Raw genomic sequence first — 230,686 nt, 5'->3', positions numbered from 1 at the left:
ACACCGTCCAGCGCCTCGACCAGCTCCCCGGGGTCCAGCGCGCCCTTGCGGGTCTCGACCTCGAATCCCCGGCTGCGCAGGGCGTCGACGGCGTCCGAATGGATGTTCTCGAGCAGTAAGGCCTTCACCCGTCCATCCTAAGGCCAGGGTTCCGGGCCCCCCCCGGCGTGGGTCCTCCTGCGACAGTGCGGGGCCACGAGCATCGGGCGGGGCGCGACGTCCCGCCCGGGTGGGACGGGCTCGATCAGCCGGCCACCCCGAAGGCCTTCAGAAAGTCGAGCACGATGCCGGCGATGGTGCCGAGGTTCTGGATGACGGAGGTGAAGATGTCCATGGTGCGTGTCCTTCTTGTTGGTCGTCCAGTGACAGTCACCGGGTCACCCCGCGAGCGGAGGCCGTGCGGCATCCGTTCCGACCCGGTGGTTACTACGCTACGGAGCCACCGCCGCCCTGCGACACCGCCGAACGGCCAGACCTGCGCTGGACTGTCGACCAGGCCTTTCCTGGCCGATCGCCCAGCCCCCTGTCCCCGCTCGGGGGACGTTTTCCGACCGGTGGGTCGGGAATGGTGCGCTCAGTCGCCGTACGCGGACAGCAGCCGCTCCACCACGGCGCCCATTCCGTACTCGCGCGCAATGGTCTCCCGGGCCGTGCGGCCCGTGCGTCGGCGCAGGTCGGGATCGGAGAGCAGCTCGGACAGGGCGCGCTCGAGGTCCTGCTGCGAGTCGTCCACGATCACCCCGGAGCCCGTGCGGCGCACCGTGTCCGCCAGACCGCACGTGTCCGTGATCACCACGGGCAGCCCCGAGGACATGGCCTCCAGCACGGACATGGGGTACGGCTCGTCCACCGAGGGCAGCACGTAGAGGTCCGAGTCCCGCATCCACCGCGCGGCACCGGCCGAGTCCACCGGCCCGGCCCACGTGAGGCGGTCCCCCAGGGCGGCGTCCTCGATGGCGCGGCGCACCGCGTCCCCCTGGCCCTCGTCCGGGCCCACCAGGGTGAACGTGGTGTGCGGGAAGCGGTCCGCGAGCGCCCGGGCGGCGGCCACGAACGCGAGCGGGCGCTTGCGCTCCTGCAGCCGGGCGAGGAACAGCACCCGGCACGTCTCATCCTCGCGCACCGCGCGGGGCTGGGTGCTCACGGGCATGCCGTTGTGCAGCTCCACGAGGTTCACAGGACCGCCGGCCACCTGCGCCACCTCCTGGCGTTCCCCCGGTGTGAGGTGGAAGATCCGGTGGGCGTCCCGCAGCACGCGGCGGGTCAGCACGGCGTCGAGCGGGCCTGCCAGCGGGTTCTCCGACGGGTCGATCATCCCGTGGGTCTGCAGCACCGTCCGGGTCCCTGCGCGCTGCGCGAGCCGCGCGGAGGGCAGGGTCAGCAGGTCACGGGCCATGTGCACGTGCACCACGTCCGCGCTCGGGGCCACCCGGCGCACCCACGAGAGCATCGCGGGGGACGTCAGCCCCGCGAATCCCGCGCCCGGCAGCACGTAGTGCGGTGGGAACAGCGCCGTGCGCACGCCGTCGCGCTCCGTGGGCAGCGGGGTACCCAGCTCGGAACCGGTGGCGGCGAGCACGACGTCGTGACCGGCGTCGGCCAGCGCGCGGCACTGGTTGAAGGCCACCGTGGTGGGCCCGCCGTACGCGTTGGTGCCCGAGACGAGGGCCACAATCTGCAGGATCCGCATGCCGCTCACGCCCTCGCGGCCACGGGGGCCAGCACGCGCTCGCCGGCCGGGACGTCACGGGTGACCAGGGCGGTGGCACCCACCACGGCGCCCTCGCCCACGGTCACGCCGCGCAGGACCGTGGCGCGCAGGGCGATCCACGCGCCGTCGGCCACGGTGACGGGCGCGTTGTCGAACTCGAACGCGGGGTCGTCCGCGCGGTGGCTGCCAGTGCACAGCATGGCACCCTGCGAGATGCACACGTCCGAGCCGATCGTGACGGGCTCCAGGTTCAGCAGCCAGGCGCCGACGCCGATCCACGAGTTCTCGCCCACGCTCAGTTTCCAGGGCCAGTGGATCCGTACGTCGTGGCGGATCAGGGTACCCTCCCCGATTTGCGCGCCGAACGCGCGCAGGATGCGCGTGCGCACCCGTGGGGGGCACAGCACGGAGCGCTGCAGCGGCTCCGCGACGAGCGCCCACGCCGCGCACTGCAGGGTGCTGCGGCCCTTGTCGTAGCCACGGCCCGTGAAGGTGGCCAGGCGGCGTCGCTGGTGTGTCATGTTCTCTCCCCTGTGTTGATCGGTCGGTCGTGCATGGCGGTTGCCGGGGCGGTCCGGCCAGCCCACCGGTGGCGGGCCCGGGACGGCCTACCCGCCGGAGGCCCCGTGGTGGACGGGTGCCGAGTAGGCGATCCGCCCCTCGTGGGTGACCACCCTGGCGATCGTGAACCCGCCCGGGACGGTGCTCACCTCCTGGCCGCCCACGATGCTCCCGGGCGGGTCCTCGTAGCCCACGCCGGTGGCGTCGAGCGCGAGACCGGCGGGCCAGGTGTTGTGGAGCAGCTCCACGGACCGCACGGCCCGCGTGGTCGTGACGTGCATTCCGGAGGGCCCCGGGCCCTCGCCGCGCTCGAGTCTCGCCACCCCGGAGAAGTCCGTGGTCTCGTGGCTGCCGAGGGAGTAGTAGCGGCGGCGGTCCGGTGACGGCACGGCGGGGTCCGCCTCGTCGTAGACGACCACCGGGGCGCCGCGGACGCCGGCGGTTCTCGCCCCCTTCTCGTCGAGAAGGTCCACCACGGCCACGACGTGCTCACCTCCGCGCAGGTCCAGGGTCCGTTCGACCACGGCGGCCGTGACGCCGCCCGCGGCCACCGGCTCCGAGACGGCCTCGGCGAGGGTCCGGCCGGCGGCGGAGGTGACCCTCGTGCGCACCCTCACGGCCGTGTGGCCGTGGTTGATCACGAGACCCTCCACCAGCAGCTCCCGGCCGGCGAGCAGGTACTGCGGGGAGCTCGCGTACGCGCGGGCCTCGGAGTCCGCCTGGGCCGCGCCCCGGAAGACCGCGGAGTGGTGCGCCAGCAGGTCCGCGCGCGTGCGGCCCCAGTCGGTGGTGGGCTGGACCGACGTGTGCTCCACGGCGTCGTTCCAGGTGACGGCGGTCAGCCACGCGGGGTGGGCTGCCAGCTGGCTCTCCAGGTGGCGGCGCCAGAGCTCGGTGCCCCGCGCGTCCACGTAGCCGCCGTGAGCGGTCTGCCGGTCGTAGCCGGGCAGCGAGCCCCCGGCGAAGGGAAGATCGTGGGCGGCGGCCCAGGAGACGACGTCGTGGAGGACCTCGGTCTCCTTGTCCTCGAACAGCCACAGCGCGTCGAAGGACCCGGCGTACGGGTCCACGAGCGAGGTGTCCAGGGTGTCGCCGTGCTGGCTCGCCTGGGTCTTCAGCTCCGCGACCAGGAACACGTCGGTGCCCCGGTCGTGGAGCGTGCCGCGCAGCGTGTTCCAGTCACCGGGGGAGAGGGACCGGGCGTTGTAGACCCAGACGACCAGGGCGTCCCCCGAACGGGCCGCGGAGGGGTGTTCGGCCGCGGCCGCCGCGTACTGCTCCACCATGGAGGTGGCGCGGCGCAGGGACGAGACCTGCAGGCACGGGGCCACCGAGAAGCCCGCGGACGACGAGTTCCGCCACGACGGATCGGCGGCCGACATCCAGTCCGCCACGAAGTCCGTGCCGGAGTTGACCCCGTCCAGCAGCAGGATCTGCATCCCGGTGAGCCCCGCGGCCCGGGCCTGCGTGAGCTGGTCGGCGACGAGGCGCTCGTACCCCGTGCCCGCCGGGGCGAGGGAGAGCGGCCGCTCGCTGCCGTAGTGGACGTCCGGGTCCGCGGCCAGGGGCAGTCCCTGGGGCACCATGTGCGCCCACACCTGGCGCCGCTCCAGTGCGCTGGGGGCGGGATCCCGCGGCGCCGGAGCCCCGCCCGGTGCGCACGACGCCGTGACCCCCACCGCGGTCACGGCGGCGAGCGCGATGAACCCGCGGCGGGTGGTGCGGGCCGGGGTCACCGGTGTCCCGTCATGCCCGGCCCGCACCGGCGAGGGGTCCTCTCAGAGCGGGGCCGCGCGGCGCCCGGGACCGCAGGGCCCTGCGCCGCAGGAACGCGGCGGTGAGCGGGCGCAGCGCCCGTTCGAGCACCGTGGCCAGGATCATCATGGAGACGATCCGGCTCACCGCCCGGGTGTTGTACTGGGTGATCATGACCACGGTGAGCATGGCCATCCCGAGCAGTGCGGACAGGAACAGCACCATGGTGGGGTGCGGGTTCGTCCCCACGCTGCGCAGGCAGCCGCGCACCACCAGTCCCCACGCGAGCGTGAACAGCATGAGGCTGAATCCGCCGAAGCTCGCCCACTCGCCCAGGGCCGAGTACGGGATGAACTCGTGGACACGCATCGAGAACAGGATGTCGTCCCAGCCCACCAGCCGCCCCGGCCCCGGGTTCAGGGAGATGAGCATGTCCTGCGCCGTGATGCCGTACTCGTGGCTCGTGAACACGAGCAGCGGCACGCTGAAGCCGAAACTGTTGGTGGTCGTAAGCAGGGACTCGCTGAAGAACGAGGGTTCCGGGAGCACCTTGGCCATGGCGTGCGCGTACGGGATCAGGCCGTGCTCCGTGAGGTCGCGGCAGTACAGCGGGATGGGCAGCAGCACCACCGTGATGGCGGCGGTGCCGAGCCACCCGAGCCAGGACACCCTGCCCCCGGCCAGGAACCTGCCCACCACGTAGAGCACCACCACGCCTGCGAAGACACGGGTGGCGCACGCGAAGAGCAGGACGAGCCAGGACACCATGGCGATCCGGCCCAGCAGCGGGTGCCGCACCGAGAGGAAGCCCGCCGCGAGGACGGCCATGGGCTGGGCGACGCTCGAGGCGGACACGATCGCCGGCGGCGCCATGAAGATCAGGTATTGGGGCGCCTCCAGGATGTAGCGGCCTTTGGCGAGCAGCAGCGCGGCCATGGTCCCGAACGTGATCAGGACCCAGAGCCACGTGAGGGGACGCACCTGCCGCCCGATGGTGCTCAGCAGCGTGGGCCAGGACGGGGTGCGCCCCGGGAACGGGAACACGAGCGCGAGCACGAGCCCCAGGACGGCCCAGGAGATCAGGCGCACGGCGTCGGCGTGGTTGTACGCCGCCCACACCGGCGTGAAGGGGCTCGGCACGGTCACCACGGAGTGGTCCAGGAAGTAGACCGTGGAGGCCCAGCTGATCAGCAGGAAGACGATCAGGGTCAGGACCGGGACCCGGTCCATGGAGATGGCATCGCGCCACTTCATGACGAGAACGAGCCGGTCTGACCTGCGGCGCTCTGTGCGTCGTGGTGGCGGGGTGCGGAGCGTCGGCGCGTGAGGGCCTGGGCTCCGGCGATGCCCAGGATGCCGCCCACCGTGCCGCCGATCAGGGCCCACCGGCTGGCGCTGGGCTTGTCGCTCGTGACCGCGGCGGCGCCCTTCTGGACGATCGAGACGTCCACCTGGGGCGTGCCGTCGCTCTGCGGCGAGAACTGGCGGATGGAGTCCCGCAGGCCCGCGGCGAGGTCGTCGGCGACGGCGGCGCTGCGGTCCCGGTCGGTGTCCGAGTACGCCAGCTTCACGAGGCTCGACCCCGTGGGCACCTCCACGGTGAGGTCCTTGGAGATCTCGTCCGTGGACCGGCCGTGGTCCCCCGCAGTCTCCAGGACGCTGGCGGTCATCGCCAGGTTGTTGTAGGTGGGCATGTTGCTCAGGATGTACTGGGACACCGTCTCCGTCTGACCGCTGGGCAGACTCTGCGCCGGTGTGACCATCACGGTGGTCGTGGACGTGAAGCTCTCGGGCCGCAGCACGGCCACCCCTCCTCCGACGGCCGCCCCCAGGACGGCGGCGCCCAGGACGATCCCCAGGAACCTGACGATGACGTTCTTGACACGTGCGCTCACGTGATTCCCCCCAATTCTTTCCGTTCCCGTCAGCCCGACAGGAACTCCCCTCACGAAATGTCATCGCGAAGGGGGACAAATATTTACCCAATTACCCCTAAACGGGGGACAACCTGGAATTCCTGACCACCTCGTGCGGATTCCCCCGGAACGCCGAGATATTCAGCGAACCTGACGGACCCACGGCGGTGCTCCCCTGAATCCACGGGGATTCTGCGCCCGGCAGTACCCCCGCCCTTCTGTCCCGCCTTTCCCATGATAGCCTCATTATCGCGCTGCGTTTCTATGACAACGAATTTGTCCGCAGTAGTTCACCCTGGGGAGCCGGGAACGGTGGGGTGATCCGTGGTTATCAGGGGAGAGTGCCACCATGCCGAGACTGACCGTCATCATGCCCGCCTACCACGCGGGCGCAACCGTGGAGAGCGCCATGCGGTCCACGCTGCGGGCCATGCCCCGGGACGCGGAGCTCGTGGTGTCCGTGGACGGCCCGGACGCCGAGACGGAACGTGCCGCCCGCCGGGTGTCGGACCGCCGCGTCGTCGTCCGGGAGAACCCGGAGAACGTGGGGACCGTGGTCCGCATGCGGGAGGCGCTGGAGACCACGGACAGCGAGCTGGTGGCCCGCACGGACGCGGACGACCTCTCCCTGCCGTGGCGCTTCGCCGTGAGCATGCGGGCGCTGCGGCACGCGGACATCGTGTGCGGCAGCGGGATCCGCTTCGGCCGGGGCATGCTGCCGCGGCCCTCCTACCCCCGCAACCTCACGAGCACCGAGCTTGGGCTGCTGCTGCCGTTCGTGAACCCGTTGTTCCACTCGAGCATGCTCGCCCGGCGGGAGACCCTCGAGGCCGCGGACGCCTACGCCCGGCCCAACACGGCGGAGGACTACGTGCTGTGGTTCGACGCTCTGCGCCAGGGGGCGCGGATCCACAAGCTGGCCGTGCCCGTGGTGGCCTACCGGCTGAGCCCGGGGCAGCTCTCGGGAGCCCCGGACTACCACGAGCGGATCGCCCAGGACCCGGAGGTGCTGCGCGCGTGGAGCGCGTGGGCCCGGTCCGGCAGGATGTCCTGGCTCGTGGACAACGGCGGCGTCCCGGGCCGTCCCGTGGGCACGCCCGAGCAGCTGCGGCGCGTGGTGGCCGGGGTCCGGCCCGGGACCCGCCCCTACGCCCGGCGCAACCTGGCGCAGGTGGCGGACCTCGCGGGGCACCCCGCATGCTGAACCAGGTCAAGTCTCTCATCGAGCGGGCGCTGCCGCGGGTGTCCTCGGCGCTCGTGATCCTCACGCTCGCCGCGTTCACGTCCCCGCACTACGTGGGCATCTACAACCTGGTCACGCTGATCTACACGGCCATCCAGGTGACCATCGACTCCGGCGCGCGCTTCGCGGTGATCCGGGTGCTCACCGAACCGGGTGGCATGCGCATCATGAACCGCTACCGGGCGGTCATGCCCGTGGTGGCGTTCGTGATCCTCGCGGGGTTCATGCTGTTCCTGCTGCACAACGGGACGCTGGAGAACTGGGGCGAGTTCCTCCAGGTGCTGCCCGTGGCGCTCGCCCCCGGATTCGGTGCGCTGGGGCTGCTGTACGTGGGCACCCTGCAGGCCACCAACCAGTGGGGCACGCTGGCTCGGATGCAGCTGCGGGCCTCGCTCGCTGGGCTGCTCGTGGGCGGCACGGTCCTGGTGCTCACCCACTCGCTGCTGGGCCCGTCCCTGCAGCTGGCGGTCACGGAGGGGACGTTCGCGGTGCTGTGCTGGCTGCGCGCCCGCCGCAGCACGGAGCCCCTGCCGCACACTGCCCCCGGTGGGAAGTCGATCGTCTCGGACATGACCACCATGTCCGGCTACGCCCTCCTGTCCTGGTTCCAGGGCCAGGCGGAGCGGCTGTTCATGACCGCGTTCGCCGGCACCGCGGCCCTCGGCACGTACACCGCGGGCAGTGCGGTGGGCCGGGCCCCGGGAGACGCGCTGGCGGCGTCGACCGTCAACGTGGTCCGCGTGGGCATCGCGGACAAGGAGACCCCGGACGAGATCCGGGAGGCGAGCGACCGCCACCTGTACCCGGCGCTGCTGCTGGCCGTGGCGGGCGTGGTGGTGGCGCAGGTCGCCGCGGTCGTGCTCACCCCGATCCTGGGGGAGCAGTGGCGTCCGGCGATGTCCATGGTGCCGTTCATCGCCATGGTCTCTTTCCCGGGAGTGCTCTCCTGGGCCGCCTCGGTGCTGCTCGTGCGCACGGGAGGGGCGTGGAAGACCTTCGTGGGCCCGCTCATCGGCCTGGTGTTCGGTGCCGTGATCGCCTGGGTGGCCTCCTTCGACCTGCACCTCGCGGCCACCGTGCTGGTGCTGCGCGAGTTCACCGTGGTGGTGGTGGCGTACCTGTTCATCGGCAGGGCCGCGCCGTGGCGCTCCTTCTGGCTGTCCGCGGGGCTCTCCGCGGTGGGGCTCGGGACGTGCTGGCTCGTGGTTCTCTGACCGTTCCCCCAACGTTCTCGCCGCCACGGCACGTAGCCTGCCCGCATGACGAGATCCGGGCCCACGGCCTCTACAGCAGCGCCGGCCCCGCACCGGGGGCGCGCAGGGTTCCTGCGGGAACGGCTGAGCGAGCCGCCCCTTGCCGACGCCCGATCCCGCCGCAACCGCGTGGTGATCGCGCTGGTCATGGTCGTTGCGAGCCTCGTGCTGTTCGTCCGCGTGTGGGACTGGTGGACCGAGCGGGAGGACCTCTCCCGCTGGGACGTCCCGGCCCTGACGTGGCTCACGGAGCACCGTGACCCGGTGCTCACGGGTGTCCTGGAGGTCGTCACCACCCTCACCGCGCCCACCGGGATGATCATCATCTGCGCCGTCACGGTGCCCGTGTGGCTGCTGGGCAGCCGGCACTGGTGGCGCCCCGTTCTGCTCGCCGGGGCCATGGCCGTGGCCGTGGCGTGCATCGTGGGCATCAAGTCGGTCGCCGGGCGCGGGCGGCCCCCCGTGGCGGACATGCTCATGGGCGCGGACCTGTCCTACTCGTTCCCCTCCGGCCACACGCTGGCCACCTCCACGTTCGTGCTGGTGCTGCTGTACCTCGTGTACTTCCGTCCGTACGCCGAGCACCTGATGGAGGCCACGGGCGCGGTGACGACGACGCCGCACGGGCCGTCCGCGGCCCGTCCGCCCGCCCGCTGGTGGGTGGTCGCAGCCGGGATCGCGGTCATTGCGGTCGTCGCGTTCAGCCGCCTCTACCTGGGCTACCACTGGCTCACGGACGTCACCGCCTCGCTGCTGCTGGCCGTGGCCGTGCTCGGTCTGGTGGTGGGGGTGGACGCGTGGCGCCCCACGGCCCGGCTCACGCCCGTGGCACCGCACCCCCAGCAGGAGCGGCCCGTCTGAGACCTGCGGTGGTCAACGCGGCACGGCGGGCGGCCCCGTGGGGACCGTCCGCCGTGCCGCGTGCTCGAGGACTGCCGCTAGGCGCCCCGCGCGGAGTCCCGGTGCGCGCGGTACCAGGACACGGCGTCGTCGAGCCCCGTGGGCAGGTCGATGGACGCGTTCCAGCCCAGCGCACGCAGGTGGGAGACGTCCATAAGCTTGCGGGGGGTGCCGTCCGGCTTGGAGGCGTCCCAGTGCGTGGTGCCGTCGAAACCGGTGGCGGCGGCCACGAGCTCCGCGAGCTCGGCGATGGTGACGTCCTCGCCCACGCCCACGTTGACCTGCTGGGGGCCGTCGTAGTGCTCCAGCAGGAACAGGCAGGCCGAGGCGAGGTCGTCCGCGTGGAGGAACTCGCGGCGCGGTGACCCGGAACCCCAGTTGGTGATCTCGGTGTCCCCGTGGCGCACGGCCTCGTCGTAGCGGCGGATCATGGCGGGCAGCACGTGGGAACCGGTCGGGGAGAAGTTGTCCCCGGGGCCGTAGAGGTTGGTGGGCATGGCGGAGATCCACGGCAGCCCGTACTGCCGGCGCACCGACTGGACGTGCAGGATGCCGGCAATCTTCGCGATCGCGTAGGCGTCGTTCGTGGGCTCCAGGTACCCGGTCAGCAGCGCGTCCTCCCGCAGCGGCTGCTCCGCCAGCTTGGGGTAGATGCAGGACGAGCCCAGGAACAGCACCCGTTCCACGTCCACCGCGCGCGCGGCGTCCAGGAGGTTGAGCTGGATCCGCAGGTTGTCGGAGAGGAAGTCCACCGGGCGCGTGTTGTTCGCCCCGATGCCGCCGACCCTGGCCGCGGCGAGCACCATGTACCGCGGCTTCTTCTCGGCCATGAAGGCCTCGACCGCCCCGCGGTCCCTCAGGTCCAGCTCCGCGGAGGTGGCACCCACTAGGTTCTCGAAGCCCTGGGACTCCAGGTGGCGCCACACGGCCGAGCCCACGAGCCCGCGGTGGCCCGCCACGTAGAACGGGGCGGTGCGGTCGAGCGGGCCCGGTGTGAAGCGGACGTCGTCGGTGGTGCGGGCGTCGGCGGGGTCGCTGACGGTGCGGGGCCAGTGGGAACCGTCGGTGGCGTCCACGATCTCCTCCTCGTGCAGGTGCGTGCTCATGCGGCCCGTCCGGGGGCCCAGATGTGCTGGGAGACGGTGTCGATCCAGGGGGTGCCGGCGCACTCCAGGGCTGCACGGTCCGCGTCCACCATGATGCGCGCCAGCTCGGGGGCGTGCACGGTGGCCTTCCAGCCGAGCTTCTCCTCGGCCTTGGAGGGGTCCCCGATCAGGGCGTCCACCTCGGTGGGGCGCAGGTAGCGCTCGTCGAAGCGCACGTGGTCCTCCCAGTTCAGCCCGGCGTGCTCGAACGAGGTCTCCAGGAACTCGCGCACCGTGCTGGGCCGACCCGTGGCCAGCACGAAGTCCTCGGGCTCGTCCACCTGCAGCATGCGCCACATGCCCTCCACGTACTCGGCGGCGTAGCCCCAGTCGCGGATGGCGTCCAGGTTGCCCATGTACAGGTGCTCCTGCTTGCCCGCGGCGATCGCGGCCACGGCCCGGGTGATCTTGCGGGTCACGAAGGTCTCGCCGCGGCGGGGGGACTCGTGGTTGAAGAGGATCCCGTTGACCGCGAACATGTCGTAGGCCTCGCGGTAGTTCTTGGTGATCCAGTACGAGTAGATCTTCGCCGCACCGTACGGCGAGCGCGGGTAGAACGGGGTGTCCTCGTTCTGCGGCGGCGGCGTGGCACCGAACAGCTCCGAGGTGGAGGCCTGGTAGAAGCGGCACTTCACCCCCGCGCGGCGCACCGCCTCGAGCAGCCGGACGGTGCCCAGACCGGTGGTGTCACCGGTGTGCTCGGGCTCGTCGAAGGACACGCGCACGTGGGACTGCGCGGCCAGGTTGTAGACCTCGTCCGGGTCGATCTCGGCCATGAGGGTGACCAGTCGTGCGGCGTCGGAGAGGTCCCCGTAGTGCAGGAACAGCTGCGCGTCGGGGTTGTGCGGATCCTGGTACAGGTGGTCGATGCGCGAGGTGTTGAACGTGGAGGCGCGGCGGATCAGGCCGTGGACCTCGTAGCCCTTGGACAGCAGCAGCTCCGCCAGGTAGGAGCCGTCCTGCCCGGTGATGCCCGTGATGAGCGCTTTCTTGTGACTCATGGTGATCTCTCCCCTTGTGGATCGTGTGCGGCGGGGCGGCGGTGCCCCGGTGTGTCAGGAATGGGCGGTGGCGGGTGTCCGCGGCTGCGCGGGAACGCCCGGGTGCAGCCTGCGCAGCGCGGAGGTGAATGAGCGCACGGCCGCGTCGCGGCTGAGCACGTCCCGGACGTAGCGGCGCCCGCCGCGGTGGGTGGCGCCACCCGTGGAGATCCACTCCTCGTGCAGCGTCATGGCGCCCGCCACGAGTGCCTCGGGGTCTCCCGGGCGCACCCGGATGCCCGCGTCCGCGGCGGCGAGCTCCGCGGCGGAGGGGCCCTCCGCCTCCACCGCGGCGAGCACCGGGCGGTCCGCGGTGAAATAGCTCGTGAGCTTGCTGGGCACGCACATCTCGGTGAGCCCGGGCCGTTCGTTGACCAGCAGGATGTCCGCGGCGCGCAGCAGCCCGGCGTAGGTGTCCTCGTCCACGCTGGGCAGCACCTCGAAGCGCGGGGTGCGCTCGGCGAGCTCCTCGAGCTGGGGGCGCTGGTGCCCGCCGCCCACGAGCACGAAGCGCAGCGGCGCCCCGGTGCGCTGGGCCACCTCCGCGGCGGCGGCCACGTTCGCGAGGTCCTGCTTGGCGCCCATGTTGCCGGTGTGCAGCACCACCACGTCCTCCGGCCGCCAGCCGAAGCGCCGACGCAGGGCGTCGGTGTCCACGCCGGGGGCCTCGGAGATGTGCGTCCAGTTGCGCACCGTGGTCACCCGGTCCGCGGCCACGCCCATGTGCCGGCGCAGGTAGTCCGAGAACCGGTCGTGGATCACGACGACGCCGCTGCAGGAGCGCAGGAACGTCCCCTCCACCGCGCGCATCAGGCGCGTGACCGGCCCGCCGGCCGCGCCCGTCTCCGCGAGCCCGGCCGTGTAGATGTCGTGCACCCATGCGATCACCGGGGTGCGCGTCAGCGCCGCGCGCACCCGCACGATGGCGGAGGCGAACAGGGCGGGGGTGATCAGGACGACGACGTCCGGGTTCCCCCACGGGGCGGTCACGGCGCGCAGCCCGAAGACGATCTCCATGCCCAGCCGCCGCAGCTGGCCGGCGTCGTGCGGGACCGGGTGCGGCACGCGCAGCACCGGGACGCCGTCGACGACCTCGTACCCGTTGCCGTTCTTCGGGTACCCCTCGTGGATGCTCCACTGCGGGTAGTGCGGGAGTCCGGTGATGACGTCGGTGTCCCACCCGGCGTCCCGCAGCGCGCGGGCCATGCCCGCGGTGTAGGGCGCGATGCCCGTGTGCTCCGGTGAATAGTTGAGACCTACGATCAGAATGCGTGGTGCCACGCTTGCTCCTCCCCCTGAAAAGCGGGGCCGAGCCCCTGCTTTCCCCCAGTTGCGGTGGGCCTCCCCAGGCCCACCCGCCGCCTCCCGCGTGGATCGTCGGCAGCGGCGCATCGGTGTCGACGTCTTCTCTCCCTAGCCCATCGACGTTTGCCATCATAATCACGCCGCAAAGCATGCAACTCCGGAATGACCACAAATCTGTGTGGGCTCATATAGGTACAACCGCACAAACGCGCTGGTGGGAGCGGGAAAAACAGTCGTGTCAATGAAAAACCACACATTAGGGGACGCCGCCCCTCGGCCCATCTGTGAACTTCCTGGCTATGCTTTATGAGTGCAAAGCTGCACGACTTCCGCGGGGGAACGCGGGTCCGGGGCAAGAATCCGCCGGTGGCGGTGGGGGATCCGTTCGTGGAGGAGTGACCGTCGTGACGGCGGGGCAGGGGCAACGGTGTACGGCTGAGGTGCATCCGGAGCAGAACTGGGGAGAATTCATGCGTATTGCCGGGCAGGCAAGTTTTTTGACGGGGGACGGGCACACCATTCACGCGTGGGTCCACGGTCCGCAGGACGAGAAAGTGCGTGGCGCGGTGATCGTGGCACCGGCACTGGCGCGGGAGGAGGTAGTGAGCCACCGCAGCATGCGCCTCGTGGCCGCGCGGGCTGCCCAGGCGGGCTGGCTCGTGCTGCGCCTCGCGTGGAGCGGGACCTCCGAGTCGGGGGAGCGCCCCGCGGGCAGCGACCCCGTGGCCGTGTGGCACCGGGATCTCGAGGTGGCCCACCGTGCGTCGCGTGAGCTCGTGGGCCCCGAGCTGCCGGTCCACGGGATCGGGCTGCGGATCGGTGCGGCCGTGCTGGCCACGTCCCCGCTCCCCTTCGAGCGCCGCGTGCTGTGGGAGCCGGTCTCCGGCGCCGTCTACATGCGCCAGTACACGGGACTGAGGCGCGCCAGTGGTCTCGACCTGCCTCCTGTGGTGGAGGACGGCGTGGAGATCGGGGGCGCGCACTTCACGAATGCCGAGGCCGGGGCCATCCGCGCGCTGCCCGACCCCCGCAAACTCTCCACCCCCGGGCTCGTCCCGGTGCGCGAGGAGGACCGCACCGTGGCCAAAAAGCTCTACGGGGTGGCCGCCATCTACGCGAAGGCGTGTCCGCCCGCGATCGCCGCCCTCGTCGAGCGGCTGGAGGACTCCGGGCCCACGCAGCGGCCGCGCGACGAGTGGGCGGACGTCAGCGGGTGGCGGCCGGTGACCTCGGCCCGGTTCCATGTGGCCGAGTTCGGCGTGGACGTGGAGGAGGAGCTGCTGGAGCTGGGCCTGGACGGCATGCCGGCCTCCTACACCCATCCCGTGGGACGCCACGGCACGGGTGCGGGAGCTGCGCTGCTCGCGCCGCCCTCGGCCGATCCGAAGGACGGCCCCACCGGGCTGTGGACCGTGCAGGCTCGCCGTCTCGCGGCCCGGGGCGTGCCCGCGATGCGCATCGAGCGCCACCACTGCGGGGACGGTGCGGGACTGGACGAGGTCAAGGACGTCAACCCCTACACCGGTGAGGGCGTCATGGACCTGGACCTCGGGGCGGCCTGGCTCCGGGACCGCACCGGGGAGGACGTCACGGGAGCCGGACTGTGCGTGGGGGGCTGGCTCGTGGCCATGGCCCCGCCCACGAGTGCGATGACCAGCCGCGTGGTGCTCAACAACGTGGCGTGGCGCGCCGCGGAAACCTACTACGACAAGCTCTACCGCAACTGGGACGTGGACGCGGTGCTCGAGCAGCTGCGCACCATGAGCGACGTGGAGGTCAACGCCGGCTGGCGCACCCGTGCCAAGGACCGGGTGCGCCGCCGCATGCCCTACCTCGCGTGGCTCGTCCTGGGCCGCCGCAGCATTCCCAACGTGCCCGAGGTGGTCATGGAGTACGCCTCCCGCGGTGCGGAGGTCGCCTTCTACTTCGGCCCCGAGGACGGCCTGCTCTTCCAGCAGGAGCGGGGCGAGGAGGGCCTGGCCCGGCTGCGCCGTCAGGGGCGGCGGATCAAGGTGGCCCACGTCCCGGCGCTGGACCACTCGCTGCAGGCGCACGCCTCACGGCTCACCGCGCTGCAGATCATCGACGCCGCCCTGGGCCTGAGCCAGTACCCCGCGGAAGAGGTGGTTCCATGCGCGGCATGAGACGTTCCGGGTCACGGGTCGACGGCTCCCGGGGTTCGGGTCTACGTGTGCTGGCCGGGTGCGCCGTGGTGGCCACCCTTCTCACCGGGTGCGGTCTGGGCAGCCCGGACGGTACCGCGTCGAGTTCGTCGGGCCTGTACGACACCCAGGCCGTGAAGGACGCGGGGTTCGGTGACCCGGAGGCGCTGCGGGCGCAGGACCACGGCATCACCGTCACCGCGGCGCGGCGGCTCTCGCAGCGCGCGGTGGACCTGACGGTCGAGACGGACGCCGTGTCCCCGGACGCGCTGGGGGGCCGGAAGTCCGTGGTGGTGATCGCCCCCGAGAACTACGACCCCTCCACCCGCTACCCCGTGGTGTACATGCTGCCCGGCAGCAGCTCCCCGGACGCCTCCGCCCTGCAGTGGTACGACGAGGGACACGCGGAGCAGCTCACGCAGAACCTCCCGGTGATCACGGTGGTCATGAGCGGAGGGCAGCAGGGCTGGTACACCGACTGGGCCACTCAGGACACGGGTGCCCAGAACTGGGAGACGTTCCATCTCAAGGAACTGGTGCCGTGGGTCGACGCGCACCTGCCCACCGCCGCGGACCGGAAGCACCGGGTCGTCCTGGGCAACTCCATGGGCGGCTACGGCGCGGTGCGCTACGCCGAGGAGCGCCCGGACCTGTTCGGGGAGGCCGTCAGCCTCTCCGGTCTGCTGGACCTGTCCTCGGGCGCCGCCAAGAACAACCTGGTGGAGGCGTCCCGGCAGTCCACGGGTGAGACCGACGCGGTGTTCGGGGACGGCACCACCACCACGGAGGAGCAGTGGCGCGCCCACGACCCGCTCTCGCAGAGCTCCAGGCTCTCGGACGTCCACGTGCAGCTGTTCGCAGGCACGGGCAACGGCCAGGAGGGGGACATCGAACCCGCTCTGCGGGACACCACCGCCACGTTCGCGCGGGAGCTGGAGTCCCAGGGCATCGCTCACCAGTACACGGAGTACGGCCGTGCGGGCGAGTGCGACGGCGGGCACGTCTTCGGGTGCTGGCGGCCCGCCGCGGTCGTGGCACTGGGCCGCTGGGCGGAGCGCACGGGGCTGAGGACCACCGCCCCGCAGCCCTCGGTGGCTCCCCAGTTCACGGATGTGACCTCCGGGGACAAGCCGTGACGGCCGCGCACGACGCCGCCCGCGCACCCCGCGTGGGCTGCGACCTGCAGGCAGTGGCGCCGGTGGCCGAGGCCATCGCGCACCGGGGGGAGCGCTACCTGCGGGCCGTGCTCGCGCCCGAGGAGGTCTCGGCGCTCACCGCCGGGGGAGGCGCGCCGTCCGCGGAGTCCGTGGCCGGGCGGTTCGCCGCGAAGGAGGCCGTGCTCAAGGTGCTGCGGCCCGGCACCCGGGACGCCGTGGCCTGGCCGCAGATCGTGATCCGCTCCGACGCCCACGGCGTGCCCGCCGTGCAGCTGCGCGGGGAGGCCGCGCTGCTCGCCGACCGCGCGGGTCTGCGGCACTGGAGCCTCAGCACGTCCCACGACGGCGGCTTCGCCATGGCCGTGGCGTGCGCCACCGCGCAGTGACGGCCCCGCCGTCCGCCACCCACACACCACCGCAGGAACCGCAGAGAGGGCGGGTCCGCGGAGCAGAAGAATCACCAGATCAACCGAAAGAGGTTCACACCATGGATTCGACCGCCATCGAGACCACCGTCCGCTCCGTCCTGGCCGATCAGGGCAAGCTCTCCGAGGACGCCCAGGCCATTGCCGCGGACGCGGACCTGTACCGCGCGGGGATGACCTCCCACGCCTCCGTGAACGTGATGCTCGGGCTCGAGGACGAGTTCGACATCGAGTTTCCCGAGGAGCGGCTCACCAAGGCCACGTTCACGTCCGTGCGGTCGATCACCGAGGCCGTGGAGGCGATCCAGAATGACTGAGACCACCGTGCTGACCGACTCCTCCCGCATGCCGCGGGAGGAGACCCCGGGCGAGGACCGCGCGCAGCGCAACGCCGCCCGCGCGGAGGCCGTGGCCCGGGTGGCCCGCGAGTTCGCGGCCGCCGTGGACGAGGAGGGTCGTTTCCCCTGGGAGGCGATCGACGAGGCCCGTGCCCAGGGACTGCTGGGCGCGCCCATGTCCGAGGCGGACGGCGGGCTGGGGTGGAGCATCACCGAGCTGTGCCGGATGCTGGAGCGCGTGGGGCGCGAGTGCACCTCCACCGCCATGATCCTGGCCATGCACCACTCGCAGACGCTGTGCCTGACCCGGCACGCGGACACCGGGTACCTGCGCGAGTTCACCCGCCGAGTGGCCTCGGAGGGGTTGCTGCTGGCCTCCGCCACCACCGAGGTGAACATCGGGGGCAACACCCGCTCCTCCACGTGCGCGGTGCGTCCGGCCGGGGAGGGCCGCGTGCACCTGCACAAGACGTGCCCCGTGATCTCCTACGGCGCGTACGCGGACGCCATCCTGGTGACGGCGCGCGCGAGCGAGGAGGCGGCGTCGAGCGACCAGGTGCTGCTCGTGGTCGAGTCCCAGGACCTGCAGCTGGAGCGGCAGCGCGGCTGGGACGCCCTAGGTATGCGGGGCACGTGCTCCGAGTCCTTCGAGCTGGAGGCCACCACCCCGGCGGACGCCGTGTTCACGGTCCCGTTCGAGACCATCTCGGCGCGGACCATGCTGCCGGGTGCCCACTGCCTGTGGGCCTCGGCGTGGCTGGGCATGGCCACCCAGGCGGGTCTCACGGCCCGGTCCGTGGTGCAGAAGGCGGCCCGCAAGACCCCGGGCACCCCTCCACCGTCGGCCCTGCGCCTCGCCGAGCTGGAGGTGCAGCTGCAGTCCATGACGGACGTGGTGCGCGCCTCCGTGGCCCGCTACGAGGCGGCGTACGAGGACCCGGCCGCGTGCGAGTCCATGCCGTTCGCCATCGCCATGAACACCCTCAAGGTCTCCGGCGCGGAAGCGGTGCGCCGGATCGTGGGGGACGCCCTGGTGATCGTGGGCATCACGGCCTTCGCCAACCACTCGCCGGTCAGCCTGGCCCGGCTCTACCGGGACAGCATCGGACCCTCCGTCATGGTCAACAACGACCGCATCCTGCAGCACACCGCCACCTTGCAACTCGTCTCAAGGGGAGAACGATGACCATCACCGACACCCACCAGGACCTCACCCGCCAGCAGGACACGTTCCGCGCCGGGCTGGAGGCCAACGACTGGCTGCTGCCCACGCTGGGCGACGGCGTGACCGGGCTGGGCCCGCAGGCCGAGGACGTGGTGCAGGGCATCGCCGCCGCGGCACGCCGGGTGGCCAGGGAGCTGACGCCGGAGGCCGGTTCGCGCCGGCTGCGCTTCCCCCCGGTCAACGGAACGCGGTTGCTGGAGCGCACCGACTACGTGGCGTCCTTCCCGCAGCTGCTGGGGACCATCTCCGCGTTCGAGGGGGACAACAAGGCCCACCGCAGGCTGCTGGCCATGTACGAGGAGGGCGGTGACTGGCCCGCCGAGCTCTCGCCGGCCGGCCACGCCCTGGTCCCGGCCGTGTGCCACCCGCTCTACGCGTACCTCGAGGGCTCGCAGGTGGACGGCTCCGTGTACGAGCTCATGGGGGAGTGCTACCGCCACGAGCCCAGCCCGGACCCCATGCGCTTCGTGACGTTCCGGATGTTCGAGGCCGTGCGCATCGGCACGCCCCAGGACGCCCAGGAGCACCGTGAGAAGTGGCTCGCCGCGGGCACCGAGCTGCTGCGCGCGCTGGGTCTCACCGTGGAGGCGGACACCGCCAACGACCCGTTCTTCGGCCGCGCGGGCAAGCTGCTCAGCGCGGGTCAGCGCGAGGCGCAGCTGAAGTTCGAGATCCTCACGGAGGTCTACCCGGGCCACCCCACGGCGATCGCCTCGGCGAACCTGCACGAGGACCACTTCGGCGAGGCCTTCCACTTGCACACCGCCGACGGCGCCGTGGCCCACTCCGCGTGCTTCGGCTTCGGCCTGGAGCGCGTGGCGCTGGCGCTGGCCTCCGTCCACGGCTTTGACGTGGCCGCGTGGCCCGCGGGGGTGCGCACGGAGCTGGGTCTGCTATGACCGCCGTGACCGAGTCCCGCGGCGTCGTCGTCCCGGCGGGCGCCGAGCACCCGTTCGGCACCGAGGTGCTCGCGGTGCGGGGGTGCGAGTCGCTGACACCGGCGAACGCGCGCCGCTCCGTGCTGCACGACCCAGCGGAGCCGTGGTCACCCACCAACTGCTACATGGACGTGTGGATCGGGCTCACCGCGGTTCTCGGTCTGGATCCCGTGCCCATGCTGGGGGCCGCGTTCAGCGCGGATTTCCTGGGGGACCAGTGGGAGTTCCTCAAGCCGCGCCAGGAGGACCTCGAGTGCCTCTACGGCCTCACGGTGGGGGAGTACGACACCTGGCGTCCGCTGGGGGAGCACCTGCAGCTGGCCATGTCCCGGGGGGACGCCCTGGTGGTGGAGGTGGACGCGTTCCACCTCCCGGACACCGAGGGCGTCTCCTACGGCCTGGAGCACACCAAGACCTCCATCGTGCCGCTGCGCCTGGACCCGCTCGCGGGGGAGCTCGTGTACCTGCACAACGACGGCGTCCACGTGCTGGGCGGGGAGGACCTGGAGCACACCCTCGGCCCCGCGATGCGTGGCGGGTCGGTGCCGTACCCGTACGTGGAGCTCGTGCGCCTGGACGGGATGCGGCGGCTGTCGGAGCAGGAGCTGTGGTGGCGCGGAGTGGGCCTCGTGCGGGCCCACCTGCGCCGCGCGCCCTCGGACAGCCCGGCCCGGCGGCTCGTGGACTCGATCCGCGCGCAGCTGCCCGTGCTGGCCGAGCGGGGTCTGCCGTACTTCCACGTCTACTCCTTCGCGACCACCCGGCAGGCGGGGCTCACCGCCGGTCTGGCCGCCCACGTGTGCCGGTTCCTGGCGGACGGGGCGCAGGCCTGGCCGAGCGACCTCTGCCCGGAGCGGCTGCGGGAGGCCGCGGAGGCCTTCGACGACGCCGCGGGCGCGGCCAAGACGCTGCAGTTCCAGCTGGCCCGGGCGGCGTCGGGACGCACCCCGCGCGTGGACGCCTCGTCGGCGGCCTTCGTGGCGGGGTACGACGCCGCCACGAAGGCCGTGCGCGACGCCCTGGGCTTCGGGGAGTGACGCGCGTGCCGGGGGCGGACGTCGCGGCCGGTGCCGACGTCCTGGCGGACGCCCGGTGGACGCTGCGCCGCCACGACCCCGACGGGACCGTCGCGGATGCCCCGGACCCGGCGCTCGCCGACCCGGCCGGCGGGGGGATCCCGGCGCGCGTGCCCGGCACCGTGAGCGGCGCGCTGCGCGACGTCCTCGGTGAGGACGCCGTGGATGCGCAGCTGCGCGCTGGCTGCGGGGACACCGCGTGGGAGTACCGCACCCGGGTGGTGACCCCCGGCGGCCCATACCGCTTCCGCTCCGCGGGTGTGGCCACGGTGGCCCGTCTGCTCGTGGCCGGACGCGAGGTGCACGTCTCGGAGACCGCGTTCACTCCGTGGGACGTCGTTGTGCAGCTGCCCGCCGGTGCGTGCGAGGTCGTGCTGCGCATCGAGCCGACCACGAGCGTGGCCGTTCCCCGCCGCCCCCGCGCCCGGTGGCTCTCACCGCTGGTGCCCGAGCGTTCCGTGCGGTGGCGGCGCACCCCGCTCGTGGGCTTCATCGACTGGCCCGGAGCGCGCCCCGTGCTGGGTCCCTGGGGAGGCCTCACCGCACGGGCTGAGCCCTCCACCGCACCCCTCGACCTCTCCTCGTGCACCGTGAGCGCCCGGGTGGCGGAGGACGGTGCGGGCCTCGTGAGCGTGCGCCTGGTGTCCCGCGTCGCCGCTGCCACCGCCCCGGCATCCGCGCCATCCGCAGAGCCCGCTCCGAGCACCGTCCCCTCCGGCACGAGCCCTGCCGCGCCGCCCGGCGACTCTCCGGACCAGACACTTCGCGAGGCCGCCCGACCAGAGCCGGACGCGGAGCCCGCGGGGGCGACCGTGCGCGTCGTCGTGTCCCGCGCGGACGCGGACGACGACACCGTGGTCCGCCTCGAGCACACGGTCACCTCCGGGGACCGCGCCTCGGACGGGACCGTCACCGTGGCCGTCCGGGTGCCGGAGCCGGACCTGTGGTGGCCCCACGGCATGGGCGGGCAGAGCCTGTACCGGGTGCGCGTGGGTGTGGGGGGCGAGCACACCGAGACCACCGTGGGGTTCCGCACCGTGAGCGCCGAGCACCGCGACGCCGAGCACCGCGGCCTGGCGCTGCGGGTCAACGGGGTCCCCGTGTTCGTGCGCGGTGCGGTGTGGACCGGCAGCGACCCCTTCGAGACGGCCGCGGACCCGCGGCGCACCCGCGCGGTGCTGCAGCGGCTGCGGACGGCCGGACTCACGATGCTGCGCTGTCCCGGAACCGGCTGCTACGAGAGCGAGGACTTCCACCGGGCGTGCGACGAGCTGGGCCTCATGGTGTGGCAGGACGTCGCCCTCGGGCCCCTCGACCCGCCCGACGAGCCCCACTGGCGGGAGGGGCTGCGCTCAGAGGTGCGCTCGCTCGCCGCGCGGCTGGGCGCCCACCCGTCCACCGCGGTGGTCTCCGGCGGCACCGAGGTGATCCAGGCCCCCGTGCTCGCGGGCCGGCCCGCCGAGCAGTGGACCCCCGAGGTGCTGCTGCACGACGTCCCCACCGCGGTGGGGGAGGCGCTCGCGGACGCGGTGGTGGTGCCCTCCTCGCCGTGCTCCGACGCCCAGCTCGACGCCGCCGCGGCCGCCTACGAGTCTGCCCGCGACCGGGCGGCGAGTGAGCACGCACCGGCCGGGTGTCGGACCCCGAACGAGACCCTTGCCGAGCACGAGGATGCCCCGCTCACGGGAGACATCCGGGACGCTGCGCTGCTGTCGCCCGAGGGCGCGGGCGCACCGCTGGCCACGCCGGAGCAGGCGGGCGGCGCGGCGTCGTCGTCCGGTGTGCCCGCGGGATCCCCGGTGGACGCCGCGGACGGCGTGTGCCACTACTTCGGGGTGGGTGCGTACGGCCGTCCGCTCGAGGACGCCGTGACGCGCGGGGTGCGTTTCGCCGCCGAGGCGCTCGCCTTCGCCGTGCCCCCGGAGCCCGCCGTGGTGCGGGCGCAGTTCGGCACGGACGGGCCGCTGGACACGCCCGCCGGTGCCGCCGCCTGGCGCCGCGGTCTGGCCCGCGATCCGGGCGCGGCCTGGACCTTCGAGGACACCACCACCACGTACGTCCACCGGCTGTTCCTCGACCGGGACAGCGATCCCGACGCCGCCCTGGCGGCTCCCGCGCGCCCCGCCGAGGCCGGCGCTCTCGGGGGTCACGCGCAGGTGCTCGAGCACGAGCGCGCGGCCCTGGCCCACGTGTTCCAGCGCAGCTTCGCGCAGTGGCGTGCCGCGGACTCGCCGTGCCGGGGAGCCCTCGTGCTCGCGGCGGCGTCCACCGCACCGGGGGCGGGGTGGGGCGTCCTGGACGTCACCGGTCGACCCACCGCGGCGTGGTACGGAATGCGCCGGGCGTGCGCGCCGGTCGCGGTGTGCTTTGTGCCCGCGGGCGGTGACGGGCTGCCCGCCCACGTGTGGAACGACGGCGCCGAGCCCCTGGACGCCACGCTGCAGCTCACCGTGGCCACGGTCCGGGGCGGGAGCCTGCCCCCGATCGACGTGCCGGTCACGGTCCCCGCCCGCGGCGGGATCACGGTCCGAGCGGACCTCGCGGACGGCACGTTCCGGGACCTCGACCACGCCTACGGTTTCGGGGAACGGGAGTTCGACGCCGTCGGCGCCGTGCTGCTCGACGCTTCCGGGAACGCCCTGGCGCGGGACGTGCACCTCAGTGGCGGTCCGCGCCGGAACGACCCCGAGGACCCCGGGCTGCGCGCTCGGTGGCACCGGAACGAGGACGGTTCGTGGGCGGTGGCGGTCAGCGCGGAACGGCTCGCGCGGTTCGTGGCGCTGGACCTTCCCGTGGGTGCTCCCGAGGACGATCCCGAGGGTGCCGCACCGGCCGTGCCCGGTGGCGGGACCGCCGGGAACCGTGCACCGGCCGCCGCGGCTGCCGACGTTGCCCCCGCCGTGGCCGAGGACGGCTACGTGCACCTGCTGCCCGGGGAGACGCTGCACCTGCCCGTCAGCGGTGAGGCCACGGACGCCGTGCGCCGGGGGACCGTGGTGCGCGCGCTGGACGCCGCTCCCGTGACGGTGGCCGGCGAGTGACCGCGGCCTGTCCCGGTGGCTCCCGGCGGCGTCGAACGTGCGGGCCCGGGCGCGTGGGCCGTAGCCGTGGGCTGGGACGCTCAGCCCACGGGCCGTGGTTCACGGCCTGCTGACCCGCGCTCGCGGGGAAGAACCTGCGTCGGGCAGGTGTCCGGACACGCAGCTCCTGACACCCTGCCGCGGGCCCATCGTGGGCCGGCGGAGCCGCAGAGCGAGCTGTCAGTGCTCGGCGGGTGACTGGGGCGCGACCTCGTCCACCACGTACCGGCACAGCGTGTGCCGGGAGGCCGTGGCGAAGACCGAGTGGTCGAGCGGCTCCAGCAGCACCATGGCCGAGCGCCCCTCCCGGGTGGCCTCCCTGACCCCGCAGTGGGCGGCGTCGGCGGGGCCGAACACCGCGTTGACAGTGAGGCCGGGGACGCGGGAGAGCCGACGCAGCGCGGGCTGCGGAACGTCGATGATCCCCGCGGTGGCCGCGAGCGAGTTGAGCCGCGGGGAGGCGTTGTGGGCCCGTGCGCGCGTGCCGCGGACCACCGTGCGGCCCACGCTGCCCGCGCGGGAGAGGAGCACGCGGCTCAGGGGGCGCGGGGCGGCGTCGTCCTGCTGCGGTGCCGTCGGCTGCGCGGACGGCTCGTCGCCGGGCAGCCGCGGTGCCAGCGGTCCGCTGCGCAGCCCCTGACGCCAGTACCGCCACGATTCGCGCTGCCACGCCACGTTGTTGATCACGTGCAGGGTCAGCCGCTCGCTCACCTCGGCAGGAAGCTCCGGTGCGGCGGCCACGAGACCCCAGGCGCCCAGGCAGATCCCGGCCGCGCTCAGGGCACCATCCGTGAGCCGCGCGAGCTGCTCCACGAGCTCCCGGCACTCCACCACGGTGTGGCGGGCGTAGGGGTTGGAGTCGCGGGTGAGGGCGTGGTCCACCAGCTCGCCGGTGTCCGAGCGCTCGGCCAGCAGGCAGACCGCGCCGCGTGCCGAGGCCAGCAGCGCCGTGTGCAGCCACAGTCCGCTCGCGGCCTCCATGACGTCCGAGCCGGGGGAGACGAGCGCCAGCCCGGGGGCCTGCGCGGTGTGCTCCACGGGCTCCGTGCGGATCGCGGGGCGCTCGTCCCGGCCCACCGTGGTGTGGATGAGCCGCACAGGCGTGCCGTGGACGTCCACGGTCAGGCTCCGGGCGGGACGCGGCGCGGGTGCGTCCTCGGGCGCGGCGGTGCCCCGGGCCGGTGCGTGCGGGCCGAGGGCCGTGAGCACCGCGCGGGTCACACCGCCGGGAACCGTGGCCACGCGGGGGTGGACGTCCAGGGGCAGGGGGCCGGTGCTCTCCTCGGGCAGCACGACCAGCCCTCGTGCAGGGTCCTCGACCGGGGTGGGGACGGTCCTGACCGCCGCGGCGCCCTCCGCGCACAGCTGCAGGTCCATGAGCTCGGTGCCCTCGGTGTCCCTGGGCGGCAGGGTCGAACCGGCCATGCGCCGGAGGGCGCTCTGGTGGCGCAGCCACTGCTTGCCGGACACCGGCGCCAGCAGCACGCGCTCGAGCCACGCGGAGTCCTCGTCCGCGGCCATGTAGGCCCCCGCGACGCTGAACGCCACCCCGCGCACGGGCTGGTCCGCCCCGGCCCAGTCCCGCACGACCCGCAGGTCCTGCTCCCAGAGCCGGGCGTCGCAGCAGTCCTCGGTGGCGGGGCTCTGGCCCGTGCCGGACCAGTCGAAGCGCACCACGCGCCAGCCGTCCGCGGCCAGGGCCCGGGCGGTGTGCACGACCGTGCGGTTCATGGTGACCCGCTCCCGGCCCGGCGGCGCGGCGAGGACCACCGCAGCACCCCGGGACGGCTCGGCGGGCTCGTGCACGTGCACGGCCAGCCACCGCTGCCCGGCCGGGATCCAGCCGTGGGTCACTCCGGCGTCGAGGGCCTCGTGCCGGGGCCCTGCCGCGTTCGAGGACGCCGTGAGCAGGGACCGCAGCGGTCGGCCCGGACCTGAAAAGCTGAACAATGAATTCTCCCCCGACAAGACGAGCGTCGCCGTCCGCCCGCGGTGGTCCACCGTCTCTCCCCCAGTCGGTGGCGCGGACTCGGCGCTGATGTACGTACTCAGCCTAACTTCTTCGCGCGGTGCGGCCCTCCGGAGATCTCGCCCCCACTTTGGTGCAGTGGTCCCCCGATGTGGGGGCAGTTCCTGGGTGCCGGGCGGTGCGGCACCGGGCCCTGGCGACCGCGGTCGCCTGGGATCGCACCGGGACGGCGACGGCGCCCGGTGCGGTCCCACGCCCCGGGCGGCCGGTGCCGCAGCCCGAGCCAGGCACGGATCCCGCCACGGGAGCCCCGGGGAAGGGCTTTTCGCATGAAGCACTACGACACGCCGCGCCGGCCCGCCGAGTACCGGCGCCCACCCGAGAAGGTCCAGGGCCGCCGCAGGGGCCTCGGCATGGACGTGGTGGAGAACATCTTCTTCGGCCTCGTGATGGTGCTGATCTTCGTGTTCGCGGTGGTGATCCTGCGCAGCGTGGACAGCGTCTGGACGCTCGTGGGCTACAGCATCGTGTTCTGGGCGCTCATGGCGTACCTGGCCCTGCCCCGGCTCACCGCACGTCGATGCCGAACACGCGCTTGACCGCGGTGACCACGTGACGCCCGTAGCGCTGTGAGGACGGTGTGGAGGAGAACGGCAGGAAACGTCCGGGCACGTCCGGGTGGGTGATCTTGCCGTGCGTGGGCCCCGAGGTGGTCACCTCGAAACCCGCCGCGCGCAGCCGTTCCAGCAGCTCCCGGCGGTTGGTGGGGTAGCGCGTGCCGCTGCCGCCGGGCTTGGCACCCGTGCGCTCCAGGGAGTCGGGGGTGTCCGCCCAGGTCTCGTCCGGCCGGCGGGCCACGGCCCACCCGCTGCGGTAGATCCCCACCACCCGGTGCTGCGCGCGCGTGACCTGCACGCACAGTTGGCCGCGCACGTAGTAGTCGGTGCGGCCCAGGTCCGCGGTCCACGTGTCCTCGGGGTCCGCCACGACGGCCCGCAGGGCGTCCTCGCCCACGTCCCACACTCCGCGCACGTCCACACCGTCCGCGGGGACGTCCAGCTCCCGGGACGGCGCGGGCCCCGAGTCCACGGTGTAGAACGCGTCCCGGGGCGTGGCCGTCACCGGGGTGACCCCGGCCCGCAGCTGCGCAACCATGGCCGCGAGCTGCGGGTCCACGGTCAGCACGCGGGGAGCCTCCCGCACGGCGGCCACGGGGGCCGGGCGCGGACCGGGCCCCGGCTTGGGCGTGCCGCCCGGCGCCACGTGGGCCGCAGCTCCGGGTGTCCCGGGGGACGACGCCGCTCCCGCACCCCGTTCTGCCGCGTTCCCTGCTGCGGTGGTGCCCGTTCCGTCCTCCCCGGCGGTCCCCGAGGTCGCAGGGGACGGGCGCCACGAGGTGTAGTCCACCGGGCGCACGTCTTGTGCGGGATCGGTGCGGCCCCGCATCACGGCGGGGGAGGGGCGCTGGGTGCTCATGGCTGTGGTCCTCCAAATGGGCGGCGGGTGTCCTCACGGTGCCACGATCCTCGGGCGCACGCCACACGCCGGGATCGCGGGGACCGCACGGGGACTGGACGGGGACAGGACGGGGGGCCGCGCGCCCGGTGGGTGCGGCCCGGGGCGAGTGCGTGCCTTCGCCCCGGGCGCGGCCCGCACATTGGGGGCGGCCCTGGCGTTGCCCCGTAGCGGACGGCACGCCACGCGGACGAACGGGGCAGTGCACCGGGTGCCGCCCGCGGGACCCGGCAGTGCGGCGTCGTCGTGCCCGGCAGGCGGGGCCCACCGTACACTCGGGCGGGTGGAATGCGGATACTACGACCGGGGCGAGTGCCGGTCCTGCACGGTGATCGAGGTGCCGTACGCGCGGCAGCTGGCGCGCAAGCAGGAGCTGGTGCGGGAGCTCGTGGACGCCCACGGTGCGCCGCGGTGGCTGGAGCCGGTGGCATCGCCGGAGAAGGGGTTCCGCAACAAGGCCAAGATGGTGGTGGCGGGCCGGGTGGGGGCGCCCGCGCTCGGCATCCTGGACGGCGCCGCGGGCGTGGACCTCCGGGACTGCCCGCTGTACCCCGAACCCGTCACGCGGGCCCTGCACGCGCTCGCGGACTTCATCGGGCGGGTGCGGCTGCTGCCCTACGACGTCGCGAAGCGCCGCGGCGAGATCAAGCACGTGATCGTCACCGGCAGCCCCGAGGGTCGGCTCATGGTGCGCTTCGTGCTGCGCAGCACCCGCCAGCTGCCCAAGATCGCCGAGAACCTGGACCTGCTGCGCGAGCTGGTGCCCGCCGCGGACGTGGTTTCCGTGAACATCCAGCCCGAGCACAAGGCCGTGCTCGAGGGCCCCGAGGAGATCCTGCTGAGCGAGCAGTCAGAGCTGGTGATGCGCCTCAACGGGATCGATCTGCGCGTGCGGCCGCGCTCCTTCTTCCAGACCAACACGGCCGTGACCGAGCAGCTGTACCGGCAGGTCGCGGACTGGGTGGACGCCGTGGGGCCGGCGAGCGTGTGGGACCTGTACTGCGGCGTCGGCGGCTTCGCGCTGCACGTGGCGGGGCCCGGGCGCGAGGTGGTGGGCACCGAGATCTCCGAAGAAGCCGTGGCCTCCGCGCAGGACACGGCTCGGGCCATGGGCTTGCCGCAGGACGGCCCGGGCTCCGTGCGCTTCCTGGCCGACGACGCCGCCGCGACCCCCGCGGACCTGCCCGGCACCCCGGAGCTCGCGGTCGTCAACCCGCCGCGGCGCGGCCTGGACGCCTCCCTGTGTGCGTGGCTCGAGAGTTCGTCCGTGCGCCACGCGGTGTACTCCTCGTGCAACGCGCAGACCCTCGCGCGGGACCTCGCTCGCATGCCGTCCCTGCGCCCGGTGGAGGCACGGCTGCTGGACATGTTCCCCCACACCGGGCACTACGAGGTGGCGGTGCTGCTGCGGCGCGACTGAGCGGTCGCGTGGGCGGTGCGCGCCAGGGAACGACGCCGCCGGGCCCGGGTGACGCCGCCGCGCCCCGGTCGGGCGGCGGCTCGCGCCTCGCCACCGAGCCGGACTGCCCGGCCGGCCCCGCGGCGCTGGTCCGCGGCATCCCGCAGGGAGGGTCCGGCCAGGACGATCCGGCCGGGCCCCTGCGTCCAGGGCAGGGTGCTCAGGCCCGAGTGCTCAGGACTGCGCGGCCACGAGCGCGCGGAGGCGGGTGACGGCGTCGTCCACCATGTCCGCGACGGGCTGGTCGATGTTGAGCACGTACCCGCCCTCCTCCTGGGCGAGCGGCTCCAGCGTCTCGATCTGGGACTCCAGCAGCGCGGCCGGCATGAAGTGCCCGCTGCGCCCCTCGATGCGGCGGGTCAGCACCTCCAAGGTGCCGTCCAGGTGCAGGAACAGTGCGGACGGGGCCTGGGAGCGGATGCGCTCGCGGTAGGCGCGCTTGAGCGCGGAGCAGGCCACCACGAGGCCCTCGCGGCGCTCGCCGTGCTCATGCAGGGTGCGCCCCACGATCTCGAGCCACGGCCAGCGGTCGTCGTCGTCCAGCGGGGTGCCCGCGGCCATCTTCTGGACGTTCTCCAGGGGGTGCAGGCTGTCCCCGTCGATGAACTGGACCCCCAGCTCGTGCGCCACGAGCGTGCCGATGGTGGTCTTGCCGGAACCGGAGACCCCCATGACCACCACGAGCGGCGGCAGCGGCTCGCGCGCCGGGCTCATGCCCCGGCCCCCGTGGTGGGTGCCGGGTGTGCGGCCGGACCCTGTGCGGCAGGGTCCCGGGGCGCGGGGCCGGTGCGGACGTCGTCGTCGTTCACGGTGTTCCTCTCAGACGGTGCGTGACCACGAGGTCACCCGGTAACCCTGCCACGCCGGGGGGCCTCCGTGCGAGACGGGCGTGTCCGAACGGGACGGGGCGACCGCGCCGCCGGGCCGTCCCGTGCACGCCCTCCGCTCCCCGACGGCCCACCGTCCTGGCCGCGCCGCGGGAGGCGCGGTGTCCCGGGCGGGGGCACTCCGGTGCCGGGGCGCGCACCACGAGCGCATACTTGCCCAGTGATCACTCTCGCGATCGTGCTGCTGGCGGTGGGGTTCCTCTACGCCGTGGACCACTCGTGGCCCGGGTTCCGCCGCATCAGCGCGTGGTGGCTGCGCCGGGGGGAGCCCCTCAAGGACAGGGTGCGCCACGCGCCCCTCACGTACCTGTACCTGGTGCTGCTCACGTTCACCACGTGGCTGCTGGCCAACACCTCGGAACCCCTGCGCAAGGCGTTCCTCGCGGAGCAGTCCACCAACCTGCACGAGCTCAGCACCAACCCCGTGACCGTGCTGGTGCGCAGCGCCATGTACGTGTCCCCCGCGGAGCTGCTGATCTGGTGGGTGGGTTTCAGCCTGGTGGTCGCACCCATGGAGCGCCGCTTCGGGTGGCAGCGCGTCCTGGCCGGCTTCGTACTGGGCCACGTCGGTGCCACCGTGGCGGTCGCCTACCTGCAGGTGTGGCTGTTCCGCACCGCGGAGCTGCCCGTGCCGTCCCCCGTGCTGATCGACGTGGGCGCGAGTTACGGGTTCTGCGCGCTCGCCGCGCTGGCCACCTACCGGGGCCCGCTGCGCCGTCGGCTGCTGTGGGCCGGGGGGCTGGTCGGGCTGCTCGCGGCGGGCCTGCTGCTGGACCTCGACTGGTCCTCCATCGGGCACTGCGTGGCCGCCGTGCTCGGTTTCGTCTCCTACCCGCTCGTGCGCCCGGAGGCCGCGGTGCACCACGAGGCGCGGGTCCGCGCCCGGCGGCTCTACCGGATGGAGCACTGAGCCCGGGCAACGCCAGGTTACCGACGAGTTTTGTGACCTACCGCACCCTGACCTAGCATGCACACAGAATGAGCGGGCCCGGGGCTACTGGCCCCGGGTGAACCCGCCGAGGGCGACGACGAGGGAATGACGGCATGAGAACGAAGCCCTGGATGAGGGTCAGCTCCGCGCTGCTGGCGGTGGCGTGGGGAGGCAACGAGTTCACGCCGCTGCTGGTCATGTACCGCACCGTGGAGGGTTACCAGCAGGTGGCCGTGGACATGCTGCTGGCGGCATACGTGCTGGGCATCGTGCCCGCGCTGCTGATCGGCGGGCCACTGTCTGACCGGCACGGGCGCCGCACCCTGATGATCCCCGCCCCGGTGCTGGCCATGGTGGGCAGCATCCTGCTGGCCGTGGGCGCCGAGAGCTTGTTCGTGCTGTTCGTGGGCCGGGTCTTCTCCGGTCTGGCCCTGGGCCTGGGCATGGCGGTGGGGACCTCCTGGATCAAGGAGCTGTCGGAGAAGCCCTACGAGGAGCACCCGGAGCGGGTCTCCGGTGCCCGCCGGGCCTCGCTGTCCCTGACCGCCGGGTTCGCCCTGGGGGCCGCGGCGGCCGCGGCCCTCGCGCAGTTCGCGCCCCTGCAGACCGTTCTGCCGTACATGATCAACCTGCTCATCTGTCTGCCCGCCGTGTTCCTGGTGGCCGGGGCTCCCGAGACCCGCCACGCCACCGCCCCCCACGGCCCGCTGCTGGCGGACCTGAAGATCCCCGCCACGCGGCAGCACCGCTTCTGGTTCGTGGTGGCGCCCTCCGCGCCGTGGGTCTTCGGCTGCGCGGCCTCCGCGTACGCGATCCTGCCCGCACTCATGGCAGACGTGGTGGGCCCCCGGTACGGCATCGCCTTCTCCGGGCTGATGTGCCTGGTGGGGCTGGGTTTCGGGTTCTTCATCCAGCCCCTGGGCAAGCGCCTTGATAGGGACGGCTCCATCCGCTCCCTCGCCGTGGGGATGGGTGCGGTGATCCTGGGAATGCTCGCCGCGGTGCTGGCCTCGGCCACCCTGAACCTGGCCCTCGTGCTGCTGGCCTCCGCGGTGCTGGGCTGCGGCTACGGGCTGGTGCTGGTGTCCGGGCTGCAGGAGGTCCAGCGGATCGCCCGCCCGGACGACCTCGCCGGGCTCACCGCCGTGTTCTACTCCCTGACCTACATCGGCTTCTTCGTGCCCATGGTGCTCGCCCTGGTCTCCGAGTTCACCAGCTACCCGTGGCTGTTCGTCTCGGGCGCGGTGATCGCCGCACTGTGCCTGGGGATCATGGCCTACGGCCGCCGCCACGAGGTGCGCGACCTCGACCTGCTCGAGGCGAACGACGCCGCCCGCCCCTGACCCCGACGCAACGACGCCGCACGCTCCCGGACCCTGCGCGGGTCACGGGGGCGTGCGGCGTCGTCGACCGTGGGGCCTCCGCGCGGGCGTGGCCCGGGACCTGGGTCGGCGGCGTCACCGGGCCCGCCGTGCCGGAGCCGCTCCGGGCGGGCGGCTCAGCCCACGGCGTCGGAGAGCAGCTTCACGAGCAGCACCGTGAGCGGGCCGCCCAGCAGGAAGTTGTTCAGCGCGTGCATGAGCAGCACGGGCCAGATGTTGCGCGTCCACAGGTACACCAGGTTCATCACCAGGCCCGCGCCGGCGTAGGACAGGGTCAGCAGCCAGTGGCCGTCGACGTTGTTCACGTGGATCAGCCCGAAGACCAGGGCGTTGACCAGCACCAGCGCGGCGGCCGGCATGGCCCTGCCCCACACGGGCAGCCGCAGCAGCAGAGCGTGGCGGAACGTGAAGTCCTCGATGAGCGCCGTGACCGTGGGGCCCAGGGACGGTGGAGGACCCCAGGGCGGAGCCCAGCCACCCCGCGGCGAAGATGGCGGGGACGGCCAGCACCGCCACGGTGTCCCGGGCGTGCCAGGAGCACTGCCGTGCGGGGTCCTCGGCACGGACGAGGGCGGTGAACGAGGGTCGTGGGGCGCTCGGTGCTGTCATGTCCTCTGATCCTGGGGTGGCCGGGGTCCCGGACGCGGCGTGCGGAACCGGACCGGGCGGCGTCGTCCGCGGTGCGGTGAGGGATGGTGCGGGGGCGGGGCCGGACGGCGCGACGGGCGTGCGCCGTCCGACCCCGGGCAGGCTCAGGGGCGGGTGTCCTGGGCGTCCGAGCCGCTCAGGGAGCGGTGGTGGGCCATGAGCTGGCGCTCCCGGGGCAGCACGAACAGCAGCAGCACCACCGTGAGGACCACCGAGAGGGTGAGCAGCCCGTAGGTGGCGCCCCACCCGAACTCGTGCACGACCCAGCCCACGCCCGTGGAGGCCAGGGTGGCGCCGAAGACGTAGCCGAACAACCCGGTGAACCCGGCCGCAGTGCCGGCCACGTGACGCGCGGACATGTCCAGGGCCTGCAGGCCGATGAGCATCACGGGGCCGTAGATGAACGCGCCGATGAAGAACAGGAACACCATGAGCAGCCAGTACGGCGTGCCCACCGGGGCCAGCCAGTAGGCCACCAGGAACACGCCCACGCCCACCATGAACGTGATGCCGGTCCAGCTGCGGTTGCCGTGGAACACCTTGTCCGAGACCCAGCCGCACGCGAGGGTGCCGAAGATCCCGGCGAGCTCGAAGAGGGAGAAGCCCGCGATGCCCTGCGCGAGGGACATCCCGTGGTGCTCCGCGAGGTACGTGGGTGCCCAGCTGAGCACGCCGTAGCGCAGGGAGTAGATGAACACGTTGGCCAGGGCCAGGAACACCATGGTGCGGTTGAGCAGCACGTGCTTGACCACGATGCGCCAGTAGGAGCTCTCCTCGAGCTCGCCGAGGTCCGCCTCCACCTTGGCGGGATCGTCCCGGTACTCCTCGATCGGGGGCAGCCCCACCGCCTCGGGACGGTCGCGGACCAGCACGAAGGCCACGGCGGCCACCACCAGGGCGCCGATCGCGGGCACCCAGAACGCGGACTGCCAGGAGTCACCGGTGATCGCCAGGCCCAGGGCGGCCAGTGCGCCCACACCCATGCCGCCCACGTTGTGCGCGGTGTTCCAGATGGCGGTCTTCCAGCCGCGCTCGGTGGTGGAGAACCAGTGCACGAGCACGCGCCCGCACGGCGGCCAGCCCATGCCCTGCACCCAGCCGTTGACGAACATCACGGTGGCGAACAGCGCCACGGACGCGGAGACCGCCGGGACGAACGCGACCACCAGGTTCGCCACCGCGGACAGCGCCAGGCCGATCGGCAGGAAGTACCGGGCGTTGGAGCGGTCCGAGATGGTGGCGGAGAAGAACTTGGAGAAGCCGTAGGCCAGCAGCACGGCGTTGCCGATGATGCCGATCCCCACGGTGCTGATGGTGCCCTGGGCCAGCAGCAGGGGAGCGATCAGCGAGATGTTGTTGCGGATCAGGTAGAACCCGGCGTAGCCGATGAAGATCCCCAGGAACACCTGCAGCCGCAGCCGAGGATAGCGCCGCGCCACCTCTTGCTCGGGCAGCCGCGGGGCCGCCGGGGGAGCGGCCATCCAGCGCAGCGCACGGGGTGTGCCCGCTGCCGGGGCGTCCTCCTCGTGTGGCGGGGCGGACGGGGACGAGGGTGCGGACATGCGCTCCACCTCTCTGGTCGTGGGGAAGGTCCGTCGCGGACTCCGGCGTCCGTGGAGGGCACGGGGAGGGTTTCCCAGCGGCGGCACAGGAGAACGCCATGGTACTCACGGGCCCGCCCGCGTTTCGAGGCGCCCGGGCGTGTCGGCCGGTCGGGGAGCGAGTCGACATATTGCAGAACGCGCATATAAGCGCCGCGGCAGGGCAGGCGCGCGGGCGGCGTCGTCGGCGGAGGTCAGCCGACCAGCAGGGTGAGCGCGCCGCGCGCCAGGACGACGACGCCGCCCACGGTCGCGAGCGCCATCGCCAGCCCCTGCGCGGTGGCCTTGGACATGTGGCGGGAGAGCCACGTGCCCACCGCTATGCCCGCCAGGACGGTGAGGACCAGCGCGGCCAGAGCCACCGGCGCGGGGACCGGCAGGGAGAAGTGCACACCGGCCGCGAATTTCGAGCCCGCGGACAGCGCACCCATGGCCATGAACACGGGCTGCATGGTGGCCGCGAAACGCACCTGGTCCCACCGGGTCACCCGCGAGTAGATGACCATGGCCGGCGCCGCGACCCCGGCCGTGGCGTTGAAGAACCCGCCGATCAGGCCCGCGGGCACCACGGTGGCCCTCCGGGACGCGGACGGCGTGGCGGGGGAGAACCGGGTGATGCCCAGCCCAGCAAGCACCACCGCCCCCACGGCCACCTGCAGCCACGCACTAGGCACGTGGCGCACCACCACCGCACCGGCCACGATCCCCGGCACCGCCGCACCCACCAGCACGGCGGCGTGGCGCCACTCCACGAGCCGGCGCACGGACAGGGTGATGAGCAACCCCGAGCACGTGGTCGCGGCGTTGGTGGCCAGCACCCCGGCGCCCGGGCCCATGAGCAGGGAAAGCACCGGGGCCACCACGAGCCCCACCCCCGTTCCGGAGACGCGCTGCAGCACGGTGCCCACGAGCACCGCCGCGAGGGCGCCCAGCAGAAGGCCCATGGGTGCTCCTTCGGGTGGGGCCCGCACCGGGCCGGTGCGGGTGCGGAGGGGGCCGTGCGAGGCGCACGGCGCTTCCGGTGAACGCGCTCCATCATGCCAGACGGCGCCCGGTGGGCGGGCGGTGCGTCGTCCGGTGGCGGAGCGGCCTACCCTGGCCCCATGGTGGAACTGAGCAAGTGGATGGCCCGGGTGGCGGAGAATCCGGGGCACTCCCGGTGGTACATCGACCGCTTCCGCACCATGGCCCGGCGCGGCGAGGACATCGTGGGGGAGGCCCGGCTGGTCGACGCGATGGTGCCGCGCGGCGCCCGGATCCTGGACGCGGGGTGCGGGGCCGGGCGGCTCGCCGGGTACCTGCACGAGGTGGGCCACCGGGTCACCGCGGTGGACGTGGACCCCGAACTGGTGCGCGCCGCCCGCGAGGACTACCCGGGGCCGGACTACCGGGTGGCGGACCTCGCGGAGCTGGCCTCCCTCGAGCTCGGGGGCGGCTTCGACGCCATCCTGTGCGCGGGCAACGTGATGACGTTCCTCGCGGAGAGCACCCGCCGGGACGTGCTGCGCGGCTTCCGCGCGCACCTGGCGGACGGTGGTCGCGCGGTGATCGGCTTCGGGGCGGGCCGCGGGTACCCGGTGGCGGACTTCCTCGACGACGCCGCGGCGGCAGCTCTCGCCCCGCAGCTCACCCTGGCGGGCTGGGACCTCCGCCCCTGGCGGGAGGACAGCGAGTTCCTGGTGGCGGTGCTGGGGGCGGATTGAGACGCGGGATGCGAAAGGCCGCATCTCAGTGAAGTCGCGTCACCCGTCAGGCGTTCAGCCTCGTCACCGTGGCCCGCAGCTCGTCACTCAAGTCGTAGATCTGTTCCAGCGTGTCCACGGCGTGCCGGGTCTCAACCTTGTTCTCATCGAGCAGGCCGACATACTTCTGGCTCCGGTTGAAGTGCAGGCGCGCAATGGTCTTGCGATTGTTGTTGTCCAGCAGGATTGCGCAGTACGACTTCGCGTCGCGATAGGAAACTCGTGACATGTCGACCTGGTTGCAGACAATGGCGCGCACGATGTTGAAAGCAGTGAGCTCCTCTGCGGTCGTGACAATGTCGTCCTGACTTTCCTGCAGGTCACGCGCGACTTCATCCTGACTCGTAATTTCCTCCGCGACTTCGGCGTCTGCCGGTAGCTGAGGGGGTACGGAGCCGGCGCCGAGAGCGGTAGTGAGCCTGTTGTTCACCTGCTCGTTGAGGAACTGCTGCGACGCCTTGCTCACCAGCGGCGTGAACTGTTCCCGCACCTTTTGGGTGAAAGCACCCTCGTAGACCCTGTTCGTGAAGAAGCGAATCCACTCGTCCGAGGGGTCCTTGAACTCGGCGGCGATCGCGCGTTTGATCTGTCCGACGTATTTCAGCTCTCCCGCAGCGCTGATGATCGAATCGAGGTCGAATTCTGTCTTGCTGAGTTTGAGCAGTTCAGGAAGGAGGGTCGTGTCGATGTCCAGTAGATCGAGCACGAGGAACGGTTTCGCATCCATGCGGTTCGGCGCGTCAAGGTCCGTGTAGAAATGGTATTTTTCACCATTGGTGAGGATTGCAATTCGCGCATTGGTGACCGCAAAATACCTGTAGAGCTGAGATGCGTGCTCCAGCGAGAGTGGCGAGCCGATGTGCTTGCACTCGATGAGCATCTGAATCTGGCCGTCCTGGACGATGGCGTAGTCGATCTTCTCGCCCTTCTTGACGCCAACGTCCGCTGTGAACTCCGGAACCACCTCCGACGGATTGAACACGTCATAGCCCAGAATCGTCGAGATGAAGGGCATGACAAACGCGTTCTTAGTCGCCTCCTCGGTCTCGAGCGCCGATTTCTGGTGCACGACTTTGCTTGCGAGGGCGGCCAGCCGTTCCGCGAACTCCACGGGTACCTCCAGGGGTTGTCATTGCTGTGGGGGCGAACCGGAACCGCGTCAACCGGTTCCGGGACTACTGTGAATTGGGTTACACCCTACTGCCGGAGGGGTTGATCCTCGGTTGACTCGCCGAGTCGCGGCCCAGGTCCCGGCATCTGCCGGGACAACCGGGGTATCAAGGTTCCGCGCAGTGGTAGTGGGTGCAAGCCCCCGTCGGTGGTGCTGAGGAGGAGGTCGGTGACAACCCCGTACGCTTGAGCACACATTCACGCGCTGACTGATCGGAAAGAGGTACCCGCATGTCCGCTGGACTTGCCGCACTGCTGGACGACATCGCCGCGCTCGCCAAGCTCACGGCCGCGAGCGTGGACGACGTCGCCGGGGCCGCCGGACGCGCGAGTGCCAAGGCCGCGGGCGTGGTGGTGGACGACGCCGCCGTCGCCCCCCGCTTCGTGGAAGGGGTCACCCCCAACCGGGAGCTGCCGATCATCAAAAAGATCACGATCGGGTCCCTGATCAACAAGATCGTGATCATCCTGCCGGTGGCCCTGCTGCTCAGCCAGTTCGCCCCCTGGGCGCTGACCCCGCTGCTCATGCTGGGCGGCACCTACCTGTGCTTCGAGGGCGCGGAGAAGATCATCGAGCACTTCTCGCCGGGCCAGCACACGGAGGAGAAGCCCGCACCGGACCGCGGCCCGGGGGCGGAGAAGAAGATCGTGTCCGGGGCCGTGCGCACGGACCTGATCCTGAGTGCGGAGATCATGGTCATCTCCCTCAACGAGGTCTCCCACGAACCGCTGCTGGCCCGCACTGTCATCCTCATCGCGGTCGCCATCCTCATCACCATCGGTGTGTACGGCGTGGTGGGTCTCATCGTCAAGATGGACGACATCGGTGTGGCCATGGCTCGCAAGGACTCCACGGGCGCCCAGAAGTTCGGTCTGGGACTCGTCAAGGCCATGCCCAAGGTGCTCGCCGTGATCTCCGTGGTGGGGGTCATCGCGATGCTCTGGGTGGGCGGGCACATCATCCTCACCGGCATGGCGAACCTCGGCTTCGGCCTGCCCTACGAGTGGGTGCACCACCTCAGCGAGGGCGTCCACCACGTCCCGGCAGTGGGTGCCGTGCTGGCGTGGCTGGTGGAGACGTTCTTCTCGTTCCTGCTGGGCCTCGCGTGGGGCGCGGTGATCGTGGGCATCGTCCACGTGCTGCCCTTCGGGAAGAAGCACGAGGACCAGGCAGTCGAGGGTGAGAGCGGCGTCGAACCCGGGCGCAAGACCGCGCCCTCCGGGGCTGAGAGCACGGTGCCGACGGCAGGCGCGACCCCGACCGCCGGACAGCGTGCAGAAAGCGGCGGATCCACCGCGGCGACGAGCCCGGACGAGCGCTGATCTGCAGGCCGGGCACCGGAGGCCGCAGACGAAGGAGTATGCCGTGAACGACAACCAGCGCGGTGGATCGCGGGGGTGGTTGCTCGCCTCCCGCGCGTCGATCCCGCTGGTCGTGCTGCTGACCCTCGCGCTGCTCGACTGGGACGGCACAGGGACACCGCGGCCGTTCGTGATGTTCTTCCTTCCTGCCCTCGTGGGAGTGCTCGGAGGACTGGCAGGAGCCAAGGCCGGGCGCCCGGCTCTTGCGGTGTGCGTCGGGCTGCTCGGGATCATTGCGGTGCCGGTGGCGCTGCAGGTGGTGCTGCTGGTCGAGGGGCCGTGACGTCGGGGGAGGTGCACACGTTCTCACGTTCCCTTTCAGCAACGTGGAGGTGCTGCTCGGCCACTACCCGGGTACGGTCTTCGACCAGCTTGTGGTGCGCCGCCGCGGCGGCTACTGCTTCGAGCGCGCGCAGCTCTTCGCCGCCGCCCTGGAGACCGCAGGCTTCACGGTGCGTCGCGCCCTGGGCCGCGTGCGGTCCCTGCAGAGCGCACGAACCCACATGACCGTCCTGGTGGACCTCGCGGGCGTGCGGTACCTGTGCGATCCCGGCTCCGGGTTCAGCATCACCGGCCCTGTCCCGTTGCAAGACGGCGCTCGCCACGTGGACACGGGTCAGACCTTCGCCGTGGGCCGGGTCTACGATCTGGGGGGTGTCGCTCTCGGAGAGGGAGGCGGAGCAGCCCACCGCAGTGGTGCAGAGTCTGCGGAACCAGTGAGATGATCGTGGCGAGGCCGGTCCCCTTCCCCCGGGGTGCCCGGCTTTCGCCGTGTCCGGAGCGGAGCTGACCGGACGGGGCACAACTGCATACTCCCCCCACCCCTGAAAGAGCACCCCCATGCCCTTCCCCCGTTCCTTTGCCGCGTCCGCGACCGCCACGAGCACGGCGGTTCTGCTGACCCTCCTGACCGGTTCGCCGGCCGCTGTGGCGGCCCCGGCGCGCACCCCGGTCCCGGCGCCAGCGCAGCCGACGACGTCGCCGGTCCAGCCTCCGGCGCAGGCCCCGGCGACGCCCGCGGTGGGTGCGGCAACCGGGGCGGGTGCCATCGCGCCCACCACCGCGTTCCACCAGACGTTCAGCGCGGCGGGCAAGACCTCCGCGTACCACCTCTACGCGGACGGCATCGACCGCTCGAAGGCGGTGGGGGTGGTGTACTACCTGGGCGGCGACTACATGAAACCCCAGGGCTCCTGGGTGGGCCGCCCCGACGGGCCCGAGCTGCGCGCGATGGCCGCGGAGGCCCGGAAGAAGAACATGGTCCTGGTGGTCCCGCTCTCCCCGGACCACGATGCGCGCGGTGACGGCATCACCTGGTGGGAGGACGCGGACGGCAACGGAGACTGGTTCCGAGCGCTCCAGGCCTCGCTCACGAGCCGGCACGGGCTGGACACCTCCCGCGTGTGGCTCGCCGGCTACTCGGGCGGCGCCGAGTTCATCACGTACGAGCTGCTCGCGGACCGGCAGAGCTGGATCCGGGGCGGAGGTGCCACGATCATCGGCGGGGGCGGCTCGTACGGCATGCAGAGCGCCCCCGGCGCGGCGGTGCGCGGCCTGCCACTCACCTGGCACGTGGGGTCGAAGGACGGCCCCGGCAGCACCAACCCACCCACCTGGTCCGCTCTCAAGGCCGCCCGGGCGGGTCAGAAGCGCTATGCCGTGGACGGCTTCACGCGCACGCGCCTGTCCACCCTGCCGGGGCTGGACCACGAGGACTACGACATCGTGGGCCTGCTGCGCCAGGACCTCGCCTCTCTGCCCGCCGCCCCGACGGCGACGCCGCCCGCGTCCTGGCTGCGCGGCGCCATCCGCACCGACTACCTCGCCACGGGTGGGGCCGCGGTCTATGGCCATCCCACCTCGCCGGAGAGGTCCACGGGCCACCTCGGCGGGGTGCACCAGGGCTTCACCCGCAACTGGACCTTCTACTGGAGCCCGCAGACCGGCGCCCACCCGGTGAAGTGGGACAGTGGCATCGGCGCGGCGTACCGCGCGGCGGGTCTGGAGCGTGCATGGGGCTACCCCGTGATGGCGGAGCGTGCCCTGCCGGGCGGGGCCTACCAGGACTTCCGGAACGGGAGCGCCAGGTTCCGCGCCATGTACTCCCCCCGCACGGGAACGCACGTGGTCAAACTGACCGGGGGGATCGGCTCGGCGTGGCAGAGGGCCGGACACGAGCACGGCTGGGGGCACCCCGTGACGGACGAGTACGCCGTGTCCGGGGGAGCGGCCCAGAAGTTCTCCAACGGGTACGTGGCCACGTGGCAACGCAGCACGGGAAAGATCACGGTCTCGCGGTTCTGACACCGACTCCACACGCGGAAAGAGTCGGGGGACCCGCACCCGGATCGTGTGCTCCGAGCGGGGGTCCCCCGACTGCCCGTCCCGCCTGAGCAGTGGTCAGGCGCGCTCCTCCACTTCGGTCGGGCCCGCGGTCAGCTCACGGGGCGCGGCAGCGTCGGCGTCGTGCGTGCCCCAGGCCCGGCTCCTACTCGTGGACGTCGGCGTGGACCGCCGCCGGCTGGTTGGTGCGGCGGGTCACGAAGATCCCGGTCACGGCGATCAGCGCGGTGGCGGTGATGGTGAGCAGCAGCTGGGTGCGCGTGGCGGGGTCGAACATCGCGACCACCACGATCAGCACCAGCAGCGCCACCGTGAGGTAGGACAGGAACGGGAACAGCGGCATCCGGTAGGTGGTGGAGCGCACGCCCGGGTTCTCGCGCTCGCGGCGGTGGCGCAGCGTGATCTGGGAGGCGGCCACGGAGATCCAGATGATGATGATCGTGGAGCCCACGATGGACAGCAGCGTGTCCAGCACCTTGCCCGGGAAGATCGCCTCCAGGATGCTCGCCACGAAGCCGAACGAGACCGTGAGCAGCACGGCGCGGCGCGGCACGTTGTTGCTCGCCGTGCGCTTGATGGCGGCCGGGGCGTAGTCGCGCTGGGCCAGCGAGTGCATCATGCGCGAAGCGGCATAGATGTTGGCGTTGAGAGCGCTGAGCAGGGCGAACACCGCGATCAGGGCCATGATGCTGCCCGCCGCGGGCAGGCCCGCCACGTTGAGCACGGCCGCGAATGGGCCCTCGGGGGCGTCCGCCTGGGAGGGCTCGAGGATGGCCACGATGATGAACACGGTGCCGATGTAGAACAGCACGATGCGCCAGGCGACCGTGCGGATGGCGGTGGCCACGCTCTTCTGCGGGTCCGCGGTCTCGCCGGCGGCGATCGCCACGATCTCGGTGCCGCCGAACGCGAAGATCACGATCAGCAGACCGGCGCCCACCCCGGCGATGCCCGTGGGGGCGAAGTCCGTGAAGTTGGACAGCCCGCCCTCGTGGCCGGGGACCACCCCCACCAGCATGAGGATGCCCACCACCAGGAACGCAAGGATCACGCCCACCTTGAGGAACGCGAACCAGAACTCGAACTCGCCGTACTTGCTCACCGCGAACATGTTGACGACCGTGAAGACCGCCATGAAGACCACGCTCAGCACCCAGGTGGGCGGCACGGCGATCCCGGCCAGGCTCTCACCCAGAATGCCGGTGAGGATCGTGGCGGCGCCGTTGGCCTCCGCCGCAGTCACCACGGCCAGCTGCACCCAGTACAACCAGCCCACGGTGTAGCCGGCCACGGGGCCGAACGCGTTCTGTGCGTGCGCGGAGAACGCGCCGCTCGTGGGGTTGGCGGCGGAGAGCTCGCCGATCATCCACATCACCAGCACCACGAGGGCGCCGGCCACGATGTAGGAGACGAGGATGGCGGGCCCGGCCACGGCCACGCCCTTGCCGCTGCCCAGGAACAGGCCCGCGCCGATCGCTCCGCCCAGGCCCATCATGGTCAGCTGGCGGGGCTTGAGCCCGCGCACGGTGGTGGTGGACGCGTCCTGGGCGTGCTCGGACGGCCGGGGAGTGGTGGTGCTCATGTGTCGGTCAGCTCCGGTTCCGGGGCGTCGTTGCCCCGTCGAGGTGGGCGCGCACGTCCTGTGCGGCCACGATGAAGGTCTGGTTCGCGGCGGGGGAGCCGATGCTCACCCGGATCCCCTCGTCCGCGAAGGCCCGCACGATCACGCCGTGGCGGGTGAAGATCTCCTCCGCGGCCGTGGTGTGGGGGCCGGTGCGCAGCCACACGAAGTTCGCCTGGGACTCCACGATGTCCCAGCCCTGCTCGGTGAGCTGCCGGTGCACGTGGTCCCGCTGGTCCACGAGGGCGGTGATCCGCTCCTCCACCTCGGACTCCGCGGCCAGGCTGGCGAGCGCGGCCTGCTGGGCCAGGTTGGTCACGCCGAAGGGGATGGCCACGGCGCGCAGCGCGGCGCTGATGTACGCCGGGGCGATCGCGTAGCCGATCCGCAGCCCCGCCAGGCCGTAGGCCTTGGAGAACGTGTGCAGGACCACCACGTTGGGGTACTCGCGGAAGAAGTCGATGCCGCGCGCGGCGGCCGGGTCCACGTTGAAGTGCACGTAGGCCTCGTCCACCACCACGAGCACGTGCTCGGGGACCTGCTTCATGAACGCGTGTAGCTCGTCCGCGGTCACGGAGGTGCCGGTGGGGTTGTTGGGGGTGCACACCAGGACCACCTTGGTGCGCTCGGTGACGGCCGCAGCCATGGCAGGCAGGTCGTGGCGCTCGTCCTCGGTGAGGGGCACCTTGACCGCGGTGGCACCGGCCAGGCCCGCCAGGATGGGGTAGGCCTCGAAGGAGCGCCACGCGAAGACGACCTCGTCCCCCTCGTCGCACACAGCGCGGATGATCTGGGAGGCGACCTCCACGGAACCGCTGCCGAAGCTCACGGAGGAGGGCTCCACGCCCCAGCGCTGCGCGACGGCCTCCGTGACCGCCTGGCAGGTCATGTCCGGGTAGAGGTTCATCTCCGGGGACATCTGGTTCACGGCGTCGAGCACGGACGGCAGCGGCGGGTACGGGTTCTCGTTCGAGGACAGCTTGTACTGGATCACGTCGGACGAGGCCGCGGACTTCCCCGGCTTGTAGGGGGGAAGGGACTGCAGCGCAGCGCGCAGGGACACGGCGGATCGGGCCGCGTCCCCCGAGGAATGAGTGGTCACGTGGGACTCCTTGCAGGATCTGTGGTGGCAGTCACAGTGACACAGCACACGGGGGTGCACAACCGGAACATGGTGTACTGATCATAATGCGCAGTTCTCAGGTGGTGCACCGCTGATCACTGCACAATGTGTCAGGTGGCACGCGTCCCGAAAATGACTCCCGCGTAACCCGCGCGGGGCTTGGGGCGGCTGGGGTCGTCAGCAGAGGAGCGGGGATGAAGATTGACGAGCTCGACGTGCGGATCGTGGAGCTGTTCACGCAGGACTCGCGCATCGGGGTGCTCGCGGCGTCCCGGGCCCTGGGGGTTGCCCGGCCCACGGTGCAGTCCCGCCTGGACAAGTTGCGCCGTGCCGGGGTGATCCAGGACATGGCGCCCACCCTGAACCCTGCGCGGTTCGGCTATCCCGTGATGGCCATCGTCTCCATCGAGATCAGCCAGGGTGTGGGTCACGTGCCCGTGGGTGAGGCCCTGCGGGAGATCCCGGAGGTCATCGAGATGTACACGGTCTCGGGGGACCATGACGTGATGGTGCGCGTGGTGGCCCGCTCCAACGACGACCTGCAGCGGGTCATCGACGCGATCGCCCGCACCGGGGCCGTGAACCGCACGCGCAGCGTGGTGGTGCTGCAGACCCACTTCCAGAACCGTGTGCTGCCGCTGTTCGCGCAGGTGGGTGGTGCCGAGCCGTCGGAGGGTTCCTGACGGGGCGCCACGGGCGCCGGACGGTCGGCGCAGGGCCCGCCGCGTCCGCTCGCGCCCGTGAACCGGGAGTCCCGGGGCGCACCGGCTTGGGAATGGAAAAGTCCCGCCCGACCTCTCGGTCGAACGGGACTTCCTGCGGTGCGCGAGGGGGGAGTTGAACCCCCACGCCCTCTCGGGCACACGGACCTGAACCGTGCGCGTCTGCCTATTCCGCCACTCGCGCTCGTTGTCCCACTCGGCGTACGCCCGTGAGCAACGTCGAAAAGCCTACCCCACCCCGGCCGGGTTGGCGAATCGGGGTCCGAGGGCCCGGAACGCGGCACGGCCGGGGGTGCCGGGGCACCCGGCGCGGGGGTGACGCCGCCCGCGTGCCGGGCAGGGCGGCGTCGTCCCTCACATGCTGACCGTGAGCCCCACCCAGGCGATGCCCGCGCAGGCCAGGCCCGCGAGCGCGTACAGGGTCACGGGCACGAGCAGCAGCACCTCGCGCGCGGATCCGGCGTTGCCCAGCACGGGCAGGCGCACGAAGGACCGGCGCGCGTAGAGGGACGGCGGCAGGGGAAGGGGCACCCGCAGGGGCCAGAGCAGGTGGATGCCCTGGGTGGTCAGCAGGTCACCGAGCATGTGCACGGCGCACCCGAGCCCCACGGCCACCACGAACCAGCGCGGATCGCCCGGGGGGTGGGTGGCCACGAACGCACCCAGCAGGATGCCCACCACCCAGTTGGCGTGGGCGAGGCGGTCCGGGACGAACGCCAGCACCTTGACCGCGCACGCGATCAGCAGCACGGACAGCACCGCGGCCAGGGGCCACACCTGCCCGGGCAACGACGCCGCGGCGTCACCGACCGCGCCCGCGGCCCCGGACCCGACCGCGCCGGGCGCCGCGGACCCGGTGACACGCCACCGCAGGGCGTCCCCCACCGGCACGGAGGCGCGCTGGGAGAGCTCGGCGAGCAGGACCACCACCAGCAGCCCGAGCAGGGAGTGCGTTCCACGGCGGTGCCCGCCGGCGAGCCTGCTCAGCCCCCTGGCGAGCCAGCGGGACACCGGGGGGAGCGAGCGGGCGACGGTCCCACCCGGGTGGTCGAGGTCCGGCAGCAGCGCGGCCCCGGCGCAGATCAGCGCGCCCGTGATCACCCCGGGATCCCCCACGGGCATCAGCCCGAGGCCCACGGGGAAGGAGATGTCCGCGAGGTGCACGGTGTAGGTGCCGGTGAGCGCAACCCACGCGGCGGCACCGCACGCGGCGTGGCTGGGGCCCATCATCGGGGCGTCCTGGGCATGGGGTGGTCCTTTCCAGACCTCGGGGAAGAAGCAAAACCCCAGGCTAGGAACGGGTTCCGACCCGCATAAGCGTCCCCGGGCCCGTCGGTTCGACGCTGTGTCGATGCCGCCCGCGCGCTCGCGCGCGCCACGAGACCGGCGAACGCGGCGGATGCGCCGCGGCCCCCGCGCGTCCCCGGTGGCGGGGCGCCGGCGCGGACCCACGGGATCGGCTCGACGCCGCCCGCACCCTGTCCGGGCTCAGTCCCCGGACTTGGGGTGCCAGGGCAGCTGCTGGTCGCAGCCGGGAGTGAGCCAGGCCTTCACGTACCCGGCGCTCTGGTGCAGGTACTGCACCAGCAGGTTCTTGCCCGAGATGTTGAAGTCCACCGCGGACATCCGCAGCTCCCCGGGGAAGCAGCGCTCGAGGATCAGCCTCGAGCGGGGCACGTGCTGGGTGAACGTCACGGCGGTGACGGTCTTCCAGCCGCGCTGCTCCGCGAGCTCACGCAGCTTCATGGCCTCGCCCTGCGTGGTGGAGGGGTCGGGCTTGAAGCACAGCACCTCCACCCCCTCGTGCGGGGCGCAGAAGGAGCGGGCGGTGTAGTACTGCACCATCTCCGGGGGGTCGAACGGCTGGGCGTCCGGGGTGGAGAAGACCACGGTGTCCGCGATGTGCTGGTTGTACACGAGGTCCTCGGCGAAGGCCACGCGGGTGGGGTCCGGGGGTCCGAGCACCAGCAGCGCGTCCGACCTGCGGGGCGGGTCCACGCGGGGGCTGTCCAGCACGGCGTGGCACACGGCGAGCCACAGGGTGCCCAGCAGCGCGAGCGCGATCAGCACCACGAGGGGCCAGCGCCGTCGCAGCGCAGGGGTGTGCCCGGGGGGCGTGGGGGCCACGTGGTTCCTCTCGGTGGGAGCGCTCGGCGAGAATGCCGCGGATATCATCTCATCCAGCACCGCGGCGCCCGCCGGTTCCGCGGGTGGAACGGAAAACACCCAGCAAGGAGTCAGTGCATGCGATCGAATGAACATGTCGAGCGTGCCGTGATCTGCCCGGTTCCGCTGCGCTGGGGGGACATGGACCCGTACGGCCACGTGAACAACGTGGAGGTGATCCGGGTGCTCGAGGAGGCCCGGATCGCGGCGTTCGGCGTGCCCGTGGGCACGGGGGAGCAGGTGGTGCCCGCGCGCATCCCGCTGTTCTCGGTGCTGCCCGAGGGCACCCAGGCGCTGATCGCGGAGCACCGCGTCAAGTACCTGCGTCCGCTCGAGTACCGCAACGTGCCGGTGGAGGTGCGCGTGTGGGTGGTCTCGGCGAAGGCCGCCACCCTGGTGCTGGGCTTCGAGATCCTGGACGCCCACGACTGCGCCGCGTGCGTGCGCGCCCAGACCCAGCTCGCGTTCTTCATCCCCGAGTCCCGCACGGTCCTGCGGCTCACGCGGGAGCAGCGGGAGCTGCTGGAGCCCCACACCGCGCCCTCGCCCTTCTGAGGCCGGGGCGCCGCCCACCGCGTCCAGCGCCGACGCCCTCGGGAACGGCCACCCCATGGGGAACGGCGCGCGGTGCGCAAGGCCGCCCAGGCGGCCCGTGCGCTGGGCCCGACAGGCGCGCGGACGGGCGCGGCGCGTCAGGCCGCGAGGTCCGGTGCGGTGCTCAGCTGCAGCTCGGCGCGCATGCGCAGGATCGCCCCGCACTCCGGCAGCACGCGCCACGTCCACCACATCAGGGTGTGGGACTCCGGGTCCGGGTGGCACGTGGCCGCGGTGACCGCCGCGGGCTCCTCAGTGTCCTGGACGCACACCGCGAGCGGCGCCTGCTCCAGCGTGGTGCGGATCCGCTCGAGCTCCTTGCGCAGCCCTCGGGGGGAGTGCTCCGTGACGGTGCAGCCCACCTCCACCTGCTCGGCGAAGGGCGAGGGCCGCTCGATGCTGCGCAGCACGGGTAGCCGGGCGGTGTCCTCCTCGAACACCCCCACGGTCTCCACCCAGCGCCGCCCGGCGTGGCTGACCACGAACTGGTGGTGGCCCGGGCCCACCCGCAGCTGCGCCTCGGTGAGCTCGTCCACGGTTATCGCGGCTCCGGCCGGGGCGTCCAGCACCCCGAGGTCCGTGCGGTAGCCGAACTGCTCGGGGCGGCACACGGGGTGCCCCGGCATACGGGTGAGCCAGTCGTGCTCCATGCGCGTCATCTCTCTGATCGGTCTCGCGGCAGCCCGCCGCGCCCTCTTCACACATGAAAATATCCCTGCACCGGGGGACGGACAAGCACCGAATCATCACCGTTCGGTGACGGTGGACGGGCCGCACGCCGCGCGGCTACGGCAGCGGCCGGCCCCTCGCGGCGGTCCACAGGCCGTACCAGTCCTCGTGGGTCATCAGCTGCGCCGCACGCGGTGCCAGGGCGCTCGCCGCGATCCGCCGCGGGTCCATGGTGCCGATCACGGGGCGGATGCCGGACGGGTGGCGCAGCAGCCACCCGAGCACCACGGCCTCGGCGGGCACGTCCATGCGCTCGGCGATCCGTTGCACGAGCGCGCTCGTGCGCTGCTCCGGCGTGGCGCCCTCGTCGGGGCGTTCCGTTGGAGGTGCGGATCCCGGAGGGGACGACGCCGCACCCCGGGGGCCCGCCGCGGGTCGCCAGGGCTCGGTGGCTCCCGAGTAGCGGCCGCCAGCCAGAGCACCCCACGCCTGGACCTCGATGCCCTCCGCGTCGCAGAGCTCGAGCAGGCCCTCGGGGAAGCTCACGTGGGCGCCGTCCGGGTGGTTGGCGAGCACCTGGGACTCCACGAAGTCCCGGTGGGCCAGGCTCAGCTGCAGCTGCACCGCGGTCACGGGTGTCTCCAGGTGGCCGCGCAGCCCGAGCACCTGCTGCGTGGTCACGTTGGAGAGCCCCACCGAGGCGATCAGCCCCTCCCGGTGCAGCTCGTCCAGGGCCCGGGAGGTCTCCCGCCATGGAGTGAGCGGGTCCGGGCGGTGCACGAACAGCCGCTCCACCCGGTCCACGCCGAGCCGGCGCAGTGAGCCCTCGAAGGAGGAGCGGATGGTGTCCCGGTCCAGGCGGTAGTGGGCGGGGGCGTCATCGGGTGCGGTGCTGCCGGGCAGCCGGATGCCGCACTTGGTCTGCACCCGCACGGCCCGGCGCAGCACGGCGTCCTCGGCGATGATGCGCCCGAAGACCGTCTCCGAGTCCCCGCCCACATAGATGTCCGCGTGGTCGAAGAGCGTGATCCCGGCCCGGTGGGCGGCGTACAGGGCGTCACGGGCGGCGTCATACTGGGACGCAGGAACGGTCCGTTGGCCCCAGGAGCCGCCCAGGCCCATGCACCCGAGGACCAGCGGGGAGCTCACCCGCGTCCGCTCTGGCGCTCCGCGGCGCGGCGCAGCCGGGCGGCTTCGGCGAAGGCCGCGGCGGACTCGTCGAGCTGACCGGTGCCCTCGTAGAGCGCGCCCAGTTCCGTGAAGCAGTCCGAGCGGTCCCGGAACGAGTCCGGTTCCTGCTCGTAGAAGTCCACCGCGCGGTTGTAGGCGGTCACCGCCTGCGCGTGGCGGCGGGTCTCGCGGTAGACCCGCGCGAGGTTGATGTAGCAGTCCGCCTGGTCCCGCGGCTCGTGCGGGGCGTCCAGGTACTGCCCGAGGGCGTCGAGCAGCTGGGTCTCCGCGCCGTGCAGGTCCCCGGTCTCCACGAGCAGCGAACCCAGGATGAGGTGGGCCCGGGCCCTGTGCCGGCCGCTGCCCTCGAGGCGCGCGAAGTGCTCGAGCGCCCGCTGGTACTCCGCCACCGCCTTGCTCGTGCGGTCCATCAGCATGTGGATGTGGCCCAGGTTGTAGTGGCACGCCGCGAGTTCGCGGTCCGCGGGGCCGGACTCCTGGAAGAGCTCGATCGCCTGCCGGTACGCTGTCTCCGCCAGGACGTGGTCACCGCGGTCCTCAGCGTCCAGGGCTTGCGTGAAGAAGCCGTTTCCGTCGTCCGAGTAGCTCATCAGCTCGTCCTTCCGTGCCGGGTCGAGGTGCCCTCATGCTACGCCGCACCACTAAACCGGCTGATAATCTCAGATCCACACTCTCCCAGGAGGTCAGGATGGCAGCACAGCACACCGCGCCGGGGCAGGACCCGCGCGATCCTCGCCACGCGGCAGTCCACGACGAGCACGCTTCCGTGGTCCGCCACGAGGAGCGGCTGGTGATCGACCGCGAGCAGCAGGAGACCGGCCGCGCGCGGCTGCGCAAGTACGTGGTCACCGAGCCCGTGCGCCAGGAGGTCACCGTCGCGTCCGAGGAGCCGGACCTGGTGCGCACGCCCATCACGGCCGAGGAGCGCGAGGCGTTCCTGGCCGGGCGGGAGCTGCCGCTCGGCGAGGACGAGGTCATCCTGTACCGCTCCGAGCCCGTGGTGCAGACCGTCCGGGTGCCGTACCAGCGGGTGCGGCTCGTGGCCCAGCGCGTCGAGCACACCGAGGTGGTCGAGGACACCCTGCGCAAGGAGCGCGTGGACATCGAGACCCAGGACGCTCCCCGCTCCTGAGCATGACGACGACGCCGCCCGGCCCGGTTCCGAGGCGCCGTCGCCTTCCGGGGTGCACACAGGGCGATGACATCCCTTTGAGCGCGCCCAGGGCGACGTCGTCTCCCAAGACACGTCCCGGGGGAGGGCGGCCGCCGGGTCGCGTCCGGGGCGGCACCGGGCCCCGGGACGCACCCGACCCATTGCCGGGGTACCTCTGCACCGTGTGGTGCGGCTCTGACGGCGGGTGCCACGGTCGGTGCGAAGCACCACCCGCCCGGGGGTAGGTTGGACGGGTGAGTGATACGACCCTGACCCTGATCCGCCACGGCCAGACAGACTGGAACCTGCAGCGCCGGCTGCAGGGCCGCTCCGACATCCCCCTCAACGACACCGGCCGCGAGCAGGCCCGGGCCGTGGGCCGGGAGCTGGCGGCGTCGGGCGAGCACTGGGACGCCCTGGTCTCCTCCCCGCTGATGCGGGCGAAGGAGACCGCCGAGATCATCGGCGAGCAGATCGGGCTGCCCCTGTCCCGCACCTACGACGAGCTGGTGGAGCGCTCCTTCGGCGACGCCGAGGGCTACGACTGCACCGGCACCACGGACGACGAGCGCCACGCCATCATGGACCGCCACGGCGAGGCCACCGAGGACGTGGTGCAGCGCGGGCTCGCGGTGCTGCGCCGGATCCTGGAGGACCACCCGGGCCAGCACGTGATGGTGGTGGCCCACGGCACCCTGATCCGCCTCACGGTGGACCGCATCCTGGGTACGGAGCTGCCGAGCCTCGAGAACGGCCAGGTGCTCACCGTCACCGCGGGGCAGGTGCTGGCCGCCCGCTGACGGCCCCGACCGTCGGAGGCCCGTTCGTGAGCAGGGCCCTCGCACCGTGGAGTGCGAGGGCCCTGCTCCGTTCTTCCGCGGTCCGCAGCACGCACGGCGGCGTGCTCCTGCCTCAGCGGGAGGTGCCCTCCGGGGGAGCGGTGCCCCGGCCCCTCTCTCAGCGGTGGAGCTAGCTGGCGGAACCGGAACCGGACGCGGGTGCGGCGGGCGCGGCAGCGGCGTCGTGGTCCGGGGCTGCGGAGCGTGCGGGGCGGTGGGCCAGCATCAGGGCCAGGCCCGTGAAGACGAATCCGCCCACGAAGTTGCCCACGAGCACGGGGGCCTGGTTCCACAGCCACCAGTCCCCGAAGGAGACGTCCGCGCCCAGCAGCATGCCCATGGGGATCATGAAGAAGTTGACCACGGCGTGCTCGAAGCCCAGCCCGAAGAACGCCATGATGGGCAGCCAGATGGCGGCGATCTTGCCGATGGTGTCCTTGGAGACCATGCCCATGAACACGCCCAGGCACACGAGCCAGTTGCACAGCACCGCCTTGACGAACACGGTGGCCATGCCCGCCCCGCCCAGGGCGGCGTACGCGGTGGTCTTGGCCTGCGCGGTGTCCACGAACTTCTGGCCGAGCGCGCCGGCGTCGTGGGAGCCGAAACCGGTGAGCACGCCCGCGTAGAGCAGGGCGAACGCCGCGGCACCGATGATGTGGCCCGCGATCACCGTGAGGCTGTACCGGGCCACGGCGGACCACGGCACCAGACCGCGCACGGCGGCCATGGGGGTCAGGGCGAAGCCGCCCGTGACCAGCTCCATGCCCATGAGGATCACGATGGTGATCCCGGCCGGGAACAGCACGGCACCCACCACGGGCGAGCCGGAGCTCACGGTGGCCGACACCGCGAACGAGGTGGTGGCCGCGAGCACGGCGCCGCCCAGCACACCGCGCAGCACGAGGGCGCCGGAGGGGGCCGTGGCCTTGGCCTCCCCGGCGGTGACGGCGTCCGCCACCACGTCCACTGGTTTCACATTAGTCATGGCTGCTCGGCTCTCTGTCGTGGGGGCGGGCCGTGCCTCGGCCGTGGGCCGCGGGTGCCCGCACCGGCGCGGTGGGCGGGGTGCGAAGGCAAAACCGTGACCGCACGAGTGTAGGACCGTGCAACGCTCGTGCGAACACGCGCCGCATCTGGTCCCGGTGCTCGCGGGGTCCTATGGTGGTGGAACATGCGGCAGTGTGGCCGTGGGTTGCGCAGACGTCATGGGTTCCGGGGCGAGCGGTCCGGCAGAGGTCTGTGCGCCGTGCCCCACAGGGCATCACGAGCCACGCCGTGGAGTGACATTCCAACTCAACGACAGCTAAGGCGTGATGCAGCAGTGACCTCTCCTCAAGCCACCACCCAGGCCATCCCCACGGTGTGGCAGCGGCCGCGATGGAGCGCAGAGCAGGCGTGGCTCAACGAGTACTACCGCTCGGTCCCGGACGCGGACATGGCGGGCGCGGACCAGCAGGTGCTCACGGAACGGGCGGAGACCCACCGGGAGATCGGGCGGACCCGGCGCCCGGACGAGCTGTGCATCGAGGTCCGGGAGGACCACGGGGACACCGTGCTGTACATGGTCACCACGGACATGCCGTTCCTGGTGTCCACGCTGACCACGGAGATCGCCGCCAACTGGGGTGGCGCCAAGCTCGTGCTGCACCCCCTGCTGCTCGCCGCGCGTGACTCCGAGGACGTGCTGAGCTCCCTGGGGGAGGTCCCGAACATCTCCGCGGTCTCCTCCGGGGACACCACCTCGATCCCCATCACGGACGAGCTCGTGGGCGGCACCGCCGGCGGGGGTTCCCACACCGCCGTGGAGTCCTGGATCCGCATGGAGCTGCACCGCTCCCTGGACGAGCAGGCCCGCGGTGAGCTCGCACGCCACATCGAGGCCCTCGTGGCGGACGTGCGCCGGATCGCGGAGGACCAGGAGGCCATGCTGGAGCAGACCCAGCGCATCGCCGACTCCCTCGCGCCCCTGAAGGACCTCACCTTCGAGGACGGCTCCCGGCTGCCGGACGTGGGCGCGTGCCAGGAGTTCCTGGAGTGGCTGCGCGACGGCAACTTCGTGTTCATGGGCATCAAGCGCTACGACCTCGAGGCGGACGGCGAGGACGCCGTGCTGCACTCGCGCCCGGACACGGGCCTGGGGCTGCTGCGGGAGCAGGGCACCGAGGGCCACGCCCAGAAGCTCACGGGCCTGGGCAGCGCCCACGCGCGGGACCACCAGGTGGTGTTCGTGACCAAGGCCAACCGGCGCTCCTCGATCCACCGCCGCGAGTACCTGGACTACATCGGCGTGCGCACCTTCGCCGAGAACGGGGACGTGGATGGCGAGTACCTGATCCTCGGGCTGTTCTCCCGCCGCGCCTACTCCGTCCCGGCGCAGCAGACCCCGCTGGTGCGCGAGAAGGTGCAGCGGGTGGTCGAGCGCTTCGGCTTCCTCCCGGACTCCCACTCCGCCCGTGACCTCATGGGCATCATCGAGGACTACCCGCGGGACGAGCTGTTCCACATGTCCGCGGAGAAGCTGCACGAGACCGCGGGCGGAGTGCTCGGGCTCAACGAGCGCCGCCAGACCCGCGTGTTCCTGCGCCAGGACACCTTCGGGCGCTTCATGTCCGCCGTGGTGTTCCTGCCCAGGGACCGCTACAACACCTCGGTGCGCCAGCGCATCGAGACCCAGCTGTTTGAGGTCTTCGACGCCGAGGCCATCGACTTCGAGGTGCGCCTGACCTCCTCCTCGCTGGCCCGCCTGTTCTTCCGCATCCGGCTGCCCTACACGGGCGAGGTGCGGGACTTCGACCACGAGGCCCTCGAGGCCCGCCTGCGCGCCGCGGTGCGCTCCTGGCCCGAGTCCCTGGGCCTGGCGATCGGCCTGGAGTTCGAGGACGAGAAGGCCGACGCGCTGGGCCCCGTGTGGGAGAACGCGTTCCCGGGCTCGTACCGCGAGGACTACGAGATCGAGGAGGCCATCCAGGACCTCAAGCGCTGCGAGGAGCTGTGGGGCCGCGACCCCGACCTGCCCGCCGAGGTACGCGTGGCGCAGACCGCGGACGGCCAGGTCCGGCTGAACATCTACCTCACCCAGGCGCTGTCCCTCACCGAGCTGCTGCCGCTGCTGCACAACATGGGCCTGACCGTGCTGGACCAGCGCCCCTACACGGTCACCCCCGCGGACGGGCGCGAGTTCCAGCTCTACGACTTCGGGGTGGAGCTGCCCGAGGGCGTGGACCCGCAGGGCCCCGAGGACGCCAAGACGGAGGACCTCATCGAGGACACCCTGTGCGCGGTGCTCTCCAACCGCTCGGAGTCCGACAGCCTGGACCGCCTGGTGCTCACCGAGCGCATGGGCTGGCGCACCGTGGCCGTGATGCGCGCCTACGTGCGCTACCTGCTGCAGCTGAACTACCCCAACTCGTTCGAGTTCATCGCGGACACCCTGGTGGACTACCCACGGGCCACCTACGAGCTCGCGGAGCTGTTCTCGGCGAGCTTCGATCCCTCCCGCTTCACGGACGACGACGCCGCCCGCGACGAGGCGCGCAACGGCGCCCTGGAGCGCCTGGCCGGGGTGCTCGACGAGGTCCCCAGCCTGGACGCGGACCGGCTGTTCCGTGCACTCGCGGACGTGGTCACGGCCACGCTGCGCACCAACGTGTTCCAGGGTCGGCCCACCATGGCGTTCAAGCTGGACCCGGCGGCCATCCCCGCGGCACCGCAGCCGCGCCCGGCCTTCGAGATCTGGGTGTGGTCCCCGCGCGTGGAGGGCACGCACCTGCGCTTCGGTCAGGTGGCCCGCGGCGGTCTGCGCTGGTCCGACCGGCGCGAGGACTTCCGCACCGAGGTGCTGGGCCTGGTCAAGGCGCAGATGGTCAAGAACGCGGTGATCGTGCCCACGGGTGCGAAGGGCGGGTTCTTCCCCAAGCAGCTGCCGGACCCTGCGACCGACCGTGAGGGCTGGCTGACCGAGGGGCGGGAGGCCTACAAGCTGTTCATCGCCTCCCTGCTGGACGTCACCGACAACATCGAGCGCGAGACCGAGACGGGCGCCGCGCAGGACGGGACCGGCGGGACCGCGCAGGACACGGCGTCGTCGTCCCGCGGGGACGCCACCCCGGGCTCCGAGGGCGGCGCGAGCGGGCCGGCAGAGACCTCCGGCGAGGCCGGGGACACCGTGGTGCACCCCGAGAACGTGGTGCGCCGCGACGGCGACGACTCCTACCTGGTGGTCGCCGCGGACAAGGGCACCGCGGCGTTCTCCGACACCGCCAACGCGATCTCCCTGGAGCGCGGCTTCTGGCTCGGTGACGCGTTCGCGTCCGGCGGGTCCGTGGGCTACGACCACAAGGCCATGGGCATCACCGCCCGCGGCGCGTGGGAGTCCGTCAAGCGCCACTTCTTCGAGCTCGGCGTGGACACCCAGTCCGAGGCGTTCACCGTGGTGGGCGTGGGGGACATGTCCGGCGACGTGTTCGGCAACGGCATGCTGCTGTCCGAGCACATCCACCTGATCGCCGCGTTCGACCACCGGGACATCTTCCTGGACCCCACCCCGGACGCCGCGGCCTCCTACAAGGAGCGTGAGCGGCTGTTCACCGCCGGGCGCACCTCGTGGCAGGACTTCGACCGCAGCGTGATCTCCGAGGGCGGCGGCGTGTACTCGCGCCGCGACAAGTCCGTGCCCCTCACCCCGCAGGTGCGCGAGGCCCTCGGCATCGAGGACGACGTCGAGTCCATGAGCCCGCAGGAGCTCGTGCGCCGCGTGCTGCTGGCCCCCGCGGACCTGCTCTACAACGGCGGCATCGGCACCTACGTGAAGGCCTCTACCGAGACCAACCAGGAGGTCGGGGACAAGGCCAACGACGCCATCCGCGTCAACGGCGAGGACCTGCGCGTCAAGGTGATCGGCGAGGGCGGCAACCTGGGAGCCACCCAGCTGGGCCGCATCGAGGCCGCGCTGAACGGGATCCTGGTCAACACGGACGCGATCGACAACTCCGGCGGCGTGGAGTCCTCCGACCGCGAGGTCAACATCAAGATCCTCGTGGACGGCATGGTCCAGGCGGGGCTGCTCTCCGCGGACGAGCGTGCGGAGTTCATCGAGTCCATGACGGACGAGGTCGCGGAGCTGGTGCTGCGCACCAACGTGGCCCAGAACGTGCTGCTCACCACCGAGCGCGCCCGCGGGGTCTCCTTCACGGAGATGTTCATCCGGCTCATGCACTGGCTCGAGGACACCGCGGACCTCAACCGGGAGCTGGAGTTCCTGCCCTCCGACTCCGAGCTGCGCGAGCGCGCCGCCCAGGGCCAGCCCTTGACCGGACCGGAGCTCTCCGTGCTCACGGCGTACGCGAAGATCCAGCTCTCCGCGGCACTCGTGGACAGCGACCTCGCGGACGACCCCTGGTTCCACCGCACGCTGTCCCAGTACTTCCCGGCCCAGATCCGGGAGCGCTTCGACGGCGAGCTGGACACCCACCCGCTGCGCAAGGAGATCATCTCCACCGTGGTGGCCAACCAGATCATCAACTACGGCGGGATCGCGTTCGCGTACCGCGTGGTGGACGACTCCGGTTCGGACCTCGCGGACGTGGCCCGCGCGTTCACCGCGGCCATGGAGATCTTCGAGCTCGAGAGCTACGCCTCCCGCCACGCCCAGCTGGACGCGGACGTGCCCCTCGAGCTGTGGAACCGGATGTCGCTGCGGATGCGGCGGCTGTTGGACCGCGTGGTCCGCTGGTTCCTGCACCGCCAGGACACCGACTGCGGGATCCAGGAGCTCGTGGAGATGTACCGGCCCATCGTGGCGCTGCGCTTCGGCTCCCAGCACCTCATGGGCGAGGAGTCCGAGGAGCGCACCCAGGCCGAGGCCGAGCTCGCCGAGCGCCACGGGGTTCCCCGCGACCTCGCCGTGGAGTGGGCCGAGCTGCTCGACGCGTTCGCGCTGCTCGACGTCGCCCGTCTCGCCCAGTCCCAGGGCATCACGGACGTGGCCACGGGCGGTGACGGTGCGGCGTCGTCGTCCCCGGACGAGGCCGTGACCGACGAGAACGGCGTGAGCGTGCTCATGATCGCGCGCGTGTACTTCGCGCTGTTCGACCGCTACGGGCTGGAGAACCTGCTCAACCGCATCAGCGCGCTGCCTCAGAGCACCCGGTGGGAGAACATGGCGCGGATCGCGATGCGCGAGGACCTCTACTCCACCCTCGTGGCGCTCGCCGCCCAGGCCCTCGAGTCCCCGGGGGAGGACGCCCAGCAGAAGGTGCAGGCGTGGGAGCAGGAGAACGCGGACCGGCTCGAGCGGCTGCGCGAGGTCCTGGACGAGATCGAGTCCATGCCCGGTGACGACGCCGGGGGCGAGCTCGCGGCCCTGTCCGTGGCGCTGCGCACCCTGCGCGGAGCGCTCGCGGGCTGATCCCAGGCCGTCGGCCCCGCCCGTCGACGCCGCACCGTGCCCCCGCAGCCTCTTGCACCTCGTGTGCCGGGCGGCGGGGGCACGGTCGTGCGCCCGGCAGGTGCTGGCGACCGACCGGTGCGGACGTCCGGAGCACGGGCGGCCGGGGGAGGTGGCCCGGTGGTCAGGCGAGCGGCGAGGGCCGGACCTCACCGCCCCGGTGGGGGAGCGGCGTCGTGCGCGGGTCCGTCACCGTACGATGGACCGGTGACCGCAGACATCATTGCCACCGTCGTGACCGTGCTCCTGATCGCCGTGGGTTGCGTGGGGATCGTGTTCCCCGTGCTGCCGGGATCCATCGTGGCGCTGATCGGGCTGGTGATCTGGGCGTTCGTGGTGCAGGCACCGGAGGGATGGGTGGTGCTCGCGCTGGGCGGAACACTGCTGATCGCGGGCATGTCCTCGAGCCTGGTGCTCACCGGCAGCAGGCTCAGGCGCCGCGAGATCCCCAACCGCACGCTGCTCTTCGGGGTGGTGGGTGCCGTGGTCGGGATGTTCGTGATCCCGGTGGTGGGCCTGTTCGTGGGGTTCCTGGTGGGGCTGCTGCTCTCCGAGACCGTGCGGAACCGCAACCTCAACACCGCGCTGGCCAGTTCCTGGGCGGCGGCCAAGGCCATGGGAGTGGGAATCCTGCTGGAGCTCACGTGCGCGCTGCTTGCGTCCCTGACGTTCATCGTGGGGGCGATCACGTACTTCCTGACGGCGTGACCGGCGGGACGCCCCGGCGCTCGGCAACGGCGCGGGATCTCGGCGCTCCCTAGTGGAGTAAAAGCATGCTGAGGCCCGTCCTGCTGCATTTACTCCACTTCACAGCACGTGCCACGCACGAGACCGGAGCGCATGTACGATCCGTGCCCGCCCGCGCTCACGCCCGCCAGGGCAGCGGGATGGCCTCCATGTCCTGGCCCGGCTGCATCCCGTCCTCCGGGACCACCAGCAGCACGTCCGCGTGGGCCAGCCCGGAGAGCATGGCCGGGCCCACCGTGGGCTCCGGGATCACGCGGCCGTCCTGGAGGTAGGCGGGAATCACCCGGGTGCGCCCCAGAGGTTCGAGGGCGCGTCCCGCGGTGATCCGGCGCGTGGTGGGCAGCCCTTCACCGGTGGCCCCGGCAATCAGCGCGTGGCCCACGGTGAGCAGCCCGGTCATCGCGCTCAGGGGCGAGCCCGGCAGTGCGAGCACCACGGGGCCGTCCTCCGGGAGCTTCGCCAGGATCACACCGTGAGCGGGTTCCTGGGCCACCCCGTCCAGGATGAGGTGGGCGTCCAGCTCCTCGAGGGCCTGGCGGACGTGGTCGTCCTCGCCGTGGCCCGTGCCACCGGTGGTGACCACCATCTCGGCGCGGGCGTCCAGCAGGGAGCCTGCACCCAGGGGGGACTCGGTGAGTGCGTTGACCATGCCATCGGAGCCGTCCGCCACGCGGCGCACCTGGTCCACGTTCGCGCCCAGTTCCCGCAGCACCGCGGGCAGCTGCAGGCTCAGGGAGTCCCGCACCTCTCCGGGGCCCGGGATGCCGTCCTCCACCACGTTGGCGTATCCGAGCAGCACGGTGACGCGCGGGCGACGTCGTACGGGGAGCATGTCGTGGCCCGCGCTCGCCGCGAGGCCCAGGTGCACCGGGTTGAGCCTTCGGCCCGCGCGCAGCAGCAGGTCCCCCTGCTGGATCTCCTCGCCCACGGCTCGGACGTCCTGGTTCTTCACCAGGGTGGCAGCGGGGGTGGCGTCCTCAAGGGTGTCGCCCTCCACGGCCTTGCGCCCATGCTCGGTGCCCTCGGGGATCTCGGCGGTGGGATCGGCGGGGACCACGTGGCCGCGGTGGGCCTCGAGCACCGCGCGGGTGCCGTAGGGGACGGCGTCGCCGCTGTCCACGTGGGTGGCCTCGCCGGGCGTGAGTTCCACGACGGGCAGCATGCGCTTGTCCGGCGGCAGGGTCAGCAGCAGCCGCTCGTCGGTCTCGGCGGGCTGCGGGGTGCGGATGCGCCACGGACCCTCACCGGCCACGGCCCAGCCGTCGGCCGCGGCGGTGGCGTAGTGCGGCACCGGCATCTCGGCCGTCACGGACTCCGCCAGGGTCTCCTTGAGGCACTGCGCGAGGGGCAGCAGGATGTTGGGCAGCGGCTGGGGGATGCCGTACGCGATCCGGCGGGCCTCATCCCAGGACGCCCAGTGCACGGTGGGTGCGGGGGCCTCGCCGCGGCTCTGCGACTGCTCGTGGTCTTCGCGGGCGGCGGGATCGTGCGGGTGCGGAAGTCCGGGCATCATGTCTCCTCAGCGTGCTGAATCAGTACGAGTCGAGCCTGCGAACATCTTCCCACGTATCCACGTCCGCGGTGCTTCCGGCGGGCACGGTGACCTCCTCCCAGCTCAGGTGGCGCCACACGGAGCGCACGGACGCGTCCGCCGTGGGAACCTGTGAGAGCACTCGTTCCAGTGCCGCGGTGCGCACCACCACGGCCAGGTTCTCGCGCCGGCCGTCCTCCCCCAGGGCCATCACCCCGTCCACGTCCGACGCCGCCCGCCCGGCCGCCGCGCGCAGCTGCGCCAGCGCGCGCTCCACGCCCGGCATGTCGCACGCGAGCACTGCGGTCCAGGATGCACGCCCCGGCAGCTCCCTCAGGACGACGACGCCCGCGGCCATCGCGGCGGCCGGTCCCGAGAACGGGGGGTCCTCCCGAGTGGAGAGCACCTTGGGCGGCAGCGTGGGATCCTCGGGCCCCACGACCACCACGGCACCGAGGGGCAGCGCGGCGGCCACGGTGCGGGAGAGCAGGGTGCCGCCCGCCACGGGCAGCTGCGCCTTGGGGGTTCCCCCGAGGCGGGAGGAGCGGCCACCGGCGACCACCACGGTGTCCACGGGCGGGCCGGCCGTGGGCGCGGAGTGGGCGCAGCGGGAGGTGACCACCGGCTCAGAGAGCGGGAGCGTCGTCGTCGAGCTGCGGGTCCGCGGGACGCTCCTTCTTGGGCAGCCCGGCGATCCGCAGCCCGCACTCCACCACCAGCAGCACGAACGCCAGGTAGTAGATGATCATCGTGGGGTAGAAGTACGGCAGCTGCTGGCTCATGCCCACGAGTGAGAGCACCACCAGCACCACCGCGAGGATCAGCACGAGCATGTGGGCCGTGCCGAAGACCCCGGGACGCCCCTTGCGGGAGAGGTACATGGCCGTGAGCGCGAAGAGGATGGGGAACAGCAGCTGACCGGCCAGCGTGATGCCGTCCTGCACGTAGGGGTAGACCCCCATGGCCTGGAGGACGGCGGTGACCACGAGCAGGGCGGGGGCTGCGAAGGACTTCATGGGGCACCAGTCTAGGCGCGGCCGGACGGGTGCCCGCGGGCGGGGGGCGGCCGCGTGGGGTCAGCGGCACAGTGGAGGCAGCACAGCACCACGGCCGGCCACGCACCGGCGCGGTCGCGCGATCCCCTTCATTCGCGGTGCGACCGGGTGCCCGCTCCGGTCCTCAGCGCGCCGCGCGCCTGTCCAGCGCCCGCTCCACCAGCGCCATGCACTCCTCGGGTGAGTAGTGCAGCTGCCCCGCGACCACGTCCAGGTATGCGGCGGCCGCGCGTGCCGCCGCGCCCTCCCGGTCGTCGCGGCCCTGCGCGATGAACGTGCCCTTCCGGCCGCGCGTCTCGATGATCCCGCGGGTTTCCATCTGCCGGTACGCCTTGGCCACGGTCCCGGCGGAGAGCCCGAGCTCGGAGGCGAGTGTGCGCACCGGCGGGATGCGGTCGCCCACCACGAGCTCGCCGGTGGAGACGTCCCGCAGCACGCACTCCACGAGCTGCGCGTACACCGGGGTGGTGGAGTGGGGGTCGACCGTGAACATGGGTGCGCCTTTCCGTCGTGTGCCCTCATCGTAGGGCTCGTCCCTCCCCCGGCGGGGTGCGGCGGAGGCGCCGGTCACTGCACGTAGGCTGATGGCTGTGTCCGCGCATGCAGAACTCCCACTTCCGCCCGCCGCAGTCCCCGATCCGCAGGCCGTGCGGGACTTCGTGGCCCACGCACTGGACCGGGCCCGCGAGCTCGGGCGTCACCTGCCCGCCCCGGGGGAGGGACGCACGGCCGAGCTGTGGCACTCACTGAGCGGTCTCGGGCGCACCGATCTGGCGTACGCGCGCATCATCGAGCCCCACCTGGACGCCCTCGCGATCCTGCGGCAGGCCGGCCGCGCGGACCTCGCCACCGACCACGACACCTGGGCCGTGTGGGCCGCCGAGGGCCCGGGGGACCCCCTGCTTGCCGCGCCGACGACGACGACGCCCGCTCCGGACCGCGCGCCGGGCCAGGCCGTCCCGACGTCGCCCCGTCCGGGCAGTGCCCCGGGGCAGGCCAGCACGCCGGTCCCGGGGTCCACCGAGAACCGGGGCGGCGCGGCGTCGTCGTCGGAGCCGGACGGGCGCGAGGGAACTGCGCGCACGCCGTCACCCGGCGCGACCGACGAACCGGGCACCACCTGGACCCTCACCGGCACCAAACCGTGGTGCTCGCTCGCGGACTCCGTGACCCGCGCCGTCGTCACGGCGCACGTGACCGACGAGCACGGCGAGCCCACCGGGCACCGCCGCGCGTTCGTGGTCGCCACCGACCACCCCGGGTTCCGACCCGCGCCCGTGGAGCAGTGGGCCTCGCACGGGCTCGCGGAGGTCGTCACCGTGCCCGCGGCCTTCGAGGACGTCCCGGCGGAGCCGCTCGGCGCGGACGAGTGGTACCTCACCCGCCCCGGTTTCGCGTGGGGCGGCATGGGCGTGGCCGCCATCTGGCTGGGCGGCGCGCAGTCGGTCGCGGACCTGATGTGGCGCCAGCTGCGCCACCCCCGCCGCCCCGTGGACGACGCCGCCCTCACCGCCCTCGGGCAGCTGGACCTCACGCTCGGGGCGGCCCGCGCCGTGCTGGAGCAGGCCGCGGCGGCCGTGGACGCGGGCGACGCCGCCGGGGACCGCGGTGCCGCCTGGGCCCTGCGCGTGCGCCGCACCGTGGCCGACGCCGCCGAGACGGTGATCCGCGTGGTCTCCCGCGCCACGGGCCCCGGCCCGCTCACCGGGGACCCCGCGCACATCCGCCGTGTGGAGTCACTGCAGGTCTACATCCGCCAGGACCACGCGGAGCGGGACACAGCCGCCCTCGGACGCGCCCTGCTGGCGCTTGCCGCCGAGGACTCGGCCCGGGTCGATGACGCCGCGCAGCGGGGGCCCGGAGCGGGCGAACCGGTCCTGGACGAACCATCACCAGCCGAGGGCGCTTCCGGGCCCGCCGCGATCTCCGCCGCGCGGGCGGCGCGCTCAGCCGCCGAAAGACGGGCCTCGGGAACGTCCGGGGCCGTTCCCAGTGCCGGAGCCGCTCCCGAGGACACCCCGTGGTGACCTTCGACCACCGGGATCCGGGCACCCCGGAGGAGGACTGGGCCCGCTGCGGCGCCCTGCACCGCGCCCCGGAGCTGGACCTCGCGGGGGTGGACCGCGCCGTCGTGTTCGCCGCGCACCCGGACGACGAGACCCTCGGCGCGGGCGGCACCGTGCACCGGCTCGCGCGGCAGGGTGCGGAGGTGCGCGTGGTCGTGGCGACCCTCGGGGAGAACTCCCATCCGGACTCCACCACGTTCACGCCGGACGAGCTCGCGCGGCTGCGCCACGAGGAGCTGGCCGCCGCGGTGCGGACCCTGACCGGGCAGCACACGCCACCCGTGTACCTGTCCCTGACGGACGGTGGCCTCACCGAGGAGCAGCTGCAGGCCCCCGTCGCCGAGCACCTCGCGTGGGCGGAGCAGGGGGAGAAGCCCCTGGTGGTCTGCACGTGGGAGCGGGACGGGCACACCGACCACGAGGTGCTCGCCCGCACGGTGACCCGCGCCGCCGGTGCGCGGGGTGTGCGCTGCGTGCAGTACCCCGTGTGGTTCTGGCACTGGGGTTCGCCCACCCGCCTGCCGCGCGGTCTGGTGCGGGTGCCGCTGTCGGGGGAGGACCGCGCGGCCAAGCGGGACGCCCTGGCCCACCACGTCACGCAGGTGCACCCGCTCTCGGACCGGCCCGGTGACGAGGTGCTGCTGGGCCCCCACGTGCTCGCGCACTTCGACCGCCCCGCCGAGCTCTTCGTGCTGGCCGCCCCGGACCAGTCTGCAGTGTTCGACCGCGTGCACTCCGACGCTGCGGACCCCTGGGACGTGGATACCTCCTGGTACGAGCGGCGCAAGCGAGAGGTGCTGCTCGCGAGCCTGCCCTGGCAGCACTACGACCGCGTGCTCGACATCGGCTGCTCCACGGGCGCGCTCACGGCGGAGCTCGCCCGGCGGGCGGGTACCGTGACCGCGGTGGACGCGAGCGATGTCGCCCTGCGCGCCGCCCGCGCACGGCTCGCGGAGGAGGACCTCGCGAACGTCGAGCTCGTCCACGCCGTGCTGCCCGCGGACTGGCGTGAGGACTGGACCGGCCGGGATCTGGTGGTCGTGAGCGAGATGGGCTACTTCTGCTCTCCCGCGCAGTGGCACGAGCTGCTCGGGCGTTGCGTGGCCGCTCTGCGACCGGACGGGCACCTGGTGCTGTGCCACTGGCGTCACCCCATCGCGGACTGGCCGCTGGACGGTGCGGACGTGCACCGTGAGGCCCGCCGCCGCCCGGAGCTGCGGCGCGTGGTGAGCCACCGCGAGCGGGACTTCGAACTGGAGATCTTCGGCCTCGTGCCTCGGGACGAGCCGTGATCCACCGGGTGGCCGTGGTCGTCCCGGCCTGCAACGAGGAGCAGCGCGTGGGGCGGTGCATCACGTCGGTGGCGGCGGCCATCGCGTCGGCCTGCGCCGTGACCGGCATGACGGGGACGCCGTCGCGAGCCACACCCCTGCCCAGCTCTGCGATGCCGGAGCCTGCGGGACCGGGCAAAGACGCCGTCGCCCAGCCGTCGCCCCCCGCCGCACCCGTCGTGTCCACGCCGCTCCACGTGACGGTGGTGCTCGCCGCGGACGCGTGCACCGATCGCACGGTGGAACGCGCGAGGACCGCGTGGGCGGCGTCGGGACTGGCTGCAGAGGTAGCGCGGCTGGAGGTGGTGACGGGGACGTGGCGCAGCGCGGGCGGGGCCCGGGCGGCCGCGGCGTCGTGGGCCCTGGCGAACAGTCGGCCGGAGTGGATCGCGTCCACGGACGCGGACACCGCCGTGCCCGCACACTGGCTGACGTACCAGCTGGGGCGCGCGGCGCACGGGGTGGATGCGGTCCTCGGCACCGTGGAACCGGACCCCGCGGAGTGCCCGGTGGCCGTGTACCGCCTGTGGCAGCGGGAGCACACGCTTGCGGAGGGCCACCCGCACATCCATGCCGCCAGCATGGGGGTTCGCGCGGCGTGCTACGAACGCGCCGGGGGCTTTCCGCCACTGGAGTGCAGCGAGGACGAGGCACTCGCGGCCGCGCTGCACCGGACGGGAGCGCGTATCGAGGCCACGGACCGGATCCGGGCGATCACCTCCGCGCGGTTCGAGGGTCGCGCCGAGCTCGGGTTCGCCCACCACCTGCTGGGCCTCGCACAGCTGGCCGGTCAGCCGGAGAAGGCGCCGCGGCCGGGGCCCGCGCAGCCACCGCGGCCCGGGCCAGCAGGCCGCCCGAACGGCGCGAGGTTCTTCGCCCACCGCAAAAACACTTGAACACCCAGCCCCGGTCCTGGCTACTCTGAAACGGAACAGAGACACGTCACCACATAGGAGGTACCTCGTGAGCGAGAAGAGCATTACCGTCAGCCGTGTCATCGACGCCCCGGCGGAGGAGATCTTCGAGGTCTTGACACTGCCCGCCAAGCACCCCGACCTGGACGCCTCCGGGACCGTCGTCTCCGGCACGGACCAGCGCATCCAGAACGTCGGCGACGTCTTCGTGATGAACATGCACGCCGAGATGATGGGCGGGGACTACAAGACGGAGAACCACGTCACCGGTCTTGACCCCAACAAGCTCATCGCGTGGAAGCCCTGCCCCGAGGGCACCACCGTGGAGGACAACGGCTGGGAGTGGATGTACGAGCTGCAGCCCGAGGGCTCGGACTCCACCACCGTGACCCTCACCTACTCGTGGGAGCACGCCAACCCCAAGGTGACGAAGAAGATCAGCTTCCCGCTCTTCGGCGAGAAGGTTCTGGAGGAGTCCCTCGAGCGGCTTGCCTCCACCGTCGCCGGCTCCTGACACTGCGCGGAGCGGCGTGCCCCGCACCAGAATGACCGTTCGCCCGCGTCCTCCCCAGGGAGGACGCGGGCGTCGTCGTGTCCGGGGCGGTACCGCCGCTTCCGCGTGACTCCTGCACGGCGCCGCACGGAAACCTCGCGTGGGAGTGGCCCGGGCCCGGGCGCGCACCGGGCGTACCCTGGCCGAGGTCGTGCACGAATGGTACGGCCGGGCCCGGGAAGACGCAGCTGCCCGGGCAGGACAGTCGCAGCAGGAGGTGCACCCGGGTATGGGATCGTCACGCAGGGTGTGGGAGGGCTACGACAGGGGGAGCTCGGGCTATCGGCGCATCCTTGTGGCGCTGCTGTGCGCGGGCGTGGCCACGTTCGCGCAGCTGTACTCGGTGCAGGGCGTGCTTCCCATCATGGCCGAGGACCTGCACGTGGACGCCGCCCAGTCCGCGCTCGCCGTCTCTGCGGCCACGCTGGGGCTCGCGGTGGGAGTGATCCCGTGGTCGCTCGTCTCGGACCGGTGGGGGCGGCTGCGGGCCATGGTGATCGCCGTCGTGGCGGCCACGTGCCTGGGCGTGCTCATGGGGTTCATGCCCACGTTCGAGGCGTTGGTGGCCCTGCGGTTTGTGGAGGGCATGACCCTGGGCGGCATCCCGGCGGTGGCCATGGCCTATCTCGCGGAGGAGGTCAGCCCCCGCTACGGCGCAGTGGCCGCCGGGACCTACATCTCCGGGACCAGCCTGGGCGGACTGTTCGGGCGGATCGTCGCCGCACCCCTCGCGGACTTCTTCGGTTGGCGGGTGGGCACCTCCGTCGTTGCCCTACTCGCCGCGGCGGCTGCGGTGGTGTTCATCGTGCTCGCGCCACGGCAGCGCGGGTTCACGCCCCAACCGGTGCGGCTCACGGGTGAGCAGGGACTGCCCTCCCACCTGTGGCTCAACCTCCGGGACCGGCGGCTGTTCACGCTCTACCTGCAGGGCTTCCTGCTCATGGGCGGGTTCGTGGCCGTCTACAACTACATCGGCTTCCACCTGGGCGAGGCCCCGTACAGCGTGCCGCAGAGCGTGATCTCGGTGCTGTTCCTGGCGTACCTCTCCGGCACATGGTCCTCTGCACGGGCCGGCGGCCTCGCGGGGCGGTTCGGACGCCGCCCCGTGCTGCTCGGATCCGCCCTGGTGATGCTCGCCGGACTGCTGCTCACCGCCGTGCCGTGGCTGCCCGTGATTGTGGCGGGGCTGCTCGTGTTCACGGCCGGGTTCTTCGCGGCGCACTCCGTGGCCAACGGGTGGGTTCCCGCCCTCGCCACAGAGGGGCGCGCCCAGGCGTCGTCGCTGTACACCCTGCTCTACTACGGGGGATCGTCGGTGCTCGGCTACGCGGTGGGCGTCCCTTTCACCGCCGCGGGGTGGAACGGGGCGGTGCTGTGCATCGCGGGGTTGATCGTGGCGGCCGTGGTGCTCGCGCTGACCTTCCTGCCCAGAGCGGCAGCATCCTGCCGATAGGCCACCTCGGGTGCGTTTGACGACGCCGCGGAGCCCAGAAAGGCAACATCTTGCCGGTTTGCCAGGTTTGGCGGCAGAATGGGGTCCACTGAATCGAAATCGGCAACTATTTGCCGGAGGAGGACTGATGCAGGGGATCATGGAGCCCGGCGGGGCCATCCGGCGAGCACGTCGCGAGGCGGGGCTCACCCAGAAGGACCTCGCGGACCTCTCTGGCGTCTCCGAGAGGACGGTGCGCGCCATCGAGACGGGACGGGGCAACCCCACGGTGGCCGCCCTCGTCGCCACGGCCGGTGTGCTCGGTCTGCGGGTGAGCGTGGCATGACGGCAGACGTGCAGCACCTGCGCTCGGTCCGTGCGGCGGACGTCTACAAGGCTGGGCGGTTGGCGGCCCGACTGGAACGGGGCGACGGCGCGAGCACCGTGTTCACCTACGACGGGAACTACGGGCAGCAGGGCGGCCCACCGGTGGCGACGACGCTTCCCGTCAAGGAGACGCCCGTGACCACGGCCTCGGGCGGGGTCCCCGCGTTCTTCGCGGGACTGTTGCCGGAAGGGCACCGTCTGACCGTCCTGCGGAACGCGATTAAGACGAGTCCCGACGACGAGCTCTCCCTTCTCATGGCCGTGGGGGCCGATGCCCCGGGAGACGTCCAGGTGGTCCCCGCCGGGACCCCTCCGGCCGAGCCCGAGCCGCTGGTCGACACCGCTCACCTGAAAAACGTCGACTTCTCACGGCTCGCCACCGCTCTGGATCTCCACGCCCTGCCGGGTGTCCAGGAGAAGGCCAGCGCGTCGATGCTCACGGCACCCGTGGCGGCAGCGGAGAAGCGATACATCCTCAAGCTCGATCCCCCGGAGCACGTCCACCTCGTGGCCAACGAAGCGCTCCACCTCGCCGCCGCGAGGCAGCTCAGGATCCCGGTGGCCACTGCGCAGACGGTGGTGGACCGCCACGGGGTTCCCGGGTTGCTGGTGGAGCGCTTCGACCGGAGGCAGCTCGGCAGCGGCTGGTCCCGCACGGCGCTGGAGGACGCGTGCCAGGTCATGGGGCTGGCGCCGGCGGCCAAGTACACGTGCACCTCGGAGGAGGTCGTGCGGGCGCTGGCGGAGCAGACAGCCGCGCCCCTGGTGGCCACTAGGAACCTGTACCTCCAGTTCGTGTTCTCGTGGTTGTCCGGCAACGGTGATCTCCACGCCAAGAACGTGTCCGTGCTCGCTGGCGTCGACGGGCGGTTCGAGGTGGCCCCCGTCTACGACGTGCCCTGCACGCTCCTGTACGACGACAGGACCCAGGCGCTGCCGGTGGACGGGCGGACCAAGAACCTCAGGGCGAGCCACTGGGCTGCCTTCGCCCGTGCCATCGGGCTCCCGGAGCGTGCAGCGCACTCAGCGAACGCGCTGGCGCTCAGGGCTGCGTCCGTCGTTGACCTCCATGCGCTGCCGTTCCACGGGTCGCCCCTGCGATTCGCGGAACGCGAGCTGCGTCAGCGGCGCTCCGAGCTCGCGAACTGAGCCCAGCGGCGTCGCCAGGGTGCGGGGCGCGGAGGGGACGACGCCGCGGCCCTGTCGGCACCGGCACGCGCGGGGATCGCGCCGCGTGTGATCTGGCTCTACCCTGGAGGCGGCCCCGCACACCACAGCGCGCCGCCGTCCGCCGGTGCTCCCGCGGACACCGCCCCGCGAGGACGCGAGTTCGGCTGGCGCAGTCAGGAGACCCTTCCATGAGCGACATCCTCACCGTCCGACACCTGTTCGGCCCAGGCCCCACCAACCCGTACCCGGAGGCCACCGAGGCGCTGGCCCGTCCGCTGCTCGGCCACCTGGACCCCCAGTTCCTCGCCGTCATGGACAGCGCCTGCGACGGTCTCCGGGCGGTGTGGGGCACCGAGAACCGCCGCACCCTGCCGCTGTCCGCCACCGGTTCCGCCGGCATGGAGGCGGCGTTCGTGAACTTCGTGAACCCGGGGGATCCCGTGGTGATCGCGGTCAACGGTCTGTTCGGTGAGCGGATGTGTGACGTCGCGGCCCGCTGCGGCGCCGAGGTCACCCGGGTGGACTTCCCGTTCGGCGAGCCCGTGGACCCCGAGAAGGTGGCCGCCGCGCACCCCGCACCGAAGATCATCGCCGCCGTGCACGCGGAGACCTCCACGGGTGCTCGCTCGGACATCGCCGCTCTGGGTGCGCTCAAGGGGGATGCGCTGCTGCTCGTGGATGCCGTGACGTCCATCGGCGGCATCGCACTGGAGGCGGACGAGTGGGGCATCGACATCGGCTACGCCGGCACCCAGAAGTGCCTGGGCGTGGCTCCCGGTCTGGCTCCGTTCACCGTGTCGGACCGCGCCTGGGAGCGCCGTGTGGAGAAGCCCCGCTCGTGGTACCTGGACCTGGGTATGCTCGGCGGCTACGTGGGGGAGGCCTCCGGGGCCACCCGCACGTACCACCACACCGCGCCGGTGGCGATGGTCGCCTCCCTGGAGGCTGGTCTGCGCCGCCTCCTGGCGGAGGGACTCGACGCCGTCCGCGCCCGTCACGATGCCGCTGGCCGTGCGCTGCAGGACGGTCTGCAGGAGATGGGCCTGGAGCTGTTCGCCCGGGAGGGGTACCGTCTGCCGGAGCTGACTACCGTGAAGGTTCCCGAGGCAGTGGACTCCGCAGCCGTCCGCAGGGAGCTGCTGGAGACCTACAACATCGAGATCGGCCCCGGGGTGAAGGAGTACGCGAACACCGTGTGGCGCATCGGACTCATGGGTCCGAACGCGTGCCCCGAGTCGGTGACGCTCATTCTCGGCGCGCTGAGGAACGTGCTGGGCCGCTGACCGCCCACGGCTGCTGAGCGGCCGCGCCGGTCGCGCGCCCCTCGGTCGGCCACCCCGGTGGGCGACGCCGGGCGGCAGGAACCAGCAGGCTGGCACACGAGATCGGCGGGCCCCACCAGGGTGGTGGGGCCCGCCGACGTGGTGCGGTGTGAGCGTGGGGATCAGGCCGTGAGCTGGTCCTCGATGGCGCCCACGAACGCATCCAGGTCACCGGGGTTGCGGGAGGTGATCAGGGTCCACTCCTTGGCGGGGCACACCTTGACCTCCTGGTCCACCCAGTTGCCGCCGGCGTTGACGATGTCCGTCTTCACCGACGGGTAGGACGTCAGGGTCTTTCCGTCCACCAGGCCGGTCTCCACGAGCAGCCACGGGCCGTGGCACAAGGCGGCCACTGGGCGGCCGGAGGACGCGAAGGCCTTGGCGGTCTTCTGCGCGTCCTGGTCCAAGCGCAGGGCGTCTGCGTTGAGGGTCCCGCCGGGCAGCAGCAGCAGGTCGTACTCGGACTCGTTGACGCTGGAGATGGTCTGGTCCACGGGGAAGGTCTCCCCCCGGTCCCAGTCGCCCACGAGGGACTTCACCTCGCCGGTCTCGGGGGCGGCCACCGTGACCTCCGCCCCGTCAGCCCGCAACTTCTCCAGGGGAACCTTCAATTCGTCCTGCTCCACGCCCTGGTTGGTCACCAGAACGAGAATCTTCTTGCCGGATAGTTCAGCCATTGTCGAGAATCCTTTCTCTTGGTTGTTGGCTCCACTGTGGCACCGCGGCACTTTCCCTGGCAAGGGTATCCCCGCCGGTTCCGCTGTCAGCGACACGATCATGACGCCGCCGCGCGGCGTCTGCTGCGTGCACCCAGCGTCCCCTCACGCGAAGGGCTGCGACACCCGATCCAGTGCGGCGATGTCGTCCGCGCCCAGGTGAAGTGCGGGCGCCGCCACCAGCGAGGACAGCTGCGCGGCGGAGGATGCGGAAGCAATGGGTGCGGTGACGCCCTTGGCGAGCAGCCATGCGAGGGCCACGGTGGCCGGCTCGGCGCGGTGCCTGTCCGCCACGGAGACCAGTTCCTCCACAACCGCGAAACCCTCGGGGGAGACGTACTCCCGGGCCATCTGCTCGCGGGCCGCTCCTTCGAGGTCATCGGTGGTGCGGTACTTGCCCGTGAGGAAGCCGGAGGCCAGGGAGAAGTAGGGGAACACGGCAGCGTCGTACTCCTGGGCGATCGCGGCGTAGTCCCGCTCGAAATCGCGGCGGTGCACCAGGTTGTACTGCGGCTGGATGGCCGCGGGCACCGCCATGCCGCGCTCGCGGGCCACCGTGAAGAACTCGCGCATGCGCTGCGGCGAGTAGTTGGACAGCCCTACTGCGTGCACGCGCCCGGAGTCCACGAGCTCGTGAAAGGTTTCCACTTGCTGCTCGATGGGCGTGTCCGCGTCGTCATAGTGTGCGTAGTAGAGGTCCACGTAGCCGGTCTGCAACCGGTCGAGGGACGCCTCGAGAGAAGCCACCACGGTGTCGTGGGCCAGGCCGCGGAACTGCGGGTGCGCACCGGTCTTGGTTGCGAGCACCACGGAGTCACGGTTGCCGCGCGCCGCGAACCAGCGCCCCAGGACCGTCTCGGACTCCCCGCCCTCGTGGCCCTCGGCCCACACGGAGTACATGTCCGCGGTGTCCACGAAGTTTCCGCCCGCGGCCACGAAGGTGTCCAGGACGTCGAAGGACTGCTGCTCGTCGCTCGTCCACCCGAACGTGTTCCCGCCCAGGTTCAGCCGGAAGATCTCCTGCTCGATCCCGGCGATCCGTGCGGTGGTGGGTGCGTGCTGGCTCATGAGAACCTCCTGCGGTGGTGTGGTGGCCGGTCGGGGCCTTTTCCTTGGCGACTGTAGCAAGCCGACATGACGGGGCGGGCAGTGTCAGGCGACGCCCGGCGCGGGGGCCTGCGCGACCTGGATGAGAGTGCCCCAGGGGTCCTCGAAGCGCAGCACGGCGCCATCGTGGCGGGTGGTCACCCGGTGGTCCGTGAGGCGCTCCTCCAGTGCGGCGATGTCCTCGCCGGTGGGGAGGTCGATGTTGACCTGGCCCAGGCCCAGGGACGCGGCGCGCGGACCGGCGCCCGCGCTGTTCCACGTGTTCAGAGCGATGTGGTGGTGGTAGCCGCCCGCAGAGATGAACAGGGCGGACCCGGCGTCGCTCATCACCTCGAAGCCGAGCGTGTCCACGTAGAACTCGCGCCCGGTGGGAATGTCGCCCACCTGCAGGTGGACGTGACCCAGCGTGGAGGCCGGTGCCGTGGCTGGCTGTGGTGCCTCCCGGGACAGATTCGTGCGCAGGAACTCGTTCGGGTCCAGATAGTTGGAGGCCAGGCTGAGCAGGCCGTTCGCCTCGCGCTGCCAGGTCTCCCGGGGGCGGTCGGCATAGAGCTCCACGCCGTTGCCCTCGGGGTCCGTGAAGTAGAAGGCCTGGCTGTAGAGGTGGTCCGCGGAACCCGTGAAGGTGCCCGGTGCGAAACGGGCCATCGAGGCGAGCGCGCGGGCCAGGGCGGCGTCGTCGTCGAAGAGCACGGCGGTGTGGAACAGGCCCGCCTGGTTCGGGCGCCAGGATGGCAGGTCCGTGACGCGGCGCAGGCGCAGGACCACGCGGCCGTCGTGGCCCAGTACGGCGGTGTCTCCGGAGTGCTGCAGGACGTCCAGGGTCACGCCGGTGGAGTAGTAGGCGATCATCCCGTCCAGGTCCTTCACGAGCAGCTCCACGGCACCCATGGTGGTGCCGTCGGAGAGCAGGTCGTCCGCCGGGCGGCGGCGCAGGCTGCGGGGATCGGGGCGCTGGATGAGCAGGGACACGGGAACCACTTCCTTGTCGGGGACGGCCCGGGAGGCCGCCGGAATACTCAACACATTACCCGGGAAATAGTTACTGCCGCAAGTACATCGGGACAGAAACATGGACGCAAGGTCAACAAGCAGCCACCTTGTAATGGGCAATCACCACGTCGCCCCTCGGGTGGCCAACCGACCCTGACCACTCGGCCGAGCCCTGGTCGACGGGTCTGGGTGTGTCGAGCAGAGAGGGGGCAGACCCGCAGGGAGTTTCTGGACCGGCACCCCGAGCAGTTCCTCGCCGCCTGCTGGCAGCACCTGGGCCTCACGGCGGTGGCCACGGTGAGCCCTCGTGCTCGTCCTTCCTCTGGGCCTTGCGCGGACCCGCGGCCCGCTGCGTCGATGCGGGCGTCCCGCGCTCGTGGCCGCGGGCATCGGCGAGGGGGCACCCGCCATCGGTCTGATGGTGCTGCTGGCGTGCGTCCCGGGCTTCGGGGCCCGCTCCTCGGTCGCGGGCCTCGTGGCCTGTGTGGTGCTCCCGGCTCTACGGGTCTTCACCGTGGGGCGGGCACCCCCGCGGTGGGTGGTCAGCCGCCCTGCTCCTGGATGATCGCGATTTTCTGCCACACCTTCCGCGCCATGTCCGACGTGAGGGCCTCGATGCCCTCCACGGCGTCCAGCACGTCTGCGTCCGTGGTGTCCTCTGCGAACAGTGCGGCGGTCTTGCCCACGAGCGAGAGCATCTCCGTGCAGTAGTCCAGGTACTGGGTCATCTGTGCGCGCGTCAGTGCCGGTTCGTCCTCCCGCGCGCCCTCGGTGTAGACCCTGGCGGCGGGCAGGCGCTCCGGGACCTTCACGAGCTGGTGCATGTCGATCACGTGGGCGAGCGAGCGCAACCGGTGCACCACGCGCAGCACGCGGGCGCGCTCCAGGCGCTGCGGCACCGCGAGCAGGAAGAAGATGGCGATGCCCGCGAAGACGAGGTCGTTGACCACCGTCTCCAGCAGGGGCAGCCAGTCCACCGGGCCGAGGGCGTCCGGGTCCGCCCAGATGCTCAGCGCCGCCAGGGTGATGGCGGTGCCGAAGACGAGCAGCACCACCAGGACACCCAGCCGGGACAGGGCGCGGGCGGTGCGGATCCGGCGCCGGCTGATGCCACCACCCTCGGTGACCTCGTCCACCAGGGCGATCAGCTCACCGCAGACCTCCCACAGGCTGCGCTGGGGGAAGCGGGAGTAGATCCTGCGCTGCAGGGCGGCCGCGGACGCGCGCACGGCCTGGTCGTCCAGGTGCTGGTAGCGGCTCTCGGGCGGTGGCCCGTCGTCGTGGTCGTCGGGGCGGGCGGGAAGCGGGCGAGGGGAACGCATCCCAGCAGGGTACGTGAGGGCTGTGAGGCACGGAGGACAACCGGCGCGCCGCTCCCGGGAGACGGCAGTGCGGGGCCGGGGCCCTTGTGAGCAGTCCGGCCTCACCCCGGCCGTCGCCCGGGAGGGGTGAGGCCGTGTCAGACCTGGCCGTGCGAGATCAGGCGGCCGGTGGGGGTCTCGTAGTCCACCTCGCGGCCACCCACGAAGGTCCTGCGGACCTTTCCGGAGAGCACCTTGCCCTGGTACGGGGTGATGGGGTTCTTGTGGTTGAGGCGCTGGGCGTCCACCACGTAGCTCTCGTCCGCGGCGAAGACGGCCATGTCCGCGTCGTAGCCCAGGGACAGCTTGCCCTTGCCGCGCAGGCCCACGCGCTCGGCAGGGCGCGTGGACATCCACCGCACCACGCGCTCGAGCCCGACCCCGCGGCGTCGTGCCTCGGTCCAGATCAGGGACAGGCCCAGCTGCAGCGACGAGACGCCGCCCCACGCGACCCCGAAGTCCCCGTTGCCCAGGTCCTTGAGGTCCAGCGTGGAGGGGGAGTGGTCCGAGACGATGTAGTCGATGGTGCCGTCGATCAGCCCCTCCCACAGCTTCTCCCGGTTGGAGACCTCGCGCACCGGTGGGCAGCACTTGAACGCGGTGGCGCCGTCCGGGATCTCCTCGGAGAGCAGCGTGAGGTAGTGCGGGCAGGTCTCCACGGTGATGTCCAGGCCGTCGTTCTTGGCGGAGCGGATCATGGGGATCGCGTCCGAGGAGGACAGGTGCAGGATGTGCGAGCGGGCCCCGGTCCAGCGGGTGCGCTCGATGACCTCCGCGATCGCGATGTTCTCCGCCCCGCGCGGGCGGGACTTCAGGAAGTTCTCGTACACGTTGCCGTGGGGCTGCGGGGCCTTGTCGATGGTGCGGGAGTCCTCCGCGTGCACGATCAGCAGCGAGTCGAAGGTCTTGATCTCCGCGAGCGCCTCCTCCATCTCGTCCGCCTCCAGGTGCGGGAACTCGTCCACACCGGAGTGCAGCAGGAAGCACTTGAAGCCGAACACGCCGTCGTCGTGCAGGGGCCGCAGGTCCTCCTTGTTGCCGGGGATCGCCCCGCCCCAGAAGCCGATGTCCACGAACGCGTTCTGCTGCGCGAACAGCCGCTTGTACTCGAGTGCGGCGGTGTTCACGGTGGCGGGCACGGAGTTCAGGGGCATGTCCACGATGGTGGTCACGCCACCCGCCGCGGCCGCCCGGGTGGCGGTGGCAAAGCCCTCCCACTCGGTGCGCCCGGGCTCGTTCACGTGCACGTGGGTGTCCACGAGGCCGGGCAGCAGCGTCTCGTCCTCGGCCAGCTCCACGACCCGCGCGCCCTGCAACCCGGCCCCGAGCGGTTCGATCGCGGCAATCTTGCCGTTCCGCACCCCTACCTCCCGGGGCACGAAGTGGTCCCCGCACATCACCCGGTGGCCGCGGACCACGAGGTCGAACTCGCCGTCCCTCCGGCCGGTGCTCCGGGCCTCCGCAGACTCGTCCGCGCCTGTGAGATGGTGCTCGGCCCGGTACTCCCGGATCAGTTCACGGACGTGCTCCGCGCCGTTCACCTCGGCGGCCAGCGCGATCTGCGCGGCGCGCTCCCCCTCCCGCTCGGCCCGGCTCGCGGGGGTTTCCGCGAGATTCGAGTTCTGCTCCGCGACCTCCTCGGGGGACTCGTCGCGCTCGGGGGACGACGCCGCCCGCTCCACCTTCGCGCGCACGTCCACCGTGGCCTGCTCGTCGTTCCGGGCGGGGTCCGTGGCGGCCGCGTCCTCGGGCCGCTGCGGCGCGCTGTCCGAGGCCGCGGCGGCGTCGTGCGAGGGCTTGTGGGAACCGCGCTGGGGTGAGGCGTTCATGTCGGTGGTCCTTTCGGTGGGGCGTGCCGGGGTGGTCGCGGTGGCAGGGGGTGGGCGTGCGGATGCTACTGCGAGCGTAGGCGGTGACCCACCTCACGCAGCAGGCGCGGGGCCTCGCGCATGGAGGTGGCCGCGTCGGGGGCGATGGCGCGCAGCTCGTGGACGGCGGTGAAGCCCGCCCCGGTCAGCGCCTCCGGCGACAGCGTGGTGCGGCCGCACACGGCGATCACCGGGACTCCGTGGCGCTGGCCCACGCGCAGCACGCCCAGCGGGGTCTTGCCGCCCAGGCTCTGCTCGTCCAGGCTGCCCTCGCCCGTGATGAGCAGGTCCGCGCCCGCCACGGCGGCGTCCAAATCCACGAGGTCCAGGACCACGTCCACGCCGGGCCTGCGCTCGGCCCCGAGCACCGCGAGCGCCGCGTACCCCACGCCACCGGCAGCCCCGGCCCCCGGGGTGCTCGCGGCGGTGCGGGCGGGTTCGCCGAGCGCGTCCGCGAGCCGGTCGCGGAAGGTGCCCAGGGCGGCGTCTAGTTCCATGACGTCCCGCGGCGAGGCGCCCTTCTGGGGGCCGAACACGGCGGCGGCTCCGCACGGGCCGGTCAGCGGGTTGTCCACGTCTGCGGCCAGCACGAACTGCGCGTCCCGCACGCGGGGGTGCAGCCGGGAGGCGTCCACGGTGTGGAGGTGCGCGAGAGCCGCGCCGCCGCGGGGCAGGGGCTCGCCGTGCCCGTCCAGCAGCCGCAGACCCAGGGCGGTGAGCATCCCGGCGCCGCCGTCCGTCGTGGCGCTGCCGCCCACGCCCAGGACCACGTGCGTGCACCCGGCGTCCAGGGCGGCGGCGATCAGCTCGCCCGTGCCGTGGCTCGTGGCGGTGCGCGCCTGCAGCAAGGGCTCGCCGCCGCGGTGGGGCAGGGCGGCCAGGCCCGAGGCCAGCGCCATCTCGACCACGGCCTCGTCCCCGCGCCGGGCCCACGCCGCGGCCACGGGATCGCCCGCCGGGCCCGTGACGGTGAGGTCCAGGCGCGTGAAACCGGCCTCCAGGGCGGCGTCGAGCGTGCCCTCGCCGCCGTCGGCCACGGGCAGCTCCACCACGTCCGCCTCCGGGGAGGTGTCCCGGATCCCGGCCGCGAGGTGGGCGGCGGCCTCGCGGGCGGTCACGGAGCCCTTGAACTTGTCAGGTGCCACCACGATGCGCACGGCGCCTCCTTGCTGAGGGGTCTCGGTCACGGCCGGCGCGCGCCGGTGGTGCGCGCCCCGCAGGGCCATTCCAGCGCGACGACGCCGCGGGGCTCCGTTCCGCGCACCGCCCGGCGCGAGCGCGCTGGCACCGCACTGCGCGGGCGCTCGAACGTGCACGGTGTGGCCAGGCGCATGACCGGTGACGCCGCGCTCATGCCCGCTCCGACCGCGGCAACCACGCGAACGGCTCCTCGCAGGACGGCGCGTATTCGAGAGCGACGTCCCCGGTGTAGCCGAGCTCGCGGGACCGGGCCACCCAGTCGAGCAGCGGCAGCCCACCGGTGCCCGGTTCGTGGCGGCCGGGGGCGTCCGCGATCTGGACGTGACCGAAGTCCGCGGCGTGGGCCTCGATGACGGCGGGAACGTCGTCGCCGTTGACGACCAGGTGGTAGAAGTCCGCGAGCAGCCGCACATTCTCCCGGTCCACGGCGTCGACCACCTCGAGTGCGTCCGCCGCGGTTCTGAGGGGATAGGTGGGGACGCCGGAGACCGGTTCGAGCAGCACCGTGCCGTCCAGCGGGGCGAGCACGTCCGCGGCGTGGCGGAGGTTCGCGAGCGCCGTCGTCCGCTGCTCCTGCGCGGCGAGACCGTCGAGGCGGTTGCCGTGCAGCGCATTGAAGTGGCGGCACCCCGTGGCGCGGGCGATCTCCGCGACCACGTCCACGTTCGCGCGGAACTCGGCGGTGCGGGAGGGATGGGAGAGCACGCCGCGCTCGCCGGCGGGCATGTCCCCGGCGTAGAAGTTGAGTCCGGTGAGCTGGACGCCCGCGTCCTGCAGGGAGGCGACGAACGCGTCCACCTCCTCTTGAGGTGGCGTGGGGGATCCGAACGGCCACCAGAGCTCCGCCCGCGTGAAGCCGTGCCGGGCCACCGCGGCGGTGCGGTCGAGCAGGGGGAGGTCCGCGAAGACGATCGAGGCGTTGACGGTGTAGGACATGCTTCTCCTCAGGTGCCGCGGGACCGCAGGTTCCGCAGAGAACGGTGCAACATCATCCGAGACTACAAACCGGGGCACGCGGTCAGCGCGATGAGGGGCCGCTGCCGTGTCCTCGTGCAAGGTCCCATTCCGCCCTCACCGAACTGCTTTCCCCCGAAATGACGTACCGCCAGGGGCAGGTCTAGAGTCACCTCCCATGACTACCAATGTTGCTGCCTACCAGGCCGTCGCCTCCGGTGCCCCGCTCGAGAAGGGCACCATCGAGCGCCGGGACCTGCGCCCGGACGACATCCGCATCGAGATCGAGTTCGCCGGCATCTGCCACTCGGACATCCACACCGTGCGCGAGGAGTGGGGACCGATCAACTTCCCCATGGTCCCGGGCCACGAGATCATCGGCCGCGTGACCGAGGTCGGTTCCGAGGTCACGGAGTTCTCGGTCGGCGAGCGCGCCGGCGTCGGCTGCCTGGTCGACTCGTGCCGCGAGTGCGAGTGGTGCCTGAAGGGCGAGGAGAACAACTGCCCGAAGGCCGTGGGCACCTACAACGGCAAGGACCGCTTCGACGGTCGCCCCACCGACGGCGGGTACTCGACCGAGATCATCGTCTCCGAGGCCTTCGCCCTCCACATCCCGGAGAACCTGGACCCGGCCGCCACCACGCCGCTGCTGTGCGCGGGCATCACCACGTACTCCCCGCTGCGCACGTGGGGAGTCACCGAGGGGTCCAAGGTGGCCGTGGTGGGCATGGGTGGGCTGGGCCACGTGGCCGTGAAGCTCGCCGCCGCCATGGGGGCCGAGGTCACCGTGATCAGCCAGACCCGCTCCAAGGAGGAGGACGGCCGCCGATTCGGCGCCACGAACTGGATCGCCCGCAAGGAGGACCCGGAGGCCCTGAAGGAGCACAAGGGCGAGTTCGACGTCATCATCAACACCGTGTCCGCACACATCGACGTCCAGGAGTTCATGGCCACCCTGCGCCCCCACGGCGCCATGGTGCTGCTGGGTCTGCCCACCGAGACCCTCGAGGTGAAGGCCCCGCTGCTGGTCAGCGGCCGCAAGTCCCTCACGGGCTCCAACATCGGCGGCATCCGCGAGACCCAGGAGATGCTGGACTTCTGCGGTGAGCACGGGGTCACCGCGGAGATCGAGCTGATCAACGCGGAGGACGTCAACGACGCCTACGACCGCGTGGTGGACTCGGACGTCCGCTACCGCTTCGTGATCGACGCGAAGACCATCTGAGAGACCGTGCAGCATGCTCAACGCCCCGGGCCACGAAGGTCCGGGGCGTTGAGCATGCACGGGCCGTGTCCCGCCCCCGCGTAGATTGTGGAGCCGCGCCCGTGCGCTGGAAGCGCTCGCGAACACGGGCCTGACTCGTTCACAGGGAAGGCACCATGACGCAGTCCGTCGGGACCGGATCGACCTCGACCACCCGGGGCAAGCGTCAGATGCGGTTCCTGGCGGTGGGCGGCATCTGCTACCTCATCACCATCGGCATCAACTTCCTGCTCAAGTGGACGGTGCTGGAGGAAAAGCCCACCACCGCGCTGCTCATCGCCACCACGATCGCCAGCGTGGTCTCGTACTCGCTGAACAAGAGGTGGTCCTTCAGCTCGCGAGGCAGCAAGCACCCGGGAGTGGAGGCGTTCCTCTTCGCGGTGGTCACCGGGATCGGCATCGTGATCAACAGTGTGCCGCTGTACATCTCCCGCTACGCCCTCGGCTTCGAGCACCCTCCGCACTCCCTCCTCTTCCAGGAGGTGGCGGACTTCGTCTCCGGGCCCATCCTGGGCACTGCCCTGGCCATGGTGTTCCGTTGGATGGCCATGGACCTCATCGTCTTCGTGGAGCGCAAGGCCGACGACGCCTGACGCCACCTGCGCTCCGGTGGGTCTGCGGGCGGTCGCATGTGGCTACCCTGAGCCCATGCCCCGAACTCTGGACGCCCTCACCTGGCCCCGCCACCCCGAACGGCTCACCGTGGGTCGCCCTGCCCCGGAAGCTGCCGACGCTTTGTGGGCCCTCAAGAGCGACCCGGAGCTGAACCGCTGGACCACCCGGATCTATGCCTCGCGCGAGGAGTTCCGCGCGGACTGGGACGCACTGGCCGCCACCCACCTGATGGCCCACTGGGACGGGCGGCTCGCGGCCTATCTCATGGTCAAGCAGCAGGACGCGTGGTCCCAGGCGGACGTCACCGAACAGGCCCGGGGGCAGCAGGTGGAGCTCGGCTGGGTGGTGGCACCCTGGGCTCAAGGTCGCGGGGTCGCCACGGAGCTCGTGCGTGAGGGCTTGGCCATTGCCTTCGCCATGGGTGTCCACCGCGTGGAGGCCAGCTGCTTCGCGGAGAACACCGGATCCTGGAAGGTCATGGAGAAGGTGGGGATGCGGCGGGAGATCCACAGCGTGAAGGAGTCCCTGCACCGTGACGGTCAGTGGCACGACGGCTACGGCTACGCGATCCTCGCGGAGGAGTTCCGCGGGTGGTGAACGCGTGAGGAGCCGCCGGGCACAGCGCCCGGCGGCTGCCTCTCAGACGAGTGCGACCCTCACCGCCCCGCGTGCCCTCCCAGGCCCAGCGGCGCATGCCGGTTCACGTCCTTGTACAGCAGGTACCGGAACGGCTTGGGACCCCCGGCGTAGCAGGCCTGGGGACAGAAGGCGCGCAGCCACATGAAGTCGCCCTCCTGGACCTCCACCCAGTCCTCGTTGAGCCGGTACACGGCCTGGCCTTCCAGCACGTAGAGCCCGTGCTCCATCACGTGGGTCTCCGCGAAGGGGATGATCCCGCCGGGCAGGAACGTCACGATGGTCACGTGCATGTCGTGGCGCAGATCCTTCTGGTCCACGAACCGGGTGGTGGCCCAGCGCCCCTCGGTGTCCGGCATGGGGGTGGGCTCGATGTCCCGCTCGTTGGTCACGAACGACTCCGGCTTCGGGATGCCCGCGACCTTCTGGTAGCGCTTGCGGATCCACATGAACCGGGTGTGCTCGCCCCCGCGGTTGTGCGCGGTCCATGTCTCGCCGGGCGCGATGAACGCGTACCCGCCGGGCGCGAGCTCGTGGGTGTCCCCGTCCCCGGGCTCGTCGCCCAGGGTGAGCTCCAGGGAGCCCTCCATCACGAACAGCACGGTCTCGGCGTCCGGATCGTCCTCGGGCTTGTCGGAGCCGCCGCCGGGCGCCACCTCCACCAGGTACTGCGAGAACGTCTCCGCGAACCCGGTCATGGGCCGCGCGAGCACCCACAGCCGCGTGTCCTCCCAGAACGGCAGGTAGGAGGTCACGATGTCCCGCTGCGTGCCCCGCGGGATCACGGCGTACGCCTCCCGGAACATCGCGCGGTCCGTGAGCAGGTCCGTCTGCGGCGGGTGCCCCCCGCGGGTGGCCCAGTACGTGCGCTCGGTCATGGGGTCTCTCCTGTCTCGGGGCTCGTGCGCTCTCCCGCGGACGACGACGCCGCTGCGCCCGGGTTCGCCACGGCCCGCACCGTCTCCGGGTCCAGGCCCTTCTCGCGCAGCTCGTCCTCGCTCACCGCACCGCACAGTACCCCGCGCACCACGTAGCGGGCGAGGGCCCGGGCGGTGGCGGGCTCGTCCGCCACGTCCGCCGTCTCGATGCCCGGCACGGACCGGCCGGCGTACACAACCAGGCGGCGGGCGGCGTCGTCGAACGCCCCGCGGTAGAACGCGTAGTTGGTCAGGAAGCGCGTGGGCAGCTGGTGGGCGTGCAGGTCCCAGCCCTGGTAGAAGCCGCGCTCCAGGGAACGGCGGACCAGGCTCGCGTGCAGCGCCCAGGTCTCGCGGCGCTGGGCGGCGTCCCCCACGGGCAGCCGGTTGGTGGAGCCGTCCGAGAGCCGCACGCCCGTGCCGGCCACGGCCACCTGCATCACGTTCTTGGCGTGGTCCGCGGCCGGGTGCTCCAGGGACTGGAACTGCCCCGAGATCCCCAGGGAGGCGGAGTAGTCGTACGTGCCGTAGTGCAGGGCCGAGACCCGACCCTCCGCGGCGCGCAGCATCGCCGGAATGGGGCACGTGCCGTCCGGGCCCAGGATCATGGCCGGGGTCTCCATCTGGATCTCGAAGCGCAGCCGCCCGGCGGGCAGGCCCAGGGCGTCCTCGAATGCCTCGCACGCCTCCACCATCACGGCCACCTGCTCCACCGCGGAGACCTTGGGCAGGGTGAGCACGAGCCCCTCGGGGAGCCCGTCCTCGCTGATCCCGGCTTCCGTGAGCCCGCCCTCGCGCACGAGGGTGCTCAGGAACAGGTCCAGGGTGCGCAGCCCGCGGGCCCGGGTGGCCGCCTCGAAGCACTTGAAGCGGATGCCCGCGAAGGCCGGGGCCGGAGCCGCACCGCTCGCCCGGTTTCGGGCGAACGCGGCCACCGTGTGGGCGGCGCGCACGGCGTCGGCGTCCTCCTCGGCGTCCGGGCGCTCGCCGTAGCCGTCCTCGAGGTCCAGGCGGAGGTCCTCGACGGGTTCCTCGCGCAGCTTGCGCGCCACCCGCTGGATGAGATCGGGTGCCGCCGCGTCGTCGACCCCGGCGAGGTCGGCGAGGGCCGCGAGTCCGCCCGCCTCCTCGGCCGCCGGTGCCGCCGCGGCACCCCACTCGGCGGGCGTGCGCTCCGTGACGAGGTCCGCCGGGACGTAGCACGTGTGCACGGGCTGGCGGGTCCCGGAGTCCCCGGGAAGGAACCGTGCGAGGTCGGCGTCCGTGCCCGCGAGCAGCAGGTCCGCCCGGGCCAGGAAGCCCTCGGGCAGAGAGGGGGCGGCCCCCGCCGCGCCGCGTGGGGCGGTCGTGGCGGGGGCCGAGGAAGCGTCCGGGTGCGCCGGTGTCACTTGCTGCCTTCCATGAGGTCGTAGGCGGACAGCGTGAGGAACGCCGGGTAGTCCTCCTTGAGCACCATGTCCGCGATCAGCCGGCCGGCGGGCACGAACCACTTCTCGAAGTTCTCCTCGTCGATCTCCCCGCGCAGCACGTCGAGCTGGGTGTCCAGGGCGTCGGCGACCAGCTCGCGCGTGGCGGTGTTGCCGGTGTCCGTGTAGACCACACCGTTCTTGATCTGCTGCCAGATCTGCGAGCGGGAGATCTCCGCGGTAGCGGCGTCCTCCATGAGGTTGTGGATGGCCACCGCGCCGTTGCCCGAGAGCCACACGGCCACGTAGCGGATGGCCACGTACAGGTTGGCGTTGAGCTCCTTCTCGGTGCGCTGGTCACCCGCGGAGGGCACATCCAGCAGCATCTCGGCGGTCACGTCCACGTCCGGGCGCTGGTGGTCCACCTGGTTGGGGTTCTCCCCGAGCACGCCGTCGAAGACCTCCTGGCACACGGGCACCAGGTCCGGGTGGGCCACCCACGAACCGTCGAAGCCGTCCCCGGCCTCACGGGTCTTGTCGTTGCGGACCTTCTCGAACGCGGCCTTGTTGATCTCCTCGTCCTTGCGGGAGGGGATGAACGCGGCCATGCCGCCCATCGCGAAGGCACCGCGCTTGTGGCACGTCTGCACCAGCAGGTCCGTGTAGGCGCGCATCAGGGGAGCGGTCATGGTCACGGCGGAGCGGTCCGCCAGGATGAACTTCTCCCCGGCGTCGCGGAAGTACTTGATGATGGAGAACAGGTAGTCCCAGCGCCCGGCGTTGAGCCCGGAGGCGTGGTCCCGCAGCTCGTAGAGGATCTCGTCCATCTGGAACGCGGCGGGGATGGTCTCGATCAGCACGGTCGCACGGACGGTGCCGTGCTCGATGCCCAGGTACTCCTCCGCGAACGTGAACACGTCGTTCCACAGCCGCGCCTCCAGGTAGGACTCCATCTTGGGCAGGTAGTAGTACGGGCCCTGGCCGTTCTCGAGCAGCTGCTTCGCCGTGTGGAAGAAGTGCAGCCCGAAGTCTGTGAGGGAGCCGGAGCCGGTCTTGCCGTTGACCGTGATGTTGTACTCGGGCAGGTGCCAGCCGCGCGGACGCATGACCACCACGGCCAGCGGCACGTCCTCGCGCAGCTTGTACTCCTTGCCCTCCGGGGAGGTGAAGCCCAGGGTGCCGCGGGCGGCGTCGCGCAGGTTGGCGATCGCGTCCACCTGGTTGGCCCAGCTGGGGGAGGCGGCGTCCTCGAGGTCCGCGAGCCACACCTTGGCGCCGGAGTTCAGCGCGTTGATGGCCATCTTGGCGGGCGACGCCGGCCCGGTCATCTCCACGCGCCGGTCCTGCAGCGCCTCGGGCGCCGGGGCGACCTTCCAGTCGCCCTCCCGGACCTCGCGGGTCTCGGGGAGGAAGTCCATGGTGCCGGTCTCTGCGGCCTTAGCACGGGCGGTCTCGCGCTGGTCGAGCAGCTCCTCACGGCGGTCCGCGAACTTCTCGTGCAGCGCCTCGACGAACGCGAGGGCCTCCTCCGAGAGGATCTCGTCCGCCGCGGCCACGTTCTGCGGGGTGGTGTGGGTGATGCTCATGGAGTGCCTCCAAGTATCCGTATTGTGGAAAAGTTATTCCATTACCACGAGTTTAGACATAGGATGTGACCCAGGACAAGGTCCCGCTGAGACGCGGGCCACACACGCGGGGCGTCACTCGGATGGCACGACCCGGGCCACACCCGTTCGGTCCCGCCGCGGCGCGCGCCGGTCGGCGGAGTGCCCCGCACGAGACCACCAACCACCAGAGGAGCACACGGATGCCAGAGGCCAGGAGCACGGGTGGGGTGCAGTCCGTCGAACGGGTCTTCGGCCTGCTCGACATCATCACCGCCGCCGGGGGAGAGATCTCGCTGAGCGAGCTGGCGTCCAGGGCGCAGCTGCCGCTGCCCACCATCCACCGGCTGCTGCGCACACTGATCCCCCTGGGCTACGTGCGCCAGCTGCCCAACCGCAGCTACGCGCTGGGCCCGGGGCTCATCCGGCTGGGCAACGCCGCCGGGCTCGCGCTGGGCACCTACGCGCAGCCTGTGCTGCAGGGGCTCGTGGACGAGCTCGGGGAGTCCGCCAACATGGCCGTGCTGGACGGGCGCATGGTCGTGTACGTGGGACAGGCGCAGTCCTCCCACTCCATGCGCATGTTCACCGAGGTGGGCCGCCGCGCGCACCTGCACGGCACCGGCGTGGGCAAGGCCATCCTGGCCACCCTGCCCGAGCACCAGGTGATCTCGATCGTCACGTCCATGGGCATGTCCACCCCCACCGAGAAGAGCCTGGGCACGGTGGAGGAGCTGCTCGCGGATCTCGCACTGATCCGCGAGCGCGGCTACGCGGTGGACGACGAGGAGCAGGAGATCGGCGTGCGCTGCTTTTCCGTCCTCGTCCCGGACACCCCCACCCCCACGGCCATCTCGGTGTCCGGGCCCACCACGCGCGTGGACTGGGACTTCGGCGAGCGCGCCGTTCCGCTGCTGCGCGAGGCCGCGGCGCAGCTGTCCGGGCAGCTCTCCCGGGTGGGCTGAGGCGGACGACGACGCCGTGCCCGTCCGCGTCTCCCGCGCTGCGGCGCCCGCGGACGGGGCCGAGTGCGAGGGTGCGGGTCAGTGGCGCTGCGGCAGGGCGGCGTCGTCACCCCGCGCTGCGTCTCGACGACGACGGCGCCGCGCCCTCGGCAGGGGGCGGCGCCGTGGCGCGTCGGGGCAGCGGGTCAGCGCTCTCCGGGGTCCTCGGGATCCTTGCGGACCAGCGGGATCTCCTGGGTCAGCGGCGCGGGGACCACGTCGCCGGACGCGGTGATCACGGGCACCTCGTTGCCCTCCGAGTCCAGCAGCCTGCCGTCCTTGACGGTGTCCCCCTCCTGCAGGTGGCTCTGCAGGTGCTCGAGCGCCTCCAGGGGCACGTAGCGCGGCGGGGCCTCCGTGAACACCGAGCCGCTGCCCTCCGGGGGATTGCCGACCGTGATCTCGTTGAACAGGATGTTGAGCACCACGGCGGCCACCGCGGCGGAGCTGATGCCCGAGTGGAAGATGGTTTCGAACCACGTGGGGAAGCCCGCGTAGATCTTCGGGGCGGCAATGGGCAGCATGCCGATCCCGATGCTCGTGGCCACGATGATCAGGTTGGGCGTGCCCTCGAACTTCACCTTTCCCAGCGTGCGGATTCCCGACGCCGCCACGGTGCCGAACAGCACGATGCCCGCACCTCCCAGTACGGGCACGGGCACGGCCGCGACCACGCGGCCCAGGCCGGGCAGCAGCCCCAGCAGCAGCATGATCACGCCGCCGGCGGTCACCACGAAGCGGCTCTTGACCCCGGTGATGGCCACGAGACCCACGTTCTGCGCGAACGCGGACTGGGTGAAGCCGTTGAACACGGGGGAGATGAAGGAGGCGCCCATGTCCGCGCGCAGCCCGTCCGCGATCCGCCTGCGGTCCACGTCCGTGCCCACGATCTCGCCCACGGCAATGATGTCCGCGGTGGTCTCGGTGAGGATCACGAGCACCACGATGGTCATGGAGATGATCGCGGCGGGCTGGAACGTGGGCGCCCCGAAGGCGAACGGCTGCGGGAGGGCGAACAGGGCGCCGTCGCCCACGCGCGAGAAGTCCGCCATGCCCAGGGCCACGGCCAGCAGCGTGCCGAGCACGATGCCCAGCAGGATGGACAGCCGCGAGACCAGGGCGCTGCGCACCTTGGACAGCACCATGATGGTCAGCAGGGTGGCCCCGGCCAGGCACACGTTGTGGAAGATGGCGTTCTCGTCACCCTTGGCGGCCACCGCGGCGCCACCCATGGCCCACTGGGCGGCCACCGGGAACAGGGAGAGCCCGATGGTGGCGATGACCACGCCCGTGACCACGGGTGGGAAGAAGCGGATGATGCGCGCGAAGAACGGCGCCAGCACGAAGCCGATGGCCGCCGAGACCATCACCGCCCCGAACACGGCCTGGATGCCGCCGCCCCCGTTGACGATGGCCGTCATGGTGGCCACGCCCGCGAACGAGGTGCCCTGCACCAGGGGCAGCTGGGAGCCGAAGAACCTGATCCCGAAGGACTGCAGCACCGTGGCGAGCCCGCCCACGAACAGGCAGCACGCCACCAGCAGGGCCTGCTCGTTGGCGGACAGACCCGCCGCACCTCCCACGATCAGCGGCGGGGCGATGATGCCGCCGTACATCGTGAGCACGTGCTGGAAGCCGTAGCCGAAGCTCGGCCCCACGCCGAGGAACTCGTCCTCGGGGCGGGTTGCCCTGGCGGGGGCGGTGGTCGATGCCATGGTGGACCTTCCTGGGGGTGCGTGGCCGCGGCCCCCGCCGAGGAACTACCCGGCGGGGGCCTGCGCGGTGGTGCCGTGGTGGGTGGGCCGCTCAGCAGAAGCCGGCGATGCCCACCCAGGCGTTCTCGTCCGGCTGGGCGTCCTTGCGCTGCACCGTGGCCTCGATCAGCCCGAACGGGCGGTCCGCCGCGTAGTGGGTCTCGTTGTCGTTCGGCAGGTCGCAGAACCCCAGGTCGTAGACGAAGTGGTGCTTGTTGGGGCACGAGAACTTGATCTCGTCGATCTCCGGGTGCGCCTCGATCACGGCCTTGCCCATGAGGTAGAGCGTCTCCTGCAGGGCCCGGGAGTAGTGGTCCGTGAACTTGTCCAGGATGATCTTCTTGACGTCCTCGTACACGGCGTCGAAGTCCACGTCCGTGGTGCTGTAGCGCCACCGGGTGGCCACGTCCGTGGACATGATCCGGTCCGTGGTCTCCGGCAGGGTGGTGTACTGGTCCTTGGGGTAGCCCTGGAACCCGGACTCCGTGGACTTCAGGACCGTGAGGTCCTTGAAGCCGGAGATCACGGTGCTCCTCGGGCCGTCCGTGACCACCACGGCGGTGCGGACCTCCTGCTTGTTCTGCACGAAGCAGTGGTCGTTGTCGTTGATGCGGTCCCACGCGTGCTCGTCCGCGGCCCACCGGCCGCCGGAGACCCACTCGAACTCGGAGGTGAAGTGCTCCGAGAGCTTGAGCAGCAGCGCCTCGGGGGAGTCCACCCCGTACTTCTGGACGAACGCGAACACGGTGTTCTTCTGGGTGTCCGTGGGCACACAGTGCGCGTTGTCCCCCTGGGTGTGCACGGCCTCGAAGTCGCCGCGCAGCTGGGACGTGACCACCAGGTCCCGGATCACGTGGCGGTCGGTGTCGCGGTGGATGCGCACCACGTGGTTCTCGGCCTTGCCGTACTGGTTCTTCCCGAGCACTACGTCGGTCATGGTCCTCTGCTCCTTCGTCAGGAATGCGTGGCTGGTGGATCGGCAGTCGTCGACCGTGGGGTCGGCTCCTGGGTCAACTGCCGCGGTACGTGGAGTACGCGAACGGGCTCAGCAGCAGGGGCACGTGGTAGTGGCCCTGCTCCTGCCGCGCCGTGAAGTCCACCGAGACGAACGGGTAGAACGTCTCCAGCTCGCGCCCGGCGAAGTACGGCTCGGTCGCGAAGATGATCCGGTAGTGGCCGGACTCCAGGGTTTGGGGGCCGAGCTCGCCGACCCGGCCGTCCTCGTCGGTGGTGGCGGTGGCCAGTTCGCGGCCCTCGCCGGTGAGGAGGGTGACGCGGATGCCGGCGGCGGGGCAGCCGTGCACGGAGTCGAGGACGTGGGCGGAGACGAAGCTCATGACAGCATTCCTTCGAGTCGCAGGACGGCGATCTGGCGCAGCTGCTCGGCCACTTCGCGGCGCTCGTCCTCGGGGGTGTTGGTCATCCGGCGCCGCGCCTCGGCGAGGATCTCGGGGAGGCTGCGGCCCGCGGCGCGGATCAGGAACACGTGGCCGAAGCGCTGCTGGTAGTCCAGGTTGGCGCGTTCCAGCTCCGCCCTCACGACGGCGTCCGCGTCCCCGAGCGCGGACTGCTCACCGCGGGAGAGGCTCGCCTCGGCGGAGTCGCCCTCCGCGCGGCGGCCGATCATCGGGTGGTGGGACAGCGCCCGGTCCAGCTCCTCGTCCGTGAACGGGTGGGCGGCCGTGCGGGCGGTGTCGAGGGCTGCGGCCACCGTGGCGTACGGGCGGTGGGACACGACGTCGTCGATCCAGCGGGGCACGTCCAGCGCCGGACGCACGGCGGCGGCGGCTGCTGCGGCGTCGAGCCTGTTGAAGTCGGTGAGGTCCACGGACCGCTCTCCTCGCCCTGGTGGTCTCGGGTTTTCGCCATGTGAAAAACAAATTTCACCAGTGCCCAGTGAACTGGATCACACGGGCCCGCGTCAAGCGCGCCCGACGCCCCCACCGGGCCGCCGCGCGGGGCGGTGGCGCCGGGGCGGTGGTGCGCGGAGCGGGGCTGCGCCGTGGCTAGCATGAGGGCATGAAACCCTTCGTGCTGCTGGCCACCCGTGATGACGACGTCCTGGCGGAGGAGGAGTACGAGGCCGTGGCGCGCTTCGGGGGTCTGGAGACCTCCCAGCTGGAACGCATCCGGCTGGAGCAGGGCGAGTTCCCCACCCTGGACCTGGACCGCTACAGCGGGATCATCGTGGGCGGCTCGCCGTTCAACTCCTCGGACCCCGCGGAGGAGAAGTCCCGCGTGCAGCGCCTCGCGGAGACCTGGATCAGCGGACTGCTGGACGAGGTGGTGGCCCGCGACTATCCGTTCCTGGGTGCGTGCTACGGCGTGGGCACCCTGGGCATCCACCAGGGTGCCGTGGTGGACCGCACCCGCCCCGAGGAGGTGGGGCCCATCACGGTGACCCTCACGGAGGAGGGCGTGGCGGACCCGCTGCTGGCGGACATGCCCCGCGAGTTCAGCGCGTACGTGGGCCACAAGGAGGGCACCCGGGTGATGCCGCCCAACGCCGTGCTGCTCGCGGAGGGCACGGTGTGCCAGGTGCAGATGTACCGCATCAAGGAGAACCTCTACGCCACGCAGTTCCACCCGGAGCTGGACGTGGAGGGGCTCGTGAACCGCATCCGCGTGTACAAGGACCTCGGCTACTTCAAGCCGGACGAGCTCGAGACCGTGGTCGACCGTGTCACCAACGGCCCCGCCGTGGAGCACGCCCCCCGGATCCTCAGTGCATTCGTGGAGCGCTACGCCCGCTGAGCCCCCTCCACAATGGGCCGCTGCGGAGCCCATCACGGATACCGTGGGGGGATGAGCCATCCCAGCGCACCGTGGTCCCTCGTCGACGTCGCCCCGCCCGGGCCGGCCCCGGCCGCTCCGGCGCCCGCACCGGCCACCCGGACGCTGCGCTACCACCGGCTCGCGCTCGCGGACCCCGGCCACCGGTGGTGGATGCCCCTGGTGGAGGGCGTCATCTCCTTCGGGATCTTCTTCCTGCTCAGCATCCTGTTCGGGATCCTGCTGGTCTTCACCGTTCCCCTGACCCTCTCGGGGGACCTGGACTCCCTGAACCAGCTGGACCCCACCACGTTCTTCCTGCTGTTCGGCTCGGTGGCGCTGATGCTGCCGAGTGCGCTGCTGGCACGGCTGTGCCTGGGCCCCCGGCCACTGGGTCTGATCTTCTCGGTCACGGGGCGCATCCGCTGGAGGTGGCTGCTCACGTGCTTCCTGCTGGCCGTGGCTGTCTACGCGGTGGTCAACCTCGCGGGGATGGGCCTGGACCTTGCCACGGGCGCGAGCCCCACCCCGGTGCAGCCCGTCCCGGGGTTCTGGTGGCTCGTGGCCATCACACTGGTGGTGGTGCCCCTGCAGTGCACCGCGGAGGAGGTCGTGTTCCGCGGCTACCTGGCCCAGATGGTGGGCCGCTGGCTCAAGCACCCGGCGTGGGCGATCCTGCTGCCCGTCCCGCTGTTCATCGCCGGGCACGACTACGACATCTGGGGTCAGCTCTCCGTGGGGATCATGGCCGTGTCCATGGGCCTGGTCACCTGGCGCACCGGTGGTCTCGAGGCCGGGATCGCCCTGCACGCCGTGAACAACATGAGCATCTCCCTGTTGGCCGCGGTGGGCCTCGTGGACATGAACGACACCGGCGGCTCACCCGTGGACCTCGTTCCGGAGCTGATCCTCAACGGTGCGTACGTGGCCCTCGTGTTCTGGCTCGTGCGGCGCCGCCCGCGCGTGGCCGTGACCCGCACCCTCGTGCTGCCCCCGCCCCCGGCTCCGCTGCGGCTGCCCGCGCTGCGCCCCGCGGCGATCGCGGCGGACCGTTCCGGGATGGCCGCCTACCCGTTCGACCCGGCCACGCACACCTACCTCACGCTGCCCCCGCAGTACGGGCCCTACGAGGTGCGGGACGCGCAGGGCCGGTATGTGGGGGTGCTGGACACGCGCCCGCCCATGCCGTCCGGGCCCACCTACACTGAGCCGCATGACGCACACCACTGAGAAGCCCGGCACCGGGCCCGCAGACATCCCCGCCCACGCCGCGTTCGCCCGGGACCTCGGGGAGTTCGTCACGGCGTCCCCCAGCTCCTACCACGCCGTGGCCACCGCGGCCGCGGCCCTCGAGGCCGCCGGGTTCACCGCCCTGGACGAGGCGCAGCCGTGGGAGATCGGCCCCGGCCGCTGGTACACGGTGCGCGACGGCGCCCTGATCGCCTGGGTGAGCCCGTCCGGTGCCGCGCCGGGCACGGGGTACCGGATCCTCGGGGCGCACACGGACTCGCCCGGGTTCAAGCTCAAGCCGCGCCCCACCACGGTGACCCACCGTTGGTACCAGGCGGGCGTGGAGGTCTACGGCGGGGCGCTGCTGAACTCGTGGCTGGACCGGGACCTGCGCTTCGCGGGCCGCCTGGTGGTGAGCGGCGCGGACGGGGCACCGCGCACCGTGCTCACGAGCACCGGGCCGGTGGCCCGCATCCCGCAGCTGGCCATCCACCTGGACCGCTCCACCAACGACGGTCTCGCCCTGGACCGGCAGCGCCACACCCAGCCCGTGTGGGGCGTGGGGGACGCCCAGGACGCGGACGTCCTCGCGGTGCTCGCGGCCGCGGTCCACGCCCCGACCGCCGGCTCCGTCACCCCGAACGGCGGGGGGACCTCCGAGGGGAACGCCCTCACCGTGGACCCCGCCGACATCATGGGCTACGACATCACCGTGGCGGACACCCAGGCCCCCGAACTCATCGGCGCCCAGCAGAACCTGCTGGCCAGCGGCCGCCTGGACAACCTCACCACCGTCCACGCCGGTCTGCGGGCCCTGGTCGAGCACGCCGAGGAGCTCGAGTCCGCACCGCAGGTGAGCGTGCTCGCCGCGTTCGACCACGAGGAGGTGGGCTCCGCCACCCGTTCCGGTGCCGCGGGTCCCTTCCTGGAGGACGTGCTCGTGCGCATCGGCGCCGCCCGCGGGGACTCCACCGACGAGCACCGCAGGGCGCTCGCGGAATCCGTGTGCCTCTCCTCGGACGCCGGGCACCTGGTGCACCCCAACTACCCGGGCCACCACGACCCCGTGAACACCCCCGAGCCCGGCCGCGGCCCGCTGCTCAAGATCAACGCGCAGCAGCGCTACACCACGGACGCCGTGGGTGCCGCCGTGTGGGCGCACGCGTGCGACGTGGCCGGGGTGGACTACCAGGAGTTCGTCTCCAACAACGGTGTGCCGTGCGGCTCCACCATCGGCCCCATCACCGCCACCCGCCTGGGCATCCGCACCCTGGACGTGGGAGTGGGGCTGCTGTCCATGCACTCGGCGCGCGAGCTCGTGCACACCGGGGACCTGTTCGCGCTGCACCGGGCCATCGGGGGCTTCTGGCGCGGCTGAGCCCCGCGCCGTCCGCCCCGCCGTGCGTGCGCCACCCGTTGCGTCCCGTCGCAGCCACGGGGCTCGGCCACGCCGCCGCGCGCACGTGGCTCCCACCGCGACGCCGCGCGCGGCCTGAGGCGCCCATGCACCCCTCCCACGCACGACGCCGCCCCGTGACCTTCGCGCAGAAGGCCACCGGGCGGCGTCGTCAGGGGCGGCGGGTGCCCGGGATGCAGGAGCGGGTTACGGCAGCTGCAGCATGGAGATGTCCGCCATGCGGGCCATCACGCGCACCACCTGGCACGAGTAGCCGAACTCGTTGTCGTACCAGACGTAGAGCACCAGCGAGTTGTTGTTCACGATGGTGGCGAGCCCGTCCACCACGCCCGCGCGGCGCGAGCCCACGAGGTCCGTGGAGACCACGTCCGGGGAGTCCACGTAGTCGATCTGCTTGCGCATGGCCGAGTTGAGGGAGATGTCCTTGAGGAACGTGTTCACCTGCTCGGCGGACTCCGGGGCGTTCTCCAGCTGGAGGTTGAGGATGGCCATGGAGACGTCCGGGGTGGGCACGCGGATGGCGTTGCCGGTGAGCTTGCCCTTCATCACGGGCAGCGCCTTGGCCACGGCCTTGGCGGCGCCGGTCTCGGTGATCACCATGTTCAGCGCGGCGGAGCGGCCGCGGCGGTCACCCTTGTGCCAGTTGTCGATCAGGTTCTGGTCGTTGGTGTAGGAGTGCACGGTCTCCACGTGGCCCTGCACGATCCCGTACTCGTCGTTGAGGACCTTGATCACCGGGGTGATGGCGTTGGTGGTGCAGGACGCCGCGGAGATGATGGTGTCCTCAGGGTCGATGTCCTGGTCGTTCACGCCGCACACGATGTTCTTCATGTCGCCCTTGCCGGGGGCGGTGAGCAGCACCTTGCCCACACCCTTCGAGCGCAGGTGCTGGGAGAGGCCCTCCTCGTCACGCCACACGCCGGTGTTGTCCACCACCAGGGCGTCGTGGATGCCGTAGGAGGTGTAGTCGATCTCCTCGGGAGAGTTGGCGTAGATGAACTGGATCGGCACACCGTTGGCGGTGATCACGTTGTTCTCTTCGTCCACGGTGATGGTGCCGTCGAACGAGCCGTGCACGGAGTCGCGGCGCAGCAGGGACGCGCGCTTGACGAGGTCGTTGCCGGGCTTCTTGCGCACCACCACGGCGCGCAGGTTCAGGCCGGTGCCGTCGTTGCGGTTGAGCAGGATGCGGGCCAGCAGGCGCCCGATGCGCCCGAAGCCGTAGAGCACCACGTCCCGGGTCTCGGCGTCGTTGCTGCCGTGCTGGTCCACGGCCGGGGCGAGCGCCTCGCGCAGGTAGCCGTCCAGGTCCGTGGCGCCGGACTCGGTGAAGCCCTGGTAGAGCTTCGCCACGTCCACGTTGCACACGCCCAGGTTCAGCGCACCCAGTGCCGTGACGATCTCCACGGTCTTCTCCAGGGGCATCTCCTCGCCCATGATGCGGCGCGCGAAGCGGTGGACCTTGATGATGTCCGTGACGGACTTGTGCACGAGCGAGCGGCCGAAGACGGTGGTGACCACCTTGTTGTTGCGGTGCAGCTGCCCCACCAGGGGGACCAGCTGCTCGGCGAGGGCTTCTCGTTCTGACCACGTGGCGCTCATGAGCAACCTTCTTCCTCGGCCCGGACGTCGTCGTGGAGGCCGTGTTGGTGTCGCGCGACGGTGCGCGAACTGGCGTGATGGAGCGCCCCGTGAGCGGCGCTGCTCGTCGCGCCCAGTTTACGTGCCCGGGCCCGGTGCCCCGTACCGCACCGCAGGATGACGACGCCGCCCGGCGCGGTTCCGCGCACGGCCCAGGGCTCCGCGTGGGGCGGCATCCTCCGCAACGGGCGGGGCGCGCCGACCGCCCGGTCCTCGTGCCTGCGCGGTGAGCCCCGTGCGGGACCTCCGGGTCCCGAGCGCGGTGCGCCCGGGACTCCGGCCGCCCGGCGGCGGGAGCGACCGGGCGGCGTCGTCCACACGGGGTGGGCGGCGGGTGCTTTGCTACCGTGGAGCCATGTTGACCGTGATCGGTGAGGCCCTCGTGGACGTGGTGTCCCGCAGTGGCGAGCAACCCCGGGCCCACGTGGGCGGAAGCCCCATGAACGTGGCCGTGGGACTGGCCCGGCTGGGTCACGAGGTGCAGTTCCTGGGCCGATGGGGCCGGGATGAGTACGGCCGTCAGGTGGCCGGGCACCTCGCGGAGAACGGGGTGAGCGTGCCGTTCGAGGCCGACTCCCTCCCCACCTCCGTGGCGCAGGCCACCCTGGACGAGAACGGCGCCGCGGACTACGACTTCCAGCTGGACTGGTCCCTGGACGTGTCCCCGGGGCGGATCGACGAGCTGCTCGCGGACACGGACCTGCTGCACGTGGGCTCCATCGGCGCCATGCTGGAACCGGGTGCCTCCGTGGTGCGCCAGGCGCTGGAACGCGCACACCGTCACGCGCTGATCTCCTACGACCCCAACTGCCGCCCGTCGATCATCCCGGACTCGTCGGACGCCCGTGCCCGCGCGGAGCAGATCGTGGCGCTGGCCCACGTGGTCAAGGCCTCGGACGAGGACCTGCTGTGGCTGCACCCGCAGCGCAGCGTCGAGGACACCGCTCGTGCCTGGCTGGACGCCGGTGCGCGGCTCGTGGTGGTCACCCGGGGAGCCATGGGTCCGTGGGCCCTCAGCCGCGGCACCGGACCCGAGGGCGTGTCCGTCCCCGCGGCGAAGGTGGCCGTGGCGGACACCGTGGGTGCGGGGGACTCCTTTATGGCCGCGCTGCTGTCCTCGCTCGCGGACCGGCAGATCCTGGGCGCCTCCGCGGCGTCGTCGCTGGATCGGCTCGGTGCGGGCGAGGTCACCGACCTGCTGCGCTACGCGGCGGTTGCGGCGGGGGTCACAGTGTCCCGCTCCGGGGCTCAGCTGCCCACCCGCGAGGAGCTGCCCGCGCAGGGCGGGTCAGGAGCGGGCTGAGCCGTGGCCCGGTGCCGGCAGGGCCGGGCCCCGCGCGGCCCAGGAGTCCCGGGCCACGAAGCACCAGACGTCCGGAGCGCTCGACCCACTGCGCGCTCGACCCACCGGACCCCGCGCCGCCGCCCGTCGAGCGGACGCCCACCGGCGAGCCCAGGCAGGACCCGGCGCGAGACATCGTCGCAGCCACGGCTGTCGCCGCCCGCGGGCCCGGGCAGAATGAACCTCACGGCACCGATCCGTGAGCGCCGACCGAGACACCGAGTGAGATGAGAGGAACACCGTCATGTACGACCGTCATCCCTACGCCGACCTCCCCGAGCTGCCCACCTTCACCGTCACCTCCACGGACGTGACCGAGGGTGAGTCCGTGCCCACGCCCCAGCTCTCCGGGATCATGGGCGCCGGGGGAGAGGACGTCTCCCCGCAGCTGTCCTGGTCCGGAGCCCCGGAAGGCACGCAGTCCTACGTGGTCACCGTGTTCGACCCGGACGCCCCCACCCCCAGCGGGTTCTGGCACTGGTGCCTGTCCAACATCCCGGCGGACGTCACCGAACTGGCGACCGGGGCGGCGTCGAACCCCCCGAAGGGTTCCGTGCAGCACCGCAACGACGGCGGCACGGACGAGTACCTGGGTGCCGCACCGCCCGAGGGTCACGGCCCGCACCGTTACATCATCTGCGTGACCGCCGTGGACGTCCCCGAGCTCGAGGTGGACGAGAGCGCGAGCCCCGCCGTGGTGAACTTCAACCTGTTCTCGCACGCCCTGGGGCGCGCGTTCCTCACGCCCACGTACGAAGTGAAGTAGTCGCGGTGGCGGAGCACGTGCAGGATCCGGGGCGGGGGCCCGTCCGGCTGATCGCGAGCGATCTGGACGGGACCGTCCTGGGCCCTGACTTCCGTTTCCGCCCCCGCACCCTGGAGGCCATCACCGCAGCCCGGGACGCCGGGATCCAGGTGGTGTTCGTGACCGGGCGCCCCAAGCGGTGGCTGGACCCCCTGCACGAGCAGCTCGACGACGCGGGCGTGGTGATCTGCTCCAACGGCGCCGTGGTCTTCGATCCCGGCACCCAGCGGGTGCTGAGCGCCAACGGCTTCGACGTGGCCGAGGCGCTGCCCGTGATCGAGGACGTCCGCCGCGCGTTCCCGGACTCCCTGTTCGCCGCCGAGACCCTGGAGGCCGTGCACACGGACCATGGCTGGGCGCGCACGGACCGCATGGAGATCCGGGACGTCACCGAGGCACCCGTGACCGAGACCCTGCGCCCCGGCACCGCGGTGGTCAAGCTGCTCGCCAAGCTCGACGGCGCCGATCCGGACACGTACTTCGAGGCCGTCCGCGACGTGGTCGCGGGCCGGCTCGCGGTGACGCACTCCGTGGCCGCCGCCCCGCTCGTGGAGATGGGCCAGCGCGGACTCACCAAGGCCCGCACCCTCGAACGCTTCGCCGCGGAGCTGGGCATCTCCCGGCACGAGGTCATGGCCTTCGGGGACATGCCCAACGACCTCGAGATGCTCACCTGGGCCGGGCGGGGCTACGCCATGGCGGACGGGCACCCGGGCGTCGTCGCCGCGGTGGAGCGCACCGCCCCGGCGTTCACCGAGGACGGCGTGGCGCAGGTGATCGAGCGGTACCTCGCGGGGGACGAGCACGATGCCGCCGCGCGCACCGATCCCGGTTCGGCCCCGGGTCACGCGGGGCGCACCGGCCCTGTCGCCGCCCCAGGTCACACGGCACGCACCGACCCCGGTGCCGCCCCGGGTCGCGCGGCGCGCATGGACCCTGCCGCTGCCTCGGGTCATGCGGCGTCCGCCGAACGCTCCGTCCCGGGACCACCGGCACCACCGGCATCACCGGGACACCGGGCGCACCCGGGAGCGGCGGCGCCCCCGGAGGACGAGGGGTCGCCCGCCCCGGTGCACGACCGCGGCTCCGACCACGTCGCGCACCCTGACACCGCCGAACGCCCCGAGAAAGCCGAACGCCCTGACAATGCCGAACATCCCGGGCGCCACGGTGCGCCGTCCCCCGAGGAGGACCATGCCTGACATCCCCCGCCCGCAGCACGCGTCCACGCCACGGTCCGGCAGGAACCCCGCGGGGCTCGCCCACCGCGGGTTCTCCCCGGACGGCCACGAGAACACGATGTCCGCGTTCCGTGCGGCCGCGGAGCTCGGCTTCGTGTGGCTCGAGACGGACGTGCACACCACGAGCGACGGCGTGGTGGTGGCCTTCCACGACCCCTCGCTGGAGCGGGTCACGGGCAGCACGGGGGACGTCAACGACGTCACGTGGGAGCAGCTGCGCGAGCTGCGGGTGGGCGGTGAGCATGGCATCCCCACGCTCACCGAGCTGCTGCGCGAGCTGCCGGAGGCGTGCCTGAACATCGACGTCAAGGACGAGGCCTCGGTGGCGGCGCTGCCCGAGGTGATCGCCCGGGAGGGTGCCCTGGACCGGGTGCGGGTCACCTCGTTCTCCGAGTCACGACGACGCCGCGCGCTCGCCCGGCTGCGCCGCCTCACGGGCCGCCGTGCCCGCACCTCCGCCGGGATGCTGGGCACCGCCGGGTTCCTGGCCGTGTCCGCCGTGGCGCCCGTGACGGACCGGGTGTCCCCGCGGATCGCCCCGGCGCTGTGGTGGGCGCACCGTGTGGCGTGGTCCCGTGTGGTGGCGCCCTTCGACACCCTGCAGCTGCCGGAGCAGCACGTCCTGGAGCTGCCCCTCGGACGCCGTGCGACCGTGCGGATCGTGACGCCCCGCTTCCTGGACCTCGCCCACCGGGTGGGACTGTCCGTGCAGGTGTGGACCGTCAACGACCCCGCGGACATGCACCGGCTGCTGGACGCCGGCGTGGACGGGATCATCACGGACCGGGCGGACCTGCTGCGGGACGTGCTGCACGAACGGGGCCAGTGGCCTCCGCACGAGCAGCGCTGACGCAGCGCTGACGCCGTGCTGACGCGGCGCCGGCCCGGCGCGGGGGCGTGACCGGGGCGGCGAACCCTTCGCAGGGGCCACGCGTGCGGCGCCGCGGCCCGACGCGCACCCGCCGGTTCCGCCCGCCTCGCCCCGATGCGCCCCACATCGCGGTAGCGTGGGTGTGACCGGGACCACGGGGAGCGCCGTCTCCGCCGCCCGGTCCCGTGTCCGCTCCGCCGAGCCCAGGGAGGTCGTGTGCACTGCATGCTCCCCGTCCCTGCCCTCGTGCCCGCCACGGCAACCCCTCCGCGCACGTCCTCGGACCGCGCGCACACGGGGCCCCGCCGCTGCGGAGCGGTGCGGCCAACGCCGTCGGCCATCTACCGCCGACGCCGCACGGCCCAGCAGCCCGTGCGCGGTCACCACGCGGTGACCGCACTCCCCAGCAAGATCCCGTAGCTGGGTCCACGCCGCTCCGGCGCGGCCCGTGACCACGGGCGCGCCGCCTCCCCGACGCACCCGTCATCCGTCATGCCCGCGACCCGCCAGCCTGCGAGGAACCATGAACCCAGTGCCACCCACGTCCCGTCCACCCCGGCGCGGTGACCGGCCGCTCGCCGCCCCCGCTGCGGGCGGCGTCGTCGAGCGCGCGGTCCGTGCGGGGCTGAGCCGGCGCGGATTCATGGGACTGGGCGCCGCGGCGGCGTCGTTGGCCCTGGCCGGCTGCGGCGGGGGGACCCAGCCCAGGGCGGCACGGGCCCGGGCCACCGGTGAGCCCCAGCGCGGGGGCATCCTGCGGATCGGGATGACCGGCGGCGGCGCGTCCGACAGCCTGGACGCCCACGCCCCCGTGGTCACCGCGGACGGTGGGCGCGTGATGGGGCTCTACGACCGCCTCTACGAGTTCGACCCCGACTACAAGCTGGTGCCGGGGCTCGCCGAGTCCGTCAAGGCCGAGGACGGCGGCCGGGCCTGGGTGTTCCGGCTGCGCGAGGGGGTGCGCTTCCACGACGGGCGGCCCCTGACCACCGAGGACGTGGTGGCCACGTTCCGGCGGATCACGAACCCCAAGGACCCCAAGACGGGCGCCTCCGGGCTCGCGCGGCTCAAGCGGACCGTGGCCGTGGACGAGCGCACGGTGCGCTTCGAGCTCAAGGAGCCGGACGCGTCCCTCGTGGACTCGATCGCCCAGAACTCCATGGGGATCGTGCCCGCGGACTACGATCCCGCCAAGCCCGTGGGCACCGGGCCGTTCACCCTGGGCTCCTTCGAGCCCGGGCAGGTGACCGTGCTCAAGCGCAACCCGGACTACTGGACCGAACCGCCCTTCGTGGACGAGATCCACCTGCTGAACTTCAACGACCAGGACGCCCTGGTCAACGCCCTGCTCTCCACCCAGGTGGACGTGGTGGGGCAGCTGCCGCTCGCGCTGGTGGACGTGATCAACACGGACCCCCGCCTGCACACCGTGCTCTCCGAGACCGGCAACTGGCTGCCGTTCACCATGCGCGTGGACGCCGCTCCCTTCGACGACCCGCGCGTGCGCCAGGCCTTCCGGCTGGTGGTGGACCGCGAGCAGATGGTGGAGCAGGTATTCTCCGGCCACGGCACCGTGGGCAACGACATGTACTCGCCGTTCGACCCCGGTACGCCCCGGCTGCAGCAGCGCACGCGGGACATCGCCAAGGCCAAGAAGCTGCTCGCGGACGCCGGTCACCCCAACGGGCTGGAGGTCGAGCTCGTCACCGCGCCCATCCAGTCCGGTGCCGTGGAGGCCGCCCAGGTGTTCGCGGAGCAGGCCTCCGAGGCCGGGATCACCGTGAAGCTGCGCCGCGTGGACAGCACCACGTTCTTCGGGGACGGCTACCTCGAATACCCCTTCTCCCAGGACTTCTGGTACACCCGCAACTTCCTGTCCCAGACCGCGCAGGGCACCGTGCCGGGCGCACCGTTCAACGAGACCCACGAGGCGGACCCCGAGTTCCGGGCCCTGTACAAGAAGGCCCGCGCCACGATGGACGATAAGAAGCGCAACCAGCTCATGCGGCAGGCGCAGCAGCTGCTCCACGAGAAGGGCGGCTACATCGCCTGGGGGTTCTTCAACCAGGCGGACGCCTACCAGAACTACGTGGGCGGCGGGTTCGCGCACCGCATCGGCATGCCGGTGTGCGGATTCCACATGCGCCACCTGTGGATCGACCAGGAAGGGAAGTGACCGCGTGGCTGCCATGATCCTCAAACGTCTGGGAGTTTCCGTCTTCGTGCTGCTGGCGGTGTCCCTGCTGGTGTTCGTGTTCACCCTCCTGCTCCCGGGGGACCCCGCCCAGGCGATCCTGGGACAGCAGGCCACCCCCGAGCGGTTGGCCGCACTGCGCGAGCAGCTGCAGCTCAACGACCCCTGGTACACCCGCTACCTCACGTGGCTCGGCGGGCTGTTCGTGGGGGACCTCGGGACCTCCGCCGCCACGGGCGGCTCCGTGAACGCACTGCTCGCGAGCAAGGTCTCCGCGTCCATGGTGCTCATGGTCATCTCCGCGGTGATCGCGATCCCCGTGGGCCTGCTGCTCGGCACGTGGTCCGCCATGCGCCGCGGCCGCGCCTCGGACCAGGTGCTCACGGGCTTCTCCCTGGTGCTCGCCGCCCTGCCCGAGTTCGTGATCGGCGTGATCCTCACCACCCTGCTGTCCACCACGGTGTTCAAGCTGCTGCCCTCGGTCACCATGGCCGCCCCCGGCATGAAGGTGTGGGACTACCCCCTGCAGCTGATCCTGCCGTCGCTGACCCTCGTGCTCGTGGTGGTGCCCTACATGATCCGCATGACCCGCACCACCATGATCGACGTCCTGGACTCCGGCTACGTGGAGATGGCCCGGCTCAAGGGGCTGCCCGAGCGCCAGGTGATCTTCAAGCACGCACTGCCGCACGCCGTGGGGCCGGTGGCCCAGGTGGTGGCCATGCAGCTCGCGTGGCTGGCCGGGGGCATCGTGGTGGTGGAGTTCCTCTTCCGCTTCCCGGGCCTCGGGCAGGCGATGGTGGACGCCGTGAACACCCGTGACGTGCAGGTGGTGCAGGCGCTGTCCATGATCATCGCCGCGTTCTACGTCGTGGTGAACCTCATCGCGGACGTGATCGGAATCCTTGCCAACCCCAAACTGCGGACGGAGTCCCGCTCATGAGCGCGCAGAACAGGGCGGACGTGCCGCCCCAGGAAACCGGGGGCACCTCGGCCGCGAGCGACGTCGTGGTGGCCGAGGACGCCCACGCGGCCACCACGGCCGGGCCGCGACCGCAGGACTTCGGGCACTCCGAGTCCCGCGGGGACGCGCGCCCCGTGTCCTTCGCGCGGCGCGTGGTGCAGCAGCCGGCGGCGAAGCTGGGCATCGTGCTCACGGCGCTCGTGCTGCTCGTGGCGGTGCTCGGACCCTTCGTGGTGCCGGCGTGGACCGGCTACGGCTCCAACTCGTTCGCCGGCAAACCGTTCCAGACCGGTGTGTTCGGCACCGACAACCTGGGCCGTGACGTGCTCTCCCGCTTCCTCGCGGGCGGCTGGCGGCTGCTGCTCTACTCGGCGCTGGCCACCGTGGTGGGCGTGGGGATCGGCGCGCTGCTGGGCATGCTGGCCGCGTTCCGCAGGGGCTGGCTGGACGCCGTGATCATGCGCGGCGGGGACGTGCTGCTGGCCATCCCGCAGCTCGTGTTCGCCCTGCTGGCCGTGACCGTGCTGGGACCGCAGGGCTGGGTGCTGGTCATGGTCATCGGCATCACCCACGCCCCGCGCGTGGCCCGGGTGATCCGCTCCTCGACCGCCGGGGTGGTGGCCGAGGACTACGTGCTCGCGTCCCAGATGTACGCCGTGCCGCAGTGGAAGATCCTCACCCGGGACGTGGTGCCCAACATCATGGGCCCCCTCATGGTGGAGGTGGGGCTGCGCCTGACCTACTCGATCGGCGCGGTGGCCTCCCTGTCCTTCCTGGGCCTGGGCATGCAGCCGCCCACCCCGGACTGGGGCCTGATGATCAACGAGAACCGGATCGCCCTGTCCCTGCAGCCGTGGGGCGTGATCCTGCCGGTGCTCGCCATCGCCGTGCTCACCGTGGGGACCAACCTGATTGCCGACGCCGTGGCCGGGGCCTCCGCGGGCCGGGTCCGCTCGACCGCGAAGAAGGGTGCCTGATGAGAAGGTCGGAACACAACGCCCGGAACAGGGTGCGCGCCACCACGGTTCCGCGCGCCACCGTGGACACCGCCATCACCGTGTCCCACCTGGACCTCGGGGTGATCGGCGGCGGGCTGATCCTGGACGACGTCAGCTTCACGCTGCACCCGGGGCGGATCCTCGCCCTCGTGGGGGAGTCCGGATCGGGCAAGACCACCGCGGCGCTCGCGTGCCTGAACCACCTGCGCGCGGGGCTCGAGCTGCGCGGCGGCTCCGTGCGCCTCGAGGAGGGTGCCTCGCGCTTCCACCGCAGCTCGGTGGACCTGCTCACGCTGCCCGAGAAGAAGATGCGCCGGTTGCGCGGCGGCACCCTCGCGTACGTGCCGCAGGACCCGGCGCTGTCCCTGAACGGCTCGTTGCGCGTGGGCGAGCAGATCCACGAGGTGCTGCGCGCCCACGAGTTCGGCCGCAACGCCGCGGAGCGGGACGCCCGCGTGGCCGAGGTGCTCTCCGAGGTGGGCCTGCCCGGTGACCGCGCCTACCAGCGCCGGTTCCCGCACGAGCTCTCCGGCGGGCAGCAGCAGCGCATCGGCATCGCCATGGCGTTCGCGTGCCGCCCCGCGGTGATCATCCTGGACGAGCCCACCACCGGGCTGGACGTGGCCACCCAGAGCCTGGTGCTCAAGACCATCTACCAGCTCACCACCAAGCACGACGTCGCCGGGCTGTACATCACCCACGACCTCGCGGTGGTGGCGCAAGTGGCCAACGACGTGGCCGTCATGCTCCACGGCTCCATCGTGGAGCACGGCCCCGCCGAGCGCGTCCTGCACCACCCCGAGCACCCGTACACGCGGGCGCTGCTCGACGCCGTGCCGGACATGCGCGGCGCCCGGGACATGGGCGGCGGGCCCTCCGTGAGCCCCGAGGTCTCGGTGCGCGCCCCGTGGGACGACGGCAGGGCCGCTCCCGGTCAGGCGGCTGCGCCCGCATCCGTCGCTCCCGCCCCCACGGCGGACGACGACGCCGCGGCGCCCGCGGATGCCGCCGCTCCGGCCGGGGCCCGCCCCGCCCCGGACCGCGCGGGTGCACCGGAGGACCCGGACAGCACGGCGGTTTCCCTGCCCGGTGCCGAGCGGTCGTCCGACGACCACAGCGGGTCCGGGGCCTTGCGCGCCGGGGACGGTGCAGGTGGGGAGCACGAACCCACCACCGGCTCGACGTCCGCGGCGACCACCAGTGGCGAGCACCCCGGAACCGGTGCGGTGGTGCGCGAACGGGGCGCGGGCGGCATCGTCGACAGGGGTGGGAAGGACGCACCCGTGGTGAGCGTGCGGAACCTGCGGATGGCGTACGGGCCCGCGGTGATCCTGGACGGCATCGACCTGGACCTGGCCGCCGGGCAGACCACCATGCTGCTCGGGGAGTCCGGGTCCGGGAAGACCACCCTGTCCCGCAGCGTGGCCGGGCTCAACAGCGGGTACACGGGCGAGGTGCTGCTGGACGGGCAGGTGCTCGCCCCGAGCACGCGGCGGCGCAGCAACGAGCAGCGCCGGCGCGTCCAGTACGTGTTCCAGTCCCCGTTCTCCTCGCTGAACCCGCGGCGCAGCATCGGCGACTCGCTGCAGGTGCCGCTGCAGATGACGGGCGGGATGTCCCGCGAGCAGCGGCGCGCGGCCGTGGCGGACGCGCTGGACGCCGTGCGGCTCGGACGCAGCTACATCGACCGTCGCCCCGGGGAGCTCTCCGGCGGTGAGCGGCAGCGCGCCGCGGTGGCGCGGGCGCTCGTGAACGCGCCGTCGCTGCTGGTGTGCGACGAGATCACCTCCGCGCTGGACGTGTCCGTGCAGGCCTCGGTGATCGAGCTGCTGCGCGAGCTGCAGCACGAGCGCGGGCTGGCCATGCTGTTCGTGACCCACAACATCGCGTTGGCCCGGCACATCTCGCACAAGCTGGCCGTGCTGGAAAAGGGCAAGCTGGTGGACTACGGCCCCACGGACGCGGTGCTGCGCAACCCCCGCCACAGCTACACCAGGGCGCTGCTGCGCCACGTGCCCACGCTGGAGAACGCGGGCTGACCCGTCGCCGCCAGCGCGTGGGGAGAGGTTCTGACACGAATTTCTCGCGTTCCGGGGTCAGATCCTCTCCTCACACGCTGCCGCGCCCGCTTCCGCTCCCGCGTTCATGGAAGGCGGAGGGCAGCGCCTCCGCACCGTCACCGGCCGGGCGGGTCCGTGCGCCGCGCCACCGCGATCAGCTCCGCCGCCAGGCCCTGCGTCCGGCGGGGGCCGTGCCACACGGCGCGCAGCTCACGGCGCAGGTCCAGCACCGTGGGGACCTGCACGAGCGTTCCGGCGGCCACGGCGTCGTCCACCGCCAGCCGGCTGAGCACCGCCGGCCCGGAGCCCGCCTGCACACTCACGCGCACGGCGGCGTTGCTGGGCATCTCCAGCAGGGAGCTCACGGGAGCCCCCAGCGCCTCGTCCAGAGCCATGCGCGTGCCGGAACCGGCCTCCCGGGTGATCAGAGGCGTGGCAGCGAGCTCGGCGGTGGTCACCGGGTCCTGCCGCGAGGCCCACGGGTGCCCCGGCGGCACCACGAGCACGAGCTCGTCCCGCGCCACCACCGTGTGGTGCACCCCGGAGGGAGGTGCGGGGGCCTCGATGAATCCCACGTCCGCGGCGCCGCGCAGCACGTCCCGGGCCACCTCGTGGGAGTTGTGCACCGTGACGCGCACCCGTGACTCCGGGTGGGCGGAACGCATCTCCGCAAGCCACCGGGGGAGCAGGTGCTCCGCCACGGTCTGGCTCGCGGACACCCGCAGCGACGACGACCGGGAGGTGTCCTGCGCGAGGAGGGCGGCGCCGTCGACGAGCTTGCGCGAGGCCCCGACCACGTCCCGCGCCCACTCCGTGACCAGCAGCCCCGCCGGCGTGAGCGTGGACCCGCGGGTGGAGCGGTGCAGCAGGGGGACACCCACCGAGCGCTCCAACCGGGCCATGGAGCGGCTCGCGTTGGGCTGGGCGGTGCCCACGGCGCGGGCCGCGGCGGCCAGGCTGCCGTGGTCCGCGACCGCCACGAGCAGTTCGAGCGCCGCCACATCCGGCCACTGAGACATATCCGCAGGATATACCCCGGATACGGGATGGAGGGCTACCGGGGCGAGCATGACAGCCGCATCCTGGAGTGATGAGCCGCCCTTCCCAGCCCGCTGCCGCGCCCTCTGCCGCTTCCGTGAACGCGCCCGCTGCCCCCTCCGCGCGCCCGGGGACCACTGCCTCCCGGACCGCCGACCCGTCCCGGGGCCAGAACTCCTCCCGCAGTGCACCCGCCACGAAGCGCACGGTCACCTCCCTCCCGCTGCCTCCCGCGGGCCCGCAGTGGTACGGCTCGCTCATGGGCACGGGCATTGCGGCGACCCTCACACAGACCCTGGGTGGTGACCTTCCCGGCGCCAGGGGGCTCGCGGTGGCGCTGCTGGTGGTCGGGTGGTGCGTGTTCGTGGGCCTGACCGCGGCTTTCGCGGCGCGGATCGCCCGGCGCCCGGCGGTGCTGGCGCAGACCATCCGGGACCTCCCGGTGCTCGCCACGTGGGGCATGGTGTCCATGGGCATCCTCGCCCTGGGGTCGGCGACCGCCACCGTGGTGCCCGCCCACTGGCCCTCGCTCGCGTCGCCCGCGTGGGTGGTGGACGGCGTGCTGTGGAGCGTGGGCACCGTGCTGGGCATCCTCACGGCACTCGGGTTCGCCGTACGACTGATCGGCCGTGACGTGGGCGCACCCACCACCACGTGGGGGCTGCCGATCGTGCCGCCCATGGTCTCTGCGACCACCGGCGCCGCACTCGTCCCCCACCTGGCCACCCGCCCCGCGCAGCTGCTGCTCGTGATCGTGGCCGTGGCGTGCTTCTTCCTGGCGCTGGTCCTGGGCATGGTGGTGTTCGCGGTGGCCTACCACCACCACTGGCGGGTGGCCCCGCTGCCGCTGACCGCGTCCACGAGCGCGTGGATCCCGCTGGGCGTGGTGGGCCAGTCCACAGCGGCGGCGCAGGCGCTCGCGGTGCAGGCGCAGCACTTCGTGCTTCCCGAGGACGCGGGCACGCTGACCTGGCTCGCGAACCTCTACGGGACCGTCATGCTCACCCTGGGGGTGCCCCTGATCGCCTGGGCCACGGTCATGACACTGCGCGGATTCCGCAACGGGATGCCCTTCTCCCCGGGCTGGTGGGCGCTGACCTTCCCCGTGGGCACGGTGTGCCTGGGGCTGCACGGCATGGCGGGTGGCACCGGCATCCGGGCGTTCGGGATCGCCTCGGACGTCGTCTGCCTGATGCTGCTGTTCAACTGGGCCCTGTGCGGGGTGGCCACGGTGCGGGCGGTCAGGGCCCACACCGTGGGCACGTCGCGGGCACCGGTCGCGGCGCGCGGGTGATGATGTGCTGGGTGAACGGCCGGGGCGGCGTCGTCCTCCCGCTCGCGGTGCGCGACGACGCCGCTCCGCACGGTGTGACCGCTGCGACACCCCGCGCTCCGGCTGGCTAGCATGGGGGTCATGAAGGCTACCGAAGAATCGCTCGTCCGCCCCCAGATCCAGGGCCACACCGGGGTGCTCACCCTCACCCGGGAGAAGACCCTGAACGCGCTGAACCGGAGCATGTACCACCAGCTGGTGGACGCCCTGCAGATGTGGCGTGACGATCCCGCGATCACCGAGGTGGTCGTGCGCTCCGAGCTGCCCAAGGCGTTCTGCGCGGGCGGTGACATCAAGGAGGTGCGCACCGCCGCGCTGGAGGGTCACGAGGACGAGATCCGGGACGCGTTCGGCACCGAGTACTCCATGAACGCGGTGATCGCCCGCTACCCCAAGCCGTACGTGGCCATGATGAACGGGATCGTGATGGGCGGCGGCATGGGGCTCTCGGTCCACGGCTCGCATCGGGTCGTCACGGAGACCACGGTCATGGCCATGCCGGAGACCGCGATCGGCTTCTTCACGGACGTGGGGGCCAGCTGGTTCCTGCCGCGCGTCACCCGCGGCGCCGGGGCCGCCATCGACGACGACGCCGCCCGCCGCGAGTCCCTCGCCGTGGGTCGCTACCTCGGGCTGGCCGGTGTGCGGATCACCGGGGCGGACGCGATCGCCCTGGGCCTGGCGGACGTGTTCATCGACTCCTCGGACGTGGACGCGTTCGTGGAGACCGTCACCACGGACGGTGTGGATGCCGCGGTGGAGAAGTACTCGAAGGACGCCCCCGAGTCCGAGTTCCCCGCCCGGTGGGACGAGATCGTGGCGACCTACGGCGCGGACACCCTGGAGGAGGTCGTGCGCAATGCGGGCTCGGACCTGGACGGCATGAGCCCCACCTCGCTCGCCCGCGTGTTCGAGCTGCTGACCAAGGGCTCCGAGGACGACGACGTGGTGTCCTGCCTGGAACGCGAGCTGCGCATGGCGGAGGACACCGCGGTGGGCCACGACTTCATCGAGGGCGTGCGCGCCATGGTGGTGGACAAGGACAAGACCCCGCAGTGGGAACCGGCCACCGCCGCCCAGGTGGACGAGGATCGCATCCGGGCTCTGGTGTCCGAGAAGTCGGAGCTGCCCATCCGGGTCTGAGCTGCCCATCCGCATCTGAACCGCGCAGACCCCCTGAGACGCCGACACCCCGCACACGAGGACGTGTGCGGGGTGCCGTGCTGCGTGCCGCTGCTGCGGGTTCCCCGTGGCTTCCGGCGCACGCCCGTGTCCGGACCTGCGGGCTCGACCGGGTGGTGTCGGCGCCGGGCTGCCCGGGCGCCGGGTCGGGACCGAGCCCGCGCCCGCATGGTGAGGGTGCGCGCGGGGCCGGCTGTGAGGCGTCGTCGTTCGCGCGGGTGCTGGGAGCTCAGCCCAGGGGCGAGGGGCTCTGCGAGGTGTCCGGGGTGAGCGGGTCCGAGCCCACGGAGCCGCGGGCGCGCGCGATGGCCGCCATGAGGTGGTAGACCACCAGGGCAGCTGCGGTGCCCAGGGCGATGCCCGCGAAGTCGAGCCCGGCCACGGACCAGGTGTAGTCGCCGATGCCCACGATCATGGCGATCGCCGCGGTGGTGAGGTTGACCGGGCTGGAGAAGTCCACGCGGTTCTGCACCCAGATCCGCACGCCCAGCATGCCGATCATGCCGTAGAGCACGGTGGCCGCGCCGCCCAGCACGCCCTGGGGGACGGTCGCGACGGCCGCGCCGAACACGGGGGTCACGCTGAGCAGGATCGCGACGAGCGCGGCCACCCAGTAGGCCGCGGTGGAGTACACGCGCGTGGCGGCCATGACCCCGATGTTCTCCGCGTACGTGGTGGTGCCGGAGCCGCCGCCGGCGCCCGCGATCATGGTGGCCAGGCCGTCGGACATGATGGCGCGGCCGGTGTAGGGATCCAGGTCGTCGCCGGTCATCAGCGCCACGGACTTCACGTGGCCGATGTTCTCCGCCACGAGCACCAGGATCACGGGGATGAACAGCCCGGCCATGCTGAGGTGGAACTCGGGCGTCTGGAACTGCGGCAGCCCGAACAATCCCTGCTGCTCCCACGCGGCCTGGATGGCGTCGAACTCCACCTCGCCGCGCAGCACCGCCGTGAGGTAGCCGATGGCCACGCCCAGCAGGATGGACAGCCGCCCCAGCAGGCCACGGAACAGCACGGAGATCAGCACGATGGACCCCAGTGTGACCAGCGCGGTGACGGGTGCGGCCGTGAAGTTCTCCTTGGCGGACGGTGCCAGGTTGAAGCCGATCAGCGCCACGATGGTGCCCGTGACTGCCGGGGGCATGAGCTTCTGCAGCCACCCCGTGCCCGCGACCTGCACGATCACACCGATCAGGAACAGCGCCGCACCGGCCATGATCACGCCGCCGAGCGCGCCACCCGGGCCGTACTGGTTCACGGACGCGGTGATCGGGGCGATGAACGCGAACGAGGACCCCAGGTAGCTGGGCACCCGACCCGCGGTGACGACCAGGAACAGCACCGTGCCGATGCCCGAGAAGAACAGCGTGGTGGCCGGCGGGAAGCCGGTGAGCAGCGGCACCAGGAACGTGGCGCCGAACATCGCCACCACGTGCTGCGCGCCGATCGAGATGGTCCGCGGCCACGCCAGCCGCTCCCGCGGGGTCACCACGTCCCCCGGGGCCAGGTGCCTGCCGTCCCCGTGCAGCCGCCAGTTCAGGCCCAGGCGACCGACGACGCCGCCGCGCCGGTCCTGCTCGCGCGGTGCCTGTTGCTCGTGGCGCGTGGGCGGGGTGTGGTCGGGGGAAACCGGCGAACTCATGGGTGCTCCTTGTCCTGGGCGGGCCGTGGGTGCCGCCCCGAGGATTCTAGTGCGGGAGTGGGGGCCCGACTGGCGGTGCGGGGCCCACGCGCGGTGGCGAGGGCGCCGGGGGAGGCGGCCGTGCGGCGTCGTCGGCCCCTGGCGAGAAACCTACGGGCGAGTAGGGTGAGTGACGGGGGCCACGCCCGTGGCCGCCGGGCCCGCGGGAGGCCGACTCGCGCGAGCGTGACTCACACAGAAGTGGGGAGGACATCATGGCTGAACTGACCAACGTGACCGTGATCGGATCCGGGGTGCTCGGATCGCAGATCGCTTTCCAGGCGGCGTACTTCGGCAAGACCGTGACCGTGTACGACATCAGCGAGGAGATCGTCGGGGCGCTGCCCGGCAAGTGGGAGAAGCTGTCCCTGCTGTACACGCGGGACATGGCGGCCACCCCCGAGCAACTGGAGGCGGCCAAGGCCCGGTTGAGCGGCACCACGGATCTCGAGGCGGCCCTGCAGGACGCGGACATCGTGATCGAGGCGGTGCCCGAGAACCTCGAGCTCAAGAAGAAGGTGTGGTCCCAGATCGGTGCGGCCGCGCCGGAGAAGACCGTCCTGTGCACCAACTCGTCCACGCTGCTGCCCAGCGACATTGCCGAGTCCACAGGCCACCCGGAGCGGTTCCTGGCGCTGCACTTCGCCAACGAGGTGTGGCGCAACAACACCGGCGAGGTCATGGGCCACGCCGGCACGGACCCCGCGGCAGTGCAGGCCGTCCTGCAGTTCGCGGAGGAGATCGGGATGGTGCCGATCCACATCCAGAAGGAGCAGGCCGGCTACATCCTCAACACCCTGCTGGTCCCGTTCCTCACGGCGGCATCGCACCTGTGGGTCAACGACATCGCGCAGGCGGAGGACATCGACAAGACGTGGCGCACGGCCACCGGCTCGCCGCTGGGCCCCTTCCAGATCCTGGACCACGTGGGCATGGAGACCTACTACCAAATCAACCTCAACGCGGGGACCGAGGAGTCCCAGCGGGTCGCGGAACGCGTGAAGCGGGAGTTCATCGACAAGGGCCACATGGGCCGCAGCTCGGGGCAAGGGTTCTACACGTACGAGTGAACCCCCGGCCGAGCCCGGTGTGGAGCCCGGCACGGCCGCGGCCTACGATGGGCAATAACGGAGCACATGCAGATCTGAGCGCCATTTTCTGCGTTTGCTCCGTTATTGCACGCCTCCTGCGGGAGTCATTCCGCCGCAGCGGCCCGGCGCGCAGGCGCGTCACCGTCGCACAGCCTGACGACGCCACACGGTGACCCCTCGCACCCAGTCGACGGCGCGGCGTCGCCGGGTGTCGCGGCACCCGAAGCGACTTCGGACGTGAGCCCGGGCGCGGTCCCGGGAACGGCCCGAGCGGCGTCGCCCCCGTCCGCCGCCCCCGGTGCGAACGCCGCGGGGCGCACCCTTGGGGACGCCGAGGGCGGGCCGCTAGCCTGAACCCGTGCACCCCGCAGAGCTGAGCCCGTCCACCCAGGACTACCTGAAGACCATCTGGCGGCTGGGCGAGTGGGAGCCGGAGCGGGTGACCACCACCTCGCTGGCCGCACGCATGGGGCTGGCGGCCTCCACCGTGTCCGAGGCGTTGAAGAAGCTCACCGCGCAGGGCTTGGTGACCCGGCCCTCCTACGGGGTCGTGGAGCTGACGCCCGAGGGTCGTGAGGTGGCCGTGCACATGGTGCGCCGCCACCGGATCCTGGAGATGTTCCTGGCCACCGAGCTGGGCTACTCGTGGGACGAGATCCACGACGAGGCCGAGGTGCTCGAGCACGCCGTGACCGACCGCTTCATCGACCGTGTGGACGCGAAGCTCGGCCACCCCCGGGCCGATCCGCACGGGGACGCGATCCCCTCGCGGGACGGGGTGGTCGTCCCTGCCCCGGCGGTGCCGCTCGCGGACGTCACCCGTCCGGAGCCCGTGCGGGTCGCGCGCGTCTCGGACGAGAGTCCCGAGGTCCTGCGGGTACTCGCGGAGGCGGGGATCCGGCCGGGCGCGGTGCTGCGGGTGCTTCCGGGCCCGGCCCGCAGTGCCACGGTGCGTGTGCGCGTGGCCGGCGGGGGCACGACGCCGGGCGGTGTCGTTCCGGGGGACGGCTCGCCCGCTGCTCAGCAGTCGCAGACTGCTCCCGGCACCCCGGGCGGGGACGCCACCACTGGTGACGCCGTGGAACTCGGCATCCTCGTGGCGGAGGCCGTCTGGGTGCAGCCCGCCGCCCACGCGAGCTGAGCGGGCCCGCCCGCCGCGTCCCGTGCCCCTGCACCCCCGCCAGGTGAACAGCGGGTGACTGCAACATGTCCTACCCTTGAATGAACACGAATGCGAGTGCGGCGGCACACCACGCCCTGGCCGCGGCGGTGCGGGCTGGCACCGGTGATCGAGAAGCGCGAGGTCCACAACATGTCCGAGGGTTTTCTGCGCGCGAGCAGACGGCTGGGCCGATGGACGGGCCGAGGGCTCTGCTACGGCCTGATCTGGCTGGGCCTCACCCTGCTGGCGGCCGCCGGGGTGATCCGGCACTACTGGGGCCAGATCTCCGTGGGACAGATGCGCATGAACCTGGTCTCCGTGCAGACGGATGGCGGTGGCGGGTCGATCGTGTGGGTCTCGGTGCTGCTGATCGGCGTGCTCCCCGTGCTGCTGACCCTGGCGGTCGCGCTGGGCCGGTGGGGGTGGCGGCGTCGCCGTCCGGCCGGGCGCCCGGCGCGGGCCCCGCGCCGCGTGGTCCGCTCCGCCTCCGCGATCGCGGTGGCAGCGGTCGTGGTGGGAGGCACCGCGAGCTTCGCGTCCGCGGTGGACCTGCCCCGCTACGTCAAGGCCGCCAAGTCCCCGCACGACATCGGCTCGCGCTACGTCCAGCCCACCGTCACCGGGGAGGCGGGCAAGCGCAACCTGGTGGTGGTTTACCTCGAGTCCGGGGAGCAGACCCTCGCTGACGACCAGCTGTTCGAGAAGAACGCGTTCGCGCCCCTGGAGGACGTCACCCGGGCGGAGGACGGCTGGCGCAGCGTCACCGACCTGCAGCAGTACGAGGGCGGCGGCTGGACCATGGCCGGACTCGCCTCGACCCAGTGCGGCATTCCCCTCAAGAGCTCGGGGGAGGGCATCAGCTCGAGCGACATCGGCGCTGGGATGGAACAGTACCTGGGCGGTGTCACGTGCCTGGGGGACGTGCTGCAGAACCACGGTTACACCAGCACGTTCCTGGGCGGGGCCAACTCCTCGTTCGCCGGCAAGGACGCCTTCCTGCGCTCGCACGGCTACACGGAGGACAAGGGGCTCGCGGACTGGCGGGCCGCCGGCGAGCCGGAGAAGAACTTCCGCGGTGACTGGGGGCTCAGCGACGAGAGGCTCATGGCCCACGCGAAGGACGAGGTGGACCGCCTGCACGCCGAGGCAGAGCTCACGGGCCAGCCGTTCAACCTGTCCATGCTCACCCTGGACACCCACGAACCGGTGCACGTCTACGACTCCTGCGGCGTGGACACCCAGAACCAGGTGACCTCCGTGTTCGCGTGCTCCATGACGCAGGTGGCGGGTTTCATCGAGCACATGAAGGCCCGGGGCTACCTGGAGGACACCTCCGTGGTGGTCATGGGGGACCACCTCAAGCACATGAGCGCCGGGGACGCGTTCCACGAGCAGCTGGACCACCACCCCAACCGCACCATCTTCAACCGCGTGTGGATCCCGGGGGAGTCCTCGGACCAGCCCCTGCGGGCGGGCGCGGACCAGCTGTCCATGTACCCGACCCTCCTGGAGGCGGCGGGGCTGTCGGTGCACGACGGCGCCGCGGGCCTCGGCACGTCCGTCCGGCGGCAGGAGCCTCCCCAGGGCGCGGCCCAGGCCATGGACCCGGAGGAGTACGCCCAGCTGCTCGAGTCCCGCTCGGCCGAGTTCTACGCGCGCGCGTGGAATCCGCAGGACCCGGTGCGCTGAGGGTACCGACCGCTGGAGCCCCGGCGGTGGTTCCGGCCGCCCCGGCCGGTGGTCAGCGCTCGGGGAGCAGTCTGGCCCGCGCCGTGTCCGCGGCGCCGCGTGCGCGACCCCGCACGGTTGAGACCTCGTCCCGCGCGCGGCGGGCCACGCGGTAGGCCGCGTACCGCGGTGCACTGACCGGCAGGTCCCACGTGCCGCCGAGGGCGACGTCCGCCCCGCCGAACGACCGTTTGAACGCGCTGAACCCGGTCCAGGGATGGCCGGGGTCGTTGGCGGAGGCCACGCCGAAGAGGTCCGCCACGCGCTGACCCTGGGCCGCGGCGTCGAGCAGCGCCTGGACGATCAGCGGCTGGTTGGGCCGCAGCTTGCGCAGCGCGGCGTCCATCCCCGAGTGGGCGAACACCCGTGTGGTGGGCGAGTCGTAGGTGAGCAGCGCGCTGACCACGGCGCCGTCCACGGAGCTCATGTAGGCGGTGCAGCTCCCGGTCTCGCGCAGCACGCGGGCGGCCGTGCGGAGGTAGTCGGAACCGTGCGCGGTGAAACCCCGGCGCCCCGCCGTGCGGTGCAGCAGCTCGATCACGGCGTCCGCGCCGCTCGGGTGGGTGCTCGACTCCAGGGTGATGCCCTTGTCCCGGTGGCGGCGCCACAGGTTCCGGTTGGTGCCGGTCATGGCCCCAAGGATCCCGCCCGGCTCCCGCGTGAGATCCACCCACCGTGTGTAGGCCGGCTGGATGTCACGGGGTGCGGGGCGCGCACCGTGAGCGGTCAGTGCGGCGGCGAGCACCGGGGCGGTCGCGTTCTGCCGCCGCACGGCATCCGTGAAGCCCTCGCCCGACGACGCCGCCGCCTGCGGTTCCACGCGCAGCCAGCCGATCCGCGCGGCCCGGGCCGCGCTCCGCAGCTCGGTGAGGGCGTCCGGCAGGGCCTCCGGGTGGCTGAGCACGGGGCCGTACGGCGCGTACCAGAGCCTCCCCGCGCGTGACGTCTCCTCGACCACCAGGGCGTGCCAGCCGGGCCCCGAGAAGAGGTGGGTGGCGCGGCCCAGGGCTGCCTGGAAGCGGTGCCACGGTTCGGACTGCAGCACGCCAGCGGGTCCGAGAACGGTCGAGGGGTCTGGGGCGGGGGTGTGCCTCATGCGGGGGTCTCATCCTTGAGTGGTGCCCCCGGGGCGAGGGATCGTCCACGGTGCCGCGAGGGTCGGTGCTCATTGAAGCGCCAACCTCAGCCGCAGTCAACACCCCGGCACCCGGCACAGTCACGCGGTGGTGTGCCGGGTGCCGGACGCCCAGGCCGCAGGCACCCGGCGCCGCTCAGAAGTCCCGCGAGTCCTCCGGAGAGCGGCCCGGGGCGATGCGCTGCAGGTGCACCCTGCGGGTGATGCGGATGCTCGGGCGGATGAGCACCAGCGCGCTGCCCACCACGACCAGCTACGTGGCCACGTACATCGTGGAGTCGTTGAAGAACAGGAACGAGCCCACCAGGAAGATGATCCCGATCAGGATGTCGTTGGCGATCGACAGCGTCTCGTAGCGGCCGCGGATCACGATCTCGTGGTGACGTCCCGCGGGCACGTCGATGGGGTGGGTGCCCGGGTGGTGCGCGGCGGCGGACGCGGCGTCATGCGCTGCCCAACCTCAGCCGATGACCGAGTCCACCAGGGCCTTGGCCTCCTGCTGCACCTGCTTGAGGTGCTCCTCACCCTTGAAGGACTCGGCGTAGATCTTGTAGACGTCCTCCGTGCCGGAGGGGCGGGCCGCGAACCACGCGTTCTCGGTGGTGACCTTGAGCCCGCCCACGGGGGCACCGTTGCCGGGGGCCTCCGTGAGCTTGGCGGTGATGGGCTCACCGGCCAGGGTGTCCGCGGTGACCTGCTCGGCGGAGAGCTTCTTGAGAGCGGCCTTTTGCTCGCGGTTGGCCGGGGCATCGATGCGCTGGTAGACGGGATCCCCGAACTGCTCCGTGAGCTCGCGGTAGCGCTGGGAGGGGGTCCTGCCGGTGGTGGCGGTCATCTCCGCGGCGAGCAGCGCCAGGATGATGCCGTCCTTGTCCGTGGTCCACACGGAGCCGTCCCGGCGCAGGAAGGACGCCCCCGCGGACTCCTCGCCGCCGAAGCCGATGGAGCCGTCCAGCAGGCCCGGCACGAACCACTTGAAGCCCACGGGCACCTCGTCCAGGCGGCGGCCCAGGGACTGTGCCACGCGGTCGATGATCGAGGAGGACACCAGGGTCTTGCCCACGCCCGCGTCGCCACGCCAGCCGTCACGCGTGCGGTAGAGGTAGTCGATGGCCACCGCGAGGTAGTGGTTGGGGTTCATGAGCCCGGCGTCCGGGGTCACGATGCCGTGGCGGTCGCTGTCCGCGTCGTTGCCCGTGGCGATGTCGTACTTCTCCCGGGCCCCGATCAGAGATGCCATGGCCGAGGGGGAGGAGCAGTCCATGCGGATCTTCTCGTCCCAGTCCAGGGTCATGAACGCCCACTGCGGATCCACGGTGGGGTTCACCACCTCCAGGTTCAGCCCGAAGCGCTCGCCGATCTCCTGCCAGTACGCCACGGACGCCGAGCCCATGGGGTCCGCACCGATGCGCACCCCGGCGGTCTTGATGGCGTCCAGGTCGATGATCTCGGGCAGCGCGGAGACGTAGCTGTCCAGGAAGTCGAACGTGCCCGTGGTCTCCGCGTCCTTCGCGTCCTCCAGGGGTACGCGCCGCACGCCGTCCAGGCCCGCCTCGATGAGCTCGTTCGCGCGGTTCGCGATCCACTCGGTGGCGTCCGTGTCCGCGGGGCCACCGTGCGGGGGGTTGTACTTGAAGCCACCGTCCGTGGGCGGGTTGTGGGACGGGGTGATCACGATCCCGTCCGCACGGTCCTCGGGCTCGGACGCGTTGTACGTGAGGATCGCGTGGGACAGCGCCGGGGTGGGCGTGAAGCCGTCCCGGGAGTCCAGCAGCGTGCGCACGCCGTTGGCCGCGAGCACCTGCAGGGCGGTGTCCTGCGCGGGCCCGGACAGCGCGTGGGTGTCCCTGCCCATGAACAGCGGTCCGGTGATGCCCTGCCCGGCGCGGTACTCCACGATCGCCTGGGTGATCGCCGCGATGTGGTGCTCGTTGAACGAGGTCTTCAGTGAGGAACCACGGTGCCCGGAGGTCCCGAACACCACGCGCTGGTCCGGGTTCCCGGCGTCCGGCACCCGCTCGGTGTAGGCCGCCAGGAGCTGGTCGATGTCCACGAGGTCACTGGGTTGGGCAACGGTGCCCGCACGGTTGGTCATGCCACCAACCTAGTCCCGAAAGCGCGCCCCGTCAGGCCGTGCGCCGCTCGGTTTCGGGCCCCGCCCCCGCCACGGCGGACGACGACGCCGCACGGCCCCCTCCTGCGCGCGGGCGGCGCCGTGCGCGGAGGGGCACTCAGGCGACGAGGTGTGCGTGCGGCGTCGTGGGCGGGTCCAGCTGGGCGGCCAGCGCGAGCAGCTGCGCCTCCGAGGACGCGCGCCCCACCAGCTGCACGCCCATGGGAACCGGCCCGGGGTAGTCCCCGGACCCGGGGGTGCGCCACGTGGTGGGCACCGTGATGGCGGGCAGCCCGATTACGTTCACCACCGAGGTCCACGGCGTGTACTGGCACTGCCGCAGGTAGTCCTGGTCCGCGCCCGCCGGATCCGCGATGTCGAAGCCCTTGTGGTACCAGCCCACGGGCCGCGGGGGCATGGCGAGAGCCGGGGTGAGAATCATGTCGAAACGGGAATACTGGCGGATCAGGTCCGCCTCGATGCCGCGCAGCACGGCGAACGCGTCTGCGAGCTCCACCGCACTGCGGGAGAGTGCGCGCTCGCGGAACGAGCGGGCGAGGCCGGTGAGCAGGTGCTCGGCGCCGTCGAGCGGCAGCTGGCCCATGGCGGTGGTCCACAGCCGGGAGAAGGCCTCGGGGTACGCGGGATCGTAGTGGAGATCGGCGTCCTCCACCGTGTGGCCCAGGGACTCGAGCCTGCGGATCCCCTCGTCCAGCGCGGCGCGCGCCTCGGGGGACACCGTGATCTCGTACGTGGCGTCGAAGGGCGAGGCCGTGCTCACCCCGATGCGCAGGGGGCGATGACCCCACGGCGCGTCGCCCTGCAGGGCGCGATCCACGACCCGCGAGAACGAGGGTTCCGGCACGGCCACCACGGGCCGGTCGATGCGCTCGTGGCCCGGGGTGCCGCACAGCACGTCCATGAGCAGGGCGGCGTCCGCGGCGGTACGGGTGATGGGTCCGTTGACCCCCAGCTGGCCGACGTTGGACAGCGCGTCGCTGCTGGGGACCCGACCCCGGCTCGGTTTGAGCCCGATGAGCCCGCACGCCGCGGCCGGAATCCGTACGGAACCGCCGCCGTCCGAGCCGATGGCCGCGGGGAGGATGCCCGCGGCTACGGCGGCGGCCTGGCCTCCGGAGGAACCTCCGGCCGAGCAGTGCAGGTCAAAGGGGTTGCGCGCCGGAGGGTACAGGCGGTTCTCGGAGTAGCAGTTGAGCAGGAACTCGGGCACCTGGGTCTTGCCGAGCAGCACGGCGCCGCTGTCCTGCAGGGTGGCGGCGAGCTCGTCCGAGCGTTGCGCCCGCGGGATGCTTCCGTCCGCCCCGCGGGTGGTCAGTGAGCCCCACGAGGTGGGCATGCCGGCGACGTCGTGCCCGTCCTTCAGGGACAGGGGGACACCGCGCAGGGCGGCCGCTTTCGCGTGCTCCCGGGTGGTTCCGCCGGATCGTTCGGATGCCGGTGCCGGAGAGTCTTCGAGCAGACCCCCGCAACGCAGCCGCTGGTCCGCGGCGCGGGCGCTCTCCAGCGCGGCATCCCGTGCCACGTGGACGAACGCCCCCAGGTGCTCGTTCAGCGCGTCGATGCGGTCCAGGGCATCCGAGGTCAGGGACTCGCTCGTGGTCTCGCCGCCGCGCAGTGCCGCGACGGTCTCGGTCAGGGTGGGGAAGTGCGCCACGGGATCCTCTCGCGCGGTCGGTGAACGGTGGGGAATCAGGCGGTGGGCGTGGTGGCGGGGGCCGCGGTCTCGGCGGCCCGGCGGCGTCGCAGGTTGCGGCGCACGAGCGGCCAGAACACGACGAGCACCGCCACCGCCACGAGGCTCGTCCACACCTGGGTGCGGCTCGCCGCGTCCGAGACCAGCATGACCACCACGATTCCCGCGACGGCCACGATCACCAGGATGCCGAGCCACGGGTGCAGCCAGATCTTGAGCTTGAGGTTCGCCCGCTCCTCGGGGCTCATCTGCGACCGCAGCTTCATCTGGGTGATGGCCACGAACACGTACACGAACAGGGCCACCAGGCCCGCCGAGTTCATGATGAAGTCGAAGATCCCGGACTCCGGAGCCAGGAAGTTCACGAACACCGCCGCATAACCGCCCAGGGTGGAGGCGAGGACCGCCACCGCGGGGACGCCGTTCCTGGACTTGCGGGCCACGATGCGCGGAGCCAGCCCCTCACCCGCCAGGGCGGAGAACATGCGAGCGGCGGAATACAGGCCGGAGTTCAGCACGGAGCACACCGCGGTGAAAATCACGATGCTCATGATCATCTCCGCGCCAGGCACGCCGAAGCGCTCGAAGACGTGCGCGAACGGCGCCTGCACGTCCGGGTCCGGAAGCTGGTTCCAGGGGACGATGGTGACGATCAGCAGGACGGATCCCACGAAGAAGATCAGGATGCGCCACACCACGGTCACGGTGGCCTGGCGGATGCCCTTGGCAGGGTCCTCGGACTCCGCGGCGGCCATCACGGCGATCTCGGTGCCGAAGTAGGAGAAGATCACCACGGCCACGCCGGAGATCACGGCCCAGCCGCCCTGGGGTGCGAAGCCGCCGTGCTGCCAGAGGTTGGGGATCGAGAAGTCGGCGCCCGGCCACAGCCCGAACGCGAAGAGGGTGCCCACCGCCAGGAAGACCACGATCACGGCCACCTTGATGCTCGCGAGCCAGAACTCCACCTCACCGAAGGAACGCACGGAGATCAGGTTGGTGGCGGTGAAGACCAGCAGCAGGACCACCGAGCCCAGCCACACGGGCATCGCCGGGAACCACCCCGCGAGCAGCGAGCCACCCACCACGGCCTCGAACGCGATCACACCCACCCAGAAGTACCAGTAGAGCCAGCCGACGAAGTACCCGGCCCAGTCGCCCAGGCCCACGCGCGCGTACTCCATGAACGAGCCCACGGCGGGGCGCGACGCCGCCATCTCCCCGAGCATCCGCATGGCCAGGAACACGAGCAGCCCGCCCAGCAGGTAGGAGAGCACCGCGGCCGGACCCACCAGACGGATCACATTGCCCGAGCCCACGAACAGGCTGGCGCCGATGATCCCGCCCAGCGTGATCATGGTGACGTGGCGCGAGCGCAGCGCCTTGTGGGTGATCTCGGGGGAGTCACCCTCGGCCGCAGGGGCGGCGGAGCTGCCGGTCGGTGCCGGTCCCTGTGGTGCTTTGCCGGTGCTCATGGCTGGTCCTTTCGACCGCAGGAGAGGTGGTGGCGGTGGCTGCGGATAGGTGAGTTCTACCACACGAGGGGCGCGGGCGGCGTCGTCGTACGCCGTGCGGCGCACGGGTGGATCTGCACCGTTGCCGCAGGTCCGGGCCAGCCGCGGTGGAACGGTGCCGGCCCGGGCCCGGTGCCGCGGCAGGTCCGGGCCACGCGGCGTCGTCGTGCCGGGCAGGAGAGCGGGATACAAACGGGCGGCCACCGGAGAACCGGTGGCCGCCCGTCAGGGTGCATGAGACGTCAGATCCCCAGGATCAGGCGCCGACCTCCTGGATGGCCGCGGCGAACACGCCGAGGGCGTCGCGCAGCAGGTCCATGTCGATGACCAGCGGCGGGAGCAGGCGCACAATGTTGCCGTACGTGCCGCACGTGAGGATCGCGACGCCCTGCTCGAGGCAGCGCGCGGCGATCTGCTTGGCGGCGTCCGGGTTGGGCTCCGTGGTGCCGGGCTTCACGAACTCGAGAGCGATCATCGCGCCGCGGCCGCGGAGGTCGCCCACCACGGGGGAGGACTCCGCCACGGAACCGAGCTCCTCGCGGATGACCTTCTCGATCTCCTGCGCACGCGCCACGAGATCCCACTCCTCGATGGCCTCCAGGGCGCCGAGGGCCGCCGCGCACGCGACCGGGTTGCCGCCGTAGGTGCCGCCCAGGCCGCCGGGGTGCACGGCGTCCATGATCTCCGCGCGGCCCACCACGCCGGACAGCGGCATGCCGCCGGCAATGCCCTTGGCGAAGGTCACGAGGTCCGGCTCCACGCCCTCGTGCTCGGACGCGAACCATGCGCCGGTGCGCGCGATGCCCGCCTGGACCTCGTCCGCGACGAACACGGCGCCGTTCTCGCGGCACCACGAGGACAGCGCAGGCAGGAAGCCCTCGGCCGGCACGATGAACCCGCCCTCGCCCTGGATGGGCTCAATGACCACGGCGGCCACGTTCTCCGCGCCCACCTGCTTCTCGACCATGGTCAGTGCGCGCTTCGCGGCCTCGGTGCCCGTCATGCCCTCGGGGTCGCGGAACGGGTAGGACATGGGCACTCGGTAGACCTCGTTGGCGAACGGCCCGAAGCCCTGCTTGTACGGCATCACCTTGGCGGTCATGGCCATGGTGAGGTTGGTGCGCCCGTGGTAAGCGTGGTCGAACACCACGACGGCCTGGCGCTTGGTGCGCACGCGCGCGATCTTCACGGCGTTCTCCACGGCCTCGGAGCCCGAGGTGAACAGCGCGGTGCGCTTGTCGAAGGACCCGGGGGTCAGCTGCGCCATCTTTTCGCCCACGGCCACGTAGTCCTCGTACGGGGTGACCATGAAGCACGTGTGGGTGAACTTGGCCACCGCGTCCTGGACGCGCGCCACCACCTTGGGGTTGGAGGCGCCCACGGACGTCACGGCGATGCCGGAGCCCAGGTCCACCATCTGGTTGCCGTCCACGTCCTTGATCACGCCGCCGTCCAGCTCGTCCGCGAAGACGGGCAGGGAGGAGGCGACGCCGGCCGCGACGGTCTGCGCGCGGCGCTCGGCCAGTGACTGGGACTTCGGGCCGGGAATGCTGGTCACCAGCTCGCGTTTCTGCGGAAGCCGGTACTCGATCTCTGCCATCTCTGATGGTCCTTTCGTGCTGTGCGCGGCGCTGCGCCGCGGGATGCGGTGCGGGCGGATCGGGCCCGCGGAATCCGGTGCGGGGATCAGGCCCAGGGGGAGGGCATGCCCATGTACTGCACGGTGGTGTACTCGGCGATGCCCTCGGCGCCGCCCTCGCGGCCCACGCCGGACTCCTTCACACCGCCGAACGGTGCCGCCGCGTTGGAGATCACGCCCACGTTCAGCCCCAGCAGGCCGTACTCGATGCGCTCGCCGATGCGCAGCGCGCGGGAGATGTCCTCGGTGAACACGTAGGAGGCCAGGCCGTACTCGGTCATGTTGGCCAGGCGCACGGCGTCGTCCTCGTCCGTGAAGGTGGTCATGGGCGCCACGGGACCGAAGATCTCCTCCTGGAACACGCGGCACTCCTCGCTCACGCCGGTGAGCAGGGTGGGCTCGAAGAAGTAGCCGGGCCCGTCCACGGGCTTGCCGCCCACGACGGCGCTCGCGCCCTTCTCGAGTGCGTCCTGGACGAACTCGTTGACCGAGTCCAGGGCCTTCTTCTCCACCATGGGGCCCACGGTGGAGTCCTCATCCAGGCCGTTGCCGGGCTTGAGCGCCTTGAGCTTGGCCGCGAACTTCTGCGAGAACTCCTCGGCCACGGACTCGTGCACCAGGAAGCGGTTGGCGGCGGTGCACGCCTCGCCCATGTTGCGCATCTTGGCGGCCATGGCGCCCTCCACGGCCTTGTCCAGGTCCGCGTCCTCGAACACGATGAACGGGCCGTTGCCACCCAGCTCCATGGAGGTGCGCAGCACGTGGTCCGTGGCGGTCTTCATGAGCTGCTTGCCCACCGGGGTGGAGCCCGTGAAGGACACCTTGCGCAGGCGCGGGTCCGCCATGATCGGATCCGAGACGTTGGACGCGGACTTGGAGGACACCACGTTCAGCACGCCCGCGGGGATCCCCGCCTCGATCATGAGCTTGGCGAAGAGCTGGGAGGTCAACGGGGTCAGGCGCGCGGGCTTGAGGATCATGGTGCAGCCCGCGGCCACGGCGGGTGCCACCTTGCGGGTGGCCATGGCCAGCGGGAAGTTCCACGGGGTGATCAGCAGGCACGGGCCCACGGGCTTGTGGGACACGAACATCTTGAGGTTGCCCTCGGGCGTGGACGCGTAGCGGCCGTAGTGGCGCACGGCCTCCTCGGAGAACCAGCGCAGGAACTCCCCGCCGTAGACCACCTCGCCCCGGGCCTCCTTCAGCGGCTTGCCCATCTCCAGGGTCATCAGCAGCGCGAGGTCCTCCTTGTGCTCCTGGACCAGGTCGAAGGCGCGGCGCAGGATCTCGGAGCGCTCGCGGGTGCTCGTGCGGGCCCAGGACTCCTGGGCGTTCGCGGCGGCGTCCATGGCCGCATGCGAGTCCTCCTCGGTGGCCGAGGCGAGCGTGGCCAGGATCTCGCCGGTCGCGGGGTTCTCGACGTCGAACGTGCCGCCGTCCGAGGCGTCACGCCACTCACCGTTGATCAGAAGACCCTTGGGGGTCGCCTCGAGGACGGCGGAGACCTTGTCGTGGATGCTCATCTTTTTCCTTTCGGCGCGCGCCGGTGCGCGGCGATCTCGGGTTCGTGGGACGGGGCTGTCTGCGTTCATCGTATGCCCGGGCGCAAGGGGCGCCGGGCCCGAACCGTCCATTGTCCAGGGGGTGGACGCGTTCACCCCGATTGTTCTGGTTCGTGACGCCCATCATGCTCACCGCGGCCGTCGTCGGCGCTCCCGCGCGCCGCTCACCCGCGTCCCGGTACGACGCCGCACGGGGCCGTCCGCGACCGGCGCACCGCGGCCTCGTGGGCTTCTCGCCCTGGGTGAAACCCCTGCCGCGGCCGTGTGATGCGCCGTAGGCTCGGGTCATGGCTTACGCAACCACCAACCCCGCAACCGGGGAGACCGTCAAGACCTTCGAGACCGCCACGGACCAGCAGATCCGCGACGCCGTGGCCCGTTCCGCCAAGGAGTACACCTCCTGGCGCACCGTTCCGGTGGCGGAGCGCGCGCGGCTCATGCACGCCATGGCCGGTCTGTACCGCGAGCGCCAGGACAAGCTCGCCGCCCTGATCACCGAGGAGATGGGCAAGCCGCTGGCGCAGTCCGTGTCCGAGGTGCAGCTCGTGGCGGACATCTACGACTACTACGCGGACAACGCCGAGGAGTTCATGAAGGGCCGCACCTTGACGCCCTCCACGGGCGGCGAGGCCCGCGTGGTGCTCGACTCCACGGGTGTGCTGCTGGGGATCATGCCCTGGAACTTCCCCTACTACCAGGTGGCGCGCTTCGCCGCCCCCAACGTGATGCTCGGCAACACCGTCATCCTCAAGCACGCGGGCAATGTCCCGCAGGCCGCGCTCGTGCAGGAGCAGCTCTTCCACGAGGCGGGCTTCCCCGAGGACGTCTACATCAACGTGTTCGCGTCCAACGACCAGGTCGCGGAGATCATCATCCCGGATCCGGCGGTGCAGGGCGTTTCCCTGACCGGTTCGGAGCGGGCGGGCGCGTCCGTCGCGGCCACCGCCGGCAAGAACCTCAAGAAGGTTGTGCTGGAACTGGGCGGCTCGGACCCCTTCATCGTGCTGGACGCCGAGAACCTGGAGCGCACCGTCAAGCAGGGTGTCCTCGGGCGCATGAGCAACAACGGCCAGGCGTGCACCAACGCCAAGCGCTTCATCGTGCTGGAGGACGCCTACGACACCTTCGTGGAGAACTTCACCCAGGCCGTGCAGGGCGTGACCCCCGGGGATCCCATGGACCAGAAGACCTTCCTGGGCCCGCTGTGCGCCGTGGAGGCTCGCGACGAGATCATGGAGCAGGTCCAGGACGCCGTGGACAAGGGTGCCACCGTGCTCGCCGGCGGCAAGAAGCTCGACAAGCCCGGAGCATGGATGGAAGCCACCGTGCTCGCGGACGTCACCCCCGAGATGCGCGCGTACGCCGAGGAGATCTTCGGCCCCGTGGCCGTGGTCTACAAGGTCAAGGATGCGGACGAGGCCGTGGAGCTCGCCAACTCCTCGCCGTTCGGCCTGGGCGGCTCCGTGTTCGGCTCGGACGAGGCCGCCGCCGTGGAGGTCGCCCAGCGCGTGGACTCCGGGATGGTGTACGTCAACGAGACCACGGGCACCGCCCCGGACCTGCCCTTCGGCGGCGTCAAGCGCTCGGGCGTGGGCCGCGAGCTCGGGCCGTTCGGCATCGAGGAGTTCGCCAACAAGAAACTGATCCACACCCCCAAGAAGAAGTAGTCGGCACAGGCTCTTCGAGACCGCCGCCCCCGCGCCGCTCACGGTGCGGGGGCGGCGTCGTCCCCGGGGCCGGAGAGGCCGATGGAACCGGCGGAGGACCAGGGCTCCCGGGCCCCGAGTCGGCAGTTCCGCGGTCCGCCGTGGGCGGCGTCGTTCTCCGGCTCGACGACGCCGCACGGCACCCGCCGCGGGCGGACGTCAGTCCTCGCGCTGGTAGCGGATCTGGGAGCCCACCACCGTGGCCTCCACCACGGTGTCCCGCACGGCCTCCGCGTCCACGGTGAAGATGTCCCGGTCCACGCACACGAAGTCCGCGAGCATCCCGGGGGCCAGGCAGCCCTTCTGGTTCTCCTCGTACGAGGCGCGGGCCACGGCGTGGGTGTAGTAGGAGACGGCTTCTGGGCGGGTGATGATCTCGTGCGGCTGCCACCCGCCCTGGGGGGAACCGTCCCGGGTGCGCGTGATGGCCGCGTGGATGCCGTGGAACGGGTTGGGATCCTCCACGGGGGCGTCGGAGCCGAAGACCAGCTCGGCCCCCGCCCGGCGGAGGCTGTTCCACCCGTAGGCCACGAGGTCCCGGTCCTCCAGGAACCCGTTGAGGGGGATGTCCGTGGTGCAGTGCATGGGCTGCAGGGAGGCCGTCACCTCCAGCTGCCGGAAGCGAGGGACGTCGCTGCGCTTGACGTACTGGGCGTGCTCGATCCGGTGGCGCAGTCCGAAGGCCCGGGAGATGGCCTGGTTCGCCGCAATGGCGTCAAGGGCCTCGGTGGCCGCCTGGTCCCCGATGGCGTGCACGGCGGCGGCGATCCCCGCTGAAGCCGCCCGGTGGATCCAGTGCTCCAGCTCCTCGGGCTCCATCACCGCCATTCCGTGGTCCTGGGTGCCGGGCCACGCCTCGGACATGTGGCACGTGTGCGAGCCCAGGGCACCGTCCGCGAAGAGCTTGAGCGGGCCCATGGAGATCCACTCGTCCCCGGAGTGGGTGCGGATCCCGCGCCGGATGAAGTCCTCGATCTGCTCCTGCCGCAGGATCTTGTGCACCCGGATGTCCAGCTCGCCGCGGTCGTGGAGCTTGCGGTAGGCGTGCAGGCAGTCCACGCCGTCGATGTCGTGGATGGAGGTGATGCCGCGCTTGAGCAGCTCGCGCTGGCCCAGAGGAAGGTAGCTGTCGATGCTGCCGGAGATGTCCGACTGCATCAGCCCGTCCCGGATGGGGATCGCAGCGGCCTCCCTGAGCACCCCGGTGAGCTCACCGTGCTCGTCCCGCTCGAACTCCCCGCCGTCCGGGTCCCTCACGGTGCGGTCCAGACCGAGGACCTGCAGGGCCTTGGAGTTCAGCCACAGGGTGTGCAGGTCCAGGGAGCTCAGGGCCACGGGGATGCCCGGCGCCACCGTGTCCAGCACGTGGCGGTCCGGGCGCTCGGGGCTCGTCCACGCATTGATGTTCCACTGCCCGCCGAAGACCCAGGTCACGGAGTCATCGGCCATGGCCTGGGCCACGTGCGGGCGCAGCACGGCCATGGCCTCGTCCAGGGACGTGCAGTTCCTCAGGTCCGGCTCGATGAGCGAGCGCGAGTACATGGCGGAGTGGATGTGCCCGTCGCCCATGCCGGGAAGGACATATGCTCCGCCGAGGTCGGTGCGCTCTGTGCCCAGCGGCGCGAGGTCCCGCAGCTGCCGGTACTCGCCCACCGCCACGATGCGGTCCTCGGACGTGAGAATCGCATCGGGGTGGGGCATGTCGTGGGAGTGCCACTGGCCCCGGGGCGTCCAGCCCGTGGCGGGGTTCATGGCGTGGACCGTGGCATTGTGGAACAGGCGGTGCATGGAACTCCTCGTGGTGCGCTGAACGCGGCGACGGCCCGACTTCCGCGGGTCGTCACGGACCACCCTACGACGCCGCCGCGCCGGGGTGCCCCTACATTCCCGGGCTCAGTTTGGCCCGGTCCACGATCACGTGGACCAGGGCGGGGACGCGCTGCTCGGTCACGGCGCGCACGGCCTCGGTGACGACGCGCTCGATGTCCTCGTTGCGCTCCAGGCGGGCACCGTGGGCGCCGTAGCCCCGCGCGATGGTGGCGAAGTCCGGGTTCTGCAGCTGCGTGCCGGAGATCCGCCCCGGGTAGTGGTTCTCCTGGTGGGCGCGGATGGTGCCGAACTGGCTGTTGTCCACCACCAGGATCAGCGGGTGCGCGCCGTACTGCACGGCCGTGGCCAGCTCCTGCATGTTCATGAGCAGCTCGCCGTCTCCCGACACCGAGAACACGAAGCGCTCCGGCTCCTGCAGGGACACGGCCACCGCGGCGGGCACGGAGTACCCCATGGTGCCGTTGCGCACCGAGAAGTGGCACGGGTACTGGTGCTTGGTCACGTAGCGCGCGCCCCACGCCGTGTGGTTGCCCGAGCCGGTGGTCATGGCGGCGTCCTCCGGCAGGTGCTTGATGAGCTCTTGCATCACGAGCTCCATGTCCGCGGTGCCCGGGGCGTTGTTGCCCGCGGTCTCCGGGATCCGCAGGTGCTCCTGCCGGGCCTGCGCGGCGGGGGCCAGCCACGCGGACCAGTCCGGGTGCTCGGCCAGCTCCAGGAACTCCACGGCCTCGCCGAAGGCCACGGGGGAGGCGAGGATCTGCCGGGTCACCGCCCCCGAGTGCTGGCGCAGGGAGGGGTCGATGTTGACTATCCAGTTCACGGCGGAGGGGTCCTGCCGCAGCGTGAAGCCGTCCGTGGGGATGTCCGAGAGGCTCGTGCCCACCACCAGCAGCACGTCCGCGTCCACGAGCACCCGCCGGGTGGCCTCCGTGCGGCCGTAGCCGAGCTCACCCACGTCCACCGGGGAGTCGTCGGGAATGCGGTCCCCCGCGCGCCAGTCCGAGATCACGGGGATCCCGTGGCGCTCGGCGAAGGCGGTGACCTGTCGGGAGGCCTCGGGCGTCCACCGGGGCCCGCCCAGCAGGATGGCGGGGCGCTCGGCGTGCTCGAGGGCGGAGGCGAGGTCCGCGAGGTCGGTGCCGCTGACCGCACCCTCCGTCACGGGCAGCGGCGGGACCACCGGGGCGTCCGTGAGCTGGGTGATGACGTCCTCGGGCAGGCCCACCACCACGGGCCCGGGGCGCCCGGATCGGGCGGCGAAGAACGCCTTGGCCACGTACTCCGAGGCGCGGTCCGCCTCGTCGAGGATCATCACGCGCTTGGCCTGGGACCCGAACCACTGGTGGGGGTCCAGCTCCTGGAAGGCCTCCTTGTCCCGGTGCCCCACGGGGATCAGCCCCACGAACAGCACCAGGGCAGTGGAGTCCTGCCACGCGAGGTGGATGCCCACGAACGCGTTGGAGGCACCCGGCCCGCGGGTCACCATGGCCACGCCCGGGCGTCCGGTCAGCTTGCCGTAGGCTTCGGCCATGTAGGTGACACCGCCCTCCTGGCGGCACACCACGTTCTGCACGCCGGACTCGTAGAGCCCGTCCAGCACGTCCAGGTAGCTCTCACCCGGCACGGTGAACACGCGGTCCACGCCGTGGGCCTTGAGGGACTCGACGATCAGGTGGCCGGCGGACTGCTGGGGCATGGGGATCTCCTGACTCCGGGTCGAGTGTGGCCCGGATCACCGTTCTGGGGCTTGTCCGGCGATCCTACCGCCGGGGCGTCACACGGAGCCGTGCACCACCTCGCCGCCGATCACCGTGGCGGTGACCCGCACGTCCTTGATGCGGGCGGGATCCACGGTGTGGATGTCCTCGGAGAGCACCACGAAGTCCGCGAGCATCCCGGGCACCAGCCGCCCCTTCTCGTGCTCCTGGTGGGAGGCGTGGGCACTGCCCACGGTGTAGGCGCGCACCGCCTCGGCCACGGTGACGCACTCCTGCGGGACGAACTGCGCGCCGGAGGAGGTGCGCCGGTTGACCATGTCATGGATGTTGGCGATCGGCGGGTAGTCCACCACGGGGGCGTCCGTGGAGGCGGGGACCTCCATGCCGGCGTCGAGCAGCGACTTCATGCGGTAGCACAGCCGGGTGCGGTGCTCGCCCATGGCACGGGCGATGCCGTCCCCGAGCTCGTTCACGAACCGCCCCTGCGGCACGGGCACCACGCCGAGCCGTGCGGCGCGGGCCACCTGCTCGTCGCTGGCCACCCCGAAGTGCTCGATGCGGTGGCGGCAGTCCTCGCGGGGGGCCCGACGCTGGGCGTCCTCGATGGCATCCAGGGCCACGTCCACCGCGCCGTCGCCGATCGCGTGGACGGCCAGCTGCCAGCCGTTCTCGTGCGCGGCCACCAGGCGGCGTCGGAGCCAGTCCTGCGGGAACTGCAGGTAGCCGGTGTTGTGGGTCCCGGCCTCGGCGTCCGCGGCGTAGTCCTCGGTCATGTACGCGGAGCGCCCGATCAGCGAGCCGTCCGAGAGCACCTTGACCGCGCCGATGCGCAGCCGCTCGTCGCCCAGCCCGGTGCGCAGCCCGAGGTCCAGCCCGAACGGCTGGCCGTCCTCGGGCAGCGCACGCGCCACGGTGGCCCCGGTGGGGTCCACCGGGTGCAGCGTGGTGAGGTACGGCATCACGGTGGCCCGCACCGCGAGCCGCCCCCGGTCCCGGGCCAGCTGGTAGGCGGCCAGGTCCGTGACGCACTGGCCCAGGTGCTCCGGGGCGCCCAGCCCCGGTTCGGTCACGGACGTGATCCCGGCGGCCACGGCGACGTCGCTCGCGGCCGCAATCTGCTCCGCCACCTGCTCGGTGGTCTTGGCGGGCATCGCGGCCGAGACGATGGACCGGGCGGTCTCCTCGAGCAGGCCCAGGGCGGCGCCGTCGTCGTCCAGCGGCACGCTGCCGCCCTCGGGGACCGTGAACCCGGTGCGCCCGGGGTAGCCGGCGGCCTCGAAGGCCGCGGTGTTGACCACGGCCATGTGCCGCGAGTTGTGCCACAGCCACACGGGGTTCTCGGGGGACACCGCGTCCAGCGCCTCGGCCGTGGGGTGGGCCCCGCCCAGGTGGTTCTGGTCGTAGCCCTGTCCCATGACCCACTTACCGGGTTCGGCCTCCTGCGCGGCGGCCCCCACGGCGTCGAGCAGCTCGTCCATCGTGGCCACCGTGACCGGCCGCAGGTCCACCTGCAGCAGGGACTCGCCGAGGGCGCTCAGGTGGCAGTGGGCGTCGTGGAAGCCCGGGACCACGGTGGCCCCGTGCAGGTCCACCACCCGCGAGAAGACGTCCGAGGGAAGTTCGTCGTCCACGCTCACCACGCGCCCCCCGTGCACCCCCAGGGCGCCCACCACGGGGTGCCGAGGATCCTGCGTATGGATGCTGCCGTTGGTGTAGATGACGTCGAGTGCCATGGTGGCGCCGTCCTCGTGGTCGCGGTCCCGGACCGCGGGTGCCGTGCTCCGGCGATCCGCGCGGGCCGGTCCGGGACCCGCGGCGGCTCCCGCCATCGTCCCCCGGCACCGTGTCCCGTGTCACGCCCGGCCCACCGGGGCGCTCCTGCGGCACGGCGACGACGCCGCACGGTCGCCGTCCGCGCGCGCGTGAGGCGGGCGGCGTCGTCCTCCCATGCCCCGCCGCGCGCCCGGACGGACTCGCGGGTGTCGGAACGGCGACGGGGCGGGCGCCCGCCACGGCCCTCTCGCGGTGGGGCCTGTCGTAGCGGGAGCCCGTCACGACGGCGCGCTGTCGCCCCGGGCGGGCGGTGTGACGCTAACCTCATGGGCAACGCCGTGCGTCGCCGCCGCCGTCACCGGGAGTCGCCCGCGCTCCCGCCGTCGCGGACGCACTCGCCCTCGAACCCCAGGAGAACGCCATGCCGTTCGATCCCCAGGCGCCGGCCACCGGCCCCATGCCCGTCTACCAGGAGAGGGGTGACCAGGGGTACAAGAAGTCCCTGGGCAACTTCCAGATCCAGATGATCGGCATCGGCGGTGCGATCGGCGTGGGCCTGTTCCTCGGCATCGGCGGGCGCCTCGCCGTGGCCGGGCCCGCGCTGATCCTGTCCTACCTGGTGGTCTCCGCCGTGGTCTACCTGCTCATGCGGGCCCTGGGCGAGCTCGTGATCCACCGGCCCACCACGGGCGCCTGGGTGTCCTACGCGCGGGAGTTCGTGAGCGACCGCTTCGCGTTCATGACCGGGTGGATCTACGTGGCGCTCTCCGCCGTGGCCGGCGTGGGGGAGATCGCGGCGCTCGCGGTCTACGTGCAGTTCTGGTGGCCCGAGATCCCGGGGTGGATCCCCTCGCTCGTGGCGGCCATGGTGATCGTGGGCTGCAACCTGCTGAGCGTGAAGCTCTACGGGTTCATCGAGACGTGGGCCGCGGCCGTCAAGGTGGTGGCCATCCTGCTGTTCCTGGGCGCCGGGATCATCCTGGTGGTCGCCGGGGACATCTTCAACGCCCCCACCGCGGCCAGCGTGTCCAACCTGTGGAACCAGGGCTTCGCGACCCACGGCGTGATGGTGCTGGTGGTCGTGATGACCGGCGTGGTGTTCTCCTTCTCCGCGATCGAGATCGTGGGCGTCTCCGCCGGTGAGGCCAAGGACCCCGAGGAGTCCATGCCCAAGGCCATCAACTCCGTGGTGCTGCGCATTGCCATCTTCTACATCGGCTCCATCCTGGTGCTGTCCATGCTGCTGCCCACGGACGAGTACTCGGGGGAGGAGTCGCCGTTCGTGACCGCGCTGTCCTCCCTGAACATCCCGGCGCTCGCGGGGATCATGAACTTCGTGGTGCTCACGGCGGCCGTGTCCGGCGTCAACGCCACCCTGTACGCGTGCGTGCGGCTGCTGCGCAACCTGGCCGCGCACGGCCAGGCACCCGCGATCATGTCCACGGTCTCCCACCGCGGCGTGCCCTCCGGCGCGCTGGTCTGCATCTTCGGCTTCGACCTCGTGGGCATCGTGATGATCTACGCCCTGGGCGCCGCGGACGCGTTCGAAGTGGTGCTCAGCGCGTGCTCCGTGTTCATCCTCTTCGGCTGGATCTCGATCTTCGTGTCCCACCTGGGCTACCGGCGCCAGGTGGCGCGGGGCCAGGTGCAGCCCGTGCACTTCAAGATGCCCGGGGCACCGGTCACCAACTACGTGTGCCTCACGTTCCTGGTGGTGCTGTCCCTGTACATCATGTTCGACTTCTCCAACCCCCACTGGTACTTCAGCCTCCTGGCCGGCGTGCTGATCCTGGTGGCCACCAACGTGGGCTACGAGATCTCCAAGCGCCACGTGGCCAGGCACGGCCTGCCCGAGCTGAAGACCACGGGAACCGACGACCACGAGGACGCCGAGCCCGCGCAGACCGAGGGGCGCTGAGCGGCGTCGTCCTCCGGGCCGGGCACGGACGCCCGGGTGCGCCCGCGCGCCACGCGCCCCGGGCGTCGGCCGAACGCGGGCGCTGCCGCTAGGGTGGGGCACCGTATGAAACCCCGAGGCCGACACCGGAGGAAACCATGGACACCGTGAACAACCTGCCGTCCGCAACCGTGGACGAGATCCCCGAGGGCGCCCCGGTGCTCGACGTGCGCGAGCAGAACGAGTGGGATGCCGGGCACATCGAGGGCGCGCAGCACCTGCCGCTGTCGCAGCTCGCCGAGCGCGCCGAGGAGGTGCCCCTGGACCAGGACGTCTACGTGATCTGCCGCTCCGGCGGGCGCTCGCTGCGCGCCACCGCCTACCTCGCGCAGTACGGCTACGACCCCGTGAACGTGCTCGGCGGGATGGGTGCGTGGGCGGACGCCGGCAAGCCGATCGTCTCCGAGACCGGCGAAACGGCGCGCGTTCTGTGAATGCGGCGCACTCCGGCGTGGCCCCGGGTCCGGTGGACCCGGGGCCACGCCCCCTCCGGTACGCGTTCCTGGGCCCGGAGGGCACGTTCACCGAGGCTGCGTTGTTGCGTGTCCCCGGGGCCGACGCCGCCTCGCGGACTCCCGTGAACTCGGTGCCCGCCGCGCTGGGCGCGGTCCGCGAGGGCCGCATGGACGCCGCGGTGGTGCCCATCGAGAACTCGGTCGAGGGCGGGGTCACCGCCACCCTGGACGCCGTGTCGTTCGGTGCGGAGCTGCGGATCCTGCGCGAGATCCTGGTGCCCATCCAGTTCGTGCTCGTGGCGCCGGAGGCCACCTCCCTGGCGGACGTGTCCACCGTGTCCACCCACAGCCACGCGTGGGCGCAGGTGCGCGGCTGGGTCGAGGAGAACCTGCCCGGCGTGGCCTACGTGCCCGCCGCCTCCACCGCGGCCTCCGCCGTGGCCATGCTCGACGGATACGGCGGCGTGAGCACCGAGGGGCTGGGCTACGACGCCGCGGTGTGCTCCCCGGTGGTCGTCCAGCGCCACCCCGAGCTCACGGTGCTGGCCGAGGACATCGGGGACAACAAGCAGGCGGTCACGCGCTTCGTGCTCGTCGCCCGTCCGGACGCCCCCATGCCCGCGCCCACGGGAGCGGACAAGACCTCCCTGGTGGTGCCCCTGTGGGAGGACCGCCCCGGCGCGCTGCTCGACATCCTCGAGCAGTTCGCCACCCGCGGCGTGAACCTGACCCGCATCGAGTCCCGCCCCACCAAGACCCACCTGGGCGACTACTTCTTCTCCGTGGACATCGACGGCCACATCCACGACGCCCGCGTGGCCGAGGCCCTCATGGGCGTCCGCAGGATCTGCCCCCGCACCCGGTTCCTCGGCTCCTATCCCCGCGCCGACGAGCGCGCGGTCCCCGTGGCCACCCACCACAGTGACGCCGCATTCATCCAGGCCCGTTCGTGGGTCGACAACCTGAAAGGACAGTGACGTCCATGGACATCGAGGGCTGGAGCCAGACCCTGACGGCAGGACCGCTGCTGCTCATCGCCGCAGCCGCCATCGCGGTGCTGCTGGTGCTCATCATCAAACTGCGGGTCCACGCCTTCCTGGCGCTGATCATCGTCTCCGCCCTCACGGCGTTCGCCACGGGGATCCCCACCGACCAGGTGGTGCCCGTGATGCTCGACGGGTTCGGCAAGACCCTGGCCAGCGTGGCCCTGCTCGTGGGTCTCGGCGCGATGCTCGGGCGCCTGCTCGAGACCTCCGGCGGGGCACAGGTGCTCGCGGACCGGCTGATCCGGGCGTTCGGGGAGAAGCGCGCGCCGCTGGCCCTGGGCGTGGCCTCGCTGCTGTTCGGCTTCCCCATCTTCTTCGACGCCGGTCTGGTGGTCATGCTGCCCGTGGTCTTCTCGGTCGCGCGGCGCCTGGGCGGCAGCGTGCTCACGTACGCACTGCCCGCCGTGGGCGCGTTCTCCGTGATGCACGTGTTCCTGCCGCCGCACCCGGGTCCCGTCACCGCGGCCACGTTCTTCGAGGCCAACGTGGGCTACATCATCCTGGTGGGCCTGATCTGTGCGATCCCCGCGTGGTACGTGTCCTCCTACCTGTTCGGCAAGGTGGCCGGACGCCGGATCTCCCTGCCCGTGCCCACCATCCTGGGTGAGGCCGAGGACGTGCGGAACCCGCCGAAGGTAGGGACCGTGGTGGCCATGCTCCTGCTGCCCATGGTGCTGATCTTCCTCAACACCGGGCTGGGAACCCTCGCGAAGTCCGGGGCGGTGTCTCAGGAGACCGCGTCCCAGACGTGGTTCCAGCTGCTGCGCTCCCTCGGCGAGACCCCGATTGCGCTGACCATCACGCTGATCGTGGCCGCGCTGTGCATCGGCCGGGCCCGCGGGCTCAGCGGCACCGCGATCGAGAAGACGTTCGACTCCGCACTGGGCCCCGTGTGCTCGGTCATCCTCATCACCGGCGCCGGTGGGATGTTCGGAGGCGTGCTGCGCACCTCCAAGATCGGCGCGGCCCTCGAGGACGTGCTCGCGGACCTGGGGATCCCCGTGATCCTGGCCGGCTTCCTGATCGCCGCCGTGATGCGCGTGGCGCAGGGCTCGGCCACCGTGGCCCTGACCACCGCGGCGGGGCTGATCTCTCCCGCCGTGCTCGCGGGCGACTACAACGGCGTGCAGCTCGCGGCCATGGTCGTGGCCGTGGCCGCCGGTTCCGTGGTGCTCTCCCACGTCAACGACTCCGGGTTCTGGCTCGTGGGCCGGTTCCTGGAGATGGACGTGCGCACCACGTTCAAGACCTGGACGGTGCTCGAGACGATCATCGGCGTGGTGGGTTTCGCCCTGGCCGCCGTGGTCTTCGGGGTGGCCGGCGTCGCCTGACGCGGGTCCCCCGGACGATCGCTCACCGGGCGGGCGCCCGCGGCCTCAGCCGTGGGTGCCCGCCCGGTGCGCGTCCACGTCGTCCGCCTGGGACGGCGGCACGCGCACCTTCAGGGAGCGGTGGTGGATGGTGGTCTCGAACGCCTGGACGCTGCCGAGCGGGTCCCCGTCCACCTCGGACTCGATGGGCTCGTGGAACTCCACGCGCACGGACTTGCCGCTGTAGTAGTTGATCACGGGCGGTTCGTGGCGGTGCTGCAGCACCACCTTCGCGGCCATCCGCAGCCACCCCACCGCGGAACGGGGTGTCATCACCACGAGGTCCAGGAAGCCGTCGTCGAGCCGGGCCTTCGGCGCCAGGACGATCCCGGCGGTGAGCTCACCGCAGTTGCACACCATCACCGAGCGCACGAGACGCGAGACCCACGGCCCGCCGTCCACGGAGAAGCGCGCCCAGCGGGGCCCGCTGAACAGGTTGCGCGCCCCGGCCTCCGCGTACGCGGCCCAGCCCACGAGGTCCTTGAGGTCGTCCTTGGTGTCGGCCATGATCTGGGCGTCGAAGCCCGCGCCGCCCATCACCAGGAACCGGTGGTCCTCGCTGCGCCCGTCCGGGGTCTCGAGGTGCATGCCCACGGTGTCGATGGCCTTCTCCGAGCCGAACAGCGCCACGTCCACCGAGTGGTGCGGGTCCGCGAGGTCCGCCTGCAGGTTGCGGGCCAGCAGGTTCCCGGTGCCCAGCGGCAGCAGCCCGAGGGGGATCTCGCCCCCGGCCAGGGACGCGCCCACCGCGCGGATGGTGCCGTCCCCGCCCGCGGCGAGCACCACGTCCGCGCCCATGTCCACGGCCCGGCGGGCCATCGAGAACCCGGGGTCGTCGGCCTCGGTCTCGAAGATCACGGGATCGGCCCACCCGGCCTTGCGGCACGCGATGATCACGGCATCCTGGGCGAGCTCCGCGAGGGCCTTGGTGGGATTGACGACGACGGCCACGCGCTGGGGCGTCCGGGGCAGTTCCGGCACGGCTCCCTTTCCTGGATCGGTTGAAAGGCGGCTGGAGATGGGCTCAAGTGTACGGTCACCGGGTGCGCGGGCGCCGTCGGGACGCTGTATCGCGCCCCCGGGCATCCGTTGGATACCCTGGACGCGTGATCGACATCAACGAGCTGCGCGCCGACCCTGACACGTACCGAGCCTCCCAGACCGCCCGCGGGGCGGACGCCGGGCTCGTGGACCGCATCCTCGAGGCGGACTCCCGGCGCCGCAGCGCGATCACCGACTTCGAGTCCCTGCGGGCCGAGCAGAACGCGTTCGGCAAGAAGGTGGCCAGGGCCCAGGGCGAGGAGAAGCAGCAGCTGCTCGCGCAGGTCAAGCAGCTGGCGGCGGACGTGAAGGCCGCCCAGGCCGCCGCGGACGAGGCCCAGGCCACGCAGCAGCAGCTCGTGACGCAGTTCCCCAACCTGATCGTGGAGGGCATCCCCGCCGGCGGCGAGGACGACTTCGTCCAGCTGCGCACCGAGGGCACCCCCCGGGACTTCGCGGCGGAGGGCTTCGAGCCGCGCGACCACCTGGAGCTCGGCGAGCTGCTGGACGGCATCGACATGGAGCGCGGTGCCAAGGTCTCCGGCTCGCGGTTCTACTTCCTCAAGCGGGACGTCGCCCGGCTGGAGACGGCGCTGCTGATGGCCGCGCAGGACCTCGCGCTGGACAACGGCTTCATCCCCATGACCACGCCCAACCTGGTGCGCCCGGGCATCATGAACGGCACCGGTTTCGACGTGGAGCACGACGACGAGATCTACCGCGTGGGCAAGGACGACCTCTACCTCGTGGGCACCTCCGAGGTGGCCCTGGCCGGCTACCACTCGGACGAGATCCTGGACCTCTCCGGCGGGCCGCTGCGCTACGCCGGGTGGTCCTCGTGCTACCGCCGCGAGGCCGGTTCCGCGGGCAAGGACACCCGCGGGATCATCCGCGTGCACCAGTTCAACAAGCTGGAGATGTTCGTCTACTGCCACCCCGAGGACGCCGCCGCGGAGCACGAACGGCTGCTCGCGTGGGAGGAGCAGATGCTGCAGGCGTGCGGGCTCGCCTACCGGGTGATCGACACCGCCGCCGGGGACCTCGGCACCTCCGCCGCCCGCAAGTTCGACTGCGAGGCGTGGATCCCCACCCAGGGCAAGTACCGCGAGCTGACCTCCACGTCCAACTGCACCACGTACCAGGCACGCCGCCTCAACATCCGCGAGCGGCTGCCCGAGACCACGGACGCCCACGGGAAGGTCAAGAAGGGCGGCACGCGCGCCGTTGCCACCCTCAACGGCACCCTGGCCACCACCCGCTGGCTCGTGGCCCTGCTCGAGACCCACCAGCAGGCCGACGGCTCCGTGACGGTTCCCGAGCTCCTGCGCCCGTACCTGCGCGGGCAGGAGGTCCTGCGTCCGGTCGCCTGACCGGCGCACAGGCCCTCCGCCGACGACGCCGCCCGCCCACCGTGCCCGCGCGCGGCGAGCGGGCGGCGTCGTGCGTGACGGGATGAGCGTCCTGGTGCGCGCCGCAGGCCGGCCACCACGGCGGAGGGGCCGTGAGGTGCGCCGGCCGGAGACGGTGACGTGGCCGCGAGCCCAGCGCCGGCCGCCGGGGTGGGGCAGCCCCCTGCTGCGCCGTCACCGGTCGACACGGGACTTCACCCTCGCGTCACCCGGGCGTCCACCCGCGGACATGCCCCCATGGTCATGTGACACCATGACTGTCATGACTGAGACTCAGGCCGGCACCGACGACCGGCGCACCGACGACCGCGCGACGAGCGCCGCGGACGCCTTCGCGCCCATGAAGATCCAGACCCCCCGCTCCAGCTCGTGGACCAGGGAGGAGGGCGTACGGTACCTCGTGGCGCTGGACGTGGACGGCACGCTCGTGGACCACGACGGCCACATGTCCCGCGGCGTCAAGGACGCCCTGCGCGCCGTGGTGGGCGCCGGGCACCACGTGGTGATCTCCACCGGGCGCTCCATGGGCGCCACCCTGCCCGTGATCCGCCAGGGGCACATCGACTCCGGCTTCGCCGTGTGCTCCAACGGCGGCGTGACCCTGCGGCTGGACCCGCAGCTGGAGGAGCACTACGAGGTCACGGACCGCGTGAGCTTCGACCCCGCCCACGCCCTGCGGGCCCTGGCCAGCAAGCTGCCCACCGCCAAGTTCGCCCTCGAGGGCGCGGACGGGCGCTTCTACTCCACCGAGCGTTTCCAGGACGCGTCCTTCGGCATCGAGGCCGTGGGCGTGGACATCCACGAGCTCGCGCAGATCCCGGCGGTGCGCCTGGTGGTCTACAGCGCCACGGACGCCCCCGGGGACTTCGCGGAGGCCATCGAGCAGGCCGGTCTGCACGGCGTCGCCTACTCCGTGGGGTGGTCCTCGTGGCTGGACGTGGCCGCGAACGGCGTGTCCAAGGCCAGCGCCCTGGAGCGGATCCGCCAGCACCTGGACGTGGACCCCGCCCACACGGTGGCCATGGGGGACGGGCGCAACGACATCGAGATGCTGCAGTGGGCCGCGCGCGGGGTGGCCATGGGCCAGGCCCCGGACGAGGTGGCCGAGGTCAGCCGCGAGGTCACGGGCAGCGTGTACGAGGACGGCGCGGCGGCCGTGCTGCGCACCCTGCTCTGAGCCGCGCGCGGCACCTCCCGGTGAAAACGCATCGACCTGGGATACTGGCACCGTGTTCGTCCTGACCCTGACCCAGCGCGTGCCGGGCGCATCCCGCCCGGATCCCGAGACGGACCGCGAGGTGTGCCGGCGTCTCGCCGCCCTGCCCACGCGGGCACCGTTCCAGCCCTCGGGTCCCGGCATCGTCCGGGGCCTCACGGAGGACCCGCAGGCCGCGGTGGACGCCGCGATGACCGGGCTGCGGAACAGCGCCTACGCCGTGGGGATCGGGGTGGGGGACGTCCACCTCACGCGCGTGGACCAGCCGGACGGCCGCGTGGCCGTCACGGCGGAGGGCCCGGGCATGGGCTTCGGGCACGACGCTGCCCAGCACACCCGCAGCTCCGAGCGCGTGGCCGTGCGCGTGAGCGCGGCGGACGCCGAGGCCGCGGCCCAGGCGGAGGCCGTGCTGCGGATCGTGGGCCACATCGTGGCCGAGCGCAGCGAGGCCGAGTGGCGGGTGGTGGACCTCATGGTCCCGGGTGCCCGCGGCCAGCAGAGGACGGTGGCGCAGCAGCTGGGCATCACACCCCAGGCGGTGTCCAAGGCCGTGGTGCGCTCCCTGTGGAACGAGGAGTGGCGGGCCCGCCCCGCGGCCGCCACCCTGCTGCGGCTGTGCGCGCCCGAGGACCCGCTGGGCCTCTAGACCGGCCGCCTCCCGGGTGCGGGGCACCCGCGCTCACCACCACGTGTCCACTGCGAAGCCCGCGGCCTCGAGGTGTGCCCGCAGCACGGGCAGGCACTCCGTGGGCAGCCGCAGGGAACCGGGCACGTCCCGGGCGTCGAAGTAGCCCGTGAGCCACGTGAAGGCGGGGTGCTCCTCGGCCAGTGACTCGCAGCGTGCCACCACCTCCGCGGTGTACTGCTCCGGGGCGAAGATCCAGAAGGACTCCACGTCGGTCAGCTGGAACAGCCCGATGCCCCGGTGCCCGGGGGTCCCGGACCGGGTGGCCGCTCCGGGCGGTGGCGCCGGGGCGGCCTCGCCCCACGCCTGGGACGGGCTGCGCACCCAGCCGCCGGAGGCCGCGGGCCCGAGAGCGGGCGCCAGGGGGTCCAGCTCCCAGCGCGGTGCCGCGGCGAGCCACTCCGGGACCTCCGGGGGGTACAGCGGGGCGTGGGGGGCCTCGGGCCAGCGGTCCCGCCACGTGGCCCAGGCGCCGGCCTGGACCCGGTCCCAGAACTCCTCGGCCCCGAGGTCCACGGACACCTCCGCCACGGTGCTGCTGGGCCGTGCCCACGTGGCCGGCGCCTGCTCCCCGGGCAGCTGCACGGACTCCGCGGTGAAGGGCCGGGAGGCGATGTCCGGGTGGAGGGAGGGTGTGGGTGCCGGTGCTGCCCCGGCCGCCGAGAGCAGCGCGCGAACCCCGTCCGTGAGCCGCTCCGGGCCGAGCACCTGGGTGGACGCGGTGCCGTGGAAGACGTACACACGCTCGTCAGCACCGTGCTGCGGATCGAACACGGACACCACCTCCCGGACGGACGGACGTGCGGTGGGGCGAGCACCGCGGGAACACCGAGCCCGAGGACCGGGCGACCCGCGCGCTGCGCGGCACCCCGGCCACCGGAGCGAGACCATCCCACCACGGCCCGGCGACACGCATAAGCGGCGGGACGACGAGGTCCCCGCCGCCGGAACGCACCGGCTGCGGGGACCTCTGCGGGACGGGGGAGGGACTCAGTCGTCCTGCTCCGCCTCCGCGGCGTTGTCGTACTGGGACTGCTGGAAGCGCTGCTGCGCCTCCACGATCAGGCGCTCGGCGGTCTCCTTGCCCTCCCAGCCCTCACCCTTGACCCACTTGTTGGGTTCGAGGTCCTTGTAGCGCTCGAAGAAGTGCTGGATCTCCTTCTGCAGGAACTCGTTGACGTCCTCGAGGCCCTGGATCCCGTCGTAGCGCTTGTCCGTGGACACGCACAGCACCTTGGCGTCCCCGCCGGCCTCGTCCGTCATGTTGAACACCGCGATCGGGCGCGCCTCGACGATCACGCCGGGCATGATGTCCACGTCCATGATGACCATGGCGTCCAGGGGGTCGCCGTCCTCGCCCAGGGTGTCCTCGAAGTAGCCGTAGTGCGTGGGGTACTGCATGGAGGTGAAGAGCACGCGGTCCAGGCGGATCCGGCCGGTCTCGTGGTCGATCTCGTACTTCACGCGGGAACCGCGGGGGATCTCGATGGTGACGTCCAGCTCCATGGTGACACTCCTTGAATCGTGGTGAGGTGGGCCGGGCACGGCGTTCACCCGGCGCCCACGGCCACCACCGGGTCCCGGCGGCGTCCGTGAGGGCAGATGCTCCCACGATACCGGCCGCGCCCTCCGCGGTCCCAGCGGGCCGGGGCTGAGCGTTGTCCCCGTCAGACCCGTGCAGGACAATGGGGCCCATGCCGGCCACCTCGTCACGTCCCCGCGCCGCGCGCCGCGGTCCGGTGCTGCTGTGCGTGCTGCTGGCTCTCGCGCTCGTGGCCTCCGCGGCGCTCGCGGTCCCCGCCCTGGCCGGTGAGCTGCGCCCCGTCGCGCAGTGGCGAGCGGCGCACGAGGAGCTCGCGGAGGGGTCCGGCGCCGCGGACCACGACGCCGCCGCGGGGCCAGGCGCGGGCGGCACCCCCGAGTCGGGAGACAGCGCCGACGAGGGCGCGCGCACCGGTGCCGAGGACGGCTCGGACCGCGGCGCGGACCCGGTCCCCGGCGGCGCGGGCAGCCCCGCGGCGTCGTCGTCCGGCGCCGTCTCCGCGCAGGGTCTCCAGCGGGCGCTGGACGCCGAGCTCGAGGGAGCCCCCGGCGTGGTCACCGCCGCGGTGGGGGAGCTGGGAGCCGACGGCCCGGTGGCGGGGCGGGAGCAGGCCCGCCCCGTGGTGCCCGCCTCGAACCAGAAGCTGCTGAGTGCCCTGGCGGTGGCCGAGCACGTGGGGGCCCAGGACCGGCTGGTGACCACCGTGGTGAGCGGCGGGCCCGGGGCGCTGACCCTGGTGGCGGGGGGAGACACGATGCTCGCCCCGGGGCAGGGGGACCCCGCGGCGGTCAACGGCCACGCGGGACTCGGGACCCTGGCCCGGCGCACCGCGCGGGCGCTCGAGCAGCGCTCGCCGGACGGGGTGCCCGGTGCCGTGGAGGTCACGGTGGACACGAGTCTGTTCGCCGGCCCGGACCTGAACCCGGCGTGGGAGAAGGAGGACGTCGCCTCGGGGGAGATCTCCCGGGTTGCACCCATCGCGCTGTACTCCCACCGGGTGCCCGCCGCGGACGGCACCGATCCCGGGGACCGTGGGCGGCGGCCCGCGGACCCCGCGGGCGAGGCCCTCGCAGAGTTCTCCCGGCAGCTGCAGAAGGAGCTGGGCGACGCCGCGGTCACCGCGCGGGGGACCGCCCGGGCACCCGAGGGGGCCACCGAGCTCGCACGGGTGGAGTCCGCCCCGGTGCACGAGCAGAGCGCCTACATGCTCGCGCACTCGGACAACTCCCTCGCCGAGACCCTCACCCGGGTCGCGGCGGCACGCTCCGGACGGGAGGCGAGCGTGGCAGGGGTCCAGGACCTGCTGCCGGCCGCGCTGCGCGAGCACGGGATCGACACCTCCGGGCTGCGGGTGCTGGACGCGAGCGGCATGGCACCGGGCAACCGGGTCACGGCCGCCACACTCGCCCGGGCCGTGGACACGCTGCTCACGGAACCGCGGTTCGGCCCGTACGGGCGCGGGCTGCCCGTGGCCGGTGGCACCGGAACCCTCGCGGAGCGTTTCGACGACCCCGCGGAGCAGCCTGCCCGAGGGGTGGCCCGGGCCAAGACCGGCACGCTGCTGGACGTGGTGGCGCTCAGCGGGTACGTGCAGCGGGAGGACGGGGCCGTGCTCGTCTACGCGGTGGTGCTCAACGGCGTCACGGGGCACACCGCCCGGGCCAAGGACCGCGTGGACCGCACGGTCGCGGAGCTCACCCGGAGCCGGTGAGCGGTCCACGGCACCCGGGGTGACCCCGAGCGTGGCCCTTCTGTGCGGGTCGGAGCGGTGTGGTTGAGTGTGCCCATGAGCCGAGAACTGACCCGCCGTTCGCTGGTCGACTGGGATGCCGCCGCGCAGATCGCCGCGAAGGTCACGCCCCCGGGGCCCACCCCTGAGCCCCGCGAGATCTCCAGGGCCGTGGAGTCCCTGCGCTACTTCGCCCACGAGTCCGTGCACCACGTGCACGTCATCACCGGGCTGGACGCCGCGGAGAACCTGCGTGACTCCACCGTGCTGGTGGTGGACCGTGCGGGGTGGGCCAAGGCCAACACCCAGACCTTCTCCGTGCTGATGCAGCCGGTGTTCGACCGGCTGAGCGCGAAGGACCCCGCCAAGTTCGCCGCCGCGCAGCGCGGGATCGCCCCCACGGCCACGGCCGCGGAGATAGGGGCCCTGGTGGGCTTCCTGTCCTCCAAGGTGCTCGGGCAGTACGACCCCTACGCCGGGCTCGTCTCCGAGCGGGCCGCCCGCAGCCACCCCGGGGGGCGCCTGATGTTCGTGGCCCCCAACGTGCTGTGGACCGAGCGGGAGCTCAACGTGGCCCCCGAGGACTTCCGACTGTGGGTGTGCCTGCACGAGCAGACGCACCGCGTGCAGTTCGCCGCGGCCCCGTGGCTGCGGGACCACATGCTCGAGCAGATCTCCCGGCTGGGCTCCCTGGACGCCGGCGCCTGGCAGCGGCTGCGCGCCGTGGGGGCCTCCCTCGCCGGGCGCTCCAGGGACCCCCGCCCGGACGCCGGGCTGGGACCCCTCACCCACCTGCTCACGGACGAGGAGCGCGCCACCCTCTCCCACGTGACCGCCGTGATGTCCCTGCTGGAGGGCCACGCGAACGCCGTGATGGACGCCGTGGACGCCAGCATCGTGCCCACGGTCAAGACTATCCGCCGCCGCTTCGACGCGCGCTCCTCGACCCACGGGGCGCTGGACCGGATGGTCCGCTCCCTGCTGGGCATGGACGCCAAGATGCGCCAGTACAGCAACGGGCAGAAGTTCGTGGAGCACGTGGTGGAGCGTGTGGGCATGGAGAGCTTCAACACGGTGTGGAGCTCCCCGCAGACCCTGCCCACGGAGGCCGAGATCCACGACCCCGAGGCCTGGGAGCGGCGCGTGCTCGGCTGAGCCGCCCCCCGGCACCCGGCCCGACTTCAGATCGGTGTGCCAAGATGACCCCGTGAGCTCTGAAAACATCAACCAGCAGATCCGGCTGTACGGTCAACCGCTGTCGGAGCGCTTCGGCGCCGTGGTGGGGGCCTACGGCATCACCCAGCGCAGGCTGGCCCAGGTGCTGGGGCTCTCCGCGCCCATGCTCTCGCAGCTCATCAGCGGCCGACGCATCAAGATCGGCAACCCGGCCGTCTACGAACGCCTGGTCATGCTCGAGGACAGCGCGGGCTCCTCGGACCTCGAGGCCGTCCTGAGCCGCGTGGAGGCCTCGCAGCCGGTGCTTTCCACGTCCCAGATCCGCACCGGCATCACCACGGACACGGACGCCGTGACCGCACTTGCCTCGGTGGTCCCCGCGGGGGAGCTGGAGCGCGCCCTGGTGATGCTCGGGGAGAACACCCCCGTGCTCTCCAAGGTGCTGGCCATGGCCGAGGAGTGCGCCCAGCGCAAGAGCGCCTCTCAGGGCTGAGCCGGTGCAGCGAGGACGCAGCGGCCGCCTGAACCCGACCGTCGCCCGGGTGCGGCGTGCGGTGCGGCGCACACTGGATCCGGTGCTCGACGCCGCCCGCTCCCGTGGTGAGGCCCCGCCCCTGGTGCTGCTCGGCTGCAGCGGGGGAGCGGACTCGCTCGCGCTCGCGGCGGCCGCGGCCCACCTGCAGCGCCGCGGCACGTGCCGCGTGGGGGCGGTGGTGGTGGACCACCAGCTGCAGGACGGCTCGGGGGAGGTCGCCCACCGCGCCGCCCAGACCCTGCGGGGGCTGGGGCTGGACCCGGTCCACGTGGAGCGCGTGCACGTGACCCGCCGCGGCACCGGCCCGGAGATGGCCGCCCGGCTCGCCCGCTACGAGGCCTTCCGTTCGGTGGTCGCCCGCACGGGCGCCGCCGCCGTGCTGCTCGGCCACACCCGCGACGACCAGGCCGAGACGGTGCTGCTCGGGCTGACCCGCGGCTCCGGCACGCGCTCGCTGTCCGGGATGCCCGAGCGCCGCGTCGAGGACGGTGTGCTCTACCTGCGCCCGCTGCTCAACGTCACCCGTGCGGAGACCGAGACGGTGTGCGCCGCCGAGGGCCTGGAGCCCTGGCTCGATCCCAGCAACGCGGACACCGCGCTGACCCGCTCCCGGATCCGCCACGAGGTGCTGCCCCACCTGGAGGCCCAGCTCGGACCCGGCGTCGGCAGGGCCCTGGCCCGCACGGCGTCGGTGCTCGGTGCGGACGCGGACTATCTCGAGGAGCAGGCCGCGGCCGCCTACGACGCCGCCCTGCTGGCTCCGAGCCGTGCGGAACCGGAGCACGCGGTGGTGCTGGACGGCGCGGTGCTGCAGGCCACCCCGGCGGCCCTGCGGCGTCGTGTGCTGGCCCGGGCGTGCGTGGCCGCGGGCGGGGAGACGCCCACGTTCGAGCGGCTGGGAGCGCTGGAGGACTTCGCCCTCGGCCACGGCGAGGCCGGGCCCGTGCAGCTGGCGGGTAAGGTGTCAGCGTGGCGGCACCGCCCGGACGCGGACCGTGCGCGGGGGTGCCTGGAGCTGCGCGGAGAGCCCAGCCCGGCGCCCCAGCAGAGAACCACCACCCAGAACAACCCCGGGAGTGCCCAGTGAAGGCCGAACACGTCCACGAGGATCTGAGCAGCATCCTGTTCACCAAGGAGCAGATCGCCGAGAAAGTCCGCGAGCTCGCGCAGCAGATCGACCGCGACTACGAGGGCCGGGACGTGCTGCTCGTGGGCGTGCTCAAGGGCGCCGTGCCCGTGATGGCGGACCTGATGCGCGAGCTGCAGGGCCAGTACCCCATGGACTGGATGGCGGTGTCCTCCTACGGCTCCGGAACCAAGTCCTCCGGCGTGGTGCGGATCCTCAAGGACCTGGACACGGACCTGCACGGCAAGGACGTGCTGATCGTGGAGGACGTGATCGACTCCGGCCTCACCCTCTCCTGGCTGCGCACCAACCTGGAGTCGCGCGGCACGCGCTCCGTGGAGATCTGCGCGCTGCTGCGCAAGCCCGAGGCCATGAAGACCGACATCGACGTCCGCTACGTGGGATGGGACATCCCCAACGAGTTCGTGGTGGGCTACGGGCTGGACTTCGCGGAGCAGTACCGCAACCTGGACTGCATCGCCACCCTGGCCCCGCACGTCTACCAGTGAGCCGGGCGCGCCGCCGCGCGTGACCCGGCCACCCAGGCCCCGCCACCGCAGCTCCCAGCCCGCACCGGGCGGGCCCGTGTACCGTGGCCGGTCCGTGTGCGCTGTGAAAGAACGGGCGGCGCACGAGGCGCTGCGGCGCCGCACGAAGCGATACATTGTGCCAAACGCGCCACGGCCCGCGTGTCCGAACCCCCGTGCACCGGGGGCGGTCCGCCGACATGCGAGCGGGGCGCGGCGTGACACGTCCACGGGAGGATCAACGGCTTGGCCACGGCAAAAAAACCCACGAGTTTCTTCAAGGGCCCCATCTTCTGGATCCTGCTGGCCATTGTGGTCCTGGTTCCCGTGGGAGCGAGCTTCTTCAGCCCCACCACGTCCCGCGTGGACACCAACGTGGGCCTAGACCTGCTCGAGCAGGACAAGGTCAAAGAGGCCAAGATCTACGACGGCGAGCAGAAGGTGGAGCTCTCCCTCAAGGACGACCTCAACCAGGGTGACCGCAACCTGGGCAAGGACGTGGAGTTCTACTACGTCAAGCCCCGCGCCGAAGAGGTCGTGAAGACCATGGACCAGGCGCACCTGGAGGGCTTCACGGACCAGCCCGTGGAGAACAACTGGTTCCTGTCCCTGGTGCGCTTCCTGCTGCCCTTCCTGATCATCATGGGCATCTTCTGGTTCATCTTCTCCCGCATGCAGACCGGTGGGCAGGCCATGAAGTTCGGCCGCTCGAAGGCCAAGATGTTCAACAAGGAGAACTCAGAGGTCACGTTCGCGGACGTGGCCGGCGCGGACGAGGCCGTCCAGGAGCTCGACGAGATCAAGCAGTTCCTGGTGGAGCACGACCGCTTCACCGCGGTGGGCGCCAAGGTGCCCAAGGGTGTGCTGCTCTACGGCCCTCCCGGCACGGGCAAGACCCTGCTGGCCAAGGCCGTGGCCGGTGAGGCCGGTGTGCCGTTCTACTCCATCTCCGGCTCGGACTTCGTGGAGATGTTCGTGGGCGTGGGCGCCTCCCGCGTGCGCGACCTCTTCCAGCAGGCCAAGGAGAACGCCCCGGCCATCATCTTCGTGGACGAGATCGACGCCGTGGGCCGTCAGCGCGGCGCCGGCATGGGCGGCGGCAACGACGAGCGCGAGCAGACGCTGAACCAGCTCCTCGTGGAGATGGACGGCTTCGACGCCAACACCAACGTGATCCTGATCGCCGCGACCAACCGCCCGGACGTGCTGGACCCCGCGCTGCTGCGCCCGGGCCGCTTCGACCGCCAGATCGGCGTGGACGCCCCGGACATGAAGGGCCGCGAGCAGATCCTGCGCGTGCACGCCAAGAACAAGCCGCTCGCGCAGAACGTGGACCTCGCGTCCGTGGCCAAGCGGACCCCGGGCTTCACGGGCGCCGAGCTGGCCAACGTGATGAACGAGGCCGCACTGCTCACGGCGCGCTCCCACGCGCAGCTGATCGACGACCGCGCCGTGGACGAGGCCATCGACCGCGTGATCGCCGGTCCGCAGAAGCGCTCCCGCGTGATGAAGGAGCTGGAGCGCAAGGTCACGGCCTACCACGAGGGCGGCCACGCCCTGGTGGCGGCGGCCCTGCGCAACACGGACCCGGTCACCAAGATCACCATCCTGCCGCGCGGGCGGGCCCTGGGCTACACCATGGTGATGCCCTCGGACGACAAGTACTCCACCACCCGCAACGAGCTGCTGGACCAGATGGCCTACGCCATGGGCGGGCGCGCGGCCGAGGAAATCGTGTTCCACGACCCCTCCACCGGCGCCTCCAACGACATCCAGAAGGCCACGGACACCGCCCGGAAGATGGTCACCCAGTACGGGATGAGCGCCAAGATCGGCTCCGTGAAGATCGGCGGGGACAACTCGGACCCGTTCGTGGGCCGCGAGATGGGCTCCGGCTCCAAGGAGTACTCGGACCGCACCCTGGGCATCGTGGACGACGAGGTGCGGCTGCTGCTCGAGCAGGCCCACGACGAGGCCCACCAGATCCTGCTGCAGAACCGCCCGGTGCTGGACCGCCTGGCGCTCGAGCTGCTGGAGAAGGAGACCCTCAACGAGGCCCAGATCCGGGAGATCTTCCGGGACGTGACCCTGCGCGATGTGCGTCCCGTGTGGCAGTCCGGCGAGGAGCGCGAGATCTCGGACGTGCCCCCGGTGGTCACCGCCGCGGAGCACGAGGAGGCCCGCCGCAAGAACCTGCAGGACCCCAGCACCATGGCCCCCCAGGACCAGGCGGTGGCCGCCAAGCCGGAGCACCCTCTGGAGGTCCCGGAGCACCAGGATCCGCGCCCGGGCGGCGACGACGCCCAGTCCGGTCCCGGCGGTGGCCAGGGCGGGGTGCCCGGGCAGGAACCGGGTGGTAAGCGGGAGAACGGCTGAATGGCACCCGCGCCCGAGCAGAACGCGCCCATCCCCAGCGCTCCCGAACACGACGCCCACGAACCGGTCTCCGAACCCGTCTCCGGCTCCTTCCTCGACCACGCCGGCACCGGTGAGGTCTCCGCCGCGGTGGACCAGCCGAGGATCGCCGCCGCGGTGCGGGAGATCCTGCTGGCCGTGGGGGAGGACCCCGACCGCAACGGTCTCCGCGACACCCCGGCTCGGGTGGCCCGCGCGTACGCGGAGGTCTTCGCGGGGCTGCACGAGGATCCCGCCGAGCTGCTCGCCACGTCCTTCGACATCGGCCACTCGGAGATGGTGCTGGTGCGTGACGTGCCGTTCTACTCCACGTGCGAGCACCACCTGGTGCCGTTCCACGGGGTGGCCCACGTGGGCTACATCCCCGGCCCGGAGGGCAAGGTCACGGGCCTGTCCAAGCTCGCGCGCCTCGTGGACCTCTACGCCAAGCGCCCCCAGGTCCAGGAGCGGCTGACCACCCAGGTGGTCGAGGCGCTCGTGGCGCACCTGCACCCCGCCGGGGCGATCGTGGTGGTCGAGTGCGAGCACCTGTGCATGTCCATGCGCGGCGTGCGCAAGCCCGGCGCCAGGACGGTCACCTCCGCCGTGCGCGGGCAGCTGCGGGACCCCGCCACGCGTGCCGAGGCCATGAACCTGATCGCAGCGGGACACGGCCGGTGACCGCCGCGCACCACGCCGCCACCGGCGCCCAGGGCGGCGCACCGGGCGCTCCCCGCGCCGCCCCAGGTGCCCAGGGCCCGACAGCCGACGCCAGGGGCGCGGCCACCGGAGCCCACGACGCCGCCCGCCCCGGTTCCCGGCCGGATGCGCCGGACCGTGCGGGTGGGGACGCACCCCTCGGGTGGGGCTCGTTCGAGGGGCTGCCCACCGGGCGCACCCTGGTGATGGGGGTGCTCAACGTGACCCCCGACTCGTTCAGCGACGGCGGCCGCCACGACTCGGAGGCGGCGGCCATCGCGCACGGCCTGCGCCTCGCGGAGCAGGGAGCGGACATCGTGGACGTGGGCGGGGAGTCCACCCGTCCGCACGCGCAGCAGGTGGACCCGCGCGAGGAACGGCGCAGGGTGTTGCCGGTGATCCGGGAACTGAGCCGCCGCGGCGTCGTCGTGAGCGCGGACACGCTGAACGCGGACACGGCCCACGCCGCGATCGAGGCGGGCGCGCACATCGTCAACGACGTCTCGGGCACCGCCGTCAGTGCGGAGATGGTCGAGCTCGTGGGCGCCACCGGCGTGCCGTACGTGCTCATGCACTCGCGCGGGACCCCGCAGACCATGACCGGGCTGGCCACCTACACGGACACGGTGGCCGACGTGCTGCGGGAGCTCACCGCGGTGCGCGACCGGCTGCTCGCGGCCGGCGCGGCCCCGGAGCGCCTGGTCCTGGACCCCGGTCTGGGCTTCGCGAAGGCCGGCACGCAGGACTGGGAGCTGCTGCGGGCCCTGCCCCGGCTGCAGGCGCTGGGCCACAGGGTGCTCGTGGCGGCCTCCCGCAAACGCTTTCTCGGGGCGCTGCTGGCCGAGGACGGCGAGCCCCGCCCCGTGGACGGGCGCGACGGCGCCACCGCCGCGCTCAGCGCCCTGGCGGCGTTCGGCGGCGCCTGGGCCGTGCGCGTCCACGACGTCCCGGCCACGGTGGACGCGGTGGCCACCGCGCACGCGTGGCTGGGAATCGAACCACCCGTACTGCGACCCCGGGATGCAGGGAGCTGACGCCGCCATGACCACCGCCACACCCGACCCCGCCCACCTCGACCGCATCACCCTCACCGGGCTGGGTGCGGTGGGCTACCACGGCGTATTCGAGAAGGAGCGTCGCAGCGGGCAGCCGTTCTTCGTGGACCTCGTGCTGCACGTGGACCTGCGCCCCGCCGGTGCCACCGACGACCTCACCCGCACCGTGCACTACGGCGAGGTCGCCGAGATGGTGCGCGAGATCATCATCGGCACGCGGTTCCAGCTCATTGAGGCCCTCGCGGAGGAGATCGCCCGCAGCCTGCTGGAGCGCTTCACCCTCGTGGCCGCCCTCGAGGTCACGGTGCACAAGCCCAAGGCACCCATCGACGTCACGTTCTCGGACGTGGCCGTGAGCATCGTGCGCACCCGCGCCGCACTCGGGGCGGGTTCACGCTGATGGCCGCCCGGTGCGTCGTGGCCCTGGGCGCCAACCTGGGGGACCGGCTCGCGGTGCTGCGGCACGCGGTCCGGGACCTGGAGGCGAGCCCGGGGATCACGGTGACGGCGGCGTCGCCCGTGGTGGAGACCCGCTCCGTGGGCGGGCCGGAGGGCTCCCCGGACTACCTCAACGCCGTGGTGGAGCTGCGCTGCGAGCTCGCGCCCCTGGAGCTGCTGGAGGTGTGCCAGCGGATCGAGCAGCGCCACGGGCGCACCCGGGAGCTGAGGTGGGGCCCGCGCACCCTGGACCTGGACGTCGTGTGCGTGGAGGGTGTGCGCAGCGAGGACCCGCGGCTCGTGCTGCCGCACCCGCGCGCGGCGCAGCGGGCCTTCGTGCTGCGCCCGTGGGAGCTCATGGATCCCGCCGCGGAGCTGGACGGGGTCCCGGTCGCGCGTCTCGCGCGCGCCGCCGCGGACCTGGGGGACCTCACCGTGACCGAGCACCGGCTGCGGCCGGAGGAGGAGACGTCGTGCGCTACCTGAACCTGCTGTCCCTCGTGGCCGCCGCCGCGGTCGCCGCCGCTGTGGGGTGGAGCATCGCCCAGGTGGTCGGGGGGCGGGAGAGCCTGCTCATCCTGGCCTGGGTCAGCATCGTGGCCGAGGTGGCCGCGGGAGCGGTGGTCGCGTACCTCGGGCTGCGGCTGCGCGCCCACCGGGACCCGGAGGCCGGCCGGGGCGCCCGGAAAGACCCGGCGCGGCGCAAGCCGTACGACCCCGTGTGGGCCGTGGGCACGGCCGCCGCGGCGCAGGCCATCGCGTACTACGGCGCGCTGTGCGCCGGGTGGCACGCGGGGATCGGTGTGGACCAGCTGGCCCTGATCGGTGTCCGCTCCACCCAGCAGCCGCTGTGGCAGTGCGTGGCCCAGGTTCTCGTGGGCGTGGCCCTGGCCGTGGTGGGCTGGATCGTGGAGAAATCCTGCAGACTTCCTCCCGATGACCCGGACGCGGAGGAGGAAAGCCCGTACGGTGGGCGGCGTGACCCGTACGCCACCGGAGAGGGAGGATATGCCCGCGACCACTGACCTGAGCCCTGCGGGACTGAGCTGGCACGGGGTGTCCCCCAAGTACGTGCCGGTGCGCCTGATCGGCGCCGCGATCGGGACCGCCGCCTGGACGGCGGGCCTGGCCGTGCCCCTGGTTCTCGCGCTGCTGGGTGTGTGGGGCGGAGCCGCCTCGTGGCTGTGGATCCTGCCCGCCGCCGCCCTGGTGTGGGGGCTGGTCAACCTCGCGCTCGTGCCCCGCAGGGTGCGCGCCATCGGCTATGCGCAGGCGCCCACCGAGCTGTGGCTGCGCCGGGGCCTGTTCTTCCGCTCCGTGACCGTGGTGCCCTACGGCCGCATGCAGTACGTGGACATCAAGACCGGACCCGTGCTCAACGCCTTCGGACTGGCCACCCTGACCCTGCACACCGCGTCCGCGAGCACCGACGCCGTGCTGCCCGGACTGCCCCGGGAGGAAGCGGACCGCCTGCGCGAGCAGCTCACCCAGCGCGGTGAAGAGCTCATGGTGGGCCTGTGACGGGCCCCGAGGACGCCGTGGCCGGGGTCCCCGGCCCCGGGCAGCCGCCGCGCGGGCACCACCCCGACCGAGCGCCGTCGTCCCGAGCCGGGGCACCGCAGCGGGACTCCGGTCCCGAGGAACCCCGGGCCGAGTTCCGCCCCCAGGAACCGCAGGCAGGGCTCCGCCCCGAGGAACCGCGCGCAGAGTCCCACCCCGGAGGATCGCAGGCAGGGTCCCAGCCCGGGGCACCGGCGGTGCAGCCCCACCCCGACGAGCCCCCGCACCCCGACGAACCCCAGCGCGACGCCGAGGACGTGTGGCACCGCGTCCACCCGCTGACGCCGTTCGTGCGCAGCTGGCTGCTGCTCGTGGCCCTCGCGTGGGGCATCGGCAACACCTTCCTGGACGACGTCCTCTCCGCACTGGTCAAGCACGAGCCCCTCAACGTGGACGTGGGCGGTGCCGTGCAGCTGGTGGGCGCGGGCCTGGCCCTCGCGGTGCTGTGCGGGGTGCTGGGCCTGCTGATCGGGCTGGGACTGCTCTCGTGGTGGTTCACCCGCTACCAGATCACCGAGGAGCACGTGCGCTTCCGCAGCGGCTGGCTGTTCCGCACGCAGCGCCAGGCGCGCCTGGACAGGGTGCAGGGCATCGACATCGAGCGCCGCTTCCTGCCCCGCGTGCTGGGGCTCTCCGCCCTGAAGTTCGACGTGGCGGACGGCGGGTCCAGCGTGCTGCAGCTGTCCTACCTGGGCCGGGAGCACGCGCAGCAGCTGCGACGACAGCTGCTGGTCGCCGCGCACCGGGCGGCGGCGCAGCACGGCTCGGCGGGCACGACGCCGCCGGAGGCCTCCGCGGACCCGTCACCACGGGCTCCGACCGCGCCCGACGGTGCCCGCGCGGCGGAGGACGCGCAGGCGTCCGTGGACGGCGCGGGTCGGGTGGCGCCCTGGAGCGCGCCGACAGCCGGTGCGGCGAACTCCGCTGCGGCTGACCAGGGGGCGGCCACCCCTGGTGCGGCGGCCCCGGGTACCGGTGCTCCCGAGGCTACGGGGGCGGCCCGCGGTGGGCGCTCCCGGGACGGCGTGGACGTGCGGGTGGCCCAGAAGTACGGGCTGCTCGGCGAGCAGGACGAGCTGCGCCGCGTGTTCACGGTGCCCACCGGTCGCGTGCTGCTGGGCCTGGTGCTCTCGCCGCCGGCCGTGGTGCTGGTGGTGCTGGCGCTGGTGGCCGCGGGGCTGTCCGTGTGGTTCCCCGAGGCGCTCGTGGTGGTGCTGCCCTCGAGCCTGCCGCCGCTGCTGGGTGTGGTCTCCGGGCTGTACTCGCGGCTCGAGAAGAGCTGGGGCTTCACGCTGAGCGAGGTGCCCTCGGGAGTGCGCACCCGGGCGGGGCTGTTCAACGAACGCTCCTCCACGATCCCCACGGGCCGTGTGCAGGCGCTGGAGGTCACGGCGCCGCTGCTGTGGCGGGTCTTCGGCGGCCACCGGGTGGTGGTCGTCACCGCGGGCAAGGGCGGGACGTCGGACGCCGAGGGCCTCGGCTCCGTGGTGCTGCCGGTGGGCACGTGGGACGAGGTCCGGGAGCTGCTGGGGCTCGTGCTCCCGCTCGCGGACGCCCCCGAGGGCCTCGTGTCGGAGGGGATCACCGGGATCGGCGGTTCCGGCAGGTTCACCACGAGCCCCCGGCGGGCGCGCTGGCTGGACCCGCTCACGTGGCGGCGCACGGGTTTCGCCGTGGACGACTCCTCCCTGGTGCTGCGCTGGGGCCGGCTCGCCCGGCACGCGAGCGTGGTCCCGCACCACAAGACCCAGTCGGTGGCGCTGCGTCAGGGTCCGGTGGAGCGGCGGTTCGGGCTGAGCGGTTTCGCGGTGCACGTGACCCCCGGATCCGTCACCACGTCCGTGGCGCACCTGGACGCGGCCACCGCGCGGGAGCTGCAGTGGCGCCACGCGGAGCTCGCCCGCGCGGCGCGCGAGCGGGTGGACGGCACGGCCGCGGGTGCGCCCGCCGGAGGCACGCCCGCCCCCTGACGCCGTGCGCTACCCTGTGCGTGCCGTTGTGTCCCCTGCGAGGAGTGTTCGCGTGTCCCACCCCAGTCACCGCCCCGGCCGTCTCGGCGTGGGCGTCGTCAGCGCGGGCAGGGTGGGTGCCGTGCTCGGCGCCGCGCTGCGGGCCGCGGGCCACGCCGTCGTTGGTGTGCACGTGACCTCGGAGGCCAGCCGGGAACGGGCCGCGGCGCTGCTGCCGGACGTGCCGGTGCTGGACGTGGAGACCATCGTGGAGCGCAGCGAGCTCGTGCTACTCGCGGTGCCGGACGACCAGCTGCCCGGTCTCGTGGCCGGGCTCGCCGCCACGGGGGCGTGGCAGCCCGGCCAGCTCGTGGTCCACACCGCCGGACGCTACGGCACGGACGTCCTGGAGCCCGTGCGGGCGGCCGGGGGGATCGGTCTCGCGGTGCACCCGGCCATGACCTTCACGGGGCTCAGCCTGGACCTGCAGCGGCTGGTCGACTGCAGCTTCGGGATCACCGCGGCCGCCCCCGTGCTGCCGATCGCGCAGGCGCTCGTCGTGGAGATGGGCGCGGAGCCCGTCGTCGTCGCCGAGGCGGACCGCCCGCTCTACCACGCGGCCCTCGCCCACGGCTCCAACCACGTGATGACGGTGCTGGGGGAGTCCATGCAGCTGCTCGGCGAGATCGGTGTGGAGCACCCGGACCGCGTGCTGGGACCGCTCGTGCGGGCCACCGTGGACAACGCCCTGGCCTCCGGGGAGAACGCCCTCACGGGCCCGGTGGCCCGCGGGGACGTCGCCACCGTGGCCGCGCACGTGGCCGCACTGCGCGAGCTGGCCGGCGGCGGTGCGGGCGCCGCTCCCGGGGACCCGGCGAACGACGACGCCGCACGGCCGCCGCATACGGGCACCTCACCGGGGGGCGCCGGGCGGGAGCTGCTGGCCGGGTACCGCGCGCTGGCGCGTCAGACGGCCCGGCGCGCCGCGGCGTCGGGCAGACTGGACGCCATGAGCTACCGCGCGGTGCTGGCCGCGCTCGAGGACGAGGAGTGAGCGTGGCGGAACCCGTGGTGTGCACCACCGTGGAGCAGGTGCGCGAGGAGATCGGGGCGCGCGTGGGGCGGGGGGCCCGCTCCGTGGGACTGCTGCCCACCATGGGCGCGCTGCACCACGGCCACCTGGAGATCGCCCGCCGTGCCCGCGCGGAGAACGACCTCACTGTGGTGTCCGTGTTCGTGAACCCCCTGCAGTTCGGCCCCGGCGAGGACTTCGAGAGCTACCCGCGTCAGCTGGAGCAGGACGTCGCGCTGCTCGCCGAGGTGGGGGTGGACCTCGTCTTCGCCCCGGACGCCGCGCAGATGTACCCGGACGGAACCCCCGTGGTCACGGTGACCTCCGGTGCCGCGGGGACGCTCCTCGAGGGCGCCACCCGCCCCGGGCACTTCGACGGCGTCCTGACCGTGGTCAACAAGCTCTTCACCATCGTGGCGCCCGGCCCGCTGACCCCGTTCCGGGCGTACTTCGGGGAGAAGGACGCGCAGCAGCTGCTGCTCGTGCAGCGCATGGTGCGTGACTTCGACCACCGCGTGGAGATCCGCCCCGTGCCCATCGTGCGCTCCGGGCAGGGGCTCGCGCTGTCCTCCCGCAACCAGTACCTCTCGGAGGGCCAGGCGCGCCACGCCCTCGTGCTGCACCGCACCCTGAGCGCGCTCGCGGCGGGCGGGCTCACGCTGGAGCAGGCCAGACGGCAGGTGGCCGCGGAGCCCGAGGTGCGTCTGGACTACCTCGTGACCGTGGACCCGCGCACCCTCGGGTTCGTGGACCCGGCGCCCGGGGCCCTGGCCCTGGTGGCCGCGTGGGTGGGGCCCACGCGGCTGATCGACAACATGCGCATCTGAGCGCTACCGGTATCCTGGTCCACTGTGACCGAGCAGCCTGAGACCACCGTTCCCGCCGAGCCCGCCAGCACCGATCCGGAGCTGAGCGCCCACGAGCTCAACGACCAGATGGCCGTGCGCGCCGCCAAGCGGCAGGCCGCCGCGGACGCCGGGATGCACCCCTACCCCGTGGGTGTGCACCGCACCGCGACCCTCGCGAGCGTGCGGGCGGAGTTCGGTCACCTCGCGGACGGCGAGGAGACCGACCACGTGGTCACCGTGGCCGGTCGCGTGGTGCACGTGCGCAACACCGGCAAGCTGTGCTTCGGGACCCTCCAGGAGGGGGACGGCACCCGCCTGCAGGTCATGCTCTCCAAGGCGAATGTGGGGGACGAGGCGCTCGCACAGTGGAAGGCCCTCGTGGACCTCGGGGACTTCGTGGCCGTGACCGGGCGGGTCATCAGCTCCCGCCGGGGCGAGCTGTCCGTCATGGCGGACTCCTGGACCATGGCCTCCAAGGCCCTGCGCCCCCTGCCCACCATGCACAAGGAGCTCAACGAGGAGACCAGGGTGCGCCAGCGCTACCTGGACCTGATCGTGCGCCAGGAGGCGCGCGACGTCGTGCTCACCCGCTCCCTGATCACCCGCACCGTGCGCCGGGTCATGGAGCAGCAGGGGTACGTGGAGATCGAGACGCCCATGCTGCAGCTCGTGCACGGCGGCGCCGCGGCGCGGCCGTTCGAGACCCACCTCAACGCCTTCGACCAGGACATGACCCTGCGCATCGCCACCGAGCTCTACCTCAAGCGCGCGGTGGTGGGCGGCATCGATAAGGTCTTCGAAATCGGGCGGGTATTCCGCAACGAGGGCGTGGATTCCTCCCACAGCCCGGAATTCACCACCCTGGAGGCCTACGAGGCCTACGCGGACCAATTCGACATGGCGGACCGGATCCGGGAGATCATCCAGGAATGCGCGCGGCAGCTGGGCGTTGAGGGCATCGACACCCCGCAGGGCCGCATCGAATTGTTCGGTGAATGGCAGTGGGTGTCCGTGTACCCGGGTCTGTCCGAGGCTGTGGGGCGGGAGATCACCCCGGAAACCCCCGCGGAGCAGCTGCGCGCCGTGGCCGCCGAGCGGGACATTCCCGTGAATCCCGCGTGGGACGCCCAGAAGCTCGTCATGGAGCTCTTCGAGGAGATCGTGGAGCCCACGCTGCTCCAGCCCACCTTCGTGTACGACTATCCGCCCGCGGCCCAGCCCCTGGCGCGCCCGCACCGCGAGAAGCCCGGCGTGATCGAGGCGTGGGACCTCATCATCGGCGGCATGGAGCGCGGCACCGCGTTCTCCGAGCTCGTGGACCCCGTGGTGCAGCGGGAACGGCTCACCGAGCAGTCGCTGCTGTCCGCGGCGGGGGACCACGAGGCCATGCAGCTGGACGAGGACTTCCTGCGGGCGCTCGAGCACGGTGCCCCGCCCATGGGCGGCATGGGGCTCGGCCTGGACCGGCTCATCATGCTCTTCACCAACCTCGGCATCAGGGAGACCATTCTCTTCCCGCTGATGAAGCCCGAGTGAGACCCCTTCGCGGCGCCGCCCGCACAGCATCTGTCCAGTCCCGGAGAGGATGATCGTCGTCATGGAGTACCTGGCCGTCTTCGCGCCCTCGCTGGGCGTGGGCGTGATCTTCTACCTGGTGATGCGCTGGCTGCTGCGCGGTGACAAGACCGAGCGCACCGCACGCTCGCATGCCCAGGAGGACGCCGAGCAGTGGTACCGGGCCGTGCGCGAGCGCGAGGGCGAGAATTCGCCGTTCGGGGACCAGCAGGAAAAGCCCCGTCAGCAGAGGGGTCTCGGCCTGCGCAACTCCATTCCCATTCGTGATTCCGCAGCGGATCAGAATCCGCCGCAATAGCCCCGTGATGACAATTCACGGAGCACGTGCAATGATGGGGCCGTGAAACGGCATTGTTTCCGTTCCACGCGCGGTGAAATCCACCCCGTTATCGCTTGCCCCGCGGGGTTGTCGGCCACCCGGGGGAATGGGTGTCCGGCTCGCGTGGACACCGAATAACAGTTTCACCCCACTGCACGTGTTCGCAGGTGCGAACCCATTGGACGAAAAGGCCCGTGAGGCGTTTGGAGGATCTGACCATGGCTCAGACCGTGAAAATCATTCTGGAAGACGACATCGACGGCGGCGAGGCCCACGAGACCGTGCGCTTCGGGCTGGACGGCGGCCAGTACGAGATCGACCTGAACTCGGAGAACGCCACCAAGCTGCGCGACGCCCTGCGCCCCTACGTCTCGGCCGGGCGCCGGGCCTCCGCCAAGAACGGGCGCAGCGCGGCCACCACCACCCGCCCCAGCCGTTCCGGCAACCCCGAGACCCCCAAGATCCGCGCGTGGGCCAAGGAGCAGGGCCTGAAGGTCTCGGACCGCGGCCGCATCCACCAGGACGTGCAGGACAAGTACTACGCCGCGCACGGCAGCTGATCCCTCGGGGCGGGCAGCGGCCTCCGCGGCCGCTCGCCCGCTCCGCCCCCGGTGACCCGCCCACGGTGATCCGGGGGACCCCGGCCGGAATACGCCCTCGGACGTGTTCCGGCCGTTCTCGTTCTCGCGCCGAATGCGCGAAACCGGAATTCACGGGAATTGGCGGATCGTGGGCGGGGCAATTTCGCCGAGGGCTGGACACCGTGCGCCAGTGGCGAACAGTGCCCATGGCGGCCATGGCGGTGCCTAGCATCGTGGGCAGAGATCAATGAAGGAGTATCCATGTTCGAACGCTTCACCGACCGTGCCCGCCGGGTGGTCGTGCTGGCCCAGGAAGAGGCCAGGATGCTCAACCACAACTACATCGGCACCGAGCACCTGCTGCTCGGGCTGATCCACGAGGGGGAGGGCGTCGCCGCCAAGGCCCTCGAGTCCATGGGCGTCACCCTGAGCGCCGCCCGCGAGCAGGTCCAGGACATCATCGGCCCGGGCCAGCAGGCCCCCTCGGGCCACATCCCGTTCACGCCCCGCGCCAAGAAGGTCCTGGAGCACTCGTTGCGCGAGGCCCTGCAGCTGGGCCACAACTACATCGGCACCGAGCACATCCTGCTGGGGATCATCCGCGCCGGTGAGGGCGTGGCCTCGCAGGTGCTCGTGAAGCTGGGCGCGGACCCCGCCAAGGTGCGTGCCACGGTGCTCGAGCTGATCTCGGGCTACCAGTCCGGCAACGCCGGGGGCGAGAAGGAGGCCGCGGGCGTCGGTTCCGGCGGTCGCGCCGAGGGGACCCCCGCCGGTTCCGCCGTGCTGGACCAGTTCGGGCGCAACCTCACCGCGGCCGCGCGCGAGTCCAAGCTGGACCCCGTGATCGGGCGCTACCGCGAGATGGAGCGCGTGATGCAGGTGCTCTCGCGGCGCACCAAGAACAACCCGGTGCTGATCGGCGAGCCCGGTGTGGGAAAGACCGCCGTGGTCGAGGGCCTCGCGCAGGCGATCGTGCGCGGGGACGTCCCCGAGACCCTCAAGGACAAGCAGCTCTACACGCTGGACCTCGGTTCTCTCGTGGCGGGCTCCCGCTACCGCGGGGACTTCGAGGAGCGCCTGAAGAAGGTGCTCAAGGAGATCCGCACGCGCGGGGACATCATCCTGTTCATCGACGAGATCCACACCCTGGTGGGTGCGGGTGCCGCCGAGGGCGCGATCGACGCCGCCTCGATCCTCAAGCCCATGCTGGCCCGCGGTGAGCTGCAGACCATCGGCGCCACCACCCTGGACGAGTACCGCAAGCACATCGAGAAGGACGCCGCCCTGGAGCGGCGCTTCCAGCCCATCCAGGTGGACGAGCCCTCCGAGGCCCACGCTGTGGAGATCCTCAAGGGCCTGCGGGACAAGTACGAGGCGCACCACCGGGTGTCCATCTCGGACGAGGCCCTCGAGTCCGCCGTGAGCATGTCCGCCCGCTACGTCTCGGACCGCTTCCTGCCGGACAAGGCCATCGACCTGATCGACGAGGCCGGTGCCCGGCTGCGCATCAAGCGCATGACGGCCCCGCCGGAGATCAAGGCGCTGGACGAGAAGATCGCGGAGACCAAGACCGCCAAGGAAGCCGCGATCGACGGCCAGGACTACGAGAAGGCCGCGTCCCTGCGCGACACCGAGCAGAAGCTCATCGCCGAGCGGGACGAGAAGGACAAGGCCTGGCGCGAGGGGGACGACCAGATCTCCGAGGTCACCCCCGAGGTCATCTCGGACGTGCTCTCCGCGTCCACGGGCGTGCCCGTGTACAAGCTCTCCGAGGAGGAGTCCGGCCGGCTGCTGCACATGGAGGACGAGCTGCACAAGCGCGTCATCGGGCAGAACGAGGCCATCAAGGCCCTGTCCCGCTCCATCCGCCGCACCCGTGCGGGTCTGAAGGATCCCCGCCGTCCGGGCGGCTCGTTCATCTTCGCCGGGCCCACCGGCGTGGGCAAGACCGAGCTGGCCAAGGCGCTCGCGGAGTTCCTCTTCGGTGACGAGGACGCCCTGATCACCCTGGACATGTCCGAGTACCAGGAGAAGCACACCGTCTCCCGGCTCTTCGGTGCCCCTCCGGGCTACGTGGGCTACGAGGAGGGCGGGCAGCTGACCGAGAAGGTCCGCCGCAAGCCGTTCTCCGTGGTGCTCTTCGACGAGGTGGAGAAGGCCCACCAGGACCTGTTCAACTCCCTGCTGCAGATCCTCGAGGACGGCCGTCTGACCGACTCGCAGGGCCGCGTGGTGGACTTCAAGAACACGGTGATCATCATGACCACCAACCTGGGCACCCGGGACATCTCCCGCACGGTTCCCGTGGGCTTCCAGGCCAGCGGGGACGCCGCCACCTCCTACGACCGCATGCAGGCCAAGGTGCAGGAGGAGCTCAAGGAGCACTTCCGCCCCGAGTTCCTCAACCGCGTGGACGAGATCATCGTGTTCCCGCAGCTGAGCGAGGCCGAGATCGTGCAGATCGTGGACCTGTTCGTGGCGCGGCTGCAGCAGCGGCTGCGCGAGCAGGACATGTCCATCACGCTCACGGACGAGGCCAAGAAGCTCGTGGCCAAGAAGGGTTACGACCCCGCCATGGGCGCCCGCCCGCTGCGCCGCACCATGCAGCGCGAGATCGAGGACCAGCTCTCTGAGCGGATCCTGTTCGGTGAGATCGCCTCCGGCGAGAAGATCACCGTGGGTGTCGAGGGCGAGGGGGACGACGCCACGTTCACGTTCTCCTCGACCCCCATGTCCGAGCTGTCCGACGAGGAGATCGCGGAGATCGAGAACACTCCCACCCTCTCGGACAACGACGACAGCCAGTCCGGCAAGGACGTCCCGCGCTCACCGCACACCGGCGGTGACACGGGCGGGGGAGCGGCCCAGGCACAGGCCTGAGCCGGCACCCCCTGGGGCCGAGCGCCCAGGGCGAGCGGGCGGCGTCGTGAACTTCGGTTCGCGACGCCGCCCGCTCGCGTCCCGGGGGCCGGGCCGGCCCGCGTACAGTCGTGGCCATGACCGAGATCCGCATCCGCCCAGCCCGCACGTCGGACGTCCACGGGATCAAGGAGCTCGTGGCGCCCATGGCCACGGAGCGCATCCTGATCACCAAGGACACCGTCACCTACTACGAGAGCATCCAGGAGTTCGTGGTCGCGGAGGACGAGTCCGGGACGCTGGTGGGCTGCGGGGCGCTGCACGTGATGTGGGAGGACCTCGCGGAGGTGAGGACGCTCGCCACGTCACCGGCGGCACGGGGGCACGGTGTGGGCGGGCGGATGCTGCGCGAGTTGCTGTCCCGTGCCGAACGGCTCGGGGCGAGCCGGGTCTTCTGCCTCACGTTCGAGGTGGGGTTCTTCGCCGCCCACGGGTTCGAGGTCATGGCCAACCAGGAGACCATCCCCGCGGAGGTGTTCGCGGAGCTGCTGCGCTCGCACGACGAGGGCGTCGCGGAGTTCCTCGACCTCGCGCGGGTGAAGCCCAACACGCTGGGCAACACGCGCATGATCCGCCAGCTCACCCCGGAAGGCTGACCCCGGCGTCGTCCGCGGCAGCCAGCCCGTCGGCCAGCAGACCGGTCAGGGCACGACGGCGCTGCTCCGGCGGGGCGGGCAGCCGCCACAGGGCGGTCAGCTCCGCGACCACCACGGCGGGAGGTGCGCCGTGGCCCTGCGCGAGAGCCTCCGATCCCGTCAGGTCCGTGAGCAGCAGCGGCTCGGGCACGGGGTCCACGGCCGAGCGCAGCACGGCCATGATGGCCCCCCTGACCTGCCGGTCCGTGCCGTGCCACGCCTGGCCCCGCGGGGTCTCCTCCGGGGGCGGACTGCCCGCGGCCAGCCACGCGCACGAGTCCCGCACGGGGCACTCGCCGCAGCGCGGGGAGCGGGCCATGCACACGAGGGCGCCCAGTTCCATGACGGCCTGGTTCCACGCCACGGACCCGGCCACGTCCTCGGGGAGCAGAGAGTCCGCCAGCGCCGTCTCCGCGGCCGTGAGGGACCGGGCGGGCAGCGCCCGGCCGGAGAAGAGCCTGGCCTCGACCCTGCGGATGTTGGTGTCCACCACGGTGTGGCGCTGCCCGAACGCGAACACCGCCACGGCGGCGGCCGTGTAGGCCCCGATCCCCGGCAGCGCGAGCAGCTCGGCGTGGTCTCGGGGCACGCGCCCACCGTGCTCGTCCCGGATGCACTGGGCGGCGGCATGCAGCCGCAGGGCGCGCCGCGGGTACCCCAGCCGGCCCCACTCTCGCACCACGTCCGCCGGGGAGGCCGCGGCCAGGTCGGACGGCGTGGGCCAGCGCTGCAGCCACCGCTGCCACACCGGAAGCACCCGCACCACGGGTGTCTGCTGGAGCATGATCTCGCTGACCAGCACACCCCACGGGGTGCGCTGCGGTGCTCGCCACGGGAGGTCCCGGGCGCTGCCGCGGTACCACTCGACCACGGCGCGGCGGACGTCCTCGACCGGGGCTCCGGCGGGGGATTCGGCATTCGGGTTCATCACCGACCACGGTAGCCTGGAGACCATGGCTTCCCACGGTTCCGAGCGGCACGATCCCCCCACGCACCACACCCCGGACGAGGACACCGAGGCCAGACTTCCCGACCACGTCTACCGCCGACGCCGCCTGGTGGCGCTGGCCGTCATCGTGCTGGTGCTGCTCGTGATCGTGTGGGCGGTGGGTGCCGGGATCCGGGCGGTCACCGGCGGCGGGGAGGGCTCCACCGCGGATCAGGATGCCGCGCCGGCGCCGTCCGCCACGGCCCGGGCCAGCGCGGATCCCGCAAAGAAGTTCGACGACTTCACCCCCCGCCCGTCACCCTCCGGTTCCGCGTCGGGCGGGAGCTCCGCGAGCCCGAGCCCCAGCGCCTCCGCGGTGCCCGAGTGCACCGACAAGCTCTCCGTCACGGCGGGCACGGACAAGGAGAGCTACGCGGGCAAGGAGCAGCCGGCGCTCACCATGACCCTGGAGAACACCGGGGACCAGCCCTGCACGGTCAATGCGGGGAGCAAGCGCATGGCCTTCGTGGTGACCTCCGGCTCCGACACCGTCTTCGACTCCCGCCACTGCGCCGCGGGGGGCGAGGACCGCACCGTGACCCTCAACGCCGGCCAGAAGGAGAGCGCCAAGCTGAGCTGGAACCGCGTCCGCACGGCGGAGGGGTGCCCGGCAGGCCAGCCCGAGGCGCTCGCCGGGTACTACAACCTGGCCGTCTCCCTCGGGGACACCGCCAGCCAGCAGGCGGCTTTCGTACTGAAGTGACGGGGCTCGGTCGTGGTGTCCGCCCCGGGCGGGCGGTGGGACCGTGGCCGCGTGACGGAGGGTGGTTGTCCGCGTGGGGTGCGCCCGGACGGCCCGCTCCGGGAACCGGCTCGCGGTGCCGCCCTGCGGTGCTCGCCCGCGGGCTGACCCACGGTGCTGACCCGCGGGCTGAATTGCGGTGCCGGCCCGTGGGCTGACCTGCGGTGGCCGTGGCCCGAAGCGGCGTCACGGCGACGACGAACGGTGGGCCGCTGCGCAATGGCGTGCGCCCGGGCTCAGCACCTCACATGAAGCGGTCGAGCAGGCTCGTCTCCGCCATCCGGGACAGCGACTCCCGCACGGTGCGGGCCCGCTGCTCGCCGATCCCCTCGACGGACATGAGGTCCTCCAGGTTGGCCGCCATGAGGGACTGCAGACCGTCGAACTGCGCAACGAGACGCTTGGCCACCGCACCGGGCATGGACTTGATGCCCTCGAGCAGCCGGTAGCCGTGGGGGTGCAGATCCGTCTCCAGATTTCCCTGCGGGCCGGTGAGGCCGGCTGCCGCCGCGACCCTCTGCAGGTCGATCAGCTCCGCCGGTGACAGCTGTGAGAGCGCCTCCAGCGACGCCTCCACGGCCGCGCTGTCTGTGGCCTCCGGGAGGTAGTCGCGCAGCACCACGTCCGGGCCCGGGCCGGTGCCCGCGGTGAGCTCCTCCAGCTGCAGCGAGATCAGGCGGCCGTCCGCCCCGAGCTCCAGCACGTACCAGCTGATCTCCTCCGAGATCCGCCGCACCATCTCCATGCGCTGCAGGGTGAGGGCCACGTCCCGGGCGGTCACCGCGGCCTCGATCTCCAGCGCGGAGAGGCTGCCGAGCACCTGCTCGAGCCTGTTGCTGTAGTGCTCCAGGGTCTGCAGGGCCTGGTTTGCCCGGGCCATGATCGCCTGGGAGCCTTCGATGGCGTAGCGGTGCTCGTCCTTGTAGATGGTGATCACGCTCATGGACGCGCTCACCGAGATCACGGGCACACCGGTCTGCTTAGCCGTGCGCTCCGCGGAGCGGTGCCGCGTGCCCGACTCCTGGGTGGTGATGGCGGCATCCGGCATGAGCTGGACGCCCGCCTTGAGGATCCGGGTGGCGTCCCGGTCGCACACGATCGCACCGTCCATCTTGGCGAGCTCGCGCAGCTTGGTGGGGGTGAACCCGGTGTCGATGTCGAAGCCCCCGGAGCACAGGGACTCCACCGAGCGGTCGAATCCCAGCACGATCAGCGCGCCGGTGCGGCCTCGCAGGATGCGCTCCAGCCCGGTGCGCAGCTCCGTGCCGGGAGCCACTCTGGCGAGGGTCTTGCGCAGGGCGGATTCACGAGTTTTCACCACGGCCTCATTCTAGAGCGGCACCGACGGCGCTCATCCGGCGCGCACGCACTCAGCCGGCACGGCGAGCAGTCGCCCGGCACGACGAGGGCTCGCGCGGATTGCGGGCGCCTGTCAGCCCCGGGGGGGGCTCACCCGGTCCGTGAACGCACACCCGCCCCGCCAGCGTTCAGCCGCGGCCATGGGCGCTGGTTCGATCTACCCGCGCTCACGCGGACCGTGGTCGCTCTCAGACCCCGCCCGCGCTGGACCGCCGCCATGAGTGCTTGCTCGACCCGCCCGTGCTCACCCGGCGCGCGCCGGGAACAGAAGCTCCATGGCCTCGTTCACAGTGGTGACCTCGCGCACCGAGAACCCCGGGGGGATGCTTCCGGGGCCGCTGGGGGAGGCGGGGACCACGGCGTGGGTGAACCCGAGGCGGGCGACCTCCTGGATCCGCCGGTTGATCTCGGGGACGGGCCGGACCTCCCCCGCGAGCCCGATCTCCCCGAAGCACACGAGGCGCTGGGGGAGGGGACGGTCCTGTGCGGCCGAGGCCAGGGCCATGCACACCGCGAGGTCCGTGGCGGGTTCGCTCAGCCGCACCCCGCCCACCGTGGAGACGTAGCAGTCCATGGCGGCCAGGCCCACTCCCGCGCGGCGCTGCAGCACCGCGAGCAGCATGGCCACACGGGAGCCGTCCAGCCCGGAGGTGGCCCGGCGCGGCTGCGCGGTGCTGGACTTGTCGAGCAGCGCCTGGACCTCGGCCAGCAGCGGACGCCTGCCCTCCACCGTGACGCTCAGGCACGTCCCCGCCACGGGCACGGGCGTGCGGGAGACGAACAGCCCGGACGGGTCCGAGACCGAGCGGATCCCGTTCTCCTCGAGGTCGAAGCACCCCACCTCGTCCGTGGGGCCGAAGCGGTTCTTGACGGCGCGCAGCAGGCGGATCCGGGAGTGCTTGTCCCCCTCGAACTGGCACACCACGTCCACCAGGTGCTCGAGCAGCCGGGGCCCCGCGATGGAGCCCTCCTTGGTCACGTGGCCCACGAGCAGCGTGGTCATGTTCCGGGTCTTGGCCGCGTGGATCAGACTGGCCGCGACCTCGCGCACCTGGCTCACCCCGCCGGCCGACCCCTCGATCTCCGGGCTCGCGAGCGTCTGCACCGAGTCCACGACCAGCAGATCCGGGTCCAGGGCCGCCACCTGGGCCAGGGCCACGGAGAGGTCCGTCTCCGCCGTGAGGTACAGGGTGTCCGAGAGCGCGTCGATGCGCTCCGCCCGCAGCTTGACCTGGGCGGCGGACTCCTCGCCGGTGACGTACAGGACTGTGCGCGGTGCGCCGTCGTCCGCGCCCGGTGTGGTGGCGGGACCGCGGGCCACCTTGGCGGCGGCGTCGAGCAGCAGGGTGGACTTGCCCACCCCCGGCTCACCGGCGAGCAGGATGACAGCGCCCGGCACCAGTCCGCCGCCCAGCACCCGGTCCAGTTCCGGGACGTTCGTGGGCGTGAACCGCGCCAGGGCGGAGTCCACGGCGGCAATGGGCTGCGCAGGGGTGGCCACGCTGGCCGCCGCCCGCGTGCGGCCGTGCTCCTGGTCCGTGCCCATCTCCTGCACGGTGCCCCACGCCTGGCACTGCCCGCACCGGCCCACCCACTTGGCCGTGGTCCAGCCGCACTCGGTGCAGCGGTAGCTCGTGGACTGCTTGCGGGTCTTGGTGGCCATGGCCCCACCGTAGGATCCCGGTCCGACGCGCATAAGCCGCCCGGGGCCCGGTTCCGAGGGTCAGCGGCGTTCGAGCGGCGGAAGGTGCCGCGTGGCGCTCTCGTGGGAGACTCCCGCGGCCTCGAGGAGGTCCACGACCATGGGCCGCAGCATCAGCACGAGCGCCTCGCCCTCCATGGTGCGGATGCCCATGGCGCCCGGCTCGAGGCGCTCCGCCACGGAGAAGAGCTCGTTGCGGGTCTGGCGCAGGTAGCTCTCCCGGCTCTGGGCGTGGCTCTCGCGCAGGGCGTGGCCGTAGCTCAGGACGGCGTCGGAGAGGTCGGCGAGGGCCTCGGAGAGGGAGGTCACGGCGTCGTCGGCGAGCGTGACCCGGTTGAGCACCGAGGCGAGCCGGCGCGCGAACACCCGCGAGTTGCGCACCGCGAGGTCCAGGTACCGGATGCTCTCGCTGAGCTCGTCGATCTCCCGGCGGTAGCGGCGGTACAGGGGGGAGGCGTGGGCGATCTCCCGGGACCCGGTGAGCCCGGTGCGGACGGAGTCCACGAGCGGCTGGGTCTGCCGACCCCGCACCAGGGCGTGCCACGCGAGCCGGGAATCGGTGTCCGCCACGGCCCGGGAGCAGTCGTTGAGCATCTGGGTGAACTCGGTGATCAGGGCGCTGAGGTCCTGCCGCGGCTCCCGGCGGGGGTCCTGGGGCACCACGTAGGCCAGCAGCAGGGCGCACAGGCACCCGACCACGGCGTCCAGGGACCGTCCGAAGACCCCGTCCTGGGAGGGCGGCAGCAGCACCACCAGCACGGACTGCAGGCCCATCTGGGTGGTGAAGATCGCCCCGTTGTCCAGGAACCGGGCCAGCAGCAGGGACACCAGCAGCACCACGGCCGCCTGCCAATCACCGGGGCCCAGCACGTGGATCAGCAGGTCACCCATGACGATGCCGAGCGTGCAGCCGATCGAGACCTCCAGCACGCGCCGGTAGCGCAGCCCGCCCTTGGCGTAGCCCAGGGACACGAGCGCGGCGGTGGCCGCGAAGATGGGCCCGTGGTGTCCCAGCAGCCGCTCGGCGATCACGTAGGCGCCCACCGCGGCCACGGTCATCTGCACGGCCTGGAACAGCCCGGACGTCATGCGTGCCCAGCCGGTGCGGCTGCGGTGCTCCACGTGCTCGAGCACACGGCGGGACCGGGAGCGGGGGTGAGCTGCTTCCGAGGACGCCATGAGGCCATCCTAGATCCGGGACGGACAGCGCCCGGCCGGAGGCCCCAGCGCGGCGCGCGGTGGCAGGTGTTAATCGTCCGTTCACCTTCCCGGCCGAATCTGGCAACATCCACTACCTACCGTGATCGCGTGCGCGCTGCGATCGCAGCGGCGACGGGCGTCGGGCTGCGACGTCACCCACCCCGCCGGACTTGCCGGTACACGCCTTTCGAAGGAGAAACAGTGAAGGTTTCGCACGTTGGCCGCTCGGCCGCAGTTCTGGCCATTGGTGCCCTCGCCCTGACCGCTTGCGGTTCCGACAACCCCACCGGCAGCAGCGGGGGCGGCGGCGGGGACAAGGGTGTCTCCGGAACCCTGACCGGCATCGGCGCCTCCTCGCAGCAGGCCGCCATGACCGCGTGGCAGAACGGCTTCCAGTCCTCCAACAACGGGGCCACGGTGCAGTACTCCCCGGACGGCTCCGGCGCGGGGCGCAAGGCGTTCCTGGCCGGCGGCGCCAACTTCGCGGGCTCGGACGCGTACCTGTCCGAGAAGGAGCTGCCGGACGCCAAGAAGCAGTGCGGCGACGCCGGGGCCATGGACCTGCCGGTCTACGTGTCCCCGATCTCCGTGGCGTTCAACCTGCCCGGCATCGAGTCCCTCAACCTCGACGCCCCCACCATCGCCAAGATCTTCAAGGGCGAGATCAAGAAGTGGAACGCCGAGGAGATCAAGCAGCAGAACCCGGACGCCAAGCTGCCGGACACCGCCGTGACCGTGGTGCACCGCAGCGACGACTCCGGCACCACCGAGAACTTCACCGACTACCTCAGCAAGGCCGCGCCCAAGGACTGGACGGACGAGCCGGACCAGGCCTGGCCCTCCAAGTACGCCGCCGAGAACAACAAGGGCACCTCCGGTGTGGTCTCCACCACCTCCAGCACCGAGGGTGCCGTGACCTACGCCGACTCCTCGGCCGTGGGCGACCTCGGCACCGCGGCCATCAAGGTGGGCGAGAAGTACGTCAAGCACTCGCCCGAGGCCGCGGCCAAGGCCGTGGAGGTCTCCAAGCAGGTCGAGGGCCGCGGCGAGCACGACCTCGCCATGAACATCCAGCGCGACACCAAGGAGGCCGACGCCTACCCGCTCGTGCTGATCTCCTACCACGTGGTCTGCGCCCAGTACGACTCCAAGGAGACCGCGGACCTCGTGAAGGCCTTCGAGACCTACGTGGTCTCCGAGGACGGCCAGAAGACCGCCGCGGACGCCTCCGGCTCCGCCCCCCTGTCCCCGGCGCTGCGGGACAAGGCCAAGGCGGCCGTGGACACCATTTCCGCGAAGGGCTGATCCAGCCCTGAGCGGTGACTGCGGCGTCGGCGCGTTCAGCGTGCCGACGCCGCAGTCACGCGCCCACCCGTGGGCGCCCGCCACGTCCTACGCTGGGCAGTGGCCACAGCCCAGCTCGCCCCACACCTGATCGAAGGGACTGGTTCATGTCCACCACCGTCAGCACACGGAAACCGGAGTCGACGTCCTCGGCCGCCGGTCGTGCCGGTGACTCCGTCTTCTCCGGGCTCAGCCTGGCCGCCGGCATCCTCATCTTCGTGGTCCTCGCGGCCGTGGCCCTCTTCCTGTTCCTGCAGGCGCTGCCCACGTTCACCGCGGACCCGGCGAAGATCACCGGGGGCGAGGGGTTCCTCGCCTACATCTGGCCGCTCATCGTGGGCACGCTGATCGCCTCGGTGATCGCCCTGGTCATCGCCACGCCCGTGGGGATCCTGGTGGCCCTCTACATCTCCCACTACGCCCCGGCCAGGGTCTCCCGGCCCGTGGGGTACGTGATCGACCTCCTGGCCGCGATCCCCTCCGTGATCTTCGGCGCGTGGGGTGCCACGGTGCTCGCGCCCGCGCTCGTGCCGCTGTACACGTGGCTCAGCGAGCACCTCGGGTTCATCCCCTTCTTCGGGGGCCCCGCCTCCCAGACCGGCAAGACCATGCTCACCGCGGGGGTGGTGCTGGCCATCATGATCCTGCCGATCATCACGTCCATGTCCCGGGAGATCTTCACCCAGACGCCCAAGCTCCACGAGGAGGCGGCGCTCGCCCTGGGTGCCACCCGGTGGGAGATGATCCGCATGTCGGTGCTGCCGTTCGCGCGTCCCGGCATCATCTCCTCGGTCATGCTCGCCCTGGGCCGTGCGCTCGGCGAGACCATGGCCGTGGCGCTCGTGCTCTCCTCCGGGCCCATGATCCCGTCCCTCATCAAGTCCGGTAACCAGACCATCGCGGCGGAGATCGCACTGAACTTCCCCGAGGCCTACCAGCTGCGGCTGTCCGAGCTGATCGCGGCGGGCCTCGTGCTGTTCCTCATCACCCTGGTGGTCAACATGATCGCTCGCGCCATCATCGCTCGCTACAAGGAATTCTCGGGGGCCAACTGATGTCCACGTCCACCCACACCCCGGGCGTCTCACCCGTCCGCCAGTCCAAGCTCACCCGCGGTCAGCGCCCCAAGTGGCTGATCCCCGTCATCGGCCTGGGGGCCGTGGTGGCGGGTGCCGCGATCGCGGCGCTGCTCGGGTTCAGCATCGCCCTGTGGGCGCTGTTCGCCGCCGTGATCTTCCTGGTCGTCGGCCCCCTGGCCGTGGGCCTGATCGAGGGCCGCCGTGCCGGGTCCGACTCGCTGATGACCTTCCTGGTCTACTCAGCGTTCGTGCTGGCGGTCATCCCGCTGGTCTCCGTGATCTGGACCGTGCTGGTCAACGGGGTCCCCGGGCTCACGTCCGACTTCCTGCTCACCTCCATGAACGGGGTCACCGGCCTGCAGGACAACAACGCCCACTCGTCGGGCCAGGTGATGGGCGGCGCGTACCACGCCGTCGTGGGCACGGTGTCCATCACCTTCTGGGCCACGCTGATGTCCGTTCCCGTGGGGCTGCTGACCGCGATCTACCTGGTCGAGTACTCTCGCGGGGGATGGCTCGGCAAGGCGATCACGTTCTTCGTGGACGTGATGACGGGCATCCCGTCCATCGTGGCGGGCCTGTTCGCGGCCGCCCTCTTCGGGATGATCTTCGGTCCCTCCACCCGCACCGGGTTCGTGGCGGCCGTGGCGCTGACCGTGCTGATGATCCCCACGGTGGTCAAGAACACCGAGGAGATGCTGCGGATCGTGCCCAACGAGCTGCGCGAGGCCTCCTACGCCCTGGGCGTGCGCAAGTGGCGGACCATCCTCAAGGTGGTGATCCCCACGTCCATCTCCGGCATCGCCTCGGGCGTGACCCTGGCGATCGCGCGCGTGATCGGGGAGACAGCGCCCCTGCTGGTCACGGCCGGCTTCGCCTCGGCCATCAACTGGAACTCGTTCTCGGGGTGGATGACCACGCTGCCCACATTCATCTACTACCAGATCATGAACCCCACCTCGCCCACGAACCCGGATCCCTCCCTGCAGCGGGCCTGGGCGGCGGCGCTGATCCTGATCATCATCGTGATGCTCCTGAACCTCGGGGCGCGCCTGGTCGCCCGTGCGTTCGCTCCCAAGACCGCCGGCCGCTGACCGGCCCCACTCGACCGAAGGACAAGCAACCATGTCGAAGCGCATCGACGTCGACCACCTCAACGTCTACTACGGGGACTTCCTGGCGGTCCAGGACGTCAGCATGAACATCGAGCCCCGCTCCGTGACGGCCTTCATCGGGCCGTCCGGCTGCGGCAAGTCCACGTTCCTGCGGACGCTCAACCGCATGCACGAGGTCATCCCCGGGGCCTACGCCGAGGGCAAGGTGCTGCTGGACGGGGACGACCTCTACGGCAAGGGCGTGGACCCGGTGACCGTCCGGTCCATGGTGGGCATGGTCTTCCAGCGGCCCAACCCGTTCCCCACCATGTCCATCCGGGACAACGTGCTCGCTGGGGTCAAGCTGAACAACAAGCGGATCTCGAGCAGCGAGGCCGATGAGCTCGTGGAGAGTTCCCTGCGCGGCGCCAACCTCTGGAACGAGGTCAAGGACCGCCTGGGCAAGCCCGGTTCCGGGCTCTCCGGCGGTCAGCAGCAGCGCCTGTGCATTGCCCGCGCGATCGCCGTGAAGCCGGACGTGATCCTCATGGACGAGCCCTGCTCCGCCCTGGACCCCATCTCCACCCTGGCCATCGAGGACCTCATCAACGAGATCAAGACCGACTACACGGTGGTCATCGTCACGCACAACATGCAGCAGGCGTCGCGTGTCTCGGACAAGACGGCGTTCTTCAACATCGAGGGCACCGGCAAGCCCGGCCGACTCATCGAGTACGCGCCCACCTCGGAGATCTTCAACACCCCGCGGAAGAAGGAGACCGAGGACTACGTCTCGGGCCGCTTCGGCTGATCCCGCGGCACTCGCTCCGGCCCGGTTCCCGCCACGCGGGGGCCGGGCCGCTCTGCGTTCGGGCGTGCTCCGCGGAGACTCCGGGGACCGTGGTCCGGGAGCGGGTCAGGGCGCGGGCAGCAGCGGGGAGACGGCCAGGAACAGCACCGCGGACACCAGCCCGCACACCGGCACGGTGAAGAGCCACGTGGCCACCACGCGCACCAGGGTGGCGTGGTAGACGGTGCGGAACTTCTGCGCCGAGCCTGCGCCCAGGATCGCGGCCGTGCTGGTCTGCGAGCTGGACAGCGGGATGGGGGAGAGGAACGCCCCCACGAACAGCAGCGCGCCCGAGACGGTCTGGGCGATCGCCCCGCGCAGCGGATCGAGGGAGACCACCCGGGAGGAGAGCGTATAGGAGATCCGCCAGCCGCCCATGAGGGTGCCGACCGCGAGGCACAGGCCCACCAGCGCGCTGAGCCACAGGGGGATGCTCTGGCGGGAGATGCCGGAGCCGGCGATCAGGAGCAGCACCACCAGGATCCACAGGGCGCGCCGGGCGTGCTGGATGCCGTGGCCGAAGTGGATGGCCGCCGCGCCCGTGGCCTGCACCACCCCGGCGCGGAAGTTCACCCGGCCGGGGGCCTGGTGCTGGACCATGTGGACCAGGGGGATCACCAGCACGAACGCGAGGGCGAACGCGATCAGCGGGGACACGAGCATGGGGACCAGCACGTTCCAGGAGAAGTAGGGCCCCAGGGCGAGCTCGTGGCCGTGCAGGTCCACCGCGCGGGCGCCGAGCAGGGCCCCTACCACGGCGCCGCCGATGGCCGCGGTGGAGGACGCCGGCATCCGCCACCACCACGTGATCAGGTCCCAGCCGATGGCCGTGACAAGCGCGCAGATCAGCGCCACCGCACCCACGAGGCCGAGGGGCACGGGGATCTCGAACGTGATCATGCGGTTCAGCACGAGGCCCACCAGCAGCGCACCCATCATGTTGAACACCGCGCCCAGCCACAGGGCCACGCGCGGTGTGAGCGCGTTGAAGCGCACGGGCAGGGCCACCGCGTTGGAGGCGTCGTGGAAGCCGTTGACCACGGTGAAGATCAGCGTGAGGACCACGCCCGCGAAGGCCAGCACGTCGGTCATGGCGGGTCAGTACTCCGTGACGAGGATGCGGCCCACCTCGCTGGAGACCTGGCCCAGGGCCTGGGCGGCGTCGAAGAGCTGCTGGGCGGTGTCCATGCGGCGGATCGCCTGGGCGGGCTTGAACTCGTCCATGAGGCTCGCGCGGTAGACCCGCTGGGTGCGCTCGGCCTGCCGGGTGAGGCGCATCATCTCGAACCAGTAGTCGTCCAGCTCGTCGAGGCTGCTCAGCCGCCCCATGGCCTTGCGGGTCATGTGGGACATGTGCTGGATCACGGCCAGCTGCTCGGTGGCGTGGGAGCTGGGCCGCTCCACCCTGTACTGGCGGTGCAGCTCCGCGCAGGCCACGAGGCACTGCACGGCGCGCAGCAGCCAGCGGCCCAGGACGTAGAGGTCCTGGCGGGGGATGGGCACCACGTACGAGGAGCGCGTGGTGGTCATGAGCGAGAAGTAGAGGTTGGTGCAGCGGTCCTCGGTGTCCAGCAGACCCGTGATGGGCCGCTCCCACACCTTGTCCGCCTGCCCGATGTGCTCCGAAAGCTGCTCCACGGCGGTGATCACGCACTGGCTCATCTGGACCAGCAGGTCGGTGACGCGCTCGTCCGCGGGGAAGATCCGAAAGGCCATCCATCCGTCCTCTGGGTTGACGCGCCGTGAAGTGTCGGCGACATGCTACCCAACCAACATGAACGGACCCGTTGCGCCACGGGGGAGGAGGTAGGCGGTGCCGGACCGGGAGCGCCTCTCGGCGGAAGGCCGCTCGTAGCGGCTAAATGATGGAGCCCGGGGCTGCCACGGCCCGACACCTGCTCCCAGTCTACCGCCGGGCCCCCGGTGCGCTCCAAACCCTGGCGCTCTGCCAAACCTCGGCGCCCCCCAGACCCCGGCGCGCTCCAGACCCCGGCCGACTGCACACCCCCGGCGCGTTCCGGGAGGAGAAGACCGCCGGGGCGCGGCGTCACTCCAGGTGGCCGAGGCGCCAGGCCCGCGCGGCGGCGTCGAGGTCCTCGGCGGTGCGCAGCAGGCGGGGGATCCGCTCCCAGGGGTGGGCGACGCTCAGCCCGGGGACGTCCAGGGTGTGCTCCTGGCCCGTGGCCACCACCCGGCAGAAGGCCGCGAAACGCTCCAGGGCGACGTCGAACTCGCCGGTGAAGGCTCCCGAGAGGATGGCGTCCGCGACGTCGCAGATCTCCTCCGCGCCCGGCGGGTCCGCCACGCCCGCGACCACGTGCGGCACCTGGGCCGCGTGGCGCCCGGCCGCGAACCACCGGCTCATCCGGTGGGGGTCCGTGCGTGCCGCGGCTCGCAGCGCGTAGAGCCGCCACAGGGCCCCGGGCAGGGACACGGCCGGGGCCTGCGCCCACATCTCCGCGAGCCCTTCGAGGCCCTGCTCGTCCGTGAGCCGCACGAGCCGCTCCCGGACCTGCGGATCGCGCGAGGACCGGCCCCGGGAGACGAGCGCCTGGGCGGCCAGGTGCGCGGCCTCGGACACGCGGGCAGGGTCCGTGCCGCCCTCGTGGGCGTCGAACTTACCGGGGGAGAACTTCACGGGTGAGTGGTGGGTACGGCGATCGGACATGCGCCCGAGTGTACGCCCGGCCCGGACGCGTCCCCGAGCCGGTGCCGCCCGGATCAGTCCGCCGTGTGCGTCTCACCGGCCTGCTGGCGCCAGCGCTCCTCGATACGCAGCATGGCCTGCTGGCTGACCGCGCGCCACCAGCGCAGCGCGAGTGCGGGGTCCTCCTCCTCGATCCGCGCGATGGCCTCCGGCGACAACCGGTGCGCGGTCACGGGGGTGAGGGCAGTGAAGGTCACGAGGTAGCGCAGCTCGGTACCCAGGGCGATCTCCCCGAAGCTCATGCCGGGCCCGATCACCTCGAGCTCCACGCGGTCGCCCTGGGGGGAGCGGCGGGAGACCTCCACGCTGCCGGAGGTGACCATGTACACGCCGCTGAACTTCTGCCCGGTGCGCAGCAGGGTGGCCCCGGCGTCCCACTCCACGGACTCCGTGTGGGCGCGGATGCGGCGGACATCCTCCTCGGCCAGGGTGCTCAGCAGCTCGGAGCGGGTGGAGTGCACGTTGTCCGGTGTGCAGGTGGCGTCCCCGAACTGCTCCAGGATCCGCTCCTCGGCCCACGTGAGGGCCTCGGCGCGCGTGGCGAACACGGTCATGGGGTGCTCCAGCCCGCGCGTGTGCTCGCCGCTCTTCTCCGCGATCAGCACCATGTGGTGCCCGGTGCTCTCCACCTGTTCCGCGGTGCGGGAGAGCATAGGGATCACGAACCGCGCCATGTCGTCGACCTGCCGGATGTCCACGAGCACGTACCGGGAGCGCCGGGCGGCGTCGCGGACCGTGCGCACGGCGGTCTCCGCCCCCGCGAACCGCAGGTCCCCCTGCAGCTCGATGATCCGGGCGTCCTCACCGTGCTGCTCCAGGACCTCGCTGGCGGCCTCGTTGCGGCGCACCAGAGAGGGGGCCTCGGCGAGGGTGTACTCGGAGCGCACCGTGGAGTGGCCGTTGCGCTCGGTGCGTGCGAAGTGCAGGTCCAGGTCCTGGGTCAGGCGCTCGCACGCGGCCACGCCGCGCACCGAGTTCCCGTGCCGGTCCAGGGGCGGGGAGAACACCGCCACCGCGAGCTGACCCGGGAGCACCGCGATCACGCCGCCGCTGACCCCGGATTTGGCGGGCAGGCCCACGCGCAGCGCCCATCGCCCGGCGTCGTCGTACATGCCGCACGTGCTCATCACGGACAGCACATCGGAGACCACCTCGGGCTCCAGCACCCGCTCACCCGTGACGGGGTTGCGCCCGCCGGCCGCCAGGGTGGCACCCATGCGTGCGAGGTCCACGCAGTTGAGCATCACCGCGCACTGGCCGAAGTAGTCGTCCAGGGCGCCCGTGGGGTCCCCGTCGATGATCCCACGGGAGGTCAGCAGCCACCCGAGGGCGCGGTTGCGGTCCCCGGCCCGCCGCTCCTGGGCCTGCACGTTCTTGTTGATCCGCAGCCGGCGCCCGGCGCATGCGGAGTAGAGCCGCAGGATCCGTTCCATGCGGGTGCCGTGGGACGTGTTGCGCACCAGGGACGTTGCGGCGATCGCGCCGGCGTTGATCATGGAATTGGACGGGCGCCCCGTCTCGGGCTGCAGCGAGATCTCGTTGAACGCGTCCCCGCTTGGCTCCACGTCGATCTTCTCGAACACCCCGTCAGCACCGCGGTCCGTGAGCGCCTGGGCGTACGTGAACGCCTTGGAGATGGACTGGAGGCAGAACTCGTGCCTGGTGTCCCCCGCCTGGTAGAGGGCGCCGTCCACGGTGGCCACGGCGATGCCGACCGTGGCCGGGTCCGCGTTCGCGAGCTCCGGGATGGAGGTGTTCACCGCTCCGCCCTCCACCGAGCGCAGGTCCTCGACCACGCGTCGCAGGTACTCGGTCACGGGGGAGGGGCCCAGCTTGGACATGGGGACGGTGCTCATCGGTGTTCCTCGGGGATCGCGGGGCCCCGCGGTGCGGCACGGGCAGCGGCCGTGGGCGGCGGGGATTCTCGACCTCCAGGTTCCCACATCCCCGGGCTCCCTCGGCGCCGACGCCGCCCGGGCACGGCTCCGGGGGCGGGGGGCTCTCCGTGCGGCGCGGGGGCGGCATGGCGATCCCCGTGCCCTGCGGTAGAGTGGCCGTGCTCGTTCGCGGAATGCCGCGCGAGCACGCGCCTTTAGCTCAGTTGGTAGAGCAGTGGACTTTTAATCCATGGGTCGTGGGTTCGAGCCCCACAGGGCGCACCACTCGTCCCGCCCCGGTTCCCTCCGATGCGGGACGTTCGTGTGTCCGAGCCCCGTTCGGCAGCGCCCGGCACGGGGTGCCGGGCCGGCGGGCGGCTGTCACCCGGGGGTGGTCACCCGCACGAGCCGCCGCAGCGCCCAGGACATGAGGGGGCGGTAGGCCAGCAGCACGGGTGCCGGGCCGTGCACCGTGATGCCCGCGCGGCAGCCGCCGCCCGCGGCCGGAGCGACGTCGTGCTCCAGCAGGAGGGCCACGGGACCCAGGCGCACCCGCCAGGACCAGCGCCACAGCGAGGGCTGCACCGTGAGCACCCAGAACGGCACGGGAATCAGGCCCACCGCCGTCACCGTGCCCTCCGCGCCGGGCCGCAGCGTCCGGACGTCGGAGCGGACACGCGTGAGGTGGGGTGCCCACGTGCTCCACAGGTCGAGCTGCTCGTAGTGCGCCCAGACGTCCGCGGGGCGGGCCGGGCCGGTGCGCGTCACGGTCATGTCCACCCCACCAGTGTGCGCCCGACCTGCGGCACCCGCGAGACCCCCGCACCGCAGGACGACGCCGCTGTCCCCACTTTGCGCTACGAACCCGCCGTGCCCCGCGCCGCGGGTCCGCGCGCGGATGCGGAAAACCCGGCCCTGACCTGGGGAAACATGCGAACAGCATGGCTTGTCCACACAACGGAGATCGTTGCGGACGCGTGTCCACACCGGTGGAAATCGGGGTGAGGCCGTGTCAGCATGAACACATCGCAGCACGGCAACGAGGTGCGGCGCGGTCATGACCGGGGGGAACACGGGCCGCTCGCACCCACGCCGAGGTGGGCGACCAGCACGCCGGGGGGCGTGCCGGTGGACACCTCGACCGTGCGGCGTGGAAACGGAGTCGGTGCCGGGGGGCACGGACTCCGAGCGGATCTGATCCGCGCCGGTCACCGGCGTGTGCGTCCGCTGTGCCGAGAGGGTCCCTTCGGGGGAACGGACCCGGGTGCAGCGGGCGCATCACGTTAACGACTTCCCGCTCTCGCCCGACCGCTTATGCGTGTCCGAGCCGTTTGCCAGACTTCCGGACATGACCGAGACCGCGCCGTCCACCGACCTCCGCTCCCGCGCCCTGGAGCACCTGCGGGCGCTCACGGGCAATCCCGCGGCGGACTTCCACCCGGGCCAGTTCGAGGCCGTCTCGGCGCTCGTGCAGGACCACCGCAGGGCCCTCGTGGTCCAGCGCACCGGGTGGGGCAAGTCCGCCGTCTACTTCCTCTCCGCGCTGCTCATGCGCGCCCAGGGATACGGCCCCACCCTGATCATCTCCCCGCTGCTCGCACTGATGCGGGACCAGGTCTCGGCGGCCCGGCGTGCGGGGGTGCGCGCCGCGGCCATCTCGTCCGCGAACCCCACCGAGTGGGCGGAGATCTCCCAGGCCCTGGACCGCGGCGAGATCGACGTGCTGCTGGTCTCGCCCGAGCGGCTCAACAACCCCCGGTTCCGGGACGAGCAGCTGCCCCAGCTCGTGCAGCGGCTGGGTCTGCTGGTGGTGGATGAGGCGCACTGCATCTCGGACTGGGGCCACGACTTCCGGCCGGACTACCGCCGGATCAAGGACATGCTCGGGCGGCTTCCGGAGTCCGTGGCCGTGCTGGCCACCACCGCCACCGCGAACGAGCGCGTCATCGAGGACGTCCGCGAGCAGCTCGGTGTCGGCTCGGGATACTCCGGGGAGGTCTTCATGCTCCGGGGCCCGCTCTCCCGGGCGTCCCTGCGGCTGGGCGTGCTGCGCCTGCCCTCCACCGCGGCCCGGCTCGCGTGGCTGCTGGAGCACCTGGAGCAGCTGCCCGGCAGCGGGATCATCTACGCGCTGACCATCGGCGCCGCCGAGGACACCGCACGGGCGCTCACGGACGCGGGGCACCGGGTGGCGTCCTACACCGGCCGCACCGACGCCGCCGAGCGCGAGGAGCTCGAGACGGCACTGAAGGACAACCAGGTCAAGGCGCTCGTGGCCACGTCCGCGCTCGGGATGGGTTTCGACAAGCCGGACCTCGGCTTCGTGGTGCACCTCGGCGCGCCCTCCTCGCCCGTGGCGTACTACCAGCAGGTGGGGCGTGCGGGGCGTGCCACGGACAGTGCGGACGTCCTGCTCCTGCCCGGAGCGGAGGACCGCGAGATCTGGGAGTACTTCGCCACCGCCTCCATGCCCACGGAGGCCAAGGCCACTGCGGTGCTCACCGCGCTCGCCGAACAGGGCGGCCCCCTCTCCGTGGCGGCACTGGAGCCCCGGGTCAACATTAAGCGCTCCCCGCTGGAGCTGCTGCTCAAGGTTCTCGCGGTGGACGGTGCCGTGGAACGGGTGGGTGGTGGCTGGCAGGCCACCGGCCGGCCCTGGCACTACGACGCCGCCCGGTACGAGCGGGTGGCCAGGGCGCGGGCGGACGAGCAGCAGGCGATGCTGGACTACCAGGTCACGGACGAGTGCCGCATGCAGTTCCTGACCCGCCGGCTCGACGACCCCACGGGGGAGCCCTGCGGCCGCTGCGACGTGTGCGCGGGGCCGTGGTACCCCACGGGTGTCGCGTCCGCGGCCTCGGACGCCGCGGATGCCGCCCTGCACCGCGCGGGGGTGCCCGTGGAGCCCCGCGCGCAGTGGCCCACGGGCATGGACCGGCTCGGGATCCCGGTCAAGGGCAAGATCCCCGAGACCGAGCGAGCGGAACGCGGCCGGGCCGTTGCCCGTCTGACCGATCTCGGGTGGGGCGGTCGGCTCCGGGAGGTGTTCCACGCGGACGCGGAGGGTCGGCCGGTGGACACGGAGGTCACCGCGGACCTGGGGCGGGCGGCCCTGACCGTACTGGCCCAGTGGGACTGGCAGCAGCGCCCCACCGCGGTGGTGGCCATGCCCTCGCTCTCACGGCCCCGGCTGGTGGGCACCCTGGCCCGCGGCATCGCCTCGGCGGGGCACCTTCCGTTCTGGGGTGCACTGGACCTGAACCCGGATGTCCCCCGGGGGTCGCACGGCGGCAACAGCGCGTACCGGCTCGCGGAGGTGTGGGACCGCTTCATGGTCCCGGCGGAGCTCACGCAGACACTGGCGAGCTCCCCGCGTGCCGTGGTGCTGCTGGTGGACGATCTCGTGGACAGCCGGTGGAGCCTCACCGTGGCGGCGCGGGAGCTGCGGCAGGCCGGTGCCGAGGCGGTGCTGCCCTTCGCGCTGGCCGCGCAGGGGTGAGCGGGGCGGTGGAGGGATATCGGACGTGCCCGCCCGGCCCGTCACTCAGGTCGTGCCCGTCTCCCTGGCCTATCCTGACGGCATGGTCAACCCCGTCGATGCACCGCTCGTGGAGATCGTCATCCCTGTGCACTCCCTTGCACGCCCCCTGTCGAGGGCGGTGGCGTCAGCGTTGCTCGCGGGCCCGGGCGCCGGGCCGGGTCAGTGCCGTGTGACGGTCGTGGCGCACCACCTGTCCGTGGAGCAGGCCCGCGGGATGCTGACCGAGGACCAGCGCGCAGCGGTCTCGGTAATCGAGTGCGAGGACCGGGGCACCACGGCGGCCGTGCCCCGCAACGAGGCGCTGCGGCGGTGCACCGCCCGCTACATCTCTTTCCTGGACAGCGATGACACCCTGGATCCCGGTTCTGTCACGCGATGGCTGGGCATCGGCGAACGCCGGGGCAGCGATCTGGTGATCCCGTTCCAGCACCACGACTCCGGGCGGGTGGACATCACACCCATCACCCGGCCCTTCCGCTCCGCCCGGCTGGACCCGGTGAAGGACAGGCTGGGGTACCGCAGTTCCGCTTTCGGGCTCGTGCGGATGGCCGCTGTTCACAGGAGCGGAGCCACTTTCGACGAGGCAGTGCGTACGGGCGAGGACCAGTCGTTCGTCATGGCCCTCTACACAGGGTGTTCACGCATTGACTACGCGCCCGGCCTCCCGGGCTACCTGGTCCACGGCGACGCGGACGTTCGGGTGTCGCAGCAACCCCTCCCCCTGCGGGAGGAGGTCGCAGCGGCCGTGGATCTGACGGCCCACGCCTGGTTCGCCAAAACCCCGGGCGAGCTGAGAGCGTCGCACATCCTCAAGTACATCCGAGTGAACTTCTTCCCAGCCGTGCACGGCCTGGCGGCGGGCGGAGTGTGGGACACGGAGCATGCTGCAGAGGCTCGGGCCGTGACCGGAGAACTACTGGCGCACGCGCCGCACGTGGCGGACCGGTTGTCACGCCTGGACCGCCGTGTCCTCGATCTTCTGCAACGGCCCGTGGCGGGGGCTGAGGTGGAGGCCGCTCTTGCGGCGCGACGTCGTTTCGTGACACCGGGCGCGCTGCTCACGACAGATCCGCGCTGGCTCCTCGACCGGCAGAGTCCCCTGCGAGTGATAGGGGCGAGTGGGTTGCAGACGATCCGCTACAAGCTCGGCCTGCGAGCCCCGCGACGCAGGGGCTGATCCCCGCCGCGGGATCCCGGTCGGGGGTCAGCTGCGGTTCAGCCGGCGTCGCAGCTCGCCCACCCGGGGTGCGAGGTCTCGCCACGAGATGAGGCACCACACGATCAGGAAGGCCACGGTTGCCAGGATCGTGGCAACGATTCCGGGTGTGGTCGTGATCCACCAGAGGCAGGCCAGCACCACCGTGTAGCCCGCCACCACGCGGAGCATGAGCCCGCGCCAGGCCATGCGGTCGTGGATCCACACGATCACCAGCGGTCCCAGGGAGCTGACGAGGCACCCCACGAGATATCCCAGGGCCGCAGCCATGATCCCCAACCGGGGACCCCACCACACGATCGTGCCAACACCCAGGAGAAGACCCACGGCGTTGCATGCCGCCAGCGCGCGGACACCCCAGTTCTCACCCCCGTTGAGCCGGGAGTTGGAGGCGTTGAAGCTCGTGGCGGACACCGCGAAGAACAGGACGACCAGGAGAGGGGCGGCCTGCGTGAACTCCTCCGCGCGGGCGTTGTAGAGGAGGTGGATGATGGGCTGCGCCCAGAGAATGCCGATGCCGAACACGGGAAGGAACACCAGGACCATGATCCGGAGGACCGAGTCGAGCTGACGTCGCATGCCCTCGTGGTCCCCTGCTGTGAACATGCGAGCCACCGCGGGAGCCAGCGCCACGAGCATGGAGGAGGACAGCATGCTTGCCGGCGTGGCAATGCTGACCGCGGCAGAGTACTGACCCACGGCCTCAGGTGTGTCATAGTGCTTGCCGAGCATCATGGACAGTTGGAGCAGACCGGACGCGGTGAGAATGTTGACGGCCGCCCATGCTGTGAAGGCATTGATCTCCCGCTTGAGTCCTGCGGGCAGCGGCCCGCCGGAGGCGCGTGGCCAGCCGGGAACCGCGTACAGCAGATAGCCCACGCTCAACGGCAGGAGCAGCAGCGGGGTGAAACCGCCCAGGATCACGATGAGCAGCAGGGTCAGGGTGACGCCGGAACTGATGCAGTCCCACACTGCGGTGGTCACGAACTGGTTGTTGCCAGTCCGGACCCCGCGCACGAAGTTGTACGCGGACAGCGCCACCACCAGCAGACCGGCTGAGAGCGCGTAGCTCACCGGCAGGTGCAGGAAGGCGGTTGCGGCCACCACCGCGCCCACGGACAGGATCACGGTGGCCAGGGCCGCAGAGCGGGAGGTGTACACCGCCACGGAGAGCTGCTCGTCCCGGTGCTGCTGACCGCGCGCCATGGCGATGAATTTGGACGCGGCGTTTCCCGAGGCCTGTGGCCACAGCAGGACGAGGAACAGGGCCAGGGAGATCGCCAGATTGACCTGGCCGAGGACCTCACTGCCCAGGATGTTGCCGATCAGCAGGCTGTAGCCGAAGCGGGACAGCCCCTGTACGAAGACCGCCACCACCGTCAGCGCGAACGAGGACCCGATCGGGTTGTCCCTGTTCTCGTGGTTGGGCGGCGGGAAGAGAATGCCCCGCCATCTGCGCACGGGAGAGCTGGGAGCGGGGGAAGAGGTCACGCGATGGAGTGTATCGACTGGGGGCGGTCAGCGGATCCGGTGGGCCACGCTCCGGTAGAGCCGTGAGAACTGGGCGCCCACCTCGGCGCGGGAGAACCGCGATCGCACGGTGCTCGCGATAGCTGCCGGGTCGGCGTCGTGGAACCGGTCCCAGGCGAGCTGCACGGCGTCGGCAAGGGCCGGGACGTCCCAGGTGTCCGTGAGGACCGAGTTGGCGGCCGTGCAGTAGTCGTCGAACCCCCCACTCAGGGGGACGGCAGCAGGGCGTCCTGCCGCGATGGCCTCCGCGACTGCCGTGAAGAAGTTCTCCTGCGAGCTGGGCAGGAAGAACACGTGGGCGGCAGCGAGGCGTTCGGCGATCTCTGTCGGGGAAATCGGCCCCGTGAGCTCCACGCGGTCCGCGATGCCCAGAGTGCGGGCCATGACCTGCAGTGTCTCCATGAGAGGACCGTTGCCGATCAGCGTGTAGTGCACGTCCACTCCCCGCCGCACCAGCTCTGCAATGGTTTCCAGCGCCAAGACGGGTTGCTTGCGCTCGATCAGTGCCCCCACGCCCACGAGTCGCAGAGGTGGAGCAGCCGGGAACGGGGCGGCGGGATGAGGATTCTCCACGACGCAGGGAATCACATGGGTGGCACCCGGCCGTGAGAACCGAGCCATTTCCCGGCACAGCTCGTCCGTCACCCCGGTCACGGCGTGGGGCAGTTTCAGTGCGTGCCGCAGCCATGCCAGGCGCTGCCACCAGGGCCCCACGCTGGCCGGATTGACCACACCGTTCCAGTGCTCGGTGTGCACCCACGGCTTGCGACGCAGGAGCCACGGTGCCGCGGCGAAGAGCACGGCGGAGAACGCCATGGTGTGCAGCACGTCCGCACGCCGGAGACCAGCCGCAATGGTCGCCGCGACCTCGGCGTAGCTGCGAGGATCCACGACGTTAAGGGGCACCCTGGTCACGGGGACGCCCTCGTACACCTCCTGTGTGGTGGGCCCGCTGAGGCGTCCGATGACCACATGCACCACTGCGACGTCGTGCCCTGCTTCCTGGAGGGACCGGCAGTGCTCCAGTACGAACGGGGTCCTGCTGGGGGTTTGCGTATCGGGGAACCAGGCGGTGACGACGAGGGAACGCACGGGGCGGTGTCCTTTCGGGCTGGAAGCAGGTGAACGGCACTGCGCAACCATGACTACCACGTTCCGGTGGGGGCGCGCTGGCCCGGGCGCGCTCTCCTTCACCAGAATGCTCTTTCACCGTCGATGTCCGGGCCCTGTCCGGCAGGGCGGGAATCATCGGTCCACACGCCCCGTTGGCGCCCGGGGCGTGGCTTTGACCGTTCACGCACCGGCCCGATAGGCTGACAGGTGTTGTTTTGAGTCCGTCCCATCAGGGTTGGACACTGCAGAACACACGGAGACGTGCCAGAGCGGCCGAATGGACTTCACTGCTAATGAAGGGCTCGGATTAACCCCGGGCCGGGGGTTCAAATCCCCCCGTCTCCGCACCGCATGAACGACGACGCCGCCCGGTTCACCCGGGCGGCGTCGTTCGTGTCCGGGCAGATGACGTCACAATCACGCGGTGACGCTCGGATCCACTGTGCGTCCGTCTGCATGGATACACTCCGGAGCAGCACGGCGCCCACCCGCAGCCGACCCCGGTGTGCGTCCTCCGGGCCCGTGCCGGAACGGGAGACGCTGGCATGGGTGCAGCACGGGCACGGACGTGGATCACCGCTGGACTATCGGTCGTGCTGGTGGCCGCCGCGGGACCCGCTGTGGCCGCGCCACCGGACGCAGCGGCGTCGCCAGAGCAGCTGGCCCAGTCGCAGCCGGCCACCGAGGGCGGAGTGGCGTCCCTGGGTCGCGGGGCGGACGCCCAGGGCAGGGTGCTGCCGGAAACCGACAGGATCCTCGTGACGTTCAAGGACCGTGTCTCGGCGGCCGGCATGGACGCCGTGCTCGACGGCGCGCAGCGGAGCACGCAGCTCAGGGCACCGGACGTCGTGCGGACCACGGGCACCGGCGAGACCGTCGTGGAGAGCGAGAAGATGCTCTCGCCCGCCGAGCAGCGGGAAGTGGTGGCCGCCATCGAGGCCGACCCCGCCGTGGAGTCCGCGGAACCCGACCAGATCGTGGTGGGGGCGCTCGCGGCGACTCCTGCCAGGCCCCCGAACGACACGAACTGGAACTACCAGTGGGGCCCGCGCAACATCGGGGTGCCGGGGGCCTGGAGCCAGGCCACCGGGCAGGGCACCGTGATCGGCATCGCGGACACCGGCCAGATCAACCACCCGGATCTCAACGCGAAGGCGGTTCCCGGCTACGACTTCCTCTCGGACACCTACCACTCCCGGGACGGTGACGGGCGGGACCCCAATCCCCAGGACCAGGGGGACTGGAGCCCGGGGCGGCCGTCCTGGTGGCACGGATCGCACGTGGCGGGCATTGCGGCGGCGCAGACGAACAACAGGATGGGAATTGCCGGTGTGGCCCCCGACGCGAGGATCCAGCACGCGCGCGTGCTCGGGGCGGACGGCCGCGGCTACGTCTCTGACATCGCGGACGGTGTGATGTGGTCCGCGGGGATCCCCGTTCCCGGGGTCCCGGTGAACCGGAATCCCGCCGCGGTGGTCAACCTCTCCGAGGCGTGGGACGCGGGCAGCTGCCCGGCGGTGATGCAGCGGGCCATCGACCGGATGCACGCGGTCAACGTGCCGCTCGTGGTCGCCGCGGGCAACGCCGCCAAGAGCGCGAACCTGGCCTCGCCCGCCAACTGCCCGGGCGCCATCGTGGTGGGCGCCACCAGCTACCGCAACCAGCTCACCGGCTACTCCAACTGGGGGCCCATGCTGGACGTAGTGGCCCCCGGCGGGGACGCCGCCTCGCCCATCTGGTCCACGGTCAACACGGGCACGTACTCGATCGGCAGGCCCTCCTACGGTGACCTCAGCGGGACGTCCATGGCCGCGCCCCACGTGGCCGGGACGATCGCGCTGATGAAGGAGCGCAACCCGGGCCTGGGTGTCGAGGCGATCCGCACCACGCTGCGCAACACCGGGACGAACGTGAGCGGCTACCGCAAGGTGGACGCGGCCGCGGCGGCCCGCGCCGTGCCTCGGGCCAAGCCCACGGTGCGCGGTGCGATCGCCACCTACTACAACGCCCACGGCGGTGCGGGTGCCATGGGTGCTCCCACCACCTGGGAGCAGAGCACGGGTGTGGGAGGGGTGGTCCAGACCTTCGTGAAGGACGGGCGGACCACGAAGATCTACTGGTCCCCGGCCACGGATGCGCACCGCGTGGAGACGTGGAAGGGCATCGGGTCCCGGTACGCGCAGCTGGGTGGGCCTGCCGCCCTCGGGCTGCCGTCGAGGGACGAGCTGCCGACCGCCACGGGTGGCGCCTACCAGAACTTCGTGCACCCCGCCACGGGCCGAAGCACCAAGCTCATCTGGAGCAGCGCCACCGGTGCGCAGCCGGTGGTGGAGTCCTCTGCGATCGGCAAGCAGTGGGCCGGCGACGGCCACGAGTCCGGGACCGGCTACCCCACGTCCCCCGAGGTGCGCACGGCCAACGGTGCCTACCAGCAGTTCCGTCACGTGAGCACGGGCAGCCTCACGCGCTACACCTGGACCCGCGCCACGGGGAAGGTGGTCCGGACCCCGGTGCGCTGAGCACCGCTCGACACGGCGGCGCCCCGTTCGGCGGATGCTCCCCACCGCACCGGACGTGCCCGGTGCGCTCCTGACCGGGGCGCGGCCCGGCGCTGGATATCCTGGCAGGCATGGTGATTCAGCAGCGCGTGGTGGTGGTGGGGGCGGGTCCCCGGGGTCTGTCGGTCGTGGAGCGGCTCGTGGCCAGGTCCGCGCACACGGGGGCGCGCGTGCACATCGACCTGGTGGACCCCTTCCCCCCGGGCCCGGGCCACGTGTGGCGCACCGACCAGTCGGACGTGTTCCTCATGAACACCCCCTCCCTGTTCCCCACGGTCCTCGCGGCCCCGGACGCGCTGCAGGTGCCCGCGGTGGCCCCGCTGCGGGGCATGAGCTTCGAGCGGTGGCGCCGCGGCGTCGTCGCCGGGGAGATCACCCCGGTGACCGCGCTGACGCAGCAGCAGCTGCACGCCCTGGCCGAGCTGACGCCGCAGGGCTACCCGCCGCGCGCGGTCTACGGGCGCTACCTGGAGTGGGTGTTCGCCACGCTGCGGGAGAACCTCCCGGACACGGTGCACCTGGAGATCCACCGGGGCGAGGCCGTGGACGCGTGGGTGCGCGCGGACGGCCGGCACCGCTACGGGGTGGAGCTCGCGGGCGGTCTGGTGCTGCCCGCGGACGCGGTGGTGCTCGCGCTCGGGCACCTGGACGCCCACCTGCGTCCCTCCCAGAAGGACCTCGTGGACGGCGCGGCCGAGTACGGGCTCACGTACTGGCCGCCCACGGTGCCGGCGGACGCCTCCTGGTCCGAGCTGCCGAGCGGGGAGACCGTGCTGGTGCGCGGGATGGGCCTGAACTTCTGCGACGCCCTGGCCCGGCTCACCGAGGGCCGCGGCGGCACGTTCGAGGAGGATCCGGAGAACACCGGGCGGCTCGTGTACCGGCCCTCGGGGCGGGAGCCGAAGATCGTGGCGGGGTCCCGGCGCGGCACCCCCTACCGGGCCAAGCCCGTGCTGCGCGGGTACTACGCCGAGTCCCTGGAGACCCGCTTCTTCACTCTGGAGGCCGTCCAGGAGCTGGCCGCCGCATCGCCCGGGACGCTGTCCTTCGAGCGGCAGCTGTGGCCGCTGATCCGCAAGGACGTGATCTGGAACTACTACTCGGTGCTCGCGCGCACCACGCCGGAGGCCTTCCAGGACGACCCCTCCCGGTTCCTGCGGCGCCTCGACGCGATCCTGCGGGACACCGCCGAGCCCAACTGGGCCCACCGCAGCGACGCCCTGATCTCGGACAGCGTGGTCCCGGGCCGCCAGCTGCAGCAGGCCCGACTGGCCCGCCCGTTCGAGGACGTGAGCTTCGCCAGCCACGACGAGTACGCCGCCGCGGTCGTGCACTACCTGGACCGGGACGTGCGCGGCTCGCTGCGCGGCGAGGACGATCCCGTCAAGATGGCGATCGCCTCCCTCAACGCCGCGCGCACCGTGCTCAAGTGCGTGCTCGCCGAGATCGGGATCTCCGACTCCTCCTGGGTGCACGAGCTGCGCCGCCAGTTCGAACCCCTCGTGGAGGGCCTCGCTTCCGGCCCGCCCGTGCTGCGGATCCAGCAGCTCGCGGCACTCACCCGCGCGGGCGTGGTCCGCTTCCTGGGCCCGGAGCCCCGCTTCGTGGTGGACCGCTCGGAGGGCTGCTTCGTGGCGGCGTCCCCGTGGGTGGAGGACGCCCCGTGGCGCTCGCGGTGGCTCATCGAGGCCATGTCTCCCACCAACGACGTCCACCGCAACATCTCCCCGCTGCTCAGCCACATGCACGAGCGCGGCCTGGTGCGCGCCAAGCTCATGGAGACCCACGACGGCGCGAGCCCGGAGACCAGCACCGGTCTGGACGTCAGCGCGCAGCGGGCGCGCGGCGCCAGGGACGATGACGCCGCCTCGCGGGCCTTCGTCTACCGCGCCGTGGGTGCCAAGGACCACGCGGAGCAGGGGATCTACGTGATCGGCCTGCAGCTGTCCTCGGTGCAGTGGGGGGTGGCCATCGCGGCCGAGGCGGAGTCCCCGGCGCACCTCGGGGCGCGCACGATCGCGGACGCGGACCAGATCGCGCAGGACGTCCTCGCCGGCGCGCAGCCGTGAGCCGGGCACCCGGGGGCGCGGGCGGCGTCGTCCTGGGCCCGGGTGCTCAGCCCAGCACGGCGCGTGCGGTGCGCTCGTCCGTGACCAGGTGGGAGACGTAGCCGGCCTGCAGGGCCGCGCGCAGCACTGGCACCTTGGCGGTGCCGCCGGCCACGCAGATCCGGATCTCCTTCTGCCGCAGCTCGTCCAGAGGCAGGGACACGGTGCGCTCGTCCAGGGCGGGCACGGCCGGGGCGCCGTGGGCGTCGATGAAGTGGGAGCACAGGTCGCCCACCGCGCTGCGGGCCACGGCCTCGCGCTCGCGGGCCGTGAGATAGTCCCGCACGAGCACGGGGGAGTCCTCGGCCACCGAGCCCACCGTGAACAGGGCGGTCCGTGCGCTGCGGCCCAGGTCCAGCACATACCTGATGTGGCGGTCCTGCTCCACCACGCGCTTGACCTCGGGGCTGTCGAAGAGCACGGGCAGGGGCAGGGTGTGCGGGTAGGCGCCGAACGCGGCGCACAGCAGCCGCACCGTCTCGTGGTGGCCCGCCAGGGGTGAGGTGAGGCCGCTACCACCCTTGAGCTGCACCATGTGCACCCCGCTGCGCGGCTGCGGGGTGAGGGCCTGCGCCACGGCGCGCATCGTGCGCCCCCACGTGATGCCCACGAGGTCCCCGTCCGCCACGTTCTCCTCGAGCACCTGGGCGCCCATGCCGCCGAGCTCGTGCAGCAGCTCGTCGTCGGTGTCCGCGGCGGCCACCACGCGCGCCTGGGTGAGCCCGAAGCGCAGGCACAGCTCCCGCCCCACGTCCGAGGAGACAGCACGCGGATCGCGGATCTCGATGCTCACGAAGCCGCGGTCCTTCGCGTGCTGCAGCAGCTTGGAGACCGTGGGGCGGGAGATCGACAGCTGCCGGGCCACGTCCGCCTGCGCGAGGCCGCGCTGGTAGTACAGCCGGGCCACCTCCAGGGACTGCGCGTCCCGGGCGCTCAGCCGCATGCGGCGCACCCTCTCGTCACGCGCGAGGCCACGCTAGAGGCCCATGATCACGCCGACGAGCGCGGCGTTGAGCATGTTGGTGAGGAAGCCGCCGAACAGCGCGAACAGGCCCATCTTGGCCACGTCCCCGCGACGGTCCGGGGCGAGCCCGCCGATGGAGCCGATCTGGATGGCGATCGAGGAGAGGTTGGCGAAGCCGGCCAGGGCGAACGTGGTGATCAGCACGGACTGGGGATCCATGCTGGGGATCGCGGGACCGAACGAGGTGTAGCCCACGAACTCGTTGAGGATGGTCTTCTGGCCGATGAAGTTGCCCACCTGCGCGGCGTCCTGCCACGGCACGCCGATGGCCCACGCGAGCGGCGCGAAGATGATGCCGAACAGACCCTCCAGGGACCACCCCTCGAAGCCGAACAGCGAGCCGGCCCACCCGAGCACGGAGGAGACCAGGGCGATCAGGGCGATGAACGCGATCAGCAGGCAGCCCACGATCACGGCGATCCGCCCACCGTTGAGGGCACCCGTGCCGATCGCGTCGATGAGGTTCTTGGACTCGGTGTCCCGCACTTTGAGGGCGTTCACGGACGCCACGGACTTCTCGGTCTCCGGCATCAGGGCCTTGGCCACCAGCAGGGAGCCGGGGGCGTTCATGACCGATGCCGCGAGCAGGTAGGGCAGCGGGGCGCCCAGCAGGGAGTAGCCCACCAGGGTGGAGCCCGCGGCGGCGGCGAAACCGCCGGTCATGCACGCGAACAGCTCGGAGCGCGTGAGCTTGCTCAGGTACGGCTTGATCATCAGGGGCGCCTCGCTCTGGCCCAGGAAGATCACGGTGGAGGCGAACACAGACTCGATCTTGGACGTGCCCATGATCTTGTTCAGCACGGTGCCCAGCACGTGCACGAACACCTGGATGATCCTCAGGTAGTACAGCGCGCTGATGAGCGCGCCCAGGAAGATGATCACCGGCAGCACGTTGAGCGCGAAGACGAAGCCGTTCTTCTCGTCCATGAGCGGGCCGAAGACGAACGTGGTGCCCTCGTTGGTGAAGCCGATGAGGCCCTGCACCAGGTCGGAGAACCACTTCAGGGCCTCGAAGCCCGGGCCCCACTTGAGGATCAGCAGCGCCACGCCCACCTGCAGGGCCAGCCCCACGGCGAGGGTGCGCCACTTGATGGCGCTGCGCTGACGGGAGAGGAGAACGATGATGCCCAGGATCAGGAAGATCCCGATCAGGCCCTGGAAACGGTCCACGGTGACCCCAGCTTTCGATTCACGGCACCGCGGCGGCTCTGCCGCGGTGCGAACATTTGTCAAAACTATAGTTGCCAGATTTTCCGAAACCGCGCATAGGATTGACGGTGAGTCGTGTCGCGGGCGCGCACCCGCACCAGCACGGCGCCGCATCTGAACGAGGGAGTGAACACGATGGTCGAAGCGTTCGACGCCGTTGACGTCATCCGCATGAAGAGGGACCGCGGGACCCTGTCCCCCGAGGCCATCGACTGGGTGATCGACGCCTACACGCGCGGCGTGGTGGCGGACGAGCAGATGTCCGCCCTGGCCATGGCCATCTTCCTCAACGGGATGGACCGTACCGAGATCTCCCGCTGGACGCAGGCCATGATCGACTCCGGCGAGCGCATGAACTTCAAGGCCCTCTCCCGGCCCACCGCGGACAAGCACTCCACGGGTGGCGTGGGGGACAAGATCACCCTCCCGCTCGCCCCGCTGGTCGCGAGCTTCGGGGTGGCCGTGCCGCAGCTCTCGGGCCGCGGCCTGGGCCACACGGGCGGCACCCTGGACAAGATGGAGGCCATCCCGGGGTGGCGCGCGGACCTTTCCAACGAGCGCATGATGGAGATCCTGGACACCGTGGGTGCGGTGATCTGCGCCGCGGGCAGCGGCCTGGCACCGGCGGACAAGAAGCTCTACGCGCTGCGTGACACCACCTCCACGGTCGAGTGCATCCCGCTGATCGCGTCCTCCATCATGTCCAAGAAGATCGCCGAGGGCACCGGCGCCCTGGTGCTGGACGTCAAGACCGGCCCGGGCGCGTTCATGAAGTCCGAGCAGGACGCCCGGGAGCTCGCGCGCACCATGGTGGACCTCGGCAAGGACCACGGGGTGGACACCGTCGCGCTGCTCACGGACATGTCCCGCCCGCTCGGGCGCACCGTGGGCAACGCCCTGGAGGTGCGCGAGTCGGTGGAGGTGCTCGCCGGGGGCGGGCCGAGCGACGTCGTGCGCCTGACCGTGGCGCTCGCGCGGGAGATGCTCGCCGCGGCCGGTGTGAAGGATGCGGACGTCGAGGCCGCGCTGCAGGACGGGCGCGCCATGGACGCCTGGAAGGCCATGGTGGCCGCGCAGGGCGGTGACCCCGAGGCCCCGCTGCCGGAGGCGAAGCACACGCAGGACGTGCTGGCCGAGACGGACGGCGTGCTCACCGAGATGGACGCGATGTCCGTGGGTGTGGCGTCGTGGCGCCTCGGTGCCGGCCGTGCCCGGCAGGGCGATCCCGTGCAGGCCGGCGCCGGTGTGGAGATCCACGCGGTGCCCGGTGAGCGCGTCACCAGGGGGCAGAAGCTGTTCACCCTGCACACGGACACCCCCGAGCGCTTCGAGCGCGCCCTGGAGTCCCTGTCCGGGGGCGCCACCATCGATCCCGACGCCGCGGAGGGCACCGGCGCCCGCGAGGACGTGGTGATCGACCGGATCGCCTGAGCGCGCTCCCCGCCCCGCCGTGCGTACGGCGTACCCCACGACCGCTGCCGCCCACCGTGCGGCAGCCCCACGAACCACCAAGGAGAACCACATGATCACCCGCGCAGAGCTCGCCGCCATGGTCGACCACACCCTGCTCAAGCCCGAGTCCACCGCGGAGCAGGTGGCGGAGCTGGCCCGCGAGGCCGGGGAACTGGGCACCTACTCCATCTGCGTCTCGCCGTCCCGCCTGGACGTGGAGCTGCCCGAGGGCGTGAAGCTCGCCACCGTGTGCGGCTTCCCGTCCGGGGCGCACCCCTCCGAGGTCAAGGCAGTGGAGGCCGCGGACTCCGTGGCCCAGGGCGCGGACGAGGTGGACATGGTCATCAACCTCGGCCTCGCGATGGACGGGGACTGGGACGGTGTGCGCGAGGACATCGAGGCCGTTCGTGCCGCGTGCCCCGAGCCCACCGTCCTGAAGGTCATCATCGAGTCCGCCGCGCTGAGCGACGAGCAGATCGTCGCCGCGTGCCAGGCGGCGGAGGTCGCCGGAGCGGACTTCGTGAAGACCTCCACGGGCTTCCACCCCGCCGGTGGCGCGAGTGTAGAGGCCGTGCGCCTCATGGCGCAGACCGTCGGGGATCGCCTCGGGGTGAAGGCCTCGGGCGGCATCCGCACCACGGAGGCCGCGCTCGCCATGGTCGAGGCCGGAGCAACCCGCCTGGGGCTCTCCGGCACACGTTCGGTACTGGAAGGACTGGATTCCTGATGAACATCCAGCTTGTCGACCGCGTCCAGCAGTGGCTGGACCACGATCCCGACGACGCCACGCGCGCCGAGCTCCACAGCCTGCTGGAGCAGGCCCGGGGCGGGGACGAGAATGCGCTCGCGGACCTCGAGTCCCGGTTCCAGGGCCCGCTGGTCTTCGGCACGGCCGGGCTGCGCGCCGCGGTCGGTGCGGGGGAGTCCCGCATGAACCGTGCCGTGGTGATCCGTGCGAGTGCCGGGCTGGCCTCGTTCCTGCTGGACCGCGTGGGCCCGGAGCCCCTCGTGGTGGTGGGCTGCGACGCCCGCCACGGCTCCGAGGACTTCGCCGCCGACGCCGCAGCGGTCTTCGCCGCGGCCGGGTGCCGCGCCGTGCGTCTGCCCGCCCAGCTGCCCACGCCCCTCGTGGCGTTCGCGGTGCGCGAGCTCGGCGCGGACGCCGGCGTGATGGTCACGGCCTCCCACAACCCGCCCGCCGACAACGGCTACAAGGTCTACCTCGGCGGCCGCGCCGTGGACACCGACGACGAGAAGGGCGTGCAGATCGTCCCGCCGGACGACGCCCGGATCGCCGAGCGCATCGCGGCCACGCCCTTCGCGGACGAGGTCCCCCGGGACCCCGAGGCCGTGAGCACCGCCGACGACGCCGTGCTCGAGCACTACGTGCAGCGCGCCTCCTCGCTGCGGGCCGGTTCCGAGACCTCCCAGGACATCTCCATCGCCCTGACCCCCATGCACGGCGTGGGGCTCGGCACCGCCCTGCGCGTGCTCGACGCCGCCGGGTTCCGCAACGTCTCGGTGGTCGCCGAGCAGGCGGAGCCGGACCCGGACTTCCCCACGGTGGCGTTCCCCAACCCGGAGGAGCCGGGAGCCATGGACCTGCTCATGGCACTCGCCGCTCGCGAGAACTGCGACGTGGCCATTGCCATGGACCCGGACGCGGACCGCTGCGCCGTGGCCATCCCCACGGGAGCGGGCACGGGCGATCCCGCCCAGGACTGGCGCCGCCTCAGCGGTGACGAGCTCGGGGCGCTGCTCGGTGAGGACGCCGCCTCCGACCCGGACCGGTCCGGGGACACCCTGGCGTGCTCGATCGTCTCGGGCCGGCTGCTCGGACGGATCGCCGAGCGCCACGGGCTCTCCTTCCGCCAGACCCTCACCGGGTTCAAGTGGATCGCCCGCACCCCGGGGCTGCGCTTCGGCTACGAGGAAGCGATCGGCTACTGCACCGATCCCACCGCCGTCCGCGACAAGGACGGCGTGTCCACCGCGGTGCGCGTGGCCTCGCTGGTGGCCGGGCTCAAGCAGCGCGGCTCCACCGTGCAGCAGGAGCTGGACCGGCTGGCCCACATGCACGGGCTCTACGCCACCGCGCCCCTCACGTTCCGCGTGGCGGACCTCTCCCTGATCACCCGCGGCATGCAGCGGCTGCGGGAGAACCCGCCCACGGAGCTCGCGGGGTCCCCGATCGCCGAGTTCGTGGACCTGGCCAGGGGCGGGCCCGAGATGCTGCCCACCGAGGGCATCCTCATGCGCACCGAGGCCGACGACCGCGTGATCGTGCGCCCCTCCGGCACCGAGCCTAAGCTCAAGTGCTACCTGGAGGTCGTGCTGCCGGTGCTCGACGGCGATCCCGTGCCGCGCGAGGACGCCGCCCAGCGGCTGCAGCAGATCAGCACGCAGCTGCGGGAGGTCGTGGGTCTCTGACCCGCGGTCCCCGGACACGGATGAAGCCCCTGCCCCCTTGGAACTCCAGGGGGCAGGGGCTTCGTGGTGGGCGGAAGGTAAGGGATTTGAACCCTTGGTACGGGGTTACCGCACACTGGTTTTCAAGACCAGCTCCTTAGGCCGCTCGGACAACCTTCCCTCCGTCCGTCGCGGGCCTCGCGCCCGCGACGGACGAGTCGCCATTATTCCACGGCCCGCGCCCGCCGGGCCAATGCCGCAGCACGGGCCCGGTCCGGGGGACGACGCCGCCCACCGGGGTGCCGCGCCCACGTCACGCGCCGTCGCGGGCACCCGGGTGCCGCCGTTGCGCGGAGGGGGAACAGCGGCGTCGTGCGCTGGTGCTCCCGGCCCGTGCGGCGTGAGGATGGACGGGACGAGACGACGAGTGGAAGGAAGTCCCATGCGTGCAGTGCGCGACCTGGAATCTGGCGGACCCGAGGTCCTCACGGTGAGCGAGGTGCCCGAGCCGGAGCTCACGGCCGGTGGAGTGCTGATCGAGGTGGCCGCCGCGGGGCTCAACCGCGCCGACGTCCTGCAGCGCCAGGGCCACTACCCCGTGCCCCCGGACGCCACGGACGTGTTCGGGCTGGAGGTCTCCGGCACGGTGCTGGAGCTGGGGGAGGACGTCCCGGCCGACGCCGGACTGAGCGTGGGTGATCCCGTGGTGGCCCTCGTGGACTCGGGCGGCTACGCCGAGCGGGTGCTCGCCCCGTGGCAGCAGGTGCTCCCGCTGCCCGAGGGTGTGGACCCGGTGGCGGCCGCGGGACTGCCCGAGGTGGCGGCCACCGTGTTCTCCAACGTGTTCATGGCCGCCGCGGCACGCGAGGGCGAGACGCTGCTCGTGCACGGGGGCGCCGGCGGGATCGGCACCCACGCGATCCAGGTGGCCCGTGCCCTCGGCATGACCGTGCTGGCCACCGTGGGCAGCGAGGAGAAGGCCCGGGTGGTCGAGGAGCTGGGTGCCACACCCATCCGCTACCGGGACGAGGACTTCGTGGCCCGGGTCGAGGAGCTCACCGACGGCCGCGGCGCGGACGTGATCCTGGACGTGGTGGGCGCGAAGTACCTGGACCCCAACCTCCGGGCGGTGGCCACGAACGGGCGCATCGTGATCATCGGCATGCAGGGCGGTGCCACGGGCGAGCTGAACGTGGGGCGGCTGCTCCAGAAGCGCGCGGCGGTGATCGGCACGACCCTCCGGGCGCGCCCCGCCGCGGAGAAGGCGGCCATCATGGCCGCGGTGCGCGAGCACGTCTGGCCGCTCGTGGCCGCGGGCCGGGTGCGCCCGCTGGTGTCCCGCACGTTCCCGCTGGAGCAGGTCCGCGAGGCCCACGAGTACTTCGACAGCGGCTCGCACGTGGGCAAGGTGCTGCTGAGCATGTGATGCGCCCGCGGCGCCGGGCGGGGTCACCGGGGCGGGCACGTGGCGCGGCTCGCATACAATCGTGCGGGCAATCACACGCGGCACCCAGCGTGTCGGCACGACCTTCGGAGCCTTCCCCATGAGCACCACACACCGTCAGCCCGCGGGGGCACCCCGCCCCACCGGAGGAGGTCCGAGCGACCTCCCGCCCAACCACGTGGATCCCGAGATGCTCGACCGCGAGCAGACCCGGTGGACCCCGCTGCGGATCGCCCTGTGGGTGGCCGTGGCCCTGCTGGGCGGGATCGCCTGGGCCATGATCGCGTTCGCACGCGGCGAGTCCATCAACGCCATCTGGTTCGTGTTCGCCGCCGTGTGCAGCTACTTCATCGCGTACCGCTTCTACTCCAAGTTCATCGAGATGAAGCTGACCCGTCCGGACGACCGGCGGGCCACCCCGGCGGAGTACCACGCCAACGGCAAGGACTTCCTGCCCACGGACCGGCGCGTGCTCTACGGCCACCACTTCGCGGCCATCGCCGGGGCGGGTCCGCTCGTGGGTCCCGTCCTGGCCGCCCAGATGGGGTACCTGCCCGGGACCATCTGGATCATCGTGGGCGTGATCCTCGCCGGGGCGGTGCAGGACTACCTCGTGCTGTTCTTCTCGATGCGCCGCGGTGGCCGCTCGCTGGGTCAGATGGCTCGAGAGGAGCTCGGGGTGGTGGGCGGCTACGCCGCGATCATCGCCACGCTGTCCATCATGGTGATCATCGTGGCGATCCTCGCGCTGGTGGTCGTCAACGCCCTGGGCGAGTCCCCGTGGGGCGTGTTCTCGGTGGGCATGACCATCCCCATCGCCCTGTTCATGGGCGTTTACCTGCGCTACCTGCGCCCGGGGAAGGTCATGGAGGTCTCCGTGATCGGCTTCGTGCTGCTCATGGCGGCGATCGTGGGCGGCGGCTGGGTCGCGGACACCGAGCTCGGCGCGCAGCTGTTCACACTGGACCGCGTCACGCTCGCGTGGTGCGTGATCGGCTACGGCTTCGTGGCAGCCGTGCTGCCGGTGTGGCTGCTGCTGTCCCCGCGCGACTACCTCTCCACGTTCATGAAGGTGGGCACCATTGTGCTGCTCGCCGCCGCGATCGTGGTGGTGCGCCCCGAGATCACCGTTCCCGCGGTCAGCGAGTTCGCGAGCCGCACGGACGGGCCGGCCTTCACCGGGTCCCTGTTCCCGTTCCTGTTCGTGACCATCGCGTGCGGGGCGCTGTCCGGGTTCCACGCGCTGATCGCCTCGGGCACCACTCCCAAGATGATCGAGAAGGAGCGCCAGGCGCGTTTCATCGGCTACGGCGGCATGCTCATGGAGTCCTTCGTGGCCATCATGGCGCTCGTCGCGGCCGTGTCGATCGACCGCGGGATCTACTTCGCCATGAACGCCTCCCCGGCGGCCACCATGGGCACCGTGGAGGGCGCCGCCGCGTTCGTGAACTCGCTCGGACTCTCGGGCGTGCACGTGACCCCCGAGCTGCTGCAGGGCACCGCGGACGCCGTGGGGGAGGAGACCATCGTCTCCCGCACCGGCGGCGCCCCCACCCTGGCCGTGGGGCTGTCTCACATCATGCAGCAGTGGTTCGGCGGGGCCTCCATGATGAGCTTCTGGTACCACTTCGCCATCATGTTCGAGGCGCTGTTCATCCTCACCGCGGTGGACGCGGGCACCCGCGTGGCCCGGTTCATGCTCACGGACACCCTGGGCAACTTCTTCCCCAAGTTCCGGGACGTGAACTGGCGGGCCGGGGCGTGGCTCACCACCGCGATCATGGTGGCGGGTTGGGGCTCGATCCTCATCCTGGGAGTCACGGATCCGCTGGGCGGGATCAACACGTTCTTCCCGCTGTTCGGCATCGCCAACCAGCTGCTCGCGGCGATCGCCCTGGCCGTGTGCCTCGCCATCGCCGCCAACCAGGGGCGCTTCCGGTACCTGTGGATCATCCTGGTTCCGCTCGTGTTCGACGTGGTGGTCACCGTGACCGGCTCGTGGTTCAAGATCTTCTCCCCGGATCCCAAGGTGGGCTACTGGGCCAACCACGTGGCGTTCAAGGACGCCCTCGCCCAGGGCAGGACGAGTTTCGGCACCGCCAAGTCCGTGGAGGCCATGGAGGCGGTGGTGCGCAACACGTTCGTGCAGGGCACCCTGTCCATCCTGTTCGTGGTGCTCACCATCGTCGTGGTGGTCATGGCCACCCTGGAGACGGTCCGGGCGGTGCGGGGACGCGGCCGCGGCGGGAACGAGGACCCGTTCGTGGAGTCCCGGTTCTACGCGCCGTCGGGCCTGGTGGCCACCCCCTCCGAGAAGGCCCTCGAGAAGCAGTGGCAGGTGCTGCCCCTCGAGCAGCGCACCCCCACGGGCGGGGGCCACTGATGCCCGGCACGAGCCCGGCCCCGCTGCTCGCGCGGGCGGCGGGCTGGTGCCGGGCGGCGGTGCGCTTCGGCAACGGGGTGCTGGGCGCGGACCGGTACGAGCGCTACCTGCAGTATCACCGCGCGAGCGGCAGCGACCAGCCGCCCATGACGGAACGCGAGTTCTGGCGCGACTGGCAGGACTGGCAGGACGCCCACCCCGAGGGCCGGTGCTGCTGAGGCGGTAGCATGAACCGCTGCCCGAGGGTGCGGGACGCGGATGCGGAAGAGGGATGACGGTGGGTTTCTTCGGTGACTACAGGGCCTCGCGCCGGGACGAGCGGGAGCTGGGCGAGGGCGTGTGGCGCCGCGCCCACGACCGTTTCAAGCGCGGCCTGGACCGCTACCACCAGATCCTCGAGTCGGTGCGCGACCCCGAGCTGCGCGCCGCGGCCGTGCCCGTGGCCAACGAGCTGGCTGAGCTGCTGCCGCGGGTCCGGGCCGTGTGCACCGAGGCCCACACCCGCGCGCCCTCCCAGACGCAGGACATCCCCCATTCCACGTCCGGCTACCTCTCGGACGTCCACCGGCAGCTCTCGCGGGCCGGCAACTCGATGGCCCAGACCGCCGAGGCCCTGACGATGGCGCGCTTTGCCGCGCAGGGCGTCCCCCGCGCGGCAGCGGCGTCGTGTCCCCGGCATGACGCCGCCCGCGCGGCTCCCGCGGGCGCGGAACCGGCCGCGGGCTCGCCCCTGGGGTCGGATGCAGGGCCGGTCTCCCCGGAACCTGCCCCGACAGTGCCCGGCGGTGAACGGGGCGGGGCGGTCGAGCGGGGCGGGGCGGCCGAGACGGCCCGCCCGACCGCGGAACCCGCCGCGCCGGGTGAGAGCCCGGCTTCCGGGCGGAGTACGAACCCCTCCCTCGACTCGATCCGGCGCCGCTGCGCGGTGGTCGAGGACTACGTGGTGGCGGCCGAGGCGCTGATGGCGGACCACCCGCAGGGCCCGGCAGCGCGCTGAGCCGGACAGGGACGATGCCCGGACAGGTCTCCCGCTCCCCGGCCGCCGTGGCCGGTGGAAAACCCGTCCGGGGCACCGTTGTGTCCCCTGTGACGGACGTCGCGGCGGCCTGGGCCGCGACAACCTGCCGACGATGTTATAAAACGGCGTTGTGCCGAGGAAGACCCGGGGGCAATCGTTGCCATCTTGAGACCTTCGGGGGAGCGCGCGAGGGCCACCGGGAACCCGTTCCCGGAGCCGCGCGACGTCGGGACTCGCGCTGACCGCTCCAAGGCGCGCCATCGGCCGGGGGCCCTCCTAGACTGGGGGCACCACCGACAGCTGCGAGGAGAGCGATGCCCCAACGCACCCAGAACGCCGCGCCCAGGCCGCAGAGGGCCGACGACGGCACGCTGGTGAGGGAGGGGCTGAGCTCGCAGGCCGTCGCCGAGCGCGTGGAGCTCGGACTCACCAATGCGGCGTCGTCCACCACGTCGCGCAGCGTGTGGGCCATCATCCGCACCCACGTGTTCACGCTGTTCAACCTGGTGCTGGGACTGTGCGCGGCGGTGATCATCGCGCTGGGCCGGTGGCTGGACCTGCTGTTCTGCCTCGCGGCGCTGAGCAACGTGGTCATCGGCTTCGTGCAGGAGTACTCCGCCAAGCGGCAGCTGGACAAGATCGCCCTGCTGCGCCGGGACCCGGCCACCGTGCTGCGCGACGGGCGCAGCGTGAAGATCCCCCTCGAGGAGATCGTGCTGGACGACGTCCTGCTGCTCAGCCGCGGGGACCAGGTGCCTGCGGACGCCGTGGTGCTCTCCGCGGACGGACTCGACCTCGACGAGTCCCTGCTCACCGGTGAGAGCGACGCCGTTCTCAAGCACCCCGGGGACCGCATGTTCTCCGCGTCGAGCGTCACCAGCGGCTCGGGCGCGGTGCGCGTCACCGCGGTGGGGGAGAAGTCCCACGCCTCGAAGCTCGCCAACGAGGCGCGGCAGTTCGCGCCCATCAACTCGGAGCTGCGGGCCTCCCTCGCCCGCGTGGTGCGGTGGCTGACCATCGCCCTGGTCCCCATCATCGCGGTGGTGCTCAACGGTCAGATGCAGGCAGCCGGCGGCTGGCACCGGGCCCTCGACTCCGGGTCCTGGCAGGACGCCCTCGTGGCCGCGGTGTCCTCTGTGGCCTCGATGATCCCGCAGGGACTCGCGCTGATGACCACCATCAGCTTCGCCGTGGCGGCGGTCAAGCTCGCCCGGGACGAGGTGCTGATCCAGGAGCAGCCCGCCGTGGAGGTGCTCGCCCGCGTGGACACGGTGTGCTTCGACAAGACCGGCACCCTCACGGAGGGCGGCGTCTCGTTCGACGCCGCCCGCAGCCTGATGCCCCCGGCGCGGGACGACGCCGCCGGGCCGGGCGGCGTCGTCGGCACGGCAGCGGAGGCGGACGCCCGGGAGGACGTCCTGGAGCCCTCCCCGGAGGCCGCCGCGGCGCTCGCGTGGTTCGGGGCGGACCCGCACGCCAACCCCACGGCCGCGGCGCTCGCCGAGGGTTTCGAGCACCCGAACCCGGCCCAGCCCGTTGCCGTGCTGGGCTTCTCCTCCGCCAACCGGTTCTCCGGCGTGGAGTTCCCCGACACCGGTGCCTGGATCCTGGGGGCCCCGGAAGTGCTGCTCGCGGGGGAGGAGCGGGCCGCGGCCCGGGGCCACGCCCAGGACCTCGCGGCCGCGGGCATGCGCACCATGGTGCTCTCCCACGCACCCCACCTGGTCATGGCGGACACCGGCCCCGGGGAGAAGCCGCGCGCGGCGCAGACGCTGCCCGAGGACCTCGAACCGCAGCTGCTGCTGACCTTCAGCGAGCAGGTGCGCTCCGACGCCCGCCGCACCCTGCAGTACTTCCAGGACCAGGGCATCGACCTGAAGGTGTTCTCCGGGGACAACCCGGCCACGGTCGCGGCTGCCGCCGGAATGGCGGGCATGGACGTCTCCCATGGGGCGGTGGACGCGAGCGCCCTGCCGGAGGACGGGGATGAGCTGCACCGTGCGGCACTCGAGCACAGCGTCTTCGGCCGGGTCTCGCCCCACCAGAAGAAGAACATGGTGCTCGGGCTGCAGGACAGCGGCCGCGTGGTGGCCATGACCGGTGACGGCATCAACGACGCCCTGGCGCTCAAGCACGCGGACCTCGGCATCGCGATGGGCAACGCCGCTCCCGCGACCAAGGCCGTGTCCCGCATGGTGCTGCTGGACGGCCAGTTCTCCCGGCTGCCGTCCGTGCTCGCCGAGGGCCGGAAGATCATCGCGAACATCGAACGGGTCACCAACCTGTTCCTCACCAAGACCGGTTTCGCGGTCATGATGGGGCTCGCGCTCGGCCTGCTGGCCTGGACGTTCCCGTTCCTGCCGCGCCAGTACTCCACGGCGGACGCCCTGATGATCGGCATCCCGTCCTTCATCCTGACCATGCTGCCCAACACCCGCCGCTACGTCTCCGGGTACCTGCGCCGGGCGCTGCACTTCGCGCTGCCGAGTGCGGCCATCGTGACGCTGTGCGTGGTGGGGCTGAACTTCTACGAGCGCACCCTGGACCCCGCCGAGAGCACACGGGCGTTCCAGACCGCGAGCTTCATCGTGCTCGTGCTGGTGGGGCTGTGGGTGCTGTGCGTGGGCTCCCGCCCCCTCACGGCCGTGCGGCTGGCCCTGGTGCTAACGATGTATGCGGGTCTGGTGCTCGTGCTCGTGGTGCCGCTGTCGCTGGCGTACCACCAGTTCCAGCTGCCGCACGCGTCCCTGTTCTGGGCGGCCGTGGCCATCGCCGCCGTGGGCTCCGTGCTGGTGGAGATCAACTTCCGGGTGCACACCCGCTGGCTGCGCCGCACTCAGCCGGAGGCGTTCCTCGCGGACGAGCGCTCGCACGAGCACTGACACGCCCCCGCCCGCGGCCGCGCTCTCGTCGGCGAGCCGCCCCGGCCCGGGGCGTTCCCCGCATCGATGGGACGGGAGCCCACCGCGGCTGGTGAGATCAGGCACGCCGGGCAGGGGCCCGGCCCGCCGCGCGTGGTCCTGCATCCCATGGGGGCCGGGCCCGGACACGGGAGAAGCCCCGTCACCTGGTGGTGACGGGGCTTTCGCGGAGCCGCCTGCCGGAATCGAACCGGCGACCTATTCATTACGAGTGAATCGCTCTACCGACTGAGCTAAGGCGGCGTGACCGGGGTGTGGACACCCCAGATGCACGCCGAAACAGTATCAGATGGCGGCTGAGCACCACCAATCAGGGCGGGCCCGCGGGCTCAGCTCTGGCGGCACACTGTGCCCTCGTCCGGGAGGGTGCCGTCCAGGAGGTAGTCGTCCACGGCCCGGGTGATGCAGCCGCTGCCTGAGGTGTAGGCCGTGTGGCCGTAGCCCTCGTGGGTCAGCAGCCGCGCCCGGCCCAGCTGGGAGGCCAGCGACTGCGCCCACGGGTAGGGCGTGGCGGGGTCGTGGGTGGTGCCGATGACCACCGCCGGGGTCTCCACGTCCGCGCGCAGCTCCGGCAGCGGGGTCACCGGCTTGTCCGGCCACCCCTGGCACGCCGCCGCCCCGTAGCCCAGGTAGGGGCCGAACGTGGGCGCCCGTTCCGTCATCTGCTGTGCGGCCCGGGTCATCTGGGCGTCGGTCACACCGGAGTCGGTGGCATCCAGGCAGCTCACGGCCAGGAACGCCATGGACACGTTGGAGGTGTACTTCCCGGACGGGTCCCGGCCGTGGTTGGCGTCGGAGGAGGCCATGAGGGCGTCGAACGAGCCGTCGAAGGCCTCGTGCAGCGCGGAGTTCAGCTGGTCGTAGCCGCTCGTGGAGTACAGCGGCACCAGGATCCCCTCGAGGGCGTTCGTGGGGGTCACGGTGCGCCCGTCGGAGGTCCGAGTGCGGCCCTGCGCCACGGAGTGCAGCATGTCCTGGATCCTGCGGACGCCGGCGTCCACGTCCTCGCCGCCCACGGCGCAGCCGCGGGTGTGCTCCTGGCAGTCCGCCACGAAGTGGCGCAGGTTGTCCTCGAACCCCTCGGCCTGGGCGAGGGACGAGGAGCGCTCGTCGAGGGCCGGGTCCACCGCGCCGTCGAGCACCATGCGGCCGGTCCTGCGGGGGAACAGGTGGGCGTAGGTGGCGCCGATCTCCGTGCCGTAGGAGAAGCCCATGTAGTGGGTGGTGGCCTGGCCCAGGGAGGCCCGCAGGACGTCCAGGTCCCGGGCCACGTTCTGGGTGTCCATGTGGGAGACCACCGCGGAGGAGTGCTCGTGGCAGGCGCGGCCGATCCGTTGCGAGCTCTTCCGCACGTCGTCGAGCGACTGCTTGGAGGGGTCGAACGCCGGCTGCGCACGCCACTCGTCCAGCTCACGGTCGGAGAGGCAGCGGATGCCGTCCGAGCGGACCACGCCGCGGGGGTCGAAGCCCACGAGGTCGTAGTCCCTGCGGATCTTGGCGGAGCTGAAGTAGTCGGTGGAGGCCATCATGTCCACGCCGGACCCGCCCGGACCACCGGGGTTCAGGAACAGCGCGCCGCGGGCGTCACCGCCGGACGCGGGCAGCCGGGCGAGCGCCACGGTGGTGTCCCCGCCCGAGGGGTGGGCGTAGTCCACGGGCACGGTGAGCTCCGCGCACTCCAGGCCCTTGGGCAGGGGCTGCCCACCGGAGGTGCTGCCGCACTCGCCCCACTGCGGGGTCTGCGTGTAGAAGCGCTGCAGCGCGGGGTCCGTGCCGGCGGTGACGTCCGGATCCGCGCTGCCCCGGGGGTCCTGCCCACCGCCGCTCGAGCACGCGCTGAGGCACAGCAGGGCCGCTGCCAGCAGGGCCAGGGCACGGCGGGGCAGGGGTGGTGTCACGGAGGTCCTCCCGGGTCTCAGACGATGGAGACCATCATGGCCTCGAACGCGAGCTGTGCGCTCACGTTCGTGCGGATGCGCCGGCGCGTCTCGCTGATCACGTCGATCCTGTGCAGCGTCTGCTCGGCGGCGGTGTTGGTGGCGTAGCCCTGGATCTGCTCCGCGAGGTGCAGGTTGATCAGCGGCATCCCGGTGCCGAGCTGCACGCTCAGCACGTCCCGGTAGAACGTGGTGAGGTCGATCAGGAACCGGTCCAGGGTGTCGGTCTGGATGCGGCGGGAGCGCCGCTTCTGGTCGGCTTCGAGCCGGTTCAGCGCACCCCGGATGGCGGGGGGCACCCGGCCGGTCTCGGGTGCGCCCATGGACACGAGCAGCTGCGCGCGCTCCTCGTCGTTGCGGGCCTCGGCGTCCGCCGCGGACTCGTCCACCGCGAGACGGTGCAGGCGGTCCGCCGCGCGCACGGCCTGGGTGACTCCGCGCATGGACAGCGGCAGGGAGACGACCTCCTGACGGCGGGTGCGGGCGTCGTCGTAGAGCGCGAGGCGCGTGGCCACGCCCACGTGGCACTGGGCGAGCCGGGCGCACTCCACGGCGCGATGCTCCGTGACCCCGTGGCGGGCGACGAGCAGGCGGGCGACGTCCTCGGGGGAGGGGACCTTCAGGGTGACGGCCCGGCACCGGGAGCGGATGGTGACCAGCACGTCCATGGGGGACGGCGCGCACAGCAGCCAGATGGTGTGCGGCGGGGGCTCCTCGATGCTCTTGAGCATCACGTTGGAGGTGCGCTCCGTCATGCGGTCGGCGTCCTCGACGATCATGATCCGCCAGGACCCCACGGAGGGGCGGTCCTGGGCGCGCACCACGAGCTCGCGGGCCTCCTCGATGCTGATCTGGGGGTTCTCGGTCACGAAGTTGGTGACGTCCGCGTGGGTTCCCGCGAAAGCCGTGCGGCACGCGTGGCACTGCCCGCACCCGGTGCCGTGCTCGCACAGCAGGGCCGCCGCGAGCGCCCGTGCGGCGGTGGAGCGCCCGGATCCGGGAGGGCCGGTGAACAGCCACGCGTGGGTGGGGTTCTCGTCCCGGGCGGCCCGCTGCAGCTGCTCGACCACGCGGGGCTGGCCCACGACCTCGTCCCACACGCTCACGGGGTGCCTCCCGTGGGTGTCGGCAGCAGCGGGGCCACACGGGCGGCGACGGCGCGCGCGATCCGCTCTGCGGACTCGGCGGCGTCCAGCACGAGGTAGCGCTGCGGTGCGGCTGCCGCGAGCTCACGGAAGGCCGCGTTGACGGTGGCGTGGAAGGCCAGGTCCTCGGCCTCCATGCGGTCCGAGGCGGACCCGCGCCGGCGGCGTCGTGCCTGGGCCGTGGTCTGGTCCACGTCCAGCAGGACGGTGAGGTCCGGGACGAGGCCCTGCAGGGCCCACTGGTTCAGGTCGGCCACGCGCGCGAGCCCGAGCCCGCGCCCGGCACCCTGGTAGGCCACCGAGGAGTCGACGAAGCGGTCGCACACCACGATCTCCCCCCGTTCCACGGCGGGACGGATCAGCCGCGCCACGTGGTCCGCACGGGCCGAGGCGAAGAGCAGCGCCTCGGTGGCCGGTGCCACCGGTGCGTGGGCGGGATCCAGCACCAGCGCGCGCACGGACTCCGCGAGCGGCGTGCCGCCGGGCTCCCGGGTGCACGTGACCGTGTGCCCGCCCGCGCGCAGGGCCTGCACGAGGGCGGAGACCTGGGTGGACTTCCCGGCGCCGTCACCGCCTTCGAACACGATGAGCGCCCCGCGCGTTGACTGTTTCACGCCCACCACTCTATCCAGCGGCCCCGACACCCTGGAGCGCGCGCCCGGCCTGGGCAGGGCGCCCCGCACGGCCGCACCGGCCCTAGTGTGGGGGCATGCACAAAGACACCGTGGCGGTGGCCGCTGGCCGCCCCGAGCACGCCCACGACGCCCCCGTGAACCCTCCCGTGGTGCTCACGTCCACCTACCGCGGGGTGGGGGAGGTCTCCGGGGAGGACCGATCCTACGCACGGGCGGCCAACCCCACGTGGGAGGCGTTCGAGGAGGTTCTCGCGGAGCTCGAGGAGGCTCCGTGCCCCGCCCTGGCGTACGCGTCCGGGATGGCCGCGATCGCCGCGGTGCTCAGCCTCGTCCCCGTGGGCGGCACGCTGGTGGTGCCGCGCCACAGCTACCAGGGCACCGTGCAGCTCGCGCGGCGCTGGGAGGACCGGGGGATCCTCACGGTGCGCACGGTGGACATCGCGGACACCGCCGCGGTGCTCGCCGCCCTCGACGGTGCCGACATGCTGTGGATCGAGAGTCCCACCAACCCGATGCTCGAGGTCGCGGAGCTGCCCGCGCTGCTCGCCGCGGCGCGCGAGCGGGGCGTGCTCAGCTGCGTGGACAACACGTTCGCCACCCCGCTGCTGCAGCAGCCGCTGACGCTGGGCGCGCACCTCGTGGTGCACTCGGCCACCAAGTACCTCTCCGGGCACTCGGACGTGCTCATGGGCGCGGTGCTGTGCGCCACGGCCGAGCTGCGGCAGCGGCTGCACGCGCAGCGCACGCTCGAGGGCGCGGTTCCCGGCCCGTTCGAGTGCTGGCTCGCGCTGCGGGGGCTGCGCACCCTCGCGGTGCGCGTCGAGCGCTCCATGGCCAGCGCGGCGGAGCTGGCGCTGCGGATGCGCGAGCACCCCGCGGTGGCCGGGGTGCGCTACCCGGGGCTGCCCGGGGACCCCGGCCACGAGCGCGCGGTGGCCCAGTTCGCGGGAGGCTTCGGCTCGGTGCTCGCGGTGGTGCTCCACGACGACGCCGCCGCGGCCGAACATCTCGTCTCCGGCCTGCGCGTGTGGACCCCCGCCACCTCACTCGGAGGGGTGGAGTCCCTCGTCGAACGGCGCCGCCGCCACCCGGACGAGCCCCGCACGGTGCCGGAGAACCTGCTGCGCCTGTCCGTGGGGATCGAGAACGTGGCGGATCTGTGGCAAGACCTCGTCCCGGGCCTGGACGCCCTCGCGGATCGGTAGACTGCTCGCGTGACTTCTTACCCGTGGGCCCTGGCTCTGGCCAACTACCTGGACTACGCGATCACCGTGGTGGTGGCCGTGCTCGCGCTGCTCGCCGCCCTGGACTGCGTACGGCGCTCGCCGGTCCAGTTCGAGCGGGCGTGGAAGCGCACCAAGTCCTTCTGGCTCGCCCTCACGGGTGGAGCGGCCGTGGTCACCGTGTTCAGCGCCGTGTTCTCCACGCTCTCGCTGGTCCGGGTGGGGGTGCCCAGCTCCGGTTCCCTGATCCTCATGCTCATCGCCGCCACCATTGCCGGCGTGTACTTCGCGGACGTCCGGCCCGCGGTCTCGGGCGAGTCCAGGAACCCCGGCCGCTGGTGATCCCGGGCCGCCCGGCCCGCTGAGCCGGCGCCCGTGATCCGGCGGCCCCTGCGCCCACGCGTCCGGTGGACCACCCCGGCGGCGGCATTATTGAGCCGCCCGTGCTCAGCGCGGCGCCACGCACGCCCACGGCACCGTGAGCTCCCCGAGCCGCCACCGGGCGGGACCGTGCAGCACGGGCCACCCGGTGGCCTTCAGCTCACGGCACATCGCGGTCCAGCGCTGCCGCGTGCCGAAGGGGGACAGCGCCGCGGCGGCCAGCCAGGCGGCGTCGGCGGCGGCCAGGAACGCGTGCACGCGCTCACCGGGGACGTTGCGGTGGATCAGGGCCTTGGGCAGCCGCGCGGCAGCGTCCGAGGGCACGGTGAAGGCGCCGGGGCGCATGCTGAGCGTGAAGGTCTGCGGCCCGTCCGCCGTGCAGCAGAGCCACGTGGCCAGGCGCCCGAGTTCGTCGCAGGTGCCGTCCACGAGCACCCCGCCCGGGGCGAGCCGCGAACCGGCCAGGGCCCACGCCCCGGGGACCTCCGCGACCGGGTACTGCCGCAGCACGTTGAACGCGCGCACGAGCACCGGCGAACGGGCCCCGGTGGGGATCTCGAAGCCACCGCGGCGGAAGGAGAGACCAGGGCGGGCGTGGGAGGCGGCGGCCGCCACGCGCCCGGGGTCGATCTCGATGCCCACGACCTCCGCGTCCGGACGCACGACGCGCACGCGCTGCCACAGCTCCACCGTGGTCAGGGGCGCGGCGCCGAAGCCCAGGTCCACCAGCAGGGGGTCCGTGGCGCGGCGCAGCACGGGAGCCAGCACACCGGTGAGGTAGCGGTCCGAGCGGCGCAACCGGTTGGGGTTGGTGGTGCCCCGGGTGATGGAGCCCACGGGGCGCTGCGGAACGGGCACACGGACACTGTACGTGCCGGGGCACGACACGCATTCCCCCGCGCGGGCCGGGGTGGGACAATGGGGCCATGGCTACCGATTCAGCGACCCACAAGCTCATCCTCCTGCGCCACGGCCAGTCCGAGTGGAACGAGAAGAACCTGTTCACCGGCTGGGTGGACGTTCCCCTCACGGACAAGGGACGCGCGGAGGCCACCCGCGGCGGCGAACTGATCGCCGAGAACCAGCTGCTGCCGGACGTGGTCCACACGTCCCTGCTGCGCCGCGCCATGAACACCGCCAACCTGGCCCTCGACGCCGCGGACCGGCTCTGGATCCCCGTCAAGCGGTCCTGGCGTCTCAACGAACGCCACTACGGCGCGCTGCAGGGCAAGAACAAGGCCGAGATCCGCGAGGAGTACGGCGAGGAGCAGTTCATGACCTGGCGCCGCTCTTACGACACCCCGCCGCCCGCGCTCGACGACTCCTCCGAGTGGTCCCAGGCCGGGGACCCCCGCTACGCGGACGTGGCCGAGCTGCCGCGCACCGAGTGCCTCAAGGACGTCCTGGAGCGCTTCATGCCTTACTGGGACGAGCAGATCGTCCCGGACCTCAAGGCCGGCAAGACCGTTCTGGTGGCCGCGCACGGCAACTCGCTGCGCGCCCTGGTCAAGCACCTGGACGGGATCTCCGACGAGGACATCGCCGGGCTCAACATCCCCACGGGCATCCCGCTGTACTACGAGCTGGACCAGAACCTGCGTCCCGTGACCCCGGGCGGTCGCTACCTGGACCCGGATGCCGCGGCCGAGTCCATCAAAGCCGTGGCCGCGCAGGGCAAGAAGTAGCGCCCTGCCCGGCACACCGGGAAGGCCCCGCACATGAGGAAGGCCCCGCCGAGAGGCGGGGCCTTCCTCATGTGCACTGCGTGTGCGCGGGGCTCACTCGCCGGCGTCGGCGCCGATGTGACCGTGCCCGGTGGGGTGGGTGTCCGAGACGGGGGCCCAGTCCCCGGTGACGAGGTAGGAGACCTTGCGGGCCACGGAGACGCCGTGGTCCCCGATGCGCTCGAGGTAGCGCGAGGCCAGGGTCACGTCCACCGCGGTGGGCACCGAGGAGTCCCAGTCCGGGGCGGCGAGCATCTCGAAGACCTGCTGGTGCTTGAGGTTGAGCTCGGACTTCAGCACGAAGATCTCGTCCGCCTCGCTGATGTCCCGGTCCTCCAGCACGGAGATCATGCGGGTGAGCAGCTTGAGGTCGATGTCGAACATCTGCTCGAAGTGCCCGCGCATGGACTCCGGCAGCACGGGCTCCGGGAAGCGGAGCCGGGCCAGCTGGGCCAGGTGGCGGGCGAGGTCGCCCATGCGCTCGAGGGACGCGCTCATGCGCAGCGCCCCCACGATCATGCGCAGGTCCGAGGCCACGGGGGCCTGCAGCGCGAGGATGTCGATCGAGCGCTCATCGAGGTCGTTCTGCAGGAAGTCGATGCGGGCGTCATTGGAGATGACCTCCTCGGCCACCTGGATGTCGGCGTCGAGGAAGGCGGTGCGGGCGCTGGCCAGTGCCTGCTGCACGAGCGTGGCGATCTGGATCAGCTCCTCGCCCACCTGGTGGAGCTCGGCCTGGAAAACCTTACGCACAGGGGCGTCCTTTCGTTCACGGCAATTCTTGGTCCCGTAGCTTACGCGTCCCGCACGGGCCGGGTGCCACCGGGGGCAGCGGCACGAGGACGTCGCACACGCCCGCCCAGATTCCCAGGCGGTCATGAACGAACCGACATCCCCAGGTGAACGTTGGCTGAACCGCGCTCCCGGACCGGCGGCCACGGGCTCCTCCCGAGCCCCGGCCGTCTAAGCTGGCCCCGTGAGCGAGACGACGATTGCCCTGCTGGCCGGGTTCATCGGCTTCCTGCTCGGCATCAGCGGGCTGATCGCCGTGCGGGTGAGCCAGCGGCGTCGTCACTTTCTCGCGGACGTCCAGGAGCCCACCCTGCCGGAGGGCACCGCCGAGATCCTCGCCGCGCTGGGGCTCGCCTACGTGGTCGTGGACGGTGTGGACGGCGTCGTGCGCGCCTCGCCCGCGGCCTACGCCTACGGGATCGTGCGCGGGCACACCGTGGTGCACCAGGAGCTGCTGGACATGGTCCGGGCCACCCGGCGCAACGGCGTGGTGGAGGAGAGGCGCCTGGAGCTCACCCGGGGGCAGCTGCAGCGCGGCTCGATCGTGCTGGACGTCCGGGTGGTCACCATCGCGGACGAGTACATCCTGCTGCTCGCCGACGACCAGACCGAGATCGTGCGTGCCCAGTCCATCCGCAACGACTTCGTGGCCAACGTGTCCCACGAGCTGAAGACCCCCGTGGGGGCGGTCAGCCTGCTCTCCGAGGCCATCGAGGACGCCGCCGGGGACGAGGAGTCCGTGCGCCACTTCGCCGCGAGCCTGCAGCGCGAGTCCATGCGGCTGAGCGCGCTCGTGCAGGACATCATCGAGCTCTCGCGCCTGCAGGGCACGGACGTGGTGGCCAAGGGCACCCCGGTGGACCTCAACCGCACCGTGGGCGAGGCCGTGGACCGCAGCCGCCTGGCCGCGGAGACCAAGCACATCGAGATCCGGGTGGGCGGGCGGATCGACGTGCCCGTGTTCGGGGACCCGGACATGCTGGTCACCGCCGTGCGCAACCTCATTGACAACGCGGTGCGCTACTCCCCGGAGCACACCCGGGTGGGAGTGGGGCTGCGCGAACGTGACGGGATGGCGCAGATCACCGTCACGGACCAGGGCCCGGGGATCCCCGAGAGCGAGCAGGACCGCGTGTTCGAACGCTTCTACCGCGTCGACAGCGCCCGCTCGCGCCAGACCGGGGGCACCGGGCTGGGACTGAGCATCGTCAAGCATGTGATGGCGCAGCACGGCGGGGAGGTCTCCGTGTGGTCCCAGCCGGGGCGCGGCTCCACGTTCACCCTGGTGCTGCCGCCCATGGAGGACCCCGAGGACCAGCACGAACCGCCGCGATCCAGCGGCGGGAACCGTCAGCAGCGAGTGGAGGAGCGCGCGTGACCCAGATTCTCATGGTGGAGGACGAGGAATCCCTGAGCGACCCCCTGGCCTACCTGCTGGGCCGGGAGGGGTTCGACGTCACGGTGGTGGCGGACGGGATCCGCGCCGTCGCGGAGTTCGACCGCGCCGGGGCGGACCTGGTCCTGCTGGACCTGATGCTGCCCGGCCAGTCCGGCACGGAGGTGTGCAAGCAGATCCGGCAGCGCTCGAACGTCCCGATCATCATGCTCACCGCCAAGGACGCGGAGATCGACAAGGTCCTCGGCCTCGAGCTCGGCGCGGACGACTACGTCACCAAGCCGTACTCATCCCGCGAGCTCGTGGCGCGCATCCGCGCGGTGCTCCGGCGCCGCGCCGAGCCCGAGGAGCTCATCACGTCCACGGTGGCGGCCGGGCCCGTGCGCATGGACGTGGAGCGCCACGTGGTGCACGTGGACGGGGAGGCCGTGGCCATGCCGCTCAAGGAGTTCGAGCTGCTGGAGATGCTGCTGCGCAACGCCGGGCGCGTGCTGACCCGGGGGCAGCTCATCGACCGGGTGTGGGGCTCGGACTACGTGGGGGACACCAAGACCCTCGACGTGCACGTCAAGCGGCTGCGCTCGAAGGTGGAGCCGGATCCGTCCGCCCCGCAGCACATCGTCACGGTGCGGGGGCTGGGCTACAAGTTCGAGCCCTGATCCGCACCAGCCCACGACACGAGGAAGGGACCGCACCGTGGGGTGCGGTCCCTTCCTCGTGCAGACCCGGTCCGTGGGGAGGTGGTCAGTGACCGCCCTCGTGCTGGCCCTCGGGCGCCTTGGTGTTGGAGGGGTTGGCCGGGGTGGTGGGGGCACCGCCCGGCACGAAGGAGGCGTATCGGGGGTAGGTGTGGTCCAGGACGGGCACAGAGACCGTCTGGTTCTGGCCGTCGCCGCTGAACGTGGTGTCCACCATGAGCCCGGGGTTCGCGCCGGCCTTCTCGAGCAGCACGGGCTTGGACTTCTCCAGCACCACTTCCTTGTTGGCGGGCACTTCCACCTTGGCGCTGGAGCCCTTGGCGTCGAGGGTCACGGTCTGGGTGGAGTCCCCGTTGTTGATCACGGTGCCCAGCACGCGCCCCTCGGAGTCCGCGTTCTCCGCGACCACGAGCACGTTGCGCAGCTGCAGGTCCCCGAGGTCCATCTGCACGCCGTCCGCCGGGGCAAAGCTGTCGGTGGTGGCCTGGGGGCTGATGTACGCGCAACCGCTCACGCTGGTCAGGACGGCAAGCGCTGCCGCACCCATTCCGAGGTGCTGCAACTTCTTGTGGGCGGCGTTCTTCACGGCACGGACTCCTCGGGCTCTCCGACGGTGGGACTCGATCTGCGTGCAGTCTATCGGTTTGGCCACGGATCGTCTGCATCCGGGCCCGGGCCGTGGCGCCGGGCCGGGGCCGCCCCGGAGCCGGTGCGCGACGGCCCGTCGGGGCCCGTCCGGGAGGGGTCCCGGAAGCGTCGGCGAATCATACACCGTGGTAGACTTGGCGCGCTGAAAGGGGTTTGTGCATGGTTTTCGAGGTTGGCGAAACGGTCGTTTATCCGCACCACGGTGCCGCGACCATCGAGGAGATCAAGACTCGCACCGTCAAGGGTGAAGAGAAGATGTATCTCCGGCTCAAGGTGACCCAGGGGGACCTCATGATCGAGGTCCCGGCGGAGAACGTGGACCTCGTGGGCGTGCGAGACGTCGTGGACGAGGACGGTCTCAAGCAGGTCATTGCGGTGCTGCAGGCCCAGGACGCCGAGGAGGCCTCCAACTGGTCCCGCCGCTACAAGGCCAACCTGGAGAAGCTGGCCTCCGGCGACGTCCTCAAGGTCGCGGAGGTCGTGCGTGATCTGTGGCGGCGCGACCGCGGCAAGGGTCTCTCCGCCGGGGAGAAGCGGATGCTCACCAAGGCCCGTCAGATCCTCACCTCCGAGCTGGCCCTGGCCAAGAAGATCGACGAGGAAGAGGCGGAGAAGCGCCTGGACGACATCCTGTCTGCGGCCTGATCCCCGCCCCGTCGTGATGCACCACCGCACAGCGAGCCCGTCCGCACCGGACGGGCTCGCTGTCGTTGTCGTCGCCGCGGGTTCCGGCACGCGGCTCGGGTACGGCATGCCCAAGGCGCTCGTGCCGCTGTCCGGGAGGCCGCTGCTGGAGCACGCGCTGACCACGGTGCGGGAGGCCCTGCCCGCGGCATCGCTGCTGGTCACCGTGCCGGCGGGGGACACCGAGCTCACCGCGGTGGCGGCCGCGTGCGGCGCGCGGGCCGTCACGGGCGGGGCCACGCGCGCGCAGTCCGTGGCCCGTGCCCTGGCCGCGCTGCCCTCCGGGGTCACGCGGGTGCTGGTGCACGACGCCGCTCGCTGCCTCACCCCGCCCGCCGTCTTCGCGCGGGTGCTCGCCGCCCTGCAGGACGGCGCGCAGGCCGTGGTGCCGGTGACCGAGGTGACGGACACCGTGCGCGGGGTGGACCCCGCAGGGCGCAGCACCGGGACGGTGGACCGTGCAGCCCTGCGGGCGGTGCAGACCCCGCAGGGCTTCGGGCGCGCCCTGCTGGAACGGGTGAACGGGGCGGCGGGGCTGCTGCCGGATCGCGGCGCGGAGGATCCCGCCGGCATCACGGACGACGCCAGTCTCGTGGAGCGCTACGCCCCGGAGCACCCGGTGGTCCTCGTGGCCGGGGACCTCGAGTCCTTCAAGATCACCCGCCCCCTGGACCTGGTCCTCGCGCGTGCGGTCGTGGAGTCCCGCGGCTGAGGTATCCGCTCCCTACGCCCCACAGGGAACCACCGCGGTGGCCGCGGTCTGGCGACGCCCCCCGCGAGGCCACGCGATGCGGAAAGGCACCCCCATAGCGCCACGGAGCGCCCGGCCACGTCCAGCGGCAGGCCGTGAAGTGCTCACCCGCCCCGGACGGGCCCGCGGGTGCCCAGGCGCTTCCCGCCCGGAAGCGGGCCGGAGTCCCGGGGCCGAGGTGCTCGGCTGCCCGGACGGACTGGACCGCGGCCGACGGCCGCGAGTCCGCAGATCGAGGGCTCGTCCGGGACAATGGGCGCATGGCTCACGAACCCGACCAGTCCGCCGCACCCGCCTCCGAGGCCGGTGCGGGCCTCCCGTACCCGCTGCCCCTCGTGGGGGTGGGAGTGGACGTCCACGCCTTCGGGACGGAGGGCACTGCGCTGTGGATCGGGGGTCTGCACTGGCCGGGCGAGCGGGGGCTGAGCGGGCACTCGGACGGGGACGTGGTGGCCCACGCCGCGGCGGACGCCGTGTTCTCGGCCGCCGGGGTGGGGGACCTCGGGGTGCACTTCGGCACGGACCGCCCGGAGTTCGCCGGGGCCTCCGGCTGCCGGATCCTCGCGGAGGCCGTGCGGATCGTGGCAGAGGCCGGATTCACGGTGGGTAACATCTCGGTGCAGCTGGTGGGCAACCGCCCCAAGTTCGCACCCCGCCGGGAGGAGGCGGCCGCGGTGCTCGCTGAGGCCGCGGGTGCACCCGTGCACCTCAGCGCCACCACCACGGACGCCCTCGGGCTCACCGGGCGCGGGGAGGGCATCGCGGCGATCGCCACGGCCCTGGTGGTGCGCACCTCCTGAGCTCCGGGCGCCGCAGTCCGCGCGGGCGGCAGCTTCCGGGAGGACGACGCCGCCCGCCCGAGTTGCGCCGTTCCCGCCGCCGTCGGCCGCGCCCGTTCGGACCCGACGCGGGACCGCTGGATGTCTCGGCAGGAAAGGCCCGCAGATCTGGTCGGGCCGGGCGGGGCCAGTGCGCCGTACCGGTCGAGCGGGAACAGCCGAGCCGCGGCGCCGCGCACGGTGGCGGCCGCCGGGGGGCTGCCGGGCGCCGTCGTGCGCGGTGGATGCCCCGTTAGAATGGCCCGGTGACTCTGCGCTTCTACGACACCGCGTCCGCGACCATCAAGGACTTCGTCCCCGTCCATCCCGGGGAGGCCCGCCTGTACTACTGCGGGGCCACGGTGCAGGGGGCACCGCACATCGGTCACGTGCGCTCGGCGCTGGTCTTCGACGTGCTGGCCCGCTGGCTGCGCTTCCGCGGACTGGAGGTCACCACGGTTCGCAACGTGACGGACATCGACGACAAGATCCTGGTGAACTCCCGCGCGTCCTACGAGCAGGACTACAGCGGCGACCACGCGCGGGAGCCGTGGTGGGCGCTGGCCTATCGCTTCGAGGGCGTGTTCGGGCAGGCATACGCCGCCCTGGGCATCGACCGCCCCACGTACGAGCCGCGCGCCACGGGCCACGTGCCCGAGATGCACGCGCTGATCCAGGAGCTGATCGACGCCGGTCACGCCTACCCGGCCACGGACGGCTCCGGGGACGTGTACTTCGACGTCCGGTCCTGGCCCCGCTACGGGGAGCTGACCCGGCAGCGGGTCGAGGACATGCAGGACGCCCCGGACGCCGATCCCCGCGGCAAGCGCGACCCCCGCGACTTCGCCCTGTGGAAGGGCCGCAAGGAGGACGAGCCGCTGAGCGCGTCCTGGGACTCCCCGTGGGGCCGCGGCCGCCCGGGCTGGCACCTGGAGTGCTCTGCGATGGCGGGCAAGTACCTGGGTGCCCACTTCGACATCCACGGCGGCGGGCTGGACCTGCGCTTCCCGCACCACGAGAACGAGCTCGCCCAGTCCACGGCGGCCGGGCGGGAGTTCGCGAACTTCTGGCTGCACAACGGGCTGGTCACGTACGAGGGCGAGAAGATGTCCAAGTCGATCGGCAACACGGTCTCCCCGCAGGACATGCTGCGCGAGGCGCGCCCGCTCGCGGTGCGCTACTACCTGGGCCAGGCCCACTACCGCTCCGTGCTGGACTACCGGCCCACCTCCCTGCAGGAGGCCACCGCCGCGGTGGAGCGCGTGGAGGCCGTCCTGGTGGCCGCCCGCGCCGCGGGCCTCGGCCTGGACCGGGACACGCAGGACGTCCCCGCCGAGTTCGTGGCCGTGATGGACGACGACCTCAACGTCCCGCGCGCACTGGCCGTGCTGCACGAGACGGTGCGCGCGGCCAACTCGGCGCTCGCCACGGGAGACCACGACGCCGCCCGCCCCCTCGTCGCGGCCGTCGCCGGGATGTCCGACGTCCTCGGGCTGCTGCAGCTCATGGACCTGGAGGGCGCCGGCGCAGGTGGTGCTGAGCACCGCGCTCTCGACGTGCTCGTGCAGGACCTGCTCGCCCAGCGCGCGGCAGCGCGCACCGCGCGGGACTGGGCCAGCGCGGACCGCATCCGGGACCAGCTCGCGGCCGCGGGCGTCGTCGTCAAGGACGGTGCGCAGGGCTCCGCGTGGTCCGTGGAATCGTGACCCTGTCCTAAACTGGGGCGAGATCGCCGACCACCCCGGGGCGGCCGTCCGGCCGTGACCCGTGACCGACACGGAAGTAGTGACCATGGCCCAGAACAGCCGCCCCGGAGCCGTCCGCAAGAAGAAGAAGGGCCCTGTCGTGGGAAGCGGCGGGCAGCGCCGCAAGGGCCTCGAGGGCCGCGGTCCCACGCCCAAGGCCGAGGACCGCGTCTACCACAAGGCGTACAAGGCCAAGCAGGCCGCGGCGCGCAAGCAGCAGAACCAGCCGCGCCGCCCGCAGCGCTCCGGCACGGGTCCCATCAAGGAGGACCTCGTCACGGGCCGCAACTCCGTGCTCGAGGCGCTGCGCGGGGGAGTGCCCGCCAAGACCCTGTTCGTGGCGTCCAAGATCGAGGTGGACGACCGCGTCAAGGACATCCTGCAGCTGTGCGCCGAGCGCCAGGTGCCCACGCTCGAGGCCTCCCGCGGCGAGCTGGACCGGCTCTCGTCGGACGCCATCCACCAGGGCGTGGTGCTGCAGGTCCCGCCGTACGAGTACCCGGACGCGGACGAGCTCGCGGCCTCCGTGATGCACGCCGCGGACCGGGAGCACCCGCCCCTGCTGGTCGCGGCGGACGGCATCACCGACCCCCGCAACCTGGGCGCGATCATCCGCAGCGTCTCCGCGTTCGCCGGGGACGGTGTGATCCTGCCCGAGCGCCGCTCGGCCGGGGTCACGGCCACCGCGTGGAAGACCAGCTCCGGTGCGGCCGCGCGCGTGCCGGTGGCCAAGGCCACCAACCTCACCCGGACCCTGCAGAACTGCAAGAAGCAGGGCTACTTCGTGGTGGGCCTGGACGGCGGCGGGGACATGTCCCTGCCCCAGCTCGAACTCGCCACCGAACCCCTCGTGGTGGTCGTCGGCTCGGAGGGCAAGGGGCTCTCCCGGCTGGTGACCGAGCACTGCGACGCGATCGTCTCCATCCCCATCGAGTCCGCCATGGAGTCGCTCAACGCGTCCATGGCGGTGGGGATCACGCTGTACGAGATCGCGCGCCGCCGTGCAAGCGCGTAGCCACCCCCTGGGAGTCCACCCCTCACGTTCCGGGGACGGCACGGCCAACGTGGCCGTCTACGCTCCCGGGCCGGACGAGGTGGACCTCGTCCTCCAGCGCCCGGGCGAGCCGTGGCAGCGGCTGCGCCTGAACGGGGAGAACCACGGGATCCACTACGCCACGGTGCCCCGCCCGCGCGGCGTGCCCGCGCAGCAGATGACCCCCGAGGAGCTCGCGCGGGACGTGTGCGTGGCCATGCCCGAGGGCACCCGCTACGGCTTCGTGGCGGCCGGTCCGGCGGGCGCCCCCGCCCCGGACCCGGCCGTGGAACCCGTGCTGCTGGACCCGTACGGGCGGGGACTCGAACGGGTGGCACCGCCGCGTGACGTGGCGGATCCCGGCCCGGACGCCTACGGCGGGATGTACGTCTCGGTGGTCACGGCGCAGGAGCACGAGTGGCAGGACCACCACCGGCCCACCCCGCCGTGGCGGGACACCGTGGTCTACGAGGCCCACGTCAAGGGCCTCACCATGCTCCACCCCGACATCCCGCACGAGCTGCGGGGCACCTACGCGGGGCTCGCGCACCCCGTGATGCTGGACTACCTGCGCAGCCTGGGGATCACGGCCGTGGAGCTGCTGCCGGTGCACGCCCACCTGGACGAGCAGCACCTCACCGCCAACGGGCTCACCAACTACTGGGGCTACAACACCCTGAGCTTCTTCGCCCCGCACGCCGGCTACGCCACCGCGGCCGCCCAGGCCGCCGGGCCCACGGCGGTGCTCGACGAGTTCAAGGCCGCCGTGGACGCCCTGCACGGTGCGGGGCTTCAGGTGTTCCTGGACGTCGTCTACAACCACACCGCCGAGGGGGGCCCGGGACAGCGGGCCTACTGCTGGCGGGGTCTGGGGGAGCGCGAGTACTACCGTCACGACGCCCACGGGAACTACGTGGACGTGACCGGGTGCGGGAACTCCCTGGACTTCTCCAACCCGCAGGTGGTGCGCATGGCGCTGGACTCCCTGCGGTACTGGGTCACGCAGTGCCACGTGGACGGCTTCCGCTTCGACCTGGCCCCGGAGCTCGGCCGGGACGAGCACCACCACTTCACCCGCCACCACCCGTTCTTCGTGGCGGTCGCCGCGGACCCCGTGCTGCAGGGCGTGCGGATGATCTCCGAGCCGTGGGACGTGGGTGCCGGCGGCTGGCAGACCGGGCGCTTCCCCACGGGGTGGGCGGACTGGAACGACCAGTACCGGGACACCGTGCGGGACTTCTGGCTCGCGGGCCAGCGCACCATGCGCCGCGGGGGCGGAGGGGGCACGGCGGCACGCCTGGCGGCGGCGATGTCCGGCTCCGCGGAGCTCTTCGCGCCCCACGGGCGCAGCACCCTGGCGTCGGTCAACTTCGTCACCGCGCACGACGGGTTCACCCTCTACGACCTCACGGCCTACGACACCAAGCACAACGAGGCCAACCGCGAGAACAACGCGGACGGCACCAACGACAACCACTCGTGGAACCACGAGCACGAGGGATTCTCCGCGGACGTCCGCGTCCGGGCGGCGCGGGCGGCCACGGCCAGGAACATGATGGCCACGCTGCTGTTCTCCCAGGGCGTGCCGATGATCACCGCCGGGGACGAGCTGCTGCGCTCGCAGGACGGCAACAACAACGCGTACTGCCAGGACAACCGGCTCTCGTGGGTGGACTGGCGGCTCACCCCGTTCGCGCGCTCCATGTTCCACACCACCCAGCGGCTCATCCGCGCCCGCCGCGCGTTCCTCGCGGGTCAGCCACGGCAGTTCCCCACCCGCCCCGAGGACGTGGTGCTGCTGTGGTACGCGAGCACCGGCGAGCCCATGACGGGGCAGCGGTGGCAGACGGACGGGGAGCGCGCGCTGCAGGTGGTCCTCGCGGCGCGCGGGGGAGACCTCGCGGGGCTCTTCGTGCTCAACGGCACCGAGGCGCCGGTCTCCGCGGTGCTGCCCGCGCTCGAGACACCGCCTGACGACGACGCCGCCCCGCCCCCGCGCGAGGCCCGCTACCGGCTCGTGCTCGCCACCGATCCGCAGCTGGACGAGCTCACCGGCAACCGCTGGCGCACCGGTGACACGGTGGAGGTCCCCGCGCAGAGCGTGGCGATGTTCGCCGTCACCTGAGACGCCCGGCCATCGCACGGCCACGCCCCCTCCCGCGCCGGTGTCCGGTGCGGGAGGGGGCGTGGCCTGTTGCGGGACGGGTTCAGTCCGCGGCGTTGCGCACGAGGGCCAGCTCGGCGGGGCCGGCGAGGTCCTCGTGGTGCGGCAGCACCCGCACGGTGTAGCCGAAGGGCCCGGAGCGGTCGATCGTGATGGGCCCGCTGAACCGCACGCGGCCCTGGCCGAGGTCCTCCACGGGCTGCAGCTCGGCGTAGGAGCGCTCGTGGATGTGGTCGGACTCGCTGACGCGGCCGAACCCCACCTGCACGGTGACGTCTTCGGGCTGCAGCGGGCCCAGGTCCACGTAGGCGCTGATGCCCAGCTCGTCCCCGATCTGCGGCTCCTGGTGCACGCCCTGGGCGTCCACGTGCTCCACCCGCACCCCGGGCCACGCGTCCCGGACCCGGTCGATCCACTGCGCACCGGCGCGTGCCACGGCGCCGTCGTCGGCCGTGGCACGGCGGCTGGAGACGCACGCGGGCACGTAGAGCTGCTGGACGTAGTCGGTGAGCATGCGCCGGGAAGAGACCCTGGGGCCCAGGGTGGCGAGCGTGTGCCGCACCATGGCGAGCCACTGGTGGGGCACGGCGTCCTGTGGGGCTGCGGGGATGTCCGCGCGCGCAGCAGGGGCCGCGCCCTCGGAGCCGTCCCCGTAGAAGCGGGGGGCCACGTGGCTCTCGATGAGCTCGTAGAGCGCGGCCGCCTCGACGTCGTCCCGCTCGTCCGTGCTCGCCTTGCCGTCCGCGGTGGGGATCGCCCAGCCGTTCTGGCCGTCGTACATCTCGTCCCACCAGCCGTCGAGCACCGAGAGGTTCAGCCCGCCGTTGATCGCGGCCTTCATCCCCGAGGTGCCGCACGCCTCGAGCGGGCGCAGCGGGTTGTTGAGCCACACGTCGCAGCCCGGGAAGAGCACGCGGGCCATGGCGATGTCGTAGTTGGGCAGGAACACGATCCGGTGGCGCACCTCGGGGTCGTCCGTGAAGCGCACGAGGTCCTGGATCATCCGCTTGCCCATCTCGTCCGCGGGGTGGGACTTGCCCGCGACCACGAGCTGCACGGGCCGCTGCGGGTCCAGCAGGATCCGCTTGAGCCGCTCGGGGTCCCGCAGCATGAGCGTGAGCCGCTTGTACGTGGGCACGCGACGGGCGAAGCCGATGGTGAGCACGTCCGGGTCCAGCACGGACTCGGTCCAGCCCAGCTCGGCGTCCGTGGCCCCGCGCTTCTTCCACGAGGCGCGCAGGCGTTCGCGGACGTCCAGCACGAGGCGCTCGCGCAGCATCCGCCGGGTGGCCCACAGCTCGGCGTCGGGGACCTCGTAGATCTTGCGCCACCGGGCGGCGGGGTCGAGGTCGTTCTCCTGCGGCTCCACGGCCAGCTGCCACACGGTGGGGTCGATCCAGGAGGGCACGTGCACCCCGTTGGTGATCGAGGTGATGGGCACCTCCTCCACGTCGAAGCCCTGCCACAGCCCCTGGAACATGGAGCGGGACACCGCACCGTGCAGCTTGGCCACGCCGTTGGCGCGCTGGGCCAGACGCAGTCCCATGACCGCCATGTTGAACTTGCCCGGGTCACCGCCGGGGTAGGTCTCGGCGCCGAGGTCCAGCACGTTGCCCACGGCAACGGCGGGGGTGAGCCCCGCGGCGAAGAAGTGCTCCACCTGGGCGCGCTCGAAGCGGTCGATGCCCGCGGGCACCGGCGTGTGCGTGGTGAACACCGTGCCCGCGCGGACCTCGGCGAGGGCCTCGCCCCACGTCATGGGAGCGGCGTCGCCGGCAGGATCCATGAGCTCCTGGATCCGCTCGATGCCCAGGAACCCCGCGTGGCCCTCGTTGCAGTGGTAGACCTCCGGGGCCGGGGCGCCGGTGAGCCGGCTGTGGATGCGCAGGGCACGGACCCCGCCCATGCCCAGCAGCAGCTCCTGCTGCAGCCGGTGGTCGCTGCCGCCGCCGTAGAGCCGGTCGGTGATGTTGCGCGCGGCGTCGTCGTTGTCCGGGATGTTCGAGTCCAGCAGCAGCAGGGGCACGCGCCCCACGTCCGCGCGCCAGATCTGGGCGCGCAGGCTCCGGCCGTCCGGCAGCGGCAGGCTCACGCGGGCGGGGGTGCCGTCCGCCTCCCGCAGCAGCGTGAGCGGCAGCTCGTCCGGGTCCAGGACGGGGTAGGTCTCCTGCTGCCAGCCGTCGCGGGACAGGGACTGCTTGAAGTAGCCGGCCTGGTACAGCAGCCCCACGCCCACCACGGGGACGCCCATGTCCGAGGCGGTCTTGAGGTGGTCCCCGGCGAGGATGCCGAGCCCACCCGAGTACTGGGGCAGCGCGGAGGTGATGCCGTACTCGGCGGAGAAGTACGCGATCGCGGCCGGGGCGTCGGGACCCTGGGTGCGCTGGTACCAGTGGGGCTCGGTCAGGTAGGTCTGCAGATCGGCGTCCAGCTCGCGGACCCTGGCCACGAGCTGCGGGTCCTGGGCGATCTGCTGGATCTCCTCGCGGGTCAGCGAGCCGAGGAGTTTGACGGGGTCCCCGTGGACGGACTCCCACGCGTGCGGGTTGAGCTCCGTGAAGAGCCGCTCGGTGGGCTCGTGCCAGGACCAGCGGAGGTTCCTGGCCAGGCGCCCCAGCGGGGCGATCGACTCGGGGAGGACGGTGCGGACGGTGAACCTGCGGATTGCCTTCACACCCGCGAGCCTATCGGCTGGGGGCCCGTGCCGCACGGGTGTCACCGGACGCGTGCCCGCCGGGGGAGCCCGGCGCGGCCTTAAGAATCCCGCCGATAGTGGGTAACGTTGCTCACGTGTCGCAGCAGAACCAGCCCCAAGGCCGCCGCCCCTCCTCAGAGACCGCACCGGACGCCCCTGCGGGGGGTGCCCGCCCGGACGTCGGGTCGCGGCTGAGCCCGCCCGTCCCGGCCTCCGGCGTGCCCGACGTCGCTCCCTCGGTCCACCGGGCCGGCACGGAGCCGTCCGCGCCGCAGGCTGCGGAGAAGCCGAGTGCGGAGAACCAGGTTACGGAGCACCGCGCCGGGCAGGGCACCGAGGACGGTTCGGCGCACCGGGTCACGGACGATCGGGCCGGGCACCGGGACTCGGGGCACGCCCAGGCGGGCGTGGCCGCATCCCGGGACGCGGCGGCGTCGTCCGCCACCGACCGTGGAACGGGCGGTGCGCAGGCACCGCACCCCGCGGGGAACGCGGAGGACCCGGGTACCGCGCCCGCGGCATCCGACACCGAGGAGGAGACCGTGGACTTCCCGTCCGAGGACCTGGTGTACGGCCGCATCCCGGTCTCGGACGTCAGCCCCGTGGTCGAGGGCGGGCGCTTCCCCGCCACCGCGATCCCCGGCGAGGACATCCGGGTCATGGCCACGGCCTTCCGCGAGGGCCACGACTCCCTCGGCGTCACGGCCGTGCTCTACGACCCCCAGGGGCGCGAGGCGCAGCGCCGGGCCATGACGCTCGTGGAGACCGGCACGGACCGCTACCAGGCCTGGCTGCGCCCCGAGTACGAGGGCCGCTGGAGCTTCGCGGTCGAGGGCTGGTCCGACCTCTACGGCACGTGGCACCACGCCGCCGAGATCAAGCTCGGGGTGGGCCAGGACGTGGAGCTCATGTTCCAGGAGGCCTCCCTGCTCTTCGACGCCGCCTGCAAGGAGTCCGACCGCGGAGACCAGGAGGTCCGCGCGTTCGAGGGCGCCGCGGAGGCCATGCGCGACACCTCCCTGACCCCCGAGCAGCGCTGGCAGATCGCCACGTCCGAGACCCTGCGCGGCTACGTGGCGCAGCGCCCCCTGCGGGACCTGGTCTCGAGCTCCGAGCACTACCCGATCGAGGTCGAGCGGGAGGCCGCCGGGCGCGGTGCGTGGTACGAGTTCTTCCCCCGTTCCGAGGGCGCCACCTACGACCCCGCCACCGGGACCTGGACCTCCGGCACGTTCCGCACCGCGGTCTCCGCACTGGACCGTGCCGCGAGCATGGGCTTCGACGTGGCGTACCTGCCGCCCATCCACCCCATCGGGCGCAACCACCGCAAGGGACCCAACAACACGCTGACCGCTGGTGAGCAGGATCCCGGGTCCCCGTGGGCCATCGGCGGACCCGAGGGCGGGCACGACACCATCCACCCGGACCTCGGCACGTTCGAGGACTTCGACGCCTTCGTGGCTCACGCCCACGAACTGGGCCTGGAGGTCGCTCTGGACCTCGCCCTGCAGGCCTCCCCGGACCACCCGTGGGTCACCGAGCACCCGCAGTGGTTCACCACCCGCGCGGACGGCAGCATCGCCTACGCGGAGAACCCGCCCAAGAAGTACCAGGACATCTACCCCTTGAACTTCGACAACGACCCCCAGGGCCTCGCGGCCGAGGTGCTGCGCGTGGTCGAGCTGTGGATCTCCCACGGGGTGGACATCTTCCGCGTGGACAACCCCCACACCAAGCCCCTGTGGTTCTGGGAGTGGCTGATCGCCCGCGTGCGCGAGGATCACCCGGACACCGTGTTCCTGGCCGAGGCGTTCACGCGCCCCGCCATGATGCACGGGCTCGCCAAGGCCGGCTTCCAGCAGTCCTACTCCTACTTCACGTGGCGCAACACCAAGGAGGAGATCGAGGAGTACCTCGAGGAGATCTCCCACGAGACCTCCGGGTTCTACCGCCCCAACTTCTTCGTCAACACCCCGGACATTCTCACGGAGTACCTGCAGTTCGGCGGTCCGGCCGCGTTCAAGGTGCGCGCGGCGCTCGCCGCCACCGCCTCCCCGCTGTGGGGCGTGTACGCGGGCTTCGAGCTCTTCGAGCACGTGGCGCGCCCGGGCGCGGAGGAGTACATCGACAACGAGAAGTTCCAGCTGCGCCCCCGGGACTTCGACGCCGCCGTGGAGCGCGGGGAGTCCCTGGCCCCGTACATCACGCGGCTGAACCAGATCCGCCGGGACCACCCGGCGCTCGGTGACCTGCAGAACCTCACGGTACAGAGCACCTCGGACGACGCCATCGTCGCGTTCAGCAAGACCAAGACGGTGCAGCGGGACGGCGTGGAGGTCAAGGACACCGTGGTAGTGGTGGTCAACACGGATCCCCACGCCACGCGCGAGGCCACCGTGTGGTTGGACCTGGCCCCCCTGGATTTGCGGGACGAGGACTTCAACGAGGACGGCTCCTTCTGGGTGGACGACCTCATCTCCGGCGCGAGCTGGAAGTGGGGCACCCACAACTACGTGCGGCTGGACCCGTACGTGGAGCCCGCGCACGTGCTGAGCATCCGCCGCAGCGTGAAGTGAGCCCGCGGCCGCCCCGGCCGCCCCGGCGGCCGCGGCGCACCGAGCGCCACCCGAACCCCACACCAGATCCTGCGAGAGGGCAGCCCCGCCGATCATGAGCACCACTCCTTTCCACCTCAACTCTCCCGGGATCGCCCACGACCCCGACTGGTTCCGCAAGGCGGTCTTCTACGAGGTCCTCGTGCGCGCCTTCTCGGACGCGAACGGCGACGGCTCGGGGGACTTCACCGGGCTGATCGACAAGCTCGACTACCTGCAGTGGCTGGGCATCGACTGCCTGTGGCTACCGCCCTTCTACGAGTCCCCGCTGCGGGACGGCGGCTACGACATCTCCGACTACTACTCCGTGCTGGACGAGTTCGGCACCGTGAGCGACTTCAAGCGGCTCGTGGCCGAGGCCCACGCGCGTGGGCTGCGCGTGATCACGGACCTGCCCCTGAACCACACCTCCGACCAGCACCCGTGGTTCCAGGCGTCCCGGGAGGACCCCGAGGGCCCGTACGGGGACTTCTACGTGTGGTCGGACACGGACGAGAAGTACCAGGACGCGCGGATCATCTTCGTGGACACCGAGGTCTCCAACTGGACCTTCGACCCCGTGCGGCGGCAGTTCTTCTGGCACCGGTTCTTCTCCCACCAGCCGGACCTGAACTTCGAGAACCCCAAGGTCGTCGAGGCCGTGTTCGACGTGGTGAAGTTCTGGCTGGACATGGGCATCGACGGCTTCCGCGCGGACGCCATCCCCTACCTCATCGAGGAGGAGGGCACCAACTGCGAGAACCTGCCGGGCACGCACGACTTCCTGGTGCGGCTGCGCGAGATGGTGGACCGCGAGTACCCCGGGCGCGTGATCATCGCGGAAGCCAACCAGATGCCCCACGAGGTCGTGGAGTACTTCGGCACCGAGGACTCCCCTGAGTGCCACATGTGCTTCCACTTCCCGATCATGCCGCGGATCTACTACTCGCTGCGGGACCAGAAGGCCGCACCGATCGTCTCCACCATGGCGAACACCCCGCAGATCCCGCGGGGCACGCAGTGGGGCACGTTCCTGCGCAACCACGACGAGCTGACCCTGGAGATGGTCACGAGCGAGGAGCGCCAGGCCATGCTCGGTTGGTACGCCCCGGACTCCCGGATGCGCGCGAACATCGGCATCCGACGCCGCCTGGCCCCGCTGCTCGACAACTCCCGCGCGGAGCTCGAGCTCGCCCACGCCCTGCTGCTGTCCCTGCCGGGCTCCCCGTTCCTGTACTACGGGGACGAGATCGGCATGGGCGACAACATCTGGCTCGACGACCGTGACGCCTCCCGCACGCCCATGCAGTGGACCCCGGACCGCAACGCGGGCTTCTCCACGGCGGACCCGGGCAAGCTCTACCTCCCGGTGGTGCAGTCGTTGGTCTACAACTACGCGCAGACCAACGTGGAGACCCAGCTGGCGTCGTCGTCCTCCCTGCTGCACTGGATCCGCCAGATGCTCATGGTCCGCAAGGCCCACCCGGCGTTCGGGATGGGCGAGTACATCAACGTGGACACGGACCACGAGTCGGTGCTCGCGTTCCTGCGCCGGCTGGCCCCCGAGGACGCCGACGACGGCGTGGGCGAGACCCTGCTGTGCGTGTTCAACCTGGCGCACACCCCCGCAAGCTGCTCCGTGCACCTCGCGGAGTACGCGGGCCGCGGCACCCGGGAGCTGTTCGGCGGCGAGCCGTTCGGGGAGTTCTCGGAGGCGGGGGACTACCGCGTGACCCTGGGCTCCCAGGACTTCTTCTGGCTGCGGCTGCGCACGGCGCCCAGCCCGGACGGCCACCACCCGGAGACGGTGGCCATGCCCATCATCAGGCCCGCGCGCGGCGAGTGAGCCCGCGCGGGTCCACCCGTGCGAGCGCAGCAGAGACTTCCAGACGAAAGCGGGGGATCCTCCATGACGGACCAGCAGTTTCTCGACAGGTTGCGTGAGTGGCTGCCGCGGCAGCGGTGGTTCCCGTTCACGGCCACCCCGGACCAGTTGCGGCTGAGCGTGGTGGGGCGCACCGGTCTGGATGCCGGAGGCGGCTGGGCGTCCCAGCCGGGCCGTGAGCGCATCGTGTTCCTGGTGCAGGTCACGGTGGGGGAGCGCAGCGAGCTGCTCAACGTCCCGGTGCTGCTCAGCCACGAGCCCCTGCCGGAGCTGGAGCGCTTCCTGATCGGCTCCTACCGTCCGGGCGGGCCGGACCGTGCGCTGCCCGAGCAGCTGGTGGCCGGGGCGGAGGCCTCGGCGTCCTTCCTGCGCCGGGCGGTGACCCAGGCCGGGTCCCTGCTGGACCGTCGTCGCTCCCGCGCGGCCGCCGCCGAGCAGGAGGCCGCGGGGTCCGGTGCGCAGGAGCAGGACGCCGAGGACGTCACGTTCCACCTGTACGACGCCGTGGCGGAGCCCGGGTTCATGGACCGGGTGCTGCGCATGATGGACGCCCAGCTCACGGAGGGCGGGGTGCTGCGACACGGCATGGGGCTGCACGGGCGGCACACCGGGGCGCTGAACACTGACTACCGGATCGCGGAGCCGGAGCAGGTGCGGGTGATCTCCTCGGAGCAGTCCAACACCTCGGTGATCCTGTTCCCTGCCGAGTCCGACGAGGACTCCGTGCTGCGCGGTGACGCCGTGATCGTCAAGTTCTTCCGCGTGGTCGGGGAGGGCCGCAACCCGGACGTGGAGGTGGGGGTCAAGCTCACGTCCCACGGCTCCTCCGGCGTGCCGGCCACTGCGGGCTGGATCGACGCGCAGTGGCGCCAGGGGCTCGTGACCACGTCCGGGCAGCTCGCGGTGGCCGCCCAGTTCCTGAACCACTCCCAGGACGCGTGGGCCATGGCGGTGGCGGCGGCCGAGCAGGAGCTGGACTTCACGGGCCCGGCCCGGCGCCTCGGCGCCACGACCGCCCACGTGCACGCGGACCTCGCGGCCGCGTTCCCGCCCGTGCCGGTGGACGACGACGCCCGGCGCCGGTTCCTGGCGGACCTCGCCCAGCGCGTGCGGTGGGCCTGGGACTCGTGCGGGGAGCGTTTCGAGGAGCACCGCGCCGAGGTGGACGCCCTTCTGGAAGAGCTCTCGGGGATCCGTGAGATCCCCGCGCGGCAGCGCATCCACGGCGACTACCACCTGGGGCAGGTGCTGCACAGCGCGGAGGAGGGTTTCCGGATCCTGGACTTCGAGGGCGAGCCCCTGCGGCCCATCAAGGAGCGGGTCCGTCCGGACGTGGCCCTGCGGGACGTGGTGGGCATGCTCCGCTCGTTCGACTACGCCGGCGCCATGGCGGGCCGGGAACGGGGTCGTGACCTCGGGGCGTGGACCCGTGCGGTCTCCGAGGCGTTCCTGGAGGGCTACAGCGCCACGAGCGGCACGCACGTGGACACCGACAGCGTGCTCTTCCGCGCCCTGTGGCTGGACAAGGCCCTCTACGAGGTGGTCTACGAGCAGCGCAACCGCCCCGACTGGGTGCAGGTGCCCGCCCAGGCCGTGGTTCGTTCGCTTGAGCGTGCACGCTCCCGTACCGTGGCAGCAGAGCACCACGAGAGTCATCCACCCACGTCGAGAACCGAGGATGTCGTGACCACTGAGCACCCCCGCCCCTCAGATCCCGCCACTCCCTCCGAGCGCGAGCCGCAGGCCACGTCCGGCGCTCCGCGCGCCGACGACGCCGTCCGCCCGGCGTCCACGCCGCGCTCGCCCGAGCCGCTGGGCGGGGTTCCCGCCGCACCGTCGGCTGCCGGTGACGCCGTGACCGGCGGATCCGCGCACGACGGCGCGAGGGACTGCGGCGGCGTCCCCGGCGGTGACAAGACACGCGCGGCCGGGGCGGCGTCGTCGTCCGAGGTGCAGCACGAGCCGAGCCGGGTTACGGAGGACGTCCTGGCCGCGGTGGCCGAGGGCAGGTACCACGATCCCCACTCCGTGCTGGGCGCCCATCCCAACCCTGACGGCACGGTGACCATCCGCACGCTGCGCCGGTTCGCCACGGCGGTCTCGGTGCGAACCCCGGACGGCACCTTCCCGCTGGAGCACGAGTGGGGCGGCATCTTCACCGGCGTGGTCCCCGCCCATGAGCAGGGCAGGATCCCGGACTACCGGGTGGAGGTCAGCTACGCGGGCAAGGAGCCCGAGCTCGTGGACGACCCGTACCGCTTCGCCCCGAGCCTGGGCGAGCTGGACCTGCACCTGATCGGCGAGGGCCGGCACGAGACCCTGTGGGACGTGCTCGGTGCGCACGTCCACCGGTACCCGTCCCCCCTGGGGGACGTCAGCGGCGTCAGCTTCGCGGTGTGGGCCCCGAACGCTCAGTCGGTGCGCGTGATCGGGGACTTCAACGGCTGGGACGGCTCCGAGCACGCGATGCGCTCGCTGGGCTCGAGCGGCGTCTGGGAGCTGTTCGTCCCGGGCATGAAGTCCGGTGACACGTACAAGTTCCGCATCCGCGGCGCGGACGGCGCGTGGCGGGACAAGGCGGACCCCATGGCCTTCGGGACCGAGATCCCGCCGTCCACGGCGTCGCGCGTGTTCGAGCCCGAGTACGAGTTCCAGGACCACGAGTGGATGGCCTCCCGCGCCGCCAAGGACCCCCACAACGCGCCCATGAGCGTGTACGAGATGCACATCGGCTCGTGGCGCATGGGGCTGGGGTACGTGGACCTCGCGCGCGAGCTCGTGGAGTACCTCACGTGGCAGGGCTTCACCCACGTGGAGTTCATGCCCGTGGCCGAGCACCCCTTCGGGGGCTCGTGGGGCTACCAGGTCACCGGGTACTACGCCCC

At 71.9% G+C, this 230,686-nt stretch carries 191 protein-coding genes and 5 tRNA genes (2 of these 196 cut by a window edge); 115 read left to right on the top strand and 81 right to left on the bottom strand.

Annotated features, from left to right (window positions below; all coding sequences use genetic code 11):
* The 6 genes from serA to KRH_RS10145 form a co-directional block, all read right to left on the bottom strand.
* Positions 1-128, bottom strand: partial view of a phosphoglycerate dehydrogenase gene (gene serA / locus KRH_RS10170; protein ID WP_012399125.1) — the beginning only. Its footprint begins 1,069 nt before the window's first position; the window shows 128 of its 1,197 coding nt (coding positions 1-128); its start codon is at positions 126-128; its stop codon lies off the left edge, out of view.
* Positions 129-574: 446 nt separating this feature from the next.
* Positions 575-1,690, bottom strand: coding sequence for a glycosyltransferase (locus KRH_RS10165; RefSeq protein ID WP_012399123.1), 1,116 nt, complete (start codon positions 1,688-1,690; stop codon positions 575-577).
* A 5-nt stretch (positions 1,691-1,695) separates the two neighbouring features.
* Positions 1,696-2,232, bottom strand: coding sequence for a DapH/DapD/GlmU-related protein (locus KRH_RS10160; protein ID WP_012399122.1), 537 nt, complete (start codon positions 2,230-2,232; stop codon positions 1,696-1,698).
* An 87-nt stretch (positions 2,233-2,319) separates the two neighbouring features.
* Positions 2,320-4,008 carry a hypothetical protein gene (locus tag KRH_RS10155; RefSeq protein WP_012399121.1) on the bottom strand — a complete coding sequence of 563 codons (1,689 nt, stop codon included), beginning with the start codon at positions 4,006-4,008 and terminating at the stop codon, positions 2,320-2,322.
* Between the two features lie 10 nt (positions 4,009-4,018).
* The gene (locus KRH_RS10150) at positions 4,019-5,281 is read right to left on the bottom strand and encodes a hypothetical protein (protein ID WP_012399120.1); all 1,263 of its coding nucleotides are present in this window, start codon (positions 5,279-5,281) and stop codon (positions 4,019-4,021) included.
* Positions 5,278-5,922 carry a hypothetical protein gene (locus KRH_RS10145; RefSeq protein ID WP_012399119.1) on the bottom strand — a complete coding sequence of 215 codons (645 nt, stop codon included), beginning with the start codon at positions 5,920-5,922 and terminating at the stop codon, positions 5,278-5,280. The genes KRH_RS10150 and KRH_RS10145 overlap by 4 nt, the downstream gene beginning before the upstream one ends.
* A 370-nt stretch (positions 5,923-6,292) precedes the next feature.
* Between KRH_RS10145 and KRH_RS10140 the strand changes: the two genes are divergently transcribed.
* The 3 genes from KRH_RS10140 to KRH_RS10130 are packed head-to-tail and all read left to right on the top strand — an operon-like array spanning position 6,293 to position 9,300.
* Entirely contained in the window at positions 6,293-7,147 is an 855-nt protein-coding gene (locus KRH_RS10140) for a glycosyltransferase family 2 protein (protein WP_012399118.1), read from the top strand.
* Positions 7,141-8,400 carry a lipopolysaccharide biosynthesis protein gene (locus KRH_RS10135; protein ID WP_012399117.1) on the top strand — a complete coding sequence of 420 codons (1,260 nt, stop codon included), beginning with the start codon at positions 7,141-7,143 and terminating at the stop codon, positions 8,398-8,400. Before KRH_RS10140 ends, KRH_RS10135 begins: the two co-directional genes overlap by 7 nt.
* A 45-nt stretch (positions 8,401-8,445) precedes the next feature.
* On the top strand, positions 8,446-9,300 hold the full coding sequence (locus KRH_RS10130; RefSeq protein ID WP_081431620.1) for a phosphatase PAP2 family protein: 855 nt from the start codon (positions 8,446-8,448) through the stop codon (positions 9,298-9,300).
* 77 nt (positions 9,301-9,377) lie between these two features.
* Here the strand turns inward: KRH_RS10130 and KRH_RS10125 are convergent, their stop codons facing one another.
* From KRH_RS10125 to KRH_RS10115, 3 genes are read right to left on the bottom strand one after another with little or no spacing between them, the layout of a single operon-like run.
* Positions 9,378-10,445 (bottom strand): GDP-L-fucose synthase family protein, encoded by a 1,068-nt coding sequence (locus tag KRH_RS10125; protein ID WP_041297421.1) that lies wholly within the window; start codon positions 10,443-10,445, stop codon positions 9,378-9,380.
* Positions 10,442-11,485: a GDP-mannose 4,6-dehydratase gene (gene gmd, locus KRH_RS10120; protein WP_012399114.1), complete on the bottom strand. Its 1,044-nt coding sequence runs from the start codon at positions 11,483-11,485 to the stop codon at positions 10,442-10,444. Before gmd ends, KRH_RS10125 begins: the two co-directional genes overlap by 4 nt.
* Before the next feature lie 54 nt (positions 11,486-11,539).
* Positions 11,540-12,805 carry a glycosyltransferase family 4 protein gene (locus KRH_RS10115; RefSeq protein ID WP_012399113.1) on the bottom strand — a complete coding sequence of 422 codons (1,266 nt, stop codon included), beginning with the start codon at positions 12,803-12,805 and terminating at the stop codon, positions 11,540-11,542.
* Positions 12,806-13,299: 494 nt separating this feature from the next.
* On the opposite strand from KRH_RS10115, the gene KRH_RS10110 reads away from it, so the two are divergent.
* The 8 genes from KRH_RS10110 (at position 13,300) to KRH_RS10075 (ending at position 23,191) form a co-directional block, all read left to right on the top strand.
* Complete coding sequence (locus tag KRH_RS10110; protein ID WP_197524571.1) at positions 13,300-14,973, top strand: hypothetical protein; 1,674 nt, start codon at positions 13,300-13,302, stop codon at positions 14,971-14,973.
* Positions 14,961-16,127, top strand: a complete 1,167-nt coding sequence (locus KRH_RS10105) for an alpha/beta hydrolase (protein ID WP_012399111.1) — start codon at positions 14,961-14,963, stop codon at positions 16,125-16,127. The genes KRH_RS10110 and KRH_RS10105 overlap by 13 nt, the downstream gene beginning before the upstream one ends.
* Positions 16,124-16,534, top strand: coding sequence for a holo-ACP synthase (locus KRH_RS10100; protein ID WP_012399110.1), 411 nt, complete (start codon positions 16,124-16,126; stop codon positions 16,532-16,534). The genes KRH_RS10105 and KRH_RS10100 overlap by 4 nt, the downstream gene beginning before the upstream one ends.
* Before the next feature lie 101 nt (positions 16,535-16,635).
* Entirely contained in the window at positions 16,636-16,890 is a 255-nt protein-coding gene (locus KRH_RS10095) for an acyl carrier protein (protein ID WP_012399109.1), read from the top strand.
* Positions 16,883-18,097, top strand: a complete 1,215-nt coding sequence (locus tag KRH_RS10090) for an acyl-CoA dehydrogenase family protein (protein WP_012399108.1) — start codon at positions 16,883-16,885, stop codon at positions 18,095-18,097. The genes KRH_RS10095 and KRH_RS10090 overlap by 8 nt, the downstream gene beginning before the upstream one ends.
* Positions 18,094-19,035 carry a hypothetical protein gene (locus KRH_RS10085; protein WP_012399107.1) on the top strand — a complete coding sequence of 314 codons (942 nt, stop codon included), beginning with the start codon at positions 18,094-18,096 and terminating at the stop codon, positions 19,033-19,035. The genes KRH_RS10090 and KRH_RS10085 overlap by 4 nt, the downstream gene beginning before the upstream one ends.
* The gene (locus KRH_RS10080) at positions 19,032-20,111 is read left to right on the top strand and encodes a DUF1839 family protein (RefSeq protein ID WP_012399106.1); all 1,080 of its coding nucleotides are present in this window, start codon (positions 19,032-19,034) and stop codon (positions 20,109-20,111) included. The genes KRH_RS10085 and KRH_RS10080 overlap by 4 nt, the downstream gene beginning before the upstream one ends.
* Positions 20,108-23,191 carry a hypothetical protein gene (locus tag KRH_RS10075; RefSeq protein WP_226905820.1) on the top strand — a complete coding sequence of 1,028 codons (3,084 nt, stop codon included), beginning with the start codon at positions 20,108-20,110 and terminating at the stop codon, positions 23,189-23,191. Before KRH_RS10080 ends, KRH_RS10075 begins: the two co-directional genes overlap by 4 nt.
* Positions 23,192-23,410: 219 nt before the next feature.
* Here KRH_RS10075 and KRH_RS10070 read toward each other — a convergent pair whose 3' ends face one another.
* Complete coding sequence (locus KRH_RS10070; RefSeq protein WP_226905822.1) at positions 23,411-25,180, bottom strand: hypothetical protein; 1,770 nt, start codon at positions 25,178-25,180, stop codon at positions 23,411-23,413.
* Between the two features lie 348 nt (positions 25,181-25,528).
* Here KRH_RS10070 and KRH_RS10065 point away from each other — a divergent pair, with 348 nt between their 5' ends.
* Positions 25,529-25,798 (top strand): hypothetical protein, encoded by a 270-nt coding sequence (locus KRH_RS10065; RefSeq protein ID WP_012399103.1) that lies wholly within the window; start codon positions 25,529-25,531, stop codon positions 25,796-25,798.
* Here KRH_RS10065 and KRH_RS10060 read toward each other — a convergent pair.
* Positions 25,767-26,675: a hypothetical protein gene (locus KRH_RS10060; protein ID WP_226905825.1), complete on the bottom strand. Its 909-nt coding sequence runs from the start codon at positions 26,673-26,675 to the stop codon at positions 25,767-25,769. The genes KRH_RS10065 and KRH_RS10060 overlap by 32 nt on opposite strands.
* A 322-nt stretch (positions 26,676-26,997) precedes the next feature.
* Here KRH_RS10060 and rlmC point away from each other — a divergent pair, with 322 nt between their 5' ends.
* Positions 26,998-28,134: a 23S rRNA (uracil(747)-C(5))-methyltransferase RlmC gene (gene rlmC, locus KRH_RS10055; RefSeq protein WP_012399101.1), complete on the top strand. Its 1,137-nt coding sequence runs from the start codon at positions 26,998-27,000 to the stop codon at positions 28,132-28,134.
* Positions 28,135-28,347: 213 nt separating this feature from the next.
* On the opposite strand, the gene KRH_RS10050 is transcribed toward rlmC, so the two are convergent.
* Entirely contained in the window at positions 28,348-28,887 is a 540-nt protein-coding gene (locus KRH_RS10050; RefSeq protein WP_012399100.1) for a gluconokinase, read from the bottom strand.
* Positions 28,888-29,220: 333 nt separating this feature from the next.
* On the opposite strand from KRH_RS10050, the gene KRH_RS10045 reads away from it, so the two are divergent.
* On the top strand, positions 29,221-29,970 hold the full coding sequence (locus tag KRH_RS10045) for a rhomboid-like protein (RefSeq protein ID WP_012399099.1): 750 nt from the start codon (positions 29,221-29,223) through the stop codon (positions 29,968-29,970).
* A gap of 134 nt (positions 29,971-30,104) precedes the next feature.
* The gene (locus KRH_RS10040; RefSeq protein WP_012399098.1) at positions 30,105-31,334 is read left to right on the top strand and encodes an MFS transporter; all 1,230 of its coding nucleotides are present in this window, start codon (positions 30,105-30,107) and stop codon (positions 31,332-31,334) included.
* Positions 31,335-31,489: 155 nt separating this feature from the next.
* Here the strand turns inward: KRH_RS10040 and KRH_RS12900 are convergent, their stop codons facing one another.
* The 3 genes from KRH_RS12900 to KRH_RS10025 all read right to left on the bottom strand — a co-directional run bounded on the left by KRH_RS12900 (position 31,490) and on the right by KRH_RS10025 (position 34,566).
* Positions 31,490-31,747 carry a CPBP family intramembrane glutamic endopeptidase gene (locus tag KRH_RS12900; protein WP_231844718.1) on the bottom strand — a complete coding sequence of 86 codons (258 nt, stop codon included), beginning with the start codon at positions 31,745-31,747 and terminating at the stop codon, positions 31,490-31,492.
* Between the two features lie 378 nt (positions 31,748-32,125).
* A complete protein-coding gene (locus KRH_RS10030; protein ID WP_050738070.1) occupies positions 32,126-33,583 on the bottom strand; it encodes an MFS transporter in 1,458 nt (485 codons plus the stop codon).
* A gap of 233 nt (positions 33,584-33,816) precedes the next feature.
* Positions 33,817-34,566 carry a sulfite exporter TauE/SafE family protein gene (locus tag KRH_RS10025; RefSeq protein WP_012399095.1) on the bottom strand — a complete coding sequence of 250 codons (750 nt, stop codon included), beginning with the start codon at positions 34,564-34,566 and terminating at the stop codon, positions 33,817-33,819.
* 159 nt (positions 34,567-34,725) lie between these two features.
* Between KRH_RS10025 and KRH_RS10020 the strand changes: the two genes are divergently transcribed.
* On the top strand, positions 34,726-35,325 hold the full coding sequence (locus KRH_RS10020) for a class I SAM-dependent methyltransferase (protein WP_012399094.1): 600 nt from the start codon (positions 34,726-34,728) through the stop codon (positions 35,323-35,325).
* A gap of 46 nt (positions 35,326-35,371) precedes the next feature.
* Here the strand turns inward: KRH_RS10020 and KRH_RS10015 are convergent, their stop codons facing one another.
* On the bottom strand, positions 35,372-36,475 hold the full coding sequence (locus KRH_RS10015; RefSeq protein ID WP_012399093.1) for a type I restriction endonuclease: 1,104 nt from the start codon (positions 36,473-36,475) through the stop codon (positions 35,372-35,374).
* 290 nt (positions 36,476-36,765) lie between these two features.
* On the opposite strand from KRH_RS10015, the gene KRH_RS10010 reads away from it, so the two are divergent.
* From KRH_RS10010 to KRH_RS11820, 4 genes are all read left to right on the top strand, one after another.
* Positions 36,766-37,857: a DUF808 domain-containing protein gene (locus tag KRH_RS10010; protein ID WP_012399092.1), complete on the top strand. Its 1,092-nt coding sequence runs from the start codon at positions 36,766-36,768 to the stop codon at positions 37,855-37,857.
* Between the two features lie 43 nt (positions 37,858-37,900).
* Positions 37,901-38,179 carry a hypothetical protein gene (locus KRH_RS12380; RefSeq protein ID WP_012399091.1) on the top strand — a complete coding sequence of 93 codons (279 nt, stop codon included), beginning with the start codon at positions 37,901-37,903 and terminating at the stop codon, positions 38,177-38,179.
* A gap of 49 nt (positions 38,180-38,228) precedes the next feature.
* A complete protein-coding gene (locus KRH_RS10000) occupies positions 38,229-38,621 on the top strand; it encodes an arylamine N-acetyltransferase (RefSeq protein ID WP_158301520.1) in 393 nt (130 codons plus the stop codon).
* Positions 38,622-38,916: 295 nt separating this feature from the next.
* The gene (locus KRH_RS11820; RefSeq protein WP_226905828.1) at positions 38,917-40,200 is read left to right on the top strand and encodes a hypothetical protein; all 1,284 of its coding nucleotides are present in this window, start codon (positions 38,917-38,919) and stop codon (positions 40,198-40,200) included.
* A 184-nt stretch (positions 40,201-40,384) separates the two neighbouring features.
* Here the strand turns inward: KRH_RS11820 and KRH_RS09990 are convergent, their stop codons facing one another.
* Together KRH_RS09990 and hisC are read right to left on the bottom strand one after the other, a co-directional pair.
* Positions 40,385-41,821 carry an amino acid permease gene (locus KRH_RS09990; RefSeq protein ID WP_012399088.1) on the bottom strand — a complete coding sequence of 479 codons (1,437 nt, stop codon included), beginning with the start codon at positions 41,819-41,821 and terminating at the stop codon, positions 40,385-40,387.
* Between the two features lie 7 nt (positions 41,822-41,828).
* Positions 41,829-42,962: a histidinol-phosphate transaminase gene (gene hisC / locus KRH_RS09985; RefSeq protein ID WP_012399087.1), complete on the bottom strand. Its 1,134-nt coding sequence runs from the start codon at positions 42,960-42,962 to the stop codon at positions 41,829-41,831.
* Positions 42,963-43,177: 215 nt separating this feature from the next.
* Here hisC and KRH_RS09980 point away from each other — a divergent pair, with 215 nt between their 5' ends.
* The gene (locus KRH_RS09980; RefSeq protein ID WP_012399086.1) at positions 43,178-43,666 is read left to right on the top strand and encodes an Lrp/AsnC family transcriptional regulator; all 489 of its coding nucleotides are present in this window, start codon (positions 43,178-43,180) and stop codon (positions 43,664-43,666) included.
* Positions 43,667-43,805: 139 nt separating this feature from the next.
* Here KRH_RS09980 and KRH_RS09975 read toward each other — a convergent pair.
* From KRH_RS09975 to KRH_RS09965, 3 genes are all read right to left on the bottom strand, one after another.
* Positions 43,806-43,889, bottom strand: a tRNA-Leu gene (locus tag KRH_RS09975).
* A gap of 170 nt (positions 43,890-44,059) precedes the next feature.
* The gene (locus KRH_RS09970) at positions 44,060-44,935 is read right to left on the bottom strand and encodes a metal-dependent hydrolase (protein ID WP_012399085.1); all 876 of its coding nucleotides are present in this window, start codon (positions 44,933-44,935) and stop codon (positions 44,060-44,062) included.
* 258 nt (positions 44,936-45,193) lie between these two features.
* A complete protein-coding gene (locus KRH_RS09965; RefSeq protein WP_226905830.1) occupies positions 45,194-45,832 on the bottom strand; it encodes a YdcF family protein in 639 nt (212 codons plus the stop codon).
* A 117-nt stretch (positions 45,833-45,949) separates the two neighbouring features.
* On the opposite strand from KRH_RS09965, the gene KRH_RS09960 reads away from it, so the two are divergent.
* Positions 45,950-46,426 (top strand): acyl-CoA thioesterase, encoded by a 477-nt coding sequence (locus KRH_RS09960; protein ID WP_012399083.1) that lies wholly within the window; start codon positions 45,950-45,952, stop codon positions 46,424-46,426.
* 137 nt (positions 46,427-46,563) lie between these two features.
* On the opposite strand, the gene KRH_RS09955 is transcribed toward KRH_RS09960, so the two are convergent.
* The 3 genes from KRH_RS09955 to KRH_RS09945 form a co-directional block, all read right to left on the bottom strand.
* A complete protein-coding gene (locus tag KRH_RS09955; protein ID WP_012399082.1) occupies positions 46,564-47,124 on the bottom strand; it encodes a DUF2617 family protein in 561 nt (186 codons plus the stop codon).
* Between the two features lie 127 nt (positions 47,125-47,251).
* Positions 47,252-48,283: an aldo/keto reductase gene (locus tag KRH_RS09950; RefSeq protein WP_012399081.1), complete on the bottom strand. Its 1,032-nt coding sequence runs from the start codon at positions 48,281-48,283 to the stop codon at positions 47,252-47,254.
* Positions 48,280-48,915 (bottom strand): tetratricopeptide repeat protein, encoded by a 636-nt coding sequence (locus KRH_RS09945; protein ID WP_012399080.1) that lies wholly within the window; start codon positions 48,913-48,915, stop codon positions 48,280-48,282. Before KRH_RS09945 ends, KRH_RS09950 begins: the two co-directional genes overlap by 4 nt.
* Positions 48,916-49,013: 98 nt before the next feature.
* Here KRH_RS09945 and KRH_RS09940 point away from each other — a divergent pair, with 98 nt between their 5' ends.
* Both KRH_RS09940 and KRH_RS09935 read left to right on the top strand, forming a co-directional pair.
* Positions 49,014-49,457 carry a YsnF/AvaK domain-containing protein gene (locus KRH_RS09940; RefSeq protein WP_012399079.1) on the top strand — a complete coding sequence of 148 codons (444 nt, stop codon included), beginning with the start codon at positions 49,014-49,016 and terminating at the stop codon, positions 49,455-49,457.
* 275 nt (positions 49,458-49,732) lie between these two features.
* On the top strand, positions 49,733-50,278 hold the full coding sequence (locus KRH_RS09935) for a histidine phosphatase family protein (RefSeq protein WP_012399078.1): 546 nt from the start codon (positions 49,733-49,735) through the stop codon (positions 50,276-50,278).
* A gap of 169 nt (positions 50,279-50,447) precedes the next feature.
* On the opposite strand, the gene KRH_RS09930 is transcribed toward KRH_RS09935, so the two are convergent.
* Complete coding sequence (locus KRH_RS09930; RefSeq protein ID WP_012399077.1) at positions 50,448-51,305, bottom strand: formate/nitrite transporter family protein; 858 nt, start codon at positions 51,303-51,305, stop codon at positions 50,448-50,450.
* A 336-nt stretch (positions 51,306-51,641) separates the two neighbouring features.
* Here KRH_RS09930 and KRH_RS09925 point away from each other — a divergent pair, with 336 nt between their 5' ends.
* Both KRH_RS09925 and KRH_RS09920 read left to right on the top strand, forming a co-directional pair.
* Entirely contained in the window at positions 51,642-56,726 is a 5,085-nt protein-coding gene (locus KRH_RS09925; RefSeq protein WP_012399076.1) for an NAD-glutamate dehydrogenase, read from the top strand.
* A gap of 246 nt (positions 56,727-56,972) precedes the next feature.
* Positions 56,973-57,473, top strand: a complete 501-nt coding sequence (locus tag KRH_RS09920; RefSeq protein WP_012399075.1) for a DUF456 domain-containing protein — start codon at positions 56,973-56,975, stop codon at positions 57,471-57,473.
* A 157-nt stretch (positions 57,474-57,630) separates the two neighbouring features.
* Here KRH_RS09920 and KRH_RS09915 read toward each other — a convergent pair whose 3' ends face one another.
* The 4 genes from KRH_RS09915 to KRH_RS09900 form a co-directional block, all read right to left on the bottom strand.
* Positions 57,631-59,025: a molybdopterin molybdotransferase MoeA gene (locus tag KRH_RS09915; protein WP_226905831.1), complete on the bottom strand. Its 1,395-nt coding sequence runs from the start codon at positions 59,023-59,025 to the stop codon at positions 57,631-57,633.
* Positions 59,026-59,044: 19 nt separating this feature from the next.
* Positions 59,045-59,665: a molybdenum cofactor guanylyltransferase gene (gene mobA, locus KRH_RS09910; RefSeq protein ID WP_012399073.1), complete on the bottom strand. Its 621-nt coding sequence runs from the start codon at positions 59,663-59,665 to the stop codon at positions 59,045-59,047.
* 4 nt (positions 59,666-59,669) lie between these two features.
* On the bottom strand, positions 59,670-60,059 hold the full coding sequence (locus KRH_RS09905; protein WP_012399072.1) for a hypothetical protein: 390 nt from the start codon (positions 60,057-60,059) through the stop codon (positions 59,670-59,672).
* A 163-nt stretch (positions 60,060-60,222) separates the two neighbouring features.
* A complete protein-coding gene (locus KRH_RS09900; protein WP_012399071.1) occupies positions 60,223-60,591 on the bottom strand; it encodes a GntR family transcriptional regulator in 369 nt (122 codons plus the stop codon).
* Positions 60,592-60,682: 91 nt separating this feature from the next.
* Between KRH_RS09900 and KRH_RS09895 the strand changes: the two genes are divergently transcribed.
* The 8 genes from KRH_RS09895 (at position 60,683) to KRH_RS09860 (ending at position 69,234) form a co-directional block, all read left to right on the top strand.
* Complete coding sequence (locus KRH_RS09895; RefSeq protein WP_012399070.1) at positions 60,683-62,125, top strand: acyl-CoA dehydrogenase family protein; 1,443 nt, start codon at positions 60,683-60,685, stop codon at positions 62,123-62,125.
* A complete protein-coding gene (locus KRH_RS09890; RefSeq protein ID WP_041297419.1) occupies positions 62,119-63,456 on the top strand; it encodes a PIG-L family deacetylase in 1,338 nt (445 codons plus the stop codon). The genes KRH_RS09895 and KRH_RS09890 overlap by 7 nt, the downstream gene beginning before the upstream one ends.
* A complete protein-coding gene (locus KRH_RS09885; RefSeq protein ID WP_012399068.1) occupies positions 63,453-64,391 on the top strand; it encodes a glycosyltransferase in 939 nt (312 codons plus the stop codon). Before KRH_RS09890 ends, KRH_RS09885 begins: the two co-directional genes overlap by 4 nt.
* A 67-nt stretch (positions 64,392-64,458) precedes the next feature.
* A complete protein-coding gene (locus KRH_RS09880; protein WP_012399067.1) occupies positions 64,459-64,923 on the top strand; it encodes an SRPBCC domain-containing protein in 465 nt (154 codons plus the stop codon).
* 268 nt (positions 64,924-65,191) lie between these two features.
* A complete protein-coding gene (locus KRH_RS09875) occupies positions 65,192-66,415 on the top strand; it encodes an MFS transporter (RefSeq protein ID WP_041297418.1) in 1,224 nt (407 codons plus the stop codon).
* A gap of 127 nt (positions 66,416-66,542) precedes the next feature.
* On the top strand, positions 66,543-66,740 hold the full coding sequence (locus KRH_RS09870; protein WP_012399065.1) for a helix-turn-helix transcriptional regulator: 198 nt from the start codon (positions 66,543-66,545) through the stop codon (positions 66,738-66,740).
* On the top strand, positions 66,737-67,930 hold the full coding sequence (locus tag KRH_RS09865; RefSeq protein ID WP_012399064.1) for a type II toxin-antitoxin system HipA family toxin: 1,194 nt from the start codon (positions 66,737-66,739) through the stop codon (positions 67,928-67,930). The genes KRH_RS09870 and KRH_RS09865 overlap by 4 nt, the downstream gene beginning before the upstream one ends.
* A gap of 209 nt (positions 67,931-68,139) precedes the next feature.
* Positions 68,140-69,234 carry a pyridoxal-phosphate-dependent aminotransferase family protein gene (locus KRH_RS09860; protein ID WP_012399063.1) on the top strand — a complete coding sequence of 365 codons (1,095 nt, stop codon included), beginning with the start codon at positions 68,140-68,142 and terminating at the stop codon, positions 69,232-69,234.
* A 161-nt stretch (positions 69,235-69,395) separates the two neighbouring features.
* Here KRH_RS09860 and KRH_RS09855 read toward each other — a convergent pair whose 3' ends face one another.
* From KRH_RS09855 to KRH_RS09825, 7 genes are all read right to left on the bottom strand, one after another.
* On the bottom strand, positions 69,396-69,950 hold the full coding sequence (locus tag KRH_RS09855; protein WP_012399062.1) for a type 1 glutamine amidotransferase domain-containing protein: 555 nt from the start codon (positions 69,948-69,950) through the stop codon (positions 69,396-69,398).
* A 144-nt stretch (positions 69,951-70,094) separates the two neighbouring features.
* Positions 70,095-71,057 (bottom strand): aldo/keto reductase, encoded by a 963-nt coding sequence (locus tag KRH_RS09850; protein WP_012399061.1) that lies wholly within the window; start codon positions 71,055-71,057, stop codon positions 70,095-70,097.
* Positions 71,058-71,141: 84 nt separating this feature from the next.
* Positions 71,142-72,077: a VOC family protein gene (locus tag KRH_RS09845; protein ID WP_012399060.1), complete on the bottom strand. Its 936-nt coding sequence runs from the start codon at positions 72,075-72,077 to the stop codon at positions 71,142-71,144.
* A gap of 554 nt (positions 72,078-72,631) precedes the next feature.
* Positions 72,632-73,411, bottom strand: a complete 780-nt coding sequence (locus KRH_RS09840) for a hypothetical protein (protein WP_012399058.1) — start codon at positions 73,409-73,411, stop codon at positions 72,632-72,634.
* 137 nt (positions 73,412-73,548) lie between these two features.
* The gene (gene allB, locus KRH_RS09835) at positions 73,549-74,847 is read right to left on the bottom strand and encodes an allantoinase AllB (RefSeq protein ID WP_050738130.1); all 1,299 of its coding nucleotides are present in this window, start codon (positions 74,845-74,847) and stop codon (positions 73,549-73,551) included.
* Positions 74,848-75,344: 497 nt separating this feature from the next.
* On the bottom strand, positions 75,345-76,475 hold the full coding sequence (locus tag KRH_RS09830) for a glycerate kinase (protein ID WP_012399056.1): 1,131 nt from the start codon (positions 76,473-76,475) through the stop codon (positions 75,345-75,347).
* 193 nt (positions 76,476-76,668) lie between these two features.
* A complete protein-coding gene (locus KRH_RS09825) occupies positions 76,669-77,454 on the bottom strand; it encodes a hydroxypyruvate isomerase family protein (RefSeq protein WP_012399055.1) in 786 nt (261 codons plus the stop codon).
* Between the two features lie 196 nt (positions 77,455-77,650).
* On the opposite strand from KRH_RS09825, the gene KRH_RS09820 reads away from it, so the two are divergent.
* The 3 genes from KRH_RS09820 (at position 77,651) to KRH_RS09810 (ending at position 79,948) form a co-directional block, all read left to right on the top strand.
* The gene (locus tag KRH_RS09820; RefSeq protein ID WP_012399054.1) at positions 77,651-78,697 is read left to right on the top strand and encodes an NAD(P)-dependent alcohol dehydrogenase; all 1,047 of its coding nucleotides are present in this window, start codon (positions 77,651-77,653) and stop codon (positions 78,695-78,697) included.
* A 155-nt stretch (positions 78,698-78,852) separates the two neighbouring features.
* A complete protein-coding gene (locus KRH_RS09815; protein WP_012399053.1) occupies positions 78,853-79,329 on the top strand; it encodes a GtrA family protein in 477 nt (158 codons plus the stop codon).
* 55 nt (positions 79,330-79,384) lie between these two features.
* Positions 79,385-79,948, top strand: coding sequence for a GNAT family N-acetyltransferase (locus KRH_RS09810; protein ID WP_012399052.1), 564 nt, complete (start codon positions 79,385-79,387; stop codon positions 79,946-79,948).
* Positions 79,949-80,007: 59 nt separating this feature from the next.
* On the opposite strand, the gene KRH_RS09805 is transcribed toward KRH_RS09810, so the two are convergent.
* From KRH_RS09805 to aceB, 3 genes are read right to left on the bottom strand one after another with little or no spacing between them, the layout of a single operon-like run.
* Positions 80,008-80,865, bottom strand: coding sequence for a bifunctional allantoicase/(S)-ureidoglycine aminohydrolase (locus KRH_RS09805; protein WP_012399051.1), 858 nt, complete (start codon positions 80,863-80,865; stop codon positions 80,008-80,010).
* The gene (locus tag KRH_RS09800) at positions 80,862-82,292 is read right to left on the bottom strand and encodes a DUF6986 family protein (protein WP_012399050.1); all 1,431 of its coding nucleotides are present in this window, start codon (positions 82,290-82,292) and stop codon (positions 80,862-80,864) included. Before KRH_RS09800 ends, KRH_RS09805 begins: the two co-directional genes overlap by 4 nt.
* Positions 82,289-83,896 carry a malate synthase A gene (gene aceB / locus KRH_RS09795; protein ID WP_012399049.1) on the bottom strand — a complete coding sequence of 536 codons (1,608 nt, stop codon included), beginning with the start codon at positions 83,894-83,896 and terminating at the stop codon, positions 82,289-82,291. Before aceB ends, KRH_RS09800 begins: the two co-directional genes overlap by 4 nt.
* 221 nt (positions 83,897-84,117) lie before the next feature.
* Here aceB and KRH_RS09790 point away from each other — a divergent pair, with 221 nt between their 5' ends.
* Positions 84,118-84,879: an IclR family transcriptional regulator gene (locus KRH_RS09790; RefSeq protein WP_012399048.1), complete on the top strand. Its 762-nt coding sequence runs from the start codon at positions 84,118-84,120 to the stop codon at positions 84,877-84,879.
* Positions 84,880-85,064: 185 nt separating this feature from the next.
* Here the strand turns inward: KRH_RS09790 and KRH_RS09785 are convergent, their stop codons facing one another.
* From KRH_RS09785 to uraD, 4 genes are all read right to left on the bottom strand, one after another.
* Positions 85,065-86,633: a nucleobase:cation symporter-2 family protein gene (locus KRH_RS09785; protein WP_012399047.1), complete on the bottom strand. Its 1,569-nt coding sequence runs from the start codon at positions 86,631-86,633 to the stop codon at positions 85,065-85,067.
* A gap of 91 nt (positions 86,634-86,724) precedes the next feature.
* Complete coding sequence (gene pucL, locus KRH_RS09780; RefSeq protein ID WP_012399046.1) at positions 86,725-87,609, bottom strand: factor-independent urate hydroxylase; 885 nt, start codon at positions 87,607-87,609, stop codon at positions 86,725-86,727.
* Positions 87,610-87,682: 73 nt separating this feature from the next.
* Positions 87,683-88,009 (bottom strand): hydroxyisourate hydrolase, encoded by a 327-nt coding sequence (gene uraH, locus KRH_RS09775; protein ID WP_012399045.1) that lies wholly within the window; start codon positions 88,007-88,009, stop codon positions 87,683-87,685.
* Complete coding sequence (gene uraD, locus KRH_RS09770) at positions 88,006-88,500, bottom strand: 2-oxo-4-hydroxy-4-carboxy-5-ureidoimidazoline decarboxylase (protein ID WP_012399044.1); 495 nt, start codon at positions 88,498-88,500, stop codon at positions 88,006-88,008. The genes uraH and uraD overlap by 4 nt, the downstream gene beginning before the upstream one ends.
* A 191-nt stretch (positions 88,501-88,691) precedes the next feature.
* Here uraD and KRH_RS09765 point away from each other — a divergent pair, with 191 nt between their 5' ends.
* Genes KRH_RS09765 through KRH_RS09755 form a run of 3 tightly spaced genes read left to right on the top strand, consistent with a single transcriptional unit; the run spans position 88,692 to position 92,052 of the window.
* A complete protein-coding gene (locus KRH_RS09765) occupies positions 88,692-89,426 on the top strand; it encodes a glutamine amidotransferase (protein WP_012399043.1) in 735 nt (244 codons plus the stop codon).
* A 51-nt stretch (positions 89,427-89,477) separates the two neighbouring features.
* The gene (locus KRH_RS09760) at positions 89,478-90,674 is read left to right on the top strand and encodes a CPBP family intramembrane glutamic endopeptidase (RefSeq protein ID WP_012399042.1); all 1,197 of its coding nucleotides are present in this window, start codon (positions 89,478-89,480) and stop codon (positions 90,672-90,674) included.
* Entirely contained in the window at positions 90,658-92,052 is a 1,395-nt protein-coding gene (locus tag KRH_RS09755; RefSeq protein ID WP_012399041.1) for a M18 family aminopeptidase, read from the top strand. Before KRH_RS09760 ends, KRH_RS09755 begins: the two co-directional genes overlap by 17 nt.
* A gap of 225 nt (positions 92,053-92,277) precedes the next feature.
* On the opposite strand, the gene KRH_RS09750 is transcribed toward KRH_RS09755, so the two are convergent.
* A complete protein-coding gene (locus KRH_RS09750) occupies positions 92,278-93,693 on the bottom strand; it encodes a glyceraldehyde-3-phosphate dehydrogenase (protein ID WP_012399040.1) in 1,416 nt (471 codons plus the stop codon).
* A 394-nt stretch (positions 93,694-94,087) separates the two neighbouring features.
* Between KRH_RS09750 and KRH_RS09745 the strand changes: the two genes are divergently transcribed.
* The 8 genes from KRH_RS09745 (at position 94,088) to KRH_RS09710 (ending at position 104,186) form a co-directional block, all read left to right on the top strand.
* Positions 94,088-95,035, top strand: a complete 948-nt coding sequence (locus KRH_RS09745) for a carbohydrate kinase family protein (protein ID WP_012399039.1) — start codon at positions 94,088-94,090, stop codon at positions 95,033-95,035.
* Positions 95,036-95,318: 283 nt separating this feature from the next.
* Positions 95,319-95,840, top strand: coding sequence for a YbhB/YbcL family Raf kinase inhibitor-like protein (locus KRH_RS09740; RefSeq protein ID WP_012399038.1), 522 nt, complete (start codon positions 95,319-95,321; stop codon positions 95,838-95,840).
* 5 nt (positions 95,841-95,845) lie between these two features.
* A complete protein-coding gene (locus tag KRH_RS09735; RefSeq protein WP_012399037.1) occupies positions 95,846-97,081 on the top strand; it encodes an HAD-IIB family hydrolase in 1,236 nt (411 codons plus the stop codon).
* Positions 97,074-97,970 (top strand): glycerophosphodiester phosphodiesterase family protein, encoded by an 897-nt coding sequence (locus KRH_RS09730; protein ID WP_012399036.1) that lies wholly within the window; start codon positions 97,074-97,076, stop codon positions 97,968-97,970. The genes KRH_RS09735 and KRH_RS09730 overlap by 8 nt, the downstream gene beginning before the upstream one ends.
* A gap of 544 nt (positions 97,971-98,514) precedes the next feature.
* Positions 98,515-100,167, top strand: coding sequence for an ABC transporter substrate-binding protein (locus tag KRH_RS09725; protein ID WP_081431616.1), 1,653 nt, complete (start codon positions 98,515-98,517; stop codon positions 100,165-100,167).
* A 4-nt stretch (positions 100,168-100,171) separates the two neighbouring features.
* Entirely contained in the window at positions 100,172-101,128 is a 957-nt protein-coding gene (locus KRH_RS09720) for an ABC transporter permease (RefSeq protein WP_012399033.1), read from the top strand.
* Positions 101,125-102,126, top strand: a complete 1,002-nt coding sequence (locus KRH_RS09715) for an ABC transporter permease (protein ID WP_197524570.1) — start codon at positions 101,125-101,127, stop codon at positions 102,124-102,126. Before KRH_RS09720 ends, KRH_RS09715 begins: the two co-directional genes overlap by 4 nt.
* Positions 102,126-104,186 carry an ATP-binding cassette domain-containing protein gene (locus KRH_RS09710; RefSeq protein ID WP_226905834.1) on the top strand — a complete coding sequence of 687 codons (2,061 nt, stop codon included), beginning with the start codon at positions 102,126-102,128 and terminating at the stop codon, positions 104,184-104,186. The genes KRH_RS09715 and KRH_RS09710 overlap by 1 nt, the downstream gene beginning before the upstream one ends.
* A 137-nt stretch (positions 104,187-104,323) precedes the next feature.
* On the opposite strand, the gene KRH_RS09705 is transcribed toward KRH_RS09710, so the two are convergent.
* The gene (locus KRH_RS09705) at positions 104,324-105,226 is read right to left on the bottom strand and encodes a LysR substrate-binding domain-containing protein (protein ID WP_012399030.1); all 903 of its coding nucleotides are present in this window, start codon (positions 105,224-105,226) and stop codon (positions 104,324-104,326) included.
* Between the two features lie 71 nt (positions 105,227-105,297).
* Here KRH_RS09705 and KRH_RS09700 point away from each other — a divergent pair, with 71 nt between their 5' ends.
* On the top strand, positions 105,298-106,539 hold the full coding sequence (locus KRH_RS09700) for a TDT family transporter (protein ID WP_105590577.1): 1,242 nt from the start codon (positions 105,298-105,300) through the stop codon (positions 106,537-106,539).
* Positions 106,540-106,659: 120 nt separating this feature from the next.
* Positions 106,660-107,721 (top strand): enoyl-CoA hydratase/isomerase family protein, encoded by a 1,062-nt coding sequence (locus KRH_RS09695; protein ID WP_041297707.1) that lies wholly within the window; start codon positions 106,660-106,662, stop codon positions 107,719-107,721.
* Positions 107,722-107,989: 268 nt separating this feature from the next.
* Here the strand turns inward: KRH_RS09695 and KRH_RS09690 are convergent, their stop codons facing one another.
* The gene (locus tag KRH_RS09690; protein WP_012399027.1) at positions 107,990-109,405 is read right to left on the bottom strand and encodes a uracil-xanthine permease family protein; all 1,416 of its coding nucleotides are present in this window, start codon (positions 109,403-109,405) and stop codon (positions 107,990-107,992) included.
* Positions 109,406-109,659: 254 nt separating this feature from the next.
* Here KRH_RS09690 and KRH_RS09685 point away from each other — a divergent pair, with 254 nt between their 5' ends.
* The 3 genes from KRH_RS09685 to KRH_RS09675 all read left to right on the top strand — a co-directional run bounded on the left by KRH_RS09685 (position 109,660) and on the right by KRH_RS09675 (position 113,386).
* A complete protein-coding gene (locus tag KRH_RS09685; RefSeq protein WP_012399026.1) occupies positions 109,660-110,514 on the top strand; it encodes a 3-hydroxyacyl-CoA dehydrogenase in 855 nt (284 codons plus the stop codon).
* Between the two features lie 379 nt (positions 110,515-110,893).
* Positions 110,894-111,676, top strand: a complete 783-nt coding sequence (locus tag KRH_RS09680) for a metal-dependent transcriptional regulator (RefSeq protein ID WP_012399025.1) — start codon at positions 110,894-110,896, stop codon at positions 111,674-111,676.
* 144 nt (positions 111,677-111,820) lie between these two features.
* Positions 111,821-113,386, top strand: coding sequence for a sulfatase-like hydrolase/transferase (locus KRH_RS09675; RefSeq protein ID WP_012399024.1), 1,566 nt, complete (start codon positions 111,821-111,823; stop codon positions 113,384-113,386).
* Positions 113,387-113,438: 52 nt separating this feature from the next.
* Here KRH_RS09675 and KRH_RS09670 read toward each other — a convergent pair whose 3' ends face one another.
* From KRH_RS09670 to KRH_RS09640, 7 genes are all read right to left on the bottom strand, one after another.
* A complete protein-coding gene (locus KRH_RS09670) occupies positions 113,439-114,521 on the bottom strand; it encodes a lipid II:glycine glycyltransferase FemX (protein WP_012399023.1) in 1,083 nt (360 codons plus the stop codon).
* A 292-nt stretch (positions 114,522-114,813) separates the two neighbouring features.
* Complete coding sequence (locus KRH_RS12850) at positions 114,814-114,957, bottom strand: YrhK family protein (protein ID WP_012399021.1); 144 nt, start codon at positions 114,955-114,957, stop codon at positions 114,814-114,816.
* A gap of 63 nt (positions 114,958-115,020) precedes the next feature.
* Positions 115,021-116,655: a phosphoglucomutase (alpha-D-glucose-1,6-bisphosphate-dependent) gene (pgm, locus tag KRH_RS09660; protein ID WP_012399020.1), complete on the bottom strand. Its 1,635-nt coding sequence runs from the start codon at positions 116,653-116,655 to the stop codon at positions 115,021-115,023.
* A gap of 136 nt (positions 116,656-116,791) precedes the next feature.
* On the bottom strand, positions 116,792-118,348 hold the full coding sequence (locus KRH_RS09655) for an amidase (RefSeq protein WP_012399019.1): 1,557 nt from the start codon (positions 118,346-118,348) through the stop codon (positions 116,792-116,794).
* Positions 118,349-118,383: 35 nt separating this feature from the next.
* Positions 118,384-119,859, bottom strand: coding sequence for an amino acid permease (locus tag KRH_RS09650; RefSeq protein ID WP_012399018.1), 1,476 nt, complete (start codon positions 119,857-119,859; stop codon positions 118,384-118,386).
* 295 nt (positions 119,860-120,154) lie between these two features.
* Positions 120,155-121,498, bottom strand: a complete 1,344-nt coding sequence (gabT, locus tag KRH_RS09645; protein WP_012399017.1) for a 4-aminobutyrate--2-oxoglutarate transaminase — start codon at positions 121,496-121,498, stop codon at positions 120,155-120,157.
* 86 nt (positions 121,499-121,584) lie between these two features.
* On the bottom strand, positions 121,585-123,060 hold the full coding sequence (locus KRH_RS09640; protein WP_012399016.1) for an NAD-dependent succinate-semialdehyde dehydrogenase: 1,476 nt from the start codon (positions 123,058-123,060) through the stop codon (positions 121,585-121,587).
* A 326-nt stretch (positions 123,061-123,386) separates the two neighbouring features.
* Between KRH_RS09640 and KRH_RS09635 the strand changes: the two genes are divergently transcribed.
* Positions 123,387-124,766 (top strand): NAD-dependent succinate-semialdehyde dehydrogenase, encoded by a 1,380-nt coding sequence (locus KRH_RS09635; protein WP_012399015.1) that lies wholly within the window; start codon positions 123,387-123,389, stop codon positions 124,764-124,766.
* 198 nt (positions 124,767-124,964) lie between these two features.
* Here the strand turns inward: KRH_RS09635 and KRH_RS09630 are convergent, their stop codons facing one another.
* The 3 genes from KRH_RS09630 to KRH_RS09620 all read right to left on the bottom strand — a co-directional run bounded on the left by KRH_RS09630 (position 124,965) and on the right by KRH_RS09620 (position 130,086).
* Positions 124,965-126,593, bottom strand: a complete 1,629-nt coding sequence (locus KRH_RS09630) for an amidohydrolase (RefSeq protein ID WP_012399014.1) — start codon at positions 126,591-126,593, stop codon at positions 124,965-124,967.
* 91 nt (positions 126,594-126,684) lie between these two features.
* Positions 126,685-128,331, bottom strand: a complete 1,647-nt coding sequence (locus KRH_RS09625) for a thiamine pyrophosphate-dependent enzyme (RefSeq protein ID WP_012399013.1) — start codon at positions 128,329-128,331, stop codon at positions 126,685-126,687.
* A gap of 78 nt (positions 128,332-128,409) precedes the next feature.
* Positions 128,410-130,086, bottom strand: coding sequence for an amidohydrolase (locus KRH_RS09620; RefSeq protein WP_012399012.1), 1,677 nt, complete (start codon positions 130,084-130,086; stop codon positions 128,410-128,412).
* A gap of 461 nt (positions 130,087-130,547) precedes the next feature.
* Here KRH_RS09620 and KRH_RS09615 point away from each other — a divergent pair, with 461 nt between their 5' ends.
* The 4 genes from KRH_RS09615 (at position 130,548) to KRH_RS09600 (ending at position 134,915) form a co-directional block, all read left to right on the top strand.
* Positions 130,548-132,044, top strand: coding sequence for an amino acid permease (locus KRH_RS09615; RefSeq protein ID WP_012399011.1), 1,497 nt, complete (start codon positions 130,548-130,550; stop codon positions 132,042-132,044).
* Positions 132,045-132,181: 137 nt separating this feature from the next.
* A complete protein-coding gene (locus KRH_RS09610) occupies positions 132,182-132,517 on the top strand; it encodes a rhodanese-like domain-containing protein (RefSeq protein ID WP_012399010.1) in 336 nt (111 codons plus the stop codon).
* Positions 132,514-133,515: a prephenate dehydratase gene (pheA, locus tag KRH_RS09605; RefSeq protein WP_012399009.1), complete on the top strand. Its 1,002-nt coding sequence runs from the start codon at positions 132,514-132,516 to the stop codon at positions 133,513-133,515. The genes KRH_RS09610 and pheA overlap by 4 nt, the downstream gene beginning before the upstream one ends.
* Before the next feature lie 5 nt (positions 133,516-133,520).
* Complete coding sequence (locus tag KRH_RS09600; protein WP_041297703.1) at positions 133,521-134,915, top strand: GntP family permease; 1,395 nt, start codon at positions 133,521-133,523, stop codon at positions 134,913-134,915.
* A gap of 45 nt (positions 134,916-134,960) precedes the next feature.
* Here the strand turns inward: KRH_RS09600 and KRH_RS09595 are convergent, their stop codons facing one another.
* The gene (locus tag KRH_RS09595; protein WP_012399007.1) at positions 134,961-135,935 is read right to left on the bottom strand and encodes a diacylglycerol/lipid kinase family protein; all 975 of its coding nucleotides are present in this window, start codon (positions 135,933-135,935) and stop codon (positions 134,961-134,963) included.
* Positions 135,936-136,060: 125 nt separating this feature from the next.
* Here KRH_RS09595 and serS point away from each other — a divergent pair, with 125 nt between their 5' ends.
* The 3 genes from serS (at position 136,061) to KRH_RS09580 (ending at position 139,266) form a co-directional block, all read left to right on the top strand.
* A complete protein-coding gene (gene serS, locus KRH_RS09590) occupies positions 136,061-137,365 on the top strand; it encodes a serine--tRNA ligase (protein WP_012399006.1) in 1,305 nt (434 codons plus the stop codon).
* A gap of 301 nt (positions 137,366-137,666) precedes the next feature.
* On the top strand, positions 137,667-138,581 hold the full coding sequence (locus tag KRH_RS09585) for an HAD family hydrolase (protein WP_041297416.1): 915 nt from the start codon (positions 137,667-137,669) through the stop codon (positions 138,579-138,581).
* A 52-nt stretch (positions 138,582-138,633) separates the two neighbouring features.
* On the top strand, positions 138,634-139,266 hold the full coding sequence (locus KRH_RS09580) for a hypothetical protein (protein WP_012399004.1): 633 nt from the start codon (positions 138,634-138,636) through the stop codon (positions 139,264-139,266).
* 33 nt (positions 139,267-139,299) lie between these two features.
* Here KRH_RS09580 and KRH_RS09575 read toward each other — a convergent pair whose 3' ends face one another.
* Both KRH_RS09575 and KRH_RS09570 read right to left on the bottom strand, forming a co-directional pair.
* Positions 139,300-140,079, bottom strand: a complete 780-nt coding sequence (locus KRH_RS09575; RefSeq protein ID WP_226905836.1) for a hypothetical protein — start codon at positions 140,077-140,079, stop codon at positions 139,300-139,302.
* Between the two features lie 216 nt (positions 140,080-140,295).
* On the bottom strand, positions 140,296-140,811 hold the full coding sequence (locus KRH_RS09570; RefSeq protein WP_012399002.1) for an inorganic diphosphatase: 516 nt from the start codon (positions 140,809-140,811) through the stop codon (positions 140,296-140,298).
* Positions 140,812-140,999: 188 nt separating this feature from the next.
* Here KRH_RS09570 and dacB point away from each other — a divergent pair, with 188 nt between their 5' ends.
* The 20 genes from dacB to KRH_RS09470 all read left to right on the top strand — a co-directional run bounded on the left by dacB (position 141,000) and on the right by KRH_RS09470 (position 161,946).
* Positions 141,000-142,559 (top strand): D-alanyl-D-alanine carboxypeptidase/D-alanyl-D-alanine endopeptidase, encoded by a 1,560-nt coding sequence (dacB, locus tag KRH_RS09565; protein WP_105590579.1) that lies wholly within the window; start codon positions 141,000-141,002, stop codon positions 142,557-142,559.
* A 75-nt stretch (positions 142,560-142,634) separates the two neighbouring features.
* Positions 142,635-143,732 (top strand): zinc-dependent metalloprotease, encoded by a 1,098-nt coding sequence (locus KRH_RS09560; protein WP_041297415.1) that lies wholly within the window; start codon positions 142,635-142,637, stop codon positions 143,730-143,732.
* Between the two features lie 52 nt (positions 143,733-143,784).
* Positions 143,785-144,246 carry a DNA-binding protein gene (locus KRH_RS09555; RefSeq protein ID WP_050738069.1) on the top strand — a complete coding sequence of 154 codons (462 nt, stop codon included), beginning with the start codon at positions 143,785-143,787 and terminating at the stop codon, positions 144,244-144,246.
* Between the two features lie 4 nt (positions 144,247-144,250).
* Entirely contained in the window at positions 144,251-145,375 is a 1,125-nt protein-coding gene (gene tilS, locus KRH_RS09550; protein ID WP_041297414.1) for a tRNA lysidine(34) synthetase TilS, read from the top strand.
* On the top strand, positions 145,372-145,923 hold the full coding sequence (gene hpt, locus KRH_RS09545; protein ID WP_012398997.1) for a hypoxanthine phosphoribosyltransferase: 552 nt from the start codon (positions 145,372-145,374) through the stop codon (positions 145,921-145,923). The genes tilS and hpt overlap by 4 nt, the downstream gene beginning before the upstream one ends.
* A gap of 264 nt (positions 145,924-146,187) precedes the next feature.
* Complete coding sequence (gene ftsH / locus KRH_RS09540; protein ID WP_012398996.1) at positions 146,188-148,317, top strand: ATP-dependent zinc metalloprotease FtsH; 2,130 nt, start codon at positions 146,188-146,190, stop codon at positions 148,315-148,317.
* A complete protein-coding gene (gene folE, locus KRH_RS09535) occupies positions 148,318-149,016 on the top strand; it encodes a GTP cyclohydrolase I FolE (RefSeq protein WP_012398995.1) in 699 nt (232 codons plus the stop codon).
* Complete coding sequence (folP, locus tag KRH_RS09530) at positions 149,013-150,068, top strand: dihydropteroate synthase (RefSeq protein ID WP_012398994.1); 1,056 nt, start codon at positions 149,013-149,015, stop codon at positions 150,066-150,068. The genes folE and folP overlap by 4 nt, the downstream gene beginning before the upstream one ends.
* 7 nt (positions 150,069-150,075) lie before the next feature.
* The gene (gene folB, locus KRH_RS09525; RefSeq protein ID WP_012398993.1) at positions 150,076-150,489 is read left to right on the top strand and encodes a dihydroneopterin aldolase; all 414 of its coding nucleotides are present in this window, start codon (positions 150,076-150,078) and stop codon (positions 150,487-150,489) included.
* Positions 150,489-151,013 carry a 2-amino-4-hydroxy-6-hydroxymethyldihydropteridine diphosphokinase gene (folK, locus tag KRH_RS09520; protein ID WP_012398992.1) on the top strand — a complete coding sequence of 175 codons (525 nt, stop codon included), beginning with the start codon at positions 150,489-150,491 and terminating at the stop codon, positions 151,011-151,013. The genes folB and folK overlap by 1 nt, the downstream gene beginning before the upstream one ends.
* Positions 151,001-151,552, top strand: coding sequence for a DUF3180 family protein (locus KRH_RS09515; protein ID WP_012398991.1), 552 nt, complete (start codon positions 151,001-151,003; stop codon positions 151,550-151,552). Before folK ends, KRH_RS09515 begins: the two co-directional genes overlap by 13 nt.
* On the top strand, positions 151,536-152,048 hold the full coding sequence (locus KRH_RS09510) for a PH domain-containing protein (RefSeq protein WP_041297413.1): 513 nt from the start codon (positions 151,536-151,538) through the stop codon (positions 152,046-152,048). Before KRH_RS09515 ends, KRH_RS09510 begins: the two co-directional genes overlap by 17 nt.
* Positions 152,045-154,057: a PH domain-containing protein gene (locus KRH_RS09505; RefSeq protein WP_012398989.1), complete on the top strand. Its 2,013-nt coding sequence runs from the start codon at positions 152,045-152,047 to the stop codon at positions 154,055-154,057. The genes KRH_RS09510 and KRH_RS09505 overlap by 4 nt, the downstream gene beginning before the upstream one ends.
* A 52-nt stretch (positions 154,058-154,109) precedes the next feature.
* A complete protein-coding gene (locus tag KRH_RS09500; RefSeq protein WP_012398988.1) occupies positions 154,110-155,090 on the top strand; it encodes a Rossmann-like and DUF2520 domain-containing protein in 981 nt (326 codons plus the stop codon).
* Positions 155,091-155,092: 2 nt separating this feature from the next.
* Positions 155,093-155,935, top strand: a complete 843-nt coding sequence (gene panC / locus KRH_RS09495; protein ID WP_012398987.1) for a pantoate--beta-alanine ligase — start codon at positions 155,093-155,095, stop codon at positions 155,933-155,935.
* A 24-nt stretch (positions 155,936-155,959) separates the two neighbouring features.
* A complete protein-coding gene (lysS, locus tag KRH_RS09490; RefSeq protein WP_012398986.1) occupies positions 155,960-157,492 on the top strand; it encodes a lysine--tRNA ligase in 1,533 nt (510 codons plus the stop codon).
* Between the two features lie 49 nt (positions 157,493-157,541).
* A complete protein-coding gene (locus KRH_RS09485) occupies positions 157,542-157,829 on the top strand; it encodes a hypothetical protein (RefSeq protein ID WP_012398985.1) in 288 nt (95 codons plus the stop codon).
* Between the two features lie 239 nt (positions 157,830-158,068).
* Positions 158,069-158,410, top strand: a complete 342-nt coding sequence (locus tag KRH_RS09480; RefSeq protein ID WP_012398984.1) for a histone-like nucleoid-structuring protein Lsr2 — start codon at positions 158,069-158,071, stop codon at positions 158,408-158,410.
* Between the two features lie 282 nt (positions 158,411-158,692).
* On the top strand, positions 158,693-161,311 hold the full coding sequence (locus tag KRH_RS09475; RefSeq protein WP_012398983.1) for an ATP-dependent Clp protease ATP-binding subunit: 2,619 nt from the start codon (positions 158,693-158,695) through the stop codon (positions 161,309-161,311).
* Positions 161,312-161,427: 116 nt separating this feature from the next.
* Positions 161,428-161,946: an amino-acid N-acetyltransferase gene (locus KRH_RS09470; RefSeq protein WP_172599352.1), complete on the top strand. Its 519-nt coding sequence runs from the start codon at positions 161,428-161,430 to the stop codon at positions 161,944-161,946.
* Here KRH_RS09470 and KRH_RS09465 read toward each other — a convergent pair.
* Positions 161,930-162,913 carry an A/G-specific adenine glycosylase gene (locus KRH_RS09465; RefSeq protein WP_041297412.1) on the bottom strand — a complete coding sequence of 328 codons (984 nt, stop codon included), beginning with the start codon at positions 162,911-162,913 and terminating at the stop codon, positions 161,930-161,932. The genes KRH_RS09470 and KRH_RS09465 overlap by 17 nt on opposite strands.
* Positions 162,914-162,938: 25 nt before the next feature.
* Between KRH_RS09465 and KRH_RS09460 the strand changes: the two genes are divergently transcribed.
* Entirely contained in the window at positions 162,939-163,676 is a 738-nt protein-coding gene (locus KRH_RS09460; protein WP_012398980.1) for a DUF4232 domain-containing protein, read from the top strand.
* 283 nt (positions 163,677-163,959) lie between these two features.
* On the opposite strand, the gene disA is transcribed toward KRH_RS09460, so the two are convergent.
* From disA to KRH_RS09445, 3 genes are all read right to left on the bottom strand, one after another.
* A complete protein-coding gene (gene disA, locus KRH_RS09455; RefSeq protein WP_041297411.1) occupies positions 163,960-165,036 on the bottom strand; it encodes a DNA integrity scanning diadenylate cyclase DisA in 1,077 nt (358 codons plus the stop codon).
* A 282-nt stretch (positions 165,037-165,318) separates the two neighbouring features.
* A complete protein-coding gene (gene radA, locus KRH_RS09450) occupies positions 165,319-166,737 on the bottom strand; it encodes a DNA repair protein RadA (RefSeq protein WP_012398978.1) in 1,419 nt (472 codons plus the stop codon).
* Positions 166,738-166,797: 60 nt separating this feature from the next.
* Positions 166,798-167,955 (bottom strand): FUSC family protein, encoded by a 1,158-nt coding sequence (locus tag KRH_RS09445; RefSeq protein WP_012398977.1) that lies wholly within the window; start codon positions 167,953-167,955, stop codon positions 166,798-166,800.
* A 222-nt stretch (positions 167,956-168,177) separates the two neighbouring features.
* Here KRH_RS09445 and pstS point away from each other — a divergent pair, with 222 nt between their 5' ends.
* The 4 genes from pstS (at position 168,178) to pstB (ending at position 172,304) form a co-directional block, all read left to right on the top strand.
* Positions 168,178-169,281 carry a phosphate ABC transporter substrate-binding protein PstS gene (gene pstS / locus KRH_RS09440; protein ID WP_012398976.1) on the top strand — a complete coding sequence of 368 codons (1,104 nt, stop codon included), beginning with the start codon at positions 168,178-168,180 and terminating at the stop codon, positions 169,279-169,281.
* A 146-nt stretch (positions 169,282-169,427) separates the two neighbouring features.
* Positions 169,428-170,375, top strand: coding sequence for a phosphate ABC transporter permease subunit PstC (gene pstC / locus KRH_RS09435; RefSeq protein ID WP_012398975.1), 948 nt, complete (start codon positions 169,428-169,430; stop codon positions 170,373-170,375).
* Positions 170,375-171,493, top strand: coding sequence for a phosphate ABC transporter permease PstA (gene pstA / locus KRH_RS09430; RefSeq protein ID WP_012398974.1), 1,119 nt, complete (start codon positions 170,375-170,377; stop codon positions 171,491-171,493). The genes pstC and pstA overlap by 1 nt, the downstream gene beginning before the upstream one ends.
* 31 nt (positions 171,494-171,524) lie before the next feature.
* Positions 171,525-172,304, top strand: a complete 780-nt coding sequence (pstB, locus tag KRH_RS09425) for a phosphate ABC transporter ATP-binding protein PstB (RefSeq protein WP_012398973.1) — start codon at positions 171,525-171,527, stop codon at positions 172,302-172,304.
* A 105-nt stretch (positions 172,305-172,409) separates the two neighbouring features.
* On the opposite strand, the gene KRH_RS09420 is transcribed toward pstB, so the two are convergent.
* The 4 genes from KRH_RS09420 to glsA form a co-directional block, all read right to left on the bottom strand.
* On the bottom strand, positions 172,410-173,435 hold the full coding sequence (locus tag KRH_RS09420; protein WP_012398972.1) for an inorganic phosphate transporter: 1,026 nt from the start codon (positions 173,433-173,435) through the stop codon (positions 172,410-172,412).
* A 6-nt stretch (positions 173,436-173,441) separates the two neighbouring features.
* Positions 173,442-174,059, bottom strand: a complete 618-nt coding sequence (locus KRH_RS09415; protein ID WP_012398971.1) for a hypothetical protein — start codon at positions 174,057-174,059, stop codon at positions 173,442-173,444.
* Between the two features lie 331 nt (positions 174,060-174,390).
* Complete coding sequence (locus KRH_RS09410) at positions 174,391-175,011, bottom strand: hypothetical protein (RefSeq protein ID WP_012398970.1); 621 nt, start codon at positions 175,009-175,011, stop codon at positions 174,391-174,393.
* 53 nt (positions 175,012-175,064) lie between these two features.
* Positions 175,065-176,906 (bottom strand): glutaminase A, encoded by a 1,842-nt coding sequence (glsA, locus tag KRH_RS11815; RefSeq protein WP_012398969.1) that lies wholly within the window; start codon positions 176,904-176,906, stop codon positions 175,065-175,067.
* A 230-nt stretch (positions 176,907-177,136) separates the two neighbouring features.
* On the opposite strand from glsA, the gene KRH_RS09400 reads away from it, so the two are divergent.
* Positions 177,137-177,212 (top strand) — tRNA-Lys (locus KRH_RS09400).
* 96 nt (positions 177,213-177,308) lie between these two features.
* On the opposite strand, the gene KRH_RS09395 is transcribed toward KRH_RS09400, so the two are convergent.
* The gene (locus KRH_RS09395) at positions 177,309-177,701 is read right to left on the bottom strand and encodes an SRPBCC family protein (RefSeq protein ID WP_041297410.1); all 393 of its coding nucleotides are present in this window, start codon (positions 177,699-177,701) and stop codon (positions 177,309-177,311) included.
* 574 nt (positions 177,702-178,275) lie between these two features.
* On the opposite strand from KRH_RS09395, the gene KRH_RS09390 reads away from it, so the two are divergent.
* Entirely contained in the window at positions 178,276-180,426 is a 2,151-nt protein-coding gene (locus tag KRH_RS09390) for a RecQ family ATP-dependent DNA helicase (RefSeq protein ID WP_012398967.1), read from the top strand.
* A 25-nt stretch (positions 180,427-180,451) separates the two neighbouring features.
* A complete protein-coding gene (locus KRH_RS09385) occupies positions 180,452-181,645 on the top strand; it encodes a glycosyltransferase (RefSeq protein ID WP_226905840.1) in 1,194 nt (397 codons plus the stop codon).
* Positions 181,646-181,672: 27 nt separating this feature from the next.
* Here the strand turns inward: KRH_RS09385 and KRH_RS09380 are convergent, their stop codons facing one another.
* On the bottom strand, positions 181,673-183,175 hold the full coding sequence (locus tag KRH_RS09380; protein WP_226905841.1) for a lipopolysaccharide biosynthesis protein: 1,503 nt from the start codon (positions 183,173-183,175) through the stop codon (positions 181,673-181,675).
* A gap of 27 nt (positions 183,176-183,202) precedes the next feature.
* Positions 183,203-184,306, bottom strand: coding sequence for a glycosyltransferase (locus KRH_RS09375; RefSeq protein ID WP_041297409.1), 1,104 nt, complete (start codon positions 184,304-184,306; stop codon positions 183,203-183,205).
* 276 nt (positions 184,307-184,582) lie between these two features.
* Between KRH_RS09375 and KRH_RS09370 the strand changes: the two genes are divergently transcribed.
* The 3 genes from KRH_RS09370 (at position 184,583) to KRH_RS09360 (ending at position 188,954) form a co-directional block, all read left to right on the top strand.
* Positions 184,583-184,672 (top strand) — tRNA-Ser (locus tag KRH_RS09370).
* Positions 184,673-184,920: 248 nt separating this feature from the next.
* Positions 184,921-186,846, top strand: a complete 1,926-nt coding sequence (locus tag KRH_RS09365; RefSeq protein WP_226905842.1) for a S8 family serine peptidase — start codon at positions 184,921-184,923, stop codon at positions 186,844-186,846.
* A 110-nt stretch (positions 186,847-186,956) separates the two neighbouring features.
* Positions 186,957-188,954, top strand: a complete 1,998-nt coding sequence (locus KRH_RS09360) for an FAD/NAD(P)-binding protein (RefSeq protein ID WP_012398962.1) — start codon at positions 186,957-186,959, stop codon at positions 188,952-188,954.
* 46 nt (positions 188,955-189,000) lie between these two features.
* Here KRH_RS09360 and KRH_RS09355 read toward each other — a convergent pair whose 3' ends face one another.
* Positions 189,001-189,936, bottom strand: a complete 936-nt coding sequence (locus KRH_RS09355; RefSeq protein ID WP_012398961.1) for a sugar-binding transcriptional regulator — start codon at positions 189,934-189,936, stop codon at positions 189,001-189,003.
* A gap of 33 nt (positions 189,937-189,969) precedes the next feature.
* Positions 189,970-191,187, bottom strand: coding sequence for a NupC/NupG family nucleoside CNT transporter (locus KRH_RS09350; RefSeq protein WP_041297408.1), 1,218 nt, complete (start codon positions 191,185-191,187; stop codon positions 189,970-189,972).
* Positions 191,188-191,361: 174 nt separating this feature from the next.
* On the opposite strand from KRH_RS09350, the gene KRH_RS09345 reads away from it, so the two are divergent.
* The 3 genes from KRH_RS09345 (at position 191,362) to KRH_RS09335 (ending at position 195,108) form a co-directional block, all read left to right on the top strand.
* Positions 191,362-192,657: a thymidine phosphorylase gene (locus KRH_RS09345; protein ID WP_012398959.1), complete on the top strand. Its 1,296-nt coding sequence runs from the start codon at positions 191,362-191,364 to the stop codon at positions 192,655-192,657.
* Positions 192,658-192,748: 91 nt separating this feature from the next.
* Positions 192,749-193,405 (top strand): deoxyribose-phosphate aldolase, encoded by a 657-nt coding sequence (deoC, locus tag KRH_RS09340; RefSeq protein WP_012398958.1) that lies wholly within the window; start codon positions 192,749-192,751, stop codon positions 193,403-193,405.
* Positions 193,405-195,108: a phospho-sugar mutase gene (locus tag KRH_RS09335; RefSeq protein WP_012398957.1), complete on the top strand. Its 1,704-nt coding sequence runs from the start codon at positions 193,405-193,407 to the stop codon at positions 195,106-195,108. The genes deoC and KRH_RS09335 overlap by 1 nt, the downstream gene beginning before the upstream one ends.
* A gap of 71 nt (positions 195,109-195,179) precedes the next feature.
* Here the strand turns inward: KRH_RS09335 and KRH_RS09330 are convergent.
* Positions 195,180-195,267, bottom strand: a tRNA-Ser gene (locus tag KRH_RS09330).
* A gap of 262 nt (positions 195,268-195,529) precedes the next feature.
* Between KRH_RS09330 and KRH_RS09325 the strand changes: the two genes are divergently transcribed.
* The 5 genes from KRH_RS09325 (at position 195,530) to KRH_RS09305 (ending at position 202,814) form a co-directional block, all read left to right on the top strand.
* On the top strand, positions 195,530-196,513 hold the full coding sequence (locus KRH_RS09325) for an NAD(P)H-quinone oxidoreductase (protein ID WP_012398956.1): 984 nt from the start codon (positions 195,530-195,532) through the stop codon (positions 196,511-196,513).
* A gap of 118 nt (positions 196,514-196,631) precedes the next feature.
* Positions 196,632-198,914, top strand: a complete 2,283-nt coding sequence (locus tag KRH_RS09320; protein ID WP_012398955.1) for a carbon starvation CstA family protein — start codon at positions 196,632-196,634, stop codon at positions 198,912-198,914.
* On the top strand, positions 198,914-199,132 hold the full coding sequence (locus tag KRH_RS09315; RefSeq protein WP_012398954.1) for a YbdD/YjiX family protein: 219 nt from the start codon (positions 198,914-198,916) through the stop codon (positions 199,130-199,132). The genes KRH_RS09320 and KRH_RS09315 overlap by 1 nt, the downstream gene beginning before the upstream one ends.
* A 53-nt stretch (positions 199,133-199,185) precedes the next feature.
* Positions 199,186-199,911, top strand: a complete 726-nt coding sequence (locus tag KRH_RS12895) for a hypothetical protein (RefSeq protein ID WP_012398953.1) — start codon at positions 199,186-199,188, stop codon at positions 199,909-199,911.
* A gap of 335 nt (positions 199,912-200,246) precedes the next feature.
* On the top strand, positions 200,247-202,814 hold the full coding sequence (locus tag KRH_RS09305) for an HAD-IC family P-type ATPase (protein WP_012398952.1): 2,568 nt from the start codon (positions 200,247-200,249) through the stop codon (positions 202,812-202,814).
* Between the two features lie 209 nt (positions 202,815-203,023).
* Here KRH_RS09305 and KRH_RS09300 read toward each other — a convergent pair.
* The 4 genes from KRH_RS09300 to tmk all read right to left on the bottom strand — a co-directional run bounded on the left by KRH_RS09300 (position 203,024) and on the right by tmk (position 206,549).
* A tRNA-Thr gene (locus KRH_RS09300) sits at positions 203,024-203,096 on the bottom strand.
* Between the two features lie 86 nt (positions 203,097-203,182).
* A complete protein-coding gene (locus KRH_RS09295; protein ID WP_012398951.1) occupies positions 203,183-204,751 on the bottom strand; it encodes an alpha/beta hydrolase in 1,569 nt (522 codons plus the stop codon).
* A 17-nt stretch (positions 204,752-204,768) separates the two neighbouring features.
* Positions 204,769-205,896 carry a DNA polymerase III subunit delta' gene (locus tag KRH_RS09290; RefSeq protein WP_012398950.1) on the bottom strand — a complete coding sequence of 376 codons (1,128 nt, stop codon included), beginning with the start codon at positions 205,894-205,896 and terminating at the stop codon, positions 204,769-204,771.
* Positions 205,893-206,549: a dTMP kinase gene (gene tmk, locus KRH_RS09285; protein ID WP_012398949.1), complete on the bottom strand. Its 657-nt coding sequence runs from the start codon at positions 206,547-206,549 to the stop codon at positions 205,893-205,895. The genes KRH_RS09290 and tmk overlap by 4 nt, the downstream gene beginning before the upstream one ends.
* Positions 206,550-206,644: 95 nt before the next feature.
* Here tmk and KRH_RS09280 point away from each other — a divergent pair, with 95 nt between their 5' ends.
* Together KRH_RS09280 and KRH_RS09275 are read left to right on the top strand one after the other, a co-directional pair.
* Positions 206,645-207,775: a trans-sulfuration enzyme family protein gene (locus tag KRH_RS09280; RefSeq protein WP_012398948.1), complete on the top strand. Its 1,131-nt coding sequence runs from the start codon at positions 206,645-206,647 to the stop codon at positions 207,773-207,775.
* A gap of 9 nt (positions 207,776-207,784) precedes the next feature.
* Complete coding sequence (locus tag KRH_RS09275; protein WP_012398947.1) at positions 207,785-208,135, top strand: DUF2516 family protein; 351 nt, start codon at positions 207,785-207,787, stop codon at positions 208,133-208,135.
* A gap of 105 nt (positions 208,136-208,240) precedes the next feature.
* On the opposite strand, the gene KRH_RS09270 is transcribed toward KRH_RS09275, so the two are convergent.
* Positions 208,241-209,032, bottom strand: a complete 792-nt coding sequence (locus KRH_RS09270) for a class I SAM-dependent methyltransferase (protein WP_041297407.1) — start codon at positions 209,030-209,032, stop codon at positions 208,241-208,243.
* A 68-nt stretch (positions 209,033-209,100) separates the two neighbouring features.
* Between KRH_RS09270 and KRH_RS09265 the strand changes: the two genes are divergently transcribed.
* Positions 209,101-209,859, top strand: a complete 759-nt coding sequence (locus KRH_RS09265) for a phosphoglyceromutase (protein ID WP_012398945.1) — start codon at positions 209,101-209,103, stop codon at positions 209,857-209,859.
* A 93-nt stretch (positions 209,860-209,952) separates the two neighbouring features.
* Here KRH_RS09265 and phoU read toward each other — a convergent pair whose 3' ends face one another.
* On the bottom strand, positions 209,953-210,651 hold the full coding sequence (gene phoU / locus KRH_RS09260) for a phosphate signaling complex protein PhoU (RefSeq protein ID WP_012398944.1): 699 nt from the start codon (positions 210,649-210,651) through the stop codon (positions 209,953-209,955).
* Between the two features lie 223 nt (positions 210,652-210,874).
* Between phoU and KRH_RS09255 the strand changes: the two genes are divergently transcribed.
* Both KRH_RS09255 and KRH_RS09250 read left to right on the top strand, forming a co-directional pair.
* A complete protein-coding gene (locus KRH_RS09255) occupies positions 210,875-212,068 on the top strand; it encodes a sensor histidine kinase (protein ID WP_012398943.1) in 1,194 nt (397 codons plus the stop codon).
* On the top strand, positions 212,065-212,745 hold the full coding sequence (locus KRH_RS09250) for a response regulator transcription factor (protein WP_012398942.1): 681 nt from the start codon (positions 212,065-212,067) through the stop codon (positions 212,743-212,745). Before KRH_RS09255 ends, KRH_RS09250 begins: the two co-directional genes overlap by 4 nt.
* A gap of 85 nt (positions 212,746-212,830) precedes the next feature.
* On the opposite strand, the gene KRH_RS09245 is transcribed toward KRH_RS09250, so the two are convergent.
* The gene (locus tag KRH_RS09245; RefSeq protein WP_050738067.1) at positions 212,831-213,370 is read right to left on the bottom strand and encodes a hypothetical protein; all 540 of its coding nucleotides are present in this window, start codon (positions 213,368-213,370) and stop codon (positions 212,831-212,833) included.
* Between the two features lie 221 nt (positions 213,371-213,591).
* Between KRH_RS09245 and KRH_RS09240 the strand changes: the two genes are divergently transcribed.
* The 6 genes from KRH_RS09240 (at position 213,592) to glgX (ending at position 220,588) form a co-directional block, all read left to right on the top strand.
* Positions 213,592-214,077 carry a CarD family transcriptional regulator gene (locus KRH_RS09240; protein WP_012398940.1) on the top strand — a complete coding sequence of 162 codons (486 nt, stop codon included), beginning with the start codon at positions 213,592-213,594 and terminating at the stop codon, positions 214,075-214,077.
* 16 nt (positions 214,078-214,093) lie between these two features.
* Positions 214,094-214,828, top strand: coding sequence for a 2-C-methyl-D-erythritol 4-phosphate cytidylyltransferase (gene ispD, locus KRH_RS09235; RefSeq protein ID WP_041297690.1), 735 nt, complete (start codon positions 214,094-214,096; stop codon positions 214,826-214,828).
* A 299-nt stretch (positions 214,829-215,127) separates the two neighbouring features.
* On the top strand, positions 215,128-215,667 hold the full coding sequence (gene ispF, locus KRH_RS09230) for a 2-C-methyl-D-erythritol 2,4-cyclodiphosphate synthase (RefSeq protein ID WP_012398938.1): 540 nt from the start codon (positions 215,128-215,130) through the stop codon (positions 215,665-215,667).
* A 284-nt stretch (positions 215,668-215,951) separates the two neighbouring features.
* Complete coding sequence (gene cysS, locus KRH_RS09225) at positions 215,952-217,391, top strand: cysteine--tRNA ligase (protein ID WP_012398937.1); 1,440 nt, start codon at positions 215,952-215,954, stop codon at positions 217,389-217,391.
* A gap of 85 nt (positions 217,392-217,476) precedes the next feature.
* Entirely contained in the window at positions 217,477-218,445 is a 969-nt protein-coding gene (gene rlmB / locus KRH_RS09220; protein WP_012398936.1) for a 23S rRNA (guanosine(2251)-2'-O)-methyltransferase RlmB, read from the top strand.
* Positions 218,432-220,588 (top strand): glycogen debranching protein GlgX, encoded by a 2,157-nt coding sequence (gene glgX / locus KRH_RS09215; RefSeq protein WP_012398935.1) that lies wholly within the window; start codon positions 218,432-218,434, stop codon positions 220,586-220,588. The genes rlmB and glgX overlap by 14 nt, the downstream gene beginning before the upstream one ends.
* A gap of 82 nt (positions 220,589-220,670) precedes the next feature.
* Here the strand turns inward: glgX and glgP are convergent, their stop codons facing one another.
* Positions 220,671-223,301: an alpha-glucan family phosphorylase gene (gene glgP / locus KRH_RS09210; RefSeq protein ID WP_012398934.1), complete on the bottom strand. Its 2,631-nt coding sequence runs from the start codon at positions 223,299-223,301 to the stop codon at positions 220,671-220,673.
* 116 nt (positions 223,302-223,417) lie between these two features.
* Between glgP and KRH_RS09205 the strand changes: the two genes are divergently transcribed.
* From KRH_RS09205 to glgB, 3 genes are all read left to right on the top strand, one after another.
* Positions 223,418-225,898 carry an alpha-1,4-glucan--maltose-1-phosphate maltosyltransferase gene (locus KRH_RS09205; protein ID WP_387696444.1) on the top strand — a complete coding sequence of 827 codons (2,481 nt, stop codon included), beginning with the start codon at positions 223,418-223,420 and terminating at the stop codon, positions 225,896-225,898.
* A 94-nt stretch (positions 225,899-225,992) separates the two neighbouring features.
* Complete coding sequence (gene treS, locus KRH_RS09200; RefSeq protein ID WP_012398932.1) at positions 225,993-227,762, top strand: maltose alpha-D-glucosyltransferase; 1,770 nt, start codon at positions 225,993-225,995, stop codon at positions 227,760-227,762.
* A gap of 63 nt (positions 227,763-227,825) precedes the next feature.
* A protein-coding gene (gene glgB, locus KRH_RS09195) for a 1,4-alpha-glucan branching protein GlgB (protein WP_012398931.1) crosses the window boundary here: on the top strand, positions 227,826-230,686 show its 5' portion. Its footprint extends 1,288 nt past the window's final position; only the first 2,861 of its 4,149 coding nucleotides appear in the window; it begins with the start codon at positions 227,826-227,828; the stop codon falls past the right edge of the window.

It is taken from the genome of Kocuria rhizophila DC2201, assembly GCF_000010285.1.
Lineage (GTDB): Bacteria > Actinomycetota > Actinomycetes > Actinomycetales > Micrococcaceae > Kocuria > Kocuria rhizophila_A.
Note: the sequence above shows the minus strand (reverse complement) of the source record. Positions and strands in the feature narration are given on the sequence as shown.

Bases quoted from the DNA above. Each gene is read 5' to 3' on its own strand.
- folB (WP_012398993.1), top strand. From the start codon at position 150,076: ATGACCACCGCCACACCCGACCCCGCCCACCTCGACCGCATCACCCTC.
- KRH_RS09875 (WP_041297418.1), top strand. From the start codon at position 65,192: ATGGGATCGTCACGCAGGGTGTGGGAGGGCTACGACAGGGGGAGCTCG.
- KRH_RS09635 (WP_012399015.1), top strand. From the start codon at position 123,387: ATGGCTTACGCAACCACCAACCCCGCAACCGGGGAGACCGTCAAGACC.
- allB (WP_050738130.1), bottom strand. From the start codon at position 74,847: ATGTGCGGGGACCACTTCGTGCCCCGGGAGGTAGGGGTGCGGAACGGC.
- KRH_RS09615 (WP_012399011.1), top strand. From the start codon at position 130,548: ATGCCGTTCGATCCCCAGGCGCCGGCCACCGGCCCCATGCCCGTCTAC.
- KRH_RS09710 (WP_226905834.1), top strand. From the start codon at position 102,126: ATGAGAAGGTCGGAACACAACGCCCGGAACAGGGTGCGCGCCACCACG.
- KRH_RS09725 (WP_081431616.1), top strand. From the start codon at position 98,515: ATGAACCCAGTGCCACCCACGTCCCGTCCACCCCGGCGCGGTGACCGG.
- KRH_RS09740 (WP_012399038.1), top strand. From the start codon at position 95,319: ATGTACGACCGTCATCCCTACGCCGACCTCCCCGAGCTGCCCACCTTC.
- KRH_RS09905 (WP_012399072.1), bottom strand. From the start codon at position 60,059: ATGAAGTCCTTCGCAGCCCCCGCCCTGCTCGTGGTCACCGCCGTCCTC.
- deoC (WP_012398958.1), top strand. From the start codon at position 192,749: ATGATCACCCGCGCAGAGCTCGCCGCCATGGTCGACCACACCCTGCTC.
- KRH_RS09840 (WP_012399058.1), bottom strand. From the start codon at position 73,411: ATGCGTTCCCCTCGCCCGCTTCCCGCCCGCCCCGACGACCACGACGAC.
- KRH_RS09610 (WP_012399010.1), top strand. From the start codon at position 132,182: ATGGACACCGTGAACAACCTGCCGTCCGCAACCGTGGACGAGATCCCC.
- KRH_RS09940 (WP_012399079.1), top strand. From the start codon at position 49,014: ATGGCAGCACAGCACACCGCGCCGGGGCAGGACCCGCGCGATCCTCGC.
- dacB (WP_105590579.1), top strand. From the start codon at position 141,000: ATGCCGGCCACCTCGTCACGTCCCCGCGCCGCGCGCCGCGGTCCGGTG.
- KRH_RS09690 (WP_012399027.1), bottom strand. From the start codon at position 109,405: ATGAGTTCGCCGGTTTCCCCCGACCACACCCCGCCCACGCGCCACGAG.
- KRH_RS10060 (WP_226905825.1), bottom strand. From the start codon at position 26,675: ATGAGCACCCAGCGCCCCTCCCCCGCCGTGATGCGGGGCCGCACCGAT.
- KRH_RS10150 (WP_012399120.1), bottom strand. From the start codon at position 5,281: ATGAAGTGGCGCGATGCCATCTCCATGGACCGGGTCCCGGTCCTGACC.
- KRH_RS09865 (WP_012399064.1), top strand. From the start codon at position 66,737: ATGACGGCAGACGTGCAGCACCTGCGCTCGGTCCGTGCGGCGGACGTC.
- KRH_RS10165 (WP_012399123.1), bottom strand. From the start codon at position 1,690: ATGCGGATCCTGCAGATTGTGGCCCTCGTCTCGGGCACCAACGCGTAC.
- KRH_RS09345 (WP_012398959.1), top strand. From the start codon at position 191,362: ATGGTCGAAGCGTTCGACGCCGTTGACGTCATCCGCATGAAGAGGGAC.
- ispD (WP_041297690.1), top strand. From the start codon at position 214,094: ATGCACCACCGCACAGCGAGCCCGTCCGCACCGGACGGGCTCGCTGTC.
- KRH_RS09820 (WP_012399054.1), top strand. From the start codon at position 77,651: ATGACTACCAATGTTGCTGCCTACCAGGCCGTCGCCTCCGGTGCCCCG.
- folE (WP_012398995.1), top strand. From the start codon at position 148,318: ATGGCACCCGCGCCCGAGCAGAACGCGCCCATCCCCAGCGCTCCCGAA.
- ispF (WP_012398938.1), top strand. From the start codon at position 215,128: ATGGCTCACGAACCCGACCAGTCCGCCGCACCCGCCTCCGAGGCCGGT.
- KRH_RS10050 (WP_012399100.1), bottom strand. From the start codon at position 28,887: ATGAGCCCGGCGCGCGAGCCGCTGCCGCCGCTCGTGGTGGTCATGGGG.
- KRH_RS10135 (WP_012399117.1), top strand. From the start codon at position 7,141: ATGCTGAACCAGGTCAAGTCTCTCATCGAGCGGGCGCTGCCGCGGGTG.
- KRH_RS09895 (WP_012399070.1), top strand. From the start codon at position 60,683: ATGGCTGTGTCCGCGCATGCAGAACTCCCACTTCCGCCCGCCGCAGTC.
- KRH_RS09980 (WP_012399086.1), top strand. From the start codon at position 43,178: ATGAAGATTGACGAGCTCGACGTGCGGATCGTGGAGCTGTTCACGCAG.
- gabT (WP_012399017.1), bottom strand. From the start codon at position 121,498: ATGGCAGAGATCGAGTACCGGCTTCCGCAGAAACGCGAGCTGGTGACC.
- KRH_RS09630 (WP_012399014.1), bottom strand. From the start codon at position 126,593: ATGCACCGCCTGTTCCACAATGCCACGGTCCACGCCATGAACCCCGCC.
- KRH_RS09715 (WP_197524570.1), top strand. From the start codon at position 101,125: ATGAGCGCGCAGAACAGGGCGGACGTGCCGCCCCAGGAAACCGGGGGC.
- KRH_RS09785 (WP_012399047.1), bottom strand. From the start codon at position 86,633: ATGGCATCGACCACCGCCCCCGCCAGGGCAACCCGCCCCGAGGACGAG.
- rlmB (WP_012398936.1), top strand. From the start codon at position 217,477: ATGGCCCAGAACAGCCGCCCCGGAGCCGTCCGCAAGAAGAAGAAGGGC.
- KRH_RS09620 (WP_012399012.1), bottom strand. From the start codon at position 130,086: ATGGCACTCGACGTCATCTACACCAACGGCAGCATCCATACGCAGGAT.
- KRH_RS09460 (WP_012398980.1), top strand. From the start codon at position 162,939: ATGGCTTCCCACGGTTCCGAGCGGCACGATCCCCCCACGCACCACACC.
- folK (WP_012398992.1), top strand. From the start codon at position 150,489: ATGGCCGCCCGGTGCGTCGTGGCCCTGGGCGCCAACCTGGGGGACCGG.
- KRH_RS09700 (WP_105590577.1), top strand. From the start codon at position 105,298: ATGAGCCGCCCTTCCCAGCCCGCTGCCGCGCCCTCTGCCGCTTCCGTG.
- KRH_RS09990 (WP_012399088.1), bottom strand. From the start codon at position 41,821: ATGAGCACCACCACTCCCCGGCCGTCCGAGCACGCCCAGGACGCGTCC.
- KRH_RS09750 (WP_012399040.1), bottom strand. From the start codon at position 93,693: ATGAGCGCCACGTGGTCAGAACGAGAAGCCCTCGCCGAGCAGCTGGTC.
- KRH_RS10105 (WP_012399111.1), top strand. From the start codon at position 14,961: ATGCGCGGCATGAGACGTTCCGGGTCACGGGTCGACGGCTCCCGGGGT.
- KRH_RS09335 (WP_012398957.1), top strand. From the start codon at position 193,405: ATGAACATCCAGCTTGTCGACCGCGTCCAGCAGTGGCTGGACCACGAT.
- KRH_RS09240 (WP_012398940.1), top strand. From the start codon at position 213,592: ATGGTTTTCGAGGTTGGCGAAACGGTCGTTTATCCGCACCACGGTGCC.
- KRH_RS09915 (WP_226905831.1), bottom strand. From the start codon at position 59,025: ATGATGCCCGGACTTCCGCACCCGCACGATCCCGCCGCCCGCGAAGAC.
- pucL (WP_012399046.1), bottom strand. From the start codon at position 87,609: ATGACCGACGTAGTGCTCGGGAAGAACCAGTACGGCAAGGCCGAGAAC.
- pstC (WP_012398975.1), top strand. From the start codon at position 169,428: ATGTCCACCACCGTCAGCACACGGAAACCGGAGTCGACGTCCTCGGCC.
- KRH_RS09760 (WP_012399042.1), top strand. From the start codon at position 89,478: ATGAGCCATCCCAGCGCACCGTGGTCCCTCGTCGACGTCGCCCCGCCC.
- KRH_RS09955 (WP_012399082.1), bottom strand. From the start codon at position 47,124: ATGACGCGCATGGAGCACGACTGGCTCACCCGTATGCCGGGGCACCCC.
- uraH (WP_012399045.1), bottom strand. From the start codon at position 88,009: ATGAGCTTCGTCTCCGCCCACGTCCTCGACTCCGTGCACGGCTGCCCC.
- KRH_RS10110 (WP_197524571.1), top strand. From the start codon at position 13,300: ATGCGTATTGCCGGGCAGGCAAGTTTTTTGACGGGGGACGGGCACACC.
- pstA (WP_012398974.1), top strand. From the start codon at position 170,375: ATGTCCACGTCCACCCACACCCCGGGCGTCTCACCCGTCCGCCAGTCC.
- radA (WP_012398978.1), bottom strand. From the start codon at position 166,737: ATGGCCACCAAGACCCGCAAGCAGTCCACGAGCTACCGCTGCACCGAG.
- KRH_RS09745 (WP_012399039.1), top strand. From the start codon at position 94,088: ATGTTGACCGTGATCGGTGAGGCCCTCGTGGACGTGGTGTCCCGCAGT.
- KRH_RS09560 (WP_041297415.1), top strand. From the start codon at position 142,635: ATGAGCCGAGAACTGACCCGCCGTTCGCTGGTCGACTGGGATGCCGCC.
- KRH_RS10065 (WP_012399103.1), top strand. From the start codon at position 25,529: ATGAAGCACTACGACACGCCGCGCCGGCCCGCCGAGTACCGGCGCCCA.
- KRH_RS09360 (WP_012398962.1), top strand. From the start codon at position 186,957: ATGGTGATTCAGCAGCGCGTGGTGGTGGTGGGGGCGGGTCCCCGGGGT.
- KRH_RS09410 (WP_012398970.1), bottom strand. From the start codon at position 175,011: ATGTCCGATCGCCGTACCCACCACTCACCCGTGAAGTTCTCCCCCGGT.
- KRH_RS09280 (WP_012398948.1), top strand. From the start codon at position 206,645: ATGCACAAAGACACCGTGGCGGTGGCCGCTGGCCGCCCCGAGCACGCC.
- KRH_RS09960 (WP_012399083.1), top strand. From the start codon at position 45,950: ATGCGATCGAATGAACATGTCGAGCGTGCCGTGATCTGCCCGGTTCCG.
- gmd (WP_012399114.1), bottom strand. From the start codon at position 11,485: ATGAGTCACAAGAAAGCGCTCATCACGGGCATCACCGGGCAGGACGGC.
- treS (WP_012398932.1), top strand. From the start codon at position 225,993: ATGAGCACCACTCCTTTCCACCTCAACTCTCCCGGGATCGCCCACGAC.
- KRH_RS09420 (WP_012398972.1), bottom strand. From the start codon at position 173,435: ATGACCGACGTGCTGGCCTTCGCGGGCGTGGTCCTCACGCTGATCTTC.
- aceB (WP_012399049.1), bottom strand. From the start codon at position 83,896: ATGAGCATCACCCACACCACCCCGCAGAACGTGGCCGCGGCGGACGAG.
- KRH_RS10095 (WP_012399109.1), top strand. From the start codon at position 16,636: ATGGATTCGACCGCCATCGAGACCACCGTCCGCTCCGTCCTGGCCGAT.
- KRH_RS09600 (WP_041297703.1), top strand. From the start codon at position 133,521: ATGGACATCGAGGGCTGGAGCCAGACCCTGACGGCAGGACCGCTGCTG.
- KRH_RS12895 (WP_012398953.1), top strand. From the start codon at position 199,186: ATGACGGTGGGTTTCTTCGGTGACTACAGGGCCTCGCGCCGGGACGAG.
- glsA (WP_012398969.1), bottom strand. From the start codon at position 176,906: ATGAGCACCGTCCCCATGTCCAAGCTGGGCCCCTCCCCCGTGACCGAG.
- KRH_RS09485 (WP_012398985.1), top strand. From the start codon at position 157,542: ATGATCGTCGTCATGGAGTACCTGGCCGTCTTCGCGCCCTCGCTGGGC.
- KRH_RS09650 (WP_012399018.1), bottom strand. From the start codon at position 119,859: ATGAGCACCGGCAAAGCACCACAGGGACCGGCACCGACCGGCAGCTCC.
- KRH_RS10080 (WP_012399106.1), top strand. From the start codon at position 19,032: ATGACCGCCGTGACCGAGTCCCGCGGCGTCGTCGTCCCGGCGGGCGCC.
- KRH_RS10020 (WP_012399094.1), top strand. From the start codon at position 34,726: ATGGTGGAACTGAGCAAGTGGATGGCCCGGGTGGCGGAGAATCCGGGG.
- KRH_RS10130 (WP_081431620.1), top strand. From the start codon at position 8,446: ATGACGAGATCCGGGCCCACGGCCTCTACAGCAGCGCCGGCCCCGCAC.
- KRH_RS09445 (WP_012398977.1), bottom strand. From the start codon at position 167,955: ATGGCGTCCTCGGAAGCAGCTCACCCCCGCTCCCGGTCCCGCCGTGTG.
- KRH_RS09415 (WP_012398971.1), bottom strand. From the start codon at position 174,059: ATGGCCTTTCGGATCTTCCCCGCGGACGAGCGCGTCACCGACCTGCTG.
- KRH_RS09970 (WP_012399085.1), bottom strand. From the start codon at position 44,935: ATGATGGGCCCCAGCCACGCCGCGTGCGGTGCCGCCGCGTGGGTTGCG.
- KRH_RS09945 (WP_012399080.1), bottom strand. From the start codon at position 48,915: ATGAGCTACTCGGACGACGGAAACGGCTTCTTCACGCAAGCCCTGGAC.
- KRH_RS09470 (WP_172599352.1), top strand. From the start codon at position 161,428: ATGACCGAGATCCGCATCCGCCCAGCCCGCACGTCGGACGTCCACGGG.
- KRH_RS09510 (WP_041297413.1), top strand. From the start codon at position 151,536: ATGCCCGCGACCACTGACCTGAGCCCTGCGGGACTGAGCTGGCACGGG.
- pgm (WP_012399020.1), bottom strand. From the start codon at position 116,655: ATGACCAACCGTGCGGGCACCGTTGCCCAACCCAGTGACCTCGTGGAC.
- KRH_RS10085 (WP_012399107.1), top strand. From the start codon at position 18,094: ATGACCATCACCGACACCCACCAGGACCTCACCCGCCAGCAGGACACG.
- KRH_RS09480 (WP_012398984.1), top strand. From the start codon at position 158,069: ATGGCTCAGACCGTGAAAATCATTCTGGAAGACGACATCGACGGCGGC.
- KRH_RS09315 (WP_012398954.1), top strand. From the start codon at position 198,914: ATGCCCGGCACGAGCCCGGCCCCGCTGCTCGCGCGGGCGGCGGGCTGG.
- KRH_RS10090 (WP_012399108.1), top strand. From the start codon at position 16,883: ATGACTGAGACCACCGTGCTGACCGACTCCTCCCGCATGCCGCGGGAG.
- KRH_RS09625 (WP_012399013.1), bottom strand. From the start codon at position 128,331: ATGCCCCAGCAGTCCGCCGGCCACCTGATCGTCGAGTCCCTCAAGGCC.
- KRH_RS09860 (WP_012399063.1), top strand. From the start codon at position 68,140: ATGAGCGACATCCTCACCGTCCGACACCTGTTCGGCCCAGGCCCCACC.
- KRH_RS10025 (WP_012399095.1), bottom strand. From the start codon at position 34,566: ATGGGCCTTCTGCTGGGCGCCCTCGCGGCGGTGCTCGTGGGCACCGTG.
- KRH_RS10125 (WP_041297421.1), bottom strand. From the start codon at position 10,445: ATGAGCACGCACCTGCACGAGGAGGAGATCGTGGACGCCACCGACGGT.
- KRH_RS09815 (WP_012399053.1), top strand. From the start codon at position 78,853: ATGACGCAGTCCGTCGGGACCGGATCGACCTCGACCACCCGGGGCAAG.
- KRH_RS09755 (WP_012399041.1), top strand. From the start codon at position 90,658: ATGACGCACACCACTGAGAAGCCCGGCACCGGGCCCGCAGACATCCCC.
- KRH_RS09570 (WP_012399002.1), bottom strand. From the start codon at position 140,811: ATGGAGCTGGACGTCACCATCGAGATCCCCCGCGGTTCCCGCGTGAAG.
- KRH_RS10160 (WP_012399122.1), bottom strand. From the start codon at position 2,232: ATGACACACCAGCGACGCCGCCTGGCCACCTTCACGGGCCGTGGCTAC.
- KRH_RS09305 (WP_012398952.1), top strand. From the start codon at position 200,247: ATGCCCCAACGCACCCAGAACGCCGCGCCCAGGCCGCAGAGGGCCGAC.
- KRH_RS09640 (WP_012399016.1), bottom strand. From the start codon at position 123,060: ATGAGCATCCACGACAAGGTCTCCGCCGTCCTCGAGGCGACCCCCAAG.
- KRH_RS10140 (WP_012399118.1), top strand. From the start codon at position 6,293: ATGCCGAGACTGACCGTCATCATGCCCGCCTACCACGCGGGCGCAACC.
- KRH_RS09395 (WP_041297410.1), bottom strand. From the start codon at position 177,701: ATGACCGTGACGCGCACCGGCCCGGCCCGCCCCGCGGACGTCTGGGCG.
- KRH_RS09325 (WP_012398956.1), top strand. From the start codon at position 195,530: ATGCGTGCAGTGCGCGACCTGGAATCTGGCGGACCCGAGGTCCTCACG.
- KRH_RS09825 (WP_012399055.1), bottom strand. From the start codon at position 77,454: ATGTCCTACACCGTCAACGCCTCGATCGTCTTCGCGGACCTCCCCCTG.
- KRH_RS09320 (WP_012398955.1), top strand. From the start codon at position 196,632: ATGAGCACCACACACCGTCAGCCCGCGGGGGCACCCCGCCCCACCGGA.
- KRH_RS09390 (WP_012398967.1), top strand. From the start codon at position 178,276: ATGACCGAGACCGCGCCGTCCACCGACCTCCGCTCCCGCGCCCTGGAG.
- KRH_RS09855 (WP_012399062.1), bottom strand. From the start codon at position 69,950: ATGGCTGAACTATCCGGCAAGAAGATTCTCGTTCTGGTGACCAACCAG.
- KRH_RS09465 (WP_041297412.1), bottom strand. From the start codon at position 162,913: ATGAACCCGAATGCCGAATCCCCCGCCGGAGCCCCGGTCGAGGACGTC.
- pstB (WP_012398973.1), top strand. From the start codon at position 171,525: ATGTCGAAGCGCATCGACGTCGACCACCTCAACGTCTACTACGGGGAC.
- KRH_RS09765 (WP_012399043.1), top strand. From the start codon at position 88,692: ATGAAACCCTTCGTGCTGCTGGCCACCCGTGATGACGACGTCCTGGCG.
- KRH_RS09475 (WP_012398983.1), top strand. From the start codon at position 158,693: ATGTTCGAACGCTTCACCGACCGTGCCCGCCGGGTGGTCGTGCTGGCC.
- KRH_RS09695 (WP_041297707.1), top strand. From the start codon at position 106,660: ATGAAGGCTACCGAAGAATCGCTCGTCCGCCCCCAGATCCAGGGCCAC.
- KRH_RS09585 (WP_041297416.1), top strand. From the start codon at position 137,667: ATGACTGAGACTCAGGCCGGCACCGACGACCGGCGCACCGACGACCGC.
- KRH_RS09870 (WP_012399065.1), top strand. From the start codon at position 66,543: ATGCAGGGGATCATGGAGCCCGGCGGGGCCATCCGGCGAGCACGTCGC.
- KRH_RS09805 (WP_012399051.1), bottom strand. From the start codon at position 80,865: ATGACCGAGCGCACGTACTGGGCCACCCGCGGGGGGCACCCGCCGCAG.
- KRH_RS09790 (WP_012399048.1), top strand. From the start codon at position 84,118: ATGCCAGAGGCCAGGAGCACGGGTGGGGTGCAGTCCGTCGAACGGGTC.
- KRH_RS09705 (WP_012399030.1), bottom strand. From the start codon at position 105,226: ATGTCTCAGTGGCCGGATGTGGCGGCGCTCGAACTGCTCGTGGCGGTC.
- KRH_RS09810 (WP_012399052.1), top strand. From the start codon at position 79,385: ATGCCCCGAACTCTGGACGCCCTCACCTGGCCCCGCCACCCCGAACGG.
- KRH_RS09930 (WP_012399077.1), bottom strand. From the start codon at position 51,305: ATGACTAATGTGAAACCAGTGGACGTGGTGGCGGACGCCGTCACCGCC.
- KRH_RS10040 (WP_012399098.1), top strand. From the start codon at position 30,105: ATGAGAACGAAGCCCTGGATGAGGGTCAGCTCCGCGCTGCTGGCGGTG.
- KRH_RS10030 (WP_050738070.1), bottom strand. From the start codon at position 33,583: ATGTCCGCACCCTCGTCCCCGTCCGCCCCGCCACACGAGGAGGACGCC.
- KRH_RS09730 (WP_012399036.1), top strand. From the start codon at position 97,074: ATGCCTGACATCCCCCGCCCGCAGCACGCGTCCACGCCACGGTCCGGC.
- KRH_RS09670 (WP_012399023.1), bottom strand. From the start codon at position 114,521: ATGAGGCACACCCCCGCCCCAGACCCCTCGACCGTTCTCGGACCCGCT.
- KRH_RS09900 (WP_012399071.1), bottom strand. From the start codon at position 60,591: ATGTTCACGGTCGACCCCCACTCCACCACCCCGGTGTACGCGCAGCTC.
- KRH_RS10010 (WP_012399092.1), top strand. From the start codon at position 36,766: ATGTCCGCTGGACTTGCCGCACTGCTGGACGACATCGCCGCGCTCGCC.
- KRH_RS09685 (WP_012399026.1), top strand. From the start codon at position 109,660: ATGGCTGAACTGACCAACGTGACCGTGATCGGATCCGGGGTGCTCGGA.
- KRH_RS09265 (WP_012398945.1), top strand. From the start codon at position 209,101: ATGGCTACCGATTCAGCGACCCACAAGCTCATCCTCCTGCGCCACGGC.
- KRH_RS09850 (WP_012399061.1), bottom strand. From the start codon at position 71,057: ATGAGCCAGCACGCACCCACCACCGCACGGATCGCCGGGATCGAGCAG.
- KRH_RS09355 (WP_012398961.1), bottom strand. From the start codon at position 189,936: ATGCGGCTGAGCGCCCGGGACGCGCAGTCCCTGGAGGTGGCCCGGCTG.